Genomic DNA, 227,757 nt, shown 5'->3' on the forward strand with positions numbered 1-227,757 from the left:
GTGAACGTCCTGCGATTCGTAGACATGATTCCCTGTCGTGCCTTCCTGGTAACGACTGTCTACGAGAAGTGTCACACCCCAGACCTGGACCGTGGAAGCCACCGCCTCGACGGCATGCGACCCAGCGACAGGCGGTTCGCGACGATGTTCTCCGGTTGGGCAGAGACGCGGCCGGTGTGGCCGCGTCGGCAGCCGGCTCGGTGCGACGGTCCGAGTTCTGGAAGAAAGGGCGTTCAGCGGCGGGCGGGGCCTCGAGGGTCGCTGCGGCGAAGGGACTCACAGCCGCGACCGCGACTGCATCGGCGTCGACGGCCGCGCTCCGACGAGGCCGCGAAGTGTATTCCGCCTCTGTCCGGCTGCCACTCGACGGGATCGGGCGACCACGTCGGCCGTGGGAGATTCTGACTGCGGCGATCGTCGGACTCGTGGCACCGCTGTTCATCGTGCTCGCAGTGATCTCGATCGCCGTCTCCGGTGGCCGCACGCTCAGATCGGTCGGGTGGATGCTCCGTGGCATCGGCGGCACCACGGGGGAGGAGTCGATCACTGCGGCAGCCGACATCTCTGCGGGCATCGCCAACGTCGTGGTCGGCGTGGGGATCGTTGTCGGCTTGGTCGTGATCGCGGCATTCGCTGTGTACTCCTGGCGAGTGCTTGTGGGCCGCGGCCGAGCGAGATGGGTGGCGCTCATCGCACTCATCGTCTCGCTCTTCGTGCTCACCCCGTTGAGTCCGATGCTCGTCGCCGGTTTCCAACTCTGTGCGATCGCCAGTCTCGTCTTCGCATTTCTGCCGCGATCGTCGGCATGGTTCCGGCATCGCCGAGGACGTGGGAGGGCGCGGTGAGTCCGCAGAGACTTCTTTCGGCCTAAACCGTTCCGTCGGCAGACAGAGAACCGGGGGCTGCACGGTCGTGCAGACGGCGGTTCTGAGAGGCAACAGCTCAACGGCTGCACCTGATCACTTGACGAAGGGAATAGTCATAGGGATCTTGTAGCACTCGCCCTTGTTTGCGGCAACGGCTGCGATGATCTGGAAGATGATACTGCAGATCCAGACCGCGAGGTAGAGGAAGTAGCCGACGACGACGAACATGAGCAGTCCGCTGACGAAGTAGGCAATGATCAGCGTGAGCTGGAAGTTGAGCGACTGTCGGGCGTTCTCTCGGACGAAGGGGGATTCGTCCTTCTTCACGAGGAACATGATGAGCGGAAGCAGCCACCCAAGGAAGATTGCTCCGACGTGGGTCCACAGGGCGGTGGAGCGCTCCGACTCGTTGGCGTGCCAGAACTGCGCGGACCCGGGACCGTAGGCGGACACGGGAAGCGCCGTCGAGTCGAACATCGCAGGATTGGCCTGCATCGCGCCGTAACCGGGCTGGCCGCCGTAGCCCTGCTGGACTCCGTACTGCGGCTGACCGCCGTAGCCGGGCTGGCCGCCGTAGTTCTGCTGCGAACCGTACTGCTGCTGCGAGCCGTAGTTCTGACCGCCGTGGCTCTGCGGCTGGGAGCCGTACTGCTGCTGCGACCCGTAGTTCTGCTGTTGCTGTTGCGAACCGTAGTTCTGCTGGCTGCCGTAGTTCTGCTGCTGGCTGTAGGGCTGCTGGGGGCCGGACGCCTGCGAGTAGTTCGGCGGCATCGGACGCGACTGGTTCTGCTCTCCGTTGGGAGGCTGCGGGGAGTTCGACATGAGGGTCCTTTCGAGAAGCTTCTGCACCCCCACCCTAGTCGAGGCGCGCCCTGCGTAGCGTGGGAGCGGCGTTCCAAGTTCATCACAAGTGCCCCGGAGACACACGCCCTCAGCGCAGCGCCCTCGACCTTCAGTCGACGGTGACGAAGTCGATGAGCTCCTCGACTCGGCCCGAGAGGGTCGGCTCGACATCGGCGATCGTGCTCACTGATTTCAGTATCCGCACCCAGCCGGCGGCGACGTCCCGGTGATCGGCGTGCGGCCATCCGATGCGGGCGAGGATCCCTGTCTTCCAGTCCTCCCCACGCGGCACGGTCGGCCACGCGCTGATGCCGATGACATGGGGTTTGACCGCCTGCCAGATGTCGACGTACGGGTGGCCGATGATGTGCACGGTCTCCCGGTACCGGTCATCGGCGCGGACCGCCTCGGCGATCTTCGACTCCTTCGTCCCCGCCACGAGATGGTCGGCGAGGATCCCGACCCGGTGCCCCCGGTCGGGAGCGAATTCCGCGAGTTTGTCCGCGACGTCGTCGAGTCCGCCGAGGGGTTCGACGACGACGCCTTCGATCCGCAGGTCATCGCCCCAGATCTTCTCGACGAGTTCGGCATCGTGCTTGCCCTCGACCCAGATCCGCGATCCGCGGGCCACCCGTGCCTTCGCCCCGGCCACGGCACGCGACCCCGACGCCGTGCGACCCGGAGCCGCGGGCTTGCGCTTGGGCAGCCGCAGATCGACCGGTTCGCCCTCGAGGAGGAACCCCGGTCCCAGCGGGAACGTCTTGAGCCCGCCGCGCCGATCCTCGAGCTTGACGACGACCCCGCCCGCGGTCTTCTCCGCCCCGACGACGGCGCCGACGAAGCCGCTCATCGCGTCTTCGAGCACCATGCCGAGCCCGAGCTCGACGGGACGCGACTTCTTGGGACGGTGCGAGGACGGCGACGCACCCGAGAGCACGTCCGAACCGTAGCGATCAAAAGCATTCACAGCCCACCAGCGTAGTGAATGCGGTGCCCGGCACAGCGGTGACCCGCGGGTCCCGGGACGGAAAGTGAAATCACAGGATAAGAGGCGTAGAATTGGCACTCGGAGTGTTAGAGTGCCAAATCCGGGGAGGAGTCCGATGAACGACAGCAGGCGCGCGCAGGTGCTCCGCGCGATCGTCGAGGACTTCGTCGCCACGAACGAACCCGTGGGGTCGAAGGCGATCGTCCAGCGGCACACCCTCGGGGTCTCACCCGCCACGATCCGCAACGACATGGCCCAGCTCGAGGCCGAGGGCTACATCGCCCAGCCGCACACCTCGGCGGGAAGGATCCCCACCGATCTCGGCTACCGGATGTTCGTCGACCGCATCGACGAATTCAAACCGCTCAGCCAGGCCGAACGCCGGGCGATCCTCCAGCTCGTCGACGGCGAGAGCGACCTCGACGGGATGCTCGACCGCACGGTCCGCCTGCTGGCGGGCCTCACCCACCAAGTTGCGCTCATCCAGTACCCCATGGTCTCGCAGGCCAAGGTCAAGCACATCGAAGTCGTGGGTCTGGCCGCCGGCCGGGTCCTCGTCGTCCTCATCACCGACGCCGGCCAGGTCGAGCAGAAGATCGTCGTCCTCGCCGAGGCGGTCGACGAGGACGGTCTCGCCCGCATCCGCGAGCGGATCAATGCCGAGTACGCCGGCCGCAGGCTCTCGCGCATCGACGCCCGGACCTCGGAGCAGACGGACGCTGAGGCGGCCGCAGGCACACCATCGAACACCGAGGCGACCAGTGAGGACTCCGCCGCGGGCGGGCCCGCAGAGGCGACGATCACGCGGATCCGCGACGCCGTGACCGACTTGGTCGCGGCGACCCGCGAAGAGCGGATCATCATGGCGGGAACGGCGAACCTCGCCCGGTCGGGCCACGAGTTCGGCGAGCAGATGGCCCCGATCCTCGAGGCCTTCGAAGAGCAGGTCGTCCTCCTCAAACTGCTCACCTCGATGGCCGAGGACCACGCGGAGATCAGCGTGCGCATCGGCCGTGAGAACACTCACGAGTCCTTCAGTTCGACATCCGTCGTCGCCGCCGAATATGGTCGGGTGGCGGGTTCATCGGCCCGTCTCGCCGTGCTCGGCCCCACCCGCATGGACTATCCGACGACGATCTCGGCCGTGCGCGCCGTCGCCAAGTACGTCTCCTCGGCGCTCGACCGAGGATAGACGACACAGACCCAGAGACAGACACCCAGACCCGGGAACATCGCGCAGGTCCGCCCGCGTTGACCCACAGAGCACATCGACGAAAGAGACCCCGTCGCACACGACGGAGACCACCATCAGGGAGAGAGAAGTTTCAGTGGCCGATCACTACGAAACACTCGGAGTGTCCAAGGACGCTTCAGCGGCTGAGATCAAGAAGTCCTACCTCAAGCTGGCCCGCAAGTACCACCCCGACGTCAACCCCGGCTTTGACGAGGAGTTCAAGGCGATCTCGCTCGCCTACGACGTCCTCTCCGACCCGGAGAAGCGCCGCAACTACGACATGGGCGGCGGAGAGAACGGGCAGGGCTTCCCGGCCGGCGGCTTCGGCGGGTTCGGCGACATCTTCGAGACGTTCTTCGGCGGCGGAGGCGGCGGCGCCGGCGGACCCATCCCGCGCATGCAGCGCGGCAAGGACGCCCTCGTCGGCGTCAACATCGACCTGCGCACCGCGGCCTTCGGCGGCACCGTCGACCTCGACGTCACCACCGCGGTCGTGTGCGAGACGTGCAGCGGCGCCGGCACCCAGGACGGCACCTCGATCGAGACGTGCTCCCTGTGCCACGGCTCCGGCAGCATCCAGCGCATGACCCGGACCCTGCTCGGCCAGATGGTGACGAACCAGACGTGCAACCAGTGCCACGGCTACGGCACCGTCATCCCGCACCCGTGCCTCAACTGCCAGGGCGACGGCCGCGTCCGCAAGCAGCGGACGATGAAGATCCGCATCCCCGCCGGCGTCTCCGACGGCACCCGGATCCAGCTGAGCGCCCAGGGCGAGGTCGGCCCCGGCGGCGGACCCGCCGGCGACCTCTTCGTCGAGGTCATGGTCACCCGCCACGAGGTCTTCCGCCGCGACGGCGACAACCTCCGCGCGGCCGTGTCCGTGCCGATGACCGCGGCCGCACTCGGCGCCCGCATCCCGTTCGAGACCTTCGACGGCGCGCAGGACCTCGACATCGAACCCGGCACCCAGTCCGGCACGGTCGTGAGGCTGCCCGGCCTCGGCGCGACCCGCCTGCGCAGCGAGACCCGCGGCGACCTCCTCATCACTGTCGACGTCACCACCCCCGACAAGCTCGACGACGAACAGCGCGAGCTGCTCGCCCAGCTCGCGAAGGTCCGCGGAGAGGAGACCCCGCGCGCCCAGATCACGACGGAGAACCGCGGCATGTTCTCCCGCATGCGTGAGAAGTTCGCCGGTCGGTGAGCCGTCCCGTCTTCCACTCGCCCACCGCCGCCGAGGCGGTCGCCGGCAGCGCGCTCACGTTCGGTGAGGACGTCGCCGGCCACGCGGTGCGCGTGCGCCGCATCGGATCCGGCGAGCTCATCGACGTCGTCGACGGTCACGGTGTCCGGGCCCGCGGCGAGCTGAGGACCGCCTCGGCGACCGAACTCGTCCTCGACGTCACCGAGGTCACCCGCGCCCCCGAGGACGGGCCCCGTCTCGTCCTCGTCCAGGCGCTCGCGAAGGGCGACCGCGACCTGCAGGCGATCGAAGCGGCCACCGAGATCGGCGTCGACGAGGTCATCCCGTGGGCGGCCGAACGCTCGATCGCCGACTGGCCGGCGAAGAAGGCCGGCAGGATGGCCCAGAAGTGGGAGAACCTCCTCACCGCCGCCTCCCTGCAGTCGCGGCGCAGCCGCTTCCCGATCCTCGGCGACCTCGCCCGGGGAACGGGACTGGCCGGCCGCCTCGGTGCGGCCGATGCCGTCTTCGTCCTCCACGAAGCCGCCGAACACCGGCTCTCGGCGGCCCTGTGCGACCTCGATGCGGGCGGCGTCGAACGCATCGTCCTCATCGTCGGACCCGAAGGCGGGATCAGCGACGGTGAACTCTCAACCCTCGAGGCCGCCGGAGCGAGGACCGTCGTCCTCGGCGACACCGTGCTGCGGTCCTCCTCGGCGGGGCCGGCCGGTCTCGTGCTCGTGGAGAATTCCCTGGGCCGCTGGTGACGAACCGGACTACGATAGAAGCAGCCCTGTCCTCATGGCCGCAGGCGTGGACCTGCCGACCGTGACCTACGAACGAAGGACCATCCTGGACACCACCACCGATTCGCAGTCCACCGCGAACACCGCCGACTCGGAGACCGTTCGCCTCGTCATCCCCGACTCGATCGACCTGGTCGAGTTCTTCGGTCCCGGCGAGTCGAACCTCCGCACGCTCGAGCAGGTCTTCTCCGGCCTCGACCTCCATCTGCGCGCCAACCAGCTCCAGGCCGCCGGCGCACCCGACCAGGTCAGCGCATTCATCTCCGTCATCGGGGAGCTGAAGAAGCTCCACCAGTCCGGGCACCGGATCGACGCGGAGACGATCGAACGCGTCGCGTCGTTCTCCTCCGAAGGCAAGGCCGCCTCGGCGGTGATGGGCACGAACATCCTCTCCACCCGCGGGAAGTCGATCCGTCCGAAGACGATGGGCCAGCACGACTACGTCAAGGCGATCCGGAACAACACGATCACCTTCGGCATCGGACCCGCCGGCACCGGCAAGACCTACCTGGCGATGGCGATGGCGGTCAACGCCCTGCAGAACAAGGACGTCTCCCGCATCATCCTCACCCGGCCCGCCGTCGAAGCCGGGGAGCGCCTCGGCTTCCTGCCCGGCACGCTGGGGGAGAAGATCGACCCGTACGTCCGCCCGCTCTACGACGCCCTCCACGACATGGTCGACCCCGAGTCGATCCCGATGCTCATCGAATCCGGCACGATCGAGGTCGCCCCGCTCGCGTACATGCGCGGACGCACCCTCAACGACGCCTTCATCGTCCTCGACGAGGCGCAGAACACGACGGGGGAGCAGATGAAGATGTTCCTCACCCGTCTCGGCTTCGGCTCGCGCATGGTCGTCACCGGCGACGTCTCGCAGATCGACCTGCCGGGGAACACGAAGAGCGGACTCAAGGTCGTGCAGAAGATCCTCGCCGACATCGACGACCTCGCCTTCTGCCAGCTGGGAAGCAAGGACGTCGTCCGTCATTCGCTGGTGACGAAGATCGTCGACGCCTACGACCTGTGGGGGAACTCGAAGTGAACACGGAGATCGCGAACGAGACCGACGCCGAGGTCGACCTCGACGAGGTCGTCGCCCTGACCGAATACCTCGGGGAGGCGCTGCACATGCACCCGGGTGCGGAGCTGTCGGTGACGATGGTCGACGAGACCGCGATGGCCGAACTCCACGTGACCTGGATGGACCTCGAGGGACCCACCGATGTCATGTCCTTCCCCATGGACCAGCTCACGCAGGGCCGGGCCGGAGCCCCCACCGAAGGCCAGATGGGCGACATCATCATCTGCCCGGCCGTCGCGGCGACGCAGGCCAAGACGGCAGGGCATTCGACGATGGACGAGATCCTCCTGCTCACCGTCCACGGCTTCCTCCACCTGCTCGGCTACGACCACGGCGAGGCGGCCGAACGCGAGGAGATGTTCGCCCTCCAGCGCCACCTGCTCCTGACCTTCTTCGCCGCCCGCTACGACGGCCGGACGGACATCCCGTCACCGACCGAGGTCTGAGCCCGTGGTCTGGTTCTTCCTCGCCGCCCTCGCCTGCCTCATCGTCTCCGCGACCCTCGCGGCCGTCGACGCCGCGCTGCTCAGCGTCTCCCACCACGCGATCCAGGACGCGAAGGAGGAGGGCAAGCCCGCTGCGGCGAGGGTCGAGCGGATCCTCTCCGACCTGCCGACGAACATCAACGTCATCATCTTCGTCCGCCTCTTCCTCGAAGCGCTTGCGACGGTGTTCATCGCGCTGGCCTACGACTCGCTGTACTCGGTGGGCCCGCTCATGGTCGTCCTCACGGTGCTCACCTCCTCGATCGCCGTCTTCGTCGTCGCCGGAGTCTCCCCGCGCACGATCGGCCGGCGGCGGTCCCTGTCCGTGAGCCTGGGGCTGAGCGGGATCGTGACGTTCCTCCTCGTCGTCCTCCGCCCCCTGACGAAGGTCCTCGTGTGGCTGGGCAACCTGCTCACCCCCGACAAGGTCTACAAGGACGGACCCTTCGTCACCTCGGACCAGCTGCGCGACCTCGTCGAGCGGGCGAGCGAGTCCGACATCATCGAAGACGGCGAACGCGAGATGATCCAGTCGGTCTTCACCCTCTCCGAGACCTCGGCGAAGCAGGTCATGGTTCCGCGCACCGACCTCGTCACCGTCACCTCGGGCACGCCCTTGAACAAGGTGATGAACCTCTTCCTCCGCTCCGGGTTCTCCCGCATCCCGATCAGCGGCGAGGACCTCGACGACATCGAAGGCGTGGCCTACCTCAAGGACGTCGCCCGGCGCCTCCACCAGCATCCCGAGGACGCCGAACGGCCGGTGAACACGCTGGCCCGCAGCGTCCTCTTCGTCCCCGAGACGAAACCCGCCGACGACCTGCTCGAGCAGATGCAGATCGAATCGACGCACCTGGCGATCCTCGTCGACGAGTACGGGGGCACCGCGGGACTCGTGACGATCGAGGACATCGTCGAGGAGATCGTCGGCGAGATCGAGGACGAATACGATGTCGGCGATGAGGACCTCGTCGTCGACGACGACGGCTCGTTCCTCATCAGCACGCGGATGTCGATCACCGACTTCGCCGAGTACTTCGACGTGCGCATCGACGAGGAGGACGTGACCAGTGTGGGCGGTCTGCTCACGAAGCTCATCGGCCGTGTGCCCATCGCCGGATCGAGCGCCCACATCGCCGGACTGCGCCTGACCGCCCTCGAAGGTCAGGGCCGACGGCACCGCATCGCCCATGTCAGGGTGACGCGGGAGACGACCACGGAAGAGAGCTGAGATGGACTTTCGCACGGACTACCCGGAGGACTTCCGCGCAGGCTTCGCCTGCTTCGTCGGCCGCCCCAACACGGGGAAGTCGACGCTGACGAACGCGCTCGTGGGGGAGAAGGTGGCGATCACCTCGGCGAAGCCCCAGACCACCCGCCACACGATCCGCGGGATCGTGCACAAGCCCGACCACCAGCTCATCATCGTCGACACCCCCGGCCTCCACAAGCCCCGGACTCTGCTCGGCTCCCGGCTCAACGACCTCGTCGTGGCCACCCTGAGCGAGGTCGACGTCATCGGCTTCTGCCTGCCCGCCGACGAGCCGATCGGTCCCGGCGACCGCTACATCGCCTCCCAGCTCGCCCTCCTCGACGGACGGACCCCGATCGTCGCGCTCGTGACGAAGGTCGACACCGTCAGCCAGGACAAGGTCGCCGAGGCGCTGCTCGCGGTCAGCGAGCTCGCCGACTTCGCCGACGTCATCCCCGTCTCCGCCGTCGACGGCTTCCAGGTCGGAACCGTCGACGAGGTGCTCGCCGGCTACCTGCCGGTCTCCCCACCGCTCTACCCCGAAGGCGAGCTCACCGACGAACCCGAAGAGGTGATGATCGCCGAACTCGTCCGCGAAGCCGCCCTCGAAGGCGTCCGCGACGAGCTGCCGCATTCCCTGGCAGTCCAGGTCGAGGAGATGTACCCGCGCGAGGGCCGCAGCGAGGACAACCCGCTGTGGAACGTCCACGTCAACCTCTACGTGGAGCGGCCCAGCCAGAAGGCGATCATCATCGGCAAGGGCGGCAAGCGGCTCAAGGAGATCGGCTCGGAGTCCCGTCGCGGCATCGAGGCGCTGCTCGGCACGAAGGTCTTCCTCGACCTCCACGTCAAGGTCGCCAAGGACTGGCAGCGCGACCCCAAGCAGCTCGGCCGCCTCGGCTTCGACTTCAGCTGAGGGCGCGGCATCCGTGTGTCCGGGCTCATGGTCCGGCCCGCGCAGCCTGCCATAGACTTGGGCGAGTGAATGCCCAGCAGACTCTCACCTCCCTGAGCGAGCGCAACCCCACGGTCGCCCCCGACGAACTCATCGCCGGACTCGTTCCGCCGCCGCAGTTCGAGAACGTGTCGTTCGACAGCTACCGCACCGACCCTGCCGAACCCTCGCAGGCCGAGGCGCGGAACAAGCTCGAGGAGTTCGTCGCCGACGACCGGTCGAAGGGATTCTTCGGCAAGCTCTTCGCCAAGGGCAAGGACGGGCCCAAGGGCGTCTACCTCGACGGCGGCTACGGTGTCGGCAAGACCCACCTGCTCGCCTCGGCGTGGCATGCCAATGAGAAGCCGGCGACCTTCGGCACCTTCGTCGAGTACACGAACCTCGTGGGCGCGCTCGGCTTCGTCCGCGCCCGGGACGATCTCAAGCAGATGAAGCTCGTGTGCGTCGACGAGTTCGAACTCGACGATCCCGGCGACACCGTGCTCATGTCCCGGCTCATGCGCGAGCTCACCGATGCCGGGGTGAAGATCATCGCGACCTCGAACACGCTGCCCGGGTCGCTGGGGGAGGGGCGCTTCGCCGCGCAGGACTTCCTCCGGGAGATCCAGGCGCTGTCCGATCAGTTCGAGGTCTACCGGATCGACGGTCAGGACTACCGTCACCGCGGGCTCACCGCGCCGGCCGAACCGCTGACTCCGGAGGAACTCGATGCGGCGGCCGCGCAGCTGACCGGCACCGTGGCCCGCGACGACTTCTCCACCCTGCTCGAGCATCTCGCGACCGTCCACCCCTCGAAGTACGGTCGGATGGTCGACGGCATCGACGCCGCCGTGTGGGAGAACGTCCACACGATCGACAACGAGAGCGTGGCGCTGCGCTTCGTCGCCCTCGTCGACCGTCTCTACGACCGCAATGTGCGCATCATCAATTCGGGGCAGCGCCTCGATGAGGTCTTCACCGCCGAGTCCCTCGAGGGCGGCTACCGCAAGAAGTACATGCGCTGCCTCTCCCGGCTCACCGCGCTCTCGGCACCGGAGTAAGGGCACGGCAGCGCTCGCGTCACCGCAGGTTGAGGGCTTCGAGGATCCCGCCGAGGTCGGGCACCCAGTCCGGGATGCCGATGAGTCGCAGGGTGAGCCAGACGACGACGGCGACGAAGGCCGCAGTGAGCGCGCCGACCGTCCACCGCACCCACAGCGGCTGGCGCATGATCCAATGCGTCCACGCCTCCACGCGCACCCGCACGAAGTGGAGCAGATGCCTGGCCCAGTGGAATTCGGTGGAGATGACGAAGAGCCCGATGATGACGATGAGCCACCCCGGACCGGGCAGGGGGACGAGCACGAGCCCGATGAGCACGATGAGCGTGCCCACGCCGCCGACGATGATCTTGTAGAGCCGTGCCGTGTGCGGGTTCGCTGTGACCCCCATGCGCCAGCGCAGGAAGCTCAGACGGAAGCGGCGCCACGGGCGCCGGCCGTGCTTGTGTCGGCGCGACAGCCAGCCTTTGGGCCGCTTGTCGGGGGATCGCTCAGTCACGCAGACCATTCAACCCGAGGAGTCTGAAAGCTTGATTCGGATCTGTGACCACGATCACCGCGTTCCGATTTTGCGTCGGTGCCCGGCTGCGTATAGAGTTATATCTCGTTGCCAGGGAAACCGGGCAGCGAAACGCGGATGTGGCTCAGTTGGTAGAGCATCACCTTGCCAAGGTGAGGGTCGCGGGTTCGAGTCCCGTCATCCGCTCGGAGGCGTCATGGCACTGCCTTGGCGGTGGCGTGGCCGAGAGGCGAGGCAGCGGCCTGCAAAGCCGTATACACGGGTTCGAATCCCGTCGCCACCTCGGATTCTCCGACAGTCCGCTGTCGGTGATTCGGCGCGATTGGCGCAGCGGTAGCGCGCTTCCTTCACACGGAAGAGGTCACTGGTTCGATCCCAGTATCGCGCACAGGGACCATCACGGTTCCGGTGCAACAAATGAATAGAGCGCGATTGGCGCAGCGGTAGCGCGCTTCCCTGACACGGAAGAGGTCACTGGTTCGATCCCAGTATCGCGCACAATGAGAACCCCGGACTTCGGTCCGGGGTTCTGTGCATTCACGACCCGGTGCCCCGAGAAGTCGTGTGGCAGTTCTGCCACGCAAAAGGCCTGGTTGAGGCTACTCTTATGTCTGTACGCTAGTCAGAGCACAGCCCAGACGAGGACTCGGAGCAACTATGTCTACCCCGCAGAATCCGTACGATCCGAATCGCGATTCGGACAACCAGAACCCCGACCAGAGCTCTGCGAGCGATCAGGGTCGTTCAGCCTCGGACAACGGCGGCGACGCCACCTCCGGCGATCAGGCTCCCCAGTACGGGTCGAACGAGCCCACCCGCTCCTACGACTCGGGCAACCAGGCCCCGTCATACGGTTCCGGCGACCAGGCTCCGAACTACGGTTCGGGCGATCAGGCTCCCTCGTACGGATCCGGCGACCAGGCGCCGAACTACGGTTCGCAGCAGCCGCAGTACGGCCAGGACGCGCAGGGCTCCCAGGGCTCCTACGACCAGAACCAGAACTACGGCCAGGGCTACGACCAGAACGCGCAGGGTTCGTACGATCAGAACCAGAACTACGACGCCAACGCCCAGGGGTATGACCAGAACCAGTACGGCCAAGGCTACGACGCCAACGCCCAGGGCTACGACGCGAACCAGTACGGCCAGCAGCCGTCCTACGCCGCGAGCGGCGGTGGCGCCGACCAGTTCACCCCGGCGAACCCGAACGCCGCCTACGGCAGTAGCTACTCCTCAGGATCCGGTGGGAACACCTCGAAGAACATCTGGGGCCTCCTCGCCCTCATCGGCGGCATCGTCGGCGTCGTCCTCGCCTTCGTCTTCGGCATCGGTGCGATCTTCGGCATCGCGGCGATCATCTTCGGCTTCATCGGGCTCTCCGCGATCAAGAAGGGTCTGGCCAGCAACAAGGGCATGACGATCACGGGCCTCATTCTCGGCTTCGTCTCCGTCGTCATCTCGATCATCGTCGTCATCGCCACGATCATCGGACTCGGCATGCTCGGTGCCGCCGTCGACGAGATCCAGAGCAGCTCGCCGACGGCGGCGCCGATCGATCCGTCCGACCCGGGCATGGAATCGCCGGACTCCGGTGACACCGAGCCGGCACCCGTCGAAGGCAGCGAGACCGAGATCGGCACCGACATCACCGCGGCCATCGGCGTCGCCCCCGGCACCGTGAGCGACACCGCCATCGGAGCCGAGACGACCAACGGCGAGATCGCCGTGGTCACCGTGACGATCAAGAACAACTCGAACTCGGACGTCGACCTCACTCTCGCGAGCCTGACCGCCTCGAACGGTTCGGGGACGAGCTACCAGGACGTCTTCGACGGCAACAAGTACCGCGGCAGCCTCGTCTTCGCCGACGGACCGATTCCCGCCGGGGGAGAGAAGACCTTCGAACTCGCCTACGGCGTGCCTGCGAGCGAGATGGATCAGATGCAGCTGCAGCTGACCCTCTTCGAAGACCTGGGCCAGGGCACGACCTTCGACTTCAAGAAGGTCTGAGAACCGACGGCACACTCCGACGACCCTGAGACGGGGACCGTCGGAGACCAGACGGTGACGCAGTCAGGCGGCAGTCAGATGACTGCCGCCTGTCTGATTTCCCAGGCCCGTTTTGGTACTAGACTCTAAGAGCGAGAACACGGCAACGACGATCGGAGAGATTCAGTGGCAGACAGCATCGACTGCGCGGGCGAGAGCATTCCCTTCAGACAGGGTCTGACCGGGACGGAGATCTTCTCCACGGACCGCGCGGTGGTGGCGATGTGGCTGAATGGGGAGCCGGCTGACCTCAGCCGGGAACTCTCACCGGGCGACTCGATCGCCCCGATCCTCATCGATTCCCCCGAGGGACTCGACATCCTCCGGCACTCGACCGCGCACGTGACCGCGCAGGCCGTGCAGGATCTCTTCCCCGATGCCAAGCTCGGCATCGGGCCCTACATCACCGACGGCTACTACTTCGACTTCGACGTCGCCGAGCCGTTCACCCCCGACGACCTCAAGGCCATCCAGAAGAAGGCCGCGCAGATCGTCAAGTCCGGCCAGACCTTCAACCGCGTCGTCGTCAGCGAGGACGAAGCCCGGAAGCGTATGGCGAACGAGCCCTACAAACTCGAACTCATCACCGACAAGGGCGCCGGCGAGGACGACTCCGCAGCCGTCGAAGTCGGTGCGGGCGAACTCACCGTCTATGAGAACGTCGACCGCAAAGGCGAGGTCGTCTGGCAGGACCTCTGCCGCGGACCCCACCTGCCGAACACGAAGCTCATCGGCAACGGATTCGCCGTCACCCGCTCCTCGGCGGCGTACTGGCGCGGTGACCAGGCGAACGCGAGCCTCCAGCGCGTCTACGGCACCGCGTGGGCGTCGAAGGACGACCTCAAGGCCTACCAGGACCGCCTCGCCGAGGCCGAACGTCGTGACCATCGCCGGCTCGGCGCCGAACTCGACCTCTTCTCCTTCCCCGAGGAGCTCGGCTCCGGACTGCCCGTCTTCCACCCCAAGGGCGGAGTCATCAAGCGGGAGATGGAGGACTACGTCCGCGCCCGTCACATCGAAGAGGGCTTCGAGTACGTCGGCACCCCGCACATCTCCAAGGAGACCCTCTACTACACCTCGGGACATCTGCCCTACTACGGCGAGAACATGTTCCCGCCCATGCTCGTCGACGAAGTCCGCGACGAGGAGGGCGAGATCGTCAAAGACGGCACCCCGTACCGCCTCAAGGCGATGAACTGCCCGATGCACAACCTCATCTACCGCTCCCGCGGCCGCTCCTACCGTGACCTGCCGCTGCGGCTGTTCGAGTTCGGGACCGTCTACCGTGATGAGCCCTCCGGCGTCGTCCACGGGCTCACCCGCGTGCGGGCGCTGACGCAGGACGATTCGCACTCGTACGTCGCCGTCGAAGACGCCGCCGCGGAGATCCGGCACCTCCTCGGCTTCGTCCTCAGCCTGCTGCGCGACTTCGGTCTCAACGACTTCTACCTCGAACTCTCCACCCGCGACGAGGACGGGAAGAAGAAGGACAAGTTCATCGGCTCCGACGAGCAGTGGGCCGAAGCCACCGCGACCCTCGAGCAGGTCGCCGCAGAGTCGGGACTCGAACTCGTCCCCGATCCCGGCGGCGCGGCCTTCTACGGCCCGAAGATCTCCGTCCAGGCCAGGGACGCGATCGGCCGCACCTGGCAGATGTCGACCGTCCAGCTCGACTTCAACCAGCCTGAGCGCTTCGGCCTCGAATACGTCGCCGCCGACGGCACCCGCAAGCAGCCGGTGATGATCCACTCGGCGAAGTTCGGCTCGATCGAACGCTTCCTCGGCGTGCTCACCGAACACTACGCAGGCGCGTTCCCGGTGTGGCTCTCACCCGTCCAGGTCACCGCGATCCCCGTCGCCGAGGAGTTCAACGACTACCTCTTCGAGGTCGCCGAGCAGCTGCGGGCCGCCGGGGTGCGCGTCGAGGTCGACGACTCCGACGACCGGTTCCCGAAGAAGATCCGCAACGCCTCGAAGTCGAAGGTGCCCTTCGTCCTCATCGCCGGCGGCGAGGACCGCGACGCCGGTGCGGTCTCGTTCCGCTTCCGTGACGGCGAGCAGGACAACGGCGTGCCCGTCACCGAGGCCATCGCGCGCATCGTCGAAGCGATCGAGACCAAGGCCCAGGTATGACCGAGGACAGGACGTCCGAGCACCTCGGCGAGGGCGGTGACGTCCGTCCCGAGCTCGGCATGTCCCTGACCGACATCGAAGCCGCCTCCGGCTTCCCCGGGGAACCCGACGGATTCCAGCGGCTGTGGACCCCGCACCGGATGGTCTACATCGGCGGTCAGGACAAGCCGAAGGACTCCGGCGAGGCCGAATGCCCGTTCTGCGCGGCGCCGAAGAAGTCCGACGAGGAGGGGCTCATCGTCGGCCGCGGGGACTCGGTCTACGCGGTGCTCAACCTCTACCCGTACAACCCGGGCCACCTCCTCATCTGCCCGTACCGGCACGTCGCCGACTACACGGACCTGACCGAGGAGGAGACGGTCGAACTCGCACACTTCACACAGAAGGCGATGCGGGTCATCCGCGCCGTCTCCGGACCCGACGGCTTCAACCTGGGGATGAACCAGGGCGAGGTCGCCGGGGCGGGGATCGCCGCGCACCTCCACCAGCACGTCGTCCCGCGCTGGAGCGGTGACGCGAACTTCCTGCCCGTCGTCGCGCAGACGAAGGCCCTGCCGCAGGTGCACGCCGATGCCTGGGCAGCGCTGAGTCAAGAATGGAACCGATGAACCCCGAAGACCTCGATTCGCTCGCCGAGTACACCGCCCCCGTCGTCGACGGCGAAGACGTGATCATCACGATCACCCGCCCCGACCTCGAGTCGAACACGTACCTGTCCCAGCTCTTCGCGTTCCGCGGGGAGACCTCCAGGCGACTCACCCACGGCTGGCGGGACACGGCGCCCCACATCGGGCAGCACTGGTCGGGCTATCTCAGCGCCGAGCGGTCCGAACGCCCGCAGCTCTTCGCCGGGCCGAGCCTGACGACGGCGCACCGGATCACGGACAGCCACCTCGGCGTCGCCGAATTCGACATCGACGACGCCGGCAGTCGGGCCCTCTACGTCGCCCGGGTCGCCGAACCGGGCCGCTACGGCACCGATGAGGACATCCCCGCCGAGGAGGAGGCACCGCGCCGGATCGGCAGGGCCGCCTACCAGTCCAACGGAATCGGGTACGTCGGCGACCGTCCCGCCCGGGCCTTCCTCGTCGACCTCACCGAACCCGGCTTGGGCAAGGCCGGGATCACCGGCAGCGCCGAGGTGCCGCTGTCGACGATGCTGCCGACCCCGGACTCCGACGTCCACGACCCCCAGTTCGCCCCCGACGGGGCGCATATGAGCGTCGTCGCAGCCGTCGCCCCCGACACGGGTGCCCCGGATCTGCGTTCGACCGTGTGGCTCCTCGGCGCCGGCGGTCCCGAGGCGCTCGAGCTGCCGCGCATGAGCGTGCAGCTGCACCGGTGGATCGACGCGGACCGCGTGCTCCTGCTCGGCAGCGAGCTCACCCGCGACGACCTCGACTTCGTCGGGCAGATGCCCGGCCTCTTCGTCCACGAGATGAGCACCGGCACCACCCGCCGCCTCACCGATCCCGAGACCGTCGCGGCCGCCACCCTGCCGCCGGTCATCGTCGACGGCTCCTCCGTCGTCTTCGCCGTCGACACCGACGGGGCGACGCGGCTGGCTCGGATCGATCTCAGCGCCGAGGCGGCCCGTCTCGAGGATCTGCGCTTCCTCACCGATGCGCTCAGCGTCGTCACCGGCTTCACCGTCTCCGGCGACTCTGCGTTCGTCACGGCCGTGACCCCGGAGTCCCCGGCCGTGCTCGTCCAGGTCGACCTCGACGGGACCGGTGCTGAGGGTGTGAGCGCCGAGGCGGTGCTGCGGACCCATCCGGCACCGGCGAACTCCGTCCTCCCGCAGCTGTTCCGGGTCCCCGGCGAAGGCGGGACGATCACCGGATGGCTGGCCAAACCTGCAGGTCAGGGACCGTTCCCGGTCGTGCTCAACATCCACGGCGGACCGTTCGCGCAGTACACGCACGGGTGGTTCGATGAAACCCAGGTGCTCACCTCGGCGGGCTTCGCCGTCGTCTACGCGAACCCGCGCGGTTCGGGTGGTCGCACCCGGAGCTGGGGGACCGCCGTCCAGGGCGATATGGCCGCACCGGCGATGGCCGACGTGCTCGCCGTCCTCGACCATGCGCTGGCTGCCGATTCCGACCTCGACGGCGACCGCCTCGGCGTGCAGGGCGGATCGTACGGGGGATACCTCACGGCGATGACGATCGCCAACGACCACCGGTTCCGGGCCGCGATCGTCGAACGCGGCTACCTCGACCCGCACAGCTTCCTCGGCACCTCCGACATCGGACGGTTCTTCACCGAGGAGTACACCTCGCGTGATCCCGTGGCGATCGAACGGCAGTCGCCGCTCGCGCATGCCTCCGAAGTCCGCACCCCGGCCCTCGTCATGCACTCGGAGCTCGACTTCCGGTGTCCGCTCGGGCAGGCGCAGCAGTACTACGCTGCGCTCCAGCGCGCCGGGGTGCCCACGGAGATGCTCATCTTCCCCGGTGAGAACCATGAGCTGTCCCGGTCGGGGCAGCCGCGGCACCGACGTCAGCGCTTCGACGCGATCATCGACTGGTGGGACGTCCACCTCGGTGCGCGACCGGAGGCCGATGAGCCCGCCGACCGTCCGCTCGCTGCCGCGGTGGTTCGCTGACCCGATGCTCAACACCATTGCCCGCGCGGCATTCACCCGACTCTTCCGTCCCCTGGCGAGGCTGCTTCTGCGCCTGGGGCTGACTCCTGATGCCGTGACGTACATCGGGACCATCGGGGTGTGCGCGGGAGCGCTGGTGTTCTACCCGCTCGGGCACCTGTTCTGGGGCACCGTCGTCATCACGGTCTTCGTCTTCTGCGACATGCTCGACGGGATCATGGCGCGGGAGACCGGGCGCAACAGCCTGTGGGGTGCGTTCCTCGACTCGACGCTCGACCGGATCGCGGACTCCGCGGTGTTCATCGGGCTCGCGCTGTGGTTCTTCCTCGGCGCCGACGATCCGCTCACCGCACTGCTCGCGCTCGGGTGCTTGGTCACCGGCTCGATCGTGTCCTATGTGCGGGCGCGGGCTGAGGGGTTGGGCGTCCACGCTTCGGGCGGCATCGCCGAACGCGCCGACCGGTTGTTGGTCACACTCGTCGTCACCGGCTTGGTCGGAATGGGAGTTCCCGATATCGTTCTGACGGTCGCCTTGGGTGTTCTCATGATCGCCTGCTGCATCACCATCCTGCAGAGAATCTCATCTGTCCGCCGCCAACTCCTGGAGAACCATGAAACCTCGTAAAGCTTCGCGGGTCGTACTGCTCAATGAGCGCGACGAGGTTCTGCTCATCCGGGCCCAGGACCTGCTCACGCCCTCCCACCAGTGGTGGATGACGTGCGGCGGCGGTTCGGAGATGGGGGAGTCCCCGGCGCAGACCGCGGCCAGAGAGCTCGCCGAGGAGACCGGCATCGAATGCGAGCCCGGCGACCTCATCGGTCCGCTCGCGATCCGCGACGAGGTCTTCCGGTTCACGGAGAGGGAGATGCGGCAGCTCGAGACGTACTTCGCCTACCGGACGAGCGAGGACGTCGAACTCGAAGACGCCGTGTGGACGGACATCGAGAAGCGCAGCCTGCTCGAATTCCGCTGGTGGAGCCGCGAGGAGCTGCTCGAGACGACGGAGACGATCTACCCGAAGAACCTGCTCAGCCTCATGGAACTCGCCTCTCGGGGCGCGGTGCCCGACGTCCCGCTCGTCATCGACTGACGGGGTCGGCTGCTTCGGCGGGGAAGGTTCGGGTTGCGGACCGCGGTCGCACGGGTGACTGACGGTCGCCTCGGCGGGAGCACTGTGGGACCCGGAACCGCGGTCGCACGGGCGACTGACGGCCACCTCGGCGGGATCGGAATCATTCCGGGTCCCGCGGTTCGGCGCGCTTGCAGGGTGCGTGGGATCGAGCGTATAGAATCGTAGGGCTGTATCTAGAGGAAGGAACACCAGTGTCAGGTCATTCCAAATGGGCAACGACTAAGCACAAGAAAGCTGCCATCGATGCCAAGCGCGGCAAGCTGTTCGCCAAGCTGATCAAGAACATCGAGGTTGCCGCACGCAACGGTGGACCTGATCCCGATGGCAACCCGACCCTCTTCGACGCGATCCAGAAGGCGAAGAAGAACTCCGTGCCCGCCGACAACATCAATCGTGCGGTCAAGCGCGGCGGCGGACTCGACGGCGAGGCCGTCAACTACGAGACGATCATGTACGAAGGCTACGCGGCCGGCGGCGTGGCGCTGCTCATCGAGTGCCTCACCGACAACCGCAACCGCGCGGCCTCCGAGGTGCGTGTGGCCGTGACCCGCAACGGCGGATCGATGGCCGACCCCGGTTCGGTGTCGTACAACTTCAACCGCAAGGGCGTCATCGTCGTCCCCGCCGAGGGCACCGATGAGGACGCCATCGTCGAAGCGACGCTCGAAGCCGGCGCCGAAGAGGTCAACGACGAAGGGGAGACCTTCGAGGTCATCTCCGAGGCGACCGACCTCGTGGCCGTGCGCACCGCGCTCGTCGACGCGGGCATCGACTATGACTCCGCCGAGGCGTCGTTCGTGCCCGGACTCAAGGTCAGCCTCGACGCGGCGACCGCCACGAAGGTGTTCAAGCTCATCGACGCTCTCGAAGACAGCGACGAAGTGCAGAACGTCTACTCGAACGCCGACGTCAGCGACGAGGTTCTCGCAGAACTCGACGCCTGATGCGCATCCTCGGCGTGGACCCCGGCCTCACCCGGTGCGGGCTCGGCGTCATCGCGACCCTGCCGGCCCGCAAGGTCGCCATGGTGGCCGTCGACGTCGTCCGCACCCCGTCCGCGGATTCCGTGGACCTGAGGCTGGGGAGCCTCGCCGAGGCGTTCGACACCTGGCTCGATGAGCACCGTCCCGATGTGGTGGCCATCGAGCGGGTGTTCGCCCGCAACGACGTCTCGACGATCATGGGCACCGCCCAGGTTTCGGGACTGACCATGGGCCTGGCCGCGCGCCGTGGGATCCCCGTGGCCATGCACACCCCGTCCGAGGTCAAGGCCGCGATCACCGGATCCGGCCGCGCCGATAAGAAACAGGTGACGAACATGGTCACCCGCATCCTCGGACTCGACGCCCCGCCCAAACCCGCCGACGCCGCCGATGCGCTGGCGATCGCGATCTGCCACTCTTGGCGCGGAGCGCTGAGCGCCCAGTCGACGCCAGGGGCGAACAAGGACCTCACCGAACGCAAAGGCAGCGGACGGCAGGGGAGCGGGCTGACCAAGGCCCAGGAGCAGTGGGCGAGGGCCCTGCGCGACGCGAAGTGAACGGGAGCGCGGCGGGCTGATAGCAACCGACTGCTGAGTTTCTCTGCTCACCGATGTGTCCGTCTGACCTGACCCGGGACGCACCGCCAGAGTCGGCGCTGTTCCCTGGATCTGTGCTCTGATCGTCGTGCGCTCGCAGTGCGGGCGCGCTTACGCGCGCTGTCACAAACACGTCCACCGTCGCGGGAGCGTGCTGAACCCGCCGTCGGCGCCATCAAAGCCACGGTGCTTCCGCGCATTGTCCCTGGTCAAACGTGCGTATCGCAGTGAATTGGAATCACGTCGAACAGCGTCTAAAAAACCTTGGAAAAATCGAACGAAACTATAGACGTGAGATGGTGATGGGCGTAGGATGTGACTAACCGCACAACGAAGGCGTTGACGGACAGAACATCGAGACCATGACACTGACACCGGATCGCACACCGAATCCCCGGGGCGAAGGCTCCCCGGGCAATGGGTCGGGTGCGGGCGGAAAGGGACAGCAGGGTCCCCGTCGTCGAGACAACTCTCGCGGGACCGGGCGGGGGAGTCGGAACCCTTCTCAACCGCAGTCGCTGTTCGAGCAGCTCGAGGCTGCAGGGATGGATCTCAGCGGGCATCAGCTCGCCGAACGCCTCGGCGACATCGCGCCGGTGACTCCGCGGGACTTCGGCAGACTCGACGAACCGGATCCGAAGACGGACCGGGAATCGACTGCTGATTCACGATCGAACACGGATTCACTTTCGACCCGCGATTCGCGGCCGGCGTCCGATTCGAAGTCCAAGCCCGCTACAGGGTCGATGTCCGGCTCGCGGCCCGAGTCCGGTTCGAAGTCGACGTCGAAGCGTCTCGGGTCGAAGGGCAGCGGCGGAGGCGACAATACCTGTGACTCGTGCGACGATGCCAGCGGTGGAGAAGACGGTGCCGGCGATCCCGCTATGGGCGCCGCTGGGGGTGCGGTGAGCGTCACCGGAAGCGGCACAGCCGACGCCGAGCGCCCGTGTGTGAGCGATATCGCCAGTCCCTTCCAGGCGGCCGCAGACGAACACCGCGACACCTCGATTCCCGACTCCCCGCATCCCATGCTCAGCAACGAGCAGTGGGCCGACCTCTCGGCCACAGTTCCCGAAGTGACCGAGAGTCTCGGCTCACTGACCGAACTGGCCGCCCAGCTCCAGGACTTCCGCCGTCCTATGGGGCCCGATGAGGCGGTCACGGTGATGCAGGGGCTCGAAGCGCTCAGTCGCATCGTCGATCTGCTCTCGGCGGTGACGCTCTCGGTATTCGAACGCACCGGCACCCCGAAGGACTATGGGGCGAAGTCGACCAAGGCGCTCGTGCAGGACAAACTCAAGCTCAGTGGCAGCGAGGCCCACCGTCGGACGGAACTTGCGAAGAATCTCGGCAACAGAGTCGACATCACGGGCCAGTCCCGGCCGCCGAAGTATCCGCTCGTGGCCGAAGGGCTGCAGTCCGGCAGACTCTCGTCCAGTCAGGCGACGACCATCACCGAATGCCTGAAGGATCTGCCGTTCTGGCTCGGCTCTGACATGCGGACCAAGGTCGAGCAGAAGCTCGTGGCGCGTGCCCCCACCGTGCGCGTCTCCGACATCAGGCGGATCTTCGCGGACATGCTCGACCGTCTCGACCCGGACGGGGAGGAACCCAAGGACTCTCACGATCGGTCGCACTATCGGGTCAACGTCCGGCAGCGCCGTGACGGCGACTGGGACCTCTCCGGTCTCCTCGACCCGATCTCCGGAGGGATCCTCCAGGGTTGGCTGACCTCGCGGATCAAGGCTGACGATCCCGCATCAGGTGATCGCGAATCGACTGCCGGCGATCACGCAGCCTCGCCCGACGGTTCGTCTGCGACCGGCAGCCTCGACTCCGCAGCGGATGACAGCTCGGGCGCGGTACAGGGGGCCGGACAGGGTGAGGTGCCACCTGACGAGCAGGATGCACCTCCGGATACCTGCCCGGCCACGGTGCCGACTGACGGCCGAGCCGCGGACGAGCAGGAGATCATCGACCTCTTCGGCAGTGTGCTCTCGGGAGACATCTCCGACGCCCGCATCCCGGCTGATGCTTTCCCCACTGACCCCAGCCAGACCGACGCGGCGCCGAACGCTGAAGGTTCCGCCGATGTCTCAGTTCCACAGAACCGTGGGTGGGGAGTCCGCGAGGACGGCTCGTTCGTCGACACCGCTGATGCCCAGGGTTCGGTGAAGAACCTCATGTACGAACGCTTCGCCACTCTTCTCTCCCGGATCGAAATGGGCCGGGTCGGACGAGGAGCACCTTTCGCGCTGGTCGTCACGGCGACCGCGGAGAACCTTGCGGAGAAGAAGGGGCGCGCAGAGACCGGAGACGAAGCGGAATTCCCCGTCGACCTCGCTGTCGATGAGGGACTCAACGGCTCGGTGTTCTTCCACCTCATGAGCGACAAAGCGAAATCTCTGAGCCTGGCCACCGAACAGCGGTACGCGACACCGAAGCAGCTCGCCGTACTCGCCGCCCGCGATCAGGGATGCACCTTCCCCGGATGTGAGACGCCGCCCGGCTGGTGCGATGCTCACCACATCGTTCCGTGGTCCAACGGTGGGAAGACCGACATCAACAACCTCACCCTGGCCTGCGGTCTGCACCACCATCTCATCGACAAATCGGACTGGTATGCCTACATGCTCTTCGACGGTCGACCGGCATGGATCCCGCCCGCGTCGATCGACGTCGAACGCCGACCCATTCTCCACGCCCGATTCATCGCCCGCGAAGCAGCCGAATCGCTCTTCGACGAAGTCGCGGGGACAAGTGCGGCCGGGGTGAGCCAGCGGGGGACAAGTGCGGCCGGGGTGAGCCAGCGGGGGACAAGTGCGGCCGGGGTGAGCCAGCGGGGGACAAGTGCGGCCCAGGACGGCCCGAAGGGAACAAATGCGCCTACGGTAGGACCGGATGAGGCAAGCGGGCCCGGAATCGATCGCCAAGGGACAAGTGCGATGATCGACGGCCGACTCGACACGGGTGGTCCAGCCCGTGATCCGGATCCGCCATGGACGGATGCCGAATGGGGTGACCACGAGGGCTCGCCTGGAGACTGCGGTCCGGGTGAAGTGAGTGACCCGCCCGGATACAGCGACTGCCGTGGAGACGACGATTCGGGGGACCGAACGTGAGTGCGCCACGCTGGAATGGCAGTGCGCTGGCCATTGCGTCGCGGCCCGGAGCAGCTGGCGCGGTTCGCAGGCGGTTGCTCAGACTGCTGTGCGGTGGCGCGAGTGACGCTCCGGGCATGTCGGCCAGGACCAACGGTACGTTCCTGTTAGTCTGGATTCGTACAAGTGTTCCCACCCGAAAGGCTGTCCGTGATCAGTTTCCTCAGCGGTACGGTTCATCGCATCGCAGCTGACCACCTCGTCGTCCTCACCTACGGAGTCGGACGAAAAGTGCACGTGACACCGGACACGCTCGCCGGGACCCGCCACGGCGCCGACATCGAGCTCGTCACCACCCTCGTCGTCCGCGAGGACTCGATGACGCTCTTCGGATTCGGCACCGAGGACGAGAACCACACCTTCGAAGTCCTCCTCACGATCTCCGGGATCGGCCCGCGCCTCGCCATGGCCATCCTCTCCGTCATGGGACCCGACGAACTCGCCGCGGCCATCGCCGGACAGGACGCCACCGCGCTCACCCGGGTGCCCGGCATCGGGAAGAAGGGCGCCTCGCGCATCATCCTCGAACTCGAGAACAAACTCCCGAAGTTCGCCGCCGCTGCCCCCGGCCCCGCCCTGTCCTTCGGCGGGTCCAACCAGCAGGTCGTCGACGCCCTCGTCGGCCTCGGCTGGAAGGAACCCCAAGCCGCCGAGGTGGTCCAAGAGGTCGTCAGCGACCTCGGTGCCGACGCCGGCACCTCGGCGCTGCTCAAAGCCTCCCTCAAGGTCCTGGGTGCGCGGAAATGACCGGTCCGACACCGTCCTCACGCGGTACTGAGGCATTCGGTCGAGAGCCAGAGTCATTCGGCCGGGATTCCGGGGCATTCGGTCGAGAGCCAGAGGCATTCGACCGGCGGGCCGAGTCCTATGAGATGGACTTCGGCGACCAGCGGCTCACCGGTGCCGAACATGACCGCCTCGTCTCGGGGACAGCCGAAGCCGCCGAACGCGATGCGGAAGCCGCGCTGCGCCCCAAAGGACTCCACGACTTCATCGGCCAACCGCAGGTCCGCGAGCAGCTCTCCCTCGTCCTCGACGCAGCCAAGGCCCGCAGCAGGACCCCCGACCATGTCCTGCTCTCCGGCCCTCCCGGACTGGGCAAGACGACCCTGGCGATGATCATCGCGCACGAGATGCAGGCGAGCCTGCGCGTCACCTCGGGCCCGGCGGTCCAGCACGCAGGCGACCTCGCCGCGATCCTCTCCTCCCTCGAAGAGGGCGAAGTCCTCTTCATCGACGAGATCCACCGCATGGCCCGTGCCGCCGAGGAGATGCTCTACGTCGCGATGGAGGACTTCCGCGTCGACGTCATCGTCGGCAAAGGTCCCGGAGCCACCGCCATCCCGCTCGACCTCCCTCCCTTCACCCTCGTCGGCGCCACCACCCGCTCGGGCCTGCTGCCCGCCCCGCTGCGCGACCGCTTCGGCTTCACCGGCCACCTCGACTTCTACTCCAGCGCCGACCTGCTCACCGTGCTCACCCGCTCGGCGCGCATGCTCGGCATCGACGCCGAGAACCGCGGCCTGCAGGAGATCTCCACCCGCTCCCGCGGCACACCCCGCATCGCCAATCGCCTGCTGCGCCGAGTCCGCGACTGGGCGCAGGTCCGCGGCACCGGCATCATCGACGAAGCCGCAGCGCTGAGCGCGCTGACCGTCTACGAAGTCGACGCCCTCGGCCTCGACCGCCTCGACCGCTCGGTCCTCGACGTCCTGTGCCGCCGCTTCGGGGGAGGACCCGTCGGACTCGGCACCCTCTCCGTCTCCGTCGGAGAGGAAGCCGACACCGTCGAAACGGTCTCCGAACCCTACCTCGTGCGCGAAGGACTCATCAGCCGCACACCCCGCGGCCGGGTCGCCACCTCGGCGGCGTGGAAGCACCTGGGACTGCACGTCCCAGCAAACTATGAGTTCTGATCCGGTCCGATGAGTTCGCCTTGAGTGCGGAGTTCGAACTAAGCTAGTGCACTGGTCCGTCCTTATGAAAGGCAGAATTCCTTGGAAATGCTCCTTCCGCTCGCACTTGCGGCGCTGCTCATCTTCTTCCTGTTCAACTCCCGCCGCAAGCAGAAGGCGCGCATGGAGCAGATCAAGTCCGGTCTGGTCCCCGGTGCCAAGGTCATGACGACGTTCGGCGTCTTCGGCACCGTGCTCTCCATCGATGAGGCCGACAACCAGGTCACCATCGAATCCGGTCCCGGCACCATCCTGCGCGTCCACCGCCAGGCCATCGGTCAGATCGAGAACCCCGAGACCCCTGCCGATGTGGCACCCGCCGCCGACGACGCCGAGACCCCGGCCATCACCGACGCCGAACTCGACGCCATGAACGAACGCAAGCGCGCCGAGAACGGCGACCTCGACGAGACCGCCGAGGCGAAGGCCGACGAGACCGCGCCCGCCGACGACATCGAGGCGATCGCGAAGGCCGACGCCGACGCCAACACCGCTGAGGCGAAGGCCGCCGAGGCGAAGAAGGACGACGCTGCGACCGTCGACGGCGCAGACGCTGCGAAGAACGACTCGGCGACAGAGGACGAGTCGTCGAAGCCCGGCACGGATGCGCCGGACTCCGACGACAAGAAGAACTGACGCCCCGCAACCCGATCGAAAGCTGAAGCGTGTCCGACATCGAAGAAAAGCCGCGACCAGGTCTGCGGTTCCTGTGGTTGACGATCATCACCCTCGTCCTCGCCGGCGTCCTCGCCGGGGGAGTGATCTGGTCCGATGCGACGACCACACCGAAGCTCGCCCTCGACCTCGAAGGCGGCACCTCGATCATCCTGGAACCCCAGGTGTCCGAGGACACGACCATCAGCAAGGAACAGCTCGATCAGGCGGTGGCGATCATCCGCCAGCGCGTCGACTCGACCGGTGTCTCCGAAGCCGAGATCACGACGCAGGGTGACCGCAACATCGTCGTCAACCTGCCCGGCAACCCGGACGAGGAGACCCGCAACCTCGTCCGCTCGTCCGCTCAGCTCGTGTTCCGCCGCGTCGCCCTCGTCGGCGACCCCCGTTCCCAGGAGCAGATCAACCAGCAGCAGTCCAACCAGGACAGCGGCGGCGGTGACCAGGGTCTGACCGACGAGGAGAAGAAGCGCCTCGAAGACCTCACCGGCGGAAACCAGGAGTCCCCGGCAGGCGGCGGTGCCGTCGTCAACCCCGGTGCCGCGGGCACTGCCGACAATGCCGGCGCTGCCGACAACGCGGATCCGAACGCCGGGGGCAACGTCCCCGGACCGGCAGGCACCGGTGAAGCGACCAGCGCACCCTCGACCCCGGCCGAAGGCGGCCAGGACCAGAAGGTCACCGACTCGACTCCGCGTCCGCTGTTCGATCCTGAGAAGGACGCCGCGGAATGGCAGACCGAGGACATCGTCAAGCAGTACACCGAACTCGACTGCACCGACCCGAAGAACCGCACCGGCGGTGTGCAGCAGCCGGCTGACAAGCCCGTCGTCTCCTGCGCCCAGGACGGCTCGGCCAAGTACGTGCTCGGACCGGTCGAACTCTCCGGCGACCACCTCGACGACGCGAGCTTCGGCTACGCCGCCGGCGCCAACGGCGTCCAGACCAACCAGCCGGCCGTCAACCTCGAGTTCGACGACACCGGTCGCGAGATCTTCAAGCAGATCACCTCGGCGATCACCGGACTCCAGCAGCCGTACAACCAGTTCGCGATCTCGCTCGACGGTCTCGTCCTCTCCGCCCCGACCTCGAACGCCGTCATCACCGACGGCCGTGCCGAGATCTCCGGCAACTTCACCATGGATGAGGCTCAGACCCTGGCCAACCAGCTGAAGAACGGCTCACTGCCGATCAGCTTCCAGGTCCAGAGCGAAGAGCAGATCTCCCCGACGCTCGGCGCCAACTACCTCAACATCGGCCTGCTCACCGGCCTCGTCGGCCTCCTCCTCGTCGTCGTGTACTCGCTCCTGCAGTACCGCGTGCTCGGCCTCATCACGGTCTCGAGCCTCGTCGTCGCCGGTGTCCTCACCTATCTGCTGCTGCTCATCGCCTCGTGGAGATACGGCTACCGGCTCTCCCTGGCCGGTGTCGCCGGCATCATCATCGGCATCGGCATGGCCGCCGACTCCTTCATCGTCTACTTCGAACGCGTGCGAGACGAGCTGCGCAGCGGCCGCAACCTCCTCTCCGCCGTCGAAGTCGGCTGGGACCGCGCCAAGCGCACGATCTGGGCGTCGAAGTCGGTCAACATGCTCGCCGCGGTGATCCTCTACATCCTCGCCGTCGGCTCGGTGCGCGGATTCGCGTTCACCCTGGGGCTGACGGTGATCGTCGACATCATCGTCGTCTTCCTCTTCACCCACCCGATGCTCGAAGTGCTCGCGAGAACGAAGTTCTTCGGCCAGGGCCACCCGATGTCGGGCATGGACCCGCGCCTGCTCGGCGTCAAACCCGCCGCCTACCGCGGTGCCCTCAACATCGACCTCGACGACTCCGCGAAGTCGCCCGAGGCGAAACGCCGTGAGAAGGCCCGCGCCCGCAAGGCGGGTATGGACAGTGCTGACACGGAGACGATCGCCAGCCGCCGCGCCAAGGCCGCCAAGAACGCGCGCGCCGAGGCGGGAGGCACGACGACGAAGGTCCGGACGGCCGACTCGACGACCGACACGGACGCGACCACCGAGGACTCGGCGACCGACAGCCTCATCACCGAGACCGAGGTCACCGAGACCGACGACAGCGTGACTGTCACCGAATCGACCGAGACCGTGGTCGACGATGACTCGACGGACGCGCCCGAGGACACGACAACCTCGGCGAAGGACGCGACCACCTCGGCGAAGGACGCGAAGACCTCCCGCCGCCGTCGCGGTGGCAGAGGCGGCAACTCCAGCGCGACGGCCCCGAGCGGCGGCACCATCGCCGAACGGAAGGCGGCCGCCAAGCGCGCCGCACAAGGCAACGACGACGAGAAGGGAGCCGAGAAGTGAAACGGTTCTTCGCATGGGGCAACCGCCTCCACAACGGCGAGTCGTCGATCCCGTTCGTCGGCAAGGCGAAGCTGTGGCTCGGCATCGCCGGCGTCCTCGTCCTCCTCTCCCTCCTCGTCCCGCTCGTCGCCGGCTTCAACTTCGGCATCGCCTTCCGCGGCGGCTCCCAGTTCCAGGTCGACAACGTCACCGACACCTCGGCGGCCAAGGGCGAGAGCATCGTCAACGACGTCGTCCCGAACTCCGAACCGCGACTGACCCCCACCGGCGAGACCGGTGTGAAGATCGAGACGAACCAGCTCAGCGACGCCCAGATGCAGGAGGTCCGCGACGCGCTGGCCACCGGTTACTCGGTCAACGCCGAGGACGTCACCTCGACGTTCGTCGGACCCCAGTGGGGTGCGGACGTGACCTCGAAGATGATCCGCGCCCTCGTCATCTTCGTCGCCATCGCCATGATCGTCATGGCCCTGTACTTCCGCACATGGAAGATGTCACTCGCGGCGATCATCGGCCTCTTCGTCGTCATGATCATCACGATGGGCATCTACTCGGCCACCGGCTTCGAGGTCACCCCCGAAGCGATCATCGGCTTCCTCACCGTCTTAAGCTTCTCGCTCTACGACACGGTCGTCGTCTTCGACAAGATCAGAGAGAACACGGCGCGCTACCAGGACAACCGGCGCCTGAAGTTCTCCGAACTCGTCAACCTCGGCGTCAACCAGACGACGGTCCGCTCGATCAACACCTCCGTCGTCTCGGTCCTGCCGATCGCCTCGATCCTCTTCATCGGCGTGTTCCTCCTCGGCGCCGGCACCCTCGTCGACATCTCCCTGTCGCTGTTCATCGGCACGATCGTCGCCGCCGCCTCGACGCTCTTCGTCGCCAGCCCGCTCTACGCGCTGCTGCGGTCGAACGAACCCGCGGTGAAGGAACAGGAACAAGCCGTGCGAGAATTGCGTTTACGGAACGGATCAGAGGACGTTCCGCCCGTGATCCACGCCGAGATCTGAGTCCGCTTCCTCGCCGAGGTGGGAGTCTGATCCTCGGGTGGGCGCGGGTCCGAGCAGAGAGGGGATGTGATGGCGTCATCAGCTGAATCGCGCCGACCGCGCGGCATCTCCCGGCTGGCCTGGTGGGCTGCCAGGGCGCAGAACAACGCCGACTACCCGCGGGTGCTCGGTCCGATGATCCGCGCCCTGCAGTCGAGCCACCCGAAGGCCGACATCGACCTCGTGGTCCGTGCCTACACTGTCGCCGAGGAGGCCCACCGCGGTCAGACCCGCAAGTCCGGGGACCCCTACATCACCCACCCGGTGGCGGTCGCGACGATCCTCGCCGAGATCGGCATGCTGCCGGTCACCCTGGCCGCCGCCCTCCTCCACGACACCGTCGAGGACACCGACTACTCGCTCGAGGAGCTCACCGAGTCCTTCGGCCCCGAAGTCGCCGCGATGGTCGACGGGGTGACGAAGCTCGACAAGCTCACCTACGGTCAGGCCGCCCAGTCGGAGACCGTGCGGAAGATGATCGTCGCGATGGCCAAGGACATCCGCGTCCTCGTCATCAAACTCGCCGACCGTCTCCACAACGCCCGCACCTGGAAGTTCGTCCCGGCCGCCTCGAGCACGAAGAAGGCCCGCGAGACGCTGGAGATCTACGCCCCGCTCGCCCACCGGCTGGGCATGAACACGATCAAATGGGAGCTCGAGGACCTCTCCTTCCAGGTCCTCCACCCCAAGGTCTACGACGAGGTCGTCCGCCTCGTCGCCGATCGCGCCCCCGAACGCGAGAAGTACCTCTCCACGGTCTCGACCGAACTCCAGTCCGAACTCGTCGACTCCGGGATCGAAGCCGCCATCACCGGTCGACCCAAGCACTACTACTCGATCTACCAGAAGATGGTCGTCCGCGGCCATGAGTTCGCCGACATCTACGACCTCGTCGGCGTCCGCGTGCTCGTCGAGACCGTCCGCGAATGCTACGCCACCCTCGGCATCGTCCATGCCCGCTGGAACCCGGTCCCCGGCCGGTTCAAGGACTACATCGCGATGCCGAAGTACAACATGTACCAGAGCCTGCACACCACGGTCATCGGCCCCGGCGGGAAACCCGTGGAGATCCAGATCCGCACCCACGAGATGGACCGGCGCGCCGAATTCGGCGTCGCCGCGCACTGGAAGTACAAAGACCGCGGCAACCCGTCGAAGGCGATCACCTCGAACACCGCCCGCTCCGTCAAGGTCTCCGACGACGGCGGCGTCGACGACGCGGCCTGGCTGCGTCAGCTCCTCGACTGGCAGCGCGAGGTCTCCGACCCCGACGAGTTCCTCGACAGCCTCCGCTACGAGGTCAACTCGAAGGAGGTCTACGTCTTCACCCCCAAGGGCGACGTCATGAGCCTGCCCTCGGGTGCGACACCGGTCGACTTCGCCTACGCCGTCCACACCGAGGTGGGACACAAGACGATGGGGGCGCGCGTCAACGGCCGCCTCGTCGCCCTCGACACCGAACTGAAGAACGGCGACTCCGTCGAGGTCTTCACCTCGAAGGACGAGAACGCTGGACCCAGCCGCGACTGGCTCGGCTTCGTCAAGAGCCCCCGCGCCCGGTCGAAGATCCGCCAGTGGTTCTCCAAGGAGCGCCGAGAAGAGGCGATCGAGAACGGGCGCGAGCAGCTCGCCCGCGCGATGCGCCGACATTCCCTGTCCGCGAACGCCCTGATGAGCCAGGAAGCCCTGCAGGTCGTCTCGACCGAGCTGCGCCTGCCCGACGTCACCGCCCTCTACGCGGCGATCGGCAACGGGGTGACCTCGGCCGCCCACGTCGTCGACCTGCTCGCCAAGGAGGTCGGCGACGACGACGAGGTCACCGTCCTCCCACCGGCCCCGCGCAACCGCACCGGGCAGTCCTCAGGACACCATTCCTCGTCCGGCGGCGTCGTCGTCAAGGGCGTCGACGACGTGCTCGTCAAACTCGCCCGCTGCTGCACCCCGGTGCCCGGCGACGAGATCGTCGGCTTCGTCACCCGCGGCTCCGGCGTCTCCGTCCACCGCGTCGACTGTCCCAACGTCGTCTCCCTCGAACGCGAACCCGAGCGCATGGTCGAGGTCTCGTGGGGGGAGAAGACGAGCGGGGTCTACCTCGTCCAGATCCAGGTCGAAGCCCTCGATCGCTCCGGACTGCTCTCCGACATCACGAAGGTCCTCACGGACACGCACGTCAACATCCTCTCCGCCTCCGTGGCCACCTCGAAGGCCCGCGTCGCTCAGTCGAAGTTCGTCTTCGAGATGTCCGATGCCAGCCACCTCGACACCGTGCTCTCCGCGGTGCGCAAGGTCGAAGGCGTCTTCGACGTCTACCGCATCTCCGGCGGCTGAGACTCGCGCACCGCAGGAACCGCGGGGCGGGTGCGCGCGAACCGTTCGACGACCTCACGCATCTGCGCGGTGAACGGCCTGCGCGCGACACTGTCGAGGTAGAGCCCGAACCGGATGCGCTCGGTTCGCGGGACCTCGTCGATGAGCTCGGCGACCGCGCGCTGCGAACCGGCCTCGGGGGAGCGGACATGGGGCAGGAGCAGATCGTAGAGCGTGCGCATCGGCGTCGTCACGGGCACCCCGGCGATCGTCTCCCACTCGCTGCGGGCGAGATTGAGCTCATGGACGATCAGCCCGTTCTGTTCGAGCACGCGCCTGCGCGGGTGCGTGGTCAGCGTCAGCGGACTCGGCGCCCGACCGAGACCGAGATGGACCCACCAGGCCGTCGCATGCGAGACGACGAGCCTCGCGGGGATCTGCGCGGCTAAGGCGAGGATGCGATCCTCGGCATCGAGCACGGAACCCGAGCGCACCCACGTCGTCTCCGTCAGCGGTGTGAGCAGCCCGTCGAGGGTGAGCTCGGTGAGGTGCTCGTAGCCGTAGTCGCTGACGCGGAAGATGTCCTCCATGAGGACACTATCGTCCTCTCACCGCCGGGGAGCAAGACCCGGATCGCGGCCTGTGGACAAACCGGAACTCGCGTGCAGCGCCCTGTGGATGCCTGTCAGTCGAGTTCGGCCGCGGTCTGTGCGAGCTGATCGCGCCAGGCCCGACGGGCGTCGAGGGCGGCCTGCGCCTCGGCGACGGACTTCTCGTCCCCACCGGCCTTCGCCGCCTCGAGGGCGGCCTCGAGTTCGGCGATCGACTCGTCAAGCTGGCTGAGCGCCCCCGAGGTGCGGGCCTTCGTCTCCGGGTTGCTGCGCTTCCATGCCGCATCCTCGGCGTCGGCGAGAGCGCGTTCGACCTCACGCAGGCCGTTCTCCATCCGCGAGACGTCGGCCCGGGGCACCTTCCCCGCGTCCTCCCACTCGTCCTGGATGGCGCGCAGCTCGCGCTTCGCCGCCGTCGGGTCGGTGATCGGCAGCAGCGCCTGCGCCTTGGTCAGGAGCGCTTCCTTGACCTCGAGGTTGCCCTTGTACTCCTCGTCGAGGGCCGCGTTCTCCGCATCCCGGGCTGCGAAGAACACGTCCTGGGCGGCGCGGAAGCGCGCCCAGAGGGCGTCGTCGTCCTTCCGGGAGGCACGGGGTGCGCGTTTCCACTGGGTCATGAGGTCCTTGTACTTCTGGGACACCGTGCGGAAGTCGGTCGAGGAGGACAGGGACTCCGCCTCGGCGACGATCTTCTCCTTGATCCGCTTGCCCTCGGAGTTGTGCTTGTCGAGTTCGGCGAAGAAGTCCTTGCGCTTGCGTTCGAAGGTGTTCCGCGCCTGCGAGAACCGGCCCCACAGCTCCTGGTCGACGGCCCGCGGCAGACGCGGACCGCTGCGCTGCATGTCCTTCCACGCCGCGAAGAGCTCACGCAGACGGGCACCGGAGACCTTCCACTGGATCTTCTCGGGATCCTTCCCGGCCAGGGTCTCGGCTTCGACGACGATCTCCTCGCGCTTCTGCGCGGCCTCGAGCTTGGCCGCCTCGGCGCGCGCGGCCTGCTTCGACTCGGTCGCCTTCGCATCCGAGAGCAGGGTGTCGAGGGTGGCGGCGAGCCCCTTGAGGTCACCGACGACGTTCGCCTCGGCCAGGGACTCGCGCAGCGCCGTCGCCGCCGTCGTCACCTCACGGCCCGGAGCCCCGGCGGACAGGCGATTGCGCAGGTGAGCGGCGTGTTCGAGGAGTTCGACGTACTTCTTCGCGAAGTACTCGACGGCTTCCTCGCCGCTCGCGTCCGGGTACTGGCCGACCTCGCGTTCGCCGTCCGCGGTGATGACGTACACCGTCCCGGCCTCATCCGCGCGACCGTGCGTGACCGCGCGCGCCACCTCGGCGTCGTGGTCGACGGTGGTCCCGCTCACCGGCTGGGCCGCCTGTGGGCGCGGCACCGAGGAGGGGCGGGGAGTCGGCTTGGGGGTCGGGGTCGACATGTCTCTCACCTGTTTCTTCATCGGTCGAACCGGCGGTCTCGCCGATCACTCGATCATTGCGTCATCCCAGCATAACCATCAGGTCGCCTCTGGATAGACTTCGGCCATGGATGTCTTCACCACCCGTGCCGAATTCCTCGACGTCAACTGCTATGTCGTGCGCGCCGAGGGCCGCAGCGACTGCATCCTCGTCGACGCCGGCTACGACGCCGCCCCCGACCTGGTCCAGCTCCTCGCCGAGGAGGGGCTGGACCCGCAGGCGATCTTCCTCACCCACGGCCACCCCGATCACATCCTCGGCCTGCCGGGACTGCTCGCCCGCTGGGACGTCCCCGTCCACCTCGGCGGCGGAGACCATTACCGGGTCGAGAAGCCGGGGGAGACCCTGGGACCGCAGTTCGCGCAGATGATCGCGCCCCTGCTCACCGATTGGCAGGCCCCCGCCGAGGTGGTTCCCTTGGACGACGGCAGCGTCGTCACCGTCGCCGGGCTCACCGTCACCGCGGTCGCCGCCCCCGGCCACACGGAGGGCTCGACCCTGCTGCGGGTGAGCGCCGACGGCGAGGAGGTCGTCTTCACCGGCGACGTCGTCTTCGCCGGGGCCATCGGACGCATCGACCTGCCCGGCGGCGACGCCGAGGCGATGGCCGCCACGCTGCGGTCCTTCGCCGGCCTGCCCGACGTTCCCATCTATCCTGGACACGGCCCCGGATCCCGGGTCGGCCACGAACTGCGCACGAACCCGTTCCTCTGACCGCAGTCAGCACTGAGACACCAGAACCACAGAGACACCAGAACCACAGGACCGCACGGTCCCTGAGCAAGGAGAACCATGGCGAAGTCAGCCCGTCTGTCCGGATTCCCGGAACGGCTCCCGGCCGAAGCAGTGATCGAGAAGCGCATCATCGACATCCTCGGCCACACCTTCGCCCTGCACGGCTTCTCCGCCCTGCACCACCGCGCCGTCGAACCCCTGAGCCAGCTGGCCAAAGACGGGGAGATCGACAAGGAGATCTTCGCCGTCTCCCGCCTCCACGCCGAGGGTCCCGAACGCAACCCGCTCGGCCTCCACTTCGACCTCACCGTCCCGCTCGCGCGTTTCGTCACGGAGAACGCGAACGAGCTGAGCTTCCCGTTCCGGGCCGCCCGGATCCAGCCGGTGTGGCGGGGGGAGCGGCCCCAGGCCGGTCGGTACCGTGAGTTCATCCAGGCCGACGTCGACATCATCGGCGACACCGAGCTGCCCGGCCATTTCGAAGTCGAGATCCCGCTGACGATCGCCGACGCCTTCTCCCGGCTCGCCCCGCTCGGTGTGCCGCCGATCAGGATCGTCGTCAACGACCGTCGGCTGCTCGAGGGCTTCGCCCGCGGCATCGGACTCACCGACATCCCCGCGGTGCTGCGCTGCCTCGACAAGTACGACAAGATCGGCCCCGAGGAGGTCGGGCGGCTGCTGGCGTCCGAAGCCGGTGCCGATGAGCGCCAGCAGGAGCTCTGCCTCGCCCTGGCCGCGATCGAATCGGATTCCCCCGACTTCGCCGAGGAGGTCCGTGCCCTCGGCGTCGAGCACCCGCTCCTCGAGGAGGGCCTGACCTCATTGACGACGATGCTCACGGCCGCCGCCGAACGGGCCCCCGGCGTGCTCGTCGCCCAGCTCAAGATCGCCCGCGGCCTCGACTACTACACGGGAGCCGTCTACGAGACGCAGCTCGTCGGCTACGAAGGGCTCGGTTCCGTGGCCTCGGGCGGCCGCTACGATTCGCTGGCGACCGTGGGCAAGAAGACCTACCCGGGTGTGGGCATGTCGATCGGCGTCTCCCGGCTCATGGCCTTCGTTCTCGGCGAGGACAGCGGCATCTCCGCCACCCGCGGCACCCCGTCGGCCGTCGTCGTCGCAGTCACCGACGAGGACCGCCGCGGTGAGGCCGACGCCGTGGCCGCAGCCCTGCGCGCCCACGACATCCCCTGCGAGGTGTCTCCGTCCGCGGCGAAGTTCGGCCGCCAGATCCGCTTCGCCGAACGCCGGGGGATCCCGTACGTGTGGTTCACCGACGGCGAGTCCGGCCACGAGGTCAAGGACATCCGCTCGGGTGAGCAGACCCCGGCCGACCCGCAGACCTGGGAACCGGCGCCCGGTGACCGGTGGCCGGAGGTCACGGGGAGCTGAGGGGCGGCCGCGACCTGAGCTGACCGGGAGCCGAGCTCACCGGGAGCTCAGGCACGACCGCCTCGGCGGGGTCACAGCGGGTCGGGAGCGAGCGATCCGTCGGGGGCGATGTGATCGAACATCTCCCTGACCATCGAGACGACGTGCGGGTCATCGACGGTGTAGAAGATCCTCCGCCCGTCCCGGCGGGAGGAGATGAGACCGGCGAGCCGGAGCTTGGCCAGATGCTGACTCACGGCGGGCACGGTCGCCCCGATCGCCTCGGCGAGGGAGGACACGTCGAGCTCCTGGTGGACGAGCGTCCACACGACCCGCAGCCGGGTCGCCTGGGAGAGCATGCGGAACGTCTCCGCCGCGACCTCGACCTGCGCCGAGGTGGGGGTCGGATCGGTCTCCGTGGGCTGCGTCTCCATGCGTCCTCTCCGTGCGCCTGTGCGTGCGGGAATGTCCGTGCAAGCGACTATCATGGGTCACGCACTCCCCGCATGACCATCGTAAAGGAGCCCATCAGTGCTGCGAAGCCACGAATCCGGAAGCCTGCGTGCCGCGAACGCAGGAGAGACCGTCACCCTCGCCGGGTGGGTCGACCGTCGCCGCGATCACGGAGGTGTCGCCTTCATCGATCTGCGGGATGCTTCGGGAATCGTCCAGGTCGTCGTCCGTGAGGACGACGCGCACGCGCTGCGCAACGAAACCGTCGTCAAGGTCACCGGCACCGTCTCCCTGCGGCCCGAGGGCAACCAGAACGAGAACCTGCCGACCGGTGAGATCGAGATCGTCGACACCACCGTGGAAATCCTCGCCGAGGCGGCCCCGCTGCCCTTCCAGGTCTCCGACCATGCGGAGGACGCCGGAATCGTCGGCGAGGAGACGCGCCTGCGCTACCGCTACCTCGACCTGCGCCGTTCGGGTCCCGCGCATGCGATGCGCCTGCGATCGGCGGTGAACAAGGCCGCCCGCACCGTCCTCGACGACCACGGCTTCGTCGAGATCGAGACGCCGACCCTGACGAAGTCGACGCCCGAGGGCGCCCGCGACTTCCTCGTCCCCGCACGCCTCCAGCCCGGCTCCTGGTACGCCCTGCCGCAGTCGCCGCAGCTGTTCAAGCAGCTTCTCCAGGTCGCCGGCATGGAACGCTACTACCAGATCGCCCGCTGCTACCGCGACGAGGACTTCCGGGCCGACCGTCAGCCCGAATTCACCCAGCTCGACATCGAGGCGTCATTCGTCGAACAGGCCGACATCATCGCCCTGGCCGAGGAGATCCTCGTCTCCCTGTGGAAGCTCATCGGCTACGACATCTCCACGCCGATCCCGCACATCACCTACCACGAGGCGATGGAGCGCTACGGTTCGGACAAGCCGGACCTGCGCTTCGGCCTCGAACTGACCAACCTCACGGAGTTCTTCGCCGAGACCCCGTTCCGGGTCTTCCAGTCCGACTACGTCGGCTCGGTCGTCTACCCCGGCGGCGGATCGCTGCCCCGACGCCAGCTCGACGCGTGGCAGGACTGGGCGAAGCAGCGCGGGGCCAAGGGCCTGGCCTACGTCCTCGTCGCCGAGGACGGCACGCTCACCGGTCCCGTGGCCAAGAACATCTCGGAGACGGAGAAGGCCGGACTCGTCGAGGCGGCCGGAGCGAACCCGGGCGATGCGATCTTCTTCGCCGCCGGTGACGCAGGCTCCTCCCGCGCCCTCCTCGGTGCCGCCCGTCGTGAGATCGCCGAGCGTGTGGGACTGATCAAGGACGGCGACTGGGCGTTCGTGTGGGTCGTCGACGCACCGCTCTTCGAATCCGCTGCGGCCGCGCAGGCCGCCGGCGACGTCGCCGTGGGCGAAGGCCAGTGGACGGCCGTCCACCACGCGTTCACTGCCCCCAAGCCCGAGTACCTCGAGACGCTCGAATCCGATCCGGGTGCGGCCCTGGCGTATGCCTACGACATCGTGTGCAACGGCAACGAGATCGGCGGCGGCTCGATCCGCATCCACCAGCGCGCCGTCCAGGAGCGCGTGTTCGAGATCATGGGCATCGACGAGGCGGAGGCAGAGGAGAAGTTCGGCTTCCTCCTCGAGGCCTTCAAGTTCGGTGCGCCCCCGCACGGCGGCATCGCCTTCGGCTGGGACCGCATCGTGTCCCTGCTCGCCGGGGTCGACTCGATCCGCGAGGTCATCGCATTCCCGAAGTCCGGCGGCGGCTACGATCCGCTCACCCAGGCACCGGCCCCCATCACGGAGGCTCAGCGCGCCGAGGCGGGCGTCGACTTCGATCCCGACGCCGAGAGCGACGACTGATGTCGCGATGACCGACGGTCCTGACCTCTTCTCCGACCCGGACCGGGAACTCCCCGGTCCGGGGACGGGTGCGTCCGGGGGCGGTCGAGCCCTCGACCCCTTGGCGGTGCGGATGCGTCCGCGCACCATCGACGAGGTCGTCGGCCAGGATCATCTGACGTTCCCCGGGTCTCCGCTCCACCAGCTCGTCGAAGCGAGCGGGGGAGACCGGGCCGGGGCCTCCTCGGTGATCCTCTGGGGTCCGCCCGGGGTGGGGAAGACGACGCTCGCGCACGTCATCTCGCATGCCCCGGGACGGCGGTTCGTCGAACTGTCGGCGATCACCGCCGGCGTCAAGGACGTGCGTCAGGTCATCGAGAATGCGCGGCGCGAACGGGAGATGTACGGGCGCACCACTGTGCTCTTCCTCGATGAGATCCACCGGTTCTCGAAGGCGCAGCAGGACGCTCTGCTGCCGGCCGTGGAGAATCGGCTCGTCGTCCTCGTCGCGGCGACGACGGAGAACCCGTCGTTCTCCGTGATCTCGCCGCTGCTCTCGCGCTCCCTCATGCTCACGCTGCGGCCGCTCGGCGATGACGACATCGCCGCACTCCTCGACCGGGCGATGACGAGCGAGCGGGGACTGGCCGGGCAATTCGAGCTCGATCCGGCCGCGAAGGACTACATCGTGCGCATCGCCGGTGCGGATGCGCGCCGTTCGCTCACGGTGCTCGAGGCCGCGGCGGGGATCGCGGCGGCGCAGGGCGACACGGCGCGCGCTGCTGGTTCGGGGGCGGAGCCGGCTCGGTCGAGTGCGGGCGAGGCCAGCGAGGACGCTGACGGTGCGGACGACGAAGCCGCAGCGGCGGCAGGCGCTGAGGATGGCGGCGCTGAAGACGCGGACGACGCGGCCGGCGCTGAGGGCGTTGACGACGATGCTGACAGTGCGGACGACGAGAGCGACGGCATTGCAGCCGACGACGATCGAGCCGAAAGCGACGTGACGGCGCCGATCCTCATCACGGAAGAGGCCGCTGCCGAGGCGAGCAGTGAGGCCGTCGTCCGTTACGACAAGAACGGCGACCAGCACTACGACGTCATCTCCGCGTTCATCAAGTCGATCCGCGGGTCGGATGTCGATGCGGCTCTCCACTATCTTGCGCGGATGATCGTCGCGGGCGAGGATCCGCGGTTCATCGCCCGTCGCGTCGTCATCTCCGCGGCCGAGGACATCGGCATGGCCGACCCGCAGGCACTGCCGATCGCGGTGGCCGCCTCGACGGCGGTGCAGAACATCGGGATGCCGGAGGGGCGGATCCCGCTCGCCGAGGCGGTGACCTATCTCGCGATGGCACCGAAGTCGAACGCGAGCTACAAGGCCCTCGACGCGGCGATCGCCGATGTCCGCAACGGGCTCGTCGGTGAGGTGCCCAACCACCTCCGCGATGCCCACTATCCGGGAGCGAAGCAGCTCGGACACGGGAAGGGCTACATGTACGCCCACGACTTTCCCCACGGTGTGGCCCCGCAGGAGCAGCTGCCGGAAGTGCTGCGCGGCAAGGAGTACTACACGCCGACCACCAACGGCCTCGAGCGGACCATCAGCGAACGTCTCGCGAACATCCGCGGGATCCTTCGCGGCGAGTGAGAGGTTGCGAGTCGACCGGTGTGATGCGATGTTGCCGTGCCGCTTTTCGCTCATATAGGGGATGACCAGGCTGTCGACGTTGTCGAGGATTGAAGCATGATCAGAAGACACCCCATCCTTGCCCGCATGCTCTTCATGCTCCCTGCTGTCCTCGTCGCGGTTCCGATGATGATGATCCTGGTCTGGATCTATCGCGCAGTCGAGCCCACGGAGATCGTCTTCGTGGCCATTTCGGGTTCGTTGATCGCTTTTCTTCTCTGCCTCGTCCCGGGCGTCCACCGGTTCGAACGTCTAGTTGCGTCGAAGCTGCTCGGCACCGAGGTGGACCGGGAGGCAGGTTCGAGGACGTACAGGAATTCGGCTGTCTTCGCCCTGCTGCACCTGTTGGCGGGCTTGTCGGCGTTGCTCTGCCTCATCAGTGTTCCCATTGCGATCAGCGAACTCTCCTGGCGGACCGAACGAGTCCTGGAATGGTCGCTGAGTTGGTCGGATGCGATCGAGAACTATCTCGAAATCGTCACGTGGTCGGAGATCCGGATCATCCTTGCGATGATCCTGTTCGTCTCCGCGATCTGGGCAACCACTTTCCTCTGCTGCCTGCCGATGGTCGCCCGTCAGCTTCTCGGCCCGAATCTCGAGAAGCAGCTCGCTGAGAGCGAAGCAGACCGCGAACGGCTCGAAGCCCAGAACGATCTCGCACGTGATATCCATGACTCGCTCGGTCACACCCTGACGATCGCGAGCCTGCAAGCGGAGCGGGGACGCGTCGCTCTTGCTGACGATCCGAGATCCGCAGACGATGCTCTCTCCACGATCCTGCTTGTCTGCCGTAGAGCCCAAGCCGATCTCGACGATGTCCTTCGAGTTCTGAGAACGGGAGAGGCGAGCACGCTCAAGCAGGCGCGAGATCTGCGCAGCATCGGTGACCTCATCGATGACGCTAGAAGCGCGGGTCTTCTCGTCGACGTCGACGTTCCGCTCAACCTCGAGATCTCCGCCGACCGCTCGCAAGCGCTCTATCGGATCGTTCAGGAAGCGCTGACCAACGCGCTGCGGTACGCAAGTCCGCGTGAACTCAGCCTGACGATCACCGATGATGATCGCGGACTGCGCGTGCTGACGACCAACCCCGTGTTCGGCGCCGTTCATCATCGGGACGGCCGCGGACTCCATGGCATCGAGGCTCGTGCCCGACTCCTCGGAGGTTCCGCCTCGTCCCAGATCATCGCTGACCACTTCATCCTCGATGTGCGCATTCCGGCCCGTCACGTCGAGATCTCAGCATGATCGACCTCCTCATCGTTGATGACGAACCGCTCATCCGCTCTGGACTCGTCGGGGCGCTCTCGCAATTTCCGTACCTGCGTGTCGTCGGCGAAGCCGACAACGGCGATACCGGCATCGACGCTGTCCGGCACCACGCGCCCGATGTCGTCCTCATGGATGTGAGAATGCCCGGCCGAGATGGACTCAGTGCCACCGAAGAGCTGGCGGCGGACCCAAGTTTCACCGGTGCCGTCCTCGTACTCACGACCTTCGATTCAGATGATTACGTCTACCGCGCCATGCACGTCGGCGCACGCGGCTTTCTCCTCAAACGCTGGCCGATCGCGAAGATCGCCGAGGCCATCTCCATCGCCGCGGCAGGCGACAGCGTCGTCTTCCCGGATTCGTTGGCCCGAGTCGTCGCCGAACACGGGGCGCCGCCTCGGCGAAGCACAGGTGAGATCGAGCGCGTCCTCACCCCACGGGAACAGGTGGTTCTCACACAGATCGCCGCGGGCAAAAGCAACTCAGAGGTGGCCGAGGCACTCCACGTCACCGTCGAGACCGTGAAATCCCAGGTCAGCAGCGTCCTCCTCAAACTCGGAGCGCGCGACCGCACACAGGCGGTGATCCGCGCCTTCGAAACCGGCTTCATCGACCCTCGGTGACAGCACTCAGCCCACGCGGGGAAGCAACCCCTTCTCGGCCGCGATCATCCGGCTGATGAGCAGCGGCGGATCGATGATCTCGCCGCGACCGACCAATGTATCGAATTCGGCCACCGGCATCTCGACCACACGCACGTCCTCCGGCGGATCATCGGCGACGCGTTCACCGACCGCAAACCGGTGGGCGACAAAGAGGTGGATCGGATAGGCGAGCCGAGCGGGATTCTGGCTGAACGTGTACAGGTGCTCGAGATCGAGGGGGATGAAGCCCGTTTCCTCTTCGTACTCGCGTCCGGCGGCTTCGATCGGGCTCTCACCCGCCTCGGCGCCGCCTCCGGGAAGATCGAAGATCCAGCGCCCGACCGGGTAGCGGTACTCGCGTGCCAGACGCAAGTCTCCCGCCTCGGTGATCCCGAGAACCGCAACGGTGAAAGGCACTGATTCGTCGACCTCGTAGCGGATGCGATCGCCGTTCGGCAGTCCGACTTCGTGTTCGCTGAGCACGACACGACCGCGGTACGCTTCACGCTTTCCGTGCAGTGTCCACTTCGGCTCGTGCATGGTCGGAATCATAGTGGGTGCAGGCGACGGTGCGGCAACGTCGGATCGGCGACCGCAGAGGGGGAGTGCACGCAAGAAGTCCAGGCGCAATGGACATGTGCGAGGTGCTGGGACTTCTTGGTCGCGACAGTCAGGACGGCTGTGCGCAGGTTCGCGAGATGTCCAGGCGCTGCGAACATGTCCGGGGCGCTCGGACTTCTGGACGACAGTGGAAATGCGTGGAGGAGCGCGAGAGTGCCGGCGGCGGTGGAGGGGCGCTGGAGTTTCGGGGGAGTGCCAGTAGGGGAGGCGCGCAGTGGCGTGACAGTCGTCACGACCCGGCCGCGGCATTGCCGGGGAGGCCCGGAATCCGCTAAGATTGTCTGCTGTTGTGCCTCATATGAATAGGCGGTCGGTGCGAGCGGTTCTCGACGCTCAATCCCTCTTTCCCAACCGGGGAAACAACGGTTCCGACCAGGGCGAGGACATCAAGCCTGCCGGGACGACCCGCACCTTAAGAAAGGTAACCCAGTGCCAGCACCAGCACGTAACCGCCGGATGGCCCGCCTCTCGCGCGCCCTCGGCCTGCCGCTGACCCCGAAGGCTGAGAAGTACTTCGAACGCCGCCCCTACCCTCCAGGCGAGCACGGCCGCGCCCGTCGCCGCAACGACAGCGACTACTCGGTCCGCCTCAAGGAGAAGCAGCGTCTTCGCGCCCAGTACGGCATCCGCGAAGCCCAGATGCTCAAGACCTACAAGGAGGCCAAGCGCCTCGAAGGTCTGACCGGTGAGAACCTCGTCGAGCTCCTCGAGATGCGTCTCGACGCCCTCGTGCTCCGTGCCGGCTTCGCCCGCACGATCGCCCAGGCGCGCCAGTTCGTCGTCCACCGCCACATCACCGTCGACGGCCAGCGCGTCGACCGTCCGTCCTTCCGCGTCAAGGAAGGCCAGACGATCCAGGTCCACACCAAGAGCGCTGACATGGATCCGTTCCAGGTCGCCGCCGCCGGTGGACACAAGGACGTCCTCCCCGCAGTTCCGGGATACCTCGATGTCAACCTCGAGGGCCTGCAGGCCACCCTGCTCCGTCGCCCCAAGCGCGACGAAGTCCCGATCACCTGCGACGTGCAGCTCGTCGTCGAGTTCTACTCGCGCTGAGCCACGATCGTACGACTGCCCGGAACGTCCGCGTTCCGGGCAGTCGTGTATTCACCCCGAGGCTGCCGCACTGCGAGCCTGCAGAGGCGGTCACCGAATCCGCCATCACCGCACACCACAATGTGATGGTGAGCAATTAAACTAGTCTGGAATCGGTGCGCGAACGCACGCACCAGCACAGACGCAGCGCGGACACCCGCACCGCGCCACGACGCACCACGTGAAAGGCCATGGATGAAGACGGCAGAGATCAAACAGCGCTGGCTCGACTACTTCGAGGCGAACGGACACGTCGTCGTGCCCTCGGCGTCGGTCATCAGCTCGGATCCCTCGATCCTCTTCAACATCGCCGGCATGGTGCAGTTCATCCCGTACCTCACCGGACGTGAGCCCGCCCCCTTCCTCCGCGCCACGAGCGTGCAGAAGTGCGTGCGCACCGCCGACATCGAAGAGGTCGGCAAGACGACCCGCCACGGCACGTTCTTCCAGATGAACGGCAACTTCTCCTTCGGCGACTACTTCAAACGCGAAGCCATCCGCTACGCGTGGGGACTGCTCACCGCTCCGACCGCCGAAGGCGGACTCGGCTTCGACCCCGACCTGCTCTGGGCCACCGTCCACGAGGACGACCTCGAGACCATCGACCTCTGGCTCGAAGAGACCTCGGTCCCGCGTGAGCGCATCCAGCTGCGCGGCAACGAGGACAACTTCTGGCACACCGGCCAACCCGGACCCGGCGGCTACTGCTCGGAGATCTACTTCGACCGCGGCCCCGCCTACGGCGCCGAAGGCGGACCGATCGCCGACGAGGACCGCTACATCGAGATCTGGAACCTCGTGTTCATGGAATTCGAACTCTCCGAGGTTCGCACGAAGGTCGACTTCGACATCGCCGGCGAACTGCCCGCGAAGAACATCGACACCGGCATGGGCCTCGAACGCGTCGCATTCCTCCTCCAGGGCGTGGAGAACATGTACGAGATAGACGAGGTCTTCCCCGTCATCGCCGAGGCCAGCCGCCTCTCGGGCCGCGAATACGGCTCCGACCACCACTCCGATGTGCAGATGCGCGTCGTCGCCGACCACGTCCGCTCGGCCCTGATGATCATCGGCGACGGCGTGCGCCCCGGCAACGAAGGCCGCGGCTACATCCTCCGCCGCCTCATCCGCCGTGCCGTGCGCGCGATGCGCCTCCTCGGCGTCACCACCGAGGTCATGCCCTCGCTGCTGCCCGTGTCGATGAACGCGATGAAGCACTCCTACCCTGAACTCGAAACCGACTTCGACCGGATCTCGCGCATCGCCTACGCCGAGGAGACGGCGTTCCTGCGCACCCTGGAATCCGGCACGCAGCTCTTCGAATCCGCCTACGAGAAGCTGGGCAGCGCGGACAAGACGATCTCCGGCGACGTCGCCTTCGCCCTCCACGACACCCACGGCTTCCCGATCGACCTCACCCTCGAGATGGCCGCCGAACACGGTGTCGACGTCGACGAGGCCGGCTTCCGCACGCTCATGGCCGAACAGCGCACCCGTGCGAAGGCCGATGCGAAGGCGAAGAAGGGCGGCACGCACGCCGACCTCTCCGCCTACTCGGCACTGCTCGAGGACGGGGCGAGCGAATTCGTCGGCTACGACGACCTCGAAGCCGACTCCCGCATCCGCGGCATCGTCGTCGACGGCGAATCCCGGGACAGGCTCACCACCGGGGAGACCGGCGACCTCGTTCTCGACCTCACCCCGTTCTACGCCGAATCCGGCGGCCAGCGCGCCGACGTCGGGCTGATCTCCGGCGACGGCTTCACCGCCCGCGTCCTCGACGTGCAGAACCCGGTCAAGGGCCTCGCCGCCCACCGCATCGAGGTCGTCGATGGGGAGATCCCCGTCGGGGCCGACGTGCTCGCCGCCGTCGACCACGACCACCGCTTCCAGGGTTCGCAGGCGCACACGGCCACGCACCTCGTCCACGCTGCCCTGCGCGAGATCCTCGGCACCCACGCCGTCCAGGCCGGTTCGCTCAACCAGCCCGGCTACATGCGCTTCGATTACTCCTACCCGGAGGCCCCGAGCGCGCAGATGCGCGGCGAGATCGAAGACGTCGCCAACCTCGCTGTGCGCTCGAACTACCAGGTCGGCACCGAATACCTGCCGTTCGAGGATGCGAAGCGCTCGGGCGCGATGGCCCTGTTCGGGGAGAAGTACCCGAACATCGTCCGCGTCGTCGACATCGGCGGACCCTTCTCCCGTGAGCTGTGCGGCGGCACCCACGTGGGCGCCTCGGCGGAGGTCGGACCGATCTCCGTGCTCTCCGAAGCCTCCGTCGGCTCCGGGGTGCGCCGTATCGAAGCCGCCGTCGGCATGGACGCGTTCCGGTCGCTCGCGGCCGAACGCACCATCGTCTCCGCCCTCTCCGACATGCTCAAGGTGCCCGGCACCGACGTCAAGGACCGCGTCTCCGAGCTCATGGCGAAGCTCAAGGACGCGGAGAAGGAGATCGGCAGGCTCCGCTCCCAGCAGCTGCTCGCCCAGGCCGGACGCTTCCTCGAAGCCGCCGAAACTGTGGGCGAGCACCTCTTCGTCGTCGCCGACCTCGGCGAGGTCGCCAGCGGCGGAGACGTCCGCACGATCGTCACCGACCTCCGTGCCCGGGTGAGCGACCGCGCCGCCGTGGTCCTCGGCATCGGCGTCGCCGGCGGCAAGCCCGTCGTCGTCATCGCCACCACCGAAGCGGCCCGGGCCGCGGGAGCGCAGGCCGGCAAACTCGTCTCCCTGGCCAGCTCCACCCTCGGCGGGGGAGGCGGCGGCAAGCCCGACCTCGCGCAGGGCGGCGGCAGCGACGCCACGCAGATCCCCGCGGCCATCGCCGCGGTCAAGGCGGCTCTCACGTGACATTCCGGCGCGGCCGACGACTCGGCCTCGACATCGGCTCGGTGCGGATCGGGGTCGCGGCCTGCGACCCCGACGGGATCCTCGCGACCCCGCTCACCGTGGTCCGCCGCACCGACGAACCCGCGGCCCTGCGGCAGCTGAAGGAGATCATCGCCGAATACGAGCCGATCGAGATCCTCGCCGGAGACCCCCGGTCACTCGACGGCTCGGCCAGGGCTGCGGCCGCTGCCGCCCTCGACTTCGCGCGCCGGATCGACACCGACGTGCCCATCCGCCTCGTCGACGAGCGCTTCAGCACCGTCGAAGCACACAACTCGCTGGCCGCTGCCGGCAAGAGCTCCCGCCAGCGCCGTGAGATCGTCGACGCCCAGGCGGCCGTCATCATTCTGCAGAACGCGCTCGAGTCCGAACGCAACACGGGCAGCCCCGCAGGCCGCGAACTGCCCCCACAGGAGAGTGAGCAATGATTCCGTTCCCCGGTGAGTTCTCGGAAGACGAAGGGCTCTCACGCGCAGAGCTCAAAGCGAAGAAACGGCGGCGGATGATGCGCAAACGGCGCACCACCGTCATCGTCCTCATCTGCGTCCTCGTCTTCGGCCTCGGCGGCTTCTTCGGCATCCGCGCCGCCGGCGGCGTCGTCGACGACCTCTTCGGCGGCGGCGCCGACTACGAGGGCAACGGCACGAGCGAGGTCACCCTCGAGATCCAACCCGGCTCCTCCGCCCGGTCGGTGGCGAACCAGTTCGTCGAGGAAGGGGTGATCAAGGACTCCAAGCCCTTCCTCAAGGAAGTCGAACGCCGCAACGTCACGATCCAGGCCGGACCGGTGATCATGCGCAAGGAGATGAGTTCGAAGGCCGCCGTCGACGCACTCGTCAACCCGATCAAACCCCCGAAGATGACGATCGCCGAAGGCCGGAAGATCGAACAGATCAAGGCGACGATGATCGAATCGGGGATGCAGCCCGATGCGGTCGACAAGGCCATCGACGACAAGACCCCGAAGGACTACGGCCTCGACGTCGACGCCCCCAGCCTCGAGGGCTACCTCTACCCGGCCACCTACGACCTCGACAAGGCGAAGACCGCTGAGGACATCGTCAAGGAGATGGTCGCGAAGACGAAGCTCGAACTCGAGACCGCCGGCATCGCGAACAAGGACGCCAACCGCATCCTCACCCTCGCCAGCCTCGTCGAGGTCGAATCGCCCGGCGACGAGGAGACCCGGAAGAAGGTCGCCCGCGTCTTCCTCAACCGGATCTCCGACAAGTCGCAGACCGGTCAGCTGCTCCAGTCCGACGCCACCGTCGCCTACATCTTCGGCGCCCGCGCGGACCTGACGACGACGAAGGAGGAGCGGAACTCCGACAGCCCGTACAACACGTACAAGAAGAAGGGGCTGCCTCCCGGGCCGATCAACTCCCCGAGCGCCGGCGCCGTCGACGCCGCCCTCAACCCCGCCGACGGCACGTGGCAGTTCTTCGTCGCGACCAACCCCGACACGGGTGAGACGAAGTTCGCCAACACGTACTCAGAGCATCAGAAGAACGTCGAGGAGTACCGGAAGTGGCTGCGGGAGAAGAACGGGTGAGTCCCGTCCGCGCCGCGGTGCTCGGCCGGCCGATCGCGCATTCGCTCTCCCCGGCCCTCCACCGCGCCGCGTTCGCAGCCCTCGGGCTGGGCGACGGGGAGTACACCCGGGCCGAACTGGGCTCCGAGGACCTCGCCGACTTCCTTGACTCGCACCCCGAGCACACGGGATTCTCCCTGACGATGCCGCTCAAGGAGGGCCTCGTCGACCTCGCCCGGGAGCGGGGTTGGCGGATCGAGGAGACCGCCGAGGCGACGGGGGTCGCGAACACATATGTGGCCACGACCCCGCCGACGGTGGCCAACACCGACGTCGACGGCATCGTCCGCGCCCTCACACCGGTCCTGGCGGACAGTGACAGTGCGCCGCGGTCGACGAGCGACAGTGCGTGGCGGGCGTCGTCGCGCGCGACGATCCTCGGGGCCGGGGCCACCGCCCGGTCGGCGCTGCTCGCCTGCCATCGTCTCGGGATCACCGAGGTCGAGCTCCTCGTGCGGAACCCCTCCCGCGCACAGGCCGCCGCCGAGCTCGCCGACCGCCTCGGGCTCGCGCTGACGATCGGACAGCTGAGCGCGGTCCGTCCCTCGAGCGTCGTCATCTCGACCCTGCCCGCCGAGGCGGAACCCGCCCTGAGCTGGGATGCGGGCTCAGGTGCGGCGCTCGATGTCGCCTACGCCGCCGATTCGGCATTCCTCGCAGCGGCCTCCGCGCACGGGTACGTGCCCGTGCCGGGCACGGCGATGCTCGTCGAGCAGGCCGTCGCCCAGTTCGCGCTCTTCCTCACTGCCGCCACGGACACCGCACCGACGGACGCCCAGCTGGAGACGGTCGCCGCGGCGATGCACTCAGCCGTCCTCGACCGCGCGAGCTGACGGAGCCGTCGATGGCCGGACTGCCCGCCGCGGCCGGACTGCCTGCCGCGGCCGGACTGCCTGCCGCGGCCGGACTGCCTGCCGCGGCCCTGCTCATCGTCGTGGCCATGGCTCTCGCGACCCTCACCGCGATCATCCTCGTCACGACCCCGGCGCGCTGGCTGCACGACGCCTCCCACTCAGCCGAGGTCACCGGATCCCGCGCCTTCCGCTCGTGGGTGCTCGTCCTCATCGGCGTCCTCATCGCCGGGGCCGCCGCCGTCAGCGTGGCCTCCGACCTCCTCACTGCCCTCGCCTGGACCGCGACGGCACCCGGCAGCGGGACCACGTTCGTCCCGCCCGCGCCGAACCGGATCGACCTCGCGCTCACGGCCCTCCTCCTCGGCGCCGTCGCCGGAGCCACCCCGGTCCTCATCGTCACCGACCTCCTCGTCCGGCGCCTGCCCGACCGGATCGTCTACCCCCTCATCGGCCTCACGTGCGCCGCGATCGTCACCGGCATCCTCCTCGGCGCCTCGCCGAGGTGGTGGTTCGCCCTCGCCTGGGCCGCGGCAGGGCTCGCCCTCTTCGGCGGCCTCCACCTCCTCGGCCGGGTGCTCAGACGCCCCACGATGGGCCTCGGCGACGTCAAGCTCGCGTTCGTCGTCGCGGGCATAGCCGGTCTCGCCGACCCGTGGGCCCCGGCGCTCGTCCTCGTCCTCACGATGCTCATCGCCGGCGTGTGGGCGATCCTCGCGGGACTGCGCGCCGGCAGTCTGGCCGGGGTGACGATCGCGTTCGGTCCCGCGATGCTGACCGGATTGTGGGTGGGGTCGGTGTCGGCACCGTTCGTTCTATAGAATCGGTGGAATGTTGAGATGGCTGACTGCAGGAGAGTCCCACGGCGAAGCGCTGATCGGGATCATCGAAGGGCTTCCCGCCCATATCCCCATCACCAGGGACGACATCCGCGTCAACCTCGCCAGGCGCCGACTGGGCTACGGTCGCGGCGCACGGATGAAGTTCGAAGCCGATGAGGTCCGCATCCTCGGCGGAGTCAGGCACGCGAAGACGCTGGGCTCACCCGTGGCGATCGAAGTCGGCAACACCGAATGGCCCAAATGGGAGACGGTGATGAGCGCCGACGCCGTCGACGAATCCGAACTCGACGGTCAGGCCCGCAGCGCCCCGCTCACCCGCCCGCGTCCCGGCCACGCCGACATCGTCGGCATGCAGAAATACGGCTTCGACGAGGCCCGACCGGTCCTCGAACGCGCCTCGGCCCGTGAGACCGCGATGCGCGTGGCCCTCGGCACGGTCGCCGCGAAGTTCCTCGCCGAACTCGGCATCACCCTGGTCTCCCACACCGTGGCCATCGGCGGCGTCGAGAACGCCCCCGGCGCCGACGCCCCGCTGCCGCGCGCAAGCGACGTCGACGCCCTCGACGGCGACCCCGTGCGCAGCTTCGACCCCGACCTCTCCGCCCGCATGGTCGCCGAGATCGACGACGCGAAGAAGGCCGGTGACACCCTCGGCGGGGTCGTCGAGGTCCTCGCCTACGACCTGCCGCCTGGCCTCGGCTCCCACGTCCACTGGGACCGCCGCCTCGACTCGCGCCTGGCCGGCGCCCTCATGGGCGTCCAGGCGATCAAGGGCGTCGAGGTCGGCGACGGCTTCCTCACCGCGACCCGCCCGGGTTCGGCCGCCCACGACGAGATCCTCGTCGCAGGCTCCGGCTACCGCAGGTCCTCGAACCGGGCCGGCGGCACCGAGGGCGGCATGTCCACCGGCGAACCGCTGCGGGTGCGGGCAGCCATGAAGCCCATCGCCACGGTCCCGCGCGCCCTGTCGACCGTCGACGTCGCCACCGGTGAGCCGGCGAAGGCGAACCACCAGCGCTCCGACGTCTGCGCGGTCCCCGCGGCCGGTGTCGTCGCCGAGGCGATGGTCGCCCTCGTCCTCGCCGAGGCGGTCGTCGAGAAGTTCGGCGGCGACTCCGTGGCGGAGACGAAGCGGAACCTCGAGGGCTACCTCGCCGCCATTCCGGAGAACCTCCGCATCGGACGATGAACGAGCACCCGCTTCCGAAACCGGTGCCTCCGCTCGAACCGGTGCCCGCCGCGCATTCGCGCATCGTGCTCACCGGTCCGCCGGCGGCAGGGAAGTCGACGATCGGCAGACTGCTCGCCGACCGCCTGGCCCTGCCGCTCATCGACACCGACGCGAACATCGTCGACCGCTACGGCGTCATCGCCGAGATCTTCGAACACCGCGGCGAGGACCACTTCCGCACGCTCGAACGCGAAGTCGTCCGCCGGGCGCTGCGCCGTCTCCTCGACCGGCCCGGCATCGTCTCCCTCGGTGGGGGAGCGATACTCAACTCCGGCACCCGCGCCCAGCTGCTCCACCCCGCGATCAAGGTCGTCCACATCGACATCGACGTCGAGACCGTCGCCCCCCGCCTCAACGCGCCTCACCGGCCGCTCCTCAAAGGAGCGGGCACCCCGGTGGAGAACTGGCTCGCGCTCGTGACCGATCGCGAACCCCTCTACGAACAGGTCGCGACCTTCCGCGTGCAGGCCTCGAGCTCGCCGCCGTCGACCGTGGTCAACCGGATCGTCGACGTGCTCACAGGCCTCCAGCGCGCCGAGGAGTACGCGAAGTACCAACAGACGAAGGAGAGCACATGAGCGTGACCACGATCGACGTCGACGCAGGAGGGAAGTACCCGGTCCTCGTCGGACACGGACTCCTCGGGCAGCTGCCCGAACTGCTCGGACCGCAGGTGGAGAAGGTCCTCGTCATCCACCCCCGGGCCCTGCGCACGACCGGGGAGACGGTCCGCGACGACCTCGCGGCGACGGGACTCGACGCGATCGTCGCCGAGATCCCCGACGCCGAGGAGGCCAAGCACATCCAGGTCGCCGCCTTCTGCTGGCAGGTCCTCGGCCAGTCCGACTTCACCCGCACCGACGCGATCGTCACCGTCGGCGGGGGAGCGGTGAGCGACCTCGGCGGCTTCGTCGCCGCGACCTGGCTGCGCGGCATCCGCGTCATCCACATCCCGACCACCGTCCTCGGCATGGTCGATGCCGCCGTCGGTGGGAAGACGGGGATCAACACCGCCGAGGGCAAGAACCTCGTCGGCTCCTTCCACGCCCCCGCCGGTGTGCTCGCCGACCTCGACACCCTGCGCACCCTGCCGGAGAACGAGCTGTTCACCGGCCTCGCCGAGGTCGTCAAGACCGGTTTCATCGCCGACCCCGTCATCCTCGACCTCATCCGGAATCACACGCGGGAGGAGATCGGCGACGTCGACGGACCCGTGCTGCGCGAACTCATCGAACGCGCGATCGCCGTCAAGGCCGAGGTCGTCTCCGGCGACTTCACCGAGGCCGGCCGCCGGGAGATCCTCAACTACGGTCACACCCTGGCCCACGCGATCGAGCACAAGGAGCGTTACCAGTGGCGCCACGGTGCGGCCGTGTCCGTCGGGATGGTCTTCGCCGCCGAGGTGGCCGCCATGGTCAAAAGCCTGCCCGCCGAGGTCGTCGACGAGCATCGCGCACTGCTGTCCAAGCTCGGCCTGCCCACCGGCTACCGCTCGGATGTGTGGCCGCAGCTGCTCGAGACGATGAAGCGGGACAAGAAGACCCGAGGGTCGATGCTGCGGATGGTGCTCCTGTCCGATATCGGGTCGCCGGCGACGGTGGAGATCCCCGACGTCTCCCTGCTCCACACCGCCTACCAGGAGATCGGCGAGGAGTCCCCGCGGAAGCTGCTCGGCCCCGCCCTGTGAGGCCCCGCACCCGCGCAGGCCGCGTGGTTTCACGAGGCCTGCGCGGGCTTGGTAGAATCGTTCATCGGCAAACAGCCTCACCCGTAGCGACCGCGTCGACGGGGACGATGATGTGAAGAAGGACGGATTAGTGGCGACAACCAACGACCTCAAGAACGGTCTCGTGCTCAACCTCGACAACCAGCTGTGGCAGGTGCTGGAGTTCCAGCACGTCAAGCCCGGCAAGGGACCGGCCTTCGTCCGCACGAAGCTCAAGCACGTCATCTCCGGCAAGATCATCGACAAGACGTTCAACGCCGGCACCAAGGTCGAGACCGCCAACGTCGACCGCCGCGACATGCAGTACCTCTACCATGACGGCTCCGACTACGTCTTCATGGACGCGAAGGACTACGACCAGGTGACGATCCCGTCCGCCCTCGTCGCCGACGCCGCGAACTACATGCTCGAGAACCAGGAGCTGCAGGTCTCCTTCCACGACGGCACCCCGCTGTCGGTCGAACTGCCCGCCTCCGTGGAGCTGACGATCTCTCACACCGAGCCCGGCCTCCAGGGCGACCGCTCGACCGGCGGCTCGAAGCCCGCGACGCTCGAGACCGGCTACGAGATCCAGGTTCCCCTCTTCCTCGAAGAGGGCACGAAGATCAAGGTCGACACCCGCACGGGTGACTACCTCGGCCGCGTCAAGTAAGTGTCGGCACGCTCTCGCGCCCGTCGCCGGGCCCTCGAACTCCTGTTCGAAGCCGGACAGCGGGGACTCGACATCGACGAGGTCGTGGCGATGCGCTCGAACGACCCCGCCTACCCGATGAAGCCCTACGCCGTCGAGATCGTCGACGGGGTGAAGGCGAAGCGGGAGGAGATCGACGAGATCATCTCCACCTACGCTCAGGGCTGGACGCTCGAGCGGATGCCCGCCGTCGACCGGGCGCTGCTCGAGATCGGCACGTGGGAGATCCTGTTCAACGACGAGGTCCCCGACACCGCCGCGATCGACGAGGCCGTGACCCTGGCCAAGCAGTTCTCCACCGACGACTCGCCGGGCTTCGTCTCGGGGCTGCTCTCGCGCATCCTCGACGTCAAACCCACCCTGATCTGAACCGCTGCGTCCGGTCTCCGGACGCAGCGGCTCCAGCCGCCCGAGCCACGCGCTAGACTTGGGCTGGACACGCTCCTTTAACCACCGTCCAGAGAGGCGGAGAAGGGCAGACATGACAGAGCGAACAGTGCTCGACGGCGCAGACATGCGCCGGGCGACGACCCGCATCGCCCACGAGATCATCGAATCGAACAAGGGCACGGACGACCTCGTCCTCCTCGGGATCCCGCGGCGCGGGGTCCCCCTGGCCGACCGCCTCGGCGCCCATATCGCTGAGATCTCCGACCGTCCCGACACCGCGCCGAACCTCGTCGGCAGCCTCGACATCACGATGTACCGCGACGACCTGCGCTCGGGTGCCTACCGCGCCCCGGAGCCCACCCGGATCCCCGAGGCCGGCATCGACGGACGGACCGTCGTCCTCGTCGACGACGTCCTCTTCTCCGGGCGCACGATCAGAGCCGCCCTCGACGCGCTCTCCGACCTCGGCCGGCCCGCGAAGGTCAGGCTCGCCGTCCTCGTCGACCGCGGCCACCGCGACCTGCCGATCCGCGCCGACCACGTGGGCAAGAACCTGCCGACGTCGAGCAGCGAACGCGTCAACGTCGCCCTGTCCGAGATCGACGGGCACGACGCGGTGACGATCTCGGGAGGCCGCGAATGAAGCACCTGCTCGACACCTCCTCGCTCTCACGGGAGGACGCGATCGGCATCCTCGACATCGCCGAGGAGATGACCCAGGTGAGCACGCGCGAGGTGAAGAAGCTGCCCGTGCTGCGCGGTCGCACCGTCGTCAACCTCTTCTTCGAGGACTCCACCCGCACCCGCCTGTCCTTCGAAGCCGCCGCCAAACGCCTCTCCGCCGACGTCCTCAACTTCTCCGCGAAGGGCTCCTCGGTGTCGAAGGGCGAGAGCCTCCAGGACACCGTGCAGACGATCTCCGCGATGGGCGCCGACGCGATCGTCGTCCGCCACTCCGCGGCCGGCACCGCCCAGCGTCTGGCCGACACCGGCTGGATCGACGTGCCCGTCGTCAACGCCGGCGACGGCACCCACGAACATCCCACGCAGGCTCTGCTCGACGCGTTCACCCTGCGCCGGGCGCTCGGCGGCTTCCCCGCCTCGGGCGCCGCCGGGGAGGGACCGCGCGGGCTGGGACTCGACGGGGCGAAGGTCGCCGTCGTCGGCGACATCCTCCACTCCCGGGTGGCCCGCTCGAACGTCCACCTGCTCCACCGCCTCGGCGCCGACGTCCACCTCATCGCCCCGCCCACCCTGCTGCCCTGGGGAGCGCAGACCTGGCCGGTGACGATCCACTACGACTTCGACGAGGCACTCGGATCCGTCGACTTCGACGCGGTGATGATGCTGCGCGTCCAGCACGAGCGGATGCACGAATCGTTCTTCCCCAACGCCCGCGAGTACTCCCGGCTGTGGGGGCTGAGCGAGTCACGGCTGCGCCGCCTGCCGAAGGAGGCCTTCATCATGCACCCGGGCCCGATGAACCGCGGGTTCGAGATCTCCGCGGCCGCCGCGGACTCACCCCGCGCCCTCGTCCTCGACCAGGTCGAGAACGGTGTGAGCGTGCGCATGGCGGTCCTCTACCGCCTGCTGACCGGTCAGGAGGAGACCATTGACTGACTATCTCATCGAGAATGCCGACGTGCTCGGCCGCGGACGCGGAACCCTCGCGATCTCCGACGGCACGATCGTCGACCCCGAACTGCTCGGCCCCGATGCCGAGCGGATCGACGCGACCGGGCTCATCGCCCTGCCCGGCCTCGTCGACATGCACACCCACCTGCGCGAACCCGGCAAGGAGGACGCGGAGACGGTGCTCACCGGCTCCCAGTCCGCGGCGGCCGGCGGCTTTACGTGCGTGCACGCGATGGCGAACACCGCACCGGTCGCCGACACCGCCGGGGTCGTCGAGCAGGTGCACCGGCTCGGACGCACCGCCGGCTACACCGAGGTCGTGCCCGTGGGGGCCGTGACGATCGGCCTCGAGGGACGCCAACTCGCCGAACTCGGGGCGATGGCCCGCTCCGAGGCCCGGGTGCGGATGTTCTCCGACGACGGCATCTGCGTCTCCGATCCGCTGCTCATGCGCCGGGCCCTCGAATACGTCAAGACCTTCGACGGCGTCATCGCCCAGCACGCGCAGGAACCGCGCCTGACCGAAGGCGCGCAGATGAACGAAGGCCTCGTCTCCGCCGAACTCGGACTGCCTGGATGGCCGGCCGTCGCCGAGGAGTCGATCATCGCCCGCGACGTCCTGCTCGCCGAGCACGTCGGCTCCCGGCTACACGTCTGCCACGTCTCCACGGCCGGCAGCGTCGACATCATCCGCTGGGCGAAGTCGCGCGGGATCATGGTCACCGCCGAGGTCACCCCCCACCACCTCATGCTCACCGATGAACTCGTCCGCAGCTTCGACCCCGTCTACAAGGTCAACCCGCCGCTGCGCACCGACGCCGACGTCCAGGCTCTGCGCGAGGCACTCGCCGACGGCACGATCGACGTCGTCGGCACCGACCACGCCCCGCACACCGCCGAACACAAGTGCGGCGAATGGTCGGCCGCGGCGATGGGCATGGTCGGGATGGAGACCGCCCTGGCCGTCGTCGTCGCGGCGATGGCCGACCACGACTTCGACTTCGGCGACGTCGCCCGCGTGATGTCGCAGGCCCCGGCTCGGATCACCGGGGCGACCGGGCACGGCAGCCTCGAGACCGGGGCGAGTGCGAACATCGTCCTCATCGACCCCGCGGCCCCGCACACGATCACCCCGGCCGAGCACCTCACGAAGGGCCGGAACAACCCGTTCGCGGGCATCGAGGTGAGCACGAAGGTCACCGACACCTTCTTCTACGGCCACCGCGTCCTCGCCAACGGTGCGCTGAGCACACCCCACCCGTCAGGAGCGTCATGGACAGAAGCGTGAGCGTCCTCATCATCGCCGGCGTCGTCGTCCTCATCATGCTGGCCCTGACCTGGGGCTGGACCCGGCGCAAGAGCCGCCAGACCGAAGTCGCCGCCCCGGCCAAACCGCATCTGGGCATCACCCCGATCGCCGACCCCGTCGAAGGCTCCTACGTCTCGACGACGACGGCGGGCAACCCGCTCGACCGGGTCGCCATCCACGGCCTGGGCATCCGCACCACAGGAGAGCTCGTCGTCACCGACGGGGGAGTGATCATGGACCTCGCCGGCCGGGAGGACTTCCTCATCCCGCGCGCCGACATCGTCTCCGTCGACACCACCTCGGGGATGATCGGCAAGTTCGTCGAACGCGGCGGCATCGTCCGCATCACCTGGCGCCTCGGCGAGACCCTCGTCGACACCGGCTTCCGCGCCCGCTACGCAGCCGACACCGCGCCCACCGTCAACCGCATCAGAGAGATGATCGTAGAGGCACCATGAGACTTTCCACCACTCCCGCCGTCCTCGTGCTCGAAGACGGCCGCACGTTCACCGGGTCCGCCTACGGAGCAGTCGGGGAGACCGTCGGCGAAGCCGTCTTCGTCACCGCGATGTCCGGTTACCAGGAGACCCTGACCGATCCGTCCTACCACCGGCAGATCGTCATCCAGACCGCGCCCCACATCGGCAACACCGGGGTCAACGCGACCGACGACGAATCCCGGAAGATCTGGGTCGCAGGCTACGTCGTCCGCGACGCCTCCCGGATCTCGTCGAACTGGCGCTCCGAAGGCGACCTCGAGACCCACCTCGCCGAGGCGGGGATCGTCGGCATCAAGGACGTCGACACCCGGGCGCTGACCCGCCACCTCCGCGACAAGGGGGCGATGCGCATGGGCATCTTCTCCGGTCCCGCCGCCGCGGCTGATCCCGGCGCCATGCTCGAGACCGTGCTCGCGACCCCGCCGATGGCCGGCGCCCAGCTCGCCGAAGAGGTCAGCGTCACCGAACCCGAACTCGTGCCCGCGGTGGGGGAGAAGCGCTTCTCCGTCGCCGCCGTCGACCTCGGCATCAAGGGGATGACCCCGCAGCGGCTGGCCGAGCGCGGCATCGACGTCCACGTCGTGCCCGCGACCGTCACCTTCGCGGAGATCGAGGCCCTCGGCGTCGACGGCGTCTTCTTCTCCAACGGCCCCGGCGACCCGGCCACCGCGGACGCCCAGGTCGGTCTGCTGCGCGAGGTGCTCGCCGCGCGGATCCCGTTCTTCGGCATCTGCTTCGGCAACCAGCTGCTCGGCCGCGCGCTCGGCTTCGGCACCTATAAGCTGCCCTTCGGCCACCGCGGCATCAACGTCCCCGTCATCGACCGGACGACCGACAAGGTCGAGATCACCGCGCAGAACCACGGCTTCGCCGTCGACGCCCCCCTCCACGGGGAGACGATCGCGCCGGCCGATGAGTCCCTGGGCCGGGTGACCGTCTCGCACGTGTGCCTCAACGACGACGTCGTCGAGGGACTCCAGTGCCTCGACGTGCCCGCCTTCTCCGTCCAGTTCCATCCCGAGGCCGCCGCGGGACCCCACGATTCGGACTACCTGTTCGATCGGTTCGTCGACCTCATGTCCTCCCGCGCGTAAGGAGCCCATCCATGCCATTGAGAAACGATCTGCAGTCAGTCCTCGTCATCGGCTCCGGTCCCATCGTCATCGGACAGGCCTGCGAGTTCGACTACTCCGGCACCCAGGCGTGCCGCGTGCTGCGCGCCGAAGGCCTGCGCGTCATCCTCATCAACTCCAACCCCGCGACGATCATGACCGACCCCGACGTCGCCGACGCCACCTACGTCGAACCGATCGACCCCGACATCATCGAGTCGATCATCGCCAAGGAACGCCCCGACGCGATCCTGCCGACCCTCGGCGGACAGACCGCGCTCAACGCCGCGATCGCCCTCCACGAGGCGGGCACCCTGGAGAAGTACGGCGTCGAGCTCATCGGCGCCGACGTCGACGCGATCCAGCGCGGGGAGGACCGCCAGAAGTTCAAGCAGATCGTCGAGGACTGCGGCGCCGAGGTGGCCCGCTCCGTCATCTGCCACACCCTCGACGAGGCGATCGCCGGGGCCGAGGAGCTCGGCTACCCGCTGGTCGTGCGCCCCTCCTTCACGATGGGCGGCCTCGGCTCGGGCATGGCCTACGACGAGACCGACCTGCGCCGCATCGCCGGCGCCGGCCTGTCCGATTCGCTGACCACCGAGGTCCTCCTCGAGGAGTCGATCCTCGGCTGGAAGGAGTACGAGCTCGAGCTCATGCGCGACCACAAGGACAATGTCGTCGTCGTGTGCTCGATCGAGAACGTCGACCCCGTCGGCGTCCACACCGGCGACTCGATCACCGTCGCCCCGTCGCTGACCCTCACCGACCGCGAATACCAGACGATGCGCGACATCGGCATCGACGTCATCCGCGCCGTCGGCGTCGACACCGGCGGCTGCAACATCCAGTTCGCCGTCGACCCCGCGACAGGACGCATCGTCGTCATCGAGATGAACCCGCGCGTCTCCCGGTCCTCGGCGCTGGCCTCGAAGGCCACCGGGTTCCCGATCGCGAAGATGGCCGCGAAGCTCGCCGTCGGCTACTCACTCGACGAGATCCCCAACGACATCACGAAGGTCACGCCTGCGAGCTTCGAACCGACGCTCGACTACGTCGTCGTCAAGATCCCGCGCTTCACCTTCGAGAAGTTCCCCGCCGCCGACCCCACCCTGACGACGACCATGAAGTCCGTGGGCGAGGTCATGGCGCTGGGCCGGAACTTCACCACCGCCCTGCAGAAGGCGATGCGCTCGATGGAGCAGAAGGGCTCCTCGTTCTCGTGGGCCGACCTGCCCGACATCGCCGACGACGAGGTGCGCGAGGCCCTGCTCGAGACGATCGGCCACCCCACCGCCGACCGCATCCACGCCGTCCAGCGCGGACTCGCCGCGGGCCTGACGAACGCCGAGGTCCACGCGGCCAGCGGCATCGACCCGTGGTTCCTCGACCAGATCGAGCTCATCAACGAGGTCGCCGCCTTCGTCGCCGACGCCGAGGAGCTCGACGGCGAGGTCATCCGGGTCGCGAAGAACCACGGATTCTCCGACGAGCAGATCGCCGGTCTGCGCAGCCTGAGCACCGACGTCGTCACCGGCGTCCGTCACGCCCTGCGCATCCGGCCCGTGTTCAAGACCGTCGACACGTGCGCGGGCGAGTTCGAAGCCCACACCCCGTACCACTACTCGAGCTACGACTCCGAGACGGAGGTCGAACCCCGGCAGCGCCCGGCCGTGCTCATCCTCGGTTCGGGTCCGAACCGGATCGGTCAGGGCATCGAATTCGACTACTCGTGCGTGCATGCGACGATGGCGATCGGCGAAGCCGGCTACGAGACCGTCATGGTCAACTGCAACCCGGAGACCGTCTCGACGGACTACGACACCGCCGACCGCCTCTACTTCGAACCGCTCACCTTCGAAGACGTCATGGAGGTCTACCACGCCGAGCTCGCCGCCGGACCCGTCCTCGGCGTCGTGTGCACCCTCGGCGGACAGACCCCGCTGGGACTGGCCGACCGGCTCAAGGCCGCCGGCGTCCCGGTGCTCGGCACCCAGCCCGAGGCCATCGACCTCGCCGAGGACCGCGGCGAATTCGGCGCCGTCCTCTCCCGGGCGGGACTGACCGCGCCCAAGCACGGCACCGCGGTGACCGCCGCCGAGGCCGCGGCGATCGCCGACGAGATCGGCTACCCGGTCCTCGTGCGCCCCTCCTACGTCCTCGGCGGGCGCGGCATGCAGATCGTCTACGACCGCACGCAGCTGCTCGACTACATGGCCAGCGCGACGGAGATCTCCGTCGACCGTCCGGTCCTCGTCGACCGGTTCCTCGAGGACGCCATCGAGATCGACGTCGACGCCCTCTACGACGGTGAGGACATCTTCATCGGCGGGATCATGGAGCACATCGAGGAGGCGGGCATCCACTCCGGCGACTCCGCGTGCGTGCTGCCCTCCCTCACCCTCGGCGAGGACGTCCTCGACCGGGTGCGGCAGGCGACCCGCGCGATCGCCGAAGGCGTGAGCGTGCGCGGACTGCTCAACATCCAGTTCGCGATCACCGCCGACGTCCTCTACGTCATCGAGGCCAACCCGCGCGCCTCGCGCACCGTGCCGTTCGTCTCGAAGGCGACGTCGACGCAGTTGGCGAAGGCCGCGGCCCTCATCGCCGTCGGCTCGACGATCGCCGACCTCCGCGGGAACCTGCTGCCGGAGACCGGTGACGGCTCGACCCTGCCGATCGACCACCCGATCGCGGTCAAGGAGGCCGTGCTGCCGTTCCGCCGCTTCCGCACCGTCGAGGGCAAGGTCGTCGACTCGGTGCTCGGACCGGAGATGCGGTCGACCGGTGAGGTCATGGGCATCGACCATGACTTCCCGACCGCGTTCGCCAAGGGCCAGCTCGGTGCGTCGATCAAGCTGCCGACCTCGGGCACGGTCTTCGTCTCCGTCGCCGACCGCGACAAGCGCGCGATGGTGCTGCCGGTCAAGGAGCTCGTCGACATGGGCTTCGACGTCGTCGCCACCACCGGCACGGCCGCCGTCCTCTCCCGCTACGGCATCGCGACCTCGCAGGTGCACAAGCACTTCGAGGCCGACGCCGAGGACCGCACGGTCCTCGACTACCTCGCCGCCGGAACGATCGACATGGTCATCAACGTCCCCGCCGGCCGCCAGGAGCGCGCTGACGGCTACGAGATCCGGGCCGCGGCCACGGCGAACTCGGTGCCGCTGATCACGACGATCGCGGAGTTCGCGGCCGCCGTGACCTCACTGCACGCGGTGCGGGAGAAGACCTTCGGAGTGCGCAGCCTGCAGGACTGGAGCGCATGATGTTCTCGGCCCGGCTGCGCGAGGCGATGGCCGCCCACGGACCCGTGTGCGTGGGCATCGATCCCCACGACCACCTCCTCGAAGCGTGGGGCCTGCCGCGCACGGCAGCAGGTGCCCGCGAATTCGGACTGCGCACGGTCGCGGAGCTCGCCGGCTCCGTGGCCGCGGTCAAACCGCAGTCGGCGTTCTTCGAACGCTTCGGCTCGGCCGGGGTCGCCGCCCTCGAGGAGACGCTCGCCGCGTGCCGGGAGCAGGGACTGCTCACCATCCTCGACGTCAAACGCGGGGACATCGGCTCGACGATGGCCGGCTATGCGCAGGCCCATCTCACCCCCGGCTCGCCGCTGTCGGCCGATGCCATCACAGTCTCGCCCTACCTCGGCGTCGGTGCCCTGGGGGCGGCCTTCGACCTCGCCGCCGAGAACGACCGGGGGCTCTTCGTCCTCGCGCTCACCTCGAACCCGGAGGGCGCCGAGATCCAGCACGCCCGCACAGGCCGGAACGTCGAGGGCTTCGGCGACTCCGTGGCCGGCTCCGTGGCCGCCGCGGTGGCCGCCCGCAACGCGGAGCTCACCGGGGGAGAGGGGCTCGGCCCCTTCGGCCTCGTCGTCGGGGCGACGATCGGCTCCGCCGCAGCCGACCTGGGCTTCGACCCCAGCGACTGCGGGGGACCCATCCTCACCCCGGGGGTCGGCGCGCAGGGCGCGGGCCGTGCGGAGCTGCTCGAGGTGTTCGGTCCCGCTGCGCTCAGTCGCAGCCAGGTCGTCGTCGCCGTCTCCCGGGCCGTGCTCGGGGCCGGACCGGAGGGGCTCGCCGAGGCGGCACGGACGCTCAACGCCGCCCTGCGCATGTGAGTCTCCTCACCGGGTCTCGGATCGGGCTCGGATGAGTTTTCTTCCTCGCCCTGTGTCGGTTGTGCGGGTTTGTGTTTTAGACTGAAGCAACTTCCCTACCTGCCCGTTCATGGTGACAGAGGAGATAATGTGGCACTCGAACCATTGACCCCGCAACAGCGTTCGGCAGCCCTTGACAAGGCATTCAAGGCCCGACAGGTGCGTGCCGAGGTGAAGGCGGCGCTCAAGAGCGGTGAGACGGATCTCGCAGCGGTGCTCAAGAAGGCGGGGAAGGACGAAGCGCTCGCGAAGATGCGCGTGCTCGACCTGCTGCGCTCCCTGCCCGGCGTCGGCGACAGGCGCGCCGAGGCGGCGATGGAGGAAGTCGGCATCGCGACCTCACGCCGGATCAAGGGCCTCGGTGTGCACCAGCGCACCGCCCTGTTGGAGAAATACTCCTGAATGTGACAGCTTTAGATCCGTGAACACACGACTCACCGTTCTCGCGGGACCCACAGCGGTCGGAAAAGGCACCATCAGCAGCTACATCAGAGCGCATCACCCCGAGATCTGGTTCTCGGTGTCCGCGACCACGCGGCCCCGCCGCCCCGGTGAGATCGACGGCGTCCACTACCACTTCGTCTCCGACGACGAGTTCGACGGTCTCATCGCGCGCGACGAGATGCTCGAATACGCCGTCGTCCACGGCCGCCACCGCTACGGCACCCCCGCCGAGCCCGTCCGCCGCCGGCTGACCGAGGGCGTGCCCTCCCTGCTCGAGATCGACCTGCAGGGGGCCAGGCAGGTCAAGGCGAAGATGCCCGACGCGCTCTTCGTCTTCCTCGCCCCGCCCAGCTGGGACGAACTCGTCTGCCGGCTCACCGGCCGCGGCACAGAGTCCGCTGAGGAGCAGGAACGGCGGCTGACCACCGCGCGGGCCGAACTCGCCGCCGAATCCGAGTTCGACGTCACGATCGTCAACGACAGCGTTCGCACTGCGGCCGAAGAACTCATACAATTGATGGGTATATCCACACTCGATTAGATGGGACACCCCTTGCCTGCACAGCCTGAAGGCATCACCAATCCGCCGATCGACGAACTGCTCTCCGTCACCGGCTCGAAGTACGAACTCGTCTCCATCGCGGCTCAGCGTGCGCGTCAGATCAACTCCTACTACGCCCAGCTGCAGGAGGGTCTGCTCGAGAACGTCGGTCCCCTCGTGACCCCCGGCCCCCACGAGAAGCCCCTGTCGATCGCGCTGCGCGAGGTCAACGAGGGCAAGATCGTCTCCCGCGAGGTCTCCGAGACCGACTTCGCCCCCCTCGCGGCCGAGGAGTCCGCCGAGACGAGCGTGAGCACCGACGGCGCGATCGACTTCAGCGACCAGTGAGAGTCGTCCTCGGAGTCGCCGGCGGAATCGCCGCCTACAAGGCGGCCCATGTCATCCGGCGTCTCCGAGAGGCCGGGCACACCGTCACGGTCGTGCCCACCCCCAACGCCCTGAAGTTCGTCGGCGCGCCCACCTTCGAAGCCCTGTCAGGGCAGCCGGTGAGCACCGACGTGTTCGACGAGGTCGACAAGGTCAACCACGTCCGCATCGGCCAGGAGGCCGAACTCGTCATCGTCGCCCCGGCGACGGCGAACACGCTCGCGAAGATCACCGCGGGACTCGCCGACGATCTGCTCACGGCCACCGTGCTCACGACCACGGCCCCGGTCGTCCTCGCCCCGGCCATGCACACGGAGATGTGGCACAACCCGGCCACGGTCGCGAACATCGCGACCCTGCGCTCGCGCGGCATCCACATCCTCGAACCCGCCGTCGGCCGCCTCACCGGCCCCGACTCCGGCCCCGGACGGCTGCCCGAACCCGAGGACATCGTCGCCTTCGCCCTCTCCGCCGCCGAGCCTGCCGGCGCGTCGGGTGCCCTCGCCGGTCGTCGCGTCGTCGTCAGCGCAGGCGGCACCCGGGAGGCACTCGACCCCGTGCGGTTCCTCGGCAACCGCTCCTCCGGCAAACAGGGCATCGCCCTGGCCCAGGCAGCAGCGCAGGCAGGCGCCGAGGTCGAACTCGTCGCCGCGAACGTCGACTCCGGTCTCCTCGCGGCGCTGCCCTCATCGATCGCCGTCACCCCCGTCGAATCGACCCTCGACCTCCAGTCCGCGATGCAGGCCGCACAGCCGAACGCCGATGTCATCGTCATGGCCGCCGCCGTCGCCGACTACCGTCCTGCCGAAGTCCACGGGGCGAAGCTGAAGAAGGCCGGAGACGAGGGGATGAGCCTCGAACTCGTCCAGAACCCCGACATCCTCGCCGGCCTCGTGGCTGACCGGATCCCCGGCCAGTTCATCGTCGGCTTCGCCGCGGAGACCGGTGACGCCGACCACCCGGCCCATGACTACGCGGTCGCGAAGTTCCGCCGCAAGGGAGCCGACCTCCTCGTCTTCAACGACGTCTCGGGGAATCGGGCCTTCGGCCACGACGTCACCGAGGTGATCGTGCTCGCCGCCGACGGCACCGAGGTCGTCGAGGTGGGGGAGTTCTCCGGCAGCAAGGACGATGTTGCGCAAAAGGTCGTCTCCGTCATCGCCGACCGCCTCCCACCAGTAGAATCGACGCCGTGAGTACATCCGAACTGCGCTACTTCTCCTCCGAATCCGTCACCGAAGGCCACCCTGACAAGATCTGCGATCAGATCAGCGACGCCGTCCTCGACGACCTCCTGAGCAAGGATCCCGACGCGAAGGTCGCCGTCGAGACGATGGTGACGACCGGTCTCGTCCACGTCGCCGGCGAGGTCAACACCGACGCGTACGCCGACGTCGCAGGCATTGTGCGCAGCCTCATCACCGGCATCGGCTACGACTCCTCGGAGAAGGGCTTCGACGGCCATTCGTGCGGAGTCTCCGTCTCGATCGGCAGCCAGTCCACGGACATCCACTCAGGCGTGACGAACCCGCTCGACTTCCGTGAGGCCATCGAGACCGATCACGGCTCCTCGCTCGGCGCCGGCGACCAGGGGCTGATGTTCGGCTACGCCGACAACGCCACCGACGTCCTCATGCCGCTGCCCATCCACCTCGCCTCCCGCATGGCCGAGAAGCTCAGCGAGGTCCGCAAGTCCGGGGCGCTCGACTACCTCCGCCCCGACGGAAAGACCCAGCTGACGATCGGCTACGACGGTGACCGGGCCGTGGCGATCGAGAACATCGTCGTCTCCACCCAGCACGCCGCCGGCATCGACCAGGAACAGCTCGAGGCCGATATCCGGACCCTCGTCGTCGATCCGATCGCCGACGCCTCGGGTCTCGACCGGTCGAACGAGAATGTCTTCATCAACCCCGCAGGCCCCTTCGTCACGGGCGGACCGATGGGCGATGCAGGGCTGACCGGGCGGAAGATCATCGTCGACACCTACGGCGGCTTCTCCCGCCACGGGGGCGGGGCGTTCTCCGGCAAGGATCCTTCGAAGGTCGACCGGTCCGCGGCGTATGCGATGCGGTGGGTGGCGAAGAACATCGTCGCCGCCGGCCTCGCCGACCGTGCCGAGGTCCAGGTCTCCTATGCGATCGGCCGCGTCGATCCTATGGGCCTCTACGTCGAGACCTTCGGCACCGAGAAGGTCGATCCGGCCGCGATCACCCGGGCGATCCGCGAGGTCTTCGACCTCCGCCCCGCGATGATCATCAAAGAGCTCGACCTGCTCCGCCCGATCTACTCGCCGACGGCGACCTACGGCCACTTCGGCCGGGAGCTGCCCGACTTCACGTGGGAGCGCACGGACCGCGCCGCCGACCTGCTCCGTGCCGTGTCCGCGAACTGAGTTCGTGGACGAACCGCTCTTCCCCGCCGCCACCACCGCGCACGGTCAGGTTCCCGTCGCGGAGACCGATCCCGTCGCCCGGGTGCTCGTCGACCATCCCGTCCCGCATCTGGCCCGGGCCTTCGACTATGCGGTGCCGCTCACGCTCGCCGAGGCGGCCCAGCCCGGGGTGCGGGTGCGGGTGAAGTTCGCCGGCCGGCTGCGCGACGGGTACATCCTCGAACGGACCGAGTTCAGCGACCATGTCGGTCCGCTCGCCGTCATCGAACGGATCACCTCGCCGCTGCCGGTGCTCACCCCCTTACTCGTCGAACTCTGCGAGGCCGTGGCCACCCGGTACGCCGGGACGCTGCCCGACGTCCTCCGCCTCGCGATCCCGCCCCGGCATGCCCGTGCGGAGAAGGCTGTCCTCGCCGAGGTGAGCGCTCGGCCCGCGACGCGGCAGTCGCCCCCGGAACAGGCCACGACCGAGGCCGATTCCGAGTCAGATTCCAATTCCGAGTCCGACGTCGAGACTGACGAGGACACGACGCCGGTCCTCACAGCACTGGGCACCTGGGTCGCCGACGGCAGCGCGCCTCCGCTTCCGTCGGCTCTCGCCGACGCCGCGGGCGCCACGAGCGCCCGGCTCGCACTCACGGTCACCCCTGGTCGTCTGCCGGGCCTCGGCTGGATCACCGCGGGACTCGTCGCAGCTCGAGCGGCCCTCTCGGCCGGCTCCTCGGTGCTCTGGCTCGTCCCCGATCACCGGGAGATCGCCGTGCTCTCCGCCGCCCTCGACGCCGAGGTCGCCCGGGGGACCATCGATGAGTACACGGCACTCCACGCCGACCAGTCACCCGAACAGCGGTGGACGGCGTGGCTGAGAGGTCTGCTCGGGCGCACCCGCCTGCTCATCGGCACCCGGGCCGCCGCCTTCGCCCCGCTTGCCGACCTCGGTGTCATCATCTGCACCGACGACGCGAACCAGAACTACCTCGACCAGCACGCCCCATACCCGCACGCCCGTGAGGTCTGCCTGCTCCGGTCCAACCTCGAGGACACGGGCCTCCTCTTCGTCTCGACCGACCGCAGCGCCGAGGTCGAACGCCTCGTCGAGATCGGCTGGCTGACCGACATCAGTCCCTCGGCGACCGACCGTCGAGCCGCCTCGCCGCGCGTCGTCGTCCCCGACGAGGACCGCGACCCGTACGCGTGGCAGCGGATCCCCAGCAGGGCCTGGGAGATCATGCGTGAGGCGCTCCACCCGCGCGGGGACGAGGCCGCCGGTCCCGTGCTCGTCCAGGTGCCCCGGGCCGGCTACTACCCGGTCTTCGCATGCGCCCGCTGCCAGGAGACGGCGCGCTGTCCCGTGTGCGAATCCCCGCTCTCGACCCAGTCCGAGGTCGGTCCCTTCGCGTGCCGGACCTGCGGCTACCACTCTGAGACATTCACGTGCAGCCGCTGCCGCTCCCACCAGGTGCGCTCGATCGTGCGCGGGCGCACCCGCACCGTCGAGGAGCTGTCCAAGGCGCTGCCCGGGGTGGAGATCGTCGAATCCGGGGGAGAGAACATCCCCATCGCCGTCGACTTCACCCCCCGCGTCATCGTCGCCACCACCGGCGCCGAACCCTACGCGATCGGCGGGTACGCGGCCGGGATCCTCCTCGACTCCCTGTGGCCGGGACCGTGGATGCGCGCAAGCGACGAAGGGGTGCGGCGCCGAATGCGGGCGGCCTCGCTCGTGCGCGCGCGCACCGACGGGGGAGTCGTCTACCTCGGCGATTCCGACGAGGTCATCCGCGGGGCCCTGACGACCTTCGACCCGGCTGTGACGATGGCCAGGGCGCTCCACGACCGGCGCGAGCTCGGGTTCCCGCCATACCGGCGCATCGTCGAACTCACGGGTACGGGAACCGACATCGACGCGGTGCTCGGCGAGGTCCCCGAACTCGAGGAGCTCACCCGGGACGAGGACGAGGCCGGGCAGAAGGTCGTCGCCGCCTACCCGATCGCCGCAGGCCCCCACATCGGCACCCGGCTGGCCGAGATCACCTCTGCCCGCTCGGCGAAGAAGCTTCCCCAGGTGCGCGTGCGCATCGACGACCCCCGGTCCCTGTGAGCCGAGCGGCGAAACAGACAATCGACCTGGTCCGCTCGCCGTTGCCCCGACAGATTGTCGCTTTGCGAAGGGCACATCGACCCTAAGTTCGGCGGGCTTCTCCTGAGGCGAACTGGTGTCCCAACGGCTCGCGTCAGATGTGCAGGGTATATCTAGGACTGCGCGCTAGAGTGTAATCAGAACTCTGTGGGGGGAGGGATCGAAGATGTTTGATCGCGTACGCGCTAGTATCCTCTTTGACGTCAGCGGCACAGCACCAATGGACGAGGTCGTAAAAGTCGTTCACCAGGGCTTCGAAGCCGTCCAATCCGATGGGTCCTCTCGGTTGGAGCACTTCGAGGTGGCGGCTTCGCAGATGTCGCGGAAGATCGTCGTCGATGTCGAACTCCAAGTGCCGACCGAATCGGCTCGGGAGGTTGAAGACGATGTCGATGACCTCATCCACCGGGCTCTGGTGCACACCGGCCAGTTCACCTGGGACTCCGATAACAGTCCCGGCCTGATGCATCTGACGCAGGGGTTCTCTCAGTACGCGTACGCCTAGGCGCCACCATCGTGAACAACAAGTTCGAACGCGTTGCTGAGAAGTTCGCGCAGTTCATCACCGGCCACGCAAGCACAGTGATGCCGCTCATTGGTTCGGCCATCCTCGCGGCGGCATCGATCTACATGGCTTTCCTACCGATAGTCGCTTGGATCCTGTTTGCGCTGGGGCTGTTATTCGTTGTCATCGGTATCGTCGCGCTCGTGTATCTGAAGCCGTCGTATGTGACTCTGCGCGAGAAGCACGCTGAATTGGAGACTGAAGTCGAATCGTTGAGGCGCGAAGTGAACAACGGCGTCCGCGCGATCGAAGAAGAACGGCGCTTGCATCGTGTTGCTCTGGTCGCCATGCTCACACATGTTGCTCGTCGGGCACTTGCAGTGGGAGCCCCAAGCACGGATCCCGATCGCTGCAGGATTTCGATCTACGTGAAGAGGGAAGACCAGTTCGTGCTCGTTGCTCGGTGGTCGAAGAGTGAGAGGCTTCGACAGATCGGACGCCAGTACTTCCCGGTCGGTCAAGGACTCATCGGCGAAGCGTGGAACAGCACGAAAGGTACGGCGCTGGTGAATGATCTGCCGGAAGACCCCCACGAGTGGTTGAAGACACAACAAGGCAAGTATGGATTCGATGAGGCGACATCACGGAATCTGACGATGCAGTCCCTCTCGATGAGCGCCGTGTGCGTCGGCGGGGAGCGCAAGACACCGGTCATAGTCGTCGAATCGCTAGAGAAGAAGCTTCTTGGGCTGCGAGCCACCGACGACTTGAAGAACACCGATCCGTACAGAGAAGTCGCTCAGATCATCTCCGATGCGGACATCATCATTCCCCAGGTGCACGAAACCCTCCCCGCGAAGAGTGCTTCTCCCTGAACCGCCGCCACTGCCTGCGCTCGACTTCTGATCACTGTCAAAGAGGTCGGCCTGAGGTTGAGGTGGGCGCCGCGAACAACCAGCCGCGTAGGACGTAGAATCATCATTCGTGGATATCGTCTTCGCCGGCACCCCTGAGGTCGCCGTCCCCGCCCTCGACGCGCTCGTGGACTCCGAGCACACCGTTCGCGCCGTGCTCACCCGCCCCGACGCCCCCGTCGGCCGCAGACGCGTCCTCACCCCCTCCCCGGTCAAGGTCCGCGCTGAGGAGCTCGGTCTGCCCGTCATCGAAGCCGCCCGACTGCGCGGTGAGGTCATCGCCGAACTGCGGGCCCTCGACGTCGACGCCGTCGCCGTCGTCGCCTACGGGGCGATCGCGGGGCCGGCCGCACTCGCCACCGCCCGCCTCGGCTGGTTCAACCTCCACTTCTCCCTGCTGCCCGCCCACCGAGGTGCTGCCCCCGTCCAACGGGCGCTCATCGCCGGTGAGGAGACGAGCGGGGTGAGCGTCTTCCGCATCGACACCGGCATGGACACCGGCGACGTCGTCCGCGCCCTGCCGCTGCCGCTGGACCAGCCCGACGCCGCCTCGGCGCTGTCCGCGTACGCCGCCGCCGGCGCCCCCGAGCTCGTCGCCGCCCTCGACGACCTCGCCGCCGGCACCGCGCACTTCACCCCGCAGGACGAACTCATCGCCGCCGGCGCCCAGGCCAGCCATGCGGGGAAGATCACCGCCGACGACGCCCGACTCGACCTCACCCGGGACGTCGCCGAGGTCGTCGCCCGCTCCCGCGGGGTCAGCCCCGCCCCCGGTCCCTGGGTCGAGATCGACGGCAAGCGCACGAAGCTCTTCGGCCTCGCCCCCACCTCGGCGACAGACGTCACCCACCCCGATCCGGGACTCCTCACGGGAGTCGGCGGGGCAGTCGTTCTCGGCTGCCGGGACGGCTGGGTGAGCGTGAACGAGATCCAGCCCTTCGGCAAGGGCCGCATGCCCGCCGCCGACTACCTGCGCGGCCACGGCAAGGCTCGCATCACCAGCACCCCGACGAAGGAGGCCTGATATGGCCGATCTGCCCCGGCGACTCGCGTGGGAGGTGCTCGTCGACGTCGCCGAGAAGGACGCGTACGCGAACCTCCTCCTGCCCGCGAAGCTCGCCCGCACGAAGCTGCGCGGCACCGACGCCGCCTTCGCTACGGAGCTGACCTACGGAACCCTGCGCGGACAGGAGTTCTACGACGCCGTCATCGCCTCGGCCGCCGGGCGACCGGTATCCAAGATCGACGCCGAACCGCTCGCGGCGATGCGCCTGGGCGCCCACCAGATCCTCTCGATGCGCGTACCCGACCACGCCGCGCTGTCCGAGACCGTCGGCATCGTCAAACGCGTCTCCCCACGCACCTCCGGCTTCGTCAACGCAGTGCTCCGCCGCATCTCGGAAACCGACCGCGACACGTGGCTCGAACGGGTCACGGACGGCCTGTCTGAGACAGGCCGGCAGGCGATCGAACACTCCCACCCCGAATGGGTCGTCCGCGCGCTCACCCAGGCGCTCAAAGGCCACGGCCGCGACGGCGGGGAGATCACCGCCCTGCTCGGCGCCGACAACACACCCGCCCGCGTCGCGGTGACCGCACTGCCCGGACTCCTCGACCGTGAGACTCTGCCCGGCGACCCCGCCCCGCTCTCACCCGTCAGCGTCCTCTTAGGTGACGCCGTGCCCCGTGACGTCCCCGAGATCGCCGACGGCCGGGCCCGCGTCCAGGACGAAGGCTCCGCCCTCGTCGCCCTGGCCCTGGCCGCCGTCGACGCCCCGGACGGCACCTGGGCCGACCTGTGCGCCGGACCCGGCGGGAAGGCCGCGGTGCTCGGCGCCGAAGCCGAGCTGGCCGGGCGCAGGCTCGAGGCCTCCGACTCGAGTGAGCACCGGGTCTCCCTCGTCGAGACCTCGACGCAGGCCCTGGACAACGTCGACGTCACCGTCGCCGACGCCAGAGACGCCACCGGACCATTCGCGAAGGTCCTCGTCGACGTCCCCTGCATGGGACTCGGTGCCCTGCGCCGCCGCCCCGAAGCCCGCTACCGCCGCCGCCCCGACGACGTCAACGCCCTGGCCGGACTGCAGCGCGAGATCCTCACCGCGGCGCTTGAGGCGTGCGCCCCCGGCGGGGTCGTCGCCTACTCGACGTGCTCCCCGCACTACGCGGAGACCGTCCTCGTCGTCGACGACGTGCTCCGGGCCCGGCAGAAGAACGGCGAGTCACCCGTCGAGGTCCTCGACACCCCCGCCGTCCTCGCCGAGATCACCGGTGCCGAGGCGGACGGCTTCGCCTCGGTGACCCGCGGTCACGGGCGCTTCGCCCAGCTCTGGCCCCACCTCCACGACACCGACGGCATGTTCCTTGCCCTGCTGAAGAAGGCGAACCCATGATCGAGATCAACCCCAGCATCCTCTCCTCCGACTTCTCCGACCTCCGCGGGGAGCTTGCGAAGATCGCGACGGCCGACATGGCGCACATCGACGTCATGGACAACCACTTCGTGCCCAACCTCACCTTCGGCCCGCCCGTCGTCGAACGCATCCAGGCGATCAGCCCCATCCCGCTCGACGCGCACCTCATGATCGCCGACGCCGACCGGAACGCCCCCGTCTACGCGGAGATCGGCTGTGCTTCGGTTACCTTCCACGCCGAGGCGGCCGCCGCCCCCGTGCGCCTGGCCCGGGAGCTGCGCCGGCTCGGGGCCCGGGCGAGCCTCGCGCTCAAACCGGCCACCCCGATCGAGCCGTACATCGACCTCCTCGGCGAATTCGACCAGATCCTCATCATGACCGTCGAACCCGGCTTCGGCGGCCAGAAGTTCCTCGACGTGTGCCTGCCGAAGATCGCACGCACCCGACAGGCGATCTCCGCGGCCAACCTCGAGATCCGCCTCCAGGTCGACGGCGGCGTCTCCGCCGAGACGGTCGGACGCGTCGTCGAGGCCGGAGCCGACGTCCTCGTCGCCGGCTCCGCCGTCTACGGGGCCGAGGACGCAGCCGGGGCGATCGCCCAGCTGCGCACGCTCGCCGCCGACCACGCTCACTGACTCACACCCACGACACCCGAGAACCGAGGCGAGAATGGACATCTTCAGCTGGCTCAACGCACCGGCGTTCGAACTGCTCGGCAAACCCGTGCCCTATTCGGACCTGTTCGGCAACATCTGCGCCCTCGCCACGGTCGTCCTCGCCCTGCGCCGGAACATCCTCTCCTGGCCGGTGCAGATCCTCGGCTCGATCCTCCTCTTCTCCGCCTCGCTGTCCGCCGGCCTCGGCGGCAACGCGTCGAGGCAGGTCGTCATCATCGTCGCCGCGATCTGGGGCTGGAGCCAGTGGAAGAAGTCGAAGGAGACCTCCGGCGAGGTCGTCGTGCGCTGGGCGACCTGGAAGGAGCGGGTGGGCCTGCTCGCGGCCCTCGTCATCGGCACCGCCGTCTTCGGCTACGTCCTCACCGTCGGCGGCTGGTCGTGGAACCCGTACCCCGACGCCTACATCTTCATCGGCTCGCTCGTGGCGATGTACGCCCAAGGCCGGGCGATCGTCGAATTCTGGTTCGTCTGGCTCCTCGTCGACCTCGTCGGCATCCCGCTGGCGATCTCCGGGGGACTCGTCTTCTCCGGCGCCGTCTACCTCATCTTCCTCGTCATGGTCATCCTCGGACTCATCGACTGGGCGAAGCGGTCGAAGCAGACGATCTCCGCGCCCCACCTCGGCGCCACCGACGTCACCCGGGGACCCGAGGAGGAGTCCGGGACCTGAGACCCCGGTCGGGTCACTCACCGGTCATGGTCTACCCTGGATCAGGTGAAGACCTTCGATTCCCTCTACGCCGAACTCCTCCAGAAGTCCCTCGACCGCCCCGCGGGGTCGAAGACCGTCGCCGAACTCGACGCCGGAGTCCATGCGATCGGCAAGAAGATCGTCGAGGAGGCCGCAGAGGTGTGGATGGCCGCCGAATATGAGACGAAGGACGAGCTCGCCGAGGAGATCTCCCAGCTGCTCTACCATCTCCAGGTGCTCATGATCGCCAAGGATCTCAGTCTCGACGACGTCAACGCGACGCTCTGACCGCGAACCCACCGACACCACCTTCCGCAAAGGACGACATGCTGCGTGTAGCCGTGCCCAACAAGGGCATCCTGTCCGAAGCCGCCACCGACATGCTCAGCGAAGCCGGGTACTCGACCCGCCGCGGATCGAAGACGCTCGTCCATCGCGACGACGTCAACGGGGTCGAGTTCTTCTATCTCCGCCCCCGCGACATCGCCGTCTACGTCGGCTCCGGCATCCTCGACGCCGGCATCACCGGCCGTGACCTCCTGCTCGAATCCCAGGCGCCGGCCCAGGAGGTCGTCGGACTCGGCTTCGGCTCCTCCCGCTTCTTCTACGCCGGGGAGTCCGGCCGTTTCACCTCGGTCGACGAACTCGCAGGACTGCGGATCGCCACGAGCTTCCCGCACCTCGTCCAGACCGACCTCGACGAACGCGGGATCAGCGCGACGACGGTGCAGCTCGACGGGGCCATCGAGGTCTCGATCCAGCTCGGCGTCGCCGACGCCGTCGCCGACGTCGTCGAAACCGGGTCGACCCTGCGCGCCGCGGGACTCGAGACCTTCGGCGAACCCCTGCTCGACTCCGAGGCCGTGCTCGTCCAGCGCGACGGCGCCGACGCTTCGATCGAGGTGCTGCGCCGCCGACTCGAATCCGTCATGGTCGCCCGCCAGTACGTCCTCGTCGACTACAACATCGAAGAGCGCCTCGTGCCCGAGGCGATCGCCCTGACCCCCGGGCTCGAATCGCCCACCGTCTCCCCGCTCCAGGAGACCGGCTGGGTGGCGGTGCGGGTCATGGTCGAGGCGAAATCGGTCAACAACGTCATGGACCGCCTCTACGCGGTCGGAGCCCGCGCGATTCTGGTGACGAGCATTGGCGCCTGCCGCATCTGAGTTCGAGGTCTTCCGCCCGCGGCAGGTGAGGATCATCGGCATCGTCGGATCCATCGCCCTGTTCGTCGGGTTCGCGGTCCTCTCACTCGCCCTCTTCGTCGTCGACTGGAGACCGTGGCACCTCATCGACATGGTGTGGATGAACCTGCTGGGGATCCTCTTCGGCGGGGCCCTGCTGCGCGTCGCCGACATCCAGGCCCGACCCGATGAGACGGGGCTGACGGTGCGCAACATCGTGCGCACCCGGCACATACCGTGGTCGCAGATCCTCGGCGTGACGTTCTCCTCCGTCGGCGACGACCCGTGGCCCGTCCTCGACCTCGCCGACGGCACCACGTGCGCGGTCATGGCGATCCAGCATGCCGACGGCCCCCGCGCACACGAGGAGGTCGCCCGACTGCGTATGCTCGTGACCAGATGGACGAACTTCGAGGAGGACCAGCCATGACCGAGCCCGCACCCGCCCGCGAGACGGGGCCGCTGACCGGTTACACCGTCATCGACCTCTCCCGAGCGCTGGCCGGACCGCACGCCGGGATGATGTTCGGCGACCTCGGCGCCCGCGTCATCAAGGTCGAGAACCCCGGCCGCGGCGACGACTCCCGGTCCTGGGGTCCGCCCTTCGTCGGCCCCGCCGGCCAGGAGCAGGCCACGTACTTCTTCTCCTGCAACCGCAACAAGGAGTCGATCGCCCTCGACCTCAAATCCGAGACCGGAACGGCCACGCTCACCGAGCTCATCGCTCGCGCCGACGTCCTCATCGAGAACTTCCGCACCGGCGTGCTCGACCGCCTCGGCTTCTCCACCGCCCGCTGCATGGAGATCAACCCCAGGCTCGTCATCCTCTCGATCACCGGCTTCGGCCACGACGGGCCCGAGTCCGCGCGCGCCGGCTACGACCAGATCGCCCAGGGTGAGGCGGGACTGATGTCCCTGACCGGCTCGGGTCCCGACGACATGCAGCGCGTCGGCGTGCCGATCGCCGACCTGCTCGCCGGCATCTACGGCTCCTACGGGGTGCTCGCCGCCCTGCTGGAGCGCGAACGAACCGGCCGCGGCAAGATCGTGCGCACCTCGCTCATCGCCGGCATGGTCGGCGTCCATGCCTTCCAGGGCACCCGGACCACCGTGGCCGGGGAGACCCCGCTGCCCGGCGGCAACCACCACCCGTCGCTCTCGCCCTACGGGCTCTTCGCCTCGCAGGACGGCGCCGTGCAGATCTCGGTGGGCAATGAGAACCTCTGGCAGAAGTTCACCGCCGCCTTCGACATCGACCCGGCGACCCCGGGCATGGAGGACAACGCGGCCCGTGTGGCCAACCGGCAGGCCGTCATCGACCTCATCGAATCCCGGTTCGCAGCCTTCGACTCAGCGACCCTGCTGGAGAAGCTCAGTGCCGCAGGCATCCCCGCCGGCACCGTGCGCACCCTGCCCGAGGTCTACGCATGGGAGCAGGCGCTCAGCCAGGGACTCAAGGTCTCCGTCGACCATCCGGTGCTCGGCGACATCGACCTGCCCGGCCCGCCCCTGCGGTTCTTCGACAGCGAGGCCGGCACCGAGGTGGAGACGACGAAGACCACCCACGAGGCCCCGCCGCTGCTGGACGAGGACGCCGAGGCGATCGCCGCCTGGCTGACCGGGGCGAATGAGCCCGAGACGACGCCACCTGAGGGGCGGTGAGACCGTGGCCCGCCTGAACGCGAACGAACTCGTCGACATCGTCCTCGACGCAGGCTCCTTCGTCTCCTGGGACGAGGCGCCGATCACCCCGGCCGGGGGAGTGAGCGAGGGCTACGCGGCCGAACTCGCCGCCGCGGCCGAGAAGTCCGGTGTCGACGAGGCGATCATCACCGGAGAGGGGACGATCAACGGCCGCCGTGTCGCCGTCGTCGCCGGCGAGTTCCGGTTCCTCGCCGGTTCGATCGGCGTCGCCGCCGCCCAACGGCTCGTCGACGCGATCGAACGCGCCACCCTCGAAGGCCTGCCGCTGCTCGCCGGACCCGCCTCCGGGGGCACCCGCATGCAGGAGGGCACGGTCGCGTTCCTCTCGATGGTCAAGATCACCAATGCCGTCGTCGCCCACCGGCGGGCCGGCCTGCCCTACCTCGTCTACCTCCGGCACCCGACGACCGGGGGAGTCTTCGCCTCGTGGGGGTCGATGGGCCATGTCACCGTCGCCGAACCCGGCTCCCTCATCGGGTTCCTCGGACCGCGTGTGTTCGAAGCTATCTACGGCGAAGCGTTTCCGGAGAACGTCCAGACCGGGGAGAACCTCCACAAGCACGGCATCATCGACGCCGTCATCGGCCCCGAGCGGATCCACGCCACCGTCTCCCGCGTCCTCGACGTCCTCATGGGCGCCAAGGAAGTGCCCGCCCGCGTGCCCGACCCCGACACCCGTCCCGTCCGCATCGACCCCGACGCCGATGCGTGGCAGGCGATCACCCGCTCCCGCAACCCGCAGCGCCCCGGCGTGCGCGACCTGCTGCGGACCGCGGCGAACACGGTCCTGCCGCTCAACGGCACCGGGCAGGGCGAGAAGGACCCCGGGCTGCTCCTCGCACTCGCGAAGTTCGGCTCCGCCCCGTGCATCGTCCTCGGACAGGATCGGTTCCGGCAGGACTCCCGGGCCCCGCTCGGACCGGCGGCCCTGCGGGAGGCCAGGCGCGGGATGAAGCTCGCCGCGGAACTCTCCCTGCCGCTCGTCACCGTCATCGACACCCCGGGGGCGGCACTCTCGCAGTCCGCCGAGGAGGGCGGCATCGCCGGGGAGATCGCCCGGTCCCTGGCCGACCTCGCCAACCTCGACGCCCCCTCGGTCTCCCTCATCCTCGGCGAGGGCTCCGGGGGAGGGGCGCTCGCGCTCATCCCCGCCGACCGGGTGCTCAGCGCCGAGAACGGGTGGCTGTCCCCGCTGCCGCCCGAAGGGGCGTCGGCGATCGTCCACCGGACCACGGAGTTCGCCCCGCAGATGGCGCAGAGCCAAGGCGTGCACGCCCCGAAGCTGCTCGAGACCGGGGTCGTCGACCGGATCATCGCCGAGCATCCCGACGCCAGCGAGGAACCGCTGGACTTCGTCGCCCGGGTCGGTGCGACACTCGAATACGAACTCATCGAACTCATGCGCGAACCCGCAGGCCGCCGCCTGGCCCGGCGGATGGAGCGCTACCGGACATTGGGAATCTGAGGAGCAGACCATGGTTGCCGTGAGAGTCATCCCGTGCCTCGACGTCGACGCCGGCCGCGTTGTCAAAGGAGTCCGCTTCGCCGACCTCCGCGACGCCGGCGACCCCGTCGAACTCGCCCGCGCGTACGGCGAATCGGGGGCCGACGAACTCACCTTCCTCGACGTCACCGCGAGCTCGGGCGACCGGGAGACCGTCCACGACGTCGTCGCCGCGTGCGCTGAGGAGGTCTTCATCCCGCTCACCGTCGGCGGCGGCATCCGCAGCGTCTCCGACGTCGACCGGCTCCTGCGCGACGGGGCGGACAAGGTCTCCGTCAACACCTCCGCGGTCGCCGACCCGCAGCTCATCAGCGACATCTCCCGTCACTTCGGCAACCAGGTCCTCGTCCTCTCACTCGACGCGAGACGCACGCAGGGCGCCCCGACCGCCTCGGGGTTCGAGGTGACGATCCGCGGCGGCCGGGAGGGCACCGGACGGGATGCCATCGAGTGGATCCGCGAAGCCGCCGACCGCGGAGTCGGGGAGGTGCTGCTCAACTCGATCGACGCCGACGGCACCCGTGACGGCTTCGACCTCGAACTCATCAAAGCCGCCCGGCAGGCCGTGAGCGTGCCGCTCATCGCCTCGGGCGGGGCCGGCGCCGTCGAGCACTTCGCCCCGGCCGTGCGGGCCGGCGCCGACGCCCTGCTCGCGGCCAGCGTGTTCCACTTCGGCACCCTGCGCATCGACGAGGTCAAGGCCGCGCTCGCGGCAGAGGGGATCGAGGTCCGATGAGCACAGCACAGATCGACGCGACACCGGAGAACTGGCGCGAGGTCATCAGCCTCGGTGAGAACGGGCTCATCCCCGTCGTCGTCCAGGAGGCGAGCACCCGGGACGTGCTCATGCTCGCGTGGATGGACCGCACCGCGATCGAGCGGACCCTGAGCGAACGCCGCGCCGTCTACTGGTCCCGCTCCCGACAGGAGCACTGGGTCAAGGGGGAGACCTCCGGCCACACCCAGTACCTGGTTTCCCTGGCGCTCGACTGCGACGCCGACGCCCTGCTCATGGTCGTCGACCAGACCGGTCCCGCCTGCCACACCCTCACCGCCACCTGCTTCACCGGAAGGACGATCAGTGACCGCGACGAGAACTGAGTCCGGACTCGACATCCGCCCCGACCTCGCAGGCTTCCGGGCCGCCGGGGCCACCGCGCGGCTCGTGCCCGTCACCGCGGAGGTGCTCGCCGACGCCGAGACCCCGCTGAGCCTGTATGCGAAGCTCACCGATGCGGGGCCGGGGTCCTTCCTCTTCGAGTCCGCCGAGGCCGGCGCGTGGGCCCGCTACTCCTTCATCGGCTCCGCACCTGTCGCCACCCTCGTCACCGCAGGCGACGGGTTCGCCTGGGAGGGCACCCCGCCGGTCGGGGTGCCGCGGACCGGCAGCGTCCTCGACGCAGTAGCGGCGACCCTCGAGCTCCTCGCGGTCGACACGAGCGATCTCCCGCCGATGGTCTCGAGCCTCGTCGGCTACTTCGGGTGGGACATCGTCCGCGAGGTCGAACGGCTCGGGGCGCCCCGCCCCGACGAACACCGCCTGCCGACCGTGCAGCTGATGATCCCCGGCGACATCGCCGTCTACGACCACTACTCCGGCACGCTCACCCTCGTCGCCAACGTCGTCAACGTCGACGGGGCCGAGACCGGGATCGACGAGGCCTACGCCTCCGGGGTGGCCCGGATCGAGGCGATGGTCAACCGGATCACCCGGCCCGCCCCCGCCGAGGTGGTCCTGCCCCGTCCGGCACAGCCGCAGGTGCGCACGCGCACCCCCCGGCAGGACTACCTCGGCGGGGTGGAGCGGGCGAAGCAGGACATCGTCGACGGTGAGATCTTCCAGGTCGTCCTCGGCCAGCGGTTCGACACCGACTGCGCGGCCGATCCGCTCATGGTCTACCGGATGCTCCGGCATTCGAACCCCTCGCCGTTCATGTACCTCATCAACGTCGCCGACGCAGACGGGCAGCCGGTGAGCATCATCGGCTCCTCACCCGAGGCGCTCGTCACGGTGCGCTCGGGCACCGTCGTCACCCACCCGATCGCCGGTTCGCGCCCGCGCGGGGCGAGCCCGGAGGAGGACGACCGCCTGGCCCGGGATCTGCTGCGCGATGAGAAGGAGCGCGCCGAGCACCTCATGCTCGTCGACCTCGCCCGCAACGACCTCGCGAAGGTCTGCCGGGCCGGGACGGTCGACGTGAGCACGTTCATGGACATCGAGCGCTTCAGCCACATCATGCACATCTCCTCGACCGTGCGCGGTGAGCTCGCCGCGGGCCGCGGCGGCGTCGATGTGCTCAAGGCCACGTTCCCCGCCGGCACCCTGTCCGGGGCGCCGAAGCCGCGGGCCCTGCAGATCATCGACGAGCTCGAGGTCGTCGGCCGCGGACTCTACGGGGGAGTCGTCGGGTACATGTCGTTCACCGGCGACCTCGACCTGGCGATCGCCATCCGCACCGGTGTGCTGCGCGAGGGCGTGATGAGCGTCTACGCGGGCGGGGGCATCGTCGCGGACTCCGTGCCCGAGACTGAGTACCGGGAATCGGAGAACAAGGCGGCCGCAGTGCTCACCGCGGCCGCCGCGGCCGAGCATGCGGTGCGGGTCGATGGCGAGGTGGCTGCCCCGCAGGCGGCGGTCGTCGAGGCGGGAGGTCTGCGATGACGAAGTCCCGCGGAGTCCTCCTCGTCCTCATCCTCGCCGCCGCCCTGTGGGCGATCACCTTGGCCACCTGGCAGACGGGTGCCGGGTCGGAGCCGCTCGGACCCTCCGGCGTCGCCCTGCCGGATCAGGCGGAGACGACCCAGGCCTCGCCGATCGCGACCGCGTGCGTGGCGATCATCGCCGTCTGCGGGCTGCTCTCGGCGATGTTCGGGCGCATCGGGCGCTTCGTCATCTTCGGCCTCGCCCTGCTCGCCGCCCTCGGCTACGGCATGTCCGCGATCACCGCGATGGGCGCCCCGGGGGCGACCTCGTGGCCGCTGTTCGCTCTGCTCGCAGCGATCCTCGCCGTCATCGTCATCGGCTGGGTCGCCGCGGCCTCGCGGCACTGGACCGGGTCGAACCGGTATGCGCGCACCGCGGAGTCCGCCGGCGGCGACTTCGACTCCGCGGCGACCTGGGATGCGCTCTCCCGCGGCGAAGAGGTCGAGTCGGGCGAAGAGCGGCAGACCGCCGAGGCGGCACCGGGCGAGGAGCCCGCTCCTGAGTCACGTGAGAGGCCGGAGACCGAACCGGGAGACGACGAGACGCCCCCGAAGAAGTGACGGTCTCAGACCCTCGCGTCGATGTCAGCGGACGCCGTCGGTCGTGACACAATAGGAGCGAGATACTTGAGCACGTCTGCGTAAGGAGCACCATGTCGCAATCAGTCGCCCGTTCGGGCGCCACCGACCTCGACAAGTCCACGATCGACTACGCCGCGATCGCCGATCCCGGCCACGGCAACTCAGTCGCCGGTTGGACCGGTGTCATCATCATGCTCGTGGGGCTCTCGATCGGCTGTGTGGGCTTCACGATCCACAACCCGACGATCGTCTACATCGGCGGCGGAGTCGCCGTCGTCGGCCTCATCATCGGCATGATCCTGCGCGCTGTCGGACTGGGAACCAAGCCGAAGCGCCGATGACGGTCCTCGACGACATCATCGCCGGCGTCCGTGAGGACCTCGAGGCCCGCAGGCGCGAGGTCCCGCTGACGGCGATCGTCGAAGCCGCTGCCGCGGCCGAGCCTGTGCGCGCTTTCGACCTCGACGCGGACTTCGGTGTCATCGCCGAGGTGAAGCGCCGTTCGCCCTCTCGCGGCGACCTCGCCGAGATCCCGGATCCGGGCACGCTCGCCGGCCTCTACGCCTCAGGCGGGGCACGGGCGATCAGCGTGCTCACCGAGGGCCGCCGCTTCTCCGGCAGCCTCGCCGACCTCGACGCCGTCCGCGCGGCCGTCGACATCCCGGTGCTGCGCAAGGACTTCATGGTCGAGGAGTACCAGTTCCATGAGGCCCGCGCTCACGGCGCCGATCTCGTCCTCCTCATCGTCGCAGCACTCGACCCCGTGCAGCTGCGCGACTTCCACGACCTCGCAGCCTCCCTGGGCATGACCGCGCTCGTCGAGACGCACAGCGAAGCCGAGATGGAGACCGCGATCGACATCGGCGCCCGACTCATCGGCGTCAACACGCGCAACCTCAAGGACCTGAGCGTCGACACCGCCCGCTTCGCCCCACTCGCCGGCCGAGCCCCCGCCGAGGCGACGCTCGTCGCCGAATCCGGGGTCGCCGGAACTGCCGATGTCGAGGCCTACGCCCGCGCGGGCGCCGACGCCGTGCTCGTCGGCGAAGCGCTCGTCATCGGCGGCGATCCCGACCGTGCGGTGGCCGAGTTCACCGCGACCGGCAGGAGCGCCCGCTCACCGCGCATCCGCGCCTGAGATCCTTTCCTGACCCAGCGGCCGCCTCGGCAGCCGTGCGAGCAACCGACCCAGACCCCGAAGGACTGCCATGACCGAGACGATGGAGACCGGACCGTACTTCGGTGCGTTCGGCGGACGGTTCATCCCCGAAGCGCTCATCCCGGCGCTCGACGAGATCGAGGAGACCTGGCGGAAGTCGCAGGTCGACCCCGAGTTCACCGCACAGCTGCTCGAGCTGCAGGTCGACTACATCGGCCGCCCCAGCCTGCTCACCGAGGCCAAGCGCTTCGCCGAGCACTGCGGCGGCGCGCGGGTGTTCCTCAAACGCGAGGACCTCAACCACACCGGCAGCCACAAGATCAACAATGCGATCGGCCAGGCGCTGCTGGCCAAGCGGATGGGCAAGACCCGCCTCATCGCCGAGACCGGCGCCGGTCAGCACGGCGTCGCCACCGCCACGGCCGCAGCACTGCTCGACATGGAGTGCGAGGTCTACATGGGCGAGGAGGACACCCGGCGCCAGGCCCTCAACGTCGCCCGCATGCGCCTCCTCGGTGCGAAGGTCAACTCCGTGACGAACGGCACCCGCACCCTCAAGGATGCGATGAACGAGGCGATGCGCGACTGGGTCGCCAACGTCGGCAGCACCCACTACGTCATCGGCACCGTCGCCGGCCCCCACCCGTTCCCGGCGATGGTCCGCTCCTTCCAGAAGATCATCGGCACCGAGGCGCGCGAGCAGCTGCTCGAGAAGGTCGGCCGTCTCCCCGACGCGGTGTGCGCGTGCGTGGGCGGGGGCTCGAACGCGATGGGCATCTTCGCGGCCTTCCTCGATGACGACGTCCGGATCTTCGGCTTCGAAGCCGGGGGAGAGGGCATCGCCTCCGGCCGTCACGCCGCCCGCTTCTCCGGCGGACGCCCCGGCGTCCTCCACGGTTCGGCGACGTACATCCTCCAGGACGAGGACGGGCAGACCCGTCCCTCCCATTCGGTCTCGGCCGGCCTCGACTATCCGTCGGTGGGCCCCGAGCACTCCTACCTCCACGATGCCGGTCGGGTCGTCTACGAACCCGTCGTCGACGAGGAGGCGATGGAGGCCCTGCAGCTGCTCGCCCGCACCGAGGGCATCATCCCGGCGATCGAATCCGCCCACGCCCTGGCCGGGGCGATGCGGGTCGGCCGGGAGCTCGGGCCCGACGGCATCATCCTCGTCAACCTCTCGGGTCGCGGGGACAAGGACATGACCACGGCAGCGACGTGGTTCGACTACTTCGACGAAGGAGCAGTGCAGGTATGACGACGACCGGAGAGACCCTGGAGTCCGTCGCCGCCGCGGGACGCAGCGCCGCCCTCATCGGCTACCTGCCCGTGGGCTTCCCCACCGTGGAGGGGTCGATCGAGGCGATGGTCGCCCTCGTCGAATCCGGCGTCGACATCGTCGAGGTCGGCCTGCCCTACTCCGACCCGGGCATGGACGGTCCCGTCATCCAGAGGGCCGCGGAGACCGCGCTCGAGAACGGGGTGCGGACGAAGGACGTCTTCTCAGCCGTCGCCGCCGTCACCGAGGCGGGAGGCACAGCCGTGGTCATGAGCTACTGGAACCTCGTCCTCCAGTACGGTGTGTCCGCGTTCGCCCGCGACCTCGCCGCCGCCGGTGGGGCCGGCATCATCACCCCCGATCTCATCCCCGACGAGGCCGCCGCCTGGATGGCCGCAGCCGACGAGTACGGCCTCGACCGGATCTTCCTCGCCGCGCCGTCGTCGACGCCCGAACGGATCGCTAAGATCGTCGCCGCCAGCCGCGGTTTCGTCTACGCCGCCTCGACGATGGGCGTGACCGGAGTCCGCTCGAGCGTCGACGACCACGCCCGCGACCTCGTCGCCCGCCTCCGTGAGGCCGGCGCCCCGCACGTGTGCGTGGGCCTCGGCGTCTCCACCCGCGACCAGGCCGCCGAGGTGGCCGGCTACGCCGACGGCGTCATCGTCGGCTCCGCGCTCATCCGCGCCGTCGACTCAGGCGGCGTGCCCGCCCTGCGCGAACTGGCCCGCGAACTCCGGGAGGGCTGCGCATGAGCGGCGTCGACGTCCTCGCCGAGATCCCGTCTCCGAGCTGGAGCGGGTTCTCCATCGGCCCGCTCACCGTCCACGCCTATGCCCTGTGCATCCTCGCAGGCATCCTGCTCGCCCTGTGGCTGACCTCGAGGCGGTGGCGCGCGATGGGTGGACACGAGGACGACCTGTGGAACATCGCGATCATCACCGTGCCCGCCGGGATCATCGGCGGCCGGCTCTACCACATCTTCTCCACCCCCGACCCGTACTTCGGGCCGAACGGCAACCCGCTCGACGCCTTCAAGATCTGGAACGGCGGACTCGGCATCTGGGGTGCTGTGGCACTCGGCATGCTCGCGGCCTGGGCCGTCGCCCGCTACCAGGGGATCAGGATCCTGCCCTTCCTCGACGCCGCCGCCCCCGGCCTCATCCTCGCCCAGGCCGTCGGCCGCTGGGGCAACTGGTTCAACCAGGAGCTCTTCGGCGGGCCCACGACCCTGCCGTGGGGTCTGCGGATCGACAAGTACATCGACGGCCAGCTCAACCCGAACTGGCCCGACCCGGCCCTGCCCGCCGACACGCTCTTCCAGCCGACGTTCCTCTACGAGTCCCTGTGGAACCTCGCCGGCTGTCTCATCCTCATCTATGCCGCCAAGCGGTTCCGGCTCGGCCACGGTCAGGTCTTCGCCCTCTACATCTGCTACTACACGGCAGGCCGCGTGTGGATCGAGGCCCTGCGCATCGACGACGCCGAACTCGTCCTCGGGCTGCGGCTCAACATCTGGACGTCGATCCTCGTCTTCGCCGTCGGACTCGTCTGGTTCCTCGTCTCCCGCTCCCGGCACAAGGAGCCCGAGACCTCCGTCTACCTCCCCGGAGCCCGGGCCCTGGCCAAGCACGGACGCCACGAGGACGACGGCGCCGACCACAGCGGGCCGGCGGCTCCCGGCGCCTCTGGTGGGCAGGGAGCGCCTCGCGGCGACCAGCAGCCCCGCGGTGAGCAGCAGCCCGGCGGGGCGTCGCCGAAGCGGTCCCGCGGGTCCCGACAGGACCGTGCCGAGGACGAGAAGCCCGGGTTCGGATTCTTCGGAGCGGTCACCTCGGCGATCTCGATCATCCCCGATGTCCGCTCGCGTTCACGCGGAAATGAGGACGAAAAGTCCGGCAAGTGAGACGTTCTGGTTCACCTTTCGGTCCTTTCGCGTTTTCGTGAAGTGCCTCCACGGGGTGTAGGTTGGTAATCCAAGCGTGAGAACCACGTCACACCTGTGCCCGCAGGACGACCTCCGACCGGGCGCGCCGAAGCCAGTTCGAGACAGCGTCGTCTGCTGGAAGTTGACTAGACCCCGTGAAGGCAGCCGATGTCCCGTGACACCTCATCGACCCCGAAGTTCCCGCAGCAGCGCACCGGACTCTACGATCCCGCGCTCGAACACGATGCGTGCGGCCTCGCACTCATCGTCCGCTACCGGGGAGAGTCCGACCATGAGGTCGTCGAGCAGGCGCTGAGCGCCCTGCGCAAGCTCGAGCACCGCGGCGGCATCGCCTCCGACGAGGGCACGGGCGACGGTGCGGGCATCACCCTGCAGGTCCCGCACGACTACTTCGCCGAGGTGCTCGCCGCCGAGGGCGTGGAACTGCCGGCGGCCGGCGAGTACGCCGTGGGCATCGGCTTCTTCTCCCAGGACTACCGCCGTGACCTCACCGGCGGAGCGCTGAGCGACCGCGACGTCGACTACCCGACCGCCGGCGAGGAGCCGCTGGCCGCCGAGGACGAGCTCATGTCCGCGATCGCCGCCGAGGAGGGCCTCGTAGTCCTCGCGATCCGCGAAGTGCCCCGGGACGAATCCGTGCTCGGCGAGATCGCGCGGGCGACCCAGCCGCACATGCGCCACGTCTTCTTCGGACTCGACCCCCGCTTCCCCGCCCGGGATGCCGACGACCTGCGCCGACGGGCCTACATCGTGCGCAAGCGCCTCGACCACGCGGGCATCTACTTCCCGTCGCTGTCGCCGGCGACGATCACGTACAAGGGCATGCTCGCGACCGGACAGCTCGCCGCGTACTACACCGAACTCCACGACGAGCGCCTGACCTCGCGCATCGCCCTCGTCCACTCGCGGTTCTCGACGAACACGTTCCCGTCGTGGCAGCTCGCCCAGCCCTTCGGCACGATCGCCCACAACGGGGAGATCAACACCGTGCGCGGCAACCGCAACTGGATGCAGGCCCGCGAATCCCACCTGCAGTCCGATCTCCTCGCCTCACCGGTGCCGGGCACCGATGACAGCATCGAGCGCCTGTGCCCGATCGTCCCGCCCGGGGCCTCGGACTCCGCGTCCTTCAACGCGGTCCTCGAACTCATGGTCGCCGCCGGCCGTCCGCTGCCGCAGGCGATGCTCATGATGATCCCCGAAGCGTGGGAGAACAACCCCGGCATGGGGGAGTCGCGGAAGGCCTTCTACGAATACCACTCGCTGCTCATGGAGCCGTGGGACGGTCCCGCCTGTGTGGGCTTCACCGACGGCCGCATCGCCGGTGCCGTCCTCGACCGCAACGGACTCCGTCCGGCCCGCTACGTCATGACCGGCGACACCGTGGTGCTTGCGAGCGAGATCGGCGTCGTCGACCTCCCCGAGGACGAGATCGTCGGCCGCGGCCGCCTCACCCCGGGCCGGATGTTCTTGGTCGACACCGAATCCGAGCGGATCATCTCGGATACGGAGATCAAGAACCAGCTCGCGACCCAGCACCCGTACGAGGAATGGGTCGCCGACTCCTCGAAGCGCCTCGAAGACCTGCCCACGCGCGTCCACGTCACCCACCCGCAGTCCTCGGTGCGCCGCCGGCAGCGGACCTTCGGCTACACCGAGGAGGAGCTGCGCCTGCTCATCTCCCCGATGGCCGAGACCGGGGTCGAACCCCTGGGGGCCATGGGCACCGACACCGCGATCGCCGGGCTGAGCACCCGCCCGCGGCTGCTCTTCGACTACTTCCACCAGAACTTCGCGCAGGTGACGAACCCGCCGCTCGACTCGATCCGCGAGCACATCGTCACGAGCATGTCCGCCGGCCTCGGTCGGGAGGGCAACCTGCTCGAGCACTCGCGACCCGATTCGGCGCACATCATGCTCTCGCGTCCGGTCATCGACAACGACGAGCTCGCCGCGATCGTCCACGTCCAGGGCACCCACCTCGGCGTCGACCATCCGCGTCCCACCGTCACCCTCTCCGGCCTCTTCTCCGTCAACGGCGGGCCCGATGCGATGGAGCGGCGCATCGATGAGCTCTGCGCCGAGGCGGATGCGGCCGTGGACTCCGGTGCCGTGTTCATCATCCTCTCCGACCGGGACTCGACGGCCGATCTCGCCCCGATCCCCTCGCTCCTGCTCACCTCCGCCCTCCACCACCACCTCGTGCGGCAGCGCACCCGGACCCGGGTGAGCATCGTCGTCGAAGCCGGCGACGTCCGCGAGGTCCACCACGTCGCCACGCTCGTGAGCTTCGGGGCCTCCGCCGTCAACCCGTACCTCGTCATGGAGTCCGCCGAGGCGCTGGTCCGCGCCGACCGGCTCACCGGGGTGAGCGAACCCGCGGCCGTGAGCAACATCCTCGGCGCCCTGAACAAGGGCCTGCTCAAGATCATGTCGAAGATGGGGATCTCGACCGTGCAGTCCTACCACGGTGCCCAGACCTTCGAGGCGATCGGACTGTCGGCGGACTTCATCGACCGCTACTTCACCTCGACCCCCCACCAGCTCGGGGGCAAGGGCATCGCCGAGGTCGCCGCCGAGGCGGGCGCCCGGCATGCGGACGCCTACCGCGACGACCATCCGCGGCCCTCGCACCGCCCGCTCAAGGTCGGCGGGGAGTACCAGTGGCGCCGGGAGGGGCCCGGACACCTGTTCAACCCGGAGACGATCTTCAAACTCCAGCATGCGACGGCGACGAAGCGCTTCGACATCTTCACCGAATACACGAAGGCCGTCGACGACCAGTCCCGGGAGCTCATGACCCTGCGCGGACTCCTCGACCTCGTCCCCGCCGAGCACGGACCGATCGACCTCTCCGAAGTCGAACCCGCCTCGGCGATCATGCGGCGCTTCTCCACGGGAGCGATGAGCTACGGCTCGATCTCGAAGGAGGCCCACGAGACCCTCGCGATCGCGATGAACCGGATCGGGGGCAAGTCGAACACCGGTGAGGGCGGGGAGGACACCGACCGGCTCCTCGACCCCGAACGCCGCTCGGCGATCAAACAGGTCGCCTCGGGCCGGTTCGGGGTGACCAGCCACTACCTCACCGAAGCCGACGACCTGCAGATCAAGATGGCGCAGGGCGCGAAGCCCGGCGAAGGCGGCCAGCTGCCCGGCGAGAAGGTCTACCCGTGGATCGCGAAGACCCGTCACGCGACCCCGGGCGTGGGCCTGATCTCCCCGCCTCCACACCACGACATCTACTCGATCGAGGACTTGGCGCAGCTCATCTACGACCTCGGCCGGGCCAACGCGCGTGCCCGCGTCCACGTCAAACTCGTCTCCGCAGTCGGGGTCGGCACGGTCGCGGCCGGTGTGGCCAAGGCCGGTGCCGACGTCGTCCTCATCTCCGGCCACGACGGAGGGACGGGCGCGAGCCCGCTCAACTCCCTCAAGCACGCCGGCACCCCGTGGGAGCTCGGGCTCGCCGAAGCGCAGCAGACCCTCATCCTCAACGGCCTGCGGGAGAAGGTGGCCGTCCAGGTCGACGGTCAGCTCAAGACCGGCCGCGACGTCATCATCGCCGCCCTCCTCGGGGCTGAGGAGTTCGGGTTCGCCACGACCGCCCTCGTCGTCTCCGGCTGCATCATGATGCGCGTGTGCCACAAGGACACGTGCCCGGTCGGCGTGGCCACGCAGAACCCGGTGCTGCGGCAGCGGTACCAGGGTCAGGCCGACCACGTCGTGAACTTCTTCGAGTTCATCGCCGAGGAGGTCCGCGGTTACCTCGCGCAGCTCGGCTTCCGGACCCTCGACGAGGCGATCGGCGCCGTCGAGCGCCTGCGCATCGATGAGGAACGGGCCGCGGCCTCGGGCCTCCACCTCGACCTCGATCAGATCCTCACCGTGCCCGGGGACCTCGCCGGGAACGTCTCGGTCTCCCGCCGGAGTGCCGGCCAGGTCTTCCGCACCTTCGCCTCCGAACTCGACCTCACCCTGCTCGAACAGGCGAAGGAGGCGATCGAGACGAAGGAACCGGTGGCGATCTCGCAGGTCGTGGTCAACACCGACCGCAGCGTGGGGACCCTGCTCGGCCACCACGTGACGAAGGCGTGGGCCGAGCGGGGCCTGCCCGAGGACACGATCCGCCTCGAACTCCACGGCACCGCCGGCCAGTCCCTGGGCGCCTACCTGCCGCAGGGCGTGAGCATCGAACTCAGCGGCGACGCCAACGACTACGTTGGCAAGGGCCTGTCCGGGGGCACCGTGGCCGTCCACCCGGATCCGGAGAACCGGACCCGCCCCGAGCACAACGTCATCGCCGGCAACGTCATCGGCTACGGGGCGACGGCGGGCAAGCTCTTCATCTCCGGCCAGGTGGGGGAGCGGTTCATGGTCCGCAACTCCGGCGCCGAGGCGGTCGTCGAGGGCATCGGCGACCACGGCCTGGAGTACATGACCGGGGGAGTCGCCGTCATCCTCGGCGGCACCGGACGCAACTTCGCCGCCGGCATGTCCGGGGGCACCGCGTACGTCCTCGACTTCAACCCCGCCCGCCTCAACCCCGACGAACGCGCCGCCGGCGTGTTCCGGTTCACCGGGGTCGGCGTCGACGACATGGAGGTGCTCGAGCGCCTCCTCGGCGAGCACTTCGAATGGACCGGCTCACCGCTGGCCGGGGAGCTGCTGGCCGGACTGCGCCGCGGCGAGGACGTGCTGTCCCGCTTCACGAAGATCATCCCCGTCGCCTACCAGGCGGTGCGCGACATCCAAACGGAGATGCTCGCCGAGGGCGAGCTGCCCGATTCCGAAGCCGCCTGGCACAAGATTCTGGAGGTCACCCATGGCTGATCCGCACGGATTCCTCACCGTCCCGCGCCGGGAGCTGCCCGAACGCCGCCCGGTGCCCATCCGCCTGCTCGACTACCGCGAGGTCTACGAGGCGGGTGATCCCGACCAGCTGCGTCGGCAGGCCTCGCGCTGCATGGACTGCGGTGTGCCCTTCTGCCACCAGGGGTGCCCGCTGGGCAACCTCATCCCGGAATTCAACGATGCGATGTACCGCGGGGAGCTGCCCCGGGCCGTCGACCTCCTCCATGCGACGAACAACTTCCCGGAATTCACGGGACGGGCCTGCCCGGCGCCGTGCGAGAACGCATGCGTGCTCAGCATCAACCAGCCCGCCGTGACGATCAAGCAGGTCGAGGTGAGCATCGTCGACCAGGGATTCGCCGCCGGCCTCATCCAACCGGAGATCCCCGAGCGGATCACGGGACACACCGTCGCCGTCATCGGCTCGGGTCCCGCGGGACTCGCCGCGGCCCAGCAGCTCACCCGGGCCGGACACACCGTCGTCGTCTACGAACGCGACGACCGCCTCGGCGGCCTGCTACGCTACGGGATCCCCGACTTCAAGCTCGAGAAGCACCACATCGACCGCAGGCTGAGCCAGATGCGGGCCGAGGGCACGCGCTTCGAGACCGGCGTCGAGATCGGCGTCGACCTCACCCTCGAGGAGCTGCGGGCCCGCTTCGACGCCGTCATCGTGTGCACGGGGGCGACCGTGCCCCGCGACATGCCGGTGGACGGTCGGGAGCTCGAGGGCGTCGAGTTCGCGATGGACTACCTCGTGCCCTCCAACCGGGCGCAGGCGGGCGACGCCCCGACGCCGATCGACGCCGCAGGAAAGCACGTCATCATCATCGGCGGCGGCGACACCGGGGCCGACTGCCTCGGCACGGCGCTGCGGCAGAAGGCCGCGTCGGTGACGACCCTGGCGATCGGGAAGAAGCCGCCTGCCTCCCGCAGCGAGAGCGACCCGTGGCCGACTGTCCCGCGGATCTTCGAGGTCCAGACCTCCCACGAGGAAGGTGGGGAGAGGAAGTACCTCGCCTCGACGACCGGGTTCGTCGGCGACGGCGAGGGCCGGGTCAACGGGATCGCGGTCTCCGAGACCCAGTTCGTCGACGGGCGGCGGATCCCGACTCCGGGCACCGAGCACCGGCTCGACGCCGACCTTGTCCTCCTCGCCCTCGGCTTCTCCGGCCCCGAGGCCGAGGGACTCGGGCTCGACGTCGCCGAGACCGGAGCCTTCGTCCGCGATGACTCGTACGCCGCCTCGGCGCCGGGAGTCTTCGTCGCCGGCGATGCCGGCCGCGGTCAGTCGCTCATCGTGTGGGCGATCGCCGAGGGACGCGCGGCGGCCGCCGAGGTCGACACGTTCCTCACGGGATCGACGCGCCTGCCGGCCCCGGTCGGCCCGCGCGATACGGGTTTCACCAGCTAGAATGATCTGTGTCACAGACTGAGAACGAGCACATCGGTGTGCGCGGCCTCCACAGGCGGTTCCGATCGCCTGAAGAGGGTCGAATGCCCACTGACGTGCAGGTAGGGTGGAGTGCATGAGGCGAGCAAAGATAGTCGCAACACTGGGTCCGAATCAGAATTCCTACGAAGACATCCGCACACTCGTCGATGAGGGCGTCGACGTGGCGAGGTTCAACCTCAGCCACGGTCGCCGCGAAGAGCACGAGGAGAAGTTCGCCTGGGTCCGACAGGCCGCTCTCGACACGGGACGCGCCGTCGCCGTGCTCCTCGACCTCCAGGGTCCGAAGATCCGGGTCGGCACGTTCGAGAACGGCAAGGAGATCCTCGAGGACGGGCAGACGTTCACGATCACCAGCCGGGACGTGCCCGGCACCGCGGAGATCGTGAGCACGACGCTGAAAACCCTGCCCTCGGACGTGTCCGTGGGCGATCCGCTGCTCGTCGATGACGGCCGCCTGCGGCTGCGGGCGACCGCGGTGACGGAGACCGACGTCGTCACCGAGGTCGAGATCGGCGGTCCGATCTCCAACCACAAGGGCATCAACCTGCCCGGCGTCCCGGTCTCCGTGCCGGCGCTGTCGGAGAAGGACATCGAGGACCTCAAGTGGGGCCTCGAACTCGGCTTCGACTGGGTGGCGCTGTCGTTCGTGCGCAGCCCCGACGACATCGACGACGTCCACGCCGTCATGGACGAGGTCGGGGTCCGGGCGCCGGTCATCGCGAAGCTCGAGAAGCCGCAGGCCGTCGAACAGCTCGTCGAGGTCATCGACGCGTTCGACGGGATCATGGTCGCTCGCGGCGACCTCGGCGTCGAGCTCCCGCTCGAGCAGGTGCCGATCGTGCAGAAGCGGGCCGTCGAGATCGCCCGCCAGCAGGCCAAGCCCGTCATCGTCGCCACGCAGATGCTCGAGACGATGATCGAGGCCTCCCGTCCCACCCGCGCCGAGGCGAGCGACTGCGCGAACGCGGTCCTCGACGGTGCCGATGCGCTCATGCTCTCGGGTGAGACCTCGGTGGGTGCGCACTGGATCGAGGCGATCCGGACGATGAGCCGGATCATCTCCTCGACCGAGGAGCACGGGCTCGACCGGATCCGTCCGCTCGGCACGGTGCCGCACACGAAGGGCGGGGCCGTCACGGCCGCGGCGGTGCAGATCGCTGAGCAGCTCGACATCGATCTGCTCTGCACGTTCTCGCAGACCGGTGACTCGGTGCGCCGGATGTCCAGGCTGCGTCCGAGGTGGCCGATCCTCGGCTTCACCCCCGATCCGCAGGTCCGCCACCAGCTCGCGCTGACGTGGGGTGTGCGCCCGTATCTGGTCAAGACCGTGCGGCACACCGACCAGATGGCCAGGCAGGTCGATGCGGTGCTGCTCGCCGACGGCACTGCGCGTGAGGGCGATCAGTCGATCCTCGTCGCTGGTTCGCCTCCCGGGATCCCGGGGTCGACGAACGCTCTGCGCATCCACACCATGGGGGATGCCGCAAAGGGTGTGGCCGCGGCGTACGTGGATTCGACGGACAACGACGAGGACCCGCTGGCCGGGTACGGGGTCGTCGCGGAAGCGCCGATCACCCGGGACATCCCGATCGTGCGGACCCCCGAGGTCTGAGCGCGCGGCGGGCTGAGCCTGCAGCGGGGGCCCGGCTGGAGACGATCTCCGGCCGGGCCTTCGCGCGTCCTGGCGCACCCAGGGCCGCCTCGGCGGGGATGCGATCCATGTCACGTCAGTTTGCGGAATTCGACGGATTGCTCAACAGTTGTGCAGGGAGTTGAGTCTTCGCCGGCACCCCGACGGGTTCCGGCGCCACCGTCGAAAGGAAGCACATGAGACTGCCGGCTTGGTCGAAGTCGTTCGGAGTGCAGGTGACGATCGCGCTCGTCGCCGGTGTCGTCCTCGGACTGCTCGCCCGGTCCTGGGGACCGGTGAGCGAGGCGCAGGACAACTGGCTGGGGCAGACGCTCGAGACCATCGGGTCCTCGTACGTCACCCTGCTCAAGGCGGCCGTGGTGCCGCTCATCATCACCGCGATCATCGCGAGCATCGGCAACCTGCGCAAGGTGACCAATGCTGCGCGGCTGGCCGTGTCGACGCTGCTGTGGTTCGCGCTCACCGCGTTCATCGCCGTCGTCATCGGGCTGATCATCGGCCTTGTCATGCAGCCGGGCGCCCATGCCGACGCCTCCGCGCTCCAGGGGCAGGCTCCGACGAGCGAAGGCAGCTGGCTCGGGTTCCTCACGGGTCTCATCCCGGTGAACTTCCTCGGCCTCGAGGTCTCCACGTCACCCGATGAGGCAGGCGCCCTGGTCTCCGAGGTCAACTTCAACGTCCTCCAGCTCATCATCGTCTCCGGTGCCATCGGCATCGCGGCGGTCAAGGTCGGCAAGGCCGCCGAGCCGTTCCTCCAGTTCTCCGAGTCGGCGCTGGCCGTCGTCCAGAAGGTCGTGTGGTGGATCGTGCGCATCGCCCCGATCGGCACGCTCGGCCTCATCGGCAACGCCGTGAACTCGTACGGCTGGTCGACGATGGGCTCGCTGCTGTGGTTCGTCGTCGCCGTCTACATCGGACTCGCGATCGTCTTCTTCGTCGTCTACCCGAGCCTCGCGAAGCTCAACGGGCTCTCCGTGCGCCAGTACTTCTCTGGCGTGTGGCCGGCGACGCAGATGGGCTTCGTCTCCCGGTCCTCGATCGGCACGATGCCGGTGACGCAGAAGGTCGCCACCGACAACTTCGGCGTCCCGCAGGGGTATGCGGCCTTCGCCGTGCCCTTCGGGTCGACGACGAAGATGGACGGCTGCGCGGCCATCTACCCGGCCATCGCCGCGGTCTTCGTCGCCCAGTTCTTCGGCATCGAGCTCGGACCCATCCAGTACCTGCTCATCATCTTCGTCTCCGTCATCGGCTCCGCCGCGACGGCCGGGACCACCGGGGCGACCGTCATGCTCACCCTCACGCTCTCGACCCTGGGCCTGCCGCTCGAGGGTGTGGGTCTGCTGCTCGCGATCGAGCCGATCGTCGACATGGGCCGCACTGCACTCAACGTCTCCGGTCAGGCGCTCATCCCCGCGATCGTCGCCAAGCGCCACGGCATCCTCGATGTCGCCCGCTACGGCGCGAAGCGCGTCAACGGGTATGTTCCCGTGAACGATGAGGATGCGGAGGGCACCGTCGCCGAGGTGGACGCCGCTTCCGCCGGGGCGAAAGTTGCTTCTGCCGAGGCGGACGGTGCGAACAGCACCGCGGCCAAGTCCGCTAGAGCTGAGGCCGCATCCGAGGCGTCTCCCGCTCGGGAGAGCATCCGCAGCTGAGACCCACAGCGGAGATGAAGCGGCCGCCGGCGATCACGCCGGCGGCCGCTTCACTGTGTCGAGAACGCCCCTTGCAGGCGACTGTTCTGCGCCCTCTCGCGGGTGGCAATCACGTCGAGACCGCCGTCTGGTGGGCGCACAAGCGCCCGTAGATGGGCATTGCCCGGCGGGGTACAGAGAGGCCAGTGGCCTGAGAGCGGGTGACGGGAGTCGAACCCGCCTCTAGACCTTGGGAAGGTCTCATTCTACCGATGAACTACACCCGCGTGGTGTACGTCACCGAATCTACACTACGACTCGGCGAATCACTCAATCGGCCCCCACCGTGTGTCGTCCCGCGCCGCACACGGTCGCCTGGCAGTGGTCTCCGCACGTTGCAGTACACCGCGATCCGGATCGCGGTGTACTGCATGCCGGATAACCAGGCTGAGACAGAAGAAGCGCAGCACCACGGGCGCTGCGCTTGAGATGAGTACCGGATGTGGGACTCGAACCCACACGTCTTTCGACAACGCATTTTGAGTGCGCCGCGTCTACCGATTCCGCCAATCCGGCTCGCCGTCGGACGATGCCGACGACACCGTTAACTCTACGACAGGCCTCGGCTCATGCCCAATCCCCGGCACCCAGGATGCCTTGGCCCCTGGTGGCTCTCCTCACAGGAGAATCCGGCGATGGGCCGGCCTGGCCTGGTCTAGACTGGTGCCGTGCTTTCCAACAGCGAACAACCCACCTCAGATGAATCCGTGCCCGTCCGCCGCGTCGTCGTGGCCGAAGACGAGGCCGTGATCCGACTCGACATCGTCGAGATGCTGCGCGAAGTCGGCTACGACGTCGTCGGCGAAGCCGCCGACGGCGAATCGGCCATCCGCCTGGCCGAAGAGCTGCGCCCCGACCTCGTCGTCATGGACATCAAGATGCCGATCCTCGACGGCATCGCCGCCGCCGAACGCATCGCCAAGGCCCGCATCGCCCCCGTCGTCCTCCTCACCGCGTTCTCGCAGAAGGAACTCGTCGAACGCGCCCGCGACGCCGGTGCGATGGCCTACGTCGTCAAGCCCTTCACCTCGGCCGACCTCATCCCCGCTCTCGAGATCGCGCTCTCGCGCCACGCGGAGATCAGCTCGCTCGAATCCGAGATCTCCGACCTCACCGAGCGCTTCGAGACCCGCAAGCTCGTCGAACGCGCCAAGAGCCTCCTGCAGACCTCGATGGGTCTGAGCGAGCCCGAGGCCTTCCGGTGGATCCAGAAGACCTCGATGGACCGCCGTCTGACCATGCGCGAAGTCGCCGAGACCGTGCTCAAGCAGATCGGCGCGAAGAAGGACTGAGCGCCCGCAGACAGAGAAGAGGCCCGCCCCGGAATCCGGGAGCGGGGCTCTTCTCTGCCCACCACCGCCTCGGCGGGGGACTCATTTCTGCCCGTTACCGCCTCGGCGGGGATCAGGCCTTCGACGCGAGGATCATGTTCGTGATCCGCACGATCGAGAGCAGCCTGCCCTCCTCATCGGTCATCCGCACCTCATGGGACATCAGGGTGCGGCCGCGGTGGAGCACCTCGGCGCGCCCGGTGACGAGCTCACCGCGCATCGCCCGCAGATGAGTCGCGTTGAGATCGACGCCGACGACATTCTTCCCGCCGCTGGTGAGGAACGAATGCATCGAGGCCAGCGACTCGGCGAGGACGACGTGGCCGCCGCCGTGGAAGAGGCCCATCGGCTGCGTGTTGCCCTCGACCGGAACGGTGGCGCTCATCCAGTCGTAGCCGATGCCGGTGAAGACGATGCCCATCCGGTTCGCGAGTCCCCCGCCGGCGCCGCCGGCGTTGATCTGCTCGAGCATGCCGAGAGCCTCGGCTTCGGTCGTCTCCTCGGTGAGGCTTGCGTGCGGAACCACCATCGATCTCCTTCATGTCCGTGATGAACGCTAGGCTATTGCATGTGAGTCACGCTAACGAATCCCTCCTGCTCATCGACGGTCACTCCCTTGCCTACCGGGCCTTCCACGCCCTGCCGGCGGAGAACTTCGCGACGAGCACCGGTCAGACGACGAACGCGATCTTCGGCTTCGTCTCGATGCTCATCAACGTCCTCCGCGACGAGTCGCCGAGCCACGTCGCCGTCGCCTTCGACCTGGGCCGGGAGACCTTCCGCCTCGAGGAGTACCCCGAGTACAAGGCGGGACGGGCGAAGACTCCGCCCGAGTTCCACCCGCAGATCGACCTCATCAAGGACGTCGTCACCGCGATGGGCATCCGGGTCGTGACGAAGGAGGGCTATGAGGCCGACGATGCGCTGGCGACGATGGCCCGCCTCGGACGCGAGGCCGGTGCGGACGTCGAGGTGATGACCGGGGACAAGGACTCGTTCCAGCTCGCCACCGACGCCGTGACGGTCCTCTACCCGAAGCGCGGCGTGAGCGACCTCGTGCGGATGACGCCGGCCGCGATCGAGGAGAAGTACGCGGTCACTCCCGCCAACTATCGCGGGCTCGCCGCCCTCGTGGGGGAGAAGGCCGACAACCTTCCCGGTGTGCCCGGAGTGGGGGACAAGACCGCCGCGAAGTGGCTCAACGCCCACGGCGACCTGCCCGGCGTCCTCGCCCATGCCGACGAGATCGGCGGGAAGGTCGGGGAGAAGCTGCGCGACCACCTCGGCGACGTCGAACGCAACTACCGGCTCAACCGGCTCATCGACGATGTCGACCTCGGCCTGAACTACTCCGACCTCCGGTGGGGGCAGGGCGATCCCGCGGAGCTGGCGAGCCTCTTCGACCAGCTCGAGTTCCAGGCCCTCGGCAAACGGTGGGCGGCCGCCTTCGGTGACGCCGGGACCGCGGAGGCGACCGCCTCGGCACCGGCCCGTGACATCGAGATCGTCACCGTCGACGTGCCCACCCTCATCGACTCCATCGCCGAGGCGGACGTCCTCGCCCTCGACTCCGACGGCACGTACGAACTCGGTCACGGCGACATCCGCTTCCTCGCCGTCTCCGCCCAGCCGGGCACCGCCTCGGTCGTCGACCTCCACGAGGCGAGCGAGGACGAACTCGCCGCCCTCGGTGAGGCTCTGCGCAGCTCCGCGCTCATCTTCCACTCCTCGAAGCTCCAGCTCAAAGCGCTGCGGTCGGTGGGGATCGATCTCACCGACGTCGCCGGGGACACCGCCCTGGCCGCCTACCTGCTCGTGCCCGATCAGCGCAGCTACGAACTGCGCGACATCGCCGTCGAGCGCGCCGGCATCGAACTCGAAGCCGGGGAAGCGAAGGACGGTCAGCTCGCGCTCGACCTCGACACCGAGGCGACCGCGCGCACCCATGGGGCGAACGCGGCCGCCCTCCTCGAAGTCCACGAGGTCCTCGCCACCGCCATCGACGAGGCGGACATGACCCAGGTCTACCGCGACATCGAACTGCCGCTCGTGCCCGTGCTCGCGGCGATGGAGATCGCCGGCATCGCGATCGACGAGGACGGGCTCGCCCAGCTCGTCGAGGACTTCACGAAGCAGGCAGAGGCGAGTGCCGAACTCGCGTACGAGGCGATCGGGCACGAGGTCAACCTCGGATCCCCGAAGCAGCTGCAGACGGTGCTCTTCGACGAACTCGACATGCCGAAGACGAAGCGGACGAAGACCGGGTACACCACCGACGCCGAGGCGCTGGCCGAGCTCTACGTCAAGACCGAGCATCCGTTCCTCCAGCATCTTCTCGCCCACCGGGATGCGACGAAGCTCAAGCAGACCGTCGTCGGCCTCGGCAAGACGGTGGCCGAGGACGGCCGCATCCACACGACGTACCAGCAGACGGTCGCGGCCACCGGGCGGCTGTCCTCACTCGACCCGAACCTGCAGAACATCCCCGTGCGCACCGAGTCGGGCCGGCGGATCCGGGAGATCTTCGTCGCCGACCCGCAGGTCGAAGGCGGACTGCTCCTCACCGCCGACTATTCGCAGATCGAGATGCGGATCATGGCGCACCTCTCCGGCGATGCCGCGCTCATCCAGGCGTTCAAGGACGGCGAGGACCTCCACTCGTACGTCGGGTCGAAGGTCTTCGGGGTCGGCATCGACGAGGTCGACGCGGGCATGCGCTCGAAGGTCAAGGCGATGTCGTACGGGCTCGTCTACGGCCTCTCCGCGTATGGGCTCTCCCGGCAGCTCGCGATCGGCGTCGACGAGGCCCGCGACCTCATGGACCAGTACTTCGAGCGCTTCGGCGCGGTCAAGGACTACCTCGACGACATCGTCGACCAGGCGAGGGAGAAGGGGTACACGGAGACGATCATGGGTCGTCGCCGGTATCTGCCGGCGCTGCACAGCGACCGGCGGCAGCTGCGGGAGATGGCCGAGCGGGCCGCGCTCAACGCCCCGATCCAGGGCTCGGCCGCCGACATCATGAAGATCGCGATGCTCAAGGTCGCCGACCGCCTTGAGGGCTTCCGCTCCCGGATGCTGCTGCAGGTCCACGACGAGATCATCGTCGACCTCCACCCCGAGGAGGCGGACGAGGTCAAGGCGATCGTCACCGAGGAGATGGGTTCGGCTTTCGAACTCGACGTTCCCCTCGACGTCAACGTCGGCACCGGCATCTCCTGGCACGCCGCCGCGCACTGAGGGCGGTTCGCGGTGCGCGCTCGAACAAGCCGGGGGCCGTTGATGAGATTGACGGGCAAAGTTGAGCTCCTGCGATCCCCCGGAGAAACTTCGAAGGCTGTGCGTGCGGCATTCCACTGCCGGTCCGACAGGAGTAGCATCCCTCGCAGGTATCCCCTCTGTGCGGCTCCGAATATCGGAGACCGCAAGGACCTCAAGCACCACAAGGACCGCTCGTGACCGCTCACTCCCACACCGCTTTCGATGTCGTCATCATCGGCGCCGGAATCGCCGGCTCGTCGACTCTGCTTGAGCTCCTCTCCGAGCACCAGGCTGCCCGCCCCCAGGCGTCTGTCCTGCGCGTAGCAGTCGTCGAGCGCAGTGGCGATCACTACGGGGGCGTTCCGTACGGCAGCACCCGCAGCGGCAGTTCGTCTCTCATCGTCACGCCTCTGCGCGACTTCCTGCCTGCGGACCTGCTATCAGAGTTCGTCACGTGGTTGTCCGAGCGCACGGACGACATCCTTGCAGGGCGACTCCGCATCTCACAGGCCTGGGTCGATGAGCACGCGTCGGAGATTCGACGAGGTGATTGGGAGAGCCTGTTCGTGCCCAGACGCCTGTTCGGGATCTTCTTCGACGCTCGAGTGCGCGCGGCGATCTCGGAGGCTTCGGACGTCGAGGTGGTGGAGATCCAGGGTGAAGCATGCGATCTGTATCGCCGCGAGGGAATGTCCTCGGTCACTGTCCGCACGTCGGACGAAGAATTCGTCATCACGTCTCGAGTTGTCGTCCTTGCTCTCGGCAGTCCACCGAAGCGCGCCCTTGCCCACGAATTCAGCGAAGGGGGCGTAGGTCTGCTGATCGAAGACACTCACGCGGGCGACCTGGACGAACTGCTCGACAGCTTCCGTTCGCACATGGTGTCCTTACCGCCGGAAGCCAGTCGCGATGTTCTCATCGTCGGAGCGAACGCTGATGCTCTGGAGCTGCTGCACGCCGTTCACCGGTGGAACTTCGCCTCACCGTGGGACCGCCGGGTCATTGTGCTTGCCCCACATGGCACGCCGAACACCTGGAGCGTTCGACCGGACCGCACGGGAGAATACCGCTCCCGCCGGCTCGCACGCTACCTTGCAACGACGACAGATGAGGCGCTGACATCGGCTGGCATCTACGCCGGAGTCGAAGCCGATGTGATTGAAGCGATCGGAGCGGGCTACTCCGAGCAGGACACCGTGCCCGAGCTCAAACGACTCGTCGATTCCGCGATCGATCGCCTGTCGCTGAGCGAACAACTGATTTTCGTCCACGTTCACGGCAACCTCATCAACAGGTTCTCCCGGCCCACGGGAGGGGACTACCAACGAGTGGCCGCCGATCTCCTTGCGCGTCATCGCATCGAAGTCGTCACCGGCAGGTTCGTCCATTCCTCTGCGACACAGAATGGTTGGATCGTCACTGTCACGGACGACGACAACGCGGAGACGTGGGAGCTGGAGAAGACTTTCGGACTCATCGTCAACTGCAGCGGCTTCGAAAGCCTCGCGAACACGAGTGACCCGTTGCTGCGCAGGCTGCAGCAGAGAGACATCGTCACGGTCGCATCGTCACATCACGGTTTCGTCGTCGACGAAGGATTTCGCGCTGCCCCGGGCTTGTTCGTCGCCGGCCCGCTTCTGGCAGGGAATCTCAACGACCGACTCCGTGTCTGGCATCTGGAGAGCTGCAGGCGCGTGCTGGACATGGCAACGGACGTGGCAGCGTCTGTCGTCGCCGAGCTGAGGAGAGGTTCCGCAGAGTCCGATGACGCGGTTCGCCGGGGAATACCCGCTGGTGTTGGGCATCCTGAGAATTAGGGAGAACCCCGGGCTGAACGGTCGTTGGTTTCGCGCGCTCGCTCAAGCCGGCCGCCACTTATCGAAGCGAGGAACGTTCAAAAAGTGCTGGCCGGCTTGAACGAGACGGGGCTTGCGCTCGACGCGTCGAAATGTGCGCTCCGGCTTGAACGAGGGTGACGTCGCCGAGGTGGCCGGCCCCCTGCGCGTCACCTGACCCTGCGCGTCACCTGTCCGCGCGCGTCGATTGCCGCACGCCACAGGCCGCGCGGCTCAGGCGTCGGGGAGGGTGGTCGAGAAGATGACGGTGCCGGGCATGAGCGCGCCGCGCAGGGGAGACCAGCCGCCCCACGCCGTCTGGTTCGACTCCGGCCACTCGGGCTCGGTGACCGAATCGATGCGGAAACCTGCAGCCACGAGCAGGCTCACCCAGTCGCCCATCGTCCGGTGGTGCTCGGCGTAGACGGGCTGGCCGTCGGCACCGATCTCGACGTACGGGGTACGGTCGAAGTACGAGTACTCGACCGTCAGACCCGATTCGCCGGGCACGTCGGGGAACATCCAGCGCATCGGATGCGTCGTGGAGAACACCCACTTCCCGCCTGGACGGACGACGCGGGCCACCTCGGCGAGCACCACCTCGGCGTCCTTGACGAACGGCAGCGCACCGTACGCGGAGAACGCGATGTCGAAGCTGTTCGAGGCGAACGGCAGGGACCGGGCGTCGGCGCGGACGAAGGTCGGGGGAGTCGCCTCGGCGGACAGCGGATTCTCCCGCTGCAGCCGGGACGCCTGCTCGAGCATGCCTGCGGACAGGTCGACGCCCGTGGCGATCGCCCCCTCCTCGGCCAGCCACCGTGAACACTGCCCGGCCCCGCACCCGACCTCGAGGATCTGGCGGCGGGCGACGTCGCCGAGGAGGTGGACGTCGGATTCGTGGATCCCCTCGGGACACCACATGAAGTCGGAGGCGCCGAGGAAGCTGCCGTGCTCGGCGAGGTACTCCTCGGCGGAGTTGTCCCAATAGCTGCGGTTGGCCCGCACCGACGCCTCTTCGTCGATGGGCAGATACCCCCCGCTGATGACCTCGGTCGAATAGCTTCCGTCGCTCATGAGTCCTCCGCGAATCGAGGGGCAGATCTCCTCGGATCCCGAGGGTGCATTCACGCCCTGAATGATGCTAGTATTGACAACCGTATGTGCGTATGCATACGAGTCCATAATCGTAATCGAGACCGGATGCGACTCCCACAGGCTGTGCAAGCACCCCAAGGGTATCGGATCCGGGACACAATTCCATCGGAGTCCCTACCTATATGACCACCACCACGCCGGAATCGGTGCAGCCGAAGCAGGTCGCTGTCAATGACATCGGAACCGCTGAGGACTTCCTCGCCGCCGTCGACGAGACGATCAAGTACTTCAACGATGGCGACATCGTCGAAGGCACCGTCGTCAAGGTCGATCGCGACGAGGTCCTCGTCGACATCGGATACAAGACGGAAGGCGTCGTCCTTTCGCGTGAACTCTCCATCAAGCACGATGTCGATCCCGGCGAAGTCGTCGAGGTCGGGGACCCCATCGAGGCACTCGTTCTCCAGAAGGAGGACAAAGAGGGCCGCCTCATGCTGTCGAAGAAGCGTGCGCAGTACGAGCGCGCCTGGGGCGACATCGAGAAGATCAAGGAAGAGGACGGCGTCGTCACCGGCACCGTCATCGAGGTCGTCAAGGGCGGCCTGATCGTCGACATCGGCCTGCGCGGCTTCCTCCCCGCCTCGCTCGTCGAGATGCGTCGCGTCCGCGACCTCGCCCCCTACATCGGGCAGCAGGTCGAGGCGAAGATCATCGAACTCGACAAGAACCGCAACAACGTCGTCCTCTCGCGCCGCGCCTGGCTCGAGCAGACCCAGTCCGAGGTCCGCCACGACTTCCTGCAGACCCTGCAGAAGGGCCAGGTCCGTCCCGGCGTCGTGTCCTCGATCGTCAACTTCGGTGCCTTCGTCGACCTCGGTGGTGTCGACGGACTCGTGCACGTCTCGGAGCTGTCCTGGAAGCACATCGATCACCCGGGTGAGGTCGTCACCGTCGGTGACGAGGTCACCGTCGAGGTCCTCGACGTCGACATGGACCGTGAGCGCGTCTCGCTCTCGCTCAAGGCGACGCAGGAAGATCCGTGGCAGCACTTCGCGCGCACCCACGTGATCGGCCAGATCGTGCCCGGCAAGGTCACCAAGCTCGTTCCGTTCGGCGCGTTCGTCCGCGTCGAGGACGGCATCGAGGGCCTCGTCCACATCTCCGAGCTCGCCGTGCGCCACGTCGACCTGCCCGAGCAGGTCGTCTCCGTCGACGAGACCATCTACGTCAAGGTCATCGACATCGACCTCGAACGCCGCCGCATCTCGCTCTCGCTCAAGCAGGCGAACGAAGGCGTCGACCCCGAGGCCGAGGAGTTCCTCGACCCGGCTCTCTACGGCATGCCGCAGGAGTACGACGAGGACGGCAACTACAAGTACCCCGAAGGCTTCGACCCCGAGACCAACGAGTGGATCGAAGGCTTCGAGGCGCAGCGCGAGGTCTGGGAGCAGCAGTACGCCGCCGCCCAGACGCGTTGGGAAGAGCACAAGAAGCAGGTCGCGAAGGCCATCGCTGCCGACGCAGAAGCCGGCGCCGCGGACACCGGCTCCGACGCCGCTCCCGCCACCGGGTCCTTCTCCTCCGAGGAGTCGGGCGACGAGGGCACGCTCGCCAGCGACGAAGCACTCGCAGCTCTGCGTGAGAAGCTTGCAGGCAGCTGACATCAGCGCTGTGAAGGGCTCCCGGTCGACCGACCGGGAGCCCTTTGCATATGCGCGCATCCGACCGTGGGCGTGGTACGCCCTCCTGCTCACCCTCGCCAGCGTCAGCGTCTTCGGGGGCGTCGCCGCCGATCCGGGCGGCCAGGTCTACGCCGGCAACGACGACTCCTCGCTCTTCATCTGGTGGCTCGGCCACGGCGCCGAGGTGCTCGCCGGCCACCTCGGATTCGGCGACGGGGTCGCGGCGAACGAGGGGTTCCTCTACACCGAAGCGATGAACGCCCTCGGCGGGGGAGTCAACGGCGCCTGGAACACCTCCCTGACCGGCATCGCGATCCTCCTGGCCCCGCTCACCTGGGTGGCGGGACCGGTGATCTCCTACAACGTCCTCATCCTCGCCATCCCCGTCCTCACCTCGCTGGCCACCGCGGTGCTCTTCACCCGCTTCCTCCGCCGGGCGCCCGCCTTCACCGCGGCCGCCGGCGTCGGGTTCTCCAGCTACACGGTCGCCCAGCTCTCCGGCCACCCCAACCTCGCGTTCGCGATCACCCCGCCGCTCGTCGCAGCCCTCGTCCTCGCGCTCCTGGCGGGTCCGCGCTCGGGCCGTCCCCGCGGCCGCCGTTTCTGGCTGCTCAGCCTCGCCCTCGGTCTCGTCCTCGCCTTCCAGTTCTACGTCTCCACCGAGGTGCTCGCCGGCACGTTCATCGCCTACCTCTGCTTCATGGTCGGCCTCGTCCTCTGCGGCCGCAGGCTGCTCTCACGGGCCGGCTGGCTGCGGCTGGGAGCCGGCGGCCTCCTCGGCGCCGGGATCGCCCTCCTGTGCGCCCTGCCGCTGCTCATCACGATGACCGGACCCAACGCGCCGGCAGGCGCCATCCGCCCGCACGGGGTGTGGAACACCGACATCCTCGACCTCGTCATCCCCGCCGGACCGACCCTGCTCGGCACCGGCGAATCCCCGCTGCGCCGGGTCATGGACATCGACACCGCCGAGATCGGCGCCTACGTCGGCATCCCCGCCCTCCTCGCGGCGCTGCTCATCGTCCTCACCCTCGGCCGGACGACGCAGTGGCGGATCCCCGTGCGCGTGGCCGCCGTGACCGGCACCCTCGTCTTCCTCCTCTCGCTCGGTTCGCCCGTGCTGCTGGGCGGGTCGATCCTGCTGCCCACCGGTCCCTTCGCACTCGTCGAAGCGATCCCCGTGCTCAACAACGTCCTGCCCATGCGCCTCGTCCTCCATTCGACGATCGCCCTGTTCGCTATCCTCGGCTGCGGACTCCAATGGGCGCTCGAGAGGCGACGGACTCCGCGCGGCATCGCCCTGCTCTGCCTCCTCGGCGTCTCGGCGGTCGTCGTCCTCCCCGGCGTCCAGCCGACCCGTGAGGTCTACGTCCCCGAGTTCTACCGCTCGACGGTCGCCGAGGTGATCCCGGAGGGCTCCGTCGTCAAGACCCTCCCGCGCCCGCTGGCCTGGGCCGAACCGCACGCGGACGAAGCGATGGTGTGGCAGGCGGTGAGCGGATTCCGGTACCAGGAGACCGGCGGCTACTTCATCGGTTCGGCCCCCGGCTCGCCCGTGACCTACGCGGCCCCCGAGGACGGCCTCGACACGGCGCTGCGCGGCAGCGTCTTCAACGGCGCACCCCTGCCGTCGGCCGACGACCCCGCCGTGGTCTCCGGCATCGAGTCCCTGCGTGCCGACGGCGTCGACTTCATCGTCATCGCCCCCGAATCGCCCTTGGCCACCGGAGGAGACGGTCAGCTCGAAGGGCTCCTCACCGAGGCGGTCGGCCCGCCGGTGTTCTCCGGCGACGGCGTCGTCGTGTTCGGCCTCGCCCAGTGAGCCGACCGCTCGCTGCGTGCCGGTCGGTGACTAAGCTGGCCCCATGCTGAGGATCGGACTGACCGGGGGAATCGGAGCGGGCAAATCGACGGTGGCAGGCCTGCTCGCCGACCGGGGAGCGGAGATCATCGACGCGGATGCGATCGCCCGCGAGGTCGTGGCCCCCGGGGAGCCGATGCTCGACGTCCTCGCCGAGGCGTTCGGAGATGACATCATCGCCGCCGACGGGGGACTCGACCGGGCCGCCCTCGCGGCCGTCGCCTTCGCCGACCCCGAATCCACGTCTCGCCTCGGCGCCCTCATGCATCCTGTCATCCGGGACCGGACCGCCGAGCGCTTCGCTGCCTCCACCGCCGAGGTGGTCGTCCACGACGTCCCCCTCCTCGTCGAGAACCATATGGAGGTCGGCTACCATCTCAGCCTCCTCGTCGACGTGCCCGCCGAGGTGCGGCTCGAGCGTCTCGTCGCGACCCGCGGCATGGACCGGACCGACGCCGAGACCCGCATCGCCCGGCAGGCCGACGACGCACAGCGACGGGCCGCGTGCGACGTCATCGTCGCCAACACGGGCACCGTGGACGCGACCGCGGTGCTCGTCGACCGGCTGTGGACCGACCGCCTGGCGCCGTTCGCCGCCAACCTCGCCGCCGCTCGGCCGGCACGCCGCGAGGCGGAGGCGACACGAGCGGAGGCGGGTGACGCCGGCTCGCACCTCGGCGGCCGCCGTGACGGGGATGTCGAGCGGCTCATCGCGAAGCTGCGCCACGGGACCGGCGAGGAGTTCCCGATCACCTCGGTGGACGGTTCGCCGACCGGGCCGATCCGGCTCGAGATCTCGGTTCCCGACGCCTCCACCGCTGAGACGCTCTCACCGCGATTGAGCGCGCTCGGCTTCCCGCCGGTCGCCGAGGGGGCCGCAGCCACCGGGCCCGACGGGGGTCCGGAGTCCACTGCCGACGTCGGTGCCGATACCGGTGCGATCTCCAGACATGCGAATGCCGACCCCGGTCTGCCCGTCGACCTCGAAGTCCGGATCGGCACGTGAGCCCGGTCCTCTGAGTCCCGTGTCAGGGCCGAGGTCTAGTCTGGTCCCATGAGCTCATCACGTCCCCTGCCCGCGATCGGGCACCGCCCGGACGTCACTCGCACGGTGGCCCCGTTCGAGGTCGTCTCCGAATACTCGCCCTCCGGCGACCAGCCCACCGCGATCGAGGAGATCTCCGAACGACTCGAATCCGGAGAGCGCGACATCGTCCTCCTCGGCGCGACCGGCACCGGCAAGTCCGCGACGACCGCGTGGCTCATCGAACAGGTCCAGCGGCCCACCCTCATCATGGCGCCGAACAAGACCCTCGCCGCCCAGCTGGCCAACGAGTTCCGGCAGCTTCTGCCGAACAACGCCGTCGAATACTTCGTCTCCTACTACGACTACTACCAGCCCGAGGCGTACGTCCCGCAGACGGACACGTTCATCGAGAAGGACTCGTCGATCAACGACGAGGTCGAACGGCTGCGGCATTCGGCGACGAACTCCCTGCTCACCCGCCGCGACGTCGTCGTCGTCTCGACGGTCTCGTGCATCTACGGCCTCGGCACCCCGGAGGAGTACGTCGACCGCATGGTCACCCTGCACAAAGGGCAGGAATGCGATCGCGACGAACTCCTCAAGCGATTCGTCTCGATGCAGTACTCCCGCAACGACATGGCGTTCACGCGTGGCACCTTCCGCGTGCGCGGGGACACCGTGGAGATCATCCCGCAGTACGAGGAGCTCGCCCTGCGCATCGAGTTCTTCGGCGACGAGATCGAATCCCTCCAGACCCTGCACCCGCTGACCGGGGAGATCATCCGCGACGAGGACACCATCCACGTCTTCCCCGCCTCCCACTACGTCGCCGGCGAGGACCGCATGGGGCGGGCGATCAGCGAGATCGAGGACGAACTGCAGTCCCGGCTCAGCGAGTTCGAGGCCCAGAACAAGCTCCTCGAAGCGCAGCGGCTGAAGATGCGCACGAGCTACGACCTCGAGATGATGGAGTCGATGGGCTTCACCTCGGGCATCGAGAACTACTCCCGTCACATCGACGGTCGCCCGGCAGGCTCTGCGCCGAACTGCCTGCTCGACTACTTCCCTGAGGACTTCCTCCTCGTCGTCGACGAGTCGCACGTCACGGTGCCCCAGATCGGCGGCATGTACGAAGGTGACATGTCCCGCAAACGCACCCTCGTCGAACACGGCTTCCGGCTGCCGAGCGCGATGGACAACCGGCCCCTGAAGTTCGACGAGTTCCGGGAGCGGGTCGGGCAGACCGTGTACCTCTCGGCGACCCCCGGCGACTTCGAACTCGACCGGGCCGAGGGCACCGTCCAGCAGATCATCCGCCCGACCGGCCTCGTCGACCCCGAGGTCGTCGTCAAACCGACGAAGGGTCAGATCGACGACCTCCTCGACGAGATCCGCACCCGCGTGGACCGCAACGAACGCGTGCTCGTGACGACGCTGACGAAGAAGATGGCCGAGGATCTCACCGACTACCTCCTCGAACACGACGTCCGCGTCCAGTACCTCCACTCCGACGTCGACACCCTGCGCCGCGTCGAACTCCTCACCGAGCTGCGCGCCGGCGAGTTCGACGTCCTCGTCGGCATCAACCTCCTCCGTGAGGGGCTCGACCTCCCGGAGGTCTCCCTCGTCGCGATCCTCGACGCCGACAAGGAGGGCTTCCTCCGGTCGACGACCTCGCTCATCCAGACGATCGGTCGCGCGGCCCGCAACGTCCACGGTGAGGTCCACATGTACGCCGACACGATCACCCGGTCGATGCGGGAGGCGATCGACGAGACGAACCGCCGGCGCGAGATCCAGATCGCGTACAACGAAGAGAACGGCATCGACCCGGCGCCGCTGGTGAAGAAGATCGCCGACATCACCGAACGCCTCCAGCGCGAGGACGCCGACACCCGCGAACTGCTCACGGAGTTCGACTACGGCAAGGGCAAGCGCGGGTACAACTCGACTCTCACCGACGAACAGCGCCAAGCCGCCTCCGGCGGCACCTCTCTGCGCCCGCCGGCCGCCGACCTCACCGAGCTCATCGAGTCGCTGACCACGCAGATGCATGCCGCGGCCGCGGAACTCCAGTTCGAACTCGCGGCCCGTCTGCGCGACGAACTCTCCGACCTCAAGAAGGAGCTGCGGGCCATGAAGGAGGTCGGCCACGCCTGAGTCCGCCGCAGTGCACCGGCGGACACGGCAAGGCGACTATACTGGTGTGGCTGGCGAAAGGGAGTATCCCGTCCATCCGCGCTCGTCACCACGACCCGCCTTCAGGGTCCGGGCGCGGAGCGCACGCCGCCGCTGAGCAAGCGGACACAGCGTGGGAGAGACTTTCGGCACGGGTACACCACACCGTCATCACGAAAGGCATCCATGGATATCCTGTCCTCCACCCTCGCCGCGGGCGGCAGCACCGCAGCGTCGAGCGGGGCCGTCATTCCGCCGTGGTTCATGATCACCTCGGGGATCATCATCGTCGCGATCCTCATCTTCGACGTGCTCCTCGTCTTCAAACGCCCCCACGTTCCCTCGATGCGGGAGGCGACCCTGTGGGTCGTGTTCTACGTCTCGCTCGCACTCATCTTCGGCGCCTCTCTGTTCTGGATCGGCGACGCCCAGCACGGCAGCGAGTTCCTCACCGGCTGGCTGCTCGAATACTCTCTGAGCGTCGACAACCTCTTCGTCTTCATCATCATCATGGGCAGCTTCCAGGTCCCCCGGAAGTACCAGCAGGAAGTCCTCATGGTGGGCATCATCATCGCCATCATCTTCCGCGGGCTCTTCATCCTCGCGGGTGCGGCGATCATCAGCGCCTTCGTCGAGGTGTTCTTCATCTTCGGCATCTTCCTCCTCTTCGTCGCCTACCGGCAGGCCTTCAGCAGCGAGGACGAAGGCGACGGCGAGAACTTCCTCATCCGCTTCCTCCGCAAGCGGATGAACATCATCGACGAGTACCACGGCAACAAGCTGCGCGTCGACATCGACGGCACGAAGTACTGGACGCCCATGTTCATCGTCTTCCTCGCCATCGGCTCGACCGACGTGATGTTCGCGCTCGACTCGATCCCGGCGATCTTCGGCGTCACCCAGGTGCCGTTCCTCGTCTTCACCGCCAACGTGTTCGCCCTCATGGGTCTGCGTCAGCTCTACTTCCTCCTCGGCGGGCTCGTCGACAAACTCGTCTACCTCCACTACGGCATCGCCGCGATCCTCGCGTTCATCGGCGTCAAGCTCTTCATCACCGCCCTCCACGAGACGGACGTCTCGTGGCTGCAGTGGGGCAAGGTCGTGCCCGAGGTGCCGACCTGGCTGTCGTTGACGTTCATCGTCGTGGCCATGGCCGTGGCGACGATCGCCTCGCTGATCAAGATGAAGAGGGACGGCAAGTCCTTCCGCGATCAGGGCCCGCAGGAATCTGAGGCCTCCCAGGGCACCGAGAGCTGATCGGCACCCTGCATCCGGACATGACAGTGCGCGGGCGGCTCAACGAGCCTCCCCCCCACGTCGTCGAGGGGAGTCGGCTCAGCCCTGGGCGAAGGGCCCGTACACCGGGGTCCACTCCCGGATGTGCGTCGCCTCGATGACGCCGATCCGGTGATACGGATCCCCGGTCAGCAGCTGCGCGACGGCATCAGGGTCCTCCGCGGAGACGATGAGCAGGCCGCCGGGCTGCGGTGTCTCATCGAGTGGACCCGAAGCGAGGATGACGCCCGCGGCGTTCTGCTCGGCCTGCCACTGCCGGTGGGCGGGCCGGTGCTCCATCCGGGTCTCCGTATCGGGGCCGTAGACATAGGTGACGGCGAATACCGGCATCTCACACTCCTGGGGTTCGTTGAATAGGATGGACATCAGTCTAAAGCGAAAGGTCTGTGCATCATCGTGACGAGGTTGCAGGAGATTCCGGCGGAGTTCGCCGACGAGGACACGATCGTCGAAGCGTTCGCCGAGTACTGCCGTGCGCTCAGCATCACACCCTACCCGGCGCAGGAGGAGGCGATGCTCGCAATCGTCACCGGGGACAACACGATCGTCGCGACCCCGACCGGTTCGGGGAAGTCGCTCGTCGCCCTCTTCGCGCTCTACGCCTCGTTCACCCGCGGCATCCGGGCCTACTACACGGCCCCGCTCAAGGCGCTCGTCAGTGAGAAGTTCTTCGCCCTCGTCGACGCCTTCGGTGCAGAGAACGTCGGCATGATCACCGGTGACACGACCGTCAACGGGGACGCCCCCGTCATCTGCGCGACCGCGGAGATCCTCGCCAACCAGGCCCTGCGCGAGGGCGGGCTCCTCGACGTCGGCATGGTCGTCATGGACGAGTTCCACTACTTCGCCGACCCCACCCGCGGCTGGGCGTGGCAGGTTCCCCTCCTCGAGATGCCGCAGACGCAGTTCGTCCTCATGTCGGCCACCCTCGGCGACACGACGGAGATCCGTCGGACCATGGAGGACACGACGGGCCGTGATTCCGCCGTCGTCACCTCGGCGTCCCGGCCCGTGCCGCTCGACTACGAGTACTCGACCGAGCCGCTCTCGGACACCCTGCGCGCCCTCATCCGCCACGACAAGGCCCCCGTCTACGTCGTCTCCTACTCCCAGTCCGGGGCCATCGATCTGGCCACCGGCCTCCTCTCCGTCGACCTCGCCACGAAGGATCAGAAGGCCCGCATCGCCGAGGCGATCAGGGGGTTCACGTTCTCCAAGGGCTTCGGTCAGACCCTGCGCCGGCTTCTCCTCCACGGCGTCGGCGTCCACCACGCGGGCATGCTCCCGAAGTACCGCCGCCTCGTCGAACGCCTCGCCCTGCAGGGCATCCTCCTCGTCATCTCCGGCACCGACACGCTCGGGGTGGGCATCAACGTCCCCATCCGCACCGTCCTGCTCACCGGCCTGACGAAGTTCGACGGACGCAAGATGCGCAGGCTCAGCGTCCGTGAGTTCCAGCAGCTCGCCGGCCGGGCGGGCCGGGCCGGGTTCGACACCCGCGGCTACGTCGTCGCCCAGGCGCCCGAACACGTCATCGAGAACCTCCGCGCGGAGGCGAAGGCGGCCAACGACGACAAGAAGCGCAAGAAGGTCAAGAAGAAGGCCGCCCCCGCCGGTTTCGTCGGCTGGTCGGAGGAGACCTTCGCGAAGCTCATCGAGTCCGAACCCGAATCCCTGCGCTCCCGGATGCGCATCGACCATTCGACGATCCTCAACCTCGTCGCCCGGCCCGGCTCCGACGTCGCGACGATCTCCCGTTTCATCGACGCGACGCATGAGAGCCGCGACCGCCACCTCGACCTCAAACTCACCGCCCTGCGCATCGGGCGCTCCCTCATCGATGCGGGCCTCATCGAAGCCCGCGGCGGCGAACTCGTGCCCACCGCCGACCTCGGCCCCCAGTTCGCCCTCAACCAGCCGCTGGCCCCGTTCGTCCTCGCCGGCCTCGACCTCCTCGACCCGGAGTCGCCGAGCTGGGCGCTCGACGTCGTCTCCCTCGTCGAGGCGACGACCCCCGTGCCGTTCACGATCCTCAAGGGCCAGCTCGACCGGATCAAACGGGAGACCCTGGCCGAGCTCAAGGCGGAGGGACTCGACTACCCGGAGAGGATGGCGATCCTCGACGAGGTCGAGGGCCCGAAGCCGCTGGCCGATATCCTCGTCCCCGCCTTCGAGCACTTCGTCGCAGCCCATCCGTGGCTGCGGGCCGGTGACTTCGAACCGAAGTCGATCGTGCGGGACATGATCGAGCAGGCGATGGGCTTCACCCAGTTCGTCGGCTACTACGGGCTCGCCCGTGCCGAAGGCAGTCTGCTGCGCTACCTCACCGACGTCTACCGGGCGCTCACCCACAACGTCCCCGCCGACCGCCGCGGTGAGGAGCTGCAGGAGATCATCGAATGGCTGGGGGAGACGGTGGCCCGCACCGACTCCTCGCTCATCGACGAATGGCGCACCCTGCAGGGTCTGAGCCCCACCGACACCGACTTCGGGGAGCTGCCCGACCTCGAGCGTCGGTTCTCGGAGAACACGAAGCTCTTCACCGCCGAGATCCGCAATGCGCTCTTCCACCGGGTGCTGCTGGCCGAACGCGGCGACTACGACGAGCTCGGCCGCCTCGACGCGGAGTCCGGGTTCGACAAGGCGGCCTGGGAGGAGGCCATCGAGGACTTCTACGACGAGTACGGCGACCTCCTCATCGACCAGGCCGCGCGCGGCCGGGAATTTATCGACATCGTTCCCGGTTCGACTGTCTGGGCCGTCCGGCAGATCCTCTCCGATCCAGACGGCAACCGCGACTGGGCCATCGACGCCGAGGTGGACGTCGCGGCCAGTGACGACACCGGTGACATCGTGGTGCGGATCACGGCGGTCGGAGAGATCGACAGCACCCATGCGCGGGCGGAGTAGTCGCCCGTGTCAGGGCCGAGTAATACAGTGGATCAGGTGATGAGAACGAACAGTGCGACCAGTGCTCAGACGCCCTCCGGCGTGTCCCATCTCGACACGCTGTGGGTCAAAGGCGCCCGCGCGCACAACCTCAAGAACGTCGAGATCGCCCTGCCGCGGGACTCGATGGTCGTCTTCACCGGCCTCTCGGGCTCGGGCAAGTCGTCCCTGGCCTTCGACACGATCTTCGCCGAGGGGCAGCGCCGCTACGTCGAGTCCCTGTCCTCGTACGCGCGGATGTTCCTCGGCCAGATGGACAAACCCGACGTCGACTTCATCGAGGGACTGTCCCCGGCGGTGTCGATCGACCAGAAGTCGACCTCCCGCAACCCGCGGTCGACGGTCGGCACGATCACCGAGATCTACGACTTCCTCCGCCTGCTGTGGGCGCGCATCGGCGTCCCGCACTGTCCGATCTGCGGCGAGGTGATCACGAAGCAGACCCCGCAGCAGATCGTCGACCAGCTCCTCGAGCTGCCGGAGCGGACGAAGTTCCTCGTCCTCGCCCCCGTCGTGCGGCTGCGCAAGGGCGAGTTCGTCGACCTCTTCACGGACCTGCAGACGAAGGGCTTCTCCCGCGCCATCGTCGACGGCGAGCAGATCAGCCTGAGCGATCCGCCGACCCTGGACAAGAAGTACAAGCACACGATCTCCGTCGTCGTCGACCGCCTCGTCGCGAAGGACGGCATGCGCCCGCGTCTGACCGACTCGGTCGAGACGGCGCTCGGCCTCGCCGACGGCCGCATCGACGTCGACCTCGTCGACGAAGGGGTGACGCGGACGTTCTCCGAGCACATGTCGTGCCCGAACGAGCACCCGCTGACGATCGACGAGATCGAACCCCGCACGTTCTCCTTCAACTCGCCCTTCGGCGCGTGCCCGACATGCGACGGCATCGGCACCCGCCTCCAGGTCGACGAGAGCCTCGTCGTCCCCGATGAGGACCTCAGCCTCGGCGAGGGGGCGATCGCGCCCTGGTCGGGCGGCAAACAGGTGACGAAGTACTTCAACCGTCTGCTCACCGGGCTCGGCAACGAGCTCGGCTTCACCCTCAAGACGCCGTGGAAGGACCTCACGAGCGCCCAGCGCACCGCGATACTGACCGGCAAGGACTACGAGGTCCACGTCAAGTACAAGAACCGGTTCGGGCGGGAGCGGACGTACTCGACGGGGTTCGAAGGCGTCTTCCAGTACATCCAGCGCAAACACGACGAGACCGAATCGGACTGGTCGCGTGAGCGCTACGAGTCGTACATGCGCGAGATCCCGTGCGCGAGCTGCCACGGCACCCGTCTCAAACCCGAAGCGCTGGCCGTCAGGGTCGGGGACCGGTCGATCGCCGAGGTCGCCGAACTCGCCCTCGACGAGGCCGCCGACTTCCTCTCCGCACTCGAGCTCTCCGGTCGCGACGCCGCCGTGGCCGCACAGGTGATGAAGGAGATCAACGCCCGCCTCGGCTTCCTCCTCGACGTCGGACTCGAATACTTGAGCCTCAACCGGGCCGCCGGCACCCTGTCCGGCGGTGAGGCACAGCGCATCCGTCTGGCCACGCAGATCGGCTCCGGGCTCGTCGGCGTCCTCTACGTCCTCGACGAACCCTCGATCGGCCTCCACCAGCGCGACAATCGGCGCCTCATCGACACGCTCATCAAACTCCGCGACCTCGGCAACACGCTCATCGTCGTCGAACACGACGAGGACACGATCGCCGCCGCCGACTGGATCGTCGACATCGGCCCCGGCGCCGGCGAACACGGGGGAGAGGTCATCTACTCCGGTCCCGTGCCCGGGCTCAAGGACGCGGACCGTTCGATCACCGGCGCGTACCTCGACGGGCGCAAGGCGATCGCGATCCCCAGCCACCGCCGGCCCATCGATCCCGAGCGGATGGTCACGGTCGAGAAGGCGAGCGAGAACAACCTCCGCGACATCACCGTCTCCGTACCCCTCGGCGTCCTCACCGCCGTCACGGGCGTCTCGGGTTCGGGCAAGTCGACGCTGGTCAACGAGATCCTCTACACGCAGATGGCGAACGTCCTCAACGGGGCCTCCCGGGTGCCGGGCCGGCACAAGCGGGTGACCGGGCTGGAGAACCTCGACAAGGTCGTCCACGTCGACCAGTCCCCGATCGGTCGCACCCCGCGGTCGAACCCGGCGACGTACACCGGCGTGTTCGACCACATCCGCCGCCTGTTCGCGGAGACCGAGTCGGCGAAGGTCCGCGGCTACCAGCCGGGCCGCTTCTCCTTCAACGTCAAGGGCGGGCGCTGCGAGAACTGCAGCGGCGACGGCACGATCAAGATCGAGATGAACTTCCTCCCCGACGTCTACGTCCCCTGCGAGGTCTGCGGGGGAGCCCGGTACAACAGGGAGACCCTCGAGGTGACGTTCAAGGGGAAGACCATCGCCGAGGTGCTCGACATGCCCATCGAGGAGGCCGCGGAGTTCTTCGCCGCGATCCCCGCGATCTCACGGCACCTGACGACGCTCGTCGACGTCGGCCTCGGCTACGTCCGCCTCGGACAGCCCGCGACGACCCTGTCCGGCGGTGAGGCGCAGCGCGTCAAACTCGCCGCGGAGCTGCAGAAGCGCTCCCGCGGCCGCACCGTCTACGTCCTCGACGAACCGACGACGGGACTCCACTTCGAGGACATCTCGAAGCTCCTCCACGTCCTCCAGGGGCTCGTCGAGAAGGGCAACTCGGTCATCGTCATCGAGCACAACCTCGACGTCATCGCCAACGCCGACCACGTCATCGACCTCGGTCCCGAAGGCGGACGCGGCGGCGGCCAGGTCGTCGCCGAGGGCACCCCGGAACAGGTCGCGAAGAACCCGAAGAGCCACACCGGGCGCTTCCTCGCAGAGATGCTCGATGGCTGACCCGAGCAGCTATCGTCCGGCCACGGGCAGCATCCCCACCTCCCCGGGGGTGTACAAGTTCCGCGACCCCGACCGGCGGGTGATCTACGTCGGCAAGGCGAAGAACCTCCGCAATCGGCTCAACTCGTACTTCTCCAACCCGGCCGGGCTCCACCCGCGGACCTCGACGATGGTCCACACCGCCGCCTCGGTGGAATGGACCGTCGTCGACACCGAGGTCGAAGCGCTCCAGCTCGAGTGGACGTGGATCAACGAATACAACCCGCGGTTCAACGTCATGTTCCGCGACGACAAGTCCTACCCGTACCTCGCGATCACGATGAACGACGAAGTGCCGCGCGCCTTCATCACCCGCGGCAAACGCCGTAAGGGAGTGAGGTACTTCGGGCCCTTCGGCCAGGTGTGGGCGATCCGGGAGACCCTCGACCTCCTGCTCAAGGCGTTTCCCATGCGCACGTGCACCCCTGGCGTGTACCGGCGGGCCGAACGCAGCGGACGCCCGTGCCTGCTCGGCTACATCGACAAATGCTCCGCGCCGTGCGTGGGCAGCATCAGCATCGAGGACCACCGGGAGCTCGCCCGCGGCGTCGTCGACTTCATGTCCGGCAGCACCGGCCGCTTCATCAGCGAACGGAAGAAGGAGATGGCCGAGGCCGCGGCCGAACTCGACTACGAGCAGGCGGCGCGTCTGCGCGACGAGCTCACGGCCCTGCAGAAGGTCCTCGACAAGTCCGCCGTCGTCCTCTCGATCTCCGCCGACTGCGACATCTTCGCCCTCGTCACCGAGGAGCTCGAAGCCTCCGTCCAGGTCTTCCACGTCCGCGGCGGACGCATCCGCGGCCAGCGCGGCTGGATCATCGAACGCTCCGACGACCACGGTCCGGCCGAACTCACCACGGACTACCTCCGGCAGGCGTACACGGGCCTCGACGCCGAGGCGATCCCGAAGGAGATCCTCGTCGACACCGTGCCCTCCGACCTCGACTCCCTCGAGAGCTGGCTGAGTCGGCAGCGGGGCTCGAAGGTCACCGTGCGCGTGCCCGAACGCGGCGAGAAGCGGGCCGCGCTCGAGACCGTGGCGAAGAACGCGAAGGAAGCCCTCGTCCAGCACAAGCTCAAGCGCTCCTCGGACCTGACCACCCGCAGCACGGCGCTCAAGGAGATCCAGGACCACCTCGGCCTGCCCGAAGCACCCCTGCGCATCGAATGCATCGACATCTCCCACACGCAGGGCTCGAACGTCGTCGCGAGCCTCGTCGTCTTCGAAGACGGACTGGCGAAGAAGCGCGACTACCGGCACTTCGCAATCCACGGCGAGGCGGCCACGGATGATACGGCGTCGATGTACGACGTCGTCTCCCGCCGCTTCAGCCGCTACCTCGAGCAGATGGCCTCCGACGAACCCGACGACCGCTTCGGCTACCGTCCGAGCCTCCTCGTCGTCGACGGTGCCGGACCCCAGGTGGCCGCCGCCACGAGGGCATTGTCGGACCTCGGCATCGTCGACATCTCCGTCGTCGGGCTCGCCAAGCGCCTCGAGGAGGTGTGGGTGCCCGACGATCCGTTCCCCGTCATCCTGCCGCGCAACTCCGAAGGGCTCTTCCTCATGCAGCGCCTGCGCGACGAAGCCCACCGGTTCGCGATCACCTACCACCGGTCGAAGCGGGCGAAGGCGATGACGAGCTCCGTGCTCGATGCGATCCCCGGCCTCGGCGAGTCCAAACGCACGGCGCTGCTCAGGCACTTCGGGTCGGTGAAGAAGACGCGGGCGGCGAGCATCGAGGAAATCACCGCGGTCAAGGGCATCGGCCCGGCGCTCGCGGAGAAGATCGCCGCCGCCCTCCGCGAGGGCTGACCCCAACGCGCGGTCCGGGCACGGGTCCCACCTGACTCCGTGTGCACGGAGGCGAGTGCTCTACAGTAGTGTCGAATCAGATCGACCGGTGTCGAGACGGATCGGCCGACCCCGAGTCGGCTCGACGAGTCTCGCACCCCACCGACCCGAGGAGGACGCATGAGCACACCTGCCGACGCGAACGGTGCCGAGCATCCCATCGAGGTCGTGCTCGTCACCGGCATGTCCGGTGCCGGCCGGACGACCGTGGCCAACGTCCTCGAGGACCTCGACTGGTATGTCGTGGACAACCTGCCGCCGCAGATGATGCGCCCGCTCGTCGAACTCGTCGCCCGCGCCGACGGCGCGGTGCCGAAGATCGCGATCGTCACCGATTCGAAGGGTCGGGCGAAGTACGCCGAGGTCGAGGATACGATCTCCGACTTCCTCGACCAGGGACTGTCCCTGCGCATCCTCTTCCTCGACGCCGCCGACGAGGTCCTCGTCCGCCGCTTCGAATCGACCAGACGTCCGCACCCCCTGCAGGGCGAGGGCACACTCCTCGACGGGATCGAAGCCGAACGCGAAGCTCTCGAATCCCTCAAACACCGTGCCGACATCATCATCGACACCTCCGATCTCAACGTCCACCAGCTCGGCTCCGAGGTGCGCAAACGCTTCAGCGCCGACGACGCGCCCCCGCTGCGGCTGACGGTGATGAGCTTCGGCTTCAAGTACGGACTGCCCAAGGACGCCGACAACGTCGCCGATGTGCGGTTCCTGCCCAACCCGTACTGGATTCCCCACCTGCGCGGACACAACGGCCTCGACTCCGATGTCGCGGACTTCGTGCTCGGGCAGAACGGCGCCGAGGAGTTCATCGACCGCTACACCGCAACCCTCGACACGATCGCCCAGGGCTACCTCCACGAGGGTCGCAGCTATGCGCTCATCGGCATCGGCTGCACGGGCGGCAAGCACCGGTCGGTGGCGATCAGCGAACGCATCGCCAAGGGCCTCGAGGCCCGCACCGGCATCCCCGTCACCGTGCGCCACCGCGACCTGGGGAGGGAGTGAGATGGAGACCGAGGATCTCCCGCAGATCACCCCCACGGTGATCAACAAGGGGCCGAAGATCGTCTCCTTCGGAGGCGGCCACGGCCTCTACGCCGCCCTGCGCGCCTTCCGGCTGCTCACGGAGTCGCTCACCGCCGTCGTCACCGTCGCCGACGACGGCGGCTCCTCCGGTCGCCTCCGCGACGAACTCGGGGGACTGCCGCCCGGTGACCTGCGCATGGCGCTGGCCGCGCTGTGCGACGACGGCAACTGGGGTCGGACGTGGCGCGACGTCATCCAGCACCGCTTCGACTCCGAAGGCGAACTCAACGGCCACGCCGTCGGCAACCTCCTCATCGCCGCCCTCTGGCAGATCCACGGCGACCATGTCGCCGGCCTCGACTGGATGGCCAAGCTGCTGCGCGCCCACGGGCGCGTGCTGCCGATGTCCTCGGTGCCGCTGACGATCGAGGCCGACGTCCAGTTCCCCGGTTCCTTCCAGGTCGTCCGCGGGCAGTCCGTGCTCGCCTCGACCCGCGGCCACGTCGAATCCGTGCGCCTCGACCCGGCGGATCCGCCCGCCCGCTACGAGACCGTCGAAGCCGTCGCCGAGGCGGACGTGCTCAACCTCGGACCCGGCTCCTGGTACACCTCGGTGATGCCGCACCTGCTCGTGCCCTCGCTGGCCGACGCGATCGTGCGCTCCTCGGCGGTGAAATCCCTCACGCTCAACCTCTCCGCCTCCGACGGCGAGACCCGTGACCTCAGTCTCGGTGCGCACCTCGCCTCGCTCCACCGTCACGCCCCCGCCCTGCGCCTGGACTACGTCCTCGTCGACGAGGCGACGATCGGCATCGAACCGGAGCTCGAAGCCCACGCGAGGGAGATGTTCGGCGCGAAGCTGCGGGTCCATCCGCTCAGCTCCCGGAGGGCCGGTCAGCATGACAGCCTCAAGCTTGCGGCATGTTACCGTGACATGTTGATCGACGCTGGCATCGGCGTCGACGAGCAGTGGTAGGACTCATCCGTGCAGGAGGACGAACAATGGCATTGACCGCTCAGGTCAAGGACGAGCTCGCGAGGGTGAAGATCACACGCACCTCGGCTCGGAAGGCCGAAGTGTCCTCGATCTTCCGCTTCTCCTCCGCCCTCCACCTCGTCAACGGCTCGATCGTGCTCGAAGCCGAACTCGACACCGCGCAGGCCGCGAAGCGCCTGCGCAGCGAGATCAAGGACCTCTACGGACAGTTCGCGGACATCGTCGTCATCAACGCCGCCGGGCTGCGCAGGTCCAACCGCTACCTGCTGCGCGTCACGCGCGACGGGGGAGCCCTGGCCCGGCAGACCGGTCTCGTCGACAATCGGGGCCGTCCCGTGCGCGGACTGCCCTCGGCGATCGTCAACGGCTCCGTCGCCGACGCCGAGGCGGCCTGGCGCGGCGCGTTCCTCTCCCACGGCTCGCTCACCGAACCCGGTCGCTCCTCGGCCCTCGAGGTCACCTGCCCGGGACCCGAGGCCGCCCTCGCCCTCGTCGGGGCCGCCCGCCGTCTCGGGCTGAGCGCGAAGGCCCGCGAGGTCCGCGGCGTCGACCGCGTCGTGATCCGCGACGGCGACGACATCGCCGCCCTGCTCACCCGCATGGGATCGCACAACGCCGTCCTCGTGTGGGAGGAGCGGCGCATGCGCCGCGAGGTCCGTGCCACCGCCAACCGGCTGGCGAACTTCGACGATGCGAACCTGCGCCGCTCGGCTCGTGCCGCCGTGGCCGCCGGCGCCCGCGTCGAACGGGCACTCGAGATCCTCGGCGAGGACGTCCCCGAGCACCTGCGATATGCGGGACAGCTGCGCGTCACCCACAAACAGGCCTCGCTCGAAGAGCTCGGGCAGCTCGCCGACCCGCCGATGACGAAGGACGCCGTGGCCGGTCGGATCCGCCGCCTGCTGTCCACGGCGGACAAGCGGGCCGAAGAATTGGGAATTCCTGGGACTGAAGCCAGTCTCACCCCCGACATGCTCGAGGACCGCTAGGATCGCAGGCATGAGACGAATCGCAGTCAACGGCTTCGGCCGCATCGGTCGCGCCCTCTTCCGCCTGTCCCTCGAACCCGGTGCCGACTTCGAGGTCGTCGCCATCAACGACCTCACCGACACCGCGACGCTGGCCCACCTGCTCGCCTACGACTCCGTGTGGCCGCGCTTCGACCACACCGTCGAAGCGGGGGAGAACTCCCTCATCGTCGACGGCCGCGAGATCGCGGTGTTCTCCGAATCCAACCCCGCCGACATCGACTGGACGTCGAAGGACGTCGAACTCGTCGTCGAATCCACGGGCATCTTCACCCGCCGCGACCAGGCCGAGGCCCACCTCGGCGGGTCCGTGAAGACCGTCGTCCTCTCCGCCCCCGGCAAGGACGTCGACGCGACCTTCGTCATGGGCGTCAACGAGGACACGTACGACCCGGACAAACACGAGGTCGTCTCGAACGCCTCGTGCACGACGAACTGCATGGCCACCGTCGTCAAGGCCCTCGACGACGCGATCGGCGTCGAATCGGGACTGCTCAACACCGTCCACGCCTACACCGGCGACCAGAAGCTCGTCGACGGACCCCACCGGGACCTGCGCCGGGCCCGGGCCGCGGCGATCAACATCGTGCCCACGACCACGGGCGCCGCCCGCACCGTCGGCAAGGTCATGCCCCACCTCGAGGGCAAGCTCGACGGCTTCGCGATCCGCGTGCCCGTGCCCGCCGGATCGATCATCGACTTCACGTTCACCCCGAAGAAGCCGGTCACCCGCGACGAGGTCAACGCGATCCTCAAGTCCGCAGCGGAAGCCTCGCCCTACCTCGACTACACCGAGGCCGCCCTCGTGTCCACTGACATCGTCGGCACCACCGCCTCGGCGATCGCCGACTCCGAACTCACCATGGTCTTGGGCGACCAGGTCAAGGTCGTCGCGTGGTACGACAACGAATGGGGCTACTCGAACCGGCTCAAGGACATGGTCAGCTACCTGCTCAGCGAAAGGCCCCAATGAGGACATTCACCGACCCGTCGATCTTCGCGCACCGCACGGTGCTCGTCCGCAGCGATCTCAACGTCCCCATGGACGGGACGACGATCACCGACAACGGCCGGGTGCTCGCGTCGGCGGGCACGATCCGCGCACTCGCCGAGGCGGGGGCCAGGGTCATCGTCATCTCCCACCTCGGCCGTCCGGGAGGGGCACCCGATCCGCACTTCTCGCTGGCCCCGGTGGCCGGTGAGCTCGCCGCGGCGATCGGCCGCGACGTCGCCTTCGCCTCGGACACGGTCGGTGAGGATGCGAAGGCGAAGGTCGCCCGACTCAACGACGGTGACGTGCTCCTCCTCGAGAACCTCCGGTTCAACCCGGAGGAGACCTCGAAGGACGAAAGCGAACGTCGCGAGTTCGCGAGCCGACTCGCGGCCTTCGCCGACGACTTCGTCTCCGACGGGTTCGGCGTCGTCCACCGCAAGCAGGCTTCGGTGTACGAACTCGCCGAGCTCCTCCCGCACTATGCGGGCTCCCTCGTCCAGGCCGAGGTCGAGGTCAGCGACCGCCTCCTCAACTCTCCCGAGCGTCCCTTCACCGTCGTCCTCGGCGGATCGAAGGTCTCCGACAAGCTCGGGGTCATCGACAACCTCATCGCCCGCGCCGACAACCTCCTCATCGGCGGCGGCATGGTCTTCACCTTCCTCGCAGCGCTCGGCCACGACATCGGCTCCAGCCTCGTCGAGAAGGACCGGATCGACGACGTCAAGGGCTACCTGGAGCGGGCCGAGGCCGGCGGTGCGCGCATCCTCCTGCCCACCGACATCGTCATGGCCGCATCGTTCGCCCCCGACGCCGACCACTGGGTGCGCCCGGTCGACGCCCTCGAGGACACCCCGGCAGGCGCCGCAGGCCTCGGCCTCGACATCGGACCCGACACCGCCGCCGCCTACGCCGAGGTGATCCTCGGCTCGAAGACGGTGTTCTGGAACGGCCCCATGGGCGTCTTCGAGTTCCCCGCGTTCGCTGCGGGGACGAAGACCGTCGCCGCCGCGCTCACCGCCTCGGCGGACGGTGCGGTCGCGGACCGGCTCACCGTGGTCGGCGGCGGGGACTCGGCCGCCGCAGTGCGGGCACTCGGCTTCTCGGACGACGAGTTCGGCCACATCTCCACCGGGGGCGGGGCGAGCCTCGAGTACCTCGAAGGCAAGACCCTGCCCGGCATCGAAGCTCTCGCGTGAGGACTGACCACCATGACTGACCGCACCCTGCTGCTCGCCGGCAACTGGAAGATGAACCACGACCACCTCGAAGCGATCTCGACCGTGCAGAAGCTCGCGTGGGCGCTTGAGGACGCGAAGCTCGACGACTCGCAGTGCGAAGTCGTCGTCGTCCCGCCCTTCACCGACATCCGTTCGGTGCAGACCCTCGTCCAGGGCGACAAGCTGTGGCTGCGCTACGGCGCCCAGGACGTCTCCCGGCACGAACCCGGCGCTCACACCGGTGAGATCGCCGCGACGTTCCTCGCCCGGCTCGGCTGCACGTACGTCGTCGTCGGCCACAGCGAACGCCGGGCCGACAACCACGAGACGAACGACGTCGTCGCGGCGAAGGTCAAAGCGGCCCTCGGCCACGATCTGCTCCCGATCCTCTGCGTCGGCGAATCGCTGGCCCAGCGCGAGGAGGGCACCCACGTCGACTTCACCCTCACCCAGCTCGAGGAGTCCCTCGACGGTCTCGGCGCCGAGGACCTCCAGGGCCTCGTCGTCGCCTACGAACCCGTGTGGGCGATCGGCACGGGCAAGACCGCGACCGCGGAGGACGCTGCCGAGATGGCCACGGCCATCCGCGCCCGGCTGCGCGAACGCTACGGCGACGCCCTCGCCGACTCGACGCGCATCCTCTACGGCGGCTCCGTGAAGACGGACAACGTCGCCGACATCCTCGTCTCCGACGACGTCGACGGCGCACTCGTCGGGGGAGCGAGCCTGAGCGGGCCCGACTTCGCCGCTTTGTGCAAGGCCGCGGTGGGCAAGTAGACTGAACTGCAAATCCTCTGACAGAAACACAGGTTGAACTCGACGTGGAAATCCTCACCTACGTACTCATCGGCGTGCTCGTCCTCACGAGCATCTTCCTCACCCTGCTCATCCTCATGCACAAGGGCAAGGGCGGCGGCATGTCCGACATGTTCGGCGGCGGCATGTCGTCCTCGCTCGGATCCTCGGGCGTGGCCGAACGCAACCTCAACCGGTTCACCGCCCTGATGGCGATCGTCTGGGGTGCCTCGATCATCCTCCTCGGACTCATCACGCGCTTCAGCAGCTGAGCCGCCCCGCCGGCGGCGCAGCACAGACAGCGCAACGCAGACAGCAGAGGCCCTCACCGTCACCGGTGAGGGCCTCCGTCGTGTGTCTCGCTCGACGCCGTGATCTCAGTCGACGCCGTAGTGGTGGTGCGGCGCGATCTCGGAGACCGCCCGTCGCAGCTGGTCGAGTCCGCGCGCCCGATCGGTGAGGTGGACGCGGAGGACGGGACGCCCCTTCTCCCGCAGTGCCGCGGCATCGCCGAGGGCCTGGGCCCGCTGGAGTTCGGCGAAGCCGTACCCGCGGCCGGGGACGAGGAGTTCGGTGCGCGGGTCCGCCGTGATCTGGAGGAACACCCCGTTGGGGTGTCCGCCCTTGTGGTACTGACCGGTCGAATGCAGGTACCGGGGACCGAACCCGAACGTCGTCTGCACACCCGCATGACGGGAGACCAGCGGCCGCAGATCAGTCGCACCGGCCTCGCCGAGGCGGTCGAGGTACGCCTGGATCCCGATGTAGCCGTACTCGTCGACCTGGTCGAAGAGCTCCCTGAGGGCGCCGACAAGGTCGGTGGCCTCAACCTCCCCGTAGACCTCGACGTCGCCGTCGGCGAACGCCGGGTACTCGCCCTCCTGCGTTCCCGTCTCGAGGGCGGCGCGGGCGAAGGCCTTCGCGGCCTCGACGTCGGGCTGGTCGAAGGGGTCGACGCCGATGCTGTAGCCGGCGATCGCGGTCGCGAACTCCCAGAACAGGAACTGCTCACCGAGGTCGCCGTCGACGACGGCGTTGAACCCCGAGGGGGCGCCGAAGTCGGATTCGGAACCGAGGACGGCGAGCACGGCGTCGGCCCGGGCATCGGCGAAGCCGACATCGGAGGGGCCGCCGACGACGACGGGGAGGATGCCCTGCCCGTCCTTGCCGAGGGACTCGGCGACGAGCTGCTCGACCCAGGCCCCGAGCCCGCGCAGGGCGGGGGAGGTGTCGGCGAGCACCAGCTTCTCCGTCGCCCTGGCGTGCGCGATGCCCAGCCACGTGCCGAAGCGCAGCGCCGGGTTCTCGTCGCTGTCGAGGGCGAGGTCGGAGGCGATGGAGGCCGCGGAGTCGACGATCCCACGGACGTCGACACCGGCGAGACCGGCGGGGACGAGCCCGAACGGGGAGAGCGCGCTGAAGCGGCCCCCGACGCTCGGATCGCCGTGGAACGTCGCCAGGTAGCCTTCCTCGGCGGCCAGCGCGTCGAGTTCCGTGCCCGGATCGGTGATCGCGATGAACCGAGTGGCCGGGTCGATGCCGACGGCCCCGAATGCCGCGGCGAACGCCCGCCTGATCGCATCCGTCTCGATCGTCGTCCCAGACTTCGAGGCGATGACGAGGACGGTGTGGTCGAGGTCGGTGCCGATCGCCTCGGCGACCTGGTTCGGGTCGGTCGAATCGACGATCTCGAGCTCGACCCCGGCCGCGGTGGCCATCACCTCGGGCGCCAGGGAGGACCCGCCCATGCCGGTGAGGCTGATCGACCGCAGACCCTCGGCGGCGAGACGGTCCTGCAGGGCCTCGATCTCGTCGAGCAGCCCGGCGGCGCGGAACGGCAGGTCGACCCAGCCGAGACGGTCGGCGGCGACGGCGGCATCGGTGAACACCGTGCCGTCGCGTTCGGCGATCCGGGAAGGCACCCGGTCGGCGACGAGACGGGCGATCTCGGCGTCGGAGTCCGCTGCGACGGGGACACTCAGTTCGACTCTCATGCGCGCTCCAATGCTCGGCGGATCGTGTCCTGGAGTTCGGCCCAGCTGACGTCGAACTTCTCCAGCCCCTGCGTCTCCAGCAGGGTCATCACCTCGGCGTAGTCGATGCCGAGGCGGGCGAGCTGGTCGAAGACTTCGTCGGCGGCCCGGTAGTCCTCGGTCGAGATCGGGGCCCCGACCTCACCGTGGTCGGCGAAGGCCCGCATCGTCGCCTCGGGCATGGTGTTGACGGTGTCGTCGGCGACGAGACCGGTGACGTACATCGTGTCCGGGTACTCGGGGTTCTTCACTCCGGTCGAGGCCCACAGGAGCCGTTGCGGCTGCGCACCGGCGAGCTCGAGGACGCGGAAGCGTTCGGAGGTGAAGAGCTGGGAGTGGATCTCGTGGGCGAGCACGCAGTTCGCGATGCCTGCGCGCCCGGCGAGCTCCGCGGCGGCGGGATCGCCCAGCTCTGCCAGGCGGGCGTCGATCTCCGCGTCGACGCGGGAGACGAAGATCGAGGCCACCGAGCGGATCGTGCTGAGGTCGTGACCGGCCGCCCGGGCCTTCTCGAGCCCCTGCAGGTACGCCTCGACGACGTGCCGGTACCGGGTGAGGGAGAAGACGAGGGTGACGTTGACGCTGATGCCCGCCCCGATCGTGTCCGCGATCGCGGCCAGGCCCTCCTCGGTGGCGGGGATCTTGATCATCGCGTTCGGTTCGCCCACACGTTCCCACAGGGCCTTCGCCGAGGCGGTGGTCCCGGCGGTGTCGCGGGCCAGCGGTGGGGCGACCTCGATCGAGACGCGGCCGTCGTCACCGTCCGTGGCGTCGTAGACGGGACGCAGCAGGCGCGCCGCGGTGGCGACGTCGGCGGTCGTGAGGGACTCGATCGCCTCGTCGACGGAGGCGCCTGCGGCGGCGAGCTCGTCGAGGCTGCCGGCGTAGGAGTCGGAGCCGGCGATCGCGGTGGCGAAGATCGTCGGATTCGTCGTCACCCCCACGACGTTCATCGTGGTGACGAGGTTCTCCAGGTCACCGGTCTCGAGTCGGGTGCGGGACAGGTCGTCGAGCCAGACGGACACGCCTGCCTCGGACAGTCGGGCAAGGCTGCTCTGCGCGGTCATGCCTCTCCCTTCGCTGCGGCGATGGACTCTTCGGCCGCCTCGACGACGGCCGCGGCGGTGATGCCGAACTTCTCGAACAGGGTCTGGTAGTCGGCGGAGGCCCCGAAGTGCTCGATGGACACCGCGCGTCCGGCGTCGCCGAGGTAGCGGTGCCAGCTCATCGCCGAGGCGGCCTCGACGCTCACCCGGGCTTTGAGGGAACGGGGGAGCACGGCCTCCCGGTAGTCCTCGTCCTGGGCGTCGAACCATTCCTGGCTGGGCATCGAGATGACCCGAGCGACGATGCCCTTGGCATCAAGCTCCTCGGCGGCCGCGAGGGCGAGCTGGACTTCGGAGCCGGTGGCGATGATCGCGACCTGCGGGTCGTCGCCGGTGTCGTGGAGGACGTACCCGCCGCGGGCGGCCTCGGACGCCGGGGCGTACTTCGACCGGTCGAGGACGGGCACGTTCTGGCGGGTGAGGATGAGGCCGCTGGGGCCGTCGGTGCGCTCGAGGATCTTCCGCCACACGACGGAGGTCTCGTTCGCATCGGCCGGCCGGACGACGTCGAGGCCGGGGATCGCCCGCAGTGCGGAGAGGTGCTCGATGGGCTGGTGGGTGGGTCCGTCCTCGCCGAGTCCGATCGAGTCGTGCGTCCACACGAAGACGTTCGGCAGCTGCTGGAGGGCCGCGAGGCGCACCGCGGGCCTCTGGTAGTCGCTGAAGACGAGGAACGTGCCGTTGTAGGGCCGGGTGCCGCCGTGGAGGGCGATGCCGTTGCCGATGAGGCCCGCGGAGAACTCGCGGACGCCGAAGTGGATGTTGCGACCGTACGGGTTGCCGGAGAACGCATCCGTCGACCGGTCGGCCGGCAGGAAGCTCGGCTCGCCCTTGATGAGGGTGTTGTTCGAAACGGCGAGGTCGGCCGAGCCGCCCCAGAGCTCGGGCATGCGCTCGGCGATCGCGTTGAGCACCTTGCCCGAGGCGGCACGGGTGGCCATGCCCTTCTCGTCGGCGTCGAAGACCGGGAAGTCCTCGTCGAGGCCGTCAGGCAGGGTGCGGGTGCGCAGCCGTTCGAAGAGCTTCGCACGCTCGCCGTTGGCGTCCTTCCACGCGTCGAACTTCTCGTTCCAGGCCAGGTGCTCCTCGCGTCCGCGCTCCCGGGCGGTGCGGGCGTGCTCGAGGACCTCGGGTGCGATCGCGAAGGTCTCGTCGGGGTCGAAGCCGAGCAGCTCCTTCGTCGCGCGGATCTCGTCCTCGCCGAGAGCCGAACCGTGCGAGGCACCGGTGTTCCGGGCGTTCGGGGCCGGCCACGCGATGATCGTGGAGAGGCGGATGAAGGACGGCCGCGGGTCGGCCTTCGCGGCTTCGACGGCGCGGTGGAAGGCCTCGATGTCCTCGTGGTACTCGCCGCCTGCGGTGAAGTCGACGTGCTGGACGTGCCAGCCGTAGGCCGCGTAGCGGGCCGCGGTGTCCTCGCCGAAGGCGATCGCCGTGTCGTCCTCGATCGAGATGCGGTTGTCGTCCCAGATGACGAGCAGGTTCGACAGCTCCTGGGTGCCGGCCAGGGACGAGGCCTCGCCGGACACGCCCTCCTCCATGTCGCCGTCGGAGGCGAGGACGACGATCTGGTGGTCGAACGGCGAGGCGCCGGGGGCGGCATCGGGGTCGAAGAGTCCGCGTTCGCGACGGGAGGCCATCGCCATGCCCACCGCCGAGGCGACGCCCGAGCCGAGTGGGCCCGTGGTGATCTCGACGCCCGGAGTGTGGCCGACCTCGGGGTGGCCGGGGGTGAGCGATCCCCACGTGCGCAGCGCCTTGAGGTCGTCGAGTTCGAGTCCGAAGCCTGCGAGGTAGAGCTGGACGTACTGGGTGAGCGAGCTGTGTCCGAGCGAGAGGACGAAGCGGTCGCGTCCGGCCCACGTCGGATCGGCGGGATCGAGGTTGAGTGCGTGATGGTAGAGGTAGTAGGCGACGGGGGCGAGGCTCATCGCGGTGCCGGGGTGCCCGTTGCCGACCTTCTGCACGGCGTCGGCGGCGAGGAGGCGGGCGGTGTCGACTGCGCGGGAGTCGAGGTCTGTCCAGGACAGGGTAGTCATGTCGTCGAGTGATCCTTCACGTCGGGGCGGTGCGTCCACTCAAACTCTACCGCGCGCACCGCGACTCCTCAGGCCCGCGCCGCCGTGTGATATTCCTGGTAGTCACCACATCACGGCGAGTCCGTTCCTCTGCGTCCTCGTCGTGCTCGCCCTCGCGCGCCCAGCCGGCCTCATCTGGTGGACGGCAGTGGTGTACACGGTGCTCGCCGGGGCGTTCGGCGTCTGGGTCGATGTCGACATCATCACACTCGAGGACCCTCTCGCGGGACTCGGGCTCTACTTCCTCGCCCTCGCTCAGTGGATCGTCCTCGTCCCCACGGCCCTGATCGTCGGCCTCATCGTTGTCATCCGGGCGGTTCGGCGTCCCTCGGCGTTCCCGAGCGGCGACAGGGAGACCCGCCGGAGCCCAACTGGAAAATAGTTCGACAGGGGGTAGAATCGGGCGAGTGAGTGATCTTCGTCAGAACCCCGGCACGCAGAGCGAGCGACCTCTGCAGAGGACGATCGACGAAGCGAGACACTCCAAGCGACCCCGCTCGATCATCGGCGCCTACATCGCCCTGACGAAGCCGCGCGTCATCGAACTCCTCCTCGTCACCACCGCCCCGGTGATGTTCCTCGCCGCGAACGGCATGCCGAACCTCTGGCTCGTGCTCAACACCCTCATCGGCGGGGCCGCCGCTGCCGCCTCGGCGTCGGTGTTCAACTGCTACGTCGACCGGGACATCGACGCGAAGATGGATCGGACGAAGCACCGTCCCCTCGTGACGGGGGAGATCTCCCCGCGGGCAGCACTCATCTTCGCCTTCGTCCTCGGCCTCGGGTCGATCTTCTGGCTCGGCGGATTCACCAACTGGGTGGCCGCGGGACTGACCGCGTGCGCGATCCTCCTCTACGCCGTCTTCTACACCCTCGTCCTCAAGCGCCGCACGACCCAGAACATCGTGTGGGGCGGGGCCGCCGGCTGCATGCCGGTGCTCATCGGCTGGTCGGCGGTGACCGGGGGGCTGGCGTGGGAGCCGCTCATCCTCTTCCTCGTCATCTTCTTCTGGACGCCGCCGCACTACTGGCCGCTCGCGATCAAGTACAAGGCCGACTACGACGCCGCCGACGTCCCGATGCTGCCCTCGAAGGTCCCGCCGACCTCGGTGGGCCGGCAGATGATCCTCTACACGTGGGCGATGGTGCTCACCTCGCTCGTCCTCATCCCCGTCGCCCCGATGGGTCCGGTCTACACGGTCGTCGCCGTGCTCGCCGGCGCGTGGTTCCTGTGGTCGTGCTATGCGCTCGTCTCCCGGGCGAAGAAGGGCCTGAACGGCACCTCGCTGCGGGCGATGAAGGTGTTCCACGGCTCGATCACGTATCTCTCGCTGCTCTTCCTCGCCGTGGCCGTCGACCCGTTCGTCACCCCGCTGCTGCCCAGCCTCTGGTGACGGGCGTCAGCCCGCGTCGACGAGCTCGGCGATGACGATCTTCTTCATCCCCATGAGCGCACGCACCTGCGCGTCCCCGGTCATGAGCTCGCCGAGGTTGTCCGGCACGATCTGCCAGCTGATCCCGAAGCGGTCCTTGAGCCAGCCGCACTGCTCGGACTCGGGCACCGCCGACAGCGCCTGCCAGTAGCGGTCGATCTCCGCCTGATCCGCGCATTCGACGGTGAGCGAGATCGCCTCGTTGAAGGTGAACGCCGGTCCGCCGTCGAGGCAGATGAACCGGTTGCCGTCGAGTTCGAAGACGCCCGTGATGACCTTCCCGCTCATGCCAGCGAAGTGCTCGTTCAGGCTCTCGTCGGGATAGCGTTCGATGGAGACGATGCGCGAGTTCGGGAAGACGGAGCAGTAGAACTCCATCGCCTCCTCGGCGCGGTCAGCGAACCACAGGCACGGAACGATCGGCGTCGGCATGGACTCTCCTCGGGTAGGCGCTGTCGAGCACAGCGACACTGGCTGCGATCGTAGCGGAGAGTCCGATCATATGGAATGCCACGAGCACCCACGGCACGCCCGTGAAGTACTGGACGTAGCCGATCAGCCCCTGGGCGAGTTCGACGATGAGGAGCACGACGAGCGGGGCGACCATCGGCGTCCAGCGCTTGCGCGCATAGACCAGCGCGGCGATCGTGGTGATGACGAGCAGCCACACGGGGAAGGCGTGGAACCGGGTGATCCAGACGTTGTCGAGGCCGTTGCGCGTCGAGATCGTCGATCCCGAGTGCGGGCCGGCACCCGTGGTGAGGACGCCGAAGAAGACGACGACGGCGGTGAGGATGAGGATCGCCCAGCCGAGCGCGGGCAGGGGAGAGGGCGCCTTCTCACCCGTGCGCACTCCCGTGTCGTACGTGCGGCGGACGAAGTACGCGGCCACGCCCACGGCGATGGCCGAGGGCACGAAGTGACCGGCGACGACCCACGGGTTGAGCTTCGTCCACACGGTGATCCCGCCCATGACCGCCTGGACCGGGACGATCGCGGTGAGCGCGATGTTGAGCCAGAACAGGTCCGGACGGTCCTTCCGGTGCTTCCACAGGAGGATGAGGATGGCCACGCCGAGGAGGGCGAGAGCGACCGCGAGCGTGCGGTTGCCGAATTCGATGATCCCGTGGAAGCCCATCGCCTTCGTCGGCACGAGCGAATCCGGGGTGCACTTGGGCCAATCCGAGCAGCCGAGGCCCGAACCGGTGAGACGGACGATGCCGCCGGTGAAGATGATGCCGGCCTGGGCGATGAGCATGGCCCAGGCGGCGATGCGGATCCTGTTCACTTGACTCCTCATTCGAAACGGAACCACCTGCGTGCGGCAAGCGTTCCGACCACGCCCCAGACGAGGAGCACGATCATGGCTTTGACATCCCAGCCGTCGGCCAGGCTCGCGCGCATGGCATCGCCGAGCGCGCCGGAGGGCAGATAGCCCACGACGGTGCCCCATTCCCCGGTCCCCGGCAGGACGAGTCCGCCGGCTCCGGCCATGAGCACCCACACGAGGTTGGCCGCACCCAGGGTCGCCTCGGCGCGCAGCGTGCCGGCCATGAGCAGGCCGAGGGAGAGCAGAGCGGCCGTGCCGAGGACGGTGGCGACGATGAGCGGCACCACATGGATCGGCCCGGCGAATCCGAGTCCGCACGCGATCGCGAAGGCGAGCGCGAACTGGAGGACGACGACGCCGATGACGGCGCCGAGCTTGCCGAGGATGAGTCCCGTCGTGCCCAGCGGCGTCGTCGCCAGCTGGGCGAGGACCCCGTAGCGGCGGTCGAAGGCCGTGGCGATCGCCTGCCCCGTGAACGCCGTCGAGGCCAGGCACAGGCCGAGTGTGCCCGGCAGGGCGATGCTCAGGCGGTCCCCGCCTTCTGGGATCGCGCCGAGCGCTTCGAGCAGCGGGGTCGTGGAGAGGAAGACGAGGAGCCCGAGCGGGAGGATGAGGGCGAGGAGGAGCTGTTCGCCGTTGCGGAGGACGGCGAAGGTCTCGAAGCGCGCCTGCGAGAGCACACGGCGGGTGCGCATGCCCGGGCTCGTGGGAACGATGACGGTGCTCATCTCAGCGGCCTTCCCGTGAGATCGAAGAACACCTCGGACAGCGACTGCGACTGCATCGCGATGTCTCCGATGCTCAGGCCCGCCTCGGCGATGACCGTGCACAGGCCCGCGATCGCGGCGCTGTCGAGGTCTCCTGCGGCGATGAGGTGCGTGCCCTGCACCGTCGTCGGGGCCACGGCGCTCAGGGCTGCGGCGAAGCGGCGACCGGCCTCGCTGTCGGGGTCGGGAGCGTCGGGCACCGTGATGACGAGTCGGCGGCCGAGACCCGAGGAGCTGCGCAGCACCTCGGGGGCGCCGCGGGCGATGATGCGGCCGCGGTCGATGACGACGATGTCATCGGCCAGGGCCTCCGCCTCGGTGAGGTCATGGGTGGTGAGGACGACGGCGACACCGGTTGCGGCGAGCTCGCGGATGACGTCGTGGACGACGGCGCGGGCCTGCGGGTCGAGTCCCGCGCTCGGCTCGTCGAGGAAGACGATGCGGGGACGGCCGATGAGGGCCGCGGCCAGAGCCACGCGCTGCCGCTGCCCGCCGGAGAGCCGCCGGATCGATCGGGACGCGAATTCGGGGATGCCGAGGATGCCCGCGATCTCGTCGACCGGTCGCGGATCGGCGTAGAGGGAGGAAAGGTGGCGGAGCACGGCCAGAGGCTTCGCGCTCATCGGCAGGCCGCCGTCCTGGAGCATGACACCGGCGAGCTGAGAGGTCTCCTCGTGCCGGCGGTAGGGGTCGAGACCGAAGATCTCCACGGTGCCCGCATCCGGGCGCCTGGTGCCCACGGCCAGGGAGATCGTCGTCGACTTGCCTGCGCCGTTGGGACCGAGGACGCCGAGCACCGCACCGACCGAAGCGTCGAGGTCGATGCCGTCGACGACCTGGTGCGCCCCGTACGCATAGCGGAGCCCACGGATGGTGAGTGCCGATTGAACCACCCGAACATTCTACGTCCCGTCGAAACCTCACGCCTAAACGGGGCGCCGGAACGGGGGAGTCGGGGAGGGTCGGGAGTTAGGCTCACCTAGTTTTACGAAACAATTTACGCAACAATAGTGTTGTGTTAGTCAAGGAGGTGGAGTATGAGTGCGAACGATGTGGACGAGCGCCGCACCCGGCAGAAGGTGTTCCGTTCCGTCCTCGACGACGGACCCATCACCGCCTCGGCGCTGGCCAAAGGCCTTGAGCTGACCCCGGCGGCGATCCGTCGTCACCTCGACGCACTCGAAGCCGAGGGCCTCATCGAAGTCCGCGGCCTCGCCGGAAAGCAGGCAGGGCGGGGACGCCCGGCCAGGAACTACGTCGTCACCTCACGCGGACACGACGAACTCAGCCGGTCCTACGACGAACTCGCCGTGAGCATCCTCCGGTTCTTCCAGGGCCGGATGGGGCAGGGAGCCGTGGGGGACTTCTCCGACGACTTCGTCGCCCGGCTGCGCGAACGCCTCGGCGGGGAGCTGGAGAAGCGGGGCGGACGCTCCGTGGCCTCCCGGTCCCGGGCTCTGGCCTCGGCGCTCAGTCGGGAGGGCTATGCCGCTTCGGCGACCCCGGTGGCCGCAGGCACCCCGCTCGAGGCGATGCAGCTGTGCCAGGGGCACTGTCCCATCCAATCCGTGGCCGCCGAGTTCCCCGAGATCTGCGAAGCAGAGCTCGCGATGTTCTCGGAGTACCTGGGCGTCGACGTCCGCCGGCTGTCCTCGCTGGCCCACGGCGATCACGTCTGCACGACCCACATCCCGACCTCGGAACTCACCAGGCCACCCATCCACGCAAACGATCGACCTCAAGGAGGTTCACGATGACTGACACCAGCAATCCGATCATCGAAGCGAACCCCGAGCTCAAAGACCTCGGGCAGTACGCTTACGGCTGGCACGACGAGAACGACGCAGGCGCCGCGGCGACCCGCGGGCTCTCCGAAGACGTCGTGCGCAACATCTCGAAGCTCAAGGACGAACCCGACTGGATGCTCCAGCGCCGGCTCAAGGCGCTGAAGCTCTTCGAGAAGAAGCCGATGCCGAACTGGGGCGCCGACCTCTCGGGGATCGACTTCGCCGACATCAAGTACTTCGTGCGCTCGACCGAAGGCCAGGCCCAGTCGTGGGAGGACCTGCCCGAGGACATCAAGAACACCTACGACCGGCTCGGCATCCCGGAGGCGGAGAAACAGCGCCTCGTCGCCGGCGTCGCCGCGCAGTACGAGTCCGAGGTCGTCTACCACAAGATCAACGAGGAGCTCGAGCGCCAGGGCGTGATCTTCCTCGACACCGACACCGGTCTCAAGGAGCACCCGGAGATCTTCGAGGAGTACTTCGGCTCGGTCATCCCCTCCGGTGACAACAAGTTCTCCGCGCTCAACACCGCCGTGTGGTCGGGCGGCTCGTTCATCTACGTCCCCAAGGGCGTCCACGTCGAGATCCCGCTGCAGGCCTACTTCCGCATCAACACGGAGAACATGGGCCAGTTCGAGCGCACGCTCATCATCGCCGACGAAGGCTCCTACGTCCACTACGTCGAAGGCTGCACGGCCCCGATCTACAAGACGGACTCCCTGCACTCCGCCGTCGTCGAGATCATCGCGAAGAAGGACGCCCGCGTCCGCTACACGACGATCCAGAACTGGTCGAACAACGTCTACAACCTCGTCACCAAGCGCGCGATCGCCGAAGAGGGCGCGACCATGGAATGGGTCGACGGCAACATCGGCTCGAAGGTGACGATGAAGTACCCGGCGATCTGGCTGACCGGCGAGCACGCCCGCGGTGAGACCCTGTCGGTGGCCTTCGCCGGTGAGGGGCAGCATCAGGACACGGGCGCGAAGATGGTCCACGCGGCCCCGCACACGCAGTCGTCGATCGTCTCGAAGTCCGTCGCCCGCGGCGGCGGCCGGGCCGGCTACCGCGGTCTCGTCCACGTCTACCCGGGCGCCGAGGGCTCGTCGAACAACGTGCTCTGCGATGCCCTCCTCGTCGACAACATCTCCCGGTCGGACACGTACCCCTACATCGACATCCGTGAGGACGACGTCACCCTCGGCCATGAGGCGACTGTGTCGAAGGTGAGCGAGGACCAGCTCTTCTACCTCATGTCCCGCGGCCTCGAGGAGACCGAGGCGATGGCGATGATCGTGCGCGGCTTCGTCGAGCCGATCGCCCGTGAGCTGCCGATGGAGTACGCCCTCGAGCTCAACCGCCTCATCGAACTGCAGATGGAAGGCGCAGTGGGCTGAGCCCGCTGTCGACCTGCCTAAGGAGAATTTGTGACTGATACTACCAACCCGCTCGGCGTGTCCGAGCACGCCCACGGTGCCGGCGTCCACGTTCCCGACGCCAAGCGCGATGCGCGCACCCGCAGCTTCGACGTCGCGGACTTCCCGGTGCCCACCGGCCGTGAGGAGGAGTGGCGCTTCACACCCGTGCGCCGGCTCTCGGACTTCTTCGCCGACGCCCCCACCGAGGCGGGGCTCACCGTCACCGGTGACCTGCCCGCAGGCGTGACCGTCGAGGAGATCTCCCTGAACGCCGCGCAGGAGCTCGGCATCCTCGAGCCCGAGGATCGCGCGGCGGCCGTGGCGGCCACCCGCACCGGCCACGTCACCCACTACTCGGTGCCCGCGGAGACCGAACTCGACCAGCCGGTCATCATCCACGCCGACGGCGCCGGCACCGATCTGGTCCACGGCCATGTCGTCGTCTCCGTCGGTGCCAACGCCAAGGCGACGATCGTCGTCGAGCACGAGGGACTGGCCCGGTACTCCGAGCTCGTCTCCCTCGTCGTCGGCGACGGCGCCGATCTCACCTTCGTCTCCCTGCAGCTGTGGGACGACGGCTCCCAGCACCTGGGCCAGCATGACGCGATCGTCGGCAAGGACGCGAAGCTCAAGCACATCGTCGTCACCCTGGGCGGCGACGTCGTCCGCCTCAACGCCAACGTCCGCTACTCCGCGAACGGCGGCGAGGCCGAGCTCCTCGGCCTCTACTTCGCCGACGCCGGGCAGCACCTCGAGCACCGCACGTACATCGACCACAACACGGCCAAGGCCACGTCGAACGTCATGTACAAGGGCGCCCTGCAGGGCAAGGACGCACGCAGCGTGTGGATCGGCGACGTCCTCATCCGCCCCGAGGCGCTCGGCATCGACACCTACGAGCTCAACCGCAACCTCATCCTCACCGATGGGGCGCGTGCAGACTCGGTGCCCAACCTCGAGATCGAGACCGGTGACATCGAAGGCGCCGGCCACGCCTCGTCGACCGGCCGCTTCGACGAGGAGCACCTCTTCTACCTCATGTCCCGCGGGATCCCCGAGGACGTCGCCCGGCAGCTCGTCGTCCGCGGCTTCTTCAACGAGGTCATCCAGAAGATCCAGGTGCCCGAGATCGAATCCGTCCTCAGCGAGCGCATCGAGGACGAACTGGCCCGGAGCGTCCTGTGACGATGATCGATGTGGCCGCCGCCGCTGATGTGGCTGTCGGCGCCGCCGTGCGGGTCGACGTGGTGGGTCGTGAGATCTGCCTGGCGCGCGACTCCTTCGGCGTCATCCACGCGATCGACGACCTCTGCACCCACGGCGAGGTGTCCCTGGCCGAAGGCGATGTGGAGGGCTGCGCCATCGAATGCTGGCTGCACGGCTCCCAATTCGACCTCAACACTGGTGCGCCGCTGAGCCCACCGGCCTTCGAACCCGTCGCGGTCTATGCGTGCGAAGAGATCGCCGGCCGCATCCTGCTCGACCCGAACACGACTGTGAACTGAAAAGGATAGACATGTCCAAGCTCGAAATCTCCGACCTGCACGTCAGCGTCAACACCGAGGCCGGCCAGAAGCCGATCCTCAACGGCATCAACCTCGAGATCGACTCGAACCAGACGCACGCCATCATGGGCCCCAACGGCTCCGGCAAGTCGACCCTGGCCTACTCGCTCGCCGGTCACCCGAAGTACGAAGTCACCTCCGGATCCGTCACGCTCGACGGTGAGGACGTCCTCGACATGACCGTCGACGAGCGCGCGAAGGCAGGCCTCTTCCTCGCCATGCAGTACCCCGTCGAGGTGCCCGGCGTCACCGTGACGAACTTCCTCCGTTCGGCCAAGACCGCGATCGACGGCGAAGCTCCGAAGCTGCGCAACTGGACGAAGGACCTCAAGAACGCGATGGAGCAGCTGCGGGTCGATCCCGAGTTCGCGACCCGCAACGTCAACGAGGGCTTCTCCGGCGGCGAGAAGAAGCGCCACGAGATCCTCCAGATGGAGATGCTCAAGCCGAAGTTCGCCGTCCTCGATGAGACCGACTCCGGCCTCGACGTCGATGCCCTGCGCATCGTCTCCGAAGGCGTCAACCGGGTGCGCGAGACCACCGATGTCGGTGTCCTCCTCATCACCCACTACACGCGCATCCTCCGCTACATCAAGCCCGACTTCGTCCACGTCATCGTCAAGGGCAAGGTCGCCGAGGAGGGCGGACCGGAACTCGCCGAACGCCTCGAGAACGAAGGCTACGACCGCTTCCTGTCCTCGGCGGTCTGATGTTCTCCCGGCTGCGCGGTGACTTCCCGATCCTCGATGCCAGGGTCGGGGAGTCCCCGCTGACCTATCTCGACTCCGGGGCGACCTCGCAGAAGCCCGAATGCGTCATCGACACGTTCACGGAGTTCTTCACGCAGCGCAACGCAGCCGTGCACCGGGGCGCGCATTCGCTCGCGGTCATGGCCACCGACTCGTTCGAAGCCGGACGCGCAGCCGTGGCCGGACTCGTCGGCGGCGAGGCCGACCAGGTCGTGTGGACGAAGAACGCCACCGAGGCGCTCAACATCGTCGCACTCGGCATGGACCGGGCCAGCCGCGGCTTCGGCGGGCAGGCGGCGGAGCGCTTCGCCCTGGGCGCAGGCGACTCGATCGTCGTCACCGAGATGGAGCACCACGCCAACCTCGTGCCCTGGCAGCAGCTCGCCCAGGCGACCGGGGCGCAGCTGCGCTGGATCCCGGTCACCGACGCCGGTGAGCTCGACCTGTCCCGGCTCGAGACGATCGTCGACGAGACGACGAAGGTGCTCGCCTTCACCCACGTCTCGAACGTGCTCGGGTCGATCAACCCCGTCGACACACTCGTCGCCCGGGCCAGGGAGGTCGGCGCCTTCGTCGTCCTCGACGCGTGTCAGTCCGTGCCGCACATGCCCGTGGACTTCGTCGACCTCGACGTCGACTTCGCGGCGTTCTCCGCGCACAAGGCGCTCGGGCCCACCGGTCTCGGCGTGCTCTGGGGCAGGGCGGAGCTGCTCGATGCGCTGCCGCCCGTGCTCACCGGCGGGTCGATGATCACGACGGTGACGATGGACTCCGCCGAGTTCATGCCCGCCCCGCAGCGCTTCGAAGCCGGCACCCAGCCCGTGGCCGAGGTCGCGGCCTTCGCGACGGCCATCGGCTACCTCCAGGAGGTGGGCCTTGACGAGGTGTTCGAGCATGAACGCGAACTCGGTCGCCTGCTGGTGGACGGGATCCGGGAGATCCCGGGGATCCGCATCCTCGGCGAGGCCGAGGACCGGATCGGGACAGTGGCGTTCGAGGTCGAGGGCGTCCACGCCCACGACGTCGGCCAGTACCTCGACTCGCAGGGCGTGGCCGTGCGCGTGGGCCACCACTGCGCACAGCCGCTGCACCGCCGGTTCGGGGTGACCGCTTCGACGCGGGCGAGCACGTACCTGTACAACAATGCAGACGACGTCGACCGCTTCCTCACGGCCCTGGCCGAGGTGCGTCCGTTCTTCGGGCTCACCGAGGCGGGACGGCAGGCGTCATGACCACGCAGATGCAGCAGCTCTACCAGCAGGTCATCCTCGACCATTCGCGGTCCCGGATCGGCAACTCCGCCCTGCACGGGGATGCCGCCGCCGGTCCGCACGGATACTCCCACCAGGTCAATCCGACCTGTGGGGACGAGATCGAACTCGAGACCGAACTGACCGCCGACGGCTCCGTGAGCGTGCGCTGGACCGGTGACGGCTGCTCGATCTCCATGGCCTCGGCCTCCGTGCTCACGGAACTCGCGGCCTCGGCGAGCATCACCAAGATGCTTGAGATCGAAGCGGCCTTCCACGAGCTCATGCACTCCCGTGGCACGATCGAGGCCGATGAGGAAATACTCGGCGACGCCGCGGCGTTCCAGGGAGTGTCGAAGTTCCCTGCCCGGATCAAGTGCGCCCTCCTGGCGTGGATGGCGTTCAAGGACGCACTCGCCCAGGCTCAGGCCGGGGCTACGACAGCAGACAACGAGGAGAAGTGATGCCCGAAGTCATTGACGCCCCGCAGAACGCGAGCGTCGAAGAGGTCCGCGAAGCGATGATGGACGTCGTCGATCCCGAACTCGGCGTCAACATCGTCGACCTCGGCCTCGTCTACGGACTCAACGTCGAAGACGACGGCACCGCCGTCATCGAGATGACGCTCACCTCGGCGGCGTGCCCGCTCACCGACGTCATCGAGGACCAGACCGCGCAGTGCCTCGACGGCATCGTGCCGGCCTACCGCATCAACTGGGTGTGGATGCCGCCATGGGGTCCGGAGAAGATCACCGAGGACGGCCGCGAGCAGATGCGGGCGCTCGGCTTCAACATCTGAGGCCGATCGTGCGCTGACGTCCCCGCGGGGACGTCTGAGACCACCGCCGAGGTGGGACCCCGGAAACGGGAGTCCCACCTCGGCGATGTGCGTGTGGGGGAGGGCACGGGCGGTCCGGTCTGCGCGGGAGAGGCGGACGTGAAACAATGGTCCGGGCCCGCGGACCGGCGGGACCGAGACTCCGCTGCCCGGGCTCAGACATCGAGGAGAACCATTTGACGATCATCGCTGCCGCAGACGGGTCTGCGCTCGGCAACCCCGGACCGGCCGGCTGGGCGTGGTACATCGACGATGACTGCTGGCACGCCGGGGGCTGGAAGAACGCGACGAACAACCGCGGTGAGCTTATGGCCGTCCTCGACCTCCTCGACTCCACCGCCGGCACGGGCGAGGACCTCAAGGTCTTCTGCGACTCGCAGTACGTCATCAACGCCCTGACGAAATGGATGCCCGGCTGGAAGCGCAAGGGCTGGAAGAAGGCCGACGGCAAGGAGGTCCTCAACCGGGACCTCCTCGAACTCCTCGACACGGCGCTGCGAGGCCGCGAGGTCGAATTCGAGTGGGTCAAAGGCCACAGCAACCATGCGATGAACGAAGCCGCCGACGACCGCGCCCGGGCCGCGGCGACCGCGTACCAGAAGGGCACCGAGGTCCCCACCGGGCCCGGATACGTCCCCGCGGCCACGCCGGAGAGCACAACTGAGGCAGGGACGCCCGAGAGCACCGCTCCCGAAGGGACGCCCGACGATGACTCGGACGACCGCCTCGGCGAGGAGCCGGCACAGACCCCGATGACCGTCGTCTCGACGCGCGTGCCGAGCACCGTCGCCGATCAGCTCGTCTCCCGGGCACGTGCTCGCGGAGTCCACCCACAGGAATACCTGGCCGAGATCATCGGCCGCAGTTTGGAGAGCGAATGATTCAGGCCTCCGGCCTCGAGGTCGCCGTCGGCGCCCGCACCCTCATGTCCGAGGTGTCCTTCCGCGTCGACAAGGGCGACCGCGTCGGCCTCGTGGGACGCAACGGCGCCGGGAAGACGACGCTGACGAAGGTGATCATGGGCGGCCACCCCGCCAACGCCGGATCCGTCTCCGTCTCCGGCACCGTCGGCTACCTGCCGCAGGACCCCCGCAGCGGGGACCTCACAGCCACCGCGAAGGAGCGCATCCTCTCCGCCCGCGACCTCGACGTCCTCGTCAAACGGCTGCGCAAGGCGGAGCGGCAGATGGCCTCACCCGACGAGAACGTCGCCGCGAAGGCCATCGACCGCTACCCGCGCATCGAAGCCGAATTCGTCGCCGCCGGCGGCTACGCCGCCGAATCCGAGGCGTACGCGATCGCCGCAAACCTCGGACTCGACGAGGATCTGGTCAACCAGGAGATCGGCACGCTCTCCGGCGGTCAGCGCCGCCGGGTCGAACTCGCCCGGATCCTCTTCTCCGCCCCGGACACGATGATCCTCGACGAGCCGACGAACCACCTCGACGCCGAATCCGTGCTCTGGCTGCGCGACTACCTCAAGGCGTACTCGGGCGGGCTCATCGTCATCAGCCACGACCTCGACCTCATCGACGAAGTCGTCAACAAGGTCTTCTTCCTCGACGCGATGCGTCAGACCATCGACATCTACGCGATGGGCTACCGTCTCTACCTCAAACAGCGCGAGGACGACGAGCGCCGCCGCCGCCGGGAGCGCGCGAACGCGGAGAAGAAGGCCGCGGCCCTGACCGCGCAGGCGAACAAGATGATGGCGAAGGCGACGAAGACCGTCGCCGCCCAGCAGATGGTCAAACGCGCCGAGCGGATGCTCGCGGGCCTCGAGGACGAACGCGGTGCGGAGAAGGTCGCGAACCTCCGCTTCCCGGCGCCCGCCGACTGCGGTCGGGTGCCGCTGACGGCCTCCGGGCTCTCCCGCAGCTACGGCTCCACCGAGGTATTCACCGGCGTCGACCTCGCGATCGACAAGGGCTCCCGCGTCGTCATCCTCGGCTTCAACGGCGCCGGCAAGACGACCCTGCTGCGCCTCCTCGCGGGTCTCGACGAACCCGATTCCGGTGAGGTCGTGCCCGGTCACGGACTCAAGCTCGGCTACTACGCGCAGGAGCACGAGACGCTGGACCTCGAACTCAGCGTGCTCGAGAACATGCGGCGGAACTCCCCGCACCTCGACGACACCGCGGTGCGCAACGTGCTCGGCTCGTTCCTCTTCTCCGGCGACGACGTCCACAAACCCGCAGGCGTGCTCTCCGGCGGTGAGAAGACCCGCCTGGCCCTGGCGACCCTCGTCGTCTCGAGCGCCAACGTGCTCCTCCTCGACGAGCCGACGAACAACCTCGACCCGGCCTCGCGGGAGGAGATCCTCTCCGCGATCCGCCGCTACGAGGGTGCGATCATCCTCGTCACCCACGATGAGGGCGCCGTCGCGGCCCTCGACCCCGACCGGGTCCTGCTGCTGCCCGACGGTGACGAGGACCTGTGGAACGACAGCTACCTCGACCTCGTCAGCCTCACCTGAGGCCTCAGCTCGAGCGGAACCGCTCCTCGAGGACCTCGTCCTCGTCGGCTTCGTCACGTCCGTGGGCGCTGGGACTGGCCAGCCGGCCGCGACCGTAGCGTCTGCCGGGTTCGCTCAGCTTCGCCCCGGCGTCGAGCGCGGCCTTGTCGACGACGACGAACTCGGCCGCCGCCGCGTCGTGGCTGAGCGTCTCCGCCGCGGCCTTGCGCTCCCGCCTGGCCGAGATCGACACGGCGATGATGATCATGATCCCGAACGCGAACCACTGGAGCATGTACGACAGGTGGTTGCCCGGGTTGAGGTCCGGGGCCGGCAGCGGGGTCAGTCCCGGCACGGAGGCGACGTCGGCCTCCTCGGCGTAGACGTTGGCGAAGGCATCGACCATGCCGGGGATCCGGGCGGGATCGATCGCCTTGATCATCCCCTCCGGATTGGTGTCCTTCGACCCGTCCTGGGCGATCTTGAGCCGGGCGACGATCGTCTGCTCACCGCTCGGCGGGTCCGGGACCGCATTCGCCTCGGGCACCCAGCCGCGCACGACGGCGATCGTCTCGCCCGTGTTCAGCGCGAAGGGCACGACGACGTAGAAGCCGACCTTGTCCTCGACCGTGCGGTTGCGGGCGAGCACGGTGTCGGCCGGGCGGAACTGCCCGGTCAGGCGCACCTGCCTCCATTCCTCGTCGGCGGCCAGCGTCGCCGAGGTGTCGGGCAGGATCTGTGCGATCTCGACGGGGGCGGAGGAGTAGTTCGCATTGATCGTGTCGATCTCGTGCTGGCGTTCGGCGCGGCGGTCCTTCTGCCACAGGGCGAGGAACACGCAGGCGATGACGACGACGATCGTCATCGCGATGTACTTGAGCCAGCGGGCACTGAAGAGGAACGAATAGCGGGACATCAGCCGGCGCCCTCCGGGATCTCGTCGACGGACACGTCTGTGCGGTAGAAGCTGCGCAGGGTGAGGAAATCGCGCAGATGGTCGAGATGTTCGTCACAGGCCAGCCACACCTTGCGCCGCTCAGGCGTGTGCAGGCCCGGGTTGTTCCACAGGATGGCCCGGGTGGCATCGGCTCGGCAGCCCTTCGCCGAGCAGCGCAGCGCCTCGGTCATCGACGTCCGCCACGGTGCGTTCTGCCGCCGCCTGCCTCGGTGCGGCCCTCATGCACGTCCGCGCCCGAGGTGCTGTCCGCGTCGGTGCTGTCGGCATCCGCGACTTCGCCTTCGTCGACGACCTCGCCGGCGATGTCGGCGGTGAAGAGATGCTCACGGCCGTCGTCGGCCGAACTCGCAGGATGCCCCGCCTCGGCGCTGGTTCGGTTCTGCCCAACGGTGGGCTGGGTCCCAGGGTCCACGGTCTCGCCGTCCACGGTCTCGCCGCCGTCGATGGTCTCCCCGTCGATGACGGTGGCCCCGTCCTCGCGGATCGTCGCTCCGCGGCCCGGCGGCAGGGCGTCGAGCGGGGCGGAGTCGATGAGCGCGGAGCGGTCGTCACGGCTGCGCTCACGTCCGGCGTTGGCGAAGATCACCGCAGGGTAGGGCAGGAGCACAGCGCCGGCGACGAACACCCACATGAGCACCTGCTGGGAGGAGATGAATGCGAAATACGCGGCTACGAAGCAGAGGGTGCGGATCGTCATCGTGATGGAGTACTTGATGATCCGCGACTTCATGTCGTCGTCGAGGGCAGTGTCTGCGCTCGTGATCTGCTGCGGGTGCCTGGACATAACCTTCTTCACTCGGGTCTACCTACAAAATCATACGCTTCGTTTGTGTGAGCATGTCTCCGAGCACGCGGACACGGTAGGTTTGTGAGCGTATTGTCGAACAACAGGAGAGATCCGTGTCAGAACCACGTGTAGTCCTCGTCACCGGAGGCAACCGCGGGATCGGCCGCACCATCGCCGAGGAGTTCCTCGCCGGCGGTGACAAGGTGGCCGTGACCTCGCGCAACGGAGACGCCCCGGAGGGGGCGCTGGCCGTGGCCGCCGACGTCACCGATTCCGATTCCCTCGATGCCGCCTTCGCCGAGGTGGAGGAGAAGCTCGGTCCCGTCGAGGTCGTCGTCGCCAACGCCGGTATCACCCGGGACAACCTGCTCATGCGCATGAGCGAAGACGACTTCACCTCCGTCGTCGACACGAACCTCACCGGTGCCTTCCGCACCGTCAAGCGCGCGATCACGAACATGATCCGGGCGAAGAAGGGACGCATCGTCCTCATCTCGTCCGTCTCGGGCCTCTACGGTGTGCCCGGACAGGGCAACTACTCCTCGTCGAAGGCCGGCCTCGTCGGTCTCGCCCGGTCGATCACCCGTGAGCTCGGTTCGCGCGGGATCACCGCGAACGTCGTCGCCCCCGGCTTCATCCGCACGGACATGACCGACGAACTCGACGAGAAGCAGCGCAAGGAGTACCTCTCCACGATCCCCGCCAAGCGCTTCGCCGAAGCCGACGAGGTCGCCCGAGTCGTCCGCTGGGTCGCCTCCGACGACGCCGCCTACATCTCCGGAGCCGTCATCCCCGTCGACGGCGGCCTGGGCATGGGACACTGAGACCGATCACGCAGGCCCCGGCCTGAGACCACGAACCTGAACTTAGAAAGGACCGCAATGGGAATTCTTGAGGGAAAGCGCATCCTCGTCACCGGTGTGCTCACGGAAGCCTCGATCGCCTTCGCCGCAGCGAAGATCGCGCAGGAGCAGGGAGCCGAGGTCATCCTCTCGAGCTTCGGCCGGCAGATGAAGATCACCCAGGTGATCGCCGAACGCCTGCCCGTCACCCCGCGAGTCATCGAACTCGATGCGACGAACGAAGAGGACCTCGCCGCTCTGCCCGAGCGTCTCGAGGGCAACATCGACGGCATCGTCCACGCGATCGCCTTCGCCCCGAAGGACGCCCTCGGCGGTGTCTTCCTCGACACCCCGTGGGAGTCCGTGCAGGCCGCCATCCACGTCTCCGCGTACTCGCTCAAGGCGATCACCGTGGCCGCCCTGCCCGTGCTCAACCCCGGCGCCGGCGTCGTCGGCCTCACCTTCGATGCGACGATCTCCTGGCCGGTCTACGACTGGATGGGCGTGGCCAAGGCCGCCTTCGAGTCGACCGCCCGCTACCTCGCGAAGTACGTCGGCGACAAAGGCATCCGCGTCAACCTCGTCTCGGCGGGACCGCTGAAGACCACGGCTGCCACCTCGATCCCCGGCTTCGGCACCCTCGAGGACATGTGGGGCGAGCGCGCCCCGCTGGGCTGGGATCAGAAGGACACCGCACCGGCGGGCAAGGCGATCGTCGCCCTGGTCTCCGACTGGTTCCCCGCCACGACCGGTGAGATGATCCACGTCGACGGCGGCTTCCACTCCACCGGAGCCTGAGGCCACCGCCATGCCAGTGCTCATCCTCGCCCGTCACGCGAAGGCGGAGCCGGAGGGCCGCAGCGACGTCGAACGCACCCTGAGTGCGACGGGGCTCGCCCAGGCCGTCGAAGCCGGCGCAGAGATCGCCGAGCGCTGGTCGCCCGAGGTGGCGATCGCCTCGGCGGCCCGACGCACCGTCCAGACCGGTCAGGCCGTCGTCGAAGCCGTCAACCGGCACGCCGAGGCCGAGATCGAACTCATCCTCGACCCCTCGCTCTACGGCGGGGGAGTCGAGGACTGGATGGATGCGATCCGGTCGATCCCGGCCGGAGCCCAGTGCGCCTACATCGTCGGGCACCAGCCCACCGTCGCCGAGGTGATCGGTCACCTCAGCGCCGAGGCGGGGGTGCCCGAAGGGTTCCGTCCCTCGTCGATCGCGGTCTTCGACATCCCGTCGTGGAACGTCGAACCCGGCAGCTTCCCCGTGCCCGAGATCCAGTCGTTCAGAGGAATCTGAGCACAGAGCTCAGAGATACCTGAGCACCGCGCGCAGGTCCCGCTCCGTCACCGCGACGTCGGCGGCCGCGACCAGCGCGGGCTTCGCACAGAATGCGACCCCGAGCCCGGCCCGGGCGATCATGCCGATGTCATTGGCACCGTCACCGATCGCCACGGTCCGCTCGGGGTCGCAGTCGTATGCGGCCACGAGTGTCGAGAAGATCTCCGCCTTCGCCGCCGGATCGATCACGGGCCCCTCGGTCCGTCCGGTGAGCCGGTCGTCTGCGACCTCGAGCCCGTTGGCATGGACCTCGGTGATGCCGAGCTGCGCGGCACGGGGGGCAATGACCGGGGTGAACCCGCCGGAGACGAGGGCGACTGTGCCCCCGGCCTCCTGCACGGCGGCGACGAGCTCGGTCGCGCCCTCGGTGAGGGTGATGCGCTCACGGACCTCGTCGATGACGGTGACCGGCAGCCCTGCGAGGAGGGAGACGCGTTCGGCCAGGGAGGCCGCGAAGTCGAGCTCACCGGCCATGGCCCTCTCCGTGATGTCGGCGACCCGGTCGCCGACCCCGGCGTGGTCGGCGATGAGGTCGATGACCTCCTCGTTGATGAACGTCGAATCGACGTCCATGACGAGCAGCTGGACGGGACCGGGAAGCGCGCGGGAGTCTCTCACCCCTTCATCGTAGCCACCGCCGTGACGTAGGCCGCGGCGGCAGGGTGGAGGCGAGACAGCAGATCGCCGAACACGGGCGGCTCGACTGTGGCCGGGGCGAGCACGGTGCGCATCCGATCGTGGATGTCGAGTGCCGCATAGACGGCCCGGGAGTCCGCGTCGACGGGCAGGAGGGTGCTCAGCGGGTGGTCCTCGGAGAGATCGGCCTGCCAGTCCCGCCATGGTGCCGTCCGCCACGCCTCGGGCACCTCGATGGTCTCGATGATCGACAGACCCTCCATGACGAGGAGACGCAGACGGCGCAGCGCCTCGGCGGGAGTGTCGACGGACACGGGGTGATAGACGGACTCCCGGCACGCGATGACCTCGACGTTCTCCTCGGCGCCGAGCAGCATGATCCCCACCTGCTCAGGACCGCGGTGGAGGACGATGGGGGCCGGGTGACGGCCCACCCGGGCCCGGTCCTCCCGCGCCACCGGCGGGATCGTGTGCGGCAGCGAGGGATGGTTGAGGGCGAGCCGGGCGTGGGTGATCCCGGAGGCCTTCGCGGCGGCCGCGAAGAGCAGGAGCCCGGTCGGGGTGTCGGTGCCGAGCACGCCGTCTGCGACGATGAGAGGAACCTCACGGTCGGCGTCGAGGAAGGCCGTGCTCACGGCATCCGGGGCCAAGGTCCCGGCCAGCCGGTGGTTCAGTGCCAGAGCGAGCAGCAGGGAGTCGAGATGTGCGTCCATGTCGGACCAGAATAGACCCACCGCTGAGATAGAGTTGGGTGATATGAGCGATGTCCTGACTGTGGATAATGTGTCCGTGCGCCGGGGGACGAATTTCCTCCTCCGCGACTTCTCCCTCACCGTCTCCGAAGGTCAGCATTGGGTCGTCCTCGGACCCAACGGCGCCGGGAAGACGACGCTGCTCGAACTCGCAGCCGGACGCATGCATCCCACCACGGGCAAGGTCGGCATCCTCGAAGAGCGCCTCGGCCGGGTCGACGTCTTCGAGCTGCGGCCGCGCATCGGCTACGCCTCGACGGCCCTGGCCGGTCGGATCCCGAACTCGGAGGCCGCCCTCGACACCGTGCTCACCGCCGCCTACGGGGTGACCGGGCGCTGGGTCGAGGAGTACGAGAAGACCGACATCGACCGCGCGAAGGACCTCCTCGGCGCGTTCGACATCATGCATCTGGCCGACCGCACCTTCGGCACCCTGTCCGAGGGCGAGCGCAAGCGGGTGCAGATCGCCCGAGCGCTCATGACCGACCCCGAGCTCCTCCTCCTCGACGAACCGGCCTCCGGCCTCGACTTCGGGGGACGCGAGGAGCTGCTGTCGGCGCTCACGGAGATCCTGTCCTCGAAGTGGGCCCCGGCGACGATCATGGTCACCCACCACGTCGAGGAGATCCCGGCCGGCATCACCCACGCCCTCCTCCTCGGCGGGGGCACGACCGTGGCCTCGGGACCCATCGAGGAGACGCTGACGGCGGAGAACCTCTCGGAGACCTTCGGCCTCGACGTCAAGCTCAGCCGCGACGGACAGCGCTTCCACGCCCGCTCCCAGTCGTAGGACTCGCCCGCAGCACATGGAGTCCATGGAACTCTGGCAGATCGCCCTCATCGTCCTGGCCGGCATCGGCGCCGGCGGGATCAACGCCGTCGTCGGCTCCGGCACGCTCATCACGTTCCCCGTGCTCGTCGCCTTCGGGGTGCCGCCGGTGGTGGCGACGATGAGCAACGCCGTGGGCCTCGTGCCCGGCAACATCGCCTCGTCCTTCGGATACCGGGAGGAGCTCAAGGGCCAGTGGAAGCGGTTCGCCGGCTTCGTCCCGGCGTCCTTGGCCGGCTCCCTCCTCGGCGCGTATCTGCTCCTCCACCTGCCCGAGGACGCGTTCGAGACGATCGTGCCGATCCTCCTCGTCCTCGCCCTCATCATGGTCGTCGGCCAGCCCTACCTCTCCCGGCATCTCAAGGCCCGGGCCCTGCGTCGGCGGGAGCAGGGCCATGACCTCGCCGAGGCGACCGACCCGGATGCGGCCAGAGGCGGGCTGTCGACGGGGAAGTACATCCTCGCCCTCGTCGTCATCTTCCTCACCGCGATCTACGGCGGGTACTTCGCGGCCGCGCAGGGGATCATCCTCGTCGCCCTCCTCGGGCTCATCCTCACCGATGACCTGCAGCGGCTCAACGGGCTCAAGAACGTCCTCGTCCTCGTCGTCAACACGGTCTCGGCGACGACGTACATCATCGTCGGCCACGACCGGATCAACTGGACGGCCGTCATCTGCGTGGCCGTCGGCTCGCTCATCGGCGGATATCTCGGCGCGCGGGTGGGGCGGAAGTTCTCGCCGGGCCTGCTGCGCACCGTCATCGTCGTCCTCGGCCTCGTCGCGATCGTGCGGATCCTCACGCTGTGAACGGGGACGCACTGTGAATGGTCACGCCCAGTGAACGGAGAAGCACTGTGAACACTCCCGCGAAGGCTCCGCTCATCCGTGAGCAGATCATCGCCCGAGCCGCCGAGCTCGGCATCGCCGGCGAGCGCCTGCACTTCTTCGACGAGGACACGCTGGCGGGAGGGTCGGACGGGCGTCCCCGCGGGGACGCCGGGGGACTGGCCGATTACACCGACCTCACCGACGTCGCTCTGCGCAGTGTGCGGGAACCGGCCGAGGGGCTCTTCATCGCCGAATCCTCGAAGATCATCCGCCGCGCCCATGCCGCAGGGATGACCGCCAGGTCGTTCCTCACCAGCCCCAAGTGGCTCTTCGATCTGGCCGACCTCATCGCGGCCAGTGACGCACCGATCCACATCGGCACGGATGCCGCCGTCGAATCGCTCACCGGCTTCCACCTCCACCGCGGGGCGCTTGCGGCGATGCACCGGCCGTCGCTGCCGCTCGTCACCGATCTCGTCGCCGAGGCCCGGCGGGTCGTCGTCATCGAGGACGTCGTCGACCACACGAACGTCGGTGCGATCTTCCGGTCCGCCGCGGCCTTCGGCGTCGACGCGGTCCTCGTCACCCCACGGTGCGCCGACCCGCTCTACCGCAGGGCGATCCGAGTGTCGATGGGCACGGTGTTCCAGGTCCCGTGGACGCGGATCGACCCGTGGCCCGGCGGGGTCGAGACCCTGCGGAAGCTCGGCTTCCACGTCGCGGCCCTCGCCCTGGACGAGGATTCCGTGTCGATCCAGGAGTTCGCGGCAGCCGCCCCGGAGCGCACCGCCGTCGTCTTCGGCACCGAAGGCGACGGACTGGCCCGGGGAACGATCGCAGCAAGCGATTCGACGGTGATGATCCCCATGAGCGGGGGAGTCGACTCGCTCAACGTCGCCGCCGCCTCGGCGGTCACATGCTTCGCCCTCCAGGGGGCGTAAGCCTCAGGCTTGCCGCACCTGCGCGCGCAGCCAGTCGAGGTCCCGTGCATTGACGACGACGGAGCGCCGACGAGCGATCCGGGCCCACGCCTCGGCGAGCTGATCCCCGGTGAGTTCGACGGCCAGCTCCATGGGCGCACCCGGGGCATCCTCAGCGGACGTCTCATCCTCCCCGTCGAGGTACCCCGAACTCTCATCGGCCATCCCGAGGTTCGCCGTGCCGAGCAGCGCCCGACGACCGACGAAGAAGCAGTGCGTGCGCAGCCGATCGACGTGCTGGATCTGCACCTCGGCGTCGACGAGCAGCTGCAAGCCGTCGACGGAGAGATACCCGCGGGCCGCGACCGCCGGATCGATCGTCGTCACCACCGCCCACGTCCGCGGGGAGCCAGCGGCCGCCTCGGCGATGAACCGGGCGAATCCCGTGACGATGTGCGGGCTGACGAGGATGACGTCGTCGTCGAGATCGGCGAGCGCGCTGTCGAACCAGGCGGCTGGACTGCTGACGATGCTGACCATGCCACCAGAGTACGCTCGGGCCGCGGATATGGGGAGGGGTAGAGTGGCCGCATGCTCAGCGCCCTGACATGGCGACTGCGATGGCATGCAAGGTCGAGATCTCCTCCGCGACTCGACCCGCTTCGAGCTGGATGATGCTCTTCTGATGGATCTCGGCGGCTCTGACAAGTCGATCGATCGACATACTGGATTCTTTGGAGCCGGTTGATCTGCTCGAAAAACGTAGATTCTGCCATGCTCAACATGCTATTGTCGAACCATGATCCTGCTGAGCTTCACCGTACGCAACCACGCCAGCATCCGGGATGAGATCACACTCGACCTGACGCATCCCTCCCTTCGAACCCTGCAGCCGAAGGACTCGGACTGGTCGAGCGTGAGCTACCCACTCGCAGGGATCTTTGGCGGCAACGCCACCGGCAAGTCGGCGGTGCTGGATGCCCTCCGCTATGTCTTCACAGCCATCCGGCTGTCCGCGACGAGCTGGCAAGCATCTAAGTCCGTACACCGGGCGCCCTTCCAGCTCGACGGGACGGCGCGCACGTCCTCCAGCACCTACGAGCTCGACTTCGTCCACGACGGCCGCCGGTATCTGTACGGCTTCGAGGTCGACGCGGAGGGGATCAAGCGCGAGTGGATGCGCGATGTGCCAAGCTCACGCTGGCGCACCCTGCTCGAGCGTGACCGCGAGAAGGGCACGATCACATTCCACTCGGCATTGCACGGGAAGATCGAGGTCACTTCCCGTGAACTGGTCCTCAGCCGTGCGCTGCTGCTGGGGGACACGATGTTGCACGCCATCGCCCGGGATCTCGTATCGCACTTCGATGCCGTGCTGGTCAAGGACTCCCACCGTGAGGCGCGGCTGAGGGACATCGCTGACTCCTTGGCCGAGAAGACCATTACCTTCGCAGATCTTGAGGCGCTGCTCCAGGTCGCCGACATCGGCGTAGTGAAGGTCGACATCGAAGAGACGAACATCCCCGAGCGCATCCGTCGAGCGTTCCTCAACCTGGAGCGTGACCTGCGTGATGACGCTGAGGACGAGGGCGACGAGGACGACAGCGCTGATGAACTCGATCCTGATCAGCTCGAGCAGGTAATCCGCCACCTGGTGTTCACGCACCGCGGCACGGTCGAGGACTGTCCGGCTTTCTCGATCCAGGACGAGAGCGACGGCACCATCGCGTGGCTCGCCACCGCGGTTCCGGCTCTGGAGGCACTCCGGCAGGGTGGGCTCCTCGTGGTCGACGAGATCGATGCGAGCTTGCACCCTCACTTGCTGGAGGTTCTGCTCGGGGCGTTCGCGGATTCGAGCGTCAACACTGAGCACGCACAGCTGATCTTCACCAGCCACGAGTCGTACGTCCTCTCGCCACTGAGCGAGGTGAAGCTTGATCCCGAGCAGGTGTGGTTCACGGACAAGTCCTATGAGGGCGTCACCGAGCTGACTTGCCTCTCTGACTTCCCCAGGCACCCCGACGCCAACGTCTCCCGGCGCTACCTAACGGGCCGATATGGGGGCACCCCGCGTCTTTCACCAAGCTCGTTGGCTGTGCTCGCGCGGGCCGGGAAGGAATGAGCGTGGCAGGCCGGGGGCGACGTCGATCGCAGAGACGGACGCAGCGCGATCCTGCCCAGCGCATCCTCGTGGTGACCGAGGGCATCAGGACGGAGCCCCAGTACGTTGAGCGTCTTGATGGGTACCTGCGCAGCAGGTCGGCTACCGCGATCGTCAAGTCGGTTGGGGTGGGTGCGGATCCTCTTCGTGTCGTGGAGAAGTGCATCGAGCTACGTGATGCTGCGTCAAGCACTGAGAAGAGCTACGACATCTGCGTGTGCCTGGTTGACGTGGACCAGCACAGCACGCTGGAGCGTGCGACCCGTCTGGCCAAAGAAGAGTCGATCCTGCTGCTGGTCTCGAACCTGAAGTTCGAGGTGTGGCTGCGTTGGCACGCCGAGGACAGGAGATCAGCCCTGAACTCGTCACAGCTGGATCAGCGAATGGCGACGCTGAAGCTGACCTCGGGCAAGGCGCTGGCGTTGCGCTTCCCCATCGACGGTGTCTACGATGCGTGCAGGATCGCTCGAGCGGCGGATCCCGCGATGCAGGCTGGCTGTATCGGCCCGGATCCGTCGTCGGCGATGCCGATGCTCGTCGACCTCATGCGCGGGACGAGCTGATGCTCCGCAGCGTGTAGGACTGCTGATCCCGCAGGCATCGGCTCAGGTCCTCATCGCATCAAGGACCGCGTGTAGCTCGGGACGCCATCGTCAGTGTGGAAGCTTCCGGCGCCCTTGCCTTCTCGTGGCGATGTGCGCAGCTGCGCTACACCTCGATCGGTTAGCTTAGGCGGGACGATCGAGTCGTCGTCCAAGTGGAGAAACGCGATGTGCTCGACTTGCTCGACGCGCCTGGTCATGTCCCAGCCATTTTACGATGAACCCATAGAGCTCCTTATGTCGGTGGTCTGGCTCATACTCGAGATGTGTGGAGCAATCGTTCTAGAGCGTCGACATTGCGGGTGATATGGGCTCCGGCGAGTATCGCTTGGATGCACCGCCTGGAGGCGACGACGATCGGAGAGACATGACGAACGAAGCGACTGACGGGCCTGGCCGCACAGGTAAGGACGGACGTGACCCGTACGTGCTGGCGCAAGTTCAAGAGTCCTTCGGGCGTGTGGTCTACAGCCACAAGACGCATGAGAAGCAATCGGACATCTGCTTCAGCGAGCACCGGTGGCAGCAGTGCGTTTTCATTGTCCTTACGGCGATCAGCTCCGGCACGTTCCTTGCCGCGGTTGTCGGCCTGTTGGGCGGCCCGGTGCTGACCAGCCTCGCGACGTCGTCCATCGCGCTCCTGGTGACCTGGATCAGTCATGGCACGAAGACCTTCAAGTTCGCGGACAAGTCCGATGCGCATCGTGGGATCGCTTCCCATCTCTGGGATGTCCACGAGTCCTTCATCTCCCCAAAATTGCCGATCTGACCACCGGGAACGTCTCTGAAGAGTAGGCAAGAGCCCCACGCGACGCGCTACAGGAGGCCACTCGCCTACGCCGACGCGGTCCTCGTCACCCCGCGATCTGCCGACCCGCTCTACCGGCGGGCCATCCGGGTGTCGATGGGCACGGTGTTCCAGGTGCCGTGGACGCGGATTGTCCCTTGGCCCGGTGAAGTAGAGACCCTGCGGGAGCTCGGCTTCCTCGTCGCCGCCCTTGCCCTCGACGAGGATTCCGTGTCGCTCCAGGAGTTCGCTGCCGCAGCCGCTCAGCGCACCGCCGTCGTTTTCGGCACCGAAGGCGACGGACTGGTTCGCAGAACCATTGCATCAAGCGATTCGACGGTGATGATCCCTTTGAGCGGGGGAGTGGACTCCCCTTCGTCGCCGCCGCCTCGGCGGTCACGTGCTTCGCCCTGCAGGGGGCGTAAGCCTCAGGCTTACCGCAGCTGCGCGCGCAGCCAGTCGAGGTCCCGTGCATTGACGACGACGGAGCGCCGACGAGCGATCCGGGCCCACGCCTCGGCGAGCTGATCCCCGGTGAGTTCGACGGCCAGCTCCATCGGGCCACCCGCGGCATCCTCATCGGACGTCTCATCCTCCCGGTCGAGGTACCTCGAGTTCTCATCGGTCGTTCCGAGGTTCGCCGTGCCGAGCAGCGCCCGACGACCGACGAAGAAGCAGTGCGTGCGCAGCCGATCGACGTGCTGGATCTGCACCTCGGCATCGAGGAGCATCCGCAGGCCGTCGACCGAGAGGTCCCCGCGGGCCGCGGCCGTCGGATCGATCGTCGTGACCACCGCCCACGTCCGCGGGGAGCCTGCGGCCGCCTCGGCGATGAACCGGGCGAATCCCGTGACGATGTGCGGGCTGACGAGGATGACGTCGTCGTCGAGATCGGCGGCAGCGCCGTCGAACCAGACGGATGGACTGCTGACGATGCTGACCATGCCACCAGAGTACCAAACTCCAAGATATATTTCCGACAGGCTATACGCTAAGAAACTTTCAACGAACAAACTGATGTAACTGGTTTCTAATTTATAAACTCTTTCGGCAAGTTCGAAGAATCTAGCAAAAGGGTCGTTCTATAAATGGTGATATATACTAATCCATTGCCCAGCCTGATCCGATGGCATAAGCTTTGAGCTTTCTTAGAGTGTACTGAGCGATTTCAGATCGGTTTGCGGTCGTCAAGAAGTCACCGGAGCGCCAATGAAGCTCAATTCCGGTTGCAATATTTTCTGCATCGATTGTAATATCAGGGATTAACGGCATGTAGTCCATTTTTGATTCAACTCGAGTGTTACCCAGCGAGTGCTTACCGTTATTTAGATAATCCCCGATGGCACGATTCAGTTTTTTGTCATTCCCGGAACCAAAACCATAGTTCCTAGCCAGAGAACCGAAAGCGTTTCGAGCATTGTGGGCAGGATTTCCACGAATTTCTGCCGTGGTAGAGTCAGTGCCCAATATAAGGCGCCCGAAATCGGAACGCTCGAAATAGTTGCCGATACCGCTTGGCGGCCGTTCTGGAATATTCTTATCAATCAATGGCTGCTTTGCTTCGTCTGGTCCGAATCGACGAACTATTGGCACGGTCAGCGATGGCGCCAGATGCACTATCCTTGCATCAAGGCGAACAATTGTCTGTACAAGTAAACCTCGCCGAGTTGACCACCAGGTTCCTATTACGCTCTTAGGGGTCGAACTCAACAGCTTGTCGGCATCAAGCAGGCCGTACCTCGCGCTTCCAGTCAGCTCACCGAGCACTCCAGCTTTGCCGCTTTCACTGGCGAGGCCAATTATGATTTTGAAGGGTTTGCGAGTTTCTGCGAGCAATTTGGACAATAGATTGACAAAATCATCGCTAATCTGTTCGAGGAACTCGCCGATGGTCGGATATTTCTTCGGATCATAACTTCTTGGATCTACCCCAAGTTCTTCGAGGTTGTCGAGATTGTTGACCATCTTTAATGTGGCGATCGCAGTGTCTTGCCACGAGTCGAGTGGCGGACCAGAAATTATTGCGGGAATATCGATAGGGGATCCGCCCGCACGCTTCGCATAATCAGCTGACATTTGTTGGGCCGTTTCTAGCGATGTCTCCGGCCAGACAACCAATGATCGGGATCCGATTCCCGGCTCTCTTAAGAACGACTTGATCTGGCTGAGTTCTTTATTGGAGGGCGGATCGCTTTCGCGATCATCAACGTTAATCACTAGTGTTCGTGACTCATTTGCTGGTAACGAGTTCTCGTGAGCAAGGGATTCAGCGACTTGCCGCAATCTATCGGCGGTGACATCGCCGCCAGCTAAACGCGCCGTTGGGCCGAACTCTCGAGGAAGCCAAGCTCCGACGTTTGTGATTAGTGTCGTCTTGCCGGTTCCAGATCGAGCGAACAGCGGTAAAAACAGTCCTCGCCGTCGTGATTTGATATGCAAGGAACAATTTCGAAAAACATCTAGGACGTGGTCTTCGGGTGCGACGAGGATCTGGGTTACTTCTGCGCCGACTTCCTTGACCAGCGATTCGAAGCGAGAGGGGAGTATGAGTTGCTCTAGGAGATGCATATGTTGTGACACGAGTGCTCCGACAGGGTGGGGACGTGATTCCGCTTCCACTGTACCGCGTGGACAGCACACGTTGTAGAGGTGCATGTCCGGAGAGTCGGGCGTTGGTGTCATAGGCGAGCTAGACCTGTACTGTGGACTCGACGCTGACGCAGGTCTTCCTCGTGAGCTAGTGTTGCAACGTTGTTGTACCCAAGGTTTGAGCTGTCGTGCGGTTGGAGTTACCAGGCTTTGTCGGTCGTCGTAGCCGTCTAGTTTCTCGAAATTTCATCGCTTCAGGAAGAGACATCGCTTCGAACTGTGTGATATTGGCTTTTGAGCTTCGATGCGGCTGAGTGACGGTAGAGTTGTCGCGAGCGGGTCACAATCGATCAATCGAACTGATCCTGCAGAGGAGTCGACCCTGCGAATGAGGAGATCAGTGGACCGTACGACGCTTGCCCAGGCCCTGGAGACCGGACGCATCACGGGGGAGGTGGCGACACCGCGGGAGAACAACCTCGAGCACATCCGCCGCTTCCTCGCCGGGGAGAGGCAGTTCGACTTCGGGGTCGCACTCACCCGGGACTGGGAGTTCGACTCCGTGTTCGCCGTCATGGTCGAGCGCGCCGGACTCCGCCCTGACCCTGCCTTCACCCACGGCGTCGACACGATCTCCACCGAGGCCTGCATCGACGCCCTCGAACGACTCGCGGTCGTCATCGGCGACGTCGCCCGCGCCGGCGGGCGGATCCTCTTCGCCACTGGTCATCCAGCCGGTCTCCTGCCCGTGCACATGGCCATCGCCGAGGCGGCCGAGGCTGCCGGGGCCACCATCGTCGGCCAGCAGGGCCCGGTTCCCGTCGATGAGATCGGCGGAGACTGCCGGGAGCTCGGCCGGGTGTGGATCTGGCACCTCCACGGCGGCACCCCGCACACCCATCTCGCCGAACCCATGACGGCCGTGCTCGACGACCTCGAACGCCGTGGGGAACCCCAGCCCGATCTCATCGTCGCCGATCACGGCTGGGCCGGGGCCGCCTCGGCGCGGGGACTGCGGACGGTCGGCTACGCCGACTGCAACGATCCGGCGCTCTTCGTCGCCGAGGCACAGGGAGCCGTCGAGGTCACCGTCCCCCTCGACGACGACGTCACGCCCTTCCTCTACGACCCGCTCGTCGAGTTCGTCCTCGAGCGGGCAGGATTCGATCCCGCCGAGTGAGCCCGCCGCCGGCTGAGCGCAGCCGGCTGAACGCCGCCGGCTGAGCTCAGTCGATCTCGTTGGCCAGGCCCTCGATCACCTCGGCGGCGGGCAGGGACGCCAGGGTAGGTCCGGAGAGCAGGAGCTTCGACCCGCGGATGCCGGAGCCGATGATGAGCGCGTCCGCCTCGGCGACGCGGGAGTCGATGAGGATCCGATAGTTCTCCGGCAGGCCGATCGGACCGATCCCGCCATACTCCATCCCCGATTCGCCGACGGCCCGATCCATGGTCAGGAACGAGGCCTTGCGCACGTCGAGGAGCTTCTTCACGCGTTTGTTGACGTCTGCTCGGGTGTGGGCGAGGACGAGGCAGGCGGCGATGCGCTCCTCGCCGCTGCGGGAACCGGCGACGAGCACGCAGTTCGCCGAAGTCTCCGGCCCGAGCCCCGTCGCGGCGAGCAGGGCCGCGGTGTCGGCGATGACCGGGTCGATCGCGAAGACCTCGACCTCACCGGTGACGGTCGGCAGGGCCGCGGCGGTCGGTGCGGCCAGGAGTTCGGGCGCCGAGGCGGCAGGACGAAGGTCGAACTGTGCACTCAGGCGGGCGACGGTGTTGTGGGCAGTCTCCATGGACAGCAGTCTAGGAGACGCGTGTGTCCGGGAGGCACCGGGCAGACACCGGTTGCGTGACGTCGACCGTGACGCATCGCACACCGGGGGCCCGGTGTCGAATCGCTTTGGCCGCCCGTGTCGGTTAGACTGGACTGTCGGTTCGCGTTCGGTTCCTACGGCGTGAAGCGTTTTCAGCAGACGAATTCGGGCACTGGCGGATGGGTGAGACCCATACCAGGCGCCTGAGCGGATTCAGCAAAGGTAAGAAAATGAAGAAGGACATCCACCCGGAGTACGCGCCGATCGTGTTCAACGACCTCGCGTCCGGCACCAAGTTCCTCACGCGCTCGACCGCGAAGAGCGACAAGACCATCGAATGGGAAGACGGCAACACCTACCCCGTCATCGACGTCGAGATCTCCAGCGCCTCGCACCCGTTCTACACGGGCAAGCAGCGCATCCTCGACTCCGCCGGTCGCGTCGAGAAGTTCAAGGACCGCTACAAGGGCTTCGGCAAGCGCTGATCGCCCGCGGTCCACACCGCACAGCGTCACAGAACCGCCCCGCACACCGATCGGTGTGCGGGGCGGTTCTGTCTGTCCCAGCAGGGACGCCAGGCTCAGCTGAGCGTGACGACCACCTCGGCGGACGGGGTCGTCCGGGCTGCCGGGTGGAAGAGCGAGGACACGCCGGTGGCGTTCTCGAGGCTCGCGGCGATGCCGTGGGCGACGGTCTCCTTGGCCTTGACGACGGCATCGGTGATCGTCAGTCCCGTGGCGATGCCGGCGGCGATCGAGGAGGCGAACGAGCATCCGGCGCCGTTGACGAGCTTGTCGTTGACCTTGCGCGAACCCAGCGTCGTCACGGTCTCACCGTCGAAGAGGATGTCGATCGCGTCCTCGCCGGCCAGGCGCGCACCGCCCTTGACGACGACGTTCTTCGCCCCCTGACCGTGGATGATCTTCGCAGCTTCGATCATGCCCTCGACGGACTCGATCGGCTCGACGCCGGCGAGGACCGCTGCCTCTTCGAGGTTCGGGGTGATGACGGTGGCCAGCGGCACGAGGTTCTCGACGAAGAGGTCCTTGAGGTCGACCATCGACCCCGATCCCTTGCACACGAGGACCGGGTCGAAGACGTAGGGCAGCTCATTGGACTTGAGATCCTCGGCGAGGACGAGCGCGGATTCGACGGAGCCGAGCATGCCCGACTTGATCGCATCGAACTCGTGGATGGCAAGCGCCGAACCGAGCTGGCGGTTGACGACTTCGGGCTCGATGAAGTCGATGACGTGACCGAAGTCGTTGTCCGGGTCGAAGGTGACGATGCAGGTGACGACGGCGGTGCCGAACGCCCCGTACTCCTCGAACATCTTCAGGTCGGCTTCGAGTCCGGCACCGCCGGAGACATCGGAACCGGCGATCGTGAGCAGCTTGGCGGTCATGGTGGTCCTTTCTGGGAAAACTCTCGACGAGAAGTCTACGCGCCCGCGTATCCGCGCTGACGCCATGCTTCGTAGATCGCGATCGACGCGGAGTTCGCGAGGTTGAGCGAACGCCGACCCGGCAGCATCGGGATCCTCACCCGCAGGTCGACGTGCTCGTCGTCGACGACGCTCTCGGGCAGACCTGTCGACTCCTGTCCGAAGAGGAGGACGTCGCCGTCACGGTAGTCCACCTCGGCGAAGGAATCGGTGGTGTGCGTCGTGAACGCGATGACCCGCCGATCCCCGAGGACCTGCCACAGGTGGTCGAGGTCCGGGTGGACGGTGACGTGGGCGAGGTCGTGGTAGTCGAGTCCGGCCCGGCGCAGCTTCGCATCCGTCAGGTCGAAGCCGAGGGGTTCGACGAGGTGGAGGTGGGCGCCGGTGACGGCGGCCAGCCGGATCGCGTTGCCGGTGTTGCCGGGGATCTCAGGGGTGTGGAAGACGATGTCGATGCTCATATCCCCAACATCATCTCATCCGTTTCAGTCGTCTCCGTCGTCGCGTGTCAGTAGTGATCCTCGCCGAGGTTGTCGCCGGCCTCGAGGCGCACGAGCAGGTATCCCTGCGGGGTGGACTCCGGGTAGCGGCCGGCGGTGTCGGGTTCGCGCTCCATGCGGGTGACGAGGGAGAAGCCGTGGGCGGTGAGGACGGTGAGGACGTCGTCGATGCTGCGGCGGTGGAAGTCGAGGTCGACCTCGTGGCCGGCGAGGTCGGAGAAGTGATCGACGGTGTCACCGAGTTGGAAGGCCAGCTGGAACAGGCCACCGGGTCGCAGCACTCGGGCCGCCTCGGCGATGACCCGGTCGAGGGTCTCGTCGGGGATGTGGATGAGCGAATACCACGCGAGCGCCCCGGAGAAGCTGTTCTCCGGGTAGGGCAGGCACGTCATCGACCCGGTGGTGAAGCCGAGGTCGGAGTAGAGGCGTGTGGCCTGGGCGATCATCTCGGGGGAGAGATCGAGGCCGGTGGCGTCGAGGCCGAGGCCGGTGAGGAAGGCGGTGATCCGGCCGGGCCCGCAGCCGAGGTCGATCGTCTCGGGGTGGCCGGTGGCGAGGACGAGCTCGGCGAAGGCGCCGAGGACGGCACGGTCGTGGGGCTTCGCGGTGAGTTCGGCGGAGACCCAGTCGGTGTAGGTCTGCGCGATCGCATCGTAGGAGTCGCGGGTCGGGGTCTCGAAGTCGGTCGCGTTCATGGCACGAGCCTAGACCGTGCCGGGCGCAAACGAAACGTCCCCGCGGGGACGGGTGGACCACTGAAAGCGTCCCCGCGGGGACGCGTCGTGGGATCCGGACCGGACGACCGTCTCGGCGGGATCGCTAGGATGGTGCCAGGACATCCGCCGAGGTGAAGGGACCGATCCGTCACATGCGCACCGAACAGCAGGCACTCAAGGTCTCCCTCGCAGCGATCCTCCTCGTCTCCGTCCTCGGCATCGGATTCGGGCTCGTCTCGGGATCGTTCGCGATCCTCTTCGACGGAGTCTTCTCCCTCATGGACGCGGTGATGTCCGTCGTCTCGCTCACCGTCGCGGGCCTCATCTCACGGTCGGTGACCAACCGGCTCTCCAGGCGTACCCAGAACGCGTTCACGATGGGCTTCTGGCACTTCGAGCCCATCGTCCTCCTCGTCAATTCGGCGCTCATGATGGGGGTGGCCGCGTATGCGCTCGTCCAAGCCGTCTCGGCGCTGCTGAGCGGGGGACGGGAGGTCGACTTCGGTCCGGCCGTCGTCTACGCCGCGGTCGTCGTGGTCATCACCGTGGTCATGGGCGTCCTCGAGCACCGGGCGAACAAGCGGATCCGCTCGGAGTTCGTCGCGATGGACGTCAAGGGGTGGATCATGGCCGGCGGCGTCACCGGCGCCCTGCTCATCGCGTTCGTCATCGGCATGCTCATCGACGGCACCGCGGCGGCCTGGTTCATGCCCTATGTCGACCCGGCCGTCCTCACCGTCGTCGCCCTCGTCCTCATCCCCGTGCCGTTCTCGACCCTGCGCAAGGCGCTGTCCGAGGTCTCGCTCGTCACCCCTCCCGGGCTGCGCACCTCCGCCGAGGCGGTCGCCGAGGAGGTGAGTGCGGCCGAAGGGTTCGACGACTACCGGGTCTATGCCTCCGCACAGGGACGGTCGCGGACGGTCGAGATCGTGTTCTATGTGCCCAAGGGGCTGCCACCGCGGGCACTCGAGGACTGGGACCGCATCCGCGACACGGTCGAAGCGCGCCTGGGCGGGGATGACCCGCACGCGTGGATCACCGTGTCCTTCACGACGAAGGATGCACCGGCGACGTCGGCGTGAGGCGAAACGTCCCCGCGGGGACGGCCGGTCGGAACCATCGAGGATCTCGCGTCGATCACGCCGCGTCAGCCACCAGGACAAACGAATTCGAGAGAAGTCTTCAGTCGAATGTGATTCGAGCATTCATCCGTGCTGAGCGATTTCGTGTCAGTGCCGACCTCTACCGTGGAGTCATGGTTCGAACGCCATGGGGGCGGATGAACCGCGACGGCCGATGCGGCCGAGGGGAGAGGTGCCGACATGGACGAGACGACCACGACGACGGGGCGGGCCGCTGCAGACGACGCGGTGGAGAAGCCGCCGGATCCGTATCGACCCGTGTCTTCCGTATCTCCCGTATCTGAACGCAGCGGTGCGGCGCCTGGAGTCCGATCCGGACTGGGTGAAGGAGCTGGCAAGGAACTCGCCCGGAGTGCCTGTCCTTAACCCCTTCGACCCGAGACCGGTGGCCGACAGCGCCGACCGCACCGAGTCGAACGGCGGACTCAACGCGCTGACAGGGAACGAGATCGTCGCCGCCATCCAGCGCAACATCGCCTGCGTCGCTCACTGCCACGCACGGATCATCGCCCTCATCGACGAGGTCGAACGGCGAGAGCTCTGGGCGCAGTGGATCGGGGTGAAGTCGCTCGCCGGCTGGGTCATGCACATCGCCGCGGTGAGCGCCCACACCGCTCGCGAGTATGTCAGGGTGATGCACGCCCTGCGCGAGATGCCGCTGGTCAAAGCGAGCCTGAGTTCCGGAGATGTCAGCTTCTCCAAGGTCCGCGAGGTCACCCGCCTGGCCGGGCGCATTCCCGACGAGGATGCGCTGCGCCTGGCGAAGCTGGGCACCGGCGCTCAGGTCAGCGTGGTCTCACGCAATTATCGGAAGCTGAGTGCCGCCGAGGAGGACGGTGAGCTTCCGCAGCTGCTGCCACGGGACGATGTCCTCGTCTGCTCGGCGGGTCCCGGCCGGTCGCGCATCGTCATCGACCTGCCTGAGGACGATGCGGCCGAGTTCGTCACCATGCTCTCCACGGCCCGCCGGCTCATCGAACGCAGGGAAAGGGAGGATGAGGAGGACGGGGACGGCGCTCAGCCTCGGCGCTGCGATCGGATCTCCCAGGTCGTGTGCCTCATGGAGGTGATCCGCGCGTTTCCCCGCGCACAGTCCTCCGGTGCCGTCGATCTCGACCGCGCCCGGATGCTCGTCCACACCTCCGCCGAGGTGCTTCTCGGATGCGCCGACGCCTTCCTCCCGGTGGTGCTCGGTGATGCTGAGAACGTCCCCGCGGGGACGCGCAGCGAAGGCACCGTCCCCGCGGGGACGTCGGAGACCGCTTCGGGGGAGCACGGCGGTACGGCGGGCGAGGAATCGGCAGACGAGGAATCGTCGGGCGTCCCCGCGGGGACGTCTGAGGCGACTGCGGAGAACAGCGGCGACGCGGAACCCGGCACCTCAGCGTCGTCTGCCCGGCGGGACGAGACCTGTCGGATCGACGGATTCGGCGGCATCACCGCCGCCACGGCCCAGCGGCTGGCCTGCGAATCGCTCGTCAGCGGGATCATCAAGGACGAGACGGGGAACGTGCTCAAGCTCGGCCGGTCGAAGCGGTTGGCGAGCAGGCGGCAGAAGATGGCGCTGAGCGCCCGCGATGTCTCGTGTCAGTTCCCCGGCTGCCTCAGCCGCCGACTCTGCGAAGCCCACCACATCCGCCCGTGGTCGCGCGGCGGGGTCACCGACCTCGACAACCTCGTCCTGCTCTGCCGCTCCCATCACATCGCCGTCCACGAACACGGTCTGACGATCGTGCGGACTGCGGCGTCCTTCTCCGGGGCCCTCGAGGGGGCGCCCGCGTTCGCCTTCTTCCTGCCCGACGGCTCCGAGCTGTTCGCCTGCGACGCCGAGGCTCCTGGCAGGAGGGTCTTCGACACGGCGAAGCTCGTCCGGGTCGTCGAGAAGGCGACGGCGAAGGCCGATCCGAGCACCCTCGGCGGCGGCTACGGCTTCGACCTGGGCAATTGTGTGGCATGGATGTTCGAAGCGGAAGCGCGACACGCCCGGGCACGCAATGTCGCCGCCTGAATCTTGCCTATTTCGAACACTAGTTCGATAATGGATGTCATGTCCGCAGCACCACTCGTCGAACAGCTCAGCCGGGAGATGGGGATCTCCACGGCGACCTCCCTGTTCGACGGCCACCCGCCTCGGCCCGTGCACCCCGTGCTCGCGCCGATCTTCCGCCGCGGCGGTCTGCCGCGCGGCGAGATCGTCTCCTTCACCGGCGGACAGTCCCTGACCTGCGCACTCGCGACGATCGCCGCCTCCACCCAGGAGCAGAAGTGGTGCGCCGGCATCGGCCTCGGCGAACCCGCCGTGTCCTCGATCGCCGACCTCGGCATCGACCTCGACCGCTTCGTCAACCTTGCCACCCCACCGCAGGACTGGCTGCGCGTGGCCTCGATCCTCATCGAATCCTTCGACGTCCTCCTCGTCGACCCGGCCTACCTCCCGAGCGCGGGCGAACGCGCCCGACTGCTGGCGAAGGTGCGGGAGAGGAAGGTGAGCTTCATCAGCCTCAGCCCCCTGGCAGGCAGCACGGAGCAGATCGAGATCACCGGTCTCGGCTGGTCGGGCACCGACCACGGCCGCGGACGTCTCCAGTCGTGCCTCGTCGAGGCCCGCTCCCAGACCGGCGTCCACCGTTTCCTCCTGCCCGGTCCCGACGGCACCCCCGCCGAGGCGGTCGCCTCGGCGGAGCCGGGGGAGAGGCCGGTGATCCGCAGTGTCAGCTGAGCCCGAGACCGACCGCGGACGCATCCTCGTCCTCACCGTCCCCGACTGGCCGACCGTGGCAGCCGCCGCCGAACACGAGCTCAGCCCGGGAACCCCTGTCGCCGTCCTCCACGCGGGCCGCGTCATCGCCGCCAACGCACCGGCTCGAGCCGCGGGCATCGCCATCGGCAGCAACAAGCGGGCGGCGAACTACCGCTGCCCCGAGGCCCAGGTGCTGCCGTGGGACGAGGACGTCGACAACCGTCACTTCTCCGGCGGGGTGGGCGCACTCGAAGAGCTCGTCGCCCGCTTCACGCTGCTCGCACCGGGAACGCTCGCGATCCCCCTCGACGCCCTCCGGCACGGCTACGCCGATGAGGCCGCGGCCGTCGAAGCGCTCATCTCCGCACTCGTCGACTCGACGGGGTGGGAGTTCTTCCCCGGCATCGCCGCGACCGTCTTCGCCGCGCGGATCGCCGCCGGGCAGGCGCGCCGAGTCGCCCCGGGGAAGACCGTGGAGTTCCTCGCCGCCCAGCCGATCACCGCCCTGACGCACACCGAGGGGAAGTGGACCGAGCTCATCGACGTCTTCGTCCAGCTCGGCCTGCACACCCTGGGGGCACTCGCCGCCCTCGACGCCGGCGATGTGCTCTCCCGGTTCGGTCCGCTCGGCCGTCATGCCCACGACCTGGCTTCGGGACGTGCGCAGGCACCCCTGCGCGACCATATCCGCGAAGAGAGCCTGCGGGTCGAGCGCACCCTCGAGGAGCCGACGACCCGCAGCGACACCCTCGGCTTCCTCGCCAGGCAGCTCGCCGCCGACCTGCTCGGCCGGGTCCGCAGCAGCGGACTCGTGTGCACGCAGATCACGATCGACCTCCTCGCCGCCGGGGGCCAGTCCTCGAGCCGGACGTGGCGGATCGAAGACATGAGCGAGAACGCCATCGCCGACCGCCTGCGCTGGCAGGCCGAAGGCTGGCTCGCCGGCGCCGGACGCGGCAGTGCGGGACGCGGTGGGGCCGGAGACGGCACCGCTGGACGCGGGAACGCCGGACGCAGTGGCAGCGCGGGCGGCAGTGCCGGGCGTGGGGATGCCGACGGCGTCGACGATCCCGGACCCGATGCGGAGGACTTCTCCGCTGAGGGGATCACTGCGCTCGGCCTCGTCGCCGCCGAACTCACGACCCCTCTCGGGGCGACCCGGAGCCTCTTCGACGAGAACACCGGGCAGGTCACGCACACACTCGAACGTCTGCAGGGGCTCTTCGGACCCGATGCCGTGCTCGTACCCCGCCTCCAGGGCGGATGGGATCCGGCCGAGACGAACCTCTGGACCCCGTGGCAGCAGGCGGCGACCCCCGCCCGGACCCCGGAGGCGCCGTGGCCGGGAGCTCTGCGCGCCCCCCGACCGACCACCGTCGACCATGTGCCCGTCGACGTCTTCGCCGCCGGGGGAGGACCGGTCGAAGCCCGCCCCTCCGGACTCGCCGCAGCCCCCAGCGCGATCCGCTTCCCCACCGGCACCACCGAGGCGATCGTCGACTTCTCCGGCTCGTGGCCGATCGAATCCGGATGGTGGGACCCGCAGCGGGCGACCTACCGGACCCGCCTCCAGGTCGTCACCGAATCCGGGCGCGCACTGCTGCTGAGCCGGGAATCGGGCCAGTGGTACCTCACGGGACGGTACTGCTGATGGGGTTCTCGAATCCGCGCACTCCCTGGTCGGAGCTCGCCCGCCGCCTCGAAGGCAAAGAGGGCCGAGAGGGCAAAGAGGACGCGCCCGCCGGCTCGAACGCCCGCCCCGTCGACAAGCACGCCGACGGCTCCGACGCCCCCGCGTTCTCCCGCCCCGACCGCTACCCGGTCTCGGTCGGTCCGCGCGGCCTCGACAGCGTCTCCCGCTACGCGATGCCCGCCCGGACGCCGTCCTCACCGGCCGGTCCGCTCCTGCGCAGCAGCCCGCCTCGACCGTGGGCGGAGCTGCACGTGCATTCGCAGTTCAGCTTCCTCGACGGAGCCTCCGACCCCGAGGACCTCGTGGCCGCCGGGGCAGCCGCAGGGCTGTCCGCGATGGCCCTGACCGACCACAACGGCCTCTACGGCGCCGTCCGCTTCGCCCACGCCGCTGCCGAGGCGGACCTGCCCACGGTCTTCGGCGCCGAACTCTCCGTCGGGCTGAGTGAGAAGATCCCCGGCCAGACCGATCCCGAGGCCACCCATCTCCTCGTCCTCGCCCGCGGGGTCGAGGGCTACCGCAGCCTCTCGGCGGCGATCACCGAGGCGAACCTCCGCGGGGAGAAGAACCGTCCCGTCTTCGACCTCGAGGACCTCGCGGCCAGGAGCGCGGACTGGATGATCCTCACCGGCTGCCGCAAGGGTCCGCTGCGCCGGGCCCTGGACGACCCCGACGGCGGACTCGCCGCCCTGCGCCGGCTGACCGCGCTCTTCGGACCCGAGTCGCTGGCCGTCGAACTCAGCCGCGACGGCACCCCGGACGACGACGAGCGGCTGCGCCACCTCGGCGAACTGGCACAGCGGACGGGACTGCCGGTCACGGCGAGCAGCAACGTCCACTTCGCGAGCCGCGCGCACTGGCGGTCGGCGCAGGTGCGGGCCTCCGTGCGCTCTCGGCGTCCCCTCGACGAGCTCGCCGGCTGGCTGCCGACGACCGCGGTCAACCGGATCCACACGGGTGCGGAGATGGCCGCGCGCTTCCCTGCCGCCGCCCTCGACGGGGCGGTGCGGATCGGCGCGGAGTGCGCGTTCACCCTCGAGACCGCGCGACCCGAGCTGCCGCGCGCCCCGATGCCCGAGGACCGCGACGCCGAGGAGTACCTGCGGCAGCTCGTCACCGACTGCGGTCTGCGCCGCTACGGCACGCGTGCTCAGCACCCCCGGGCGTGGGAGCAGCTCGATCGGGAGATGGACATGATCGCCGAGCTCGGCTTCTGCGGGTACTTCCTCATCGTCCACGACATCACGAGCTTCTGCCATCGGGAGTCGATCTTCTGCCAGGGCCGCGGCTCGGCGGCGAACTCCGCGGTCTGCTACGTCCTCGACATCACCGCCGTCGACGCGGTCAAGCACAACCTCCTCTTCGACCGCTTCCTCTCCCCGGACCGCAAGGGGTACCCCGACATCGACATCGACATCGAATCGGGGCGCCGGGAGGAGGTCATCCAGTACGTCTACGACCACTTCGGCCGCGACCGTGCCGCCCAGGTCGCCAACGTCATCACCTACCGGGCGAAGTCGGCGATCCGGGACGCCGCGTTCAGCCTCGGCTACGCCCCCGGCCAGCAGGACGCGTTCTCGAAGGCGAGCAACCGCTGGTCCACCCTGCCCGAGGCACAGGACTCGCCCGTGCCCGCGCAGGTCCTCGACGTCGCCGGTGACCTGCTCGGCTCGCCCCGCCACCTGGGCATCCACTCCGGGGGGATGATCCTCGCCGACCGCCCCATCGGCGAGGTGGTGCCCATCGAGCATGCGACGATGGACCACCGCACCGTCGTCCAATGGGACAAGGACGACTGTGCGGCGATGGACCTCGTCAAGTTCGACCTCCTCGGCCTCGGCATGCTCACCGCCCTCCACGAGATGGTCGACCTCGTCGAACGCCACACCGGGCAGCGCATCGACCGGGCGCTCATCGACGATGAGGACGAAGACGTCTACGCGATGCTCTGCCGGGCCGATGCCGTCGGCGTCTTCCAGGTCGAATCCCGGGCCCAGCTGGCAACCCTGCCCAGGCTGAAGCCGACGGAGTTCTACGACCTCGCCGTCGAGGTCGCCCTCATCCGCCCCGGACCCATCCAGGGCGGCTCCGTCCACCCCTACATCCGCAGACGGCAGGGACTCGACCCGATCGAATACCTCCATCCGCTGCTCGAGAAGTCGCTGGCGAAGACGTGCGGGGTGCCGCTGTTCCAGGAGCAGCTCATGCAGATGGCCATCGACGTCGGCGGCTTCTCCGGAGCCGACGCCGACCGGCTGCGGCAGGCGATGGGCTCACGCCGCTCGGAGCGGCGGATGGCCGAACTCGCCGAGAAGTTCCGCACCGGGGCTCGTGCCCGAGGCGTTGCCGAGGACACCGCGGAGACGATCTTCTCCACGATCGCGGCGTTCGCGAACTACGGGTTCCCCGAATCCCATGCGATCAGCTTCGCCAACCTCGTCTACCAGTCCGCGTGGTTCAAGTTCCACCACCATGCCGCGTTCACCGCGGGCCTGCTCCGGGCCCAGCCGATGGGCTTCTACTCCCCGCAGTCGCTCATCGCCGACGCTCGCCGGCACGGGGTGCCGATCCTGCCCGTCGACATCGCGCGCTCGAACGCCGGCAGCGACCTCGAACGCACCGAATCCGGGGAGCTGGGGATCCGGCTCGGACTCGACGAGGTCTCCCATGTCGGCTCCTTCGCCGAGGTGATCGTCGCCGAACGCGCGAACGGTCCCTTCGCCTCGGTGGCCGACCTCGCCGAACGCACCGGCATCGGCAAGCAGGCCCTCGAGGGCCTCGCGACCGCCGGCGCCCTGGCCGGCTTCGACCTCGACCGCAGGCAGGCGCTGTGGCTGGCCGGGGGAGTCGCCGGCGCCCACCCGGGAGTGCTGCCGGGCACCGCGACCGTCTCCCACGCTCCCGCACTGCCGACGATGGACTCCTTCGAGACGACCCTGGCCGAGCTCTTCTCCACGGGCATCACCGTCGACGGCTACCCGACGGAGATCCTGCGGCAGGCGCTGACCGAGCGCGGGTACGCCTCGACAGCCGACGCCGCCGCGGCCCCCGACGGGAAGCGACTGACCGTGGCCGCCCTCGTCACCCACCGGCAGCGCCCGGCGACGGCCTCGGGGATCACGTTCATCAACCTCGAGGACGAGTTCGGGATGCTCAACGTCGTCGCCACGGCGGGACTGATGAAGCGGTTCCGTTCGGTCGCGACCTCCCGCAACGCCCTCGTCGTCTCCGGCCTCATCCAGCGCGGGGGAGAGGTCGTGAGCCTCTACGCGCACAAGCTCGTCCCCCTCGAGGTGCAGCTGCCGACGAAGGCCCGCAACTTCCGCTGAGGCCGCGGTCCTCACACGCAGCGCCGAGCCCCGCGTGACGAAAGATGACGGTCGGTGACAGGTTCATGACGAGTTCGACGGGAACAACCGCGCCCGGCAGTGAGAGTGGGATCACCACCTGTGCGAAGGAGAAGCCATGGCCCAGTCATTCGAAACCCGTCAGATCCACGCCGGCCAGACCCCCGACCCGGCAACGGGCGCCCGCGCCCTGCCCATCCACCAGACCACCTCGTACGTCTTCGCCGACAACGACCAGGCGAAGAACCGGTTCGCCCTGGCCGAGCTCGGTCCCATCTACACTCGCATCACGAACCCGACGACCGAGGTCGTCGAGAACCGCATCGCCGATCTCGAAGGCGGCGTCCATGCCGTCCTCACCGCCTCGGGGCAGTCCGCGGAGTTCCTCGCGATCGCCAACATCGCCGAAGCCGGTGACCACATCGTGGCCAGCAGCAGCCTCTACGGCGGCACGTACAACCTCCTCGACGTCACCCTGCGCAAGCTCGGCATCTCCACGACGTTCGTCGACGTCGACGACCTCGATGCGTGGCGCGACGCCGTGCAGGAGAACACGAAGCTCTTCTTCGCCGAGGTGGTCTCCAACCCCCGCTCCGACGTCCTCGACATCACCGCCGTCGCCGACACCGCCCATGCGGCCGGGGTCCCGCTGCTCGTCGACAACACCCTCGCCAGCCCCTACCTCGTGCGTCCCATCGAACACGGCGCCGACGTCGTCATCCACTCGGCGACGAAGTACCTCGGCGGGCACGGCACCTCGATCGCCGGGGTCGTCGTCGACGGCGGCACCTTCGACTACGGGGCGCACCCGCAGCGCTTCCCCGGCTTCAACACCCCCGACGAGTCGTACAACGGCCTCGTCTACGCCCGCGACCTCGGCGCGGACTCCCCGTTCGGGGCCAACGTCTCCTACGGGCTCAAGCTGCGCGTCCAGCTGCTGCGCGACCTCGGACCCGCGATCAGCCCGTTCAACGCCTTCCTCATCGCCCAGGGGCTGGAGACGCTGAGCCTGCGCATCGAACGCCACGTCGCCAATGCGCAGCGGGTCGCCGCCTACCTCGAAGGCCACGACCAGGTCACCCGGGTCGCCTATGCGGGACTCGAGTCGAGCCCGTGGCATGAGCGAGCCGAGAAGTACCTGCCCAACGGGGTCGGCTCGGTGCTCGCCTTCGACATCGCCGGCGGCTACGACGCGGCCGTCGCGTTCGTCGACGCCCTCGAACTCCACTCGCTCGTGGCCAACATCGGCGACGTCCGCTCTCTCGTCATCCACCCGGCCTCGACGACGCATTCGCAGCTCTCGGAGGAGGCCCAGGCCGCCGCAGGGGTCAACCCCGCGCTCGTGCGCCTCTCGGTCGGGCTCGAAGGCATCGACGACATCCTCGCCGACCTCGACGCCGGATTCGCCGCGGCCGCGGCCACGGTGACGACCGCTGCGTGAGATGACCACCCAGAGCACCTCGGTGGAGTCGATCCTCGGCTTCACCACGGATTCCGGGCACACGTTCGGCACCGTCGAGATCGCCTACGAGACCTTCGGCACCCTCAACGCCGACCGGTCGAACGCGATCCTCATCGAGCATGCGCTCACCGGCGACACCCGGGCCACCGAGTGGTGGTCCGGGGTCGTCGGGCCCGGACAGGCGATCGACACGAACGAGTACTTCGTCGTGTGCGCGAACGCTCTGGGAGGATGCTCGGGCACGACGGGACCGCAGTCGACCTTCTCCGACGGCCTGCCGTACGGGTCGCGGTTCCCGACCGTGACGATCCGGGACATGGCCCGGCTGGAGCACAACCTCACCCAGATCCTGGGCATCGAGACCTGGCATGCCGTCGTCGGCGGGTCGATGGGCGGGGCCAGAGCGCTCGAATTCGGTCTCCTCGACCGCCGCAAGACCCGCAAATGCGCGATCATCGCCGCCCCGGCCTTCGCCGAAGCAGACCAGATCGCGTGGGCGATGATGCAGGAGCGGGCCATCGAACTCGACCCCGACTACTGTTCGGGCGACTACACCGCGATCGGCCGCTTCCCCACGGCGGGGCTCGGTCTGGCCCGGCAGATCGCCCACCTGACCTATCGCAACGACGCCGACCTCAATCAGCGCTTCTCCCGCCGGCGGCGCGCGGCCGACTACTACGAGGTCACCTCGTACCTCGACCATCAGGCGAAGAAGCTCACCGCGCGCTTCGACCCGCACAGCTACGTCCTCCTCACCCGCGCCCTGCGCGACCACGACGTCCGCACCGGACGCTCGGCGGATCTGCGCACCGCGCTGTCGGAGGCCTGCACCGACAGCCTCGTCGTCTCCGTGTCCTCCGACCGGCTCTTCCCCCCGTCCCAGGTCGAGCATCTCGCCCGTCACCTGCCGGGACAGGTCGACCATCGGGTCATCGACTCACCGGTCGGACACGACGGCTTCCTCACTGAGGCAGCCGCCGTGTCCGCGGCCCTGCGGGAGTTCCTCACTCGCTGAGTCCGCCGAGGTGCAGTGGGCTGGGCTCAGCGGGCTCGGCCTCAGGCCGTGCGGGAGCCGGTGCGCTTGAGCTGCTTCTCCGGCACCGGGTAGTCCCGCTGCGCCCTGGCCCGCCGGTAGTACGCGGCGGCTTCGGCCTGCCGTTCGGCCTCGATGCCCGTGGCGATCGTCGCCCGCCGGTGGTCATCGCCGTAGCCGAAGGCGTCGACGAGGTCCAAGGCGTTCGCGGCGAGCTTCGCACACAGACGGTTGAGCGTGTCCCCGACCTGCCTGGCCCGGGACATGGGCAGACGGCCGTACATGAGGTGCCAGCCCATGTGCTTCTCGACGAGACTGAGGCCGTAGGTGTCGCGCAGGCGGCGGAAGACCTTCTCCTGCGAGGGATCCGTCTGCGCCTTCATCGCCTCGTCGATGGCCTTCCACTTCTCGAGCTCGACGTAGGCGCGGGCCATCTCGACGAGTTCGTGCTGGTGGGAGTTGAACAGCTCCGCGGCCTTCTCCGGAGAGAGCTTCGCGGCAGGGCGCAGGGCGGCCGCGAGACCGGAGACCATGACCTCGAGCCGGGATTCGAGCAGCGTGCGCTGAAGCCTGCCCGAGCGGACGCGGCGCTCGGAGAGGTTGGGGGTGAAGACATCGGAGATCGCCAGGCCCGCATTGGCCAGACCGGTGCGGTAGAGGGTGTGCTCGGCGGCCTGCGTGCCGATGAAGCGGGCGGCGCCGCCGACGTCGATGTGGGCGAACTCCTTCGCATAGTCGCCGAGGATGCGCTTGGCCACGAGCTGGAGGAGGACGGTGTTGTCGCCTTCGAAGGTGACGTAGACGTCCATGTCAGCGCGCAGGCCCACCAGCCGGTTCTCGGCCATGAAGCCCGCCCCGCCGCACGCCTCCCGGCATTCCTGGATGACGTCGAGGGCCATCCACGTCGAGTCGGATTTGAAGGCCGCGGCCCGGGTCTCGAGCAGGGCCCGGTTCTCCTCGCTGTCGTCGGCGCCGGAGAAGACCTCCTCGAAGGAGGTGAGCAGCTTCTCGTGGGCGAGCGCCGAGGCGTAGGTGGCGGCGAGTGCGGGCATGAGCCGGCGCTGATGCTGCTGGTAGTCCAGCAGCGTGGTCTCCCGGTAGTCGTCGACGGTGGTGAACTGTTTGCGTTCGAGGCCGTAGCGGATCGCGATGTCGAGGGCGAGCTTGCTCGCCACGACCGCGGCCCCGTCGAGGGAGACGCGTCCCTGGACGAGGGTGCCGAGCATCGTGAAGAACCGGCGTCCGGGGGAGTCGATGGGTGAGGAGTACGCGCCCTCGGCATCGACGGCGCCGTAGCGGTCGAGGAGGTTCGTGCGCGGAATCCGGACGTGGTCGAAGGCGAAACGGCCGTTGTCGACGCCCTTGAGGCCGCCCTTGAAGCCGTCGTCGTCGATCGTGATGCCCGGCAGCGGCCGGCCGTCGGGAGTCCGCACGGGCACGAAGAACGCGTGGACGCCGTGGTTGACGCCTGCCGTGACGAGCTGGGCGAAGACGACGGCGGCCCGGGCGTCGCGGGCGGCGTTGCCGATGTACTCCTTCGTCGCGGCCGTGAACGGGGTGTCGATGACGAATTCGTCTGTCTCCGGGTCGAAGGTGGCCGTGGTCCCGATCGCTGCGACGTCGGAACCGTGGCCGATCTCGGTCATCGCGAACGACCCGAGGAGTTCGCCGCGCTGGGCGGGCACGAGCCACTGGGCGTGCTGGTCCGGGTTGCCGAGGTGAAGGATCGCGCCGCCGAAGAGGCCGAACTGGACGCCGGCCTTGATCTGCAGGCTCGGCGAGGCGGTGACCGTCTCCTCGAATCCGGCGACCGTGCGGGCGTGCTCGTTGGTTCCGCCCAGCGACTCGGGCAGTGCGGCGAGCGGCAGTTCGGTGGCGGCCATGAGGCCGACGGATGCGAGCGTGTTCGCCCGCGTCGTCTCGAGGTCGTCGGCGGGATCGAGGTGGGTGGTCTCGTCGAGGGCGAGCTGCCGTCCCAGGTGCCGGGCGTCGGCCCAGGCGCCGTCGAGGATCGACTGGATGGCTGCGGGGTCGAGGTCGAGGGCGAAGTCGGTCATGTGGGTGCTCCTGATCTGCTGAGTGCGGACGAGTCGGTGGACGGAGAGGAGTAGTCGGATATGAGCGGATGGAAGGAGGAAGGGTCAGGTCCTCGGTGGCCCGTCGTGGGCTTCGGCCGGCAGCGAGGCCCAGAGCCAGGTGCTCACCGAGGCGGCGAATACGTCGGGGGAGCCCGGCGACTTGAGCCAGGTCTCCGTGGCGGCGCGGACGAACCCGATCGCGCCGGCGGCCCACAGCTTCCCGTCGTCGCCGTCGAAGCGCCCGTCGGTGACGTCGAGGTCGAGCCGCTCGGCGAGGAGGTCGGCGACCTCGCGGAAGAATCCGCCCTGTTCGCCGGGATCGAAGCGGCCCACGGCCTGGTCGCAGAACCGGTAGACGTTCGGCGCTCCCGCGGCGAGGCCGACGAAGGCGCGGATCATCGCCTCGAGCGTCTCCTGCCGGTCTGCGGGTCGGACTGCGCCTGAGCGGGAGTGGACCCGGTCGGCGCTGGCCTCGTCGAGGGAGGTCGCGATCACCTGCATGGCCCAGCCGCCCATCGCCTCCTGGAGGCCGGCGCGGTCGGTGAAGTAGCGGTAGAGCACGGCCTTCGTCGTCCCCGAGTGCTCGGAGATCTGCTCCATCGAGAGATCGTCGCCGTGTTCGTCGACGACGTGGCGGACGGTGCGCAGCAGTTCGCGCCTGCGGCTGTCGCGGTGCTCCTGCCACCGAGTCGAGCGGCCGTCTGTGAGCGATTTCATGTTACAGACGGTAACAGGTACTGTCGGTATCAGCTAATTCCACTCAACGGAGGTGCCAATGTCCGCTCCCACCCAACGTGCCGTCATCCTCGGCGGCAACCGCATTCCCTTCGCCCGCTCGAACAAGCAGTACGCGAAGGCCAGCAACCTCGACATGCTCACCTCGACGATCGACGGCCTCGTCGCCCGCTTCGGTCTGGCGGGGGAGACGATCGGCGAAGTCGCCGGCGGCGCGGTGCTCAAGCACTCGAAGGACTTCAACCTCACCCGGGAGGCCGTGCTCGGCTCGGCCCTGTCGCCCACCACCCCGGCCTATGACATCGGCCAGGCGTGCGCGACGGGTCTCGAGACCGTGGTCAGCCTGACGAACAAGATCAACGCCGGCCAGATCGAGTCCGGCATCGCCTCGGGCGTCGACTCGGCCTCGGATGCCCCCATCGTCGTCGGGGACTCGCTGCGCGAGATCCTCCTCGAGCTCTCCCGGGCGAAGACGCTGACCCAGCGGATGCGCATCGCCGCTCAGATCCGTCCCGCCTACCTCGCCCCGCAGGCCCCGTCGACGGGCGAGCCCCGCACGGGCCTGAGCATGGGCGAGCATCAGGCGATCACGACCGCGGCCTGGGGGATCAGCCGGGAAGCCCAGGACGAACTTGCCCTCGCCTCCCACCAGGGGCTGGCCCGGGCGTGGGATGAGGGCTTCTTCGACGACCTCGTCACCCCCTACCTCGGGGTCAGCCGGGACACGAACCTCCGTGCCGACTCGAGCCTCGAATCGCTGGCCAAGCTGAGCCCGGTCTTCGGCAAGCGCCTGCCGGAGCCTGCGACGATGACGGCGGGCAACTCGACGCCGCTCACCGACGGTGCGTCCTCCGTGCTGCTCGGCAGCGAGGACTGGGCCGCCGAGCACGGGTTCACCCCGCTGGCGCGACTCGTCGACGCCGAGGCCGCGGCCGTGGACTTCGTCGACGGCGCCGAAGGCCTGCTCATGGCACCGGCGTACGCGGTTCCGCGTCTGCTCGCCCGCAACGGCCTGACGTTCGAGGACTTCGACGTCTTCGAGATCCACGAGGCGTTCGCCTCGACCGTGCTCGCCCATCTCGCGGCGTGGGAGTCCGAGGAGTTCGGACGGGAGAAGCTCGGCCTCGACGGCGCCTTCGGTTCGCTCGATCGGACGAAGCTCAACCCGCTCGGCTCCTCGCTGGCCGCGGGTCATCCCTTCGCCGCGACCGGCGGGCGCATCATCGCCACGACGGCGAAGTACCTCAAGCTCACCGGCAAGAAGCGCTCCCTCGTCTCGATCTGCGCGGCAGGCGGCCAGGGACTCACCGCGATCGTGGAGGCGGCATGAAAGACACGTACCTCGACCTCATGAGCGGCCCCCTCGGGAAGGTCGCGAAGACCCTCGGGCTGCCCCAGCCCGTCGAACTCCAGCGTTTCGGGTCGACCCCGGAGTCCTATCTGCGCAAGCCCGTGCTCGTGCTCGGCTCGGGACCCGGTGCCCAGCGCATCGCCGATCTGCTCCTCGACAACGACTTCGAGGTCCGCCGTCACGCGGCGGCGGGGGAGTCGCTGCGGGCGATCATCGCCGTCCTCGACGACGTCACGACCCCCGAGGGTCTCTCGGAGACCGTCCTCGGCGTCGGCGGAGCCCTGCGCTCCCTGGCGAAGTGCGGGCGGGTCGTGACGATCTCGACCGCCCCGAATCCGAGCGAGCAGGATCCCGCGCTCGCAGCGACGACTCAGGGGCTGACCGGGTTCACCCGTTCGCTCGCCCACGAGATGCGCAAGGGCGCGACGGCCAACGGCATCCTCCTGGGTTCGGGTGTTCCCGTCGACGCCCCCTCGGTCACCGCCGCCCTGTGGTTCCTCCTCTCCGGCAAGTCCGCCTACGTCGACGGCCAGTTCATCACCGTCGGTGATGCAGCCGGCACTGCCGTGACCGATGCCGAGTTCCTCTCCACCGGGCAGGCCGGTCCGCTGGCCGGCCGCACCGCCGTGGTCACCGGTGCGGCCCGGGGGATCGGCGCCGAGGTGGCCCGTGTCGTCGCCCGCGACGGCGCCCACCTCATCGGCGTCGACATGCCGCAGGCCGGGCAGGCGCTCGCGCAGGTGATGAACGCCGTCGGCGGGAAATCCCTGCAGCTCGACATCACCGCCGACGGTGCGGCGGATGCGATCGCCGAGGCGGCCGGCGGTCGCGTCGACATCCTCGTCCACAATGCGGGGATCACGCGGGACAAGCTGCTGGCGAACATGGACGCCTCCCGGTGGGAGTCCGTCATCGCCGTCAACATCGCCTCCCAGGCGCGCATCAACGCCCGCCTGTTCGAACAGGGCCGCTTCGCCGAGGGCGCGCAGGTCGTCTCCCTGGCCTCGACCTCGGGGATCGCCGGCAATCGCGGCCAGACGAACTATGCGACCTCGAAGGCCGGGGTCATCGGACTCACGGCCGCCTCGGCGGGGGACTTCGCGGCTCTCGGGGGCACGGCCAATGCGGTCGCCCCCGGGTTCATCGAAACGGATATGACGGCGGCGATGCCGGCGCTGACCCGACAGGTCGCCCGGCGGCTCTCGAGCCTCCAGCAGGGCGGACTGCCCGTCGACGTCGCCGAGACGATCGCCTTCCTCGCCTCCGCCTCGGCGCGGGGGATCAACGGACAGACCCTGCGGGTATGCGGTCAGAACATGGTGGGTGCGTGATGAGCATGCTTCCCGTCTATGCGAAGGCTCTGCTCAAGGCCCTGCCGTTCGGTTCGGCGCAGGACTCCGAGCTGCCCACCCGCGGCATCGGCCGCAGCCTGTCCATCGACGCCGACGCGTACGCGGGGTTCGCCCACGTCGTCGATGCGCCGCTGACCAACACCGTCCATCCGGGCTATCTCCACGTCCTCGCGTTTCCGCTGAGCATGCAGCTGCTCGCGGATCCGGGCGTACCCTTGCCGCTGGTGGGCATGGTCCATGTGCGCAACCGGATGGATGTCCGCCGGCCGGTTCGCATCGGCGACGTCGTCGACCTCCATGTCTCCCTCTCCGGACCATTCGAGCACCCTGCGGGGACGACGATCGACGTCGAGATGCGCGCCCTCGTCGACGGGGAGGAGGCGATGACGGAGACGACGACGTACCTGGCGAAGGGGAAGCGACTCGAGGGGGCGAAGCAGCAGGACCAGCCCGAACGGGAGGACTTCGTCGCGCCCCGCCCGACGGCCCTGTGGCGCCTCGATCCGATCATCGGCCAGCGATATGCGAAGGTCTCCGGCGACTACAATCCGATCCACCTCAACGGGCTGGCCGCGCGCGGGTTCGGCTTCCCCCGCGTCATCGCGCACGGGATGTACACGGCCTCGCGGGCACTCGCGGCGGCCGACCCGAGGCTGGCGTCCTACCGGTGGGACGTCGCGTTCGCCAAGCCGATCCTCCTGCCGTCCACGGTCGGCTTCGCGTTCACGGAAGGACATCGGCACGCTCCCGCGCGCTTCGCCGTGTTCGACCCGGCCAAGGGCAAACCGCACGTGCTCTCCGAGGTGGCAGAGCTGTCCTGAGGAGCCGGAACCCGGGAACCTGAACACTCAGCGACGGGGCCCTGACCGCAGCATGAACGCCGTGGTCAGGGCCTCGTCGTGTGGGGTCGCTCACATCGGGCCGTTTCGATTTTGCGTCGCCGTCGAACGCGTGTAGAGTAATTCCTGTTGCCAGCGCGGGTGGCGGAATTGGTAGACGCGCTAGCTTGAGGTGCTAGTGTCCAACTTATCGGACGTGGGGGTTCAAGTCCCCCTTCGCGCACAACAGGAAGGCCCTTCCGGAGAGATCCGGAAGGGCCTTCCGTCATTCACCCCGGCCCGTCGGCTCACGCCCCGCATCCGGTGCCCGGACCCGCTGTCCGTGCCCCGCCCCCGGTGGGATACCGTGGACCCTGTTCGCACCGCCGCAACGAAGGGGAGCAATCGTGTTTGACTTCAGCGCTGCCGAGGCCGAGGTGACATCCCTGTGCCAGCAGCTCATCCGCATCGACACTCAGAACTGGGGCGGGAACAAGGCGAATCCGGAACGCCCCGCCGCTGAGCTCATCGAGAGCCTGTTCGCCGAGGTGGGTCTGCGCTCCGCGATCGTCGAATCCGCGCCCGGCCGGGCCTCGCTGGTCACCCGCATCTCCGGAGTCGACTCCACCGCCCCGGCTCTCGTCGTCCACGGGCACACCGACGTCGTCCCCGCCCAGGCCGAGGACTGGTCCGTCGACCCGTTCGCCGGTGTCATCAAGGACGGTCTCCTCTGGGGTCGCGGCGCCGTGGACATGAAGGACATGGACGCGATGATCATCGCCTCGATCCGGGACATGGTCCGACAGGGACTCTCGCCGAGGCGGGACCTCATCGTCGCGTTCTTCGCCGACGAGGAGGCCGGCGGCGAATACGGCGCCCGCTACGTCGTACGCAACCACCCGGAGTTCTTCTCCGGCGCCACCGAGGCGATCTCCGAGGTCGGCGGGTACTCCGTCGACGTCCGCGGACAGCGGGTCTACCTCATCCAGACCGCCGAGAAGGGCCTCGCGTGGCTCAACCTCATCGCCCACGGCTCGGCAGGACACGGCTCCCAGCGCAACGACGACAACCCGGTCACCCGGCTGGCCGCAGCGATCACGCGCATCGGCGAGCACGAATGGCCGCAGGAGATCCCGACAGCGACGAGGCAGCTGCTCACCGGGGTCTCGGAGATGACCGGCATCCCGTTCACCGCCGAGACCATCGGCGAACTGCTCGCCGAACTCGGCTCCGTCGAGAAGTTCGTCGCCCCGACCCTGCAGAACACCTCGAACCCCACGTACCTCAAGGCCGGCTACAAGCACAACGTCATCCCGGGCACCGCGACCGGCTTCGTCGACTGCCGCACCCTGCCCGGGCAGCACGAGGACGTCATGCTCAAGATCAAGGAGCTCGCGGGCGTCGGGGTCGACGTCGAGGTCAATGAGGAGGGTCCGGCCCTCGAATCGCCCTTCGAGGTCCCGCTCGTGGCACAGATGCAGGCGAGCCTGCGCTCGGCCGATCCCGAGGCCGCGGTGCTGCCGTACACGCTCTCCGGCGGCACGGACAACAAGTCCCTGTCCGAGCTCGGCATCTCAGGCTACGGCTTCGCGCCGCTCAGACTCACCGGGGATCTCGACTTCCCGGCGATGTTCCACGGCGTCGACGAACGGGTGCCGGTCGACGCCCTCACCTTCGGAACCCGCGTCCTCGGCGACTTCCTGATGAAGGCGTGATCGTCACCGCGATCCCGACGAGGACGAGGGCGGCGCTGATGACCGTCGTCGTGCTCACGAGCGAACCCGGCAGCGGCAGGAGCGCGTCGAGGAGAAGGGCGCCGAGCAGATTGCCGAAGAGCGAGAACAGGCTGAGCAGGAGCACGCCGAGGCGGGCGACGGTGAGCGAGGTCAGTCCGATGAAGACGACCCCGAAGGCCCCGCCGAGGAGCAGCCACCACTGCCCGGGAGCCGCAGGGAACCCCGTCCATGCGGCCCCGAGAGCCATCGCGATCCCGGCGACTACGAGCAGTGCGGCCAGCCCCGTGAGGAAGTTCGTCGTCGTGGCCACCACGGCCGACCGGGAGGCCGCCCGGATGCGACCGTTGAACGCCTGTTGGACCGCAGTGAGAGTGCCCGAGGCGAAGGGCAGCAGCGGTGCCCACAGGGGCACACCGAGCTCCAGACGCTCACCGGCCCCGAGCACGAGGGCCCCGAGGACGATGAGGACACCGGTGATGCGCAGAAGCGTGGGACGCTGCCGTCCGCCCGGTGGCAGCCGGGTCGCATCGACGACGAGACCGCCGGTGACCTGACCGGAGACGAAGGCCATCGTGAACATCGCCACGCCCATGATCGGCACCGTCGAGGCCTGCGCGATGACGACGAGGGCACCGCTGAGCCCGCCGAGCAGCATCCACCACGGCATCCGCCCCGACCGCACCAGACGGATGAGGATGCGCGCACCGGTGCGGGCATGCGGAGAGCACACGAGCACCGTGCCGACGATGAGGAGACCGGTGAGGAAGGAGACGAGGGCCGCGAAGACGGCATGGCCGAGGACCGGTCCGAGCAGTCCGTTCGCCCGGCCCTGCAGCGACATCGCGCCGCCGGCGACGACGGTGACGAATCCGGCCGCGAGCAGGCTGAGCAGACCCGCCGAGTGGCCCTTGCCGGTCGGGGTCAACCGGCGGCCGGCAGCGGCATGATCTTGCGCCGCAGCCACACGGTGCGGGTGCCGCCTGCCGAGATCCGCGTTCTCGCAAGCTCCCAGTGGCCGTACTCGGCCTGGTCGTTGAGCTCCTGGAGGGTGACGGAGCGCGGAACGTCCTTGGAGAAGGACACCGACCGGTACTCGTAGGTCATTCTCGGGCGCTGACGTTTCATAGGCCCACTGTAGACGACGTGGGCTAGTCTGGATCGTATGCCCGTCATCGTCCTTCTCAGACACGGACTCTCGAGCGCGAACACGGCAGGAATCCTCGCCGGCCGGGCCTCCGGCGTGTCGCTGACCGACGACGGGGTCACAGCGCTCACGGACACTCTGCGGATGCTCCCGCACACCGAGTTCGCCCGACTCGTCCACTCACCGCTTGACCGCTGCGTGCAGACCGCGCAGCTCGCCGCGCGGTACGTGAGCGCCGAGACGACCGCGGTCGACGAGGCGTTCACCGAACTCGACTACGGGGACTGGACGGGACGCAGCCTCAAGGAGCTCGTCGAGACACCCGAATGGACGACCGTGAGCGAACGCGCCTCCGCGATGCGCTTCCCCGCCGGGGAGTCCATCGCCGAGGCGGCCGAGAGGGCCGTGACCGGCGTGTCCGAGCTCGTCGCCGAGCTCCGAACGCTCGAAGCCCGGACCGCCGAGGCGGCCGGTGCCGTCGACTCTGAGGCGGGGGAGAAGGCCGCCGATCCGCGGGCGTGGGGGATGATCGTCTCCCACGGCGACATCATCAAGGCGATCATCGCCGCAGCGCTCGGCATGCCCCTCGATGACTTCCAGCGCCTGGCCGTGGCTCCGGGATCCTTCACCGTCATCGACTACTCCGGGCGGGTGCCGGTGATGACGGCGATGTCCGTGACCGCCGCCGGGCTCGCCGAAGGCTCGGCACCCGGCGGGGGCGGACTCGCCTGAGCCTCCCGGTGGAGGGCGGCAGCCGCGGCGCCGGTACCCGGGTCAGATGGGCTGGAGGACGTTCGTGGCGAGCAGGATGTAGATGAGGATGCCCAGTGCCACCCGGTACCACACGAAGATCGCGAACGACTTCGTCTTGATGTAGCCGAGGAACCAGTGGATGACGGCGAGGCCGAGGCCGAAGGAGATCACGGTCGCAAGGATCGTCGGACCCCACCCCAGGACCATGTCCGTGGAGCCGAGGCTCTTGTACACGCCGTAGAAGCCCGACCCGAGGACGGCGGGGATCGCGAGCAGGAACGAGTAGCGGGCGGCGGCGGCGCGTTCGAAGCCCATGAACCGGCCGGCCATGATCGTGCCTCCCGACCGGGAGACACCGGGGATGACGGCGAGCGCCTGCGCGAGCCCGTAGACGATGCCCTGCCCCCACTTCATGTCCTCGAGCGTGTACTGCTTCTTGCCCACCCAGTCGGCGAGGCCGATGATGAGGCCGAAGACGATGAGCATCGTCGCGGTGATCCACAGGCTGCGCAGGGCGCCTTCGATGTAGTCCTGGAAGAGGAGGCCGATGACGACGATGGGGATCGAGCCGATGATGATCAGCCAGCCCAAGCGCACCTCGGGGTCCTTGCGGTCGTACTTGCCGACCAGGGCCAGACACCATTTGGAGATGATCGAGACGATGTCGTGCCAGAAGTAGACGACGACGGCGAGCTCGGTGCCGATCTGGATGATCGCGGTGAAGAACGCCCCCGGGTCCTGTCCCGGCAGGAGCCATTCCCCGACGATGCGCACGTGCGCCGACGACGAGATCGGAAGGAATTCCGTGAGTGCCTGGACGATTCCGAGCACGGCGGCCACGAGCCAGTCGTACATGGGTCTCCTAGAGATCAGGGGGTGGGGGAACGTGACCACGGTAGTCGCCGAATCGGGTAACCTCAAGAATCATGAAGCACAACCGCCTCGGCACGACCGGTCTCGACGTCAGCGATGTGGGCCTCGGCACATTCGAATGGGGTCACCGGGTCGACGCGGGAACGGCGCAGCGCCTCATCGACGACTTCGCCGCCGCGGGCGGCAATCTCGTCGAACTTCCCAGTTCAGGCCTCCACGCCGCCGCCGTGTTCGGGCAGCTCGACGTGCCGGACGAGATCGTCCTCGCCGCCCGAGTCGGAGTCTCTCTGAGTGAGTCCTCCCACATCGAGCTCGGGCTCGGTCGAGCACGCATCCTCGACCAGGTCGCACACCTGCTGCAGGCGAGCGGTCGCGACCACCTCGACATCCTCGTCCTCGACGTCTTCGATGACGACGTCGAGCGGGCCGAGACCGCCTCGGCGATCGACACCCTGCTCACCCTCGGCACCGTCCGCTACGTCGGCGTGTCCCACCACACGGGGTGGCAGCTGGCGGAGATGCGCGGTGCCGGCATTCCCATCGCGTGCGCGATCAGCGAGTACTCTCTGCTCAACCGCGAGGCCGACGCCGAACTCAGGCCGGCCGCCGACTACGCGGGAGTCGGACTCATCGCCGGAGCCGGGCTCGGACGCGGTGTGCTCAGCGACAAGTACCACCGGGGCACCCCGCAGGACTCACGCCTGGCCGGGGAGCTCGCCGACTACGTCTCGCCCTACCTCGACGACCGATCCGGACAGGTTCTCGCCGGGGTGCGCAGGGCTGCGACGGCGCTCGGGGTGAGCACGACCGACATCGCTCTCGCGTTCAACCGGGACCGGGGGATCGCCTCGACGCTCATCTCGGTCAGGACGCCGGAGCAGCTGGCGCAGATCGTGGACAGCGATGTCGCCTTGGAACCGGAGATCGCCGAGGTGCTCGAGCAGATCTCCTGAGAGCCACAGATCTCCTGCGGGCCTCAGCGGCGGGCGTCGACCTCGTCTTCGTCGTCGTCATCGTCGGCGACGCCGAACTCGTCGTAGTCCTCGTCCTCCTCGTCGGCCTTCGCATCCTCGACGTCGTCGAAGAGCTCGAAGGGGGTCACCTCGTCGTAGGCGGTGTAGATGGCGTCTTCGTAGATCTCGAAGGCGTCGGCGAGCGCCATGTAGGCGGCCTCGACGCGAGGGTCTTGGTCTCCGTTGCGGTGTGCGGATGCGGCGAAGTGCTCCCTCACCGCTTCGAGGAATGCGTCCAGGGCCTCACGAGGATCTGTGCTCATGAGTCAAATGTATCCCAGTCGGAAGAGTGAGCCTAGGGGTCTCGGGGCGGCGCGCCTGTGGATTAGGCTGGAGGGCATGGCCTCACTCTACGATCACCCCACTCCCGACCGGTTCGTCGTCGGCACGGTCGGTCTGCCGGGGGAGCGGACGTTCCTCCTCCAGGCGAAGTCCGGGAACTCCCTGACGACCGTGGTCGTGGAGAAGGAGCAGGTCGAGATCCTCGCCGACCGCATCACCGAGCTCCTCGACATGGTCATGGTCAAGGACCCCGCGGCCCGGGTGCCGCAGACCGCGATCGACGACCGCATCGACAATGCCGGGCTCAACGTCCCCATCGACCCGGAGTTCCGGGTCGGGACGATGAGCCTGGGCTGGGACACCGTCGCCCACGAACTCGTCGTCGAATGCTTCGAACTCACCGAGGAGGACGCCCAGGCCGGCACCTCGGCCGACCCCGACGACGATGCGATCGAGCGGGATGTGCTGCGCACCGTCCTCGACGCCGCAGGGGCCAGGGAGTTCGCCCGGCGCGCCGAACAGGTCGTCTCGGCCGGACGCGGGGACTGCCCGTTCTGCTCGCTGCCGCTCGAACCCGACGGTCATCTCTGCCCTCGCGCCAACGGCGTGGCCCGCGCCTGACGTGGCCGAGGTCGAAGCCGTCGTCACCACCGCCCTCACCAGCGGGGAATGCACGCTCATGGGCGAGATCCCGCGGGCGAGCAACGCGACCGCCCTCGTCGTCGTCGAAGCAGGCGGGCGAACGCTCAAAGCGGTGTACAAGCCGATGTCGGGGGAGCGGCCCCTGCGCGACTTCCCGCGCGGCACCCTCGGGCTGCGCGAGGTCGCGTCCTTCCGTCTCAGCCGCGGTCTCGACCTCGGCGTCGTGCCGCCCACCGTGCTGCGCACCGACCTGGCCTCGGGTCCCGGTTCGCTGCAGGCCTACGTCGAGGCCTCGGGCACGGCGGATGCTGTGGGGCTGACCTCGGTCGCCGAGATCCCGGAAGGGTATGTGCCGATGTTCGCCCTGCGCACCGAGGACGGACGGGACCTCGTGCTCTCCCACGGTCTCGGCCGGGGTCTGCGGCGCATCGCCTTCTTCGACCTCCTCGTCGGCAACGCCGACCGCAAGGCCGGTCACATCATCACCGGCAGCACCCTGCCCGGTGAGCCCACCGCCGACGGCGTCTACGGCATCGACAACGGACTGAGCTTCCACACCGAGGAGAAGCTGCGCACCGTGCTCTGGGGGTTCGCCGGGACCGAGTTCGACGACGCCGAAGAATCCGCCCTGTCCACGCTCGCCGACGTGCCCGCGGCACTGGCCGACGACCTCGGCGAGTGCCTGGCCGAGGCGGAGATCACCGCGCTGTCACGGCGGGCGAAGGCACTGCGCGCAGAGGGCGCCTTCCCCGAACCGCCGGGGGACCGCACGGTCATCCCGTGGCCCCCGATCTAGGAAATGCTCGAATCCGGAGGTCTCGGTTAGGCTGGTCTGCGTGAAGTCTTGGTCCGCACCCGATGTGCCCGTCCTGTCCACCCCCGGCATCCTGCCCACGGTCTTCGACACAGGAGCACGCAGTCCCCGCACACTCACCGGCCGAGACGGCAAGGCGACGCTCTACGTCTGTGGGATCACCCCCTACGATGCGACGCACCTGGGCCATGCCGCGACCTATGTCGCCTTCGACCTGCTCGGGCGGGTGTGGCGCGACGCCGGACTCGACGTCGTCTACGTCCAGAACACCACCGACGTCGACGACCCGCTGCTCGAGCGTGCCACGGCCACGGGCGTCGACTGGCGGGAGCTCGCGGACTCCCAGATCCAGCTCTTCCGCGACGACATGGCCGCCCTGCGCGTGATCCCGCCCGAGGACTACGTCGGCGTCGTCGAATCGATCCCCCAGATCGCCGAGGCGGTGGCCGAGCTGATCGAGACCGGGGCCGCCTACACGCTCGAGTCCGGCGACGTCTACTACCGTGTGTCCACACCCGTCCAGCCCCCGTTCGGCAGCGTCAGCCACGACGACCGGGCGACGATGCTGCGCCTGTCGGCCGAACGCGGCGGAGACCCGGACACCCCGGGCAAGGAGAACCCGCTCGATCCGCTGCTGTGGCGGGCCGCCCGCGAGGGCGAACCCGCATGGGACGGAGGCAGCCTCGGACCCGGCCGGCCCGGGTGGCACATCGAATGCACCGTCATCGCCGAGGAGAAGGCCGGCCTGCCCGTCGACGTCCAGGGCGGCGGCAGCGACCTCGTCTTCCCCCATCACGAGATGGGCGCCGCCCACGCCGCCGCGTGGCAGCACCGGCCGCTGGCGAAGACGTACATGCACACCGGCATGGTCGGCTTCGACGGGGAGAAGATGAGCAAGTCGAAGGGCAACCTCGTCCTCGTCTCCCAGCTGCTGGCCGAGGGCGTGGACCCGATGGTCATCCGCACCGTGCTCCTGTCCAACCACTACCGCAGCGACTGGATGTTCACCCCCGAGCTCCTCGAGACTGCGAAGAAGCGGCTGGCCGCCTGGCGGCATGCCGCCGAACGCGAGGCCGAATGCCGGGAGGGCCTGCGCGGCCACATCATCGGCCTTCTGCGTGAGGCCCTCGCCGACGACCTCGACAGCCCGCGGGCACTGGGCATCCTCGACGAATGGGCCGAGCACTACGCGGACTCACCGGCCGGGGACGCCGGCCCGGTCAGCGGTGAACGGGTCGCCGACGCCGTCGACGCCCTCCTCGGCATCCGCCTGCGCGACTGACCGCGACCAGCGACCGAGGCCCGCGATCAGCGGTCGCGGCCGCGACCGCGCAGATAGCGTTCGAACTCCGCGGCGATCGCCTCACCGCTGGCCTCGGGCAGCTCGGTCGCGTCGATGCGCTCCTCGAGGGTCCGGACGAGATCGGCGAGCTGCGGGTTCGCGGCGACGACCTCGTCGGCACCGAGCTCCCATGCCCTGCTCTCCTCCTCGAGGATGGGAATGTCGATCTCGACCCCGGTGGTCCGCTCGACCGCCCGGGCGAGTGCGAGCTCGGCCTTCGGCGACGGCGAGTCGCTGAGGTAGTCGGGGACCCCGACCCACAGGTTGATCGCCGTCAGCCCGCGCCACGAACAGGCGACCCCGAGCAGACCGAGGATGCCGATCGGCCCCGCATAGCTGTTGATCTCGATGCCGAGGTCCGCGGCGAGATCCGGGTCCTCGGTGTTCGCGACGACGGGGAAGGGCCGCGTGTGGGCCACCTCGGCGTGGAGACCGCCGAGGAGGACGACGGAATCGTCCTCACCGACCTCGGAGAGGATGAGGGAGAGGAACTCCCGCCACTTCAGTCCGGGTTCGTGACCGTGGATGACGGTCACCGCCTGCCCGTCGTGCTCCCCGCGGTGGACCTCGACGCCGGGCCACGCGATGCTCGCCCGCCCCGTCTCGTCACGTTCGATCTCCGGTTCGGAGAAGCGGAATTCGTAGAACCCGTCGGTGTCGAGGAGTTCGCTCTCGTCGAGTCCCCACGCATCGATGATGTCCTTGACCAGGGAGCTCGCGGCTTCCGAGGCGTCGGCGTCCTGGCCCTCGAAGGCGATGAAGACGAGGCTGCCGGAACCGGATGGGAGAAATGTCATGCGACCAGATTACGCTGGAACCATGACGAACCCTGCCGCTGTCCTCTGGGACATGGACGGAACCCTGGTCGACACCGAACCCTTCTGGATCGCCGCCGAAACCGAGCTCATGACCGCCCACGGTCTGCCGTGGAGTGAGGAGCAGGGGCTCGAATTCGTCGGCAACGACCTGCTCACCTCGGCGGAGATGATGCGGGAGGCCGGACTCGACCTGCCCGCCCCCGTCATCGTCGACACGCTGCTCACCGCGGTCATCGCCGCCGTGGGGCAACGTGTCCCGTTCCGACCCGGCGCGCTCGAGCTGCTCGAGGCGCTGCGTGCCGAGGGGATCCCGTGCGTGATGGTGACGATGTCCTACCGGCGTCTCGCCGAGGCGGTCATCTCCGCGTGCCCGCCCGGCAGCTTCGCAGGCCTCGTCGGCGGCGACGACGTCGCCCGGGGCAAACCCGATCCCGAACCGTACCTCGCCGGTGCCGCGCTGCTCGGCCTCGACCCCGGTGACTGCGTCGCCCTCGAGGACTCGCGTCCAGGGCTGGCCAGTGCGGAGGCGGCCGGGACGATCGCGATCGGCATTCCCCACCTCGTCGACCTCGACCCGGCTCCCGGCACCACCCTGTGGCCGAGTCTGGCCGGGCGCGGTGTCGAGGATCTGCGCGAGGTCAGCGCCCGACTATCCGCGTGATCTCCGGCGTCGGCGGCGCCTCATTGCCCCACGCCGGGCAGATCGGCTTGAACGAGCACCAGTTGCACAGGGGGGACTTGCGCGGACGCCAGCGGTCCGCCTCGGCGGAGGCGACGATGTCGTTCCAGATCGCGTCGATCTCGAACTCACTGGCCTCGATGTCCGACATCGTCGGATGCGACTTGAGGATGCTGCGCGAACCGAGGTACATCAGCTGCAGGGTGTGGACGAGCTCACCGGTGAGCCGGTACTCGACGAGGGCGTAGAAGCCCATCTGGAACTTCGCCTCCCGACCGTACTGCGGCTTCGGCTGCTTTCCCGTCTTGTAGTCGACGAGGCGCTTCTCACCGCCGGGGGCGACGTCGACCCGGTCGATGAACCCGCGCAGCTCGAGGCCCGAGTCCAGCGTCGTCGTCACGTACTTCTCCGTCTCCTCCGGTTCGAGGTGTTCGGGGAACTCGAGTGTGAAGTACGCGCCGATGAGCGAACGCGCCGATGTGAGGAATGTCTCCCTCTCCCCGGCGTGGGCGAAGATCTCGAGCACGTTCGGGTCCTTCTCCACCAGCGCCTCCCAGCTCGGGGCCAGCAGGGCCTGAGCCGAGTCCTCTGTCCGTTCGGCGGCGGGCAGCTCGAAGAGCTGTTCGAGCACGGAATGGACGAGTGTGCCCTTGAATGCCGCCTGCGACGGCGGTTCGGGCAGCTTGTCGATGCTGCGGAAGCGGAACTTCAGCGGGCACTGGACGAAGTCGTTCGCGCGCGAGGGTGAGAGACTGATGAGCTCGGCCATGGGACCACTCTAGCCAGGGGTCCTGACACGGGCGGGAAGTCGAGCCGACCCGACGCGTCTGTGAAGGTGAAGCCACCTCTCGCTGTTAGGCTGAGGAGTCCCGACCCCCAACCGATCTGAGGATTATCTGCGATGGCCGTGAAGAACCACCAGACCGGTGCCTCCTCCGGTCTGCGCCTGGGCACCGTGCTCGGCGCCCCGGTGATCCTGGCCTGGTCGTGGTTCCTCGCGGCGATCGTCATCACGATCCTCTTCGCCCCCTGGGTGCTCACGGTCAGACCCGACCTCGGAGTGTGGTCCTGGGGTGTGGCCTTCGCCTACGCGGTCCTCCTCTTCGCCTCCGTGTTCCTCCACGAACTCGCCCACGGCGTCGCCGGGCAGTTCTACGGGCAGAAGGTCGCAGCGATCGAGCTCAACATCTGGGGCGGCTTCACCCGTTTCGAACCGCAGGTCGACAACCCCCGGGACAAGGCGGCGATGACGAGCTTCGTCATCTCGATCGTCGGTCCCGTCGTCAACATCGTCCTCGCCCTGCTCGGCTGGTGGTGCCTGAGCGCGGTCACCCCCTACTCGGTGCCGTGGCTGCTGCTCATCGCCGTCACCTTCGCCAACGTCGCCCTCGGTGCGATCAACCTGCTCCCCGGCATCCCGCTCGACGGCGGCTGGGCCCTGCAGGCGCTGATGTGGCGCATCACCGGTTCGCAGTACCTGGGAACCATCGTCGCCAGCTGGGTGGGCCGGATCATCGCGATCGGCTTCATCGGCTGGTCGGTCATCACCCCGCTGCTCGCGGGGCAGCGGCCCGACCCGCTCAACGTCGCCTGGATGTCGCTCATCGCGATCATGCTGTGGTTCTCCGCCGGGGACGCCGCCACCCACGCCAAGCGCGCCCGGAAGATGGAGACCTACGACCTCGCGCAGGTCATCCAGCCGGCGATCGCGGCGACCTGGGACGCCGACCTCGCCGACACCCTCGACTACGCGAACACGCTCGGGCACGCGAAGGAGCGCACGCTCATCGTCGTCCTCGACCAGAAGGGCCTGCCCTACGGTCTCGTCGACCGTCACGCCGCGGCAGGGCGGCTGGCCGAATCCTCGGCCCGCATCCCCGTCGGCGAGGTGGCACGTCCCCTTGCCGGCTGGATCGGGGTGCCCAAGGACATCACCGCCCCCCACCTGCTCGAGTCGCTCACCCATCGTCCCAAGGCGCAGTTCTGCCTGGTCATGGACGGCAACACCCTCATCGGCGTGATCGATCTGCAGGAGTTCTTCGACGAGCTTCTCGCAGCCTGAACCGGTGTGCATAAGGCACACCTCACCAGCGTAGAGTAGAAGCATCATGACGCAGCCAGAGACGATCCCCGCCGCCGTGCTGAGCGCGGGGGAGAAGATCCAGCTCACCGATCCCAAGGGCCGGATGCACACGATCGTGCTCGCCCCCGGCGAGGTGTTCCACACCCACAAGGGACTCATCGAACACGACGAGATCATCGGCCGCCCCGAGGGCATCGTGGTGACGAACACCGGCGGGGTCGACTTCCAGATCTTCCGCCCGTTCTACGAGGACTTCGTCCTCTCGATGCCGCGCGGCGCCGCTGTCGTCTACCCGAAGGACTCGGGACTCATCGTCACCCTCGGCGACATCTTCCCCGGGGCCACCGTCGTCGAGGCCGGCGTCGGATCCGGCGCCCTGTCGATCGCCCTGCTCCGTGCCGTGGGCCCCACAGGCCGCGTCCATTCGTTCGAACTGCGTGAGGAGTTCGCGCAGATCGCCGCCGGCAACATCGCCGACTTCTTCGACGGCGCCCCCGAGAACTGGGAGGTCACCGTCGGCGACCTCGCCGAGGAGCTGCCCGGCGCGTATCCCCCCGGCACCGTCGACCGGGTCGTCCTCGACATGCTCACCCCGTGGACGGTGCTGCCCGCGGTGAGTGAGGCCCTGGCCCCCGGCGGAGCCGTCGTCGCCTACGTCGCCACGGTGCCCCAGCTCTCCCGCTTCGTCGAGGCGGTCCGGGAATCCGGCTGCTTCAGCGAACCGAACGCGATGGAGTCGATGGTCCGCGGCTGGCACGTCGACGGACTCGCCGTGCGTCCCGACCACCGGATGATCGCCCACACCGGCTTCCTCGTCATCGCCCGCCGGATGGCCCCGGGCAGTGCGCCCCTGGAGAAGAAGAAGCGCCCCCAGGGGTCGCCCGCCTCGAGTGCCGACGTCGACGCGTGGACCGGGGGAGAGGTCACGGAGACCGCGATCGGCACCCGGGTGGCCACCGGCAAGAAGCTGCGGCGGGTCATGCGCGAGGCCGGCAGGCGCCTCGAGCGCACCGGCGAGGACACCGAGCAGGAGGAGGAGAGATGACGGAGACGTCGACCCCCGAGGTCAGGAAGCTGCGTGAGGACACCGCCTCCCTGCGCCAGCAGCTCTACAGCGCAGGCAAGCGGAACGAAGCGCTGTCGAAGACTCTGCGCACCGCCCGGGAGGAGCTCGGACGGATCAAGGAGGAGGCCCGGCGCCTGACCGAGCCCCCGAACAGCTGGGGCACCCTCATCGCCCTGTCCGCGGACGGGCTCACCGGCGACGTCATCGTCGGGGGCAGGCGCATGCGCGTGGCCATCGGCCCCGAGGTCGACCCGGCGGCGCTTGGCACCGGGGCCGACGTGCTCCTCTCCGAGGGACTCGTCATCATCGGCACCGGCGACTTCGCCTCGGTCGGCAGCGTCGTCACCGTCCGCGAGTTCGTCGACGCCACCCGCATCCTCGTCGGCGCCCCCGGCGACGACGAACAGGTCTACGTGCTCAGCCAGGAGCTCATCGACGCAGGCCTGCGCCTCGGCGATGCCGTCGTCGTCGACAGCCGCACCCACTATGCGCTCGAGGTCGTCGAGAAGCCCGAGGTGTCCTCGCTGCTGCTCGAAGAGGTCCCGGACATCACCTACTCCGACATCGGGGGACTGGCCGACCAGATCGGGCAGATCCAGGACGCCGTCGAACTGCCCTTCGAACACCCGCAGCTCTACACCGAGCACGGCCTCAAACCGCCCAAGGGCATCCTCCTCTACGGTCCTCCCGGCTGCGGCAAGACGCTCATCGCCAAGGCCGTGGCGAACTCGCTGGCGGAGAGGACGACGGCCGCCCAGGCCCGGCGCACCTACTTCCTCAACATCAAGGGCCCCGAACTGCTCGACAAATACGTCGGGGAGACCGAGCGCCAGCTGCGCCTCATCTTCGCCCGCGCCCGCGAGAAGGCTTCGGCAGGCTTCCCCGTCGTCGTCTTCTTCGACGAGATGGAGTCGCTCTTCCGCACCCGCGGCACCGGCAAGTCCTCCGATGTCGAGACGACGATCGTCCCGCAGCTGCTCACCGAGATCGACGGCGTCGAACAGCTCGACAACGTCATCGTCATCGGCGCATCGAACCGGGAGGACCTCATCGACCCGGCGATCCTGCGCCCGGGCCGCCTCGACGTCAAGATCCGCATCGAACGCCCCGACGCCGAGGGCGCCCGGGACATCTTCGGCAAGTACCTCACCGACGAGCTGCCGCTGCACCCGGCGCTCGTGGCCGAACACGGCTCACCCGCGGCCGCGGTGACCGCGCTCATCGGCTTCTGCGTCGAGCGGATGTACGCGGCGACCCCGGAGAACGAGTTCGTCGAGGCGACCTACGCCGACGGCTCCCGTGAGGTCCTCCACTTCTCCGACTTCGCCTCGGGGGCGATGATTCACAACATCGTCGACCGGGCGAAGAAGGGCGCGATCAAATCGCTGCTCGAGACCGGGGAGCGGGGACTGCACCCCGAGCACTTCGCCGAGGCGATCGCCGAGGAGTTCAGCGAGCACGAGGACCTGCCGAACACGACGAACCCCGACGAGTGGGCGCGGATCTCCGGTCGCAAGGGGGAGCGGGTCACCCATCTGCGGATGATGCACCTCGACACCACCCGGGGCGCCCCGGCGCTCGAATCGGAGATCGCCGAGGCGGCCCCCGACTCCGATCTGCTTTAAGCGCTCTGCTCTAGCGGCGACGCGAGCGGGTGCCGCCGGCGACGGCGGTGGCGATGATCCTCCACCCGACGAGGGTGATGAGGTTGAGGGTCGTCGCGACGACCATGAAGCTCACCGGCACGGCCCCCGGGTCGGATCCGGCGCCGGTCAGCCCGCGCAGCACGAGCCCGATGAGCACGGTGATCGCCCAGATCCCCGTCCCGGAGTGCAACGGTGAGAGAGGGCGGTCCCACACCGCGGTGAGCACCCATGCGAGGCCGAGGCCGGCAAGGAACGGCCACGCGGTGGCGGCGATGCCCGCCGGATCGAGATCGCGCGAATGCGTGTAATGACCGATGATGGTGAACAGGATGACGAGCACGAGGTCGACGACCAGGGCGATGGGGAGATGAGATTTCTTCGCAGCCACGAAGGCGAGTCTAGACGGTGGAGGAGTTGAGATGGTCACGGTGCAGCGGGTCATGGGCGCGGAGACGGAGTTCGGGCTGAGCCAACCGGGCAATCCCCAGGCCAATCCGATGCGGGACTCGGCGCGTGTCGTCGACGCCTACGCGGGTCCCCGCGGGCTGAAGTCCTCGCAGAGCTTCTGGGACTTCGCCACCGAGTCACCGCTGGCCGATGCGCGCGGATTCCTCATGAACTCAGCCGACGCCGATGCCTCCCAGCTCACGCATCTGCCCGCCGAGGCGGTCGAAGCCGAATACCTCGCCAACGTCGTCACGGAGAACGGCGCCCGTTACTACGTCGACCACGCCCACCCCGAATACTCCTCACCCGAGGTGCTCACCCCCCGCGACCTCGTTCTCTACGACCGGGCCGGTGACCTCGTCGCGCTCGACTCGGTGCGCCGTCTCGCGGAGTCCGCGGCCCCCGTCAACCTCTACAAGAACAACACCGACTCGAAGGGCTCGTCGTACGGCACGCACGAGAACTACCTCGTCGACCGCGCCGTCGACTTCGACGACCTCGTCGCCGGTCTCATCCCGTTCTTCGTCACCCGGCAGATCCTCTGCGGCTCCGGCCGCGTGGGGCTCGGTCGGGAAGGGGAGGAACCGGGCTACCAGATCTCCTCCCGCGCGGACTTCTTCGAAGCCGAGGTCGGACTCGAAACGACCCTGCGCCGGCCGATCGTCAACACCCGCGACGAACCCCACGCCGACCCGGAGAAGTACCGTCGCCTCCACGTCATCATCGGCGACGCCACCCTGGCAGAGCCCGCCACTCTCGTGCGCTTCGGGTCGACCTCGCTCGTCCTCGGCCTCATCGAGGCAGGACTCGCCCCGCGACTCGAACTCGCCGACCCCCTCCAGGCCCTGTGGGACGTCAGCCGCGACCTCAGCCTCAGCGCCCGGCTGCCCCTGACCGACGGCTCGAGCCTGAGTGCGCTCGAGATCCAGGAGCTCTACTGGTCCGCGTGCGCCGAGCACGCCGACGACGACGCCGACACGCAGGAAGTGCTCGCCGAATGGCGCCGGTTCCTCACGGGTCTCGCGAGCGACCCGAAGGGCCTCTCCGATTCGATCGATTGGGTGGCCAAGTGGGTGCTCATGGACGGCTACCGGCAGCGTGAGGGACTCGACTGGGACCATCCGAAGCTCGCCCTCATCGACGTCCAGTACCACGACGTGCGCCCGGAGAAGGGGCTCTTCCACAAGCTCGAGCGGGCCGGTCGGATCACCCGGCTGACCACACCCGAAGAAGTCGAGGCGGCCGTCGTCACCCCGCCCGACGGCACCCGGGCCTACCTGCGCTCCGTGGCCGTGACCCGGCTCTCTGATTCGCTCGTCGCCGCGAGCTGGGATTCGCTCGTCTTCGACGCCGGGGAGTACGGTCTCGTGCGCCTGCCGATGAGCGAACCGCGCAAGGGAACCCGCGCCCTGCTGGCGGACAGACTCGCCGGAGTCGACGACGCACTCACCCTGCTGCGCCGACTCGGAGTGACTAGACTGAGCGCGAGTACGCAAGAGAGAAGGCTGTGATGAGCTCGAACGAACAGATCAACAAGGATCACTCCGCCGGCGGGGACGAGCCCCCGGTCGATCCGCCGCAGGCAGTGTCGGCGCAGATCAATACGGAGAACGTCGACTCGATCCTCGACGAGATCGACAGCGTCCTCGAATCCAACGCCGAGGAGTTCGTCCGCAACTTCGTCCAGAAGGGCGGGCAATGAGATGGCAGGGTTCCCTCCTGCGTATCTGAGCTCGACGAGCAACTCCCTGACCGAACTGCTGCGCGATCTTGCTCCCGAGGCGCTGCCGCGGATGGACGAGAGGGAGTTCGCCGAGGTGCCCGAGGGCACGACGATCATCTGCTTCCGCACCGCCGACGGCATCCTCATGGCCGGTGACCGGCGGGCGACGATCGGCAACCTCATCGCCTCCCATGCGATGGAGAAGGTCAGGGCCGCCGACGACTTCTCCGTCATCGGCATCGCCGGGACCGCAGGCGTCGCCCTCGACCTCATCCGGCTCTTCCAGCTCGAACTCGAGCACTACGAGAAGATCGAGGACGCCCGGCTGTCCCTCGGCGGCAAGGCCAACCGGCTCGCCGCGATGCTGCGGGGCAACCTCGGCCTGGCGATGCAGGGGCTGACCGTCGTCCCGATGTTCGCCGGGGTCGACGAGTCCCGGCCCGACGGGCAGATCTTCAGCTTCGACGTCACCGGAGGCAAGTACGAGGAGCACCGCTTCCATGCGATCGGCTCTGGATCCGGTTTCGCCCGGGGTGCGCTGAAGAAGCTGTGGCAGCCGGATCTGAGCACCGAGGCGGCCCTCGCAGTGGCCGTAGAAGCCCTCTTCGACGCCGCCGACGACGACTCGGCCACGGGCGGTCCCGACTTCGTCCGGGCGATCGCCCCGACGGTCTTCACCGTCGAACTGGCCACCGGGGTCCGGCAGCTCCCCTCCGAGACGGTGCTCGCCACGGCCGCCGAGGTCGTCGCCGAACGGACCCGGAAGGCGCAGTCATGACCCAGGCCCCGTTCTACGTCTCGCCCGAACAGCTGATGAAGGACCGGGCGGACTTCGCCCGCAAGGGCATCGCCCGCGGCCGCTCCGTCGTCGTGCTGCGCTTCGCGGAGGGCATCCTCCTGCTCGCGGAGAACCCCTCACCGACCCTGCACAAGATCGCCGAGATCTACGACCGGATCGGCTTCGCCGCTGTCGGCAAGTACAACGAGTTCGAGACGCTGCGCCAGGCCGGTGTCCGCTACGCCGACCTGCGCGGATACTCCTACGACCGCCGTGACGTCACCGCGCGCGGCCTGACGAACGCCTACGCCCAGACCCTGGCCGGGGTGTTCACCACCGAGTCGAAGCCCTTCGAGGTCGAACTCGTCGTCGCCGAACTCGGGGTCACCCCGACCGAGGACCAGCTCTACCGGATCACCTACGACGGTTCGGTCATCGACGAGACCGAGCACGTCGCGATCGGCGGACAGGCCGATGCGATCACCGACCGGCTCCGCGGGATCGTCACGAGCACCCAAGCGCTCGAACCGGTGCTGCGCCTCGGCGTCGACGCGCTCGCGGCGACGACCTCGGGCCCGCTGGCCGTCACGGACCTCGAGGCCGCCGTCCTCGACCGGCAGGCGCCGGGCCACCGGAAGTTCCGCCGCCTTCCCGACGCCGTCGTCGCCGACCTCCGAGGGCAGTGATGGCGCGGATCTACGGACTCGAGACGGAGTACGGGCTCGCGCACACCCCGGGGGAGGACCACAAGCGCATCGGTCCTGAGGAGATCGCCCGCTACCTCTTCCGTCCCGTCGTCGAATGGGGACGCTCCTCGAACGTGTTCCTGCCCAACGGGTCCCGCCTCTACCTCGACGTCGGCTCCCATCCGGAGTATGCGACGGCCGAATGCGACAGCCTCGGCGATCTCCTCGCCCAGGACCGGGCCGGGGAGGCCCTGATGATCGACCTGCTCGAGAAGGCGCAGGCGAGCATCGCCGCCGACGGTCTGTCCGGGCGGATCCACATGGTCAAGAACAACACGGACGCGGCCGGGAACTCGTACGGTTCGCATGAGAACTTCCTCATCCGCCGGGGACTCGACTTCAACCGGCTGACCACGGTCCTCCTGCCCTTCCTCGTCACCCGGCAGCTGCTCGTCGGCGCTGGGGCGATCATTCCCCGCACCTCGTCGCTGTCGCCGGATGACACCGCCGACCGCGGGGACCTCACGTTCGGCCTCTCCGCCCGCTCCGACGTCATGTGGGAGGGCCTGTCCTCGGCGACGACCCGCTCCCGGCCGATCATCAACGCCCGCGACGAACCGCACGCGGATGCGGAGAAGTACCGCAGGCTCCACGTCATCGTCGGGGACTCGTCGATGTCGACGGCCACCTCGGCGCTCAAGCTCGGCTCCGCCGTGCTCATGCTCGACCTCATCGAACAAGGCGCGCGGATCCCCGACCACGGACTGCGCCACCCCGTCCGTGACATCCGCGTCGTCGCCCGCGACCTCACCGGGCGCACCCGCCTGGAGAGGACCGACGGGTCGACGACGACGCCGCTGGGTCTCCTCGCCGACTACCGCGACCGGGCGGCGCACCTCGTCGAGACCGGGGACCACAGCCTCGGTGAGGACGGGCTGGCCGGCTACGTCATCGATCTGTGGACCAGGATGCTCGAGGCCCTCGGGTCCCAGGACTTCTCGGCCGTGGACACGGAGATCGACTGGGTGATGAAGCGGGCGCTCATCGACCGGGCGATGACCCGCGGGGGCATCGGTCTGGGCGATCCGCAGATCCAGCGGCTCGACATCGCCTACCACGACATCACCCCGGCCACGGGCCTGTTCCCGAAGCTCGAGGCGGCGGGCCTGGCGAAGAGCCTCGTCACCGCTCAGGCACAGACCGCGGCGAAGGACGAACCGCCGATGAGCACCCGCGCGGCCGTGCGCGGGGCCTTCATCCGGGCCGCCCACGACGCCCGCCGGGACTACACCGTCGACTGGGTGCACCTGCGGCTCAACGACGAATCCGGCCGCGCCGTCGCGCTCAAAGACCCCTTCTCTCCGACGCATCCGCAGGCAGAGGCTCTCATCGCCGGCCTGTAGGATGCGCTCTGGAGTGATCGAACGAAAGGAACCACGTGCGCACCACAGTGCTCAGTGCCATCGCCGCAGCCGTGCTGCTGCTCTCGGCCTGCGGGCAGAGCGAACCCGAGGACGGCGGAGCCAGCGCTCCCGCCTCGGTGCCGGCCCAGGACGCGAAGTCGACGAGCCTCGACGACATCACCGTCGAGGGGAAGACGGGTGAGAAGCCGAGCGTGAGCTTCGCGGCCCCGCTCGTCGTCGAGAAGACGGAGAGCAAGGTGCTCAGCGAAGGCGACGGGAAGGCCGTTGCCGACGGCGAGCAGGTCACCGCGCAGATGACGCTCGTGTCCGGGACCACCGGCAAGGTCGTCGAGTCGAGCTACGACTCGAAGGCCGCGGCCGGCTTCCCGATGGATAAGACGCAGATCTCCGAGGACCTCTACTCGGCGCTCAACGGCGTCAAGGTCGGTTCGCGCGTGCTCATGACGCTCAACGGCAGCCCCCAGCAGGGACAGCCGAGCCAGACTCTCGTCTACGTCATCGACATCGAGAAGACGGAGAAGCCGCTCACGCGCGCCGACGGGCAGAAGACCGACCAGTCGGGCAAACCGCTGACCGTGACATGGGAGGACAGCGGCGAACCGAAGATCTCCCAGCCGCAGGGCAAGGCACCCACGAAGCTCGAGACCTACACGACCATCGAGGGCAAGGGTCCCGAGGTCAAGGAGGGCCAGAGCGTGGCCGTGAAGTACTCCGGCTGGCTCTGGGACGACGCATCCCAGCCCTTCGACTCGAACTGGGCGGCCGGCGGTCAGCCCTTCCCCGTCTCCCCGGTCGGACAGGCCAATGTCATCGACGGGTGGAACGAAGGACTCGTCGGCCAGAAGGTCGGCAGCCAGGTCGTCCTCATCGTGCCCCCGGACAAGGGCTACGGCGAGGCCGGCAGCCCCCCGAAGATCCCGGCGAACGCGACCCTCGTCTTCGTCGTCGACATCCTTTCGGCGCAGGGCTGAGAGAAAGCACAGCAGAGACAGGAGACCCATCATGAGCAAGCAGAAGCCCGACGTCGACTTCCCCGGCGGCGACGCCCCCACCGAGCTCGTCATCGTCGATGACATCATCGGCGACGGCCCCGAGGCGAAGGCCGGGGACACCGTGAGCGTCAACTACGTCGGCGTCGCCCATTCGACCGGCGAGGAGTTCGACGCCTCGTACAACCGCGGCACCCCGCTCGAGTTCCGCCTCGGCTCCGGCATGGTCATCGCCGGCTGGGACCAGGGCATCCAGGGGATGAAGGTCGGCGGCCGCCGCACCCTGCAGATCCCGCCGCACCTCGCCTACGGCGATCAGGGCGCCGGCGGGGTCATCAAGCCCGGTGAGAGCCTCATCTTCGTGTGCGATCTCGAAGGCGTGCGCTAAAGAGTCGTCCGCGCACTTCGCCAGCCTCAGAGGAGGCCGGCCGCATATCTGCCCGCCGCGGCGGCAGCGAGGAAAGCTGCCGCATCGGCGGGCAGCCTGCGTCCCATGGTCGACAGGCCCACGGGAGAGCCTTCGAGCGCCTGCCACAGACCGGTGAGATCGACGTCGACGAGCTCATGGTCGGACAGCCTCGGCAGCTGCTCGGCCACCGTGTCGGCGATGATGGTGGGATCCGGGTCCATCTGCGCGCGCTCGACCTCCGTGAGCGTGGAGAAGTCCGGCACGGGGACGCGGACCCCGGGTCGGGCGATCTCCGACAGGGAGGTCAGGGTGTGGTGGGAGATCCCGAAATGGCGTCCGCGGGCGTCGGCGTTCGACATCCGCAGCACCCCGACGGGGATCCCGCCGAGGAGGGCGGCGGCATTGAGGTGCTCGCCGGTGACGAGACCGGAGAAGCCGTACTTCGTGCCGGTGCCGAGGTTCCCGGGGCCCTGGGCGACGACGGCGATGTCGGCGCCGAGGACGTGCTTGGCCGCGAGCAGTCCCGTGTGGATCGTCACGGCCTCGAAGTCCGCGCCCCACGACTGTCCGGTGCTCACACTCCCAGCGATCCAGCCGGCCTCCTTGAGCCCGGCGACTGCCTGCGAGAACGCCGCAGGGAGTGCGGCTCCGTCGCTGAGGACATAGGCGATGCGCGCCTGCGGGTTGTCCGCGCGGATGCCCGCGACGATCGCAGGCAGGGCCGAGTGGAGGTCGGCGACGAGCACGGGCATGCCGGCGATCGACTCCGCCTCGGCAAGGAGTCCATGATGCTCCGACTCCTGGTCGTCGACGCCGAGCACCATCGTCTGCAGCGGCGAGTAGCGGTCCTTGACGAGGTGGCCGGGTCCGGGCGGGGGGTCGGCGGGCAAGCGCCCGGGCAGGGCCACGATGAGCCCGAAGCCGCCGGTGCCCAGGCGTTTGGCCAGGGCGGAGACGTTGAGCAGCACGGTGTCGCCGACCTCGGGTTCGCCCACGGCGTCGGTGTAGGCGATCGCCCTGATCGAGGCGATCTCCGAACCCGGCAGCGGGGTCTCGAGGGCGGCGTCGACCTCGGTGAGGCCGGGACGGGAGCTGCGGATGGCTGTGACGGTGCCTGTGCGCCAATGGATCATGCCCCCAACCCTAACCCGCGCACCCGCCGGGATCGGCTACGGTGGAGTCTGTGAACTCTCAACGTCCCAACCGGCAGCGGCAGCAGACCGAGCGGCTGATGAACCTGCTCATCGCGCTGCGCGCGGCCCGCGGCTGGGTGTCCAGGCGCACGCTGATGAGTGCGATCGTCGGCTACCAGGATCTCGACGACACAGCGTTCGACCGCAAGTTCTCCCGCGACAAGGAGCTGCTGCGGCATATGGGGATCACGATCGCCACCCGTGCCGAACACGACGCGTACTCCGATGTCGGGGAGACCGGCTACCGCATCTCGACCGATGACTATGCGATGGGCGACGTCGACCTCACCCCCTCCGAGGCCGCGGCGGTCGCGGTAGCCGCACGGTTCTGGTCGGACACGGAGCTGAGCGAATCGAGTGCGCAGGCGCTGACGAAACTGCGCGCGCTCGGCCTCGAACTCGACGACGCTCCCGGCCTCGGCTTCGGACCCGGCGCGGCGAGCAAGCTGGGGAACGCGAACTTCGCCACCGCCCTGCACCACATCAACGCCCGGGAGGCGATCGGCTTCAAGTACCACAAGCCCGGTCAGAGTCCCCGGAAGGTCCGGCTCGAACCCTACGCCCTGCTCAGTCGCGGCGACCGTGTCTACCTCGTCGGCAACGACCTCGACCGGGGCGCCGAACGGACGTTCCGGCTCACCCGGATCGAGGGCAAGCTCGGGCGCCTCGGCGGGCGGGAGGCCGGGGACTACGAGATCCCCGCCGACTTCGTGCCCCAGGTCTCGCTCAATGCGAGCACGGAGATGGCCGTCGTCGACGAAGCGGTCCTCACGATCGCCGCCCACCGCGCCGATCCGTTGCGCCGGCGCGCCGTGAGCGTCGACGGGGCCACCCACATCGTCGAGTACTCCGATGCCGCGACCCTGGCCGCGGAGATCGTCGGCTACGGCGACGCCGTGACCGTCACCGGTCCCGAGGAGCTCGTCCGCGCCGTCGACCGGCGCCGGCAGGTCATCGCCGAGGCCCTGGAGCGACTGGGAGGCCGCAATGTCCTCAGCGCGTGAACGCCTCACCCGGCTGCTCAGCCTCGTCCCCTACCTCGACGCCCACCCCGGTGCCGACCTCGAGGAGACCGCCGCGTACTTCGGCATCGATGCGGCCACCCTCATCGACGACCTCGAGCTCCTCTTCGTCACCGGTCGTCCCGGGCACATGCCCGATGACCTCATCGACGCGACCTGGGACGGCGGGAAGATCTTCATCTCCAACGCCGAGGAGGTCTCCGTACCCGTGCGTCTGAGCGCCGAGGAGGCGGGCCTGCTCGTCCTCGCCCTCGAACTCATCGACGCTCTCCCCGGTCTCGACGCCGAGGCGGTGCGCACGGCCGCGACGAAGCTGCGGGTCGCGGCGGGGGAGAACCTCCACACGCCCGTCGACGTCAGCCCCGTCCCTGCCGACGCCGAGCTCATGACCGCGCTGAAGTCCTTCATCGACGAGAGCGCGGCCGTCGAGATCGACTACTATGTCGCATCCCGGGACGAACTGACCACTCGGGTCATCGCCCCCACCCGGCTCGTGCCCGGCGCCGACTGGTACCTCGACGCGTGGTGCTATTCGGCGCAGGCCCCCCGGCGGTTCGCGCTCTCCCGCATCCGCCAGTGGTCGGAGACCGCGCATCCGCCCATCGGCACGGGTGCGCCCGCGCCTGCACCGATTGAGGTGACGATGACGCTGCGCGCCGAAGGCGCGTGGCTGGCCGATGAACTCGATGTGAACGAACGGACCTACTCCGGCGACGGCAGCGTGGCGGTGCGGTTCTCCGTCCATTCGACCGACTGGCTCAGCCGCTTCCTGCTCGGCCACGCCGAGGTCATCGCCGACATCGACGCCCCCGACGCCGTCGCGGCGGCCAGGGCGCGCCTCGGCTGAGCGGATGAAAGGCTCAGCCGCACAGCGTAGAATCGATCTGAGCAATCTAAGGAGCTTCCATGAACCTCAGCCCCATGCACATCGCCGTGGTGGTCATCGTCATCATCCTCATCTTCGGCGCTCCCAAGCTGCCGATGCTGGCCAGGAGCCTCGGCCAGTCGCTGAAGATCTTCAAGTCCGAGGTCAAGGACCTCCGCGACGACAAGGATGAGAAGACGACCGAGCCGGGAGAGCTCGGCCGTGAGACGGGTCAGTCGACCCCGACGACGCCCGCCTCCGACGCGCCCGAGCCGGCGGCGCACAGGAACCAGGATCCGCAGTCACGCGAGAAGTGAAAGACAGCAGCGAACGGTCGGGTAGGACCTCTAAGAAGAAGAACCCTGAGAAGAGGATGCCCGTCATGGGGCACCTCGTCGAACTGCGCAATCGGTTCTTCATCGCAGCGATCGCGATCGTCCTCGGCGCCGTCGGCGGCTGGTTCCTCTACGATCCGGTCCTCGACATCCTGCAGGAGCCGATCCGCACGATCAACGACTCGACGGGCCGGATGGCGGAGATCAACTTCGCCGGAGTCGCCTCCCCGTTCGACATGAAGATCAAGCTCTCCCTCTTCATCGGGCTCTTCATCTCATGTCCGATCTGGCTCTACCAGGTGTGGGCGTTCGTCGTCCCCGGCCTGACGAGCAAGGAGAAGCGCTACTCGTTCGGGTTCCTCGGCGCCGCCGTCCCGCTCTTCCTCGCCGGCTCCGCGATGGCGTTCTTCGCCCTGCCGAACGCGGTCAAGGCCCTGACCTCGTTCACCCCGCAGGGCGCGACGAACATCATCCCCGCCCAGGACTACCTGACGTTCGTCATGATCATCATCGTCGTCTTCGGCATCGCCTTCGTCCTGCCCGTGCTCATGGTGGGACTGAATATGCTCGGCATCCTCTCGGCGACGCAGATCCGCAAGTCGTGGCGGATCATCGTCATGATCGTCTTCGTCTTCGCCGCGATCGCCACCCCGACCCCCGATGCGATGTCGATGTTCTTCCTCGTCATCCCCATGATCACCCTGTTCTGCCTCGCGTGGGGTGTGTGCGTGCTGAACGACCGCAGGCGCAGGCGCAAGCTCGTCGCCCAGGGCCTGTGGGTCGATCCCGAGGAGCTCGACGACCCCGAGAAGAGGAATCCATGACCAAGCGTGCCGGCACCGACATCGATCCCGCCGGCGCCGAGGCGGTGGGCCCGGCCGAGGCGCTCAGCCCCGCTGAGGCCTATGCGCAGTTCCGGGCCCGTGCCGAACGGGAGCAGACTCCGCTGGGCCGCTTCCTCGCCCGCACGGACTTCGACCTCGACGACTTCCAGATCGAGGCGTGCACCGAGCTCCAGGAGGGCAAGGACGTCCTCGTCACCGCCCCGACGGGTGCGGGCAAGACGATCATCGCCGAATTCGCCGTCGACCTCGCGATGGACGCGGGCACCCGGGTCTTCTACACCACCCCGATCAAGGCCCTGAGCAACCAGAAGTTCGCCGACCTCGTCGCCGTGCACGGGGAGGAGAATGTCGGCCTGCTCACCGGGGACACGACGATCCGCCGGGATGCGCCGATCATCGTCATGACCACCGAGGTCCTGCGCAACATGCTCTACAACGATCCGGGGGGACTTGCCGACCTCGGCTTCGTCGTCCTCGACGAGGTCCACTACCTCGCCGACCGCTTCCGCGGACCCGTGTGGGAAGAGGTGATCATCCACCTTCCCGAACGCGTCCAGGTCGTCTCCCTGTCCGCGACCGTGTCCAACGTCGAGGAGTTCGGCGCCTGGCTGCGCGAGGTGCGCGGGCCGACCACGGTGATCTCGACCTCGCACCGGCCCGTGCCGCTGGTCAACCATGCTCTCGTCGGGCATCGGATGTACGACCTGTTCACGCATCAGGACTCCGAGCGAATCGACCCGGCGCTCACGCATGCGACCCGCACGTACGGCGGCCCGCGGTCGAAGCGGGAGAAGGGCGCCCGGTCCCGGTCCCGGTTCCGCCGTCCCAGCCGCACCCAGATCGTCGCCTCCCTCGCCGAGGCGGGCATGCTGCCGGCGATCATGTTCATCTTCTCCCGCAACGGGTGCGACGAAGCCGTCGAGCAGTACATCGCCACGGGTGCCGACCTCAATTCGCGCGAGGACAAGGTCATCGTCAATGCCGCCCTCGAGCGGCTGCGCGAGGAGCTGCCGGCCGAGGACCTCGGCATCCTCGGCTACCATTCGTTCCGCGAGGGCCTCCTCCTCGGCGTCGCCGCCCACCATGCGGGGATGATCCCGCAGTTCAAGGAGCTCGTCGAGGAGCTGTTCTCCGCCGGGGTCATCAAGGTCGTCTTCGCCACAGAGACGCTGGCGCTGGGCATCAACATGCCCGCCCGCACCGTCGTGCTCGAGAAGCTCGTGAAGTTCAACGGCGAAGCCCACGTCTCGATCACCCCGGGGGAGTACACGCAGCTGACCGGGCGGGCGGGCCGGCGCGGCATCGACCGGATCGGCCACGCCGTCGTCGTGTGGCATCCGACGATGGACATCAGCGAGGTCGCCGGGCTCGCCTCGAACCGGTCGTACGCCCTCGGTTCGGCCTTCGGCCCCACGTACAACATGACGGCCAATCTGCTCTCGCGGATGAGCCCGGCCGATGCCGCGAAGGTGCTCGAGACCTCGTTCGCCCAGTTCCAAGCCGACAAGGCCGTCGTCGGGCTCGCCCGGAAGGTGCGCAAGAACGAGGCGACGATCGCCGCGTATGAGAAGTCGATGCACTGCGACCGCGGCGACTTCGCGGAGTACGCGGCCCTGCGCCGGGAGATCTCGGAGACCGAGAAGCAGGAGACGCAGACGAAGTCGAAGGTCAGGCAGCGTGAGATCGTCGAATCGCTGTCGGCGCTCAAGGTCGGCGACGTCATCACGCTGCCCGCCCGTCGGGTCGAGGGCACAGCCGTGATCATCGCCCCGATGTCCTCCCGCGACGGGGTCTCGCGGCTGCCCACCGTGCTCACCGAGCAGGGCAAGGTCTGGCATCTGCGCCCCCACGAGGTGACCCAACCGGTGGCGCCCATGGGCCGGATCAAGGTGCCCAAGAAATTCAACCATCGGCAGGCCGCCGATCGGCGGGCGCTGCTGGGGATCCTCGCCGAGGCGGTCGCCGACGGCCGTGTCGACCGCGACGTCCGCTGGGTGTCCCGGCAGACGCCCGGCGGGGTGAGTGCGTCGGTGTCCGAGCTCACCGCGCGCATGCGCGCCCATCCGTGCCATGACTGCCCTGACCGGGAGATGCACGCCCGGTGGGCGAATCGGGCGGCGAAGCTCGAGAAGGAGAACGCGTCCCTGATCAAACGCATCGAGGGCCGCACGACGTCGATCGCCCTCGTCTTCGAACGCGTGCAGGAGGTGCTGTCCACGCTCGGCTTCGACCCCGAGCATGCGGACATGCTCCGCCGCATCTACGGTGAGCGCGACCTCCTCGTCGCGCTCACGGTGCGGGCCGGACTCTGGGATCGGCTCACCGAACCCGAGCTCTCAGCGTTCGCCTCGTGCTTCGTCTACCAGGCCAGGCGCAGCGAGAGCTTCCATGCTGAGCGCGCCCCGAGCCGTGACCTCAAGGTCGCAGGCGATGAGGCGATCGACCTGTGGCGGGAGCTGTTCCGGCTCGAGGAGCAGCATGCGCTCACCCCCACCCCGGAACCGGACAGGGGCCTCTTCGTCCCGATGTTCCGGTGGACGGAGGGCAAGAACCTCGCCGAGTCACTGCGGGGCACCGACATCGCCGCCGGAGACTTCGTCCGCTGGGCGAAGCAGACCCTCGACCTGCTCGGTCAGGTCGCCGAGGTGTGCCCGCCGGAGACGGCTGTGCGCATCCGGCGCACGATCGAAGCCGTGCGCCGCGGCGTCGTCGCCGACACCTGAGCCGGCGGGCAGCCGGCGGAGCACCGCCTGCCCGGGGCCGGAGTCTCAGCGGCGGATGCGTTTGACGATGTTCTCGATGTCGGAGCCGAACGCGTTCTCCGTCGTCAGGTAGGTCCACGTCGACGAGGGGCGTTTGAGCCCGTGGGAGACGAGGTCGATGCCGTCGGCGGTGAACTCGGCCTCCTCGACGGTGGTCACCGAGTCGTCGAGGACATCGGACCAGAACGAGGAGAACACGCGGATCGACTCCGTGTTGAACGCCTCGTGCGGCTTCTCCTTCGCGAACGTGCGCAGGTGGATGCCCTCACGCAGGTCGTTGAGGAACGCGAGATGGTCGACCCAGCGGGCGTCGAGGTGGAAGAGCAGGACCTCACGCAGGCTCTCGTCGACGACCTCGGGGGAGTGCGCTTCGGCAAGTTCCTCGGCCTTCTCGCCGAGGCGGTCCTTGAGTTCGGTGATCGCCTCGTCGTCGGTCCGCAGCTCTCTGCGGCGGGCGAGGACGAGTTCGCGCTGCTTGGCCATGAGCTCGTTGAAGCGCCACGTGTCCCGGTGCAGGGCCGTGTTCTGGCCCTCGGCGATGCGCTGGGCGTGCTCGACGAGGGTGAGCGCCCGCTTCGAGTCGATCCATCCCGTCTCATCGCCTTCGGAGACGAAGCGCTGGATCTCCGGCACCCGGGTGAGGAGCTCGTCCTCGAGGCTGGTGAAGAACACCGAGGTGCCCGGGTCGCCCTGCCGGCCCGCACGTCCGCGCAGCTGATCGTCGAGGCGAGAGGAGGGGTAGCGTCCGGCGCCGATGACGAGCAGACCCCCGGCCTCGGCGACGGTGTCGTCGGCGAGACGGATGTCCGTGCCGCGCCCGGCCATCTGCGTCGAGACGGTCACGGCGCCGGGTCGACCGGCCGCGCCGATGATCTCGGCTTCGGCGGAGTCGTCCTTCGCGTTGAGGACGGCGACCTCGACGCCGCGTTCGGTCAGGCGCTGGGCGAGGGATTCGCTCTCGGCGACCGAGGAGGTGCCGATGAGCACGGGACGATCCTTCGCATGGTTGTCCACGACCTCCTCGACGATCGCCCGCTCCTTCGACTCCTGGTAGGTGTAGAGGCGGTCGGCTTCGTCCTCGCGGACGACGGGCAGGTGCGTGTCGACGGGGACGATCTCGAGGTCGTAGAACTCCCGCAGGTCGTCTCCGACGGCCAATGCGGTGCCGGTCATTCCGCACACCGTCGCATAGCCGTGGATGAGCTCTTCGACGGTCATCTGGTCGAGGATCTCGCCGCTTTCGGTGGTCGCGAGCTTCTCCTTGGCTTCGACGGCGGCCTGGAGGCCGTCGGGCCAGCGCTGGAGTTCGGCGACGCGTCCGCGGGAGGCGGAGATGAGCTTGATGCGTCCGTCCACGACGAGGTAGTCGATGTCGCGTTTGACCAGGGCCTTCGCGTAGAGGGCGAGATTGACGGCGGCGAGGTCGGCGGCGCCGTCGCCGTAGAGTTCGACGTCGAGCTCCTCCTCGACCCGGGTGACGCCCGCATCGGTGAGGGAAACGGCACGGCGGTCGGGGCTGATCTCATAGTCGGTGCCCGGGGTGAGGGTCTCGACGAGGGCGGCGATGCGCTCGTTGCCGTCCTCGATGCTCGAGGAGCCGGCAAGGACGAGGGGAACGCGGGCCTCGTCGATGAGCACCGAGTCGGCTTCGTCGACGATGACGACGTCGCGGTCGGTGACGCGGATGTCGTCATCGTCGAGGACGAAGCGGTCGCGGAGGACGTCGAAGCCGACCTCGGTGACCGAACCGTAGACGACCTCCGCCCGGTACGACTCACGCCGGTGCTCGTCGTCCTGGGCTGCCGAGATCGCCGCCGACGACACGCCGAGGAGGTCGAAGACCGGGTGCATCCACGTACGATCGCGCACCGCGAGGTAGTCGTTGACGCTGACGACGTGGACGCGGCGGCCCTGGAGGGCGTAGCCGGCTGCCGCGAGCGCCCCGACGAGGGTCTTGCCCTCACCGGTGGCCATCTGGACGATGTGGCCCTGGAGCAGGCCGATGAGGCCTAGGAGCTGCGTGTCGTAGGCGCGTTCGCCCAGGGTGCGCTCCGCGGCCTCCCGCGCGAGTGCTGCGTAGCGGACGAGGGTCTCGCGCGCCGTGCCGGTCGCGAAGACCTCGGCGGCCGCCTCGGTGAGTTCGGCGTCGCTGAGGTCAGCGAATTCGCGGGCCGCCTCGTCGAGCTGAGCCGTGGCCTTCTCGAACCATCCTGTGGCCTTCTCGGCCTGGGCGCCGGGGCGGTTGAGCAAACGGGAGAAGAGTCCCAATTCATCGTCCTTTACGTCGTTAGGGTCGCGACTGAAGTCTATCCTCGTCGGCGATCGGCCAGGATCCGTCGACGACGGCGTCGGCGTTTCCCTTCCGGCGCAGGAATGCCTGGAGATCGGCGGCCTGAGCGCGTTTCCATTCGCCTTGGGCGGCCATGATCTCCGGTCCCGTGAGTGCGGCGATTTCCGTCGACTTCATGGCCAATGCTCGGGAGATGTCCAGGGCCGCGCGCGCGTCGGCGGCCGCATCGTGGGCGTCGAGGAGGTCCACGCCCCACGCCTCGGCGGTGGCCGTGAGCGTGCGCTTGCCCCTCCGGTAGCGGTCGACCTGCCGGTCGAGGACGAAGGTGTCGACGATCGCCGGCAGCAGCGCCCGCAGCTCGAGGTCGGGCCGGTGCCGGCGCACCTCGGCGTCGAGGACGCTTAAGTCATAGACGATGTTGTGGCCGACGACGACGGCGCCTTCGTCGCGGAATCCGGCCAGCGCGGTGCACAGGGCGGTGACGACCTCGACGGCCGGGGCGCCGTTGGCCTGCGCGTACTCCGTGGTGATGCCGTGGACGGCGCGGGCGGCCTCGGGGATCTCGACACCGGGATCGGCCAGCCACATCTCCACCCGGTCGGGCTCCTCGACGAGGGCGGCGGTGACGATGCGCGCGGTGTCGGGGTCGACCCCGGTGGTCTCGAGGTCGAAGCCGATGAGCCGGGCCCGGGGCCACGGCACCTCTGCGCCGGGGCGTTCCCCGGTGTTCGGGGAGGCTGAGACGCCGGCGCTGTCGAGGGCGGCGAGCAGGTTCTCGACCGAGCGGGCGATGTTCTGCCCGTGGGCCGCGGCCTCGAGCGCTGCGGTGTCGAGGGACCCGGGGAGGGCGTCGAGGGCGATGCCGTGGTCGACGTCGGTCAGGCACGTCATGACCTCGACGGTGCGGGCGAGCATCTCCTCGGAGTCGACGATCGTCGTCGCGCGCTTCGGGCTCAGGCCGCCGGTCTTCACTCCGGCCTTGGCCGCGGAGACGATGCCTGCGAGCGTCCCGAAGTTCGTCAGCAGGGTGGAGGCGGTCTTCTCCCCGATCCCCGCCGCACCGGGAAGGCCGTCGGAGGGGTCCCCGCGCAGGGCGGCGAGCTCACGGTAGCGGATGCCCGATTCGACGCCGTAGAGCTCCGGCAGGTCGGCCGCGGTGATCGCCTCCCATTCGCCGCCCTTGCGTGGGCGCAGGACGCTGACGTCACGGTCGGCGTCGAGGAGGGCGAGGAGGTCGCGGTCGGGGGAGACGATGACGACGGGGGTGGTCGACTCGGCCGCCATCGTCGCGATGACGTCGTCGGCCTCGGTGCCGTCCGCCTCGGCGATGGGAATGCCCGCGGCGGTGAGCACGGCCCGCAGGATCGGCAGCTGGGCGTCGAGCTCGGGCGGGATCTCGGTGCCCGCCTCCTCGTCCTTGATGCGGGCGGCCTTGTACTCGGGCATGATCGCGGTGCGGAACGCCGGGCGCCAATCGGCGTCCATCGTCGCGACGACCCGGGCGGAGGAGAAGCGGCGGATCATCTGGGCGATCGCGTCGAGGACTCCGCGGACCGCGTTGACCGGCTGACCCTCATCGTTGACGATCGAATCCGGCACCGAATAGAAGGCGCGGTAGTAGAGCGCGGGCGTGTCGACGAGTACCAAAGGCTTCACAGTCCCCGACCCTACCCGAGACTCCTGACGCGGATGCGCGGGCAGGTCGTGAGCAGGTGTAGCCTGTCGGCTGTGAATATGTACTACGGCGGAGACGTCTACAGCAGCGCCGACCCCTTCGCGACGGCCCTGGGCACCGCGGACGGGACCGTGAGCTTCATCGGTTCGGACGAGGCCGCACTCGCCCTCGACCCGGCCGCGGCCGACCTCGGCGGGGACTTCCTCGCCCCCGGCTTCGTCCATGCCGGGCTCGTGCTCGGTCCGGATGCGCCCACCGCGGCAGAGCTCCACGCCCGCGGGATCATGCACGTCCACGTGCTCGGCGACCAGGCCGCGATCGAGCGCTTCTCGTCACAGGCCCCGGACGGCCTGCGGATCATCGGCTACCCGGATCTCGCTGCGGGCGGGGAGCGGGCATGGCTGCCGGCAGCTGCGCTGGTCGGTCTCGACGCCCTGCCCGAGACCTCGCTCTACCTCGTCGTCTCGACACCGGCGGAGCTCGCCGCCGTGCTCAACCGGTTGAGCGAGTCCCCGGCGCACGCGCAGCGGTGGGGCTACCGGCTGCTGCTCGACTTCCCCGTCCCCGCCGAGAGCGTCGAAACACTCGGCCGGTCGGGGATCGCCGTCACCCTCGATCCCGGCCGCGACCAGCCCTTGGCGGCGCTGCTCTCGGCCGGTGCACAGGTCTCCCTGGCACTCGGCGACGAATCGCCGTGGGGCAGCGTCCGTTCCGCGGTGCTCGGCTCCGACGGGATCGGAGCGCGCGCGGCATTCAACGCCGCGACCCGCTTCGCCCATCGTGCTGCCGGCAATCCCGAGGGCGGAGTGCTGCGCCCGGGAGCGGACGCCGACTTCGTGCGCTGGAGCGTCGAGCGGCTCGTCGTCCAGGTCGCCGACGCCCGCGTCGCTGCGTGGAGCACCGACCCCCGGTCGGGGACTCCGGGACTGCCGGAGCTCGCTGCGGACGTGGCGCTTCCCACACGCGTGGGCTGATGTCGATCCGACACGCCGATGAGTGAAAGTTTTTTCGCTCCGGTAACTTGCCCCTCACCTGCGATTTCGACCATTCTCCCAGGTGAGAGTGATTTTGCCTGAAGCTCAAGTGCGATTAGATTCGTCGTTGACATTCCACCGCGCGTGGGATGGAGCCGACGCTCCTGTCATTAGATAACTCGCTGTGCTCCGTGGCTGTGATGCCCGGCACATCGTGGTCCGAAGGCGGGGGTGTCGGCTCATTGTTTCCCCCTGTGCGGGCGTAGGGTGGGGGCCGTGATTCCAAAGATCCTCGTCGTCATCCCCACATACAACGAACGGCTTGCCCTCCCTGTGACCCTCGCCGGTCTCTTCGAGCATCAGCCCGCAGTCGACGTCCTCATCGTCGATGACGGCTCCCCGGACGGCACGGGGGAGTGGGCCGACGAACTCGCCGCGAGCGACCCGCGGGTCAACGTCCTCCATCGCAGTGAGAAGTCCGGGCTCGGCATGGCCTACATCGCCGGTTTCGCGTGGGCGCTCGAGCGCGACTACGAGATCATATGCGAGTTCGACGCCGACGGCTCCCACCGCCCCCTCGACCTCGGTCAGCTGCTCGCGCCGGCCCTCGCGGACGAGGCCGACCTCGTCATCGGCTCCCGCTGGGTGCGCGGCGGGGCGATCGTCGACTGGCCGCGGTCGCGCTTCCTCCTCTCCCGCGGCGCGAACCTCTACGTCGATGCGGCGATGGGCCTGGGCGTGCGCGATGCCACGGCCGGGTTCCGCGCCTACCGGCGGAGAGTCCTCGAAGCCCTCGACCTCTCAGGCGTGCAGTCCCAGGGCTACTGCTTCCAGATCGACATGACCGGCCGCACGGTCGATGCCGGGTTCCGCGTCCTCGAGGTCCCCATCGTCTTCGTCGAACGCGAACTGGGGGAGTCGAAGATGAGCTCCTCGATCATCTCCGAGGCCTTCACGAAGGTCGCCGGGTGGGGTCTGGCCCGTCGCGGACGCCAGCTCAAGGGCCTGCTCGGCCGCAGGAGAGCCTGACCGGAGCAGCGGCAGCCGACACACAGTCAGCAGACAACACGAGGGGTGCCGGTCGATCGACCGGCACCCCTCGTGTGTGGAATATCAGCTGTTCGCGGGAACCTCACCGCGGCGAATCGCCAGGCGCTCGTCGAGGAGGACCTGGAGTTCGTCGAAGGACCGGCGCTCGAGGAGCATGTCCCAGTGCGAGCGCACGTGCTTCTCGGGTTCCCCGTCGGGTTCGTTGACGCCGACGCGCACACCGATGCCGTGGATGCCCGAATCCCACGTCGAGGGCACTTCCGCCTCGATCGAGAACGGAACCTTGAACCGGGTGCCGTCCTCGCATTCGAATTCGACCATCTGTCGGGGCGCGGGCTCGACGCCCTCCTCCGACTCGAGGCTGCGCGAGCCCAACTGCGTTCCGCGGAGACTGCGTTCGCTCATATCTCTTCCCTTCCGACGCGACTGCCGAGACCGTACAAAGGCAACAGTCTACCGTCTACGGCTATTCCCCTTCCGCCCCCGTGGGCGATGACAGCGTCGCCTGGGCCAGCCGCACCTCATCGGTGACGATCCCATCGACGCCGAGGCGGGCGAGTTCGATCATGTCCGCGGGCTCGTCGATCGTCCACACGTGCACGGCGAGTCCGATCCGATGGGCGCGGTCGACGAAATCTTTGGTGACCACGGGCACGCGCTTCCAGCGCATCGGGACCTGGAGGGCGTCGAGTCCCGGTGGGAGGCAAAGCAGTCCACGGGCGGGCAGGACCGGCAGGGCGCCCGCTGCGAATCGAGCCGTCTCCCCGGTTCCCGCCGAGGTGCGCACCCCGGGCAGAGCCCGCCGCAGCCGGGTGAGCGTCGTATCCGAGAACGAGGCGAGGCGCAGGCGGTCCTCGACCCGGCGGGTGAGGACGAAGCGGATCATCGCGGCGATCGAGACCGGGGCCTTGACGTCGATGTTCCACTCCACGTGCGGCAGGGCGTCGAAGAGCGCGCCGAGGCGGGGCAGGCGCCCGCCGTCGACGAGGTCGAGCCGATCGAGTTCGGCCGCCGGCAGTTCGCGGATGAGGTGGGGGCGCCCGGCGATGCGGGACAGGTCGGCGTCGTGGGCGGCGAAGAGCACCCCGTCGGCGGAGGCATGGACATCGGTCTCCATCCACGTCACCCCCGCCTCGGCGGCGAGGGTGAAGGCGGCCAGTGTGTTCTCGCTCGTCTCCGGCCAGCGACCGCCGCGGTGGGCGATGACCTCGGGCTGGGAATTCATGGTCCAATCCTAGGCTCCTGTTGAAATCGCGAACCGCGTCGACAACGATGGAGGCATGAGCCGAGAAGAAGAGCCCCTCGAACCCGACTTCGTCATCGATTCCACCAAACGGACCCCGACCCAGCGGGCCCGGTCCGCAGCGGGCCGCGCCTACGGCGCTGCGAGCAGCGGGGTGAGGAATGTGCGCGAGGCGGCGAAGGGGTCGCGACTCATCGAAGCCACCGAGAACGGTGTGAACAAGGCCCTCGGCAATGTGTCCCACGCGATCGACGAGGCCGTGCGCAGCGGCAGGGTCGAACGCGCCTTCGACAAAGCGCAGGAGACGGTGACGACCGGTGCCGACGGTGTGCGTCGCCTCATCGACAGGGTCTCGAAGAAGGACCCGAAGGATCCCGATCCGCGCTGAGAGCGTCAACGAGATACTCAACATGTGAGGGACCTCTCGTCCTCTTCGCGTGCCGCGGTGGAAATGTAACAGTTTGTTAACTAGACTGTCCTCTGGTAACGATCCGATAACTTGAGGCACGGTCAGCTCTGTGCCGCTCATCGACACGAAGGACGGACAGTGGGCAAACACTCCTCGACCTCGACGAAGGGTTCGATCCTCTCCGCGCTCAAGCCGGGGAAGAAGCGCTCCGGTCGGCACACCCCGGAACCCGCCTCCGCCGGAGGCGTCCTCGCCGCGGTCCGGTCTCGCCCCGTCCTCTCGGCGTTCGTCGTCCCCGCCGCAGCCACTGCGGCCGTCGTCGGTTCGAGCTTCGCAATGGTCCCCGGCGCCACGGACAACAACAGCCGTGTCGTCGCCGAGAGCCCCGTCGTCGTCGAGGTTCCCGCTGCCAGCCCGGCCGCCGATGAGAACCTGAAGAAGGCCGAGGACCAGGCGAAGGAGAAGCCGGGCAAGGTCTCGCTCGAGACGAAGACCCAGGCCCCGGAGCCGAAGCCCTCGACGTCGAAGTCCTCGAAGTCCTCCTCGGGCGGCGGCAAGTCGTCCTCGAAGAGCTCGGGCTCCGAGGACTCCGGTCCCTCGAAGTCGGGCAAGTCCGCCGGCACCTCCGGCGAATGCCCGATGTCGTTCTACGGCGGCGGTGACGGCACCGACGGCGGACCGACCGCGAGCGGTGAGCGCTTCGATGCGAGCAAGCTCACGGCCGCACACAAGTCCCTGCCGTTCGGTTCGAAGGTCAAGATCACGAACAAGGCCAACGGCAAGACCGTGACGGTGCGCATCAACGACCGCGGACCCTACTCAGGTTCGCGCTGCATCGACCTCTCCGCGGCGGCGATGAAGGCCGTCGGCGGCACCGGCGCCGGAGTCATCCAGGGCAAGTACGAGGTCCTCTGAGACCCGGTCCGCCCACCCTGCCCGCATCGGGCACTCAGCCATTGCGATCGAGAAGCTCGCGCGCTCTGCGTGCGAGCTTCTCGCGTACCTCGGCGGGGGAGACCACCTCGACACCGGGAACGGTGAGCAGCTGAGCCACCGCGACCTCGACCGATTCGAGGAGGATGAAGAGTTCGCCGATCGTCCCGCCGTCAGGACCATTCGCATCGACCGCCCATGACCCGGCGATCGCCTCGGCGGTCAGAGGTCCCGGGATCGCACGGGAAAGGTCGGGAAGGTGCGCCTCAGCCAGTCGCAGCGTCACCGGAATCGTTCGGATGGCGCTGTCGAATCCGCGTTTCGCCTGCTCCCAATAGGACCCGAGATCGAAGTCCGGTGGACGTACTGCCCGCAGCCACCGCAGTCCGATGTCGTCGATCCGCGACACCCGATACGTCCGCGGCAGACCGCCCGGTTGTTGGGCGATGAGATACCAGCGACCGGCCTTGACGGCGAGGCCGAGCGGGATGACGCTGCGCCGCTTGGTCGCCTCGCCGCGCGCATAGACGAAGGTCAGTCCTCGCCGAGTCCGCAGTGCGGTGACGATCGTGCCGAGCGCCTCGGGAGCCTCCGGTGCGGTGAACCAGTCCGGGCCGTCGAGAACGATGAGGCGGGCGAAGTCGGTGTCCGCCTCCGGTGCGGACGCGATCTTCGCGTGCGCGGTGGCCTGAGCGTCTCCGAGCCCGAGATCTCCGGCGGCGATCGATCCGAGGAGGACGGCGTCGAGTTCCTCACGCGTCAGTCCCTGCAGCGGCGAGGTCCAGCCGCCGAGGAGGCTCACTCCGCCGCCGGGACCCGACTCGGTGACGATGGGGACGCCGATGCGCGAGAGCTCGGCGAGGTCACGGTAGATCGTGCGTTCGGTGACCTGAAGTCTCTGTGCAAGAGCTGCGGCGGTGATCGGCTGTGTGCGCGCGGAGAGGACGACGATCTCGGAGACGAGCCGGGCAGCCTTCATACATTCGGACTCTAGACGCCGCCACTGACAGAAGATGCTCCCGCGCTGACAGAGGATGTCAGGGATGGGCGGTCAGACTCGTTCCATGAGTACTGAGACGCCGACCCCAGAGGCCGCGAACCCAGAGTCCACCGAATCCCTGCAGCCTGACGCACCCCGTCCTCTGGCGGGGAAGGTCGCCGTCGTCGCCGGGGCCACGCGCGGCGCCGGCCGGGCCATCGCCCTCGACCTCGCCGCGGCCGGTGCCTTCGTCTGGTGCACCGGACGCTCGAGTGCGCACCGTCCCTCGGACTACGGGCGTCCCGAGACGATCGAGGGCACACTCGACCTCATCCGTGAAGCCGGAGGAGACGGCGGGGCCGTCGTCTGCGACCACCTCGTCGACGCGGACCTCGCAGCCTTGGCGGGACGGATCCAGGCGGTGGGCGGGGCGATCGACATCCTCGTCAACGACATCGGGGGAGAGGCGTACGTGTCCTGGGGCGAGAAGCTCTGGACGGCCGACCCGGCAGCCGGCCGACGGCTCTTCGACGCCGGACTCCTCACCCACCTCAACACCGCGAGGACGCTCCTGCCGCTGCTCATCTCCCGACCCGGCGGTCTGCACATCGAGATCACCGACGGCACGAGCGAGTACAACACGACCCACTTCCGGGAGGCCGTGTGGCTCGACCTGACGAAGACCGCCGTCAGCCGGCTCGCCTTCGGCCTCTCCCACGAACTCGCCGACTCCGGGGCGACCGCGGTCGCGCTCACCCCAGGGTGGTTGCGGTCGGAGATGATGCTCGAGGGCTTCGACACGCGCGAGGACACCTGGATGGCAGATTCCCTCGATCCCGCCCGCGAGGTGCCGCCTGTCGACTTCGCGATCTCCGAGACCCCGCACCTGCTCGGCCGCGGCATCGTGGCCCTGGCTGCCGATCCCGACCGGAACCGCTTCACGGGACAGACCCTTTCGAGCTTCGCCCTCGCCGAGACCTACGATCTGCGCGACGTCGACGGAACCCGCCCCGACGCGTGGGGCTTCCTCGCAGCCAAGGAGACCGACCCTCACGCCGACCCACGGGCCTTCCGCTGACGGTCGCCGATGCCCGCGAACGTCTTCCCAAGGCCTGCGCGCATGGCTACTGTGTGTCCTACGCGCGCACACGCACCAGCGACAGGGGAGTGCCATGGAGACAGTCGAGACCATCATCGTCGGAGCAGGACCGACCGGGCTGACCGCAGCGCGGACCCTGCAGGCGGCCGGGCAGTCCGTCCTCGTCCTCGAAGCCCGCGACCGGGTTGGCGGGCGCACGTGGACCGACCGCATCGACGGTCAGATGTTCGAGATCGGCGGACAGTGGATCTCACCCGATCAGACGGCGATCCTCGACCTCGTCAGCGAACTCGGACTCGAGACCTTCCCCCGCCACCGGGAGGGCGACAGCGTCTTCATCGCCCCCGACGGCACCCGCACCGTCTACGACGGGGGCATGTTCCCGGTCCCCGCGGCCACTCAGGCGGAGATGGAACGCCTCATCGGCCTCCTCGACGACCTCGCCGCCCGGATCGGGGCCGAGGCCCCGTGGGACGCCGAGGATGCCGCGGAGCTCGACGCGATCTCGTTCCACCACTGGCTGCGGCAGCAGTCGGAGGACGAACTCGCGTGCGCGAACATCGGCATGTTCGTCGCCGGCGGCATGCTCACGAAGCCCGCCACCGCGTTCTCGGCACTCCAAGCCGTCCTCATGGCCGCCTCGGCGGGATCGTTCTCCCACCTCGTCGACGATCATTTCATCCTCGACCGCCGGGTCGTCGGCGGGATGCAGCAGGTCTCCCAGCTCCTCGCCGCCGAACTCGGTCCCGAGGTCGTGCGCCTGAACAGTCCCGTCCGGCGCATCGACTGGTCCGGCGCCGAGGTGGTCGTGAGCACCGACGACGCCGACTTCGCGGCCACCGACGTCATCGTCGCCGTGCCCCCGAACCTCTACTCGCGGATCACCTACGTCCCGCACCTGCCGAGGCTCCAGCAGGTCTTCCACCAGCACCAGTCGATGGGACTCGTCATCAAGGTCCACGCCACCTACGACCGGCCGTTCTGGCGTGAGCAGGGACTCTCGGGAACCGGGTTCGGCTCCGGCCGTCTCGTCCAGGAGGTCTACGACAACACCAACCACGGGGAGGAGGCGGGGACCCTCGTCGGATTCATCTCCGACGTCAACGCCGATGCGATGTGGGCGCTCGACGAAGAGGATCGCAAGCAGGCGATCCTCACAGCGATCGCGGACTTCCTCGGCCCCGAAGCGCTCACCCCACGGGTCTTCCACCTCTCCGACTTCGGGGCGGAGGAATGGACGCGGGGGGCGTACGCGACGAGCTACGACCTCGGCGGGCTCCACCGGTGGGGTCGGTACCAGAACGACCCGGTGGGACCGCTGCACTTCGCGAGCTCCGACATCGCCGGGCGCGGCTACCAGCACGTCGACGGCGCTGTCCGCATCGGACGGGCCACGGCTGAGACGATTCTCTCAGACGCGCACTGATCTGATTAGATGAGCCAATGACCTCGGCAACACCCGCACCAGACCGCCCCATCGACACCGACTCCGGACTGAGCGCAAAGGGGCTCTCAGCAGGAAAAGTCGGTGCGATCGGCGGCGCGATCATCGGCATCGCTTGCATCGCCCCCGCGTACACGCTGACCTCGGGGCTCGGACCCACGATCTCGGAGGTCGGCGTCCACACGCCGGCGATCCTCCTCATCGGCTTCGTCCCGATGCTCCTCGTCGTCTTCGGCTACCGCGAACTCAACTCGGCGATGCCGGACTCGGGGACGACCTTCACGTGGGCCACCCGCGCCTTCGGTCCCTGGCTGGGCTGGATGGGCGGCTGGGGGCTGATCGCCGCGACCGTCCTCGTCCTGTCCAACCTCGCCGCCGTCGGCGTCGACTTCCTCTTCATCCTGCTCAGCCAGATCTTCTCCGACCCCGCCATCGCCGACCTCACGCGGGTGCTGTGGATCAACATCCCCATCACCATCGCCCTCACCGCGATCGCCGCGTGGATCTCCTACCGCGGGGTCGAAGCCACCGAGAAGATCCAGGTGTGGCTCGTGGCCTTCCAGGTCATCGCGCTCGGCTGGTTCGTCATCGCCGCCCTCATCCACGTCGCCAACGGCACCGCCTTCGACGCGACCCCCGTGCGCCTCGACTGGTTCAACCCGGTCGCCGCCGGAGACTTCTCGACGGTCGCAGCCGCCGTGTCCCTGTCGATCTTCCTCTTCTGGGGCTGGGACACCGTCATCACGATGAACGAGGAGGCCAAGGACCCGGAGAAGACCCCGGGACGGGCGGCGATGCTGACGATCTTCGCGATCGTCGTCATCTACATCGCGTGCACGATCGCCGTGATCTCCTACGCCGGTGTCGGCACCGAAGGACTCGGCGCCGGCAACCCGGAGAACCAGGAATCGATCTTCGCGGCCCTCGCGGGACCGATCATGGGCCCCTTCGCGCTCATCGTCTCGATCGCCGTCCTCTCGTCCTCGCTCGCCTCCCTGCAGTCGACCATGGTCTCGCCCTCGCGCACGATCCTCGCGATGGGCCACTACGGGGCGCTGCCGCAGCGTTACGGCAACGTCTCCCCGCGGTTCAAGTCCCCGTCGGTGGCGACGATCACCTCGGCGGCCGCGGCGATCATCTTCTACGTCGTCATGCGCGTGCTCTCGGAGAACGCTCTGTGGGACACGATCACCGCGCTCGGGCTCATGGTCTGCTTCTACTACGGGATCACGGGTCTGGCCTGCACGTGGTACTTCCGGAAGTCGTTGTTCAACTCCGCCCGCACGGTCTTCTTCCGGTTCCTCTTCCCGCTCATCGGCGGGGCCACCCTGCTCGTCATCTTCGTCCGCACCGCGATCGACTCCCTCGATCCTGCCTACGGGTCGGGATCCTCGGTCTTCGGCATCGGCCTCGTCTTCGTCCTCGGCATCGGGGTCCTCCTCCTCGGCGTCGTCATCATGATCATCCAGGCGATCCGGTACCCCGCGTTCTTCCGCGGTGAGACGCTGCGACAGGGCGTGGCCGACAAGGACGCGTGAGGTGCGCGCGGACCGTCTTGCCGAGCTGCGCGCTCTGCGTCGGGTCCGCGACCGGATCGACCGGGAGTTCGCCCGGCCGCTCGACGTTCCCGGGCTCGCCGCCGGAGTGCACATGTCCGCCGGACACCTCAGCCGCCGGTTCAAGGCGGCCTACGGCGAGTCCCCGTACTCGTACCTCATGACGCGGCGCATCGAGCGGGCAATGGCGCTCATCCGCGGTGGGGACGCGTCGATCACCGACATCTGCTTCGCCGTCGGCTTCTCCTCGCTCGGGACCTTCAGCACCCGGTTCTCCGAGCTCGTCGGTCTCCCGCCGAGCGAGTACCGGGCGCGTGCCGTCCACGGCGACCTCGACCTGCCGACGATCGTGGTGAAGAATGCGCTGCGACCGGTCAGGAATCGAGAAGCCGGTCGCAGCGCAGCCGACTAGCATGGCTGTCATGGACATCACCATCAACGCCAGTTTCCTGCCCCATGTCGACGCCGAGGAGTCCGTGGCCTTCTACCGGGACGTGCTCGGCTTCGAGGTCCGCCTCGACGTCGGTCAGGGTCAGATGCGGTGGATCACCGTCGGCCCCGCATCCCAGCCGGACACCTCGATCGTCCTCACCCCCGCCGTCGTCGACCCGACGATCAGCGAAGCCGAGCGCGCGACGATCGAAGCGCTCATGGCCAAGGGCAGCTACGCGGGAATCGTGCTCGCCAGCCCGGATGTCGACGAGGCGTTCGCCGCGATCGAGGGGAAGGGCCCCGACATCGTCCAGGAGCCGATGGACCAGCCCTACGGTCTGCGGGACTTCGCCCTCCGGGACCCGGCCGGCAACGTCATCCGCGTCCAGCAGCGTGGCTGAGGTGGGCATGGTCGCCGCGGACAGCCATGACCTCATCCGTGTGCGCGGAGCACGGGAGAACAACCTCAAGGACATCTCCCTCGAGGTGCCCAAACGCCGCCTCACCGTCTTCACCGGGGTCTCCGGGTCGGGCAAGAGCTCGCTCGTATTCGGCACGATCGCCGCGGAGTCGCAGCGGATGATCAACGAGACCTACAGTGCCTTCGTCCAGGGCTTCATGCCGACGATGGCGCGCCCCGAGGTCGACGTCCTCGAAGGGCTGACCACGGCGATCCTCGTCGACCAGGAGCGCATCGGCTCGAACCCGCGATCGACCGTGGGCACCGTCTCCGACATCAACGCGAAGCTGCGGATCCTCTACTCACGCCTGGCCGAACCGAACCTCGGCTCCCCGAACGCGTACTCCTTCAACGTCGCGACGATCAGCGGCAAAGGGGCCGTGACGATCGAGAAGGGAGATTCGAAGGAGGTCGAGCGGCGCTCCTTCTCCGTCAACGGCGGCATGTGCCCGCACTGCGAGGGCATGGGCACGGCCACCGACATCGACATCACCCAGGTCGTCGACGAGACGAAGTCCGTCAACGGTGGGGCCATCACGATCCCCGGGTTCAAGGTCGGCGGCTGGTCGGTGCGCATGTACTCCGAGTCCGGGCTCTTCGACCCGGACAAGCCGGTGGGCGACTTCACCCCGGAGGAGCGGCGCGCCCTGCTCCACCTCGAAGGGGAGAAGGTCGTCATCAATGGGACGAACATCACCTACGACGGGCTCATCCCGCGGATCCAGCGCTCGTTCCTGTCCAAGGACCGCGACGGCATGCAGAAGCACATCCGTGAGTTCGTCGACCGGGCCGTCGTCTTCACCGTCTGCCCCGAATGCCGGGGGACCAGGCTCAACGCCGCCGCGCGGTCCTCGTACCTGGCAGGGAAGTCCATCGCCGAGGTGTGTGCGATGCAGATCTCGGATCTGGACTCGTGGCTGGCCGAGATCACCGATGTGGGGGTCCAGCCGCTCGTGGCATCGCTGCGTGAGACCGTGCGGGCCTTCGTCGACATCGGCCTGGGCTACCTCTCGCTCGAACGGTCCTCAGGGTCGCTGTCCGGGGGAGAGGCGCAGCGGATCAAACTCGTCCGGCATCTCGGTTCGGCACTGACCGACGTCACCTATGTCTTCGACGAGCCGACGATCGGGTTGCACCCGCACGACATCGAGTCGATGAACCGGTTGCTTCTCCAGCTGCGCGACAAGGGCAACACCGTCCTCGTCGTCGAGCACAAACCGGAGACGATCGGCATCGCCGACCACGTCGTCGACCTCGGACCCGGGGCGGGTGCTGCCGGGGGAGAGGTCTGCTTCACCGGCACGGTCGAGGGTCTGCGCGCCTCGGGAACGCTCACCGGCGAACACCTCGGGTTCACGGCCGCGCTCAAGGATTCGACGCGTGAGCCGACCGGGACGATCGAGATCAGGGGCGCGAACGGGCACAACCTCCAGGACATCGACGTCGATATCCCGCGGGGAGTCCTCACGGTCGTCACCGGTGTCGCCGGGTCCGGCAAGAGCACGCTCATCCATGATTCGCTCATCGGCCGTGATGGCATCGTCTTCATCGACCAGGCGCCGATCAAGGGCTCGAGGCGGAGCAACCCGGCGACGTACACGGGCATGCTCGAACCCGTGCGCAAAGCGTTCGCCAAGGCCAACGGCGTCAAACCGGCGCTGTTCAGTGCGAATTCCGAGGGTGCGTGCCCGGTGTGCAACGGTGCGGGGATCATCTACTCCGACCTCGGTGTGATGGCGGGGATGTCCGCGCCGTGCGATGTCTGCGAGGGCAAGGGCTTCCAGGCCTCGGTGCTCGAGTACACCCTGGGTGGGAAGAACATCCGCGAGGTCCTCGACATGCCGGCGCTCGCAGCGGTCGAGTTCTTCTCATCGGGGGAGTCGAAGGTGCCGGCTGCGGCACGCATCGCCCGTACGCTCGTCGATGTCGGTCTCGGCTATCTCAGTCTGGGCCAGCCTCTGACGACGCTCTCGGGTGGTGAACGGCAGCGACTCAAGCTCGCCACCCACCTGTCGGCGAAGGCTGCGGACGCCGCCTCGGTCATCGTCCTCGACGAACCGTCGACGGGTCTTCACCTCGCCGACGTCGCGAATCTGCTCAGGCTGCTCGACGACCTCGTCGATTCGGGCCGCACGGTCATCGTCATCGAACACCATCAGGCGGTCATGGCCCACGCCGATCACCTCATCGATCTCGGGCCCGGCGCCGGGCACGACGGCGGACGCATCGTCTTCGAGGGCACACCCGCCGAGCTCGTCGCCGCGGGCACCACACTCACAGCCACCCACCTCGGCGAGTACATCGGGCGGTGAGGCGCGACTTCGTTGCGATAAGAGTGCACTCCGATGTCACGCCAGGCCGAGGTCGGACTTGACCTGGTCCCAGGGGATGGGCGCGACTCCGTCGCGCACCATCTCAGTACGAGCTTCGGCTGCCGATCTCAGGTCGGCCAGATCCTGTGCGTCTTCGATGAGCTGGTCGAGGACGCCGGCGTCCACGACTGCGGCAACTCGGTTGCCGCGTCTCGTCAGATACACGGGATCGCGCGCAATTCGGGCCTCGTCGATGACATCGGCGAGTCGGGCTCGGGCATCGCTGATGCTCATTTCGCTCATAGCACCATCGTGTGCCGAGTTGGCTGAAATGTACATGACTGCCGAAACGTACAGGCCACCGAGAGTCGGCTGCCGGTCGGTTACATCGATTGAATCAGTCGGTGGCTACGGTGCGTGTGCCACCTCTCCCGCACCATCGTGGGCTACGCCGATAATATACATTATGTTAACTACACTGAATGGGTGCCTCCCCGCTTCACGGAGCATCATCGGCCACTGAGTGTCGTCGGCTGTACGATCGCACAGGCATGTCACGCAGATGCATCGCACGGCCACCGGAGAATCGGCTCTCGCGAGGATTGCCCGTATCGTTCTGGACGCGGAATCGCCTATTCATCGGATCGATGCACCCGTTCTGTGCCGCGCGCACGCTTCGCTACCTGCGACAACACCCGTGGTATCTTGCAGGAACCATTGACTTGTCGAACGTGCGATCAATAGGGTGACTGTGACGGCGACCACACTCAGTGGTCGGATGAATCACGACGCAAGGAAGCCTCATGATCCTCCCGCCCTCTCCCCCGGCCACGACGACGTCACAGCCCGGCACCGAATCCCGCCGCAAGGCATGGTCGCTCACCGCACTCCTCGTCGTCCTCTACGTCGTCAACTACGGCGACAAAGCCGCGTTCGGCATCATCGCCCAAGCACTCAAGGACGAACTCGGCGTCAGCGCCGCCCAGATCGGCCTCGTCGGCAGCCTCTTCTTCTTCGCCTTCACGATCGGCGGCTTCTTCGCCGGGGCACTCAACCGGTGGCTGTCCCTGCGCACGGTCCTCCTCGTCCTCGCCCTCGCGTGGGCCGCCGCGATGCTCCCGCTCGTCGTCTCCGCGACCTTCGCCGTCCTCGTCGCCTCCCGGATGCTCCTCGGCTTCGCCGAAGGGCCGAGCTCAGCGCTCATCCACACCGCCGCCTACTCGTGGCATCCGACCGAACGCCGCGGGTTCCCGGGCGCGCTGCTCGCCTCCGCCGCCTCGGTGGCGAAGATCGTGCTCGCCCCCGCACTCGCCTACCTCGCCGTGACCTTCGGGTGGCGCAGCGCGCTCATCGCGATGGCCGTGATCGGCATCCTCTGGTGCTTCCTCTGGCTGCGCTTCTGGGAGGTCGGCCCCTACATCCCCGCGAAGGCGACGAAGGAGGCCGTCGAGAACCCCGACGAAGAGCCGCGCGTTCCGTGGCGGCGGATCATCCTCACCCCCACCTTCCTCACCGGCGTCCTCCTCGTCGCGAGCATCTACGCCCTCGTCACCGTCGTCCTCACCTGGCTGCCCTCGTACTTCGAGGTCGGCCTCGGCTACAGCCGCCTCGAAGCCGGCTCGATGCTCGCGATCCCCTCCTTCGTCGGACTCATCAGCCTCGTCGGCGGCACCCTGCTCTCCGACCGGCTGCTCGCCCGCGGCTGGTCTTCGAGGTTCGTCCGCATCATCGGCCCCTCCCTGTGCGTCATCCTCGGCGGCGGCATCCTCTTCTTCCTCCCGCAGATCCAGAGCGCGCCCGGTGCGGTCGCCGTCGTCGCGATCGGCTACGGCGTCGGCGTCGTCGTCCTGCCCCTGTTCAACGCCGCGGTCTCGGAGATCTGCCCGCCGAGGCAGACCGCCGGCACCCTCGGCGTCTTCCTCGCCCTCATGGCCGTCGGCGGCCTCATCGGCCCGTACGTCACCGGACTCATCGTCGACGCCGCCCCGGACCCCGGCCTCGGCTATGCCACGGCCTTCCAGGTGCTCGGGATCGCCGCGGCCGTAAGTGCGGCGCTCACCTTGGTCTTCGCCGATCCCGAACGGGACCGCGACCGCGTCCGCGGAACCGCGTGAATGAGCCTCAGCGTCCTGAGATGCGCAGCACCCGCTCGGCCGCCGACTCCCCCGCCTGGGGTCCGAACCTCGGTGGCCGGTACCCGCCGGTGTCCCCGAGGGCGACGATGAGATCCCCGAGCTCATCGGCCATGAACTCCGCAAGCGCGTCGTCGATCGGCCACGCATACCCGGTGCCGCGGGACAGGTCGGCGGCGTGGAGGGCGA

At 68.2% G+C, this 227,757-nt stretch carries 209 protein-coding genes, 7 tRNA genes and 1 pseudogene (1 of these 217 only partly in view); 168 read left to right on the plus strand and 49 right to left on the minus strand.

The genetic code is table 11. The annotated features are described in order from the left end of the window. Positions 1-425: 425 nt before the first annotated feature. On the plus strand, positions 426-845 hold the full coding sequence (locus AAHA49_RS03800) for a hypothetical protein (protein ID WP_342037256.1): 420 nt from the start codon (positions 426-428) through the stop codon (positions 843-845). Positions 846-959: 114 nt separating this feature from the next. On the opposite strand, the gene AAHA49_RS03805 is transcribed toward AAHA49_RS03800, so the two are convergent. Together AAHA49_RS03805 and AAHA49_RS03810 are read right to left on the minus strand one after the other, a co-directional pair. Next, entirely contained in the window at positions 960-1,688 is a 729-nt protein-coding gene (locus AAHA49_RS03805) for a DUF4870 domain-containing protein (RefSeq protein WP_342037257.1), read from the minus strand. Between the two features lie 130 nt (positions 1,689-1,818). Further along, positions 1,819-2,676: a DUF3097 domain-containing protein gene (locus AAHA49_RS03810; protein WP_342037258.1), complete on the minus strand. Its 858-nt coding sequence runs from the start codon at positions 2,674-2,676 to the stop codon at positions 1,819-1,821. A gap of 136 nt (positions 2,677-2,812) precedes the next feature. Between AAHA49_RS03810 and hrcA the strand changes: the two genes are divergently transcribed. The 8 genes from hrcA to zapE all read left to right on the plus strand — a co-directional run bounded on the left by hrcA (position 2,813) and on the right by zapE (position 10,736). Then, a complete protein-coding gene (gene hrcA, locus AAHA49_RS03815; protein ID WP_342037259.1) occupies positions 2,813-3,889 on the plus strand; it encodes a heat-inducible transcriptional repressor HrcA in 1,077 nt (358 codons plus the stop codon). Between the two features lie 136 nt (positions 3,890-4,025). Further along, positions 4,026-5,138: a molecular chaperone DnaJ gene (dnaJ, locus tag AAHA49_RS03820; RefSeq protein ID WP_342037260.1), complete on the plus strand. Its 1,113-nt coding sequence runs from the start codon at positions 4,026-4,028 to the stop codon at positions 5,136-5,138. Next, complete coding sequence (locus tag AAHA49_RS03825; RefSeq protein WP_342037261.1) at positions 5,135-5,884, plus strand: 16S rRNA (uracil(1498)-N(3))-methyltransferase; 750 nt, start codon at positions 5,135-5,137, stop codon at positions 5,882-5,884. The genes dnaJ and AAHA49_RS03825 overlap by 4 nt, the downstream gene beginning before the upstream one ends. Positions 5,885-5,918: 34 nt before the next feature. Continuing rightward, a complete protein-coding gene (locus AAHA49_RS03830; protein ID WP_342037262.1) occupies positions 5,919-6,965 on the plus strand; it encodes a PhoH family protein in 1,047 nt (348 codons plus the stop codon). Beyond that, positions 6,962-7,450: an rRNA maturation RNase YbeY gene (gene ybeY, locus AAHA49_RS03835; protein ID WP_342037263.1), complete on the plus strand. Its 489-nt coding sequence runs from the start codon at positions 6,962-6,964 to the stop codon at positions 7,448-7,450. Before AAHA49_RS03830 ends, ybeY begins: the two co-directional genes overlap by 4 nt. 4 nt (positions 7,451-7,454) lie before the next feature. Next, positions 7,455-8,720 carry a hemolysin family protein gene (locus tag AAHA49_RS03840; protein ID WP_339392777.1) on the plus strand — a complete coding sequence of 422 codons (1,266 nt, stop codon included), beginning with the start codon at positions 7,455-7,457 and terminating at the stop codon, positions 8,718-8,720. 1 nt (position 8,721) lies between these two features. Beyond that, positions 8,722-9,657, plus strand: a complete 936-nt coding sequence (gene era, locus AAHA49_RS03845) for a GTPase Era (protein ID WP_339392776.1) — start codon at positions 8,722-8,724, stop codon at positions 9,655-9,657. A 65-nt stretch (positions 9,658-9,722) separates the two neighbouring features. After that, positions 9,723-10,736, plus strand: coding sequence for a cell division protein ZapE (gene zapE, locus AAHA49_RS03850; RefSeq protein WP_342037264.1), 1,014 nt, complete (start codon positions 9,723-9,725; stop codon positions 10,734-10,736). A gap of 19 nt (positions 10,737-10,755) precedes the next feature. Here the strand turns inward: zapE and AAHA49_RS03855 are convergent, their stop codons facing one another. Continuing rightward, a complete protein-coding gene (locus tag AAHA49_RS03855; protein ID WP_342037265.1) occupies positions 10,756-11,235 on the minus strand; it encodes a PGPGW domain-containing protein in 480 nt (159 codons plus the stop codon). Positions 11,236-11,369: 134 nt separating this feature from the next. On the opposite strand from AAHA49_RS03855, the gene AAHA49_RS03860 reads away from it, so the two are divergent. The 19 genes from AAHA49_RS03860 (at position 11,370) to AAHA49_RS03950 (ending at position 32,259) form a co-directional block, all read left to right on the plus strand. Further along, positions 11,370-11,442, plus strand: a tRNA-Gly gene (locus AAHA49_RS03860). A 26-nt stretch (positions 11,443-11,468) separates the two neighbouring features. Further along, positions 11,469-11,539, plus strand: a tRNA-Cys gene (locus tag AAHA49_RS03865). A 33-nt stretch (positions 11,540-11,572) separates the two neighbouring features. After that, positions 11,573-11,644, plus strand: a tRNA-Val gene (locus tag AAHA49_RS03870). A gap of 38 nt (positions 11,645-11,682) precedes the next feature. Further along, positions 11,683-11,754: transfer RNA gene (locus AAHA49_RS03875), tRNA-Val, on the plus strand. Positions 11,755-11,913: 159 nt separating this feature from the next. Then, a complete protein-coding gene (locus AAHA49_RS03880; protein WP_342037266.1) occupies positions 11,914-13,266 on the plus strand; it encodes a DUF4352 domain-containing protein in 1,353 nt (450 codons plus the stop codon). A 165-nt stretch (positions 13,267-13,431) separates the two neighbouring features. Continuing rightward, positions 13,432-15,438 (plus strand): threonine--tRNA ligase, encoded by a 2,007-nt coding sequence (gene thrS, locus AAHA49_RS03885; RefSeq protein ID WP_342037267.1) that lies wholly within the window; start codon positions 13,432-13,434, stop codon positions 15,436-15,438. Continuing rightward, positions 15,435-16,046 (plus strand): HIT family protein, encoded by a 612-nt coding sequence (locus AAHA49_RS03890; RefSeq protein ID WP_425286498.1) that lies wholly within the window; start codon positions 15,435-15,437, stop codon positions 16,044-16,046. The genes thrS and AAHA49_RS03890 overlap by 4 nt, the downstream gene beginning before the upstream one ends. Further along, positions 16,043-18,046, plus strand: coding sequence for a S9 family peptidase (locus AAHA49_RS03895; protein WP_342037268.1), 2,004 nt, complete (start codon positions 16,043-16,045; stop codon positions 18,044-18,046). Before AAHA49_RS03890 ends, AAHA49_RS03895 begins: the two co-directional genes overlap by 4 nt. 4 nt (positions 18,047-18,050) lie before the next feature. Continuing rightward, entirely contained in the window at positions 18,051-18,671 is a 621-nt protein-coding gene (gene pgsA, locus AAHA49_RS03900) for a phosphatidylinositol phosphate synthase (protein ID WP_339392770.1), read from the plus strand. Beyond that, positions 18,658-19,137 (plus strand): NUDIX hydrolase, encoded by a 480-nt coding sequence (locus AAHA49_RS03905; protein WP_342037269.1) that lies wholly within the window; start codon positions 18,658-18,660, stop codon positions 19,135-19,137. The genes pgsA and AAHA49_RS03905 overlap by 14 nt, the downstream gene beginning before the upstream one ends. Positions 19,138-19,370: 233 nt before the next feature. Further along, positions 19,371-20,123, plus strand: a complete 753-nt coding sequence (locus AAHA49_RS03910; RefSeq protein ID WP_198498907.1) for a YebC/PmpR family DNA-binding transcriptional regulator — start codon at positions 19,371-19,373, stop codon at positions 20,121-20,123. Then, entirely contained in the window at positions 20,123-20,719 is a 597-nt protein-coding gene (ruvC, locus tag AAHA49_RS03915; protein ID WP_339392768.1) for a crossover junction endodeoxyribonuclease RuvC, read from the plus strand. The genes AAHA49_RS03910 and ruvC overlap by 1 nt, the downstream gene beginning before the upstream one ends. A 584-nt stretch (positions 20,720-21,303) precedes the next feature. Next, positions 21,304-23,880, plus strand: coding sequence for a DUF222 domain-containing protein (locus tag AAHA49_RS03920; RefSeq protein WP_342037270.1), 2,577 nt, complete (start codon positions 21,304-21,306; stop codon positions 23,878-23,880). Positions 23,881-24,069: 189 nt separating this feature from the next. Then, complete coding sequence (ruvA, locus tag AAHA49_RS03925; RefSeq protein WP_342037271.1) at positions 24,070-24,666, plus strand: Holliday junction branch migration protein RuvA; 597 nt, start codon at positions 24,070-24,072, stop codon at positions 24,664-24,666. A 125-nt stretch (positions 24,667-24,791) separates the two neighbouring features. Continuing rightward, positions 24,792-25,835: a Holliday junction branch migration DNA helicase RuvB gene (gene ruvB / locus AAHA49_RS03930; protein ID WP_339392765.1), complete on the plus strand. Its 1,044-nt coding sequence runs from the start codon at positions 24,792-24,794 to the stop codon at positions 25,833-25,835. 87 nt (positions 25,836-25,922) lie between these two features. Then, positions 25,923-26,510, plus strand: a complete 588-nt coding sequence (gene yajC / locus AAHA49_RS03935) for a preprotein translocase subunit YajC (protein ID WP_339392764.1) — start codon at positions 25,923-25,925, stop codon at positions 26,508-26,510. A gap of 29 nt (positions 26,511-26,539) precedes the next feature. Then, on the plus strand, positions 26,540-28,879 hold the full coding sequence (gene secD / locus AAHA49_RS03940) for a protein translocase subunit SecD (protein WP_342037272.1): 2,340 nt from the start codon (positions 26,540-26,542) through the stop codon (positions 28,877-28,879). Further along, on the plus strand, positions 28,876-29,892 hold the full coding sequence (secF, locus tag AAHA49_RS03945) for a protein translocase subunit SecF (RefSeq protein WP_339392762.1): 1,017 nt from the start codon (positions 28,876-28,878) through the stop codon (positions 29,890-29,892). Before secD ends, secF begins: the two co-directional genes overlap by 4 nt. A 69-nt stretch (positions 29,893-29,961) precedes the next feature. Then, complete coding sequence (locus tag AAHA49_RS03950; RefSeq protein ID WP_342037273.1) at positions 29,962-32,259, plus strand: RelA/SpoT family protein; 2,298 nt, start codon at positions 29,962-29,964, stop codon at positions 32,257-32,259. On the opposite strand, the gene AAHA49_RS03955 is transcribed toward AAHA49_RS03950, so the two are convergent. Continuing rightward, the gene (locus AAHA49_RS03955; RefSeq protein ID WP_342037274.1) at positions 32,238-32,828 is read right to left on the minus strand and encodes a hypothetical protein; all 591 of its coding nucleotides are present in this window, start codon (positions 32,826-32,828) and stop codon (positions 32,238-32,240) included. The genes AAHA49_RS03950 and AAHA49_RS03955 overlap by 22 nt on opposite strands. 95 nt (positions 32,829-32,923) lie before the next feature. After that, on the minus strand, positions 32,924-34,276 hold the full coding sequence (locus AAHA49_RS03960) for a DUF349 domain-containing protein (RefSeq protein WP_339392759.1): 1,353 nt from the start codon (positions 34,274-34,276) through the stop codon (positions 32,924-32,926). Positions 34,277-34,382: 106 nt separating this feature from the next. Here AAHA49_RS03960 and AAHA49_RS03965 point away from each other — a divergent pair, with 106 nt between their 5' ends. Both AAHA49_RS03965 and hisS read left to right on the plus strand, forming a co-directional pair. After that, a complete protein-coding gene (locus AAHA49_RS03965; protein WP_342037275.1) occupies positions 34,383-35,030 on the plus strand; it encodes an MBL fold metallo-hydrolase in 648 nt (215 codons plus the stop codon). A gap of 78 nt (positions 35,031-35,108) precedes the next feature. Then, a complete protein-coding gene (hisS, locus tag AAHA49_RS03970; protein ID WP_342037276.1) occupies positions 35,109-36,443 on the plus strand; it encodes a histidine--tRNA ligase in 1,335 nt (444 codons plus the stop codon). A 71-nt stretch (positions 36,444-36,514) separates the two neighbouring features. On the opposite strand, the gene AAHA49_RS03975 is transcribed toward hisS, so the two are convergent. Continuing rightward, positions 36,515-36,856 carry an ArsR/SmtB family transcription factor gene (locus AAHA49_RS03975; protein ID WP_339392756.1) on the minus strand — a complete coding sequence of 114 codons (342 nt, stop codon included), beginning with the start codon at positions 36,854-36,856 and terminating at the stop codon, positions 36,515-36,517. 97 nt (positions 36,857-36,953) lie between these two features. Between AAHA49_RS03975 and aspS the strand changes: the two genes are divergently transcribed. From aspS to AAHA49_RS03995, 4 genes are all read left to right on the plus strand, one after another. Then, positions 36,954-38,735 (plus strand): aspartate--tRNA ligase, encoded by a 1,782-nt coding sequence (aspS, locus tag AAHA49_RS03980; RefSeq protein WP_342037277.1) that lies wholly within the window; start codon positions 36,954-36,956, stop codon positions 38,733-38,735. Between the two features lie 7 nt (positions 38,736-38,742). Beyond that, positions 38,743-40,362 (plus strand): replication-associated recombination protein A, encoded by a 1,620-nt coding sequence (locus tag AAHA49_RS03985; RefSeq protein ID WP_342037278.1) that lies wholly within the window; start codon positions 38,743-38,745, stop codon positions 40,360-40,362. 96 nt (positions 40,363-40,458) lie between these two features. Next, positions 40,459-41,649: a sensor histidine kinase gene (locus tag AAHA49_RS03990; protein WP_342037279.1), complete on the plus strand. Its 1,191-nt coding sequence runs from the start codon at positions 40,459-40,461 to the stop codon at positions 41,647-41,649. Then, the gene (locus AAHA49_RS03995; protein WP_342037280.1) at positions 41,646-42,296 is read left to right on the plus strand and encodes a response regulator transcription factor; all 651 of its coding nucleotides are present in this window, start codon (positions 41,646-41,648) and stop codon (positions 42,294-42,296) included. Before AAHA49_RS03990 ends, AAHA49_RS03995 begins: the two co-directional genes overlap by 4 nt. Before the next feature lie 6 nt (positions 42,297-42,302). On the opposite strand, the gene AAHA49_RS04000 is transcribed toward AAHA49_RS03995, so the two are convergent. Further along, complete coding sequence (locus AAHA49_RS04000) at positions 42,303-42,857, minus strand: NUDIX hydrolase (protein ID WP_342037281.1); 555 nt, start codon at positions 42,855-42,857, stop codon at positions 42,303-42,305. Positions 42,858-43,394: 537 nt separating this feature from the next. Between AAHA49_RS04000 and rpsD the strand changes: the two genes are divergently transcribed. The 48 genes from rpsD to AAHA49_RS04240 all read left to right on the plus strand — a co-directional run bounded on the left by rpsD (position 43,395) and on the right by AAHA49_RS04240 (position 95,752). After that, on the plus strand, positions 43,395-43,994 hold the full coding sequence (gene rpsD / locus AAHA49_RS04005; RefSeq protein ID WP_339392895.1) for a 30S ribosomal protein S4: 600 nt from the start codon (positions 43,395-43,397) through the stop codon (positions 43,992-43,994). Positions 43,995-44,228: 234 nt separating this feature from the next. After that, positions 44,229-46,883, plus strand: coding sequence for an alanine--tRNA ligase (gene alaS / locus AAHA49_RS04010; RefSeq protein WP_342037282.1), 2,655 nt, complete (start codon positions 44,229-44,231; stop codon positions 46,881-46,883). Further along, a complete protein-coding gene (gene ruvX / locus AAHA49_RS04015) occupies positions 46,880-47,350 on the plus strand; it encodes a Holliday junction resolvase RuvX (protein WP_342037283.1) in 471 nt (156 codons plus the stop codon). Before alaS ends, ruvX begins: the two co-directional genes overlap by 4 nt. Beyond that, a complete protein-coding gene (gene mltG, locus AAHA49_RS04020) occupies positions 47,347-48,474 on the plus strand; it encodes an endolytic transglycosylase MltG (RefSeq protein WP_342037284.1) in 1,128 nt (375 codons plus the stop codon). Before ruvX ends, mltG begins: the two co-directional genes overlap by 4 nt. After that, positions 48,471-49,346: a shikimate dehydrogenase family protein gene (locus tag AAHA49_RS04025; RefSeq protein WP_342037285.1), complete on the plus strand. Its 876-nt coding sequence runs from the start codon at positions 48,471-48,473 to the stop codon at positions 49,344-49,346. The genes mltG and AAHA49_RS04025 overlap by 4 nt, the downstream gene beginning before the upstream one ends. A gap of 11 nt (positions 49,347-49,357) precedes the next feature. Further along, complete coding sequence (locus AAHA49_RS04030; RefSeq protein WP_342037286.1) at positions 49,358-50,185, plus strand: prepilin peptidase; 828 nt, start codon at positions 49,358-49,360, stop codon at positions 50,183-50,185. 10 nt (positions 50,186-50,195) lie between these two features. Beyond that, on the plus strand, positions 50,196-51,395 hold the full coding sequence (gene aroC, locus AAHA49_RS04035) for a chorismate synthase (protein ID WP_342037287.1): 1,200 nt from the start codon (positions 50,196-50,198) through the stop codon (positions 51,393-51,395). Next, the gene (locus tag AAHA49_RS04040; protein ID WP_339392744.1) at positions 51,392-52,015 is read left to right on the plus strand and encodes a shikimate kinase; all 624 of its coding nucleotides are present in this window, start codon (positions 51,392-51,394) and stop codon (positions 52,013-52,015) included. Before aroC ends, AAHA49_RS04040 begins: the two co-directional genes overlap by 4 nt. Next, positions 52,012-53,124 carry a 3-dehydroquinate synthase gene (gene aroB, locus AAHA49_RS04045; protein WP_342037288.1) on the plus strand — a complete coding sequence of 371 codons (1,113 nt, stop codon included), beginning with the start codon at positions 52,012-52,014 and terminating at the stop codon, positions 53,122-53,124. The genes AAHA49_RS04040 and aroB overlap by 4 nt, the downstream gene beginning before the upstream one ends. Before the next feature lie 130 nt (positions 53,125-53,254). Beyond that, positions 53,255-53,815: an elongation factor P gene (gene efp / locus AAHA49_RS04050; protein WP_339392742.1), complete on the plus strand. Its 561-nt coding sequence runs from the start codon at positions 53,255-53,257 to the stop codon at positions 53,813-53,815. After that, the gene (gene nusB, locus AAHA49_RS04055; RefSeq protein ID WP_339392741.1) at positions 53,816-54,223 is read left to right on the plus strand and encodes a transcription antitermination factor NusB; all 408 of its coding nucleotides are present in this window, start codon (positions 53,816-53,818) and stop codon (positions 54,221-54,223) included. Positions 54,224-54,335: 112 nt separating this feature from the next. After that, positions 54,336-54,887 carry a bifunctional pyr operon transcriptional regulator/uracil phosphoribosyltransferase PyrR gene (gene pyrR, locus AAHA49_RS04060; protein WP_342037289.1) on the plus strand — a complete coding sequence of 184 codons (552 nt, stop codon included), beginning with the start codon at positions 54,336-54,338 and terminating at the stop codon, positions 54,885-54,887. Next, positions 54,884-55,864 carry an aspartate carbamoyltransferase catalytic subunit gene (locus AAHA49_RS04065; RefSeq protein WP_342037290.1) on the plus strand — a complete coding sequence of 327 codons (981 nt, stop codon included), beginning with the start codon at positions 54,884-54,886 and terminating at the stop codon, positions 55,862-55,864. The genes pyrR and AAHA49_RS04065 overlap by 4 nt, the downstream gene beginning before the upstream one ends. Further along, positions 55,857-57,167: a dihydroorotase gene (locus AAHA49_RS04070; RefSeq protein ID WP_342037291.1), complete on the plus strand. Its 1,311-nt coding sequence runs from the start codon at positions 55,857-55,859 to the stop codon at positions 57,165-57,167. Before AAHA49_RS04065 ends, AAHA49_RS04070 begins: the two co-directional genes overlap by 8 nt. Then, complete coding sequence (locus AAHA49_RS04075) at positions 57,152-57,646, plus strand: PH-like domain-containing protein (RefSeq protein ID WP_339392737.1); 495 nt, start codon at positions 57,152-57,154, stop codon at positions 57,644-57,646. The genes AAHA49_RS04070 and AAHA49_RS04075 overlap by 16 nt, the downstream gene beginning before the upstream one ends. Beyond that, on the plus strand, positions 57,643-58,782 hold the full coding sequence (carA, locus tag AAHA49_RS04080) for a glutamine-hydrolyzing carbamoyl-phosphate synthase small subunit (RefSeq protein WP_342037292.1): 1,140 nt from the start codon (positions 57,643-57,645) through the stop codon (positions 58,780-58,782). The genes AAHA49_RS04075 and carA overlap by 4 nt, the downstream gene beginning before the upstream one ends. Before the next feature lie 11 nt (positions 58,783-58,793). Next, entirely contained in the window at positions 58,794-62,069 is a 3,276-nt protein-coding gene (gene carB, locus AAHA49_RS04085; RefSeq protein ID WP_342037293.1) for a carbamoyl-phosphate synthase large subunit, read from the plus strand. Further along, positions 62,066-62,923 carry an orotidine-5'-phosphate decarboxylase gene (gene pyrF / locus AAHA49_RS04090; protein ID WP_342037294.1) on the plus strand — a complete coding sequence of 286 codons (858 nt, stop codon included), beginning with the start codon at positions 62,066-62,068 and terminating at the stop codon, positions 62,921-62,923. Before carB ends, pyrF begins: the two co-directional genes overlap by 4 nt. Before the next feature lie 129 nt (positions 62,924-63,052). Beyond that, positions 63,053-63,364: an integration host factor, actinobacterial type gene (mihF, locus tag AAHA49_RS04095; RefSeq protein ID WP_339392733.1), complete on the plus strand. Its 312-nt coding sequence runs from the start codon at positions 63,053-63,055 to the stop codon at positions 63,362-63,364. 19 nt (positions 63,365-63,383) lie between these two features. Beyond that, the gene (gene gmk, locus AAHA49_RS04100; protein ID WP_339392732.1) at positions 63,384-63,947 is read left to right on the plus strand and encodes a guanylate kinase; all 564 of its coding nucleotides are present in this window, start codon (positions 63,384-63,386) and stop codon (positions 63,945-63,947) included. Continuing rightward, entirely contained in the window at positions 63,948-64,295 is a 348-nt protein-coding gene (gene rpoZ, locus AAHA49_RS04105; protein ID WP_339392731.1) for a DNA-directed RNA polymerase subunit omega, read from the plus strand. After that, a complete protein-coding gene (gene coaBC / locus AAHA49_RS04110; RefSeq protein ID WP_342037295.1) occupies positions 64,292-65,530 on the plus strand; it encodes a bifunctional phosphopantothenoylcysteine decarboxylase/phosphopantothenate--cysteine ligase CoaBC in 1,239 nt (412 codons plus the stop codon). Before rpoZ ends, coaBC begins: the two co-directional genes overlap by 4 nt. Continuing rightward, positions 65,527-66,729, plus strand: coding sequence for a methionine adenosyltransferase (gene metK / locus AAHA49_RS04115; RefSeq protein WP_342037296.1), 1,203 nt, complete (start codon positions 65,527-65,529; stop codon positions 66,727-66,729). The genes coaBC and metK overlap by 4 nt, the downstream gene beginning before the upstream one ends. 4 nt (positions 66,730-66,733) lie before the next feature. Continuing rightward, positions 66,734-68,830, plus strand: coding sequence for a primosomal protein N' family DNA-binding protein (locus AAHA49_RS04120; RefSeq protein WP_342037297.1), 2,097 nt, complete (start codon positions 66,734-66,736; stop codon positions 68,828-68,830). Positions 68,831-69,089: 259 nt separating this feature from the next. Further along, positions 69,090-69,374 (plus strand): hypothetical protein, encoded by a 285-nt coding sequence (locus AAHA49_RS04125; RefSeq protein ID WP_339392727.1) that lies wholly within the window; start codon positions 69,090-69,092, stop codon positions 69,372-69,374. 11 nt (positions 69,375-69,385) lie between these two features. Then, a complete protein-coding gene (locus AAHA49_RS04130) occupies positions 69,386-70,249 on the plus strand; it encodes a hypothetical protein (protein ID WP_339392726.1) in 864 nt (287 codons plus the stop codon). A 109-nt stretch (positions 70,250-70,358) separates the two neighbouring features. Beyond that, positions 70,359-71,312, plus strand: coding sequence for a methionyl-tRNA formyltransferase (locus tag AAHA49_RS04135; protein ID WP_342037298.1), 954 nt, complete (start codon positions 70,359-70,361; stop codon positions 71,310-71,312). Position 71,313: 1 nt separating this feature from the next. Next, positions 71,314-72,681 (plus strand): RsmB/NOP family class I SAM-dependent RNA methyltransferase, encoded by a 1,368-nt coding sequence (locus AAHA49_RS04140; protein WP_342037299.1) that lies wholly within the window; start codon positions 71,314-71,316, stop codon positions 72,679-72,681. After that, on the plus strand, positions 72,678-73,337 hold the full coding sequence (rpe, locus tag AAHA49_RS04145; RefSeq protein WP_342037300.1) for a ribulose-phosphate 3-epimerase: 660 nt from the start codon (positions 72,678-72,680) through the stop codon (positions 73,335-73,337). Before AAHA49_RS04140 ends, rpe begins: the two co-directional genes overlap by 4 nt. 34 nt (positions 73,338-73,371) lie before the next feature. Continuing rightward, a complete protein-coding gene (gene pnuC / locus AAHA49_RS04150) occupies positions 73,372-74,049 on the plus strand; it encodes a nicotinamide riboside transporter PnuC (RefSeq protein ID WP_342037301.1) in 678 nt (225 codons plus the stop codon). Between the two features lie 45 nt (positions 74,050-74,094). Next, the gene (locus AAHA49_RS04155; protein WP_339392721.1) at positions 74,095-74,358 is read left to right on the plus strand and encodes a phosphoribosyl-ATP diphosphatase; all 264 of its coding nucleotides are present in this window, start codon (positions 74,095-74,097) and stop codon (positions 74,356-74,358) included. A gap of 38 nt (positions 74,359-74,396) precedes the next feature. Next, positions 74,397-75,236, plus strand: a complete 840-nt coding sequence (gene hisG, locus AAHA49_RS04160) for an ATP phosphoribosyltransferase (protein WP_342037302.1) — start codon at positions 74,397-74,399, stop codon at positions 75,234-75,236. Next, a complete protein-coding gene (locus tag AAHA49_RS04165) occupies positions 75,217-75,684 on the plus strand; it encodes a PH domain-containing protein (RefSeq protein ID WP_342037303.1) in 468 nt (155 codons plus the stop codon). Before hisG ends, AAHA49_RS04165 begins: the two co-directional genes overlap by 20 nt. Then, positions 75,681-76,916, plus strand: a complete 1,236-nt coding sequence (locus AAHA49_RS04170; protein WP_342037304.1) for a CaiB/BaiF CoA transferase family protein — start codon at positions 75,681-75,683, stop codon at positions 76,914-76,916. The genes AAHA49_RS04165 and AAHA49_RS04170 overlap by 4 nt, the downstream gene beginning before the upstream one ends. A 4-nt stretch (positions 76,917-76,920) precedes the next feature. Next, complete coding sequence (locus AAHA49_RS04175) at positions 76,921-78,423, plus strand: carboxyl transferase domain-containing protein (protein ID WP_342037305.1); 1,503 nt, start codon at positions 76,921-76,923, stop codon at positions 78,421-78,423. 10 nt (positions 78,424-78,433) lie between these two features. After that, complete coding sequence (gene hisF / locus AAHA49_RS04180) at positions 78,434-79,198, plus strand: imidazole glycerol phosphate synthase subunit HisF (protein WP_342037306.1); 765 nt, start codon at positions 78,434-78,436, stop codon at positions 79,196-79,198. Further along, the gene (gene hisI, locus AAHA49_RS04185; RefSeq protein WP_342037307.1) at positions 79,195-79,563 is read left to right on the plus strand and encodes a phosphoribosyl-AMP cyclohydrolase; all 369 of its coding nucleotides are present in this window, start codon (positions 79,195-79,197) and stop codon (positions 79,561-79,563) included. Before hisF ends, hisI begins: the two co-directional genes overlap by 4 nt. Continuing rightward, complete coding sequence (trpE, locus tag AAHA49_RS04190; RefSeq protein WP_342037308.1) at positions 79,544-81,124, plus strand: anthranilate synthase component I; 1,581 nt, start codon at positions 79,544-79,546, stop codon at positions 81,122-81,124. Before hisI ends, trpE begins: the two co-directional genes overlap by 20 nt. Further along, a complete protein-coding gene (locus AAHA49_RS04195; RefSeq protein WP_342037309.1) occupies positions 81,121-81,726 on the plus strand; it encodes a Trp biosynthesis-associated membrane protein in 606 nt (201 codons plus the stop codon). The genes trpE and AAHA49_RS04195 overlap by 4 nt, the downstream gene beginning before the upstream one ends. A gap of 92 nt (positions 81,727-81,818) precedes the next feature. Then, on the plus strand, positions 81,819-82,088 hold the full coding sequence (locus AAHA49_RS04200) for an HGxxPAAW family protein (RefSeq protein ID WP_339392712.1): 270 nt from the start codon (positions 81,819-81,821) through the stop codon (positions 82,086-82,088). Continuing rightward, positions 82,085-82,885, plus strand: a complete 801-nt coding sequence (trpC, locus tag AAHA49_RS04205; RefSeq protein ID WP_342037310.1) for an indole-3-glycerol phosphate synthase TrpC — start codon at positions 82,085-82,087, stop codon at positions 82,883-82,885. Before AAHA49_RS04200 ends, trpC begins: the two co-directional genes overlap by 4 nt. Positions 82,886-82,955: 70 nt before the next feature. After that, positions 82,956-84,164, plus strand: a complete 1,209-nt coding sequence (gene trpB / locus AAHA49_RS04210; RefSeq protein WP_342037311.1) for a tryptophan synthase subunit beta — start codon at positions 82,956-82,958, stop codon at positions 84,162-84,164. Further along, complete coding sequence (gene trpA, locus AAHA49_RS04215; protein ID WP_342037312.1) at positions 84,161-84,940, plus strand: tryptophan synthase subunit alpha; 780 nt, start codon at positions 84,161-84,163, stop codon at positions 84,938-84,940. Before trpB ends, trpA begins: the two co-directional genes overlap by 4 nt. Continuing rightward, a complete protein-coding gene (gene lgt, locus AAHA49_RS04220; RefSeq protein ID WP_342037313.1) occupies positions 84,937-86,091 on the plus strand; it encodes a prolipoprotein diacylglyceryl transferase in 1,155 nt (384 codons plus the stop codon). Before trpA ends, lgt begins: the two co-directional genes overlap by 4 nt. A 189-nt stretch (positions 86,092-86,280) precedes the next feature. Continuing rightward, positions 86,281-90,966, plus strand: coding sequence for a glutamate synthase large subunit (gltB, locus tag AAHA49_RS04225; RefSeq protein WP_342037314.1), 4,686 nt, complete (start codon positions 86,281-86,283; stop codon positions 90,964-90,966). Then, positions 90,959-92,401 (plus strand): glutamate synthase subunit beta, encoded by a 1,443-nt coding sequence (locus AAHA49_RS04230; protein WP_342037315.1) that lies wholly within the window; start codon positions 90,959-90,961, stop codon positions 92,399-92,401. The genes gltB and AAHA49_RS04230 overlap by 8 nt, the downstream gene beginning before the upstream one ends. 115 nt (positions 92,402-92,516) lie before the next feature. Next, positions 92,517-94,055 (plus strand): pyruvate kinase, encoded by a 1,539-nt coding sequence (pyk, locus tag AAHA49_RS04235; protein WP_342037316.1) that lies wholly within the window; start codon positions 92,517-92,519, stop codon positions 94,053-94,055. Between the two features lie 215 nt (positions 94,056-94,270). Next, positions 94,271-95,752 (plus strand): dicarboxylate/amino acid:cation symporter, encoded by a 1,482-nt coding sequence (locus tag AAHA49_RS04240; RefSeq protein ID WP_342037317.1) that lies wholly within the window; start codon positions 94,271-94,273, stop codon positions 95,750-95,752. A 195-nt stretch (positions 95,753-95,947) separates the two neighbouring features. Here the strand turns inward: AAHA49_RS04240 and AAHA49_RS04245 are convergent. Together AAHA49_RS04245 and AAHA49_RS04250 are read right to left on the minus strand one after the other, a co-directional pair. Beyond that, a tRNA-Gly gene (locus AAHA49_RS04245) sits at positions 95,948-96,018 on the minus strand. Positions 96,019-96,225: 207 nt separating this feature from the next. Beyond that, positions 96,226-96,307, minus strand: a tRNA-Leu gene (locus AAHA49_RS04250). Between the two features lie 152 nt (positions 96,308-96,459). Here AAHA49_RS04250 and AAHA49_RS04255 point away from each other — a divergent pair. Continuing rightward, positions 96,460-97,083: an ANTAR domain-containing response regulator gene (locus AAHA49_RS04255; protein ID WP_051995515.1), complete on the plus strand. Its 624-nt coding sequence runs from the start codon at positions 96,460-96,462 to the stop codon at positions 97,081-97,083. 112 nt (positions 97,084-97,195) lie between these two features. On the opposite strand, the gene AAHA49_RS04260 is transcribed toward AAHA49_RS04255, so the two are convergent. Beyond that, positions 97,196-97,651, minus strand: a complete 456-nt coding sequence (locus AAHA49_RS04260) for a hotdog fold thioesterase (RefSeq protein WP_342037318.1) — start codon at positions 97,649-97,651, stop codon at positions 97,196-97,198. 41 nt (positions 97,652-97,692) lie between these two features. On the opposite strand from AAHA49_RS04260, the gene polA reads away from it, so the two are divergent. Together polA and AAHA49_RS04270 are read left to right on the plus strand one after the other, a co-directional pair. Then, the gene (gene polA, locus AAHA49_RS04265; protein WP_342037319.1) at positions 97,693-100,362 is read left to right on the plus strand and encodes a DNA polymerase I; all 2,670 of its coding nucleotides are present in this window, start codon (positions 97,693-97,695) and stop codon (positions 100,360-100,362) included. Positions 100,363-100,577: 215 nt separating this feature from the next. After that, complete coding sequence (locus AAHA49_RS04270) at positions 100,578-102,200, plus strand: FAD/NAD(P)-binding protein (protein WP_342037320.1); 1,623 nt, start codon at positions 100,578-100,580, stop codon at positions 102,198-102,200. A gap of 252 nt (positions 102,201-102,452) precedes the next feature. Here the strand turns inward: AAHA49_RS04270 and AAHA49_RS04275 are convergent, their stop codons facing one another. Continuing rightward, the gene (locus AAHA49_RS04275) at positions 102,453-103,292 is read right to left on the minus strand and encodes a class I SAM-dependent methyltransferase (RefSeq protein WP_339392698.1); all 840 of its coding nucleotides are present in this window, start codon (positions 103,290-103,292) and stop codon (positions 102,453-102,455) included. Positions 103,293-103,495: 203 nt separating this feature from the next. Between AAHA49_RS04275 and rpsA the strand changes: the two genes are divergently transcribed. From rpsA to AAHA49_RS04300, 5 genes are all read left to right on the plus strand, one after another. After that, positions 103,496-104,974, plus strand: a complete 1,479-nt coding sequence (gene rpsA / locus AAHA49_RS04280; protein WP_339392697.1) for a 30S ribosomal protein S1 — start codon at positions 103,496-103,498, stop codon at positions 104,972-104,974. Beyond that, entirely contained in the window at positions 104,952-106,817 is a 1,866-nt protein-coding gene (locus AAHA49_RS04285) for a hypothetical protein (RefSeq protein ID WP_342037321.1), read from the plus strand. The genes rpsA and AAHA49_RS04285 overlap by 23 nt, the downstream gene beginning before the upstream one ends. A 43-nt stretch (positions 106,818-106,860) precedes the next feature. Then, positions 106,861-107,862 carry a dephospho-CoA kinase gene (gene coaE / locus AAHA49_RS04290; RefSeq protein WP_342037322.1) on the plus strand — a complete coding sequence of 334 codons (1,002 nt, stop codon included), beginning with the start codon at positions 106,861-106,863 and terminating at the stop codon, positions 107,860-107,862. 48 nt (positions 107,863-107,910) lie between these two features. After that, entirely contained in the window at positions 107,911-110,043 is a 2,133-nt protein-coding gene (gene uvrB / locus AAHA49_RS04295; protein ID WP_342037323.1) for an excinuclease ABC subunit UvrB, read from the plus strand. 204 nt (positions 110,044-110,247) lie between these two features. Next, positions 110,248-111,318, plus strand: a complete 1,071-nt coding sequence (locus AAHA49_RS04300) for a TerC family protein (RefSeq protein ID WP_342037324.1) — start codon at positions 110,248-110,250, stop codon at positions 111,316-111,318. Between the two features lie 78 nt (positions 111,319-111,396). Here AAHA49_RS04300 and AAHA49_RS04305 read toward each other — a convergent pair whose 3' ends face one another. Continuing rightward, complete coding sequence (locus AAHA49_RS04305) at positions 111,397-111,687, minus strand: YciI family protein (RefSeq protein ID WP_342037325.1); 291 nt, start codon at positions 111,685-111,687, stop codon at positions 111,397-111,399. A 66-nt stretch (positions 111,688-111,753) separates the two neighbouring features. Between AAHA49_RS04305 and AAHA49_RS04310 the strand changes: the two genes are divergently transcribed. The 10 genes from AAHA49_RS04310 to secG all read left to right on the plus strand — a co-directional run bounded on the left by AAHA49_RS04310 (position 111,754) and on the right by secG (position 125,421). Next, on the plus strand, positions 111,754-114,267 hold the full coding sequence (locus AAHA49_RS04310; protein WP_342037326.1) for a DEAD/DEAH box helicase: 2,514 nt from the start codon (positions 111,754-111,756) through the stop codon (positions 114,265-114,267). 39 nt (positions 114,268-114,306) lie between these two features. Beyond that, the gene (gene uvrA, locus AAHA49_RS04315) at positions 114,307-117,186 is read left to right on the plus strand and encodes an excinuclease ABC subunit UvrA (RefSeq protein ID WP_342037327.1); all 2,880 of its coding nucleotides are present in this window, start codon (positions 114,307-114,309) and stop codon (positions 117,184-117,186) included. Next, on the plus strand, positions 117,179-119,041 hold the full coding sequence (gene uvrC / locus AAHA49_RS04320; protein ID WP_342037328.1) for an excinuclease ABC subunit UvrC: 1,863 nt from the start codon (positions 117,179-117,181) through the stop codon (positions 119,039-119,041). Before uvrA ends, uvrC begins: the two co-directional genes overlap by 8 nt. 159 nt (positions 119,042-119,200) lie before the next feature. Further along, complete coding sequence (rapZ, locus tag AAHA49_RS04325; protein WP_342037329.1) at positions 119,201-120,097, plus strand: RNase adapter RapZ; 897 nt, start codon at positions 119,201-119,203, stop codon at positions 120,095-120,097. A gap of 1 nt (position 120,098) precedes the next feature. Next, entirely contained in the window at positions 120,099-121,094 is a 996-nt protein-coding gene (locus AAHA49_RS04330; protein ID WP_339391555.1) for a gluconeogenesis factor YvcK family protein, read from the plus strand. Between the two features lie 26 nt (positions 121,095-121,120). Continuing rightward, positions 121,121-122,104, plus strand: a complete 984-nt coding sequence (gene whiA, locus AAHA49_RS04335; RefSeq protein WP_339391556.1) for a DNA-binding protein WhiA — start codon at positions 121,121-121,123, stop codon at positions 122,102-122,104. A 10-nt stretch (positions 122,105-122,114) separates the two neighbouring features. Further along, positions 122,115-123,116, plus strand: a complete 1,002-nt coding sequence (gap, locus tag AAHA49_RS04340) for a type I glyceraldehyde-3-phosphate dehydrogenase (RefSeq protein ID WP_342037330.1) — start codon at positions 122,115-122,117, stop codon at positions 123,114-123,116. Next, positions 123,113-124,333, plus strand: a complete 1,221-nt coding sequence (locus AAHA49_RS04345; protein WP_342037331.1) for a phosphoglycerate kinase — start codon at positions 123,113-123,115, stop codon at positions 124,331-124,333. The genes gap and AAHA49_RS04345 overlap by 4 nt, the downstream gene beginning before the upstream one ends. A gap of 12 nt (positions 124,334-124,345) precedes the next feature. Further along, on the plus strand, positions 124,346-125,131 hold the full coding sequence (tpiA, locus tag AAHA49_RS04350) for a triose-phosphate isomerase (protein ID WP_342037332.1): 786 nt from the start codon (positions 124,346-124,348) through the stop codon (positions 125,129-125,131). 44 nt (positions 125,132-125,175) lie between these two features. Beyond that, the gene (gene secG / locus AAHA49_RS04355) at positions 125,176-125,421 is read left to right on the plus strand and encodes a preprotein translocase subunit SecG (RefSeq protein ID WP_339391560.1); all 246 of its coding nucleotides are present in this window, start codon (positions 125,176-125,178) and stop codon (positions 125,419-125,421) included. A 105-nt stretch (positions 125,422-125,526) separates the two neighbouring features. Here secG and AAHA49_RS04360 read toward each other — a convergent pair whose 3' ends face one another. The 3 genes from AAHA49_RS04360 to tkt are packed head-to-tail and all read right to left on the minus strand — an operon-like array spanning position 125,527 to position 130,327. Next, positions 125,527-127,143 carry a glucose-6-phosphate isomerase gene (locus tag AAHA49_RS04360; RefSeq protein ID WP_342037333.1) on the minus strand — a complete coding sequence of 539 codons (1,617 nt, stop codon included), beginning with the start codon at positions 127,141-127,143 and terminating at the stop codon, positions 125,527-125,529. Continuing rightward, positions 127,140-128,249 carry a transaldolase gene (gene tal, locus AAHA49_RS04365; protein WP_342037334.1) on the minus strand — a complete coding sequence of 370 codons (1,110 nt, stop codon included), beginning with the start codon at positions 128,247-128,249 and terminating at the stop codon, positions 127,140-127,142. Before tal ends, AAHA49_RS04360 begins: the two co-directional genes overlap by 4 nt. Beyond that, positions 128,246-130,327, minus strand: coding sequence for a transketolase (tkt, locus tag AAHA49_RS04370; RefSeq protein ID WP_342037335.1), 2,082 nt, complete (start codon positions 130,325-130,327; stop codon positions 128,246-128,248). The genes tal and tkt overlap by 4 nt, the downstream gene beginning before the upstream one ends. Positions 130,328-130,469: 142 nt before the next feature. Between tkt and AAHA49_RS04375 the strand changes: the two genes are divergently transcribed. Together AAHA49_RS04375 and AAHA49_RS04380 are read left to right on the plus strand one after the other, a co-directional pair. Then, positions 130,470-130,748: a hypothetical protein gene (locus tag AAHA49_RS04375; RefSeq protein ID WP_342037336.1), complete on the plus strand. Its 279-nt coding sequence runs from the start codon at positions 130,470-130,472 to the stop codon at positions 130,746-130,748. A 25-nt stretch (positions 130,749-130,773) separates the two neighbouring features. Continuing rightward, on the plus strand, positions 130,774-131,760 hold the full coding sequence (locus AAHA49_RS04380) for a heme o synthase (RefSeq protein ID WP_342037337.1): 987 nt from the start codon (positions 130,774-130,776) through the stop codon (positions 131,758-131,760). Between the two features lie 6 nt (positions 131,761-131,766). On the opposite strand, the gene AAHA49_RS04385 is transcribed toward AAHA49_RS04380, so the two are convergent. Genes AAHA49_RS04385 through AAHA49_RS04400 form a run of 4 tightly spaced genes read right to left on the minus strand, consistent with a single transcriptional unit; the run spans position 131,767 to position 134,789 of the window. Beyond that, a complete protein-coding gene (locus AAHA49_RS04385; RefSeq protein ID WP_342037338.1) occupies positions 131,767-132,231 on the minus strand; it encodes a VOC family protein in 465 nt (154 codons plus the stop codon). After that, positions 132,194-133,087 carry a COX15/CtaA family protein gene (locus tag AAHA49_RS04390; RefSeq protein WP_342037339.1) on the minus strand — a complete coding sequence of 298 codons (894 nt, stop codon included), beginning with the start codon at positions 133,085-133,087 and terminating at the stop codon, positions 132,194-132,196. The genes AAHA49_RS04385 and AAHA49_RS04390 overlap by 38 nt, the downstream gene beginning before the upstream one ends. An 8-nt stretch (positions 133,088-133,095) precedes the next feature. Then, positions 133,096-133,857 carry an ABC transporter permease gene (locus AAHA49_RS04395; protein ID WP_342037340.1) on the minus strand — a complete coding sequence of 254 codons (762 nt, stop codon included), beginning with the start codon at positions 133,855-133,857 and terminating at the stop codon, positions 133,096-133,098. Then, a complete protein-coding gene (locus AAHA49_RS04400; RefSeq protein WP_342037341.1) occupies positions 133,854-134,789 on the minus strand; it encodes an ABC transporter ATP-binding protein in 936 nt (311 codons plus the stop codon). The genes AAHA49_RS04395 and AAHA49_RS04400 overlap by 4 nt, the downstream gene beginning before the upstream one ends. 144 nt (positions 134,790-134,933) lie before the next feature. Here AAHA49_RS04400 and AAHA49_RS04405 point away from each other — a divergent pair, with 144 nt between their 5' ends. The 10 genes from AAHA49_RS04405 to AAHA49_RS04450 all read left to right on the plus strand — a co-directional run bounded on the left by AAHA49_RS04405 (position 134,934) and on the right by AAHA49_RS04450 (position 143,979). Then, positions 134,934-135,653: a helix-turn-helix transcriptional regulator gene (locus tag AAHA49_RS04405; RefSeq protein ID WP_342037342.1), complete on the plus strand. Its 720-nt coding sequence runs from the start codon at positions 134,934-134,936 to the stop codon at positions 135,651-135,653. Continuing rightward, on the plus strand, positions 135,650-137,080 hold the full coding sequence (gene sufB, locus AAHA49_RS04410) for a Fe-S cluster assembly protein SufB (RefSeq protein ID WP_342037343.1): 1,431 nt from the start codon (positions 135,650-135,652) through the stop codon (positions 137,078-137,080). Before AAHA49_RS04405 ends, sufB begins: the two co-directional genes overlap by 4 nt. A gap of 30 nt (positions 137,081-137,110) precedes the next feature. Continuing rightward, positions 137,111-138,286, plus strand: a complete 1,176-nt coding sequence (sufD, locus tag AAHA49_RS04415) for a Fe-S cluster assembly protein SufD (RefSeq protein WP_342037344.1) — start codon at positions 137,111-137,113, stop codon at positions 138,284-138,286. Further along, the gene (locus AAHA49_RS04420; protein WP_339391573.1) at positions 138,283-138,606 is read left to right on the plus strand and encodes a non-heme iron oxygenase ferredoxin subunit; all 324 of its coding nucleotides are present in this window, start codon (positions 138,283-138,285) and stop codon (positions 138,604-138,606) included. The genes sufD and AAHA49_RS04420 overlap by 4 nt, the downstream gene beginning before the upstream one ends. Positions 138,607-138,617: 11 nt before the next feature. Then, positions 138,618-139,376, plus strand: a complete 759-nt coding sequence (gene sufC, locus AAHA49_RS04425) for a Fe-S cluster assembly ATPase SufC (RefSeq protein ID WP_339391574.1) — start codon at positions 138,618-138,620, stop codon at positions 139,374-139,376. Further along, positions 139,376-140,647, plus strand: a complete 1,272-nt coding sequence (locus tag AAHA49_RS04430) for a SufS family cysteine desulfurase (protein ID WP_342037345.1) — start codon at positions 139,376-139,378, stop codon at positions 140,645-140,647. The genes sufC and AAHA49_RS04430 overlap by 1 nt, the downstream gene beginning before the upstream one ends. Beyond that, positions 140,644-141,129, plus strand: coding sequence for a Fe-S cluster assembly sulfur transfer protein SufU (gene sufU, locus AAHA49_RS04435; RefSeq protein ID WP_342037346.1), 486 nt, complete (start codon positions 140,644-140,646; stop codon positions 141,127-141,129). The genes AAHA49_RS04430 and sufU overlap by 4 nt, the downstream gene beginning before the upstream one ends. Next, the gene (locus AAHA49_RS04440) at positions 141,129-141,464 is read left to right on the plus strand and encodes a metal-sulfur cluster assembly factor (protein WP_339391577.1); all 336 of its coding nucleotides are present in this window, start codon (positions 141,129-141,131) and stop codon (positions 141,462-141,464) included. Before sufU ends, AAHA49_RS04440 begins: the two co-directional genes overlap by 1 nt. Before the next feature lie 215 nt (positions 141,465-141,679). Next, on the plus strand, positions 141,680-142,384 hold the full coding sequence (locus AAHA49_RS04445; protein ID WP_342037347.1) for a ribonuclease H family protein: 705 nt from the start codon (positions 141,680-141,682) through the stop codon (positions 142,382-142,384). Beyond that, on the plus strand, positions 142,381-143,979 hold the full coding sequence (locus AAHA49_RS04450; protein ID WP_339391579.1) for an ABC-F family ATP-binding cassette domain-containing protein: 1,599 nt from the start codon (positions 142,381-142,383) through the stop codon (positions 143,977-143,979). Before AAHA49_RS04445 ends, AAHA49_RS04450 begins: the two co-directional genes overlap by 4 nt. 4 nt (positions 143,980-143,983) lie before the next feature. Here AAHA49_RS04450 and AAHA49_RS04455 read toward each other — a convergent pair whose 3' ends face one another. The 3 genes from AAHA49_RS04455 to AAHA49_RS04465 are packed head-to-tail and all read right to left on the minus strand — an operon-like array spanning position 143,984 to position 145,700. Further along, positions 143,984-144,874 carry an SURF1 family cytochrome oxidase biogenesis protein gene (locus AAHA49_RS04455; RefSeq protein WP_342037348.1) on the minus strand — a complete coding sequence of 297 codons (891 nt, stop codon included), beginning with the start codon at positions 144,872-144,874 and terminating at the stop codon, positions 143,984-143,986. After that, positions 144,874-145,086 carry a hypothetical protein gene (locus tag AAHA49_RS04460; protein ID WP_342037349.1) on the minus strand — a complete coding sequence of 71 codons (213 nt, stop codon included), beginning with the start codon at positions 145,084-145,086 and terminating at the stop codon, positions 144,874-144,876. The genes AAHA49_RS04455 and AAHA49_RS04460 overlap by 1 nt, the downstream gene beginning before the upstream one ends. Then, positions 145,083-145,700 carry a DUF3099 domain-containing protein gene (locus AAHA49_RS04465; RefSeq protein WP_342037350.1) on the minus strand — a complete coding sequence of 206 codons (618 nt, stop codon included), beginning with the start codon at positions 145,698-145,700 and terminating at the stop codon, positions 145,083-145,085. The genes AAHA49_RS04460 and AAHA49_RS04465 overlap by 4 nt, the downstream gene beginning before the upstream one ends. A gap of 116 nt (positions 145,701-145,816) precedes the next feature. On the opposite strand from AAHA49_RS04465, the gene AAHA49_RS04470 reads away from it, so the two are divergent. The 3 genes from AAHA49_RS04470 to AAHA49_RS04480 are packed head-to-tail and all read left to right on the plus strand — an operon-like array spanning position 145,817 to position 147,842. Beyond that, positions 145,817-146,527: a beta-ketoacyl-ACP reductase gene (locus AAHA49_RS04470; RefSeq protein ID WP_342037351.1), complete on the plus strand. Its 711-nt coding sequence runs from the start codon at positions 145,817-145,819 to the stop codon at positions 146,525-146,527. Positions 146,528-146,584: 57 nt separating this feature from the next. Next, the gene (fabI, locus tag AAHA49_RS04475) at positions 146,585-147,343 is read left to right on the plus strand and encodes an enoyl-ACP reductase FabI (protein ID WP_339391584.1); all 759 of its coding nucleotides are present in this window, start codon (positions 146,585-146,587) and stop codon (positions 147,341-147,343) included. Between the two features lie 10 nt (positions 147,344-147,353). After that, a complete protein-coding gene (locus AAHA49_RS04480) occupies positions 147,354-147,842 on the plus strand; it encodes a SixA phosphatase family protein (protein WP_342037352.1) in 489 nt (162 codons plus the stop codon). 9 nt (positions 147,843-147,851) lie between these two features. On the opposite strand, the gene serB is transcribed toward AAHA49_RS04480, so the two are convergent. Then, entirely contained in the window at positions 147,852-148,502 is a 651-nt protein-coding gene (gene serB, locus AAHA49_RS04485; RefSeq protein ID WP_342037353.1) for a phosphoserine phosphatase SerB, read from the minus strand. Next, a complete protein-coding gene (locus AAHA49_RS04490; RefSeq protein ID WP_342037354.1) occupies positions 148,499-149,233 on the minus strand; it encodes a hypothetical protein in 735 nt (244 codons plus the stop codon). The genes serB and AAHA49_RS04490 overlap by 4 nt, the downstream gene beginning before the upstream one ends. A gap of 43 nt (positions 149,234-149,276) precedes the next feature. Between AAHA49_RS04490 and AAHA49_RS04495 the strand changes: the two genes are divergently transcribed. Genes AAHA49_RS04495 through AAHA49_RS04505 form a run of 3 tightly spaced genes read left to right on the plus strand, consistent with a single transcriptional unit; the run spans position 149,277 to position 151,871 of the window. Then, entirely contained in the window at positions 149,277-150,062 is a 786-nt protein-coding gene (locus AAHA49_RS04495) for an ABC transporter ATP-binding protein (RefSeq protein ID WP_342037355.1), read from the plus strand. A 25-nt stretch (positions 150,063-150,087) separates the two neighbouring features. Beyond that, positions 150,088-150,909 carry a sulfite exporter TauE/SafE family protein gene (locus tag AAHA49_RS04500; RefSeq protein ID WP_342037356.1) on the plus strand — a complete coding sequence of 274 codons (822 nt, stop codon included), beginning with the start codon at positions 150,088-150,090 and terminating at the stop codon, positions 150,907-150,909. Positions 150,910-150,956: 47 nt separating this feature from the next. Continuing rightward, positions 150,957-151,871 carry a TrmH family RNA methyltransferase gene (locus AAHA49_RS04505; protein ID WP_342037357.1) on the plus strand — a complete coding sequence of 305 codons (915 nt, stop codon included), beginning with the start codon at positions 150,957-150,959 and terminating at the stop codon, positions 151,869-151,871. A gap of 3 nt (positions 151,872-151,874) precedes the next feature. Here AAHA49_RS04505 and AAHA49_RS04510 read toward each other — a convergent pair whose 3' ends face one another. Next, on the minus strand, positions 151,875-152,390 hold the full coding sequence (locus AAHA49_RS04510) for a hypothetical protein (protein WP_342037358.1): 516 nt from the start codon (positions 152,388-152,390) through the stop codon (positions 151,875-151,877). Between the two features lie 55 nt (positions 152,391-152,445). Then, the gene (locus AAHA49_RS04515) at positions 152,446-152,574 is read right to left on the minus strand and encodes a hypothetical protein (protein WP_342037359.1); all 129 of its coding nucleotides are present in this window, start codon (positions 152,572-152,574) and stop codon (positions 152,446-152,448) included. A gap of 75 nt (positions 152,575-152,649) precedes the next feature. On the opposite strand from AAHA49_RS04515, the gene AAHA49_RS04520 reads away from it, so the two are divergent. The 4 genes and pseudogenes from AAHA49_RS04520 to AAHA49_RS04535 form a co-directional block, all read left to right on the plus strand. Beyond that, complete coding sequence (locus AAHA49_RS04520) at positions 152,650-153,972, plus strand: AAA family ATPase (protein WP_342037360.1); 1,323 nt, start codon at positions 152,650-152,652, stop codon at positions 153,970-153,972. Positions 153,973-154,043: 71 nt separating this feature from the next. Then, the gene (locus AAHA49_RS04525; protein ID WP_342037361.1) at positions 154,044-154,574 is read left to right on the plus strand and encodes an RloB family protein; all 531 of its coding nucleotides are present in this window, start codon (positions 154,044-154,046) and stop codon (positions 154,572-154,574) included. A gap of 406 nt (positions 154,575-154,980) precedes the next feature. After that, positions 154,981-155,382, plus strand: coding sequence for an SLATT domain-containing protein (locus AAHA49_RS04530; RefSeq protein ID WP_342037362.1), 402 nt, complete (start codon positions 154,981-154,983; stop codon positions 155,380-155,382). 72 nt (positions 155,383-155,454) lie between these two features. Beyond that, positions 155,455-155,825 (plus strand): annotated as a pseudogene (locus AAHA49_RS04535) (TrmH family RNA methyltransferase); the annotation flags it as partial. A 9-nt stretch (positions 155,826-155,834) separates the two neighbouring features. Here AAHA49_RS04535 and AAHA49_RS04540 read toward each other — a convergent pair. Together AAHA49_RS04540 and AAHA49_RS04545 are read right to left on the minus strand one after the other, a co-directional pair. Next, positions 155,835-156,344 carry a hypothetical protein gene (locus tag AAHA49_RS04540; RefSeq protein ID WP_342037363.1) on the minus strand — a complete coding sequence of 170 codons (510 nt, stop codon included), beginning with the start codon at positions 156,342-156,344 and terminating at the stop codon, positions 155,835-155,837. A 157-nt stretch (positions 156,345-156,501) separates the two neighbouring features. After that, the gene (locus tag AAHA49_RS04545) at positions 156,502-158,055 is read right to left on the minus strand and encodes a hypothetical protein (protein ID WP_342037364.1); all 1,554 of its coding nucleotides are present in this window, start codon (positions 158,053-158,055) and stop codon (positions 156,502-156,504) included. Between the two features lie 334 nt (positions 158,056-158,389). On the opposite strand from AAHA49_RS04545, the gene AAHA49_RS04550 reads away from it, so the two are divergent. After that, entirely contained in the window at positions 158,390-159,169 is a 780-nt protein-coding gene (locus AAHA49_RS04550; RefSeq protein ID WP_342037365.1) for a phosphatase, read from the plus strand. A gap of 46 nt (positions 159,170-159,215) precedes the next feature. On the opposite strand, the gene AAHA49_RS04555 is transcribed toward AAHA49_RS04550, so the two are convergent. After that, positions 159,216-159,779, minus strand: a complete 564-nt coding sequence (locus AAHA49_RS04555; protein WP_342037366.1) for a YbaK/EbsC family protein — start codon at positions 159,777-159,779, stop codon at positions 159,216-159,218. Positions 159,780-160,030: 251 nt separating this feature from the next. On the opposite strand from AAHA49_RS04555, the gene AAHA49_RS04560 reads away from it, so the two are divergent. Continuing rightward, on the plus strand, positions 160,031-160,285 hold the full coding sequence (locus AAHA49_RS04560; RefSeq protein WP_009375892.1) for a type B 50S ribosomal protein L31: 255 nt from the start codon (positions 160,031-160,033) through the stop codon (positions 160,283-160,285). Positions 160,286-160,380: 95 nt separating this feature from the next. Here the strand turns inward: AAHA49_RS04560 and thiD are convergent, their stop codons facing one another. Genes thiD through AAHA49_RS04575 form a run of 3 tightly spaced genes read right to left on the minus strand, consistent with a single transcriptional unit; the run spans position 160,381 to position 162,439 of the window. After that, on the minus strand, positions 160,381-161,205 hold the full coding sequence (thiD, locus tag AAHA49_RS04565) for a bifunctional hydroxymethylpyrimidine kinase/phosphomethylpyrimidine kinase (protein ID WP_339391595.1): 825 nt from the start codon (positions 161,203-161,205) through the stop codon (positions 160,381-160,383). Positions 161,206-161,240: 35 nt separating this feature from the next. After that, positions 161,241-161,705 carry a tRNA (cytidine(34)-2'-O)-methyltransferase gene (locus AAHA49_RS04570; RefSeq protein ID WP_342037367.1) on the minus strand — a complete coding sequence of 155 codons (465 nt, stop codon included), beginning with the start codon at positions 161,703-161,705 and terminating at the stop codon, positions 161,241-161,243. Positions 161,706-161,752: 47 nt separating this feature from the next. Continuing rightward, complete coding sequence (locus AAHA49_RS04575; RefSeq protein ID WP_342037368.1) at positions 161,753-162,439, minus strand: class I SAM-dependent methyltransferase; 687 nt, start codon at positions 162,437-162,439, stop codon at positions 161,753-161,755. A gap of 173 nt (positions 162,440-162,612) precedes the next feature. Between AAHA49_RS04575 and AAHA49_RS04580 the strand changes: the two genes are divergently transcribed. The 7 genes from AAHA49_RS04580 to metX all read left to right on the plus strand — a co-directional run bounded on the left by AAHA49_RS04580 (position 162,613) and on the right by metX (position 173,859). Next, on the plus strand, positions 162,613-163,542 hold the full coding sequence (locus AAHA49_RS04580; RefSeq protein WP_342037369.1) for a cation diffusion facilitator family transporter: 930 nt from the start codon (positions 162,613-162,615) through the stop codon (positions 163,540-163,542). A gap of 412 nt (positions 163,543-163,954) precedes the next feature. Next, entirely contained in the window at positions 163,955-165,610 is a 1,656-nt protein-coding gene (locus tag AAHA49_RS04585) for an HNH endonuclease signature motif containing protein (RefSeq protein WP_342037370.1), read from the plus strand. A 39-nt stretch (positions 165,611-165,649) separates the two neighbouring features. Then, positions 165,650-166,321, plus strand: coding sequence for a P-loop NTPase family protein (locus AAHA49_RS04590; protein ID WP_342037371.1), 672 nt, complete (start codon positions 165,650-165,652; stop codon positions 166,319-166,321). After that, a complete protein-coding gene (locus AAHA49_RS04595; protein WP_342037372.1) occupies positions 166,311-167,993 on the plus strand; it encodes a DNA polymerase Y family protein in 1,683 nt (560 codons plus the stop codon). Before AAHA49_RS04590 ends, AAHA49_RS04595 begins: the two co-directional genes overlap by 11 nt. Then, the gene (locus AAHA49_RS04600) at positions 167,993-171,364 is read left to right on the plus strand and encodes an error-prone DNA polymerase (RefSeq protein WP_342037373.1); all 3,372 of its coding nucleotides are present in this window, start codon (positions 167,993-167,995) and stop codon (positions 171,362-171,364) included. Before AAHA49_RS04595 ends, AAHA49_RS04600 begins: the two co-directional genes overlap by 1 nt. Positions 171,365-171,500: 136 nt before the next feature. Then, positions 171,501-172,823 (plus strand): bifunctional o-acetylhomoserine/o-acetylserine sulfhydrylase, encoded by a 1,323-nt coding sequence (locus tag AAHA49_RS04605; RefSeq protein WP_342037374.1) that lies wholly within the window; start codon positions 171,501-171,503, stop codon positions 172,821-172,823. Between the two features lies 1 nt (position 172,824). Then, entirely contained in the window at positions 172,825-173,859 is a 1,035-nt protein-coding gene (gene metX / locus AAHA49_RS04610) for a homoserine O-acetyltransferase MetX (RefSeq protein WP_342037375.1), read from the plus strand. Between the two features lie 41 nt (positions 173,860-173,900). On the opposite strand, the gene AAHA49_RS04615 is transcribed toward metX, so the two are convergent. Beyond that, a complete protein-coding gene (locus tag AAHA49_RS04615) occupies positions 173,901-175,934 on the minus strand; it encodes an acyl-CoA dehydrogenase family protein (RefSeq protein ID WP_342037376.1) in 2,034 nt (677 codons plus the stop codon). Between the two features lie 84 nt (positions 175,935-176,018). Next, positions 176,019-176,672, minus strand: a complete 654-nt coding sequence (locus AAHA49_RS04620; protein ID WP_342037377.1) for a TetR/AcrR family transcriptional regulator — start codon at positions 176,670-176,672, stop codon at positions 176,019-176,021. Positions 176,673-176,730: 58 nt separating this feature from the next. Between AAHA49_RS04620 and AAHA49_RS04625 the strand changes: the two genes are divergently transcribed. The 5 genes from AAHA49_RS04625 to AAHA49_RS04645 all read left to right on the plus strand — a co-directional run bounded on the left by AAHA49_RS04625 (position 176,731) and on the right by AAHA49_RS04645 (position 181,926). Then, positions 176,731-178,020: an acetyl-CoA C-acetyltransferase gene (locus AAHA49_RS04625; RefSeq protein WP_339391607.1), complete on the plus strand. Its 1,290-nt coding sequence runs from the start codon at positions 176,731-176,733 to the stop codon at positions 178,018-178,020. Next, positions 178,017-179,372: a 3-oxoacyl-ACP reductase gene (locus AAHA49_RS04630; protein ID WP_342037378.1), complete on the plus strand. Its 1,356-nt coding sequence runs from the start codon at positions 178,017-178,019 to the stop codon at positions 179,370-179,372. The genes AAHA49_RS04625 and AAHA49_RS04630 overlap by 4 nt, the downstream gene beginning before the upstream one ends. Beyond that, positions 179,372-180,214, plus strand: a complete 843-nt coding sequence (locus AAHA49_RS04635) for a MaoC/PaaZ C-terminal domain-containing protein (protein ID WP_342037379.1) — start codon at positions 179,372-179,374, stop codon at positions 180,212-180,214. Before AAHA49_RS04630 ends, AAHA49_RS04635 begins: the two co-directional genes overlap by 1 nt. A gap of 153 nt (positions 180,215-180,367) precedes the next feature. After that, a tRNA-Leu gene (locus tag AAHA49_RS04640) sits at positions 180,368-180,455 on the plus strand. 163 nt (positions 180,456-180,618) lie between these two features. Continuing rightward, positions 180,619-181,926: a M20/M25/M40 family metallo-hydrolase gene (locus tag AAHA49_RS04645; RefSeq protein WP_342037380.1), complete on the plus strand. Its 1,308-nt coding sequence runs from the start codon at positions 180,619-180,621 to the stop codon at positions 181,924-181,926. Here the strand turns inward: AAHA49_RS04645 and AAHA49_RS04650 are convergent. Next, complete coding sequence (locus AAHA49_RS04650; protein ID WP_342037381.1) at positions 181,880-182,911, minus strand: DMT family transporter; 1,032 nt, start codon at positions 182,909-182,911, stop codon at positions 181,880-181,882. The two genes, AAHA49_RS04645 and AAHA49_RS04650, sit on opposite strands and share 47 nt — an antisense overlap. Next, positions 182,869-183,072: a DUF5703 family protein gene (locus AAHA49_RS04655; RefSeq protein WP_339391612.1), complete on the minus strand. Its 204-nt coding sequence runs from the start codon at positions 183,070-183,072 to the stop codon at positions 182,869-182,871. Before AAHA49_RS04655 ends, AAHA49_RS04650 begins: the two co-directional genes overlap by 43 nt. A 37-nt stretch (positions 183,073-183,109) precedes the next feature. Here AAHA49_RS04655 and AAHA49_RS04660 point away from each other — a divergent pair, with 37 nt between their 5' ends. Continuing rightward, positions 183,110-183,823, plus strand: coding sequence for a histidine phosphatase family protein (locus AAHA49_RS04660; RefSeq protein WP_342037382.1), 714 nt, complete (start codon positions 183,110-183,112; stop codon positions 183,821-183,823). Between the two features lie 42 nt (positions 183,824-183,865). On the opposite strand, the gene AAHA49_RS04665 is transcribed toward AAHA49_RS04660, so the two are convergent. After that, on the minus strand, positions 183,866-184,699 hold the full coding sequence (locus AAHA49_RS04665) for an undecaprenyl-diphosphate phosphatase (protein WP_342037383.1): 834 nt from the start codon (positions 184,697-184,699) through the stop codon (positions 183,866-183,868). 71 nt (positions 184,700-184,770) lie between these two features. Here AAHA49_RS04665 and AAHA49_RS04670 point away from each other — a divergent pair, with 71 nt between their 5' ends. Beyond that, positions 184,771-185,670 carry an aldo/keto reductase gene (locus tag AAHA49_RS04670; RefSeq protein ID WP_342037384.1) on the plus strand — a complete coding sequence of 300 codons (900 nt, stop codon included), beginning with the start codon at positions 184,771-184,773 and terminating at the stop codon, positions 185,668-185,670. A gap of 23 nt (positions 185,671-185,693) precedes the next feature. Here the strand turns inward: AAHA49_RS04670 and AAHA49_RS04675 are convergent, their stop codons facing one another. Further along, a complete protein-coding gene (locus tag AAHA49_RS04675; protein WP_339391617.1) occupies positions 185,694-185,993 on the minus strand; it encodes a hypothetical protein in 300 nt (99 codons plus the stop codon). A 76-nt stretch (positions 185,994-186,069) separates the two neighbouring features. On the opposite strand from AAHA49_RS04675, the gene AAHA49_RS04680 reads away from it, so the two are divergent. From AAHA49_RS04680 to mshC, 3 genes are read left to right on the plus strand one after another with little or no spacing between them, the layout of a single operon-like run. Further along, positions 186,070-186,633 carry a DUF3090 domain-containing protein gene (locus AAHA49_RS04680; protein WP_339391618.1) on the plus strand — a complete coding sequence of 188 codons (564 nt, stop codon included), beginning with the start codon at positions 186,070-186,072 and terminating at the stop codon, positions 186,631-186,633. Position 186,634: 1 nt separating this feature from the next. Next, positions 186,635-187,450 (plus strand): SCO1664 family protein, encoded by an 816-nt coding sequence (locus tag AAHA49_RS04685; protein WP_342037385.1) that lies wholly within the window; start codon positions 186,635-186,637, stop codon positions 187,448-187,450. 40 nt (positions 187,451-187,490) lie between these two features. Next, on the plus strand, positions 187,491-188,750 hold the full coding sequence (gene mshC / locus AAHA49_RS04690) for a cysteine--1-D-myo-inosityl 2-amino-2-deoxy-alpha-D-glucopyranoside ligase (protein WP_342037386.1): 1,260 nt from the start codon (positions 187,491-187,493) through the stop codon (positions 188,748-188,750). Between the two features lie 26 nt (positions 188,751-188,776). Here mshC and AAHA49_RS04695 read toward each other — a convergent pair whose 3' ends face one another. Beyond that, positions 188,777-189,607 (minus strand): PAC2 family protein, encoded by an 831-nt coding sequence (locus tag AAHA49_RS04695; protein WP_342037387.1) that lies wholly within the window; start codon positions 189,605-189,607, stop codon positions 188,777-188,779. Between the two features lie 22 nt (positions 189,608-189,629). Here AAHA49_RS04695 and AAHA49_RS04700 point away from each other — a divergent pair, with 22 nt between their 5' ends. Continuing rightward, positions 189,630-190,289, plus strand: a complete 660-nt coding sequence (locus AAHA49_RS04700; protein ID WP_342037388.1) for an HAD family hydrolase — start codon at positions 189,630-189,632, stop codon at positions 190,287-190,289. Here AAHA49_RS04700 and AAHA49_RS04705 read toward each other — a convergent pair. Then, positions 190,267-191,076, minus strand: coding sequence for a RecB family exonuclease (locus AAHA49_RS04705; protein WP_342037389.1), 810 nt, complete (start codon positions 191,074-191,076; stop codon positions 190,267-190,269). The genes AAHA49_RS04700 and AAHA49_RS04705 overlap by 23 nt on opposite strands. A gap of 132 nt (positions 191,077-191,208) precedes the next feature. On the opposite strand from AAHA49_RS04705, the gene AAHA49_RS04710 reads away from it, so the two are divergent. The 3 genes from AAHA49_RS04710 to arc are packed head-to-tail and all read left to right on the plus strand — an operon-like array spanning position 191,209 to position 195,081. Then, complete coding sequence (locus tag AAHA49_RS04710; protein WP_342037390.1) at positions 191,209-192,369, plus strand: site-2 protease family protein; 1,161 nt, start codon at positions 191,209-191,211, stop codon at positions 192,367-192,369. 46 nt (positions 192,370-192,415) lie between these two features. After that, entirely contained in the window at positions 192,416-193,435 is a 1,020-nt protein-coding gene (locus tag AAHA49_RS04715) for a tRNA (adenine-N1)-methyltransferase (protein ID WP_342037391.1), read from the plus strand. Continuing rightward, entirely contained in the window at positions 193,432-195,081 is a 1,650-nt protein-coding gene (gene arc, locus AAHA49_RS04720) for a proteasome ATPase (RefSeq protein WP_342037392.1), read from the plus strand. The genes AAHA49_RS04715 and arc overlap by 4 nt, the downstream gene beginning before the upstream one ends. Before the next feature lie 10 nt (positions 195,082-195,091). On the opposite strand, the gene AAHA49_RS04725 is transcribed toward arc, so the two are convergent. Further along, positions 195,092-195,490: a DUF3054 domain-containing protein gene (locus AAHA49_RS04725; protein ID WP_342037393.1), complete on the minus strand. Its 399-nt coding sequence runs from the start codon at positions 195,488-195,490 to the stop codon at positions 195,092-195,094. 31 nt (positions 195,491-195,521) lie between these two features. On the opposite strand from AAHA49_RS04725, the gene dop reads away from it, so the two are divergent. From dop to AAHA49_RS04760, 7 genes are read left to right on the plus strand one after another with little or no spacing between them, the layout of a single operon-like run. Beyond that, on the plus strand, positions 195,522-197,060 hold the full coding sequence (gene dop / locus AAHA49_RS04730) for a depupylase/deamidase Dop (protein WP_342037394.1): 1,539 nt from the start codon (positions 195,522-195,524) through the stop codon (positions 197,058-197,060). Next, positions 197,060-197,251, plus strand: coding sequence for a ubiquitin-like protein Pup (locus AAHA49_RS04735; protein WP_095375555.1), 192 nt, complete (start codon positions 197,060-197,062; stop codon positions 197,249-197,251). The genes dop and AAHA49_RS04735 overlap by 1 nt, the downstream gene beginning before the upstream one ends. Before the next feature lies 1 nt (position 197,252). Then, entirely contained in the window at positions 197,253-198,050 is a 798-nt protein-coding gene (gene prcB, locus AAHA49_RS04740) for a proteasome subunit beta (protein WP_342037395.1), read from the plus strand. After that, complete coding sequence (gene prcA, locus AAHA49_RS04745; RefSeq protein WP_342037396.1) at positions 198,047-198,736, plus strand: proteasome subunit alpha; 690 nt, start codon at positions 198,047-198,049, stop codon at positions 198,734-198,736. The genes prcB and prcA overlap by 4 nt, the downstream gene beginning before the upstream one ends. Further along, a complete protein-coding gene (gene pafA, locus AAHA49_RS04750; RefSeq protein ID WP_342037397.1) occupies positions 198,736-200,139 on the plus strand; it encodes a Pup--protein ligase in 1,404 nt (467 codons plus the stop codon). Before prcA ends, pafA begins: the two co-directional genes overlap by 1 nt. Positions 200,140-200,174: 35 nt before the next feature. Further along, entirely contained in the window at positions 200,175-201,131 is a 957-nt protein-coding gene (locus tag AAHA49_RS04755; RefSeq protein ID WP_342037398.1) for an FKBP-type peptidyl-prolyl cis-trans isomerase, read from the plus strand. A gap of 31 nt (positions 201,132-201,162) precedes the next feature. Further along, a complete protein-coding gene (locus AAHA49_RS04760; protein WP_342037399.1) occupies positions 201,163-201,537 on the plus strand; it encodes an FKBP-type peptidyl-prolyl cis-trans isomerase in 375 nt (124 codons plus the stop codon). Between the two features lie 26 nt (positions 201,538-201,563). Here AAHA49_RS04760 and AAHA49_RS04765 read toward each other — a convergent pair whose 3' ends face one another. Further along, positions 201,564-202,691, minus strand: a complete 1,128-nt coding sequence (locus AAHA49_RS04765) for a DUF3866 family protein (protein WP_342037400.1) — start codon at positions 202,689-202,691, stop codon at positions 201,564-201,566. A 50-nt stretch (positions 202,692-202,741) separates the two neighbouring features. On the opposite strand from AAHA49_RS04765, the gene AAHA49_RS04770 reads away from it, so the two are divergent. The 5 genes from AAHA49_RS04770 to AAHA49_RS04790 all read left to right on the plus strand — a co-directional run bounded on the left by AAHA49_RS04770 (position 202,742) and on the right by AAHA49_RS04790 (position 208,541). Next, entirely contained in the window at positions 202,742-203,755 is a 1,014-nt protein-coding gene (locus AAHA49_RS04770; protein ID WP_342037401.1) for a helix-turn-helix transcriptional regulator, read from the plus strand. Further along, complete coding sequence (locus AAHA49_RS04775; protein ID WP_342037402.1) at positions 203,739-204,620, plus strand: WYL domain-containing transcriptional regulator; 882 nt, start codon at positions 203,739-203,741, stop codon at positions 204,618-204,620. Before AAHA49_RS04770 ends, AAHA49_RS04775 begins: the two co-directional genes overlap by 17 nt. A 59-nt stretch (positions 204,621-204,679) precedes the next feature. Then, positions 204,680-204,955 carry a Sec-independent protein translocase subunit TatA gene (tatA, locus tag AAHA49_RS04780; RefSeq protein ID WP_342037403.1) on the plus strand — a complete coding sequence of 92 codons (276 nt, stop codon included), beginning with the start codon at positions 204,680-204,682 and terminating at the stop codon, positions 204,953-204,955. A gap of 65 nt (positions 204,956-205,020) precedes the next feature. After that, positions 205,021-205,797, plus strand: a complete 777-nt coding sequence (gene tatC, locus AAHA49_RS04785) for a twin-arginine translocase subunit TatC (protein WP_425286499.1) — start codon at positions 205,021-205,023, stop codon at positions 205,795-205,797. Next, positions 205,794-208,541 (plus strand): DEAD/DEAH box helicase, encoded by a 2,748-nt coding sequence (locus AAHA49_RS04790; protein ID WP_342037405.1) that lies wholly within the window; start codon positions 205,794-205,796, stop codon positions 208,539-208,541. Before tatC ends, AAHA49_RS04790 begins: the two co-directional genes overlap by 4 nt. Positions 208,542-208,586: 45 nt before the next feature. Here AAHA49_RS04790 and secA2 read toward each other — a convergent pair whose 3' ends face one another. Together secA2 and AAHA49_RS04800 are read right to left on the minus strand one after the other, a co-directional pair. Further along, entirely contained in the window at positions 208,587-210,848 is a 2,262-nt protein-coding gene (gene secA2 / locus AAHA49_RS04795; protein ID WP_342037406.1) for an accessory Sec system translocase SecA2, read from the minus strand. A gap of 19 nt (positions 210,849-210,867) precedes the next feature. After that, on the minus strand, positions 210,868-212,526 hold the full coding sequence (locus AAHA49_RS04800) for a 5'-3' exonuclease H3TH domain-containing protein (protein ID WP_342037407.1): 1,659 nt from the start codon (positions 212,524-212,526) through the stop codon (positions 210,868-210,870). Between the two features lie 78 nt (positions 212,527-212,604). Between AAHA49_RS04800 and AAHA49_RS04805 the strand changes: the two genes are divergently transcribed. Together AAHA49_RS04805 and AAHA49_RS04810 are read left to right on the plus strand one after the other, a co-directional pair. Next, positions 212,605-213,519 (plus strand): metal-dependent hydrolase, encoded by a 915-nt coding sequence (locus AAHA49_RS04805; protein ID WP_342037537.1) that lies wholly within the window; start codon positions 212,605-212,607, stop codon positions 213,517-213,519. Positions 213,520-213,795: 276 nt separating this feature from the next. After that, a complete protein-coding gene (locus AAHA49_RS04810; protein ID WP_342037408.1) occupies positions 213,796-214,548 on the plus strand; it encodes a polyprenol monophosphomannose synthase in 753 nt (250 codons plus the stop codon). Positions 214,549-214,632: 84 nt separating this feature from the next. Here the strand turns inward: AAHA49_RS04810 and AAHA49_RS04815 are convergent, their stop codons facing one another. Further along, positions 214,633-214,974 carry an RNA polymerase-binding protein RbpA gene (locus AAHA49_RS04815; RefSeq protein WP_339391642.1) on the minus strand — a complete coding sequence of 114 codons (342 nt, stop codon included), beginning with the start codon at positions 214,972-214,974 and terminating at the stop codon, positions 214,633-214,635. Between the two features lie 61 nt (positions 214,975-215,035). Continuing rightward, positions 215,036-215,794 (minus strand): glycerophosphodiester phosphodiesterase family protein, encoded by a 759-nt coding sequence (locus AAHA49_RS04820; RefSeq protein WP_342037409.1) that lies wholly within the window; start codon positions 215,792-215,794, stop codon positions 215,036-215,038. 55 nt (positions 215,795-215,849) lie between these two features. On the opposite strand from AAHA49_RS04820, the gene AAHA49_RS04825 reads away from it, so the two are divergent. Together AAHA49_RS04825 and AAHA49_RS04830 are read left to right on the plus strand one after the other, a co-directional pair. Next, complete coding sequence (locus AAHA49_RS04825; protein WP_342037410.1) at positions 215,850-216,200, plus strand: hypothetical protein; 351 nt, start codon at positions 215,850-215,852, stop codon at positions 216,198-216,200. Positions 216,201-216,359: 159 nt separating this feature from the next. Then, the gene (locus AAHA49_RS04830) at positions 216,360-217,136 is read left to right on the plus strand and encodes a septal ring lytic transglycosylase RlpA family protein (protein WP_342037411.1); all 777 of its coding nucleotides are present in this window, start codon (positions 216,360-216,362) and stop codon (positions 217,134-217,136) included. Between the two features lie 34 nt (positions 217,137-217,170). On the opposite strand, the gene AAHA49_RS04835 is transcribed toward AAHA49_RS04830, so the two are convergent. Then, positions 217,171-218,133, minus strand: a complete 963-nt coding sequence (locus AAHA49_RS04835; RefSeq protein ID WP_342037412.1) for a helix-turn-helix transcriptional regulator — start codon at positions 218,131-218,133, stop codon at positions 217,171-217,173. A gap of 85 nt (positions 218,134-218,218) precedes the next feature. Here AAHA49_RS04835 and AAHA49_RS04840 point away from each other — a divergent pair, with 85 nt between their 5' ends. From AAHA49_RS04840 to AAHA49_RS04865, 6 genes are all read left to right on the plus strand, one after another. After that, positions 218,219-219,211, plus strand: coding sequence for an SDR family oxidoreductase (locus AAHA49_RS04840; protein ID WP_342037413.1), 993 nt, complete (start codon positions 218,219-218,221; stop codon positions 219,209-219,211). Positions 219,212-219,305: 94 nt separating this feature from the next. After that, positions 219,306-220,658 (plus strand): flavin monoamine oxidase family protein, encoded by a 1,353-nt coding sequence (locus AAHA49_RS04845; RefSeq protein ID WP_342037414.1) that lies wholly within the window; start codon positions 219,306-219,308, stop codon positions 220,656-220,658. Positions 220,659-220,675: 17 nt separating this feature from the next. After that, entirely contained in the window at positions 220,676-222,214 is a 1,539-nt protein-coding gene (locus AAHA49_RS04850) for an APC family permease (protein WP_342037415.1), read from the plus strand. Position 222,215: 1 nt separating this feature from the next. After that, on the plus strand, positions 222,216-222,644 hold the full coding sequence (locus AAHA49_RS04855; RefSeq protein ID WP_339391650.1) for a helix-turn-helix transcriptional regulator: 429 nt from the start codon (positions 222,216-222,218) through the stop codon (positions 222,642-222,644). Position 222,645: 1 nt separating this feature from the next. Continuing rightward, positions 222,646-223,065, plus strand: a complete 420-nt coding sequence (locus AAHA49_RS04860; protein WP_342037416.1) for a VOC family protein — start codon at positions 222,646-222,648, stop codon at positions 223,063-223,065. Positions 223,066-223,072: 7 nt separating this feature from the next. Then, the gene (locus AAHA49_RS04865) at positions 223,073-225,436 is read left to right on the plus strand and encodes an ATP-binding cassette domain-containing protein (RefSeq protein WP_342037417.1); all 2,364 of its coding nucleotides are present in this window, start codon (positions 223,073-223,075) and stop codon (positions 225,434-225,436) included. 36 nt (positions 225,437-225,472) lie between these two features. Here AAHA49_RS04865 and AAHA49_RS04870 read toward each other — a convergent pair whose 3' ends face one another. Next, complete coding sequence (locus tag AAHA49_RS04870) at positions 225,473-225,739, minus strand: type II toxin-antitoxin system Phd/YefM family antitoxin (protein WP_342037418.1); 267 nt, start codon at positions 225,737-225,739, stop codon at positions 225,473-225,475. Positions 225,740-226,239: 500 nt separating this feature from the next. On the opposite strand from AAHA49_RS04870, the gene AAHA49_RS04875 reads away from it, so the two are divergent. Beyond that, positions 226,240-227,550 carry an MFS transporter gene (locus AAHA49_RS04875; RefSeq protein WP_342037419.1) on the plus strand — a complete coding sequence of 437 codons (1,311 nt, stop codon included), beginning with the start codon at positions 226,240-226,242 and terminating at the stop codon, positions 227,548-227,550. A gap of 7 nt (positions 227,551-227,557) precedes the next feature. Here the strand turns inward: AAHA49_RS04875 and AAHA49_RS04880 are convergent, their stop codons facing one another. Continuing rightward, positions 227,558-227,757: the 3' end of a maleylpyruvate isomerase family mycothiol-dependent enzyme gene (locus AAHA49_RS04880; protein WP_342037420.1), read on the minus strand. 367 nt of this gene lie beyond the right edge of the window; only the last 200 of its 567 coding nucleotides appear in the window; the start codon falls outside the window, past its right edge; it ends in the stop codon at positions 227,558-227,560.

Source organism: Brevibacterium ammoniilyticum, from assembly GCF_038429965.1.
Classification (GTDB): Bacteria; Actinomycetota; Actinomycetes; order Actinomycetales; family Brevibacteriaceae; genus Brevibacterium; species Brevibacterium ammoniilyticum.

What these genes read in the sequence shown, in the direction of transcription:
- AAHA49_RS03805 (WP_342037257.1), bottom strand. Translation starts at nt 1,688, where the DNA reads ATGTCGAACTCCCCGCAGCCTCCCAACGGAGAGCAGAACCAGTCGCGT.
- hrcA (WP_342037259.1), top strand. Translation starts at nt 2,813, where the DNA reads ATGAACGACAGCAGGCGCGCGCAGGTGCTCCGCGCGATCGTCGAGGAC.
- AAHA49_RS03830 (WP_342037262.1), top strand. Translation starts at nt 5,919, where the DNA reads ATGGCCGCAGGCGTGGACCTGCCGACCGTGACCTACGAACGAAGGACC.
- era (WP_339392776.1), top strand. Translation starts at nt 8,722, where the DNA reads ATGGACTTTCGCACGGACTACCCGGAGGACTTCCGCGCAGGCTTCGCC.
- AAHA49_RS03880 (WP_342037266.1), top strand. Translation starts at nt 11,914, where the DNA reads ATGTCTACCCCGCAGAATCCGTACGATCCGAATCGCGATTCGGACAAC.
- AAHA49_RS03890 (WP_425286498.1), top strand. Translation starts at nt 15,435, where the DNA reads ATGACCGAGGACAGGACGTCCGAGCACCTCGGCGAGGGCGGTGACGTC.
- AAHA49_RS03895 (WP_342037268.1), top strand. Translation starts at nt 16,043, where the DNA reads ATGAACCCCGAAGACCTCGATTCGCTCGCCGAGTACACCGCCCCCGTC.
- pgsA (WP_339392770.1), top strand. Translation starts at nt 18,051, where the DNA reads ATGCTCAACACCATTGCCCGCGCGGCATTCACCCGACTCTTCCGTCCC.
- AAHA49_RS03905 (WP_342037269.1), top strand. Translation starts at nt 18,658, where the DNA reads ATGAAACCTCGTAAAGCTTCGCGGGTCGTACTGCTCAATGAGCGCGAC.
- ruvC (WP_339392768.1), top strand. Translation starts at nt 20,123, where the DNA reads ATGCGCATCCTCGGCGTGGACCCCGGCCTCACCCGGTGCGGGCTCGGC.
- AAHA49_RS03920 (WP_342037270.1), top strand. Translation starts at nt 21,304, where the DNA reads ATGGATCTCAGCGGGCATCAGCTCGCCGAACGCCTCGGCGACATCGCG.
- ruvB (WP_339392765.1), top strand. Translation starts at nt 24,792, where the DNA reads ATGGACTTCGGCGACCAGCGGCTCACCGGTGCCGAACATGACCGCCTC.
- yajC (WP_339392764.1), top strand. Translation starts at nt 25,923, where the DNA reads ATGCTCCTTCCGCTCGCACTTGCGGCGCTGCTCATCTTCTTCCTGTTC.
- AAHA49_RS03950 (WP_342037273.1), top strand. Translation starts at nt 29,962, where the DNA reads ATGGCGTCATCAGCTGAATCGCGCCGACCGCGCGGCATCTCCCGGCTG.
- AAHA49_RS03955 (WP_342037274.1), bottom strand. Translation starts at nt 32,828, where the DNA reads ATGGAGGACATCTTCCGCGTCAGCGACTACGGCTACGAGCACCTCACC.
- AAHA49_RS03960 (WP_339392759.1), bottom strand. Translation starts at nt 34,276, where the DNA reads ATGTCGACCCCGACCCCCAAGCCGACTCCCCGCCCCTCCTCGGTGCCG.
- AAHA49_RS03965 (WP_342037275.1), top strand. Translation starts at nt 34,383, where the DNA reads ATGGATGTCTTCACCACCCGTGCCGAATTCCTCGACGTCAACTGCTAT.
- hisS (WP_342037276.1), top strand. Translation starts at nt 35,109, where the DNA reads ATGGCGAAGTCAGCCCGTCTGTCCGGATTCCCGGAACGGCTCCCGGCC.
- AAHA49_RS03975 (WP_339392756.1), bottom strand. Translation starts at nt 36,856, where the DNA reads ATGGAGACGCAGCCCACGGAGACCGATCCGACCCCCACCTCGGCGCAG.
- AAHA49_RS03985 (WP_342037278.1), top strand. Translation starts at nt 38,743, where the DNA reads ATGACCGACGGTCCTGACCTCTTCTCCGACCCGGACCGGGAACTCCCC.
- AAHA49_RS03990 (WP_342037279.1), top strand. Translation starts at nt 40,459, where the DNA reads ATGATCAGAAGACACCCCATCCTTGCCCGCATGCTCTTCATGCTCCCT.
- AAHA49_RS03995 (WP_342037280.1), top strand. Translation starts at nt 41,646, where the DNA reads ATGATCGACCTCCTCATCGTTGATGACGAACCGCTCATCCGCTCTGGA.
- AAHA49_RS04000 (WP_342037281.1), bottom strand. Translation starts at nt 42,857, where the DNA reads ATGCACGAGCCGAAGTGGACACTGCACGGAAAGCGTGAAGCGTACCGC.
- rpsD (WP_339392895.1), top strand. Translation starts at nt 43,395, where the DNA reads ATGGCCCGCCTCTCGCGCGCCCTCGGCCTGCCGCTGACCCCGAAGGCT.
- alaS (WP_342037282.1), top strand. Translation starts at nt 44,229, where the DNA reads ATGAAGACGGCAGAGATCAAACAGCGCTGGCTCGACTACTTCGAGGCG.
- mltG (WP_342037284.1), top strand. Translation starts at nt 47,347, where the DNA reads ATGATTCCGTTCCCCGGTGAGTTCTCGGAAGACGAAGGGCTCTCACGC.
- AAHA49_RS04030 (WP_342037286.1), top strand. Translation starts at nt 49,358, where the DNA reads ATGGCCGGACTGCCCGCCGCGGCCGGACTGCCTGCCGCGGCCGGACTG.
- aroC (WP_342037287.1), top strand. Translation starts at nt 50,196, where the DNA reads ATGTTGAGATGGCTGACTGCAGGAGAGTCCCACGGCGAAGCGCTGATC.
- AAHA49_RS04040 (WP_339392744.1), top strand. Translation starts at nt 51,392, where the DNA reads ATGAACGAGCACCCGCTTCCGAAACCGGTGCCTCCGCTCGAACCGGTG.
- aroB (WP_342037288.1), top strand. Translation starts at nt 52,012, where the DNA reads ATGAGCGTGACCACGATCGACGTCGACGCAGGAGGGAAGTACCCGGTC.
- pyrR (WP_342037289.1), top strand. Translation starts at nt 54,336, where the DNA reads ATGACAGAGCGAACAGTGCTCGACGGCGCAGACATGCGCCGGGCGACG.
- AAHA49_RS04065 (WP_342037290.1), top strand. Translation starts at nt 54,884, where the DNA reads ATGAAGCACCTGCTCGACACCTCCTCGCTCTCACGGGAGGACGCGATC.
- AAHA49_RS04075 (WP_339392737.1), top strand. Translation starts at nt 57,152, where the DNA reads ATGGACAGAAGCGTGAGCGTCCTCATCATCGCCGGCGTCGTCGTCCTC.
- carA (WP_342037292.1), top strand. Translation starts at nt 57,643, where the DNA reads ATGAGACTTTCCACCACTCCCGCCGTCCTCGTGCTCGAAGACGGCCGC.
- carB (WP_342037293.1), top strand. Translation starts at nt 58,794, where the DNA reads ATGCCATTGAGAAACGATCTGCAGTCAGTCCTCGTCATCGGCTCCGGT.
- pyrF (WP_342037294.1), top strand. Translation starts at nt 62,066, where the DNA reads ATGATGTTCTCGGCCCGGCTGCGCGAGGCGATGGCCGCCCACGGACCC.
- rpoZ (WP_339392731.1), top strand. Translation starts at nt 63,948, where the DNA reads ATGGGACACCCCTTGCCTGCACAGCCTGAAGGCATCACCAATCCGCCG.
- AAHA49_RS04125 (WP_339392727.1), top strand. Translation starts at nt 69,090, where the DNA reads ATGGACGAGGTCGTAAAAGTCGTTCACCAGGGCTTCGAAGCCGTCCAA.
- AAHA49_RS04140 (WP_342037299.1), top strand. Translation starts at nt 71,314, where the DNA reads ATGGCCGATCTGCCCCGGCGACTCGCGTGGGAGGTGCTCGTCGACGTC.
- rpe (WP_342037300.1), top strand. Translation starts at nt 72,678, where the DNA reads ATGATCGAGATCAACCCCAGCATCCTCTCCTCCGACTTCTCCGACCTC.
- pnuC (WP_342037301.1), top strand. Translation starts at nt 73,372, where the DNA reads ATGGACATCTTCAGCTGGCTCAACGCACCGGCGTTCGAACTGCTCGGC.
- hisG (WP_342037302.1), top strand. Translation starts at nt 74,397, where the DNA reads ATGCTGCGTGTAGCCGTGCCCAACAAGGGCATCCTGTCCGAAGCCGCC.
- AAHA49_RS04170 (WP_342037304.1), top strand. Translation starts at nt 75,681, where the DNA reads ATGACCGAGCCCGCACCCGCCCGCGAGACGGGGCCGCTGACCGGTTAC.
- hisF (WP_342037306.1), top strand. Translation starts at nt 78,434, where the DNA reads ATGGTTGCCGTGAGAGTCATCCCGTGCCTCGACGTCGACGCCGGCCGC.
- hisI (WP_342037307.1), top strand. Translation starts at nt 79,195, where the DNA reads ATGAGCACAGCACAGATCGACGCGACACCGGAGAACTGGCGCGAGGTC.
- AAHA49_RS04195 (WP_342037309.1), top strand. Translation starts at nt 81,121, where the DNA reads ATGACGAAGTCCCGCGGAGTCCTCCTCGTCCTCATCCTCGCCGCCGCC.
- AAHA49_RS04200 (WP_339392712.1), top strand. Translation starts at nt 81,819, where the DNA reads ATGTCGCAATCAGTCGCCCGTTCGGGCGCCACCGACCTCGACAAGTCC.
- trpC (WP_342037310.1), top strand. Translation starts at nt 82,085, where the DNA reads ATGACGGTCCTCGACGACATCATCGCCGGCGTCCGTGAGGACCTCGAG.
- trpB (WP_342037311.1), top strand. Translation starts at nt 82,956, where the DNA reads ATGACCGAGACGATGGAGACCGGACCGTACTTCGGTGCGTTCGGCGGA.
- trpA (WP_342037312.1), top strand. Translation starts at nt 84,161, where the DNA reads ATGACGACGACCGGAGAGACCCTGGAGTCCGTCGCCGCCGCGGGACGC.
- lgt (WP_342037313.1), top strand. Translation starts at nt 84,937, where the DNA reads ATGAGCGGCGTCGACGTCCTCGCCGAGATCCCGTCTCCGAGCTGGAGC.
- gltB (WP_342037314.1), top strand. Translation starts at nt 86,281, where the DNA reads ATGTCCCGTGACACCTCATCGACCCCGAAGTTCCCGCAGCAGCGCACC.
- AAHA49_RS04230 (WP_342037315.1), top strand. Translation starts at nt 90,959, where the DNA reads ATGGCTGATCCGCACGGATTCCTCACCGTCCCGCGCCGGGAGCTGCCC.
- pyk (WP_342037316.1), top strand. Translation starts at nt 92,517, where the DNA reads ATGAGGCGAGCAAAGATAGTCGCAACACTGGGTCCGAATCAGAATTCC.
- AAHA49_RS04240 (WP_342037317.1), top strand. Translation starts at nt 94,271, where the DNA reads ATGAGACTGCCGGCTTGGTCGAAGTCGTTCGGAGTGCAGGTGACGATC.
- AAHA49_RS04260 (WP_342037318.1), bottom strand. Translation starts at nt 97,651, where the DNA reads ATGGTGGTTCCGCACGCAAGCCTCACCGAGGAGACGACCGAAGCCGAG.
- AAHA49_RS04275 (WP_339392698.1), bottom strand. Translation starts at nt 103,292, where the DNA reads ATGAGCGACGGAAGCTATTCGACCGAGGTCATCAGCGGGGGGTATCTG.
- rpsA (WP_339392697.1), top strand. Translation starts at nt 103,496, where the DNA reads ATGACCACCACCACGCCGGAATCGGTGCAGCCGAAGCAGGTCGCTGTC.
- coaE (WP_342037322.1), top strand. Translation starts at nt 106,861, where the DNA reads ATGCTGAGGATCGGACTGACCGGGGGAATCGGAGCGGGCAAATCGACG.
- uvrB (WP_342037323.1), top strand. Translation starts at nt 107,911, where the DNA reads ATGAGCTCATCACGTCCCCTGCCCGCGATCGGGCACCGCCCGGACGTC.
- AAHA49_RS04300 (WP_342037324.1), top strand. Translation starts at nt 110,248, where the DNA reads ATGGATATCCTGTCCTCCACCCTCGCCGCGGGCGGCAGCACCGCAGCG.
- AAHA49_RS04305 (WP_342037325.1), bottom strand. Translation starts at nt 111,687, where the DNA reads ATGCCGGTATTCGCCGTCACCTATGTCTACGGCCCCGATACGGAGACC.
- uvrA (WP_342037327.1), top strand. Translation starts at nt 114,307, where the DNA reads ATGAGAACGAACAGTGCGACCAGTGCTCAGACGCCCTCCGGCGTGTCC.
- uvrC (WP_342037328.1), top strand. Translation starts at nt 117,179, where the DNA reads ATGGCTGACCCGAGCAGCTATCGTCCGGCCACGGGCAGCATCCCCACC.
- rapZ (WP_342037329.1), top strand. Translation starts at nt 119,201, where the DNA reads ATGAGCACACCTGCCGACGCGAACGGTGCCGAGCATCCCATCGAGGTC.
- AAHA49_RS04330 (WP_339391555.1), top strand. Translation starts at nt 120,099, where the DNA reads ATGGAGACCGAGGATCTCCCGCAGATCACCCCCACGGTGATCAACAAG.
- whiA (WP_339391556.1), top strand. Translation starts at nt 121,121, where the DNA reads ATGGCATTGACCGCTCAGGTCAAGGACGAGCTCGCGAGGGTGAAGATC.
- gap (WP_342037330.1), top strand. Translation starts at nt 122,115, where the DNA reads ATGAGACGAATCGCAGTCAACGGCTTCGGCCGCATCGGTCGCGCCCTC.
- AAHA49_RS04345 (WP_342037331.1), top strand. Translation starts at nt 123,113, where the DNA reads ATGAGGACATTCACCGACCCGTCGATCTTCGCGCACCGCACGGTGCTC.
- tpiA (WP_342037332.1), top strand. Translation starts at nt 124,346, where the DNA reads ATGACTGACCGCACCCTGCTGCTCGCCGGCAACTGGAAGATGAACCAC.
- AAHA49_RS04360 (WP_342037333.1), bottom strand. Translation starts at nt 127,143, where the DNA reads ATGAGAGTCGAACTGAGTGTCCCCGTCGCAGCGGACTCCGACGCCGAG.
- tal (WP_342037334.1), bottom strand. Translation starts at nt 128,249, where the DNA reads ATGACCGCGCAGAGCAGCCTTGCCCGACTGTCCGAGGCAGGCGTGTCC.
- tkt (WP_342037335.1), bottom strand. Translation starts at nt 130,327, where the DNA reads ATGACTACCCTGTCCTGGACAGACCTCGACTCCCGCGCAGTCGACACC.
- AAHA49_RS04385 (WP_342037338.1), bottom strand. Translation starts at nt 132,231, where the DNA reads ATGCCGACGCCGATCGTTCCGTGCCTGTGGTTCGCTGACCGCGCCGAG.
- AAHA49_RS04395 (WP_342037340.1), bottom strand. Translation starts at nt 133,857, where the DNA reads ATGAGCACCGTCATCGTTCCCACGAGCCCGGGCATGCGCACCCGCCGT.
- AAHA49_RS04405 (WP_342037342.1), top strand. Translation starts at nt 134,934, where the DNA reads ATGAGTGCGAACGATGTGGACGAGCGCCGCACCCGGCAGAAGGTGTTC.
- sufB (WP_342037343.1), top strand. Translation starts at nt 135,650, where the DNA reads ATGACTGACACCAGCAATCCGATCATCGAAGCGAACCCCGAGCTCAAA.
- sufC (WP_339391574.1), top strand. Translation starts at nt 138,618, where the DNA reads ATGTCCAAGCTCGAAATCTCCGACCTGCACGTCAGCGTCAACACCGAG.
- AAHA49_RS04430 (WP_342037345.1), top strand. Translation starts at nt 139,376, where the DNA reads ATGTTCTCCCGGCTGCGCGGTGACTTCCCGATCCTCGATGCCAGGGTC.
- sufU (WP_342037346.1), top strand. Translation starts at nt 140,644, where the DNA reads ATGACCACGCAGATGCAGCAGCTCTACCAGCAGGTCATCCTCGACCAT.
- AAHA49_RS04440 (WP_339391577.1), top strand. Translation starts at nt 141,129, where the DNA reads ATGCCCGAAGTCATTGACGCCCCGCAGAACGCGAGCGTCGAAGAGGTC.
- AAHA49_RS04450 (WP_339391579.1), top strand. Translation starts at nt 142,381, where the DNA reads ATGATTCAGGCCTCCGGCCTCGAGGTCGCCGTCGGCGCCCGCACCCTC.
- AAHA49_RS04455 (WP_342037348.1), bottom strand. Translation starts at nt 144,874, where the DNA reads ATGTCCCGCTATTCGTTCCTCTTCAGTGCCCGCTGGCTCAAGTACATC.
- AAHA49_RS04460 (WP_342037349.1), bottom strand. Translation starts at nt 145,086, where the DNA reads ATGACCGAGGCGCTGCGCTGCTCGGCGAAGGGCTGCCGAGCCGATGCC.
- AAHA49_RS04465 (WP_342037350.1), bottom strand. Translation starts at nt 145,700, where the DNA reads ATGTCCAGGCACCCGCAGCAGATCACGAGCGCAGACACTGCCCTCGAC.
- fabI (WP_339391584.1), top strand. Translation starts at nt 146,585, where the DNA reads ATGGGAATTCTTGAGGGAAAGCGCATCCTCGTCACCGGTGTGCTCACG.
- AAHA49_RS04480 (WP_342037352.1), top strand. Translation starts at nt 147,354, where the DNA reads ATGCCAGTGCTCATCCTCGCCCGTCACGCGAAGGCGGAGCCGGAGGGC.
- AAHA49_RS04490 (WP_342037354.1), bottom strand. Translation starts at nt 149,233, where the DNA reads ATGGACGCACATCTCGACTCCCTGCTGCTCGCTCTGGCACTGAACCAC.
- AAHA49_RS04495 (WP_342037355.1), top strand. Translation starts at nt 149,277, where the DNA reads ATGAGCGATGTCCTGACTGTGGATAATGTGTCCGTGCGCCGGGGGACG.
- AAHA49_RS04500 (WP_342037356.1), top strand. Translation starts at nt 150,088, where the DNA reads ATGGAACTCTGGCAGATCGCCCTCATCGTCCTGGCCGGCATCGGCGCC.
- AAHA49_RS04510 (WP_342037358.1), bottom strand. Translation starts at nt 152,390, where the DNA reads ATGGTCAGCATCGTCAGCAGTCCAGCCGCCTGGTTCGACAGCGCGCTC.
- AAHA49_RS04515 (WP_342037359.1), bottom strand. Translation starts at nt 152,574, where the DNA reads ATGTCGATCGATCGACTTGTCAGAGCCGCCGAGATCCATCAGAAGAGC.
- AAHA49_RS04520 (WP_342037360.1), top strand. Translation starts at nt 152,650, where the DNA reads ATGATCCTGCTGAGCTTCACCGTACGCAACCACGCCAGCATCCGGGAT.
- AAHA49_RS04530 (WP_342037362.1), top strand. Translation starts at nt 154,981, where the DNA reads ATGACGAACGAAGCGACTGACGGGCCTGGCCGCACAGGTAAGGACGGA.
- AAHA49_RS04540 (WP_342037363.1), bottom strand. Translation starts at nt 156,344, where the DNA reads ATGGTCAGCATCGTCAGCAGTCCATCCGTCTGGTTCGACGGCGCTGCC.
- AAHA49_RS04545 (WP_342037364.1), bottom strand. Translation starts at nt 158,055, where the DNA reads ATGCACCTCTACAACGTGTGCTGTCCACGCGGTACAGTGGAAGCGGAA.
- AAHA49_RS04555 (WP_342037366.1), bottom strand. Translation starts at nt 159,779, where the DNA reads ATGGAGACTGCCCACAACACCGTCGCCCGCCTGAGTGCACAGTTCGAC.
- AAHA49_RS04560 (WP_009375892.1), top strand. Translation starts at nt 160,031, where the DNA reads ATGAAGAAGGACATCCACCCGGAGTACGCGCCGATCGTGTTCAACGAC.
- thiD (WP_339391595.1), bottom strand. Translation starts at nt 161,205, where the DNA reads ATGACCGCCAAGCTGCTCACGATCGCCGGTTCCGATGTCTCCGGCGGT.
- AAHA49_RS04570 (WP_342037367.1), bottom strand. Translation starts at nt 161,705, where the DNA reads ATGAGCATCGACATCGTCTTCCACACCCCTGAGATCCCCGGCAACACC.
- AAHA49_RS04575 (WP_342037368.1), bottom strand. Translation starts at nt 162,439, where the DNA reads ATGAACGCGACCGACTTCGAGACCCCGACCCGCGACTCCTACGATGCG.
- AAHA49_RS04580 (WP_342037369.1), top strand. Translation starts at nt 162,613, where the DNA reads ATGCGCACCGAACAGCAGGCACTCAAGGTCTCCCTCGCAGCGATCCTC.
- AAHA49_RS04590 (WP_342037371.1), top strand. Translation starts at nt 165,650, where the DNA reads ATGTCCGCAGCACCACTCGTCGAACAGCTCAGCCGGGAGATGGGGATC.
- AAHA49_RS04600 (WP_342037373.1), top strand. Translation starts at nt 167,993, where the DNA reads ATGGGGTTCTCGAATCCGCGCACTCCCTGGTCGGAGCTCGCCCGCCGC.
- AAHA49_RS04605 (WP_342037374.1), top strand. Translation starts at nt 171,501, where the DNA reads ATGGCCCAGTCATTCGAAACCCGTCAGATCCACGCCGGCCAGACCCCC.
- metX (WP_342037375.1), top strand. Translation starts at nt 172,825, where the DNA reads ATGACCACCCAGAGCACCTCGGTGGAGTCGATCCTCGGCTTCACCACG.
- AAHA49_RS04615 (WP_342037376.1), bottom strand. Translation starts at nt 175,934, where the DNA reads ATGACCGACTTCGCCCTCGACCTCGACCCCGCAGCCATCCAGTCGATC.
- AAHA49_RS04620 (WP_342037377.1), bottom strand. Translation starts at nt 176,672, where the DNA reads ATGAAATCGCTCACAGACGGCCGCTCGACTCGGTGGCAGGAGCACCGC.
- AAHA49_RS04625 (WP_339391607.1), top strand. Translation starts at nt 176,731, where the DNA reads ATGTCCGCTCCCACCCAACGTGCCGTCATCCTCGGCGGCAACCGCATT.
- AAHA49_RS04630 (WP_342037378.1), top strand. Translation starts at nt 178,017, where the DNA reads ATGAAAGACACGTACCTCGACCTCATGAGCGGCCCCCTCGGGAAGGTC.
- AAHA49_RS04635 (WP_342037379.1), top strand. Translation starts at nt 179,372, where the DNA reads ATGAGCATGCTTCCCGTCTATGCGAAGGCTCTGCTCAAGGCCCTGCCG.
- AAHA49_RS04655 (WP_339391612.1), bottom strand. Translation starts at nt 183,072, where the DNA reads ATGAAACGTCAGCGCCCGAGAATGACCTACGAGTACCGGTCGGTGTCC.
- AAHA49_RS04660 (WP_342037382.1), top strand. Translation starts at nt 183,110, where the DNA reads ATGCCCGTCATCGTCCTTCTCAGACACGGACTCTCGAGCGCGAACACG.
- AAHA49_RS04665 (WP_342037383.1), bottom strand. Translation starts at nt 184,699, where the DNA reads ATGTACGACTGGCTCGTGGCCGCCGTGCTCGGAATCGTCCAGGCACTC.
- AAHA49_RS04670 (WP_342037384.1), top strand. Translation starts at nt 184,771, where the DNA reads ATGAAGCACAACCGCCTCGGCACGACCGGTCTCGACGTCAGCGATGTG.
- AAHA49_RS04675 (WP_339391617.1), bottom strand. Translation starts at nt 185,993, where the DNA reads ATGAGCACAGATCCTCGTGAGGCCCTGGACGCATTCCTCGAAGCGGTG.
- AAHA49_RS04680 (WP_339391618.1), top strand. Translation starts at nt 186,070, where the DNA reads ATGGCCTCACTCTACGATCACCCCACTCCCGACCGGTTCGTCGTCGGC.
- AAHA49_RS04695 (WP_342037387.1), bottom strand. Translation starts at nt 189,607, where the DNA reads ATGACATTTCTCCCATCCGGTTCCGGCAGCCTCGTCTTCATCGCCTTC.
- AAHA49_RS04700 (WP_342037388.1), top strand. Translation starts at nt 189,630, where the DNA reads ATGACGAACCCTGCCGCTGTCCTCTGGGACATGGACGGAACCCTGGTC.
- AAHA49_RS04705 (WP_342037389.1), bottom strand. Translation starts at nt 191,076, where the DNA reads ATGGCCGAGCTCATCAGTCTCTCACCCTCGCGCGCGAACGACTTCGTC.
- AAHA49_RS04710 (WP_342037390.1), top strand. Translation starts at nt 191,209, where the DNA reads ATGGCCGTGAAGAACCACCAGACCGGTGCCTCCTCCGGTCTGCGCCTG.
- AAHA49_RS04715 (WP_342037391.1), top strand. Translation starts at nt 192,416, where the DNA reads ATGACGCAGCCAGAGACGATCCCCGCCGCCGTGCTGAGCGCGGGGGAG.
- arc (WP_342037392.1), top strand. Translation starts at nt 193,432, where the DNA reads ATGACGGAGACGTCGACCCCCGAGGTCAGGAAGCTGCGTGAGGACACC.
- dop (WP_342037394.1), top strand. Translation starts at nt 195,522, where the DNA reads ATGGTCACGGTGCAGCGGGTCATGGGCGCGGAGACGGAGTTCGGGCTG.
- AAHA49_RS04735 (WP_095375555.1), top strand. Translation starts at nt 197,060, where the DNA reads ATGAGCTCGAACGAACAGATCAACAAGGATCACTCCGCCGGCGGGGAC.
- prcB (WP_342037395.1), top strand. Translation starts at nt 197,253, where the DNA reads ATGGCAGGGTTCCCTCCTGCGTATCTGAGCTCGACGAGCAACTCCCTG.
- prcA (WP_342037396.1), top strand. Translation starts at nt 198,047, where the DNA reads ATGACCCAGGCCCCGTTCTACGTCTCGCCCGAACAGCTGATGAAGGAC.
- pafA (WP_342037397.1), top strand. Translation starts at nt 198,736, where the DNA reads ATGGCGCGGATCTACGGACTCGAGACGGAGTACGGGCTCGCGCACACC.
- AAHA49_RS04760 (WP_342037399.1), top strand. Translation starts at nt 201,163, where the DNA reads ATGAGCAAGCAGAAGCCCGACGTCGACTTCCCCGGCGGCGACGCCCCC.
- AAHA49_RS04765 (WP_342037400.1), bottom strand. Translation starts at nt 202,691, where the DNA reads ATGATCCATTGGCGCACAGGCACCGTCACAGCCATCCGCAGCTCCCGT.
- AAHA49_RS04775 (WP_342037402.1), top strand. Translation starts at nt 203,739, where the DNA reads ATGTCCTCAGCGCGTGAACGCCTCACCCGGCTGCTCAGCCTCGTCCCC.
- tatA (WP_342037403.1), top strand. Translation starts at nt 204,680, where the DNA reads ATGAACCTCAGCCCCATGCACATCGCCGTGGTGGTCATCGTCATCATC.
- tatC (WP_425286499.1), top strand. Translation starts at nt 205,021, where the DNA reads ATGGGGCACCTCGTCGAACTGCGCAATCGGTTCTTCATCGCAGCGATC.
- AAHA49_RS04790 (WP_342037405.1), top strand. Translation starts at nt 205,794, where the DNA reads ATGACCAAGCGTGCCGGCACCGACATCGATCCCGCCGGCGCCGAGGCG.
- AAHA49_RS04805 (WP_342037537.1), top strand. Translation starts at nt 212,605, where the DNA reads ATGTACTACGGCGGAGACGTCTACAGCAGCGCCGACCCCTTCGCGACG.
- AAHA49_RS04815 (WP_339391642.1), bottom strand. Translation starts at nt 214,974, where the DNA reads ATGAGCGAACGCAGTCTCCGCGGAACGCAGTTGGGCTCGCGCAGCCTC.
- AAHA49_RS04820 (WP_342037409.1), bottom strand. Translation starts at nt 215,794, where the DNA reads ATGAATTCCCAGCCCGAGGTCATCGCCCACCGCGGCGGTCGCTGGCCG.
- AAHA49_RS04825 (WP_342037410.1), top strand. Translation starts at nt 215,850, where the DNA reads ATGAGCCGAGAAGAAGAGCCCCTCGAACCCGACTTCGTCATCGATTCC.
- AAHA49_RS04835 (WP_342037412.1), bottom strand. Translation starts at nt 218,133, where the DNA reads ATGAAGGCTGCCCGGCTCGTCTCCGAGATCGTCGTCCTCTCCGCGCGC.
- AAHA49_RS04840 (WP_342037413.1), top strand. Translation starts at nt 218,219, where the DNA reads ATGAGTACTGAGACGCCGACCCCAGAGGCCGCGAACCCAGAGTCCACC.
- AAHA49_RS04845 (WP_342037414.1), top strand. Translation starts at nt 219,306, where the DNA reads ATGGAGACAGTCGAGACCATCATCGTCGGAGCAGGACCGACCGGGCTG.
- AAHA49_RS04850 (WP_342037415.1), top strand. Translation starts at nt 220,676, where the DNA reads ATGACCTCGGCAACACCCGCACCAGACCGCCCCATCGACACCGACTCC.
- AAHA49_RS04860 (WP_342037416.1), top strand. Translation starts at nt 222,646, where the DNA reads ATGGCTGTCATGGACATCACCATCAACGCCAGTTTCCTGCCCCATGTC.
- AAHA49_RS04865 (WP_342037417.1), top strand. Translation starts at nt 223,073, where the DNA reads ATGGTCGCCGCGGACAGCCATGACCTCATCCGTGTGCGCGGAGCACGG.
- AAHA49_RS04870 (WP_342037418.1), bottom strand. Translation starts at nt 225,739, where the DNA reads ATGAGCGAAATGAGCATCAGCGATGCCCGAGCCCGACTCGCCGATGTC.
- AAHA49_RS04875 (WP_342037419.1), top strand. Translation starts at nt 226,240, where the DNA reads ATGATCCTCCCGCCCTCTCCCCCGGCCACGACGACGTCACAGCCCGGC.